The 225872-nt window shown below is 69.0% G+C and carries 227 protein-coding genes, 2 tRNA genes, 1 pseudogene and 2 riboswitches (2 of these 232 only partly in view); of the genes and pseudogenes, 154 read left to right on the top strand and 76 right to left on the bottom strand.

Annotation, left to right across the window (positions count from 1 at the left end):
* A protein-coding gene (locus tag E0H50_RS22170) for a threonine synthase (protein WP_131291571.1) crosses the window boundary here: on the top strand, window positions 1-37 show its final stretch. It extends 1115 nt beyond the left edge of the window; only the last 37 of its 1152 coding nucleotides appear in the window; its start codon lies beyond the left edge, outside the window; the stop codon is at window positions 35-37.
* Between the two features lie 452 nt (window positions 38-489).
* Here E0H50_RS22170 and E0H50_RS22175 read toward each other — a convergent pair whose 3' ends face one another.
* Together E0H50_RS22175 and E0H50_RS22180 are read right to left on the bottom strand one after the other, a co-directional pair.
* Entirely contained in the window at window positions 490-1077 is a 588-nt protein-coding gene (locus E0H50_RS22175; RefSeq protein ID WP_202868268.1) for a GrpB family protein, read from the bottom strand.
* Between the two features lie 52 nt (window positions 1078-1129).
* Window positions 1130-3118 carry an alpha-1,4-glucan--maltose-1-phosphate maltosyltransferase gene (locus E0H50_RS22180; RefSeq protein WP_131291575.1) on the bottom strand — a complete coding sequence of 663 codons (1989 nt, stop codon included), beginning with the start codon at window positions 3116-3118 and terminating at the stop codon, window positions 1130-1132.
* Between the two features lie 199 nt (window positions 3119-3317).
* On the opposite strand from E0H50_RS22180, the gene glgP reads away from it, so the two are divergent.
* Window positions 3318-5912 (top strand): alpha-glucan family phosphorylase, encoded by a 2595-nt coding sequence (glgP, locus tag E0H50_RS22185; RefSeq protein ID WP_131291576.1) that lies wholly within the window; start codon window positions 3318-3320, stop codon window positions 5910-5912.
* Between the two features lie 131 nt (window positions 5913-6043).
* Here glgP and E0H50_RS22190 read toward each other — a convergent pair whose 3' ends face one another.
* Window positions 6044-7474 carry an MFS transporter gene (locus tag E0H50_RS22190; RefSeq protein WP_131291578.1) on the bottom strand — a complete coding sequence of 477 codons (1431 nt, stop codon included), beginning with the start codon at window positions 7472-7474 and terminating at the stop codon, window positions 6044-6046.
* 49 nt (window positions 7475-7523) lie between these two features.
* On the opposite strand from E0H50_RS22190, the gene E0H50_RS22195 reads away from it, so the two are divergent.
* On the top strand, window positions 7524-8126 hold the full coding sequence (locus tag E0H50_RS22195; RefSeq protein ID WP_131291580.1) for a TetR/AcrR family transcriptional regulator: 603 nt from the start codon (window positions 7524-7526) through the stop codon (window positions 8124-8126).
* Here E0H50_RS22195 and E0H50_RS22200 read toward each other — a convergent pair.
* From E0H50_RS22200 to E0H50_RS22210, 3 genes are read right to left on the bottom strand one after another with little or no spacing between them, the layout of a single operon-like run.
* Window positions 8123-9004, bottom strand: a complete 882-nt coding sequence (locus E0H50_RS22200) for a transglutaminase-like domain-containing protein (RefSeq protein WP_131291582.1) — start codon at window positions 9002-9004, stop codon at window positions 8123-8125. The genes E0H50_RS22195 and E0H50_RS22200 overlap by 4 nt on opposite strands.
* Window positions 9004-9825, bottom strand: a complete 822-nt coding sequence (locus E0H50_RS22205; protein WP_238151140.1) for a MerR family transcriptional regulator — start codon at window positions 9823-9825, stop codon at window positions 9004-9006. Before E0H50_RS22205 ends, E0H50_RS22200 begins: the two co-directional genes overlap by 1 nt.
* Window positions 9826-9835: 10 nt before the next feature.
* On the bottom strand, window positions 9836-10240 hold the full coding sequence (locus tag E0H50_RS22210; protein ID WP_202868269.1) for a hypothetical protein: 405 nt from the start codon (window positions 10238-10240) through the stop codon (window positions 9836-9838).
* A 53-nt stretch (window positions 10241-10293) separates the two neighbouring features.
* Between E0H50_RS22210 and E0H50_RS22215 the strand changes: the two genes are divergently transcribed.
* Window positions 10294-10815 (top strand): PadR family transcriptional regulator, encoded by a 522-nt coding sequence (locus tag E0H50_RS22215; protein ID WP_202868270.1) that lies wholly within the window; start codon window positions 10294-10296, stop codon window positions 10813-10815.
* Window positions 10816-10900: 85 nt separating this feature from the next.
* Here the strand turns inward: E0H50_RS22215 and E0H50_RS22220 are convergent, their stop codons facing one another.
* Together E0H50_RS22220 and glgX are read right to left on the bottom strand one after the other, a co-directional pair.
* Complete coding sequence (locus E0H50_RS22220; protein WP_131291588.1) at window positions 10901-11632, bottom strand: SGNH/GDSL hydrolase family protein; 732 nt, start codon at window positions 11630-11632, stop codon at window positions 10901-10903.
* 62 nt (window positions 11633-11694) lie between these two features.
* Window positions 11695-13782 (bottom strand): glycogen debranching protein GlgX, encoded by a 2088-nt coding sequence (gene glgX, locus E0H50_RS22225; protein ID WP_420323255.1) that lies wholly within the window; start codon window positions 13780-13782, stop codon window positions 11695-11697.
* Window positions 13783-13935: 153 nt separating this feature from the next.
* Here glgX and E0H50_RS22230 point away from each other — a divergent pair, with 153 nt between their 5' ends.
* The 6 genes from E0H50_RS22230 to E0H50_RS22255 all read left to right on the top strand — a co-directional run bounded on the left by E0H50_RS22230 (window position 13936) and on the right by E0H50_RS22255 (window position 19909).
* A complete protein-coding gene (locus E0H50_RS22230; protein WP_131291592.1) occupies window positions 13936-14958 on the top strand; it encodes a Gfo/Idh/MocA family protein in 1023 nt (340 codons plus the stop codon).
* Window positions 14955-15998, top strand: coding sequence for a Gfo/Idh/MocA family protein (locus E0H50_RS22235; RefSeq protein WP_131291594.1), 1044 nt, complete (start codon window positions 14955-14957; stop codon window positions 15996-15998). The genes E0H50_RS22230 and E0H50_RS22235 overlap by 4 nt, the downstream gene beginning before the upstream one ends.
* 153 nt (window positions 15999-16151) lie before the next feature.
* Window positions 16152-16931: an enoyl-CoA hydratase/isomerase family protein gene (locus E0H50_RS22240; protein ID WP_131291596.1), complete on the top strand. Its 780-nt coding sequence runs from the start codon at window positions 16152-16154 to the stop codon at window positions 16929-16931.
* On the top strand, window positions 16931-17878 hold the full coding sequence (locus tag E0H50_RS22245; RefSeq protein ID WP_131291599.1) for a class I SAM-dependent methyltransferase: 948 nt from the start codon (window positions 16931-16933) through the stop codon (window positions 17876-17878). Before E0H50_RS22240 ends, E0H50_RS22245 begins: the two co-directional genes overlap by 1 nt.
* 24 nt (window positions 17879-17902) lie before the next feature.
* Window positions 17903-18766 (top strand): acyltransferase, encoded by an 864-nt coding sequence (locus tag E0H50_RS22250; RefSeq protein ID WP_131291601.1) that lies wholly within the window; start codon window positions 17903-17905, stop codon window positions 18764-18766.
* 36 nt (window positions 18767-18802) lie between these two features.
* Window positions 18803-19909 (top strand): hypothetical protein, encoded by a 1107-nt coding sequence (locus E0H50_RS22255; RefSeq protein ID WP_131291603.1) that lies wholly within the window; start codon window positions 18803-18805, stop codon window positions 19907-19909.
* A gap of 23 nt (window positions 19910-19932) precedes the next feature.
* On the opposite strand, the gene E0H50_RS22260 is transcribed toward E0H50_RS22255, so the two are convergent.
* A complete protein-coding gene (locus tag E0H50_RS22260; RefSeq protein ID WP_131291605.1) occupies window positions 19933-20670 on the bottom strand; it encodes a class I SAM-dependent methyltransferase in 738 nt (245 codons plus the stop codon).
* 120 nt (window positions 20671-20790) lie between these two features.
* On the opposite strand from E0H50_RS22260, the gene E0H50_RS22265 reads away from it, so the two are divergent.
* Together E0H50_RS22265 and E0H50_RS22270 are read left to right on the top strand one after the other, a co-directional pair.
* Entirely contained in the window at window positions 20791-21573 is a 783-nt protein-coding gene (locus E0H50_RS22265; RefSeq protein ID WP_131291607.1) for an electron transfer flavoprotein subunit beta/FixA family protein, read from the top strand.
* Between the two features lie 17 nt (window positions 21574-21590).
* Window positions 21591-22538 (top strand): electron transfer flavoprotein subunit alpha/FixB family protein, encoded by a 948-nt coding sequence (locus E0H50_RS22270; protein WP_131291609.1) that lies wholly within the window; start codon window positions 21591-21593, stop codon window positions 22536-22538.
* An 828-nt stretch (window positions 22539-23366) separates the two neighbouring features.
* Here the strand turns inward: E0H50_RS22270 and E0H50_RS22280 are convergent.
* Genes E0H50_RS22280 through E0H50_RS22290 form a run of 3 tightly spaced genes read right to left on the bottom strand, consistent with a single transcriptional unit; the run spans window position 23367 to window position 26091 of the window.
* Window positions 23367-24968: a hypothetical protein gene (locus E0H50_RS22280; RefSeq protein ID WP_131291613.1), complete on the bottom strand. Its 1602-nt coding sequence runs from the start codon at window positions 24966-24968 to the stop codon at window positions 23367-23369.
* A 56-nt stretch (window positions 24969-25024) separates the two neighbouring features.
* Window positions 25025-25498, bottom strand: coding sequence for a pyridoxamine 5'-phosphate oxidase family protein (locus E0H50_RS22285; RefSeq protein WP_131291615.1), 474 nt, complete (start codon window positions 25496-25498; stop codon window positions 25025-25027).
* Window positions 25498-26091 (bottom strand): dihydrofolate reductase family protein, encoded by a 594-nt coding sequence (locus E0H50_RS22290; RefSeq protein WP_131291617.1) that lies wholly within the window; start codon window positions 26089-26091, stop codon window positions 25498-25500. Before E0H50_RS22290 ends, E0H50_RS22285 begins: the two co-directional genes overlap by 1 nt.
* A gap of 106 nt (window positions 26092-26197) precedes the next feature.
* Here E0H50_RS22290 and E0H50_RS43485 point away from each other — a divergent pair, with 106 nt between their 5' ends.
* The 7 genes from E0H50_RS43485 to E0H50_RS22325 all read left to right on the top strand — a co-directional run bounded on the left by E0H50_RS43485 (window position 26198) and on the right by E0H50_RS22325 (window position 36058).
* Window positions 26198-28804, top strand: coding sequence for an ATP-binding protein (locus tag E0H50_RS43485; protein WP_202868271.1), 2607 nt, complete (start codon window positions 26198-26200; stop codon window positions 28802-28804).
* A gap of 48 nt (window positions 28805-28852) precedes the next feature.
* Window positions 28853-30055 carry a cysteine desulfurase family protein gene (locus tag E0H50_RS22300; protein ID WP_131291621.1) on the top strand — a complete coding sequence of 401 codons (1203 nt, stop codon included), beginning with the start codon at window positions 28853-28855 and terminating at the stop codon, window positions 30053-30055.
* Window positions 30055-31146, top strand: coding sequence for a tRNA 2-thiouridine(34) synthase MnmA (gene mnmA, locus E0H50_RS22305; RefSeq protein ID WP_131291623.1), 1092 nt, complete (start codon window positions 30055-30057; stop codon window positions 31144-31146). Before E0H50_RS22300 ends, mnmA begins: the two co-directional genes overlap by 1 nt.
* Window positions 31143-32120 carry a uroporphyrinogen decarboxylase/cobalamine-independent methonine synthase family protein gene (locus E0H50_RS22310; protein ID WP_131291625.1) on the top strand — a complete coding sequence of 326 codons (978 nt, stop codon included), beginning with the start codon at window positions 31143-31145 and terminating at the stop codon, window positions 32118-32120. The genes mnmA and E0H50_RS22310 overlap by 4 nt, the downstream gene beginning before the upstream one ends.
* A 36-nt stretch (window positions 32121-32156) precedes the next feature.
* Window positions 32157-34259, top strand: coding sequence for an NAD-dependent DNA ligase LigA (ligA, locus tag E0H50_RS22315; protein WP_131291627.1), 2103 nt, complete (start codon window positions 32157-32159; stop codon window positions 34257-34259).
* A 98-nt stretch (window positions 34260-34357) separates the two neighbouring features.
* Window positions 34358-35794, top strand: a complete 1437-nt coding sequence (locus tag E0H50_RS22320; protein ID WP_131291629.1) for a hypothetical protein — start codon at window positions 34358-34360, stop codon at window positions 35792-35794.
* 39 nt (window positions 35795-35833) lie between these two features.
* Window positions 35834-36058 carry a hypothetical protein gene (locus E0H50_RS22325; RefSeq protein WP_131291631.1) on the top strand — a complete coding sequence of 75 codons (225 nt, stop codon included), beginning with the start codon at window positions 35834-35836 and terminating at the stop codon, window positions 36056-36058.
* 399 nt (window positions 36059-36457) lie between these two features.
* On the opposite strand, the gene E0H50_RS22330 is transcribed toward E0H50_RS22325, so the two are convergent.
* On the bottom strand, window positions 36458-37102 hold the full coding sequence (locus E0H50_RS22330) for an amino acid-binding protein (RefSeq protein ID WP_131291633.1): 645 nt from the start codon (window positions 37100-37102) through the stop codon (window positions 36458-36460).
* A 213-nt stretch (window positions 37103-37315) separates the two neighbouring features.
* Between E0H50_RS22330 and gatC the strand changes: the two genes are divergently transcribed.
* Genes gatC through gatB form a run of 3 tightly spaced genes read left to right on the top strand, consistent with a single transcriptional unit; the run spans window position 37316 to window position 40612 of the window.
* Window positions 37316-37612: an Asp-tRNA(Asn)/Glu-tRNA(Gln) amidotransferase subunit GatC gene (gene gatC, locus E0H50_RS22335; RefSeq protein ID WP_130387521.1), complete on the top strand. Its 297-nt coding sequence runs from the start codon at window positions 37316-37318 to the stop codon at window positions 37610-37612.
* A 1-nt stretch (window position 37613) separates the two neighbouring features.
* Entirely contained in the window at window positions 37614-39119 is a 1506-nt protein-coding gene (gene gatA, locus E0H50_RS22340) for an Asp-tRNA(Asn)/Glu-tRNA(Gln) amidotransferase subunit GatA (protein ID WP_131291635.1), read from the top strand.
* Entirely contained in the window at window positions 39116-40612 is a 1497-nt protein-coding gene (gatB, locus tag E0H50_RS22345; protein WP_131291637.1) for an Asp-tRNA(Asn)/Glu-tRNA(Gln) amidotransferase subunit GatB, read from the top strand. The genes gatA and gatB overlap by 4 nt, the downstream gene beginning before the upstream one ends.
* Before the next feature lie 37 nt (window positions 40613-40649).
* Here gatB and E0H50_RS22350 read toward each other — a convergent pair whose 3' ends face one another.
* The 5 genes from E0H50_RS22350 to E0H50_RS22370 form a co-directional block, all read right to left on the bottom strand.
* Entirely contained in the window at window positions 40650-41126 is a 477-nt protein-coding gene (locus E0H50_RS22350) for a hypothetical protein (protein ID WP_131291639.1), read from the bottom strand.
* 123 nt (window positions 41127-41249) lie between these two features.
* A complete protein-coding gene (locus tag E0H50_RS22355) occupies window positions 41250-42350 on the bottom strand; it encodes a PQQ-dependent sugar dehydrogenase (protein ID WP_131291641.1) in 1101 nt (366 codons plus the stop codon).
* Window positions 42351-42380: 30 nt separating this feature from the next.
* Entirely contained in the window at window positions 42381-43295 is a 915-nt protein-coding gene (locus tag E0H50_RS22360; RefSeq protein ID WP_165547248.1) for an LLM class flavin-dependent oxidoreductase, read from the bottom strand.
* Between the two features lie 78 nt (window positions 43296-43373).
* On the bottom strand, window positions 43374-44660 hold the full coding sequence (locus tag E0H50_RS22365; RefSeq protein ID WP_131291645.1) for an SAM-dependent methyltransferase: 1287 nt from the start codon (window positions 44658-44660) through the stop codon (window positions 43374-43376).
* On the bottom strand, window positions 44657-46036 hold the full coding sequence (locus E0H50_RS22370) for an FAD-binding oxidoreductase (protein WP_238151141.1): 1380 nt from the start codon (window positions 46034-46036) through the stop codon (window positions 44657-44659). Before E0H50_RS22370 ends, E0H50_RS22365 begins: the two co-directional genes overlap by 4 nt.
* Before the next feature lie 90 nt (window positions 46037-46126).
* On the opposite strand from E0H50_RS22370, the gene E0H50_RS22375 reads away from it, so the two are divergent.
* From E0H50_RS22375 to E0H50_RS43490, 4 genes are all read left to right on the top strand, one after another.
* The gene (locus E0H50_RS22375; RefSeq protein ID WP_131291647.1) at window positions 46127-47059 is read left to right on the top strand and encodes a 2-hydroxyacid dehydrogenase; all 933 of its coding nucleotides are present in this window, start codon (window positions 46127-46129) and stop codon (window positions 47057-47059) included.
* 15 nt (window positions 47060-47074) lie between these two features.
* Entirely contained in the window at window positions 47075-48169 is a 1095-nt protein-coding gene (locus E0H50_RS22380) for a WD40/YVTN/BNR-like repeat-containing protein (RefSeq protein ID WP_131291649.1), read from the top strand.
* A gap of 9 nt (window positions 48170-48178) precedes the next feature.
* Window positions 48179-48460: a ubiquitin-like small modifier protein 1 gene (locus E0H50_RS22385; RefSeq protein ID WP_131291651.1), complete on the top strand. Its 282-nt coding sequence runs from the start codon at window positions 48179-48181 to the stop codon at window positions 48458-48460.
* A gap of 238 nt (window positions 48461-48698) precedes the next feature.
* Window positions 48699-48926, top strand: coding sequence for a hypothetical protein (locus E0H50_RS43490; protein ID WP_202868272.1), 228 nt, complete (start codon window positions 48699-48701; stop codon window positions 48924-48926).
* 2 nt (window positions 48927-48928) lie between these two features.
* Here the strand turns inward: E0H50_RS43490 and E0H50_RS22395 are convergent, their stop codons facing one another.
* Together E0H50_RS22395 and E0H50_RS22400 are read right to left on the bottom strand one after the other, a co-directional pair.
* Complete coding sequence (locus E0H50_RS22395) at window positions 48929-49807, bottom strand: 5-aminoimidazole-4-carboxamide ribonucleotide transformylase (RefSeq protein WP_131291653.1); 879 nt, start codon at window positions 49805-49807, stop codon at window positions 48929-48931.
* 18 nt (window positions 49808-49825) lie between these two features.
* Window positions 49826-49909, bottom strand: a riboswitch (ZMP/ZTP riboswitch).
* A gap of 11 nt (window positions 49910-49920) precedes the next feature.
* Window positions 49921-50640 (bottom strand): class I SAM-dependent methyltransferase, encoded by a 720-nt coding sequence (locus E0H50_RS22400; protein ID WP_131291655.1) that lies wholly within the window; start codon window positions 50638-50640, stop codon window positions 49921-49923.
* Between the two features lie 312 nt (window positions 50641-50952).
* Between E0H50_RS22400 and E0H50_RS22405 the strand changes: the two genes are divergently transcribed.
* From E0H50_RS22405 to serA, 5 genes are all read left to right on the top strand, one after another.
* Entirely contained in the window at window positions 50953-52704 is a 1752-nt protein-coding gene (locus E0H50_RS22405; RefSeq protein ID WP_131291657.1) for an acetolactate synthase large subunit, read from the top strand.
* Complete coding sequence (gene ilvN, locus E0H50_RS22410; protein ID WP_131291659.1) at window positions 52704-53366, top strand: acetolactate synthase small subunit; 663 nt, start codon at window positions 52704-52706, stop codon at window positions 53364-53366. Before E0H50_RS22405 ends, ilvN begins: the two co-directional genes overlap by 1 nt.
* 27 nt (window positions 53367-53393) lie before the next feature.
* Window positions 53394-54413 carry a ketol-acid reductoisomerase gene (ilvC, locus tag E0H50_RS22415; RefSeq protein ID WP_131292027.1) on the top strand — a complete coding sequence of 340 codons (1020 nt, stop codon included), beginning with the start codon at window positions 53394-53396 and terminating at the stop codon, window positions 54411-54413.
* A 109-nt stretch (window positions 54414-54522) separates the two neighbouring features.
* Window positions 54523-55707 (top strand): S1C family serine protease, encoded by a 1185-nt coding sequence (locus E0H50_RS22420; protein WP_131291661.1) that lies wholly within the window; start codon window positions 54523-54525, stop codon window positions 55705-55707.
* A gap of 120 nt (window positions 55708-55827) precedes the next feature.
* Window positions 55828-57435 carry a phosphoglycerate dehydrogenase gene (serA, locus tag E0H50_RS22425; protein WP_131291663.1) on the top strand — a complete coding sequence of 536 codons (1608 nt, stop codon included), beginning with the start codon at window positions 55828-55830 and terminating at the stop codon, window positions 57433-57435.
* Between the two features lie 185 nt (window positions 57436-57620).
* Here the strand turns inward: serA and E0H50_RS22430 are convergent, their stop codons facing one another.
* On the bottom strand, window positions 57621-58187 hold the full coding sequence (locus E0H50_RS22430; RefSeq protein WP_130387539.1) for an O-methyltransferase: 567 nt from the start codon (window positions 58185-58187) through the stop codon (window positions 57621-57623).
* A gap of 146 nt (window positions 58188-58333) precedes the next feature.
* Here E0H50_RS22430 and E0H50_RS43065 point away from each other — a divergent pair, with 146 nt between their 5' ends.
* From E0H50_RS43065 to E0H50_RS22440, 3 genes are read left to right on the top strand one after another with little or no spacing between them, the layout of a single operon-like run.
* Window positions 58334-58489 (top strand): hypothetical protein, encoded by a 156-nt coding sequence (locus E0H50_RS43065; protein ID WP_165547249.1) that lies wholly within the window; start codon window positions 58334-58336, stop codon window positions 58487-58489.
* Window positions 58486-59535, top strand: a complete 1050-nt coding sequence (locus E0H50_RS22435; RefSeq protein ID WP_131291665.1) for a 3-isopropylmalate dehydrogenase — start codon at window positions 58486-58488, stop codon at window positions 59533-59535. Before E0H50_RS43065 ends, E0H50_RS22435 begins: the two co-directional genes overlap by 4 nt.
* Window positions 59536-59582: 47 nt before the next feature.
* Window positions 59583-60674: a branched-chain amino acid aminotransferase gene (locus E0H50_RS22440; RefSeq protein WP_131291667.1), complete on the top strand. Its 1092-nt coding sequence runs from the start codon at window positions 59583-59585 to the stop codon at window positions 60672-60674.
* Between the two features lie 50 nt (window positions 60675-60724).
* Here E0H50_RS22440 and E0H50_RS22445 read toward each other — a convergent pair whose 3' ends face one another.
* Window positions 60725-61216, bottom strand: a complete 492-nt coding sequence (locus E0H50_RS22445) for a hypothetical protein (protein ID WP_131291669.1) — start codon at window positions 61214-61216, stop codon at window positions 60725-60727.
* Between the two features lie 103 nt (window positions 61217-61319).
* On the opposite strand from E0H50_RS22445, the gene E0H50_RS22450 reads away from it, so the two are divergent.
* The 3 genes from E0H50_RS22450 (at window position 61320) to E0H50_RS22460 (ending at window position 63778) form a co-directional block, all read left to right on the top strand.
* On the top strand, window positions 61320-61718 hold the full coding sequence (locus E0H50_RS22450; RefSeq protein WP_131291671.1) for a hypothetical protein: 399 nt from the start codon (window positions 61320-61322) through the stop codon (window positions 61716-61718).
* A 237-nt stretch (window positions 61719-61955) separates the two neighbouring features.
* Window positions 61956-63545, top strand: a complete 1590-nt coding sequence (gene cimA, locus E0H50_RS22455; RefSeq protein ID WP_131291673.1) for a citramalate synthase — start codon at window positions 61956-61958, stop codon at window positions 63543-63545.
* A complete protein-coding gene (locus E0H50_RS22460; protein ID WP_131291674.1) occupies window positions 63542-63778 on the top strand; it encodes a hypothetical protein in 237 nt (78 codons plus the stop codon). Before cimA ends, E0H50_RS22460 begins: the two co-directional genes overlap by 4 nt.
* On the opposite strand, the gene E0H50_RS22465 is transcribed toward E0H50_RS22460, so the two are convergent.
* Genes E0H50_RS22465 through E0H50_RS22485 form a run of 5 tightly spaced genes read right to left on the bottom strand, consistent with a single transcriptional unit; the run spans window position 63771 to window position 69549 of the window.
* Complete coding sequence (locus E0H50_RS22465) at window positions 63771-65240, bottom strand: glycoside hydrolase family 3 protein (RefSeq protein ID WP_165547250.1); 1470 nt, start codon at window positions 65238-65240, stop codon at window positions 63771-63773. The genes E0H50_RS22460 and E0H50_RS22465 overlap by 8 nt on opposite strands.
* Before the next feature lie 18 nt (window positions 65241-65258).
* On the bottom strand, window positions 65259-66080 hold the full coding sequence (locus E0H50_RS22470; RefSeq protein ID WP_131291678.1) for a carbohydrate ABC transporter permease: 822 nt from the start codon (window positions 66078-66080) through the stop codon (window positions 65259-65261).
* A complete protein-coding gene (locus E0H50_RS22475) occupies window positions 66077-67039 on the bottom strand; it encodes a carbohydrate ABC transporter permease (RefSeq protein ID WP_131291680.1) in 963 nt (320 codons plus the stop codon). Before E0H50_RS22475 ends, E0H50_RS22470 begins: the two co-directional genes overlap by 4 nt.
* Window positions 67040-67045: 6 nt before the next feature.
* Window positions 67046-68335 carry an extracellular solute-binding protein gene (locus tag E0H50_RS22480; RefSeq protein WP_131291682.1) on the bottom strand — a complete coding sequence of 430 codons (1290 nt, stop codon included), beginning with the start codon at window positions 68333-68335 and terminating at the stop codon, window positions 67046-67048.
* Window positions 68332-69549, bottom strand: coding sequence for an ROK family protein (locus E0H50_RS22485; RefSeq protein ID WP_131291684.1), 1218 nt, complete (start codon window positions 69547-69549; stop codon window positions 68332-68334). The genes E0H50_RS22480 and E0H50_RS22485 overlap by 4 nt, the downstream gene beginning before the upstream one ends.
* Before the next feature lie 154 nt (window positions 69550-69703).
* Here E0H50_RS22485 and E0H50_RS22490 point away from each other — a divergent pair, with 154 nt between their 5' ends.
* Both E0H50_RS22490 and E0H50_RS22495 read left to right on the top strand, forming a co-directional pair.
* Window positions 69704-70150, top strand: a complete 447-nt coding sequence (locus E0H50_RS22490; protein ID WP_131291686.1) for a MarR family winged helix-turn-helix transcriptional regulator — start codon at window positions 69704-69706, stop codon at window positions 70148-70150.
* A 305-nt stretch (window positions 70151-70455) separates the two neighbouring features.
* On the top strand, window positions 70456-70818 hold the full coding sequence (locus tag E0H50_RS22495) for an isochorismatase family protein (protein WP_202868289.1): 363 nt from the start codon (window positions 70456-70458) through the stop codon (window positions 70816-70818).
* A gap of 13 nt (window positions 70819-70831) precedes the next feature.
* Here E0H50_RS22495 and E0H50_RS22500 read toward each other — a convergent pair whose 3' ends face one another.
* A complete protein-coding gene (locus E0H50_RS22500) occupies window positions 70832-71671 on the bottom strand; it encodes a helix-turn-helix transcriptional regulator (protein ID WP_131291688.1) in 840 nt (279 codons plus the stop codon).
* A gap of 171 nt (window positions 71672-71842) precedes the next feature.
* Here E0H50_RS22500 and E0H50_RS22505 point away from each other — a divergent pair, with 171 nt between their 5' ends.
* Window positions 71843-72787, top strand: coding sequence for an SDR family oxidoreductase (locus tag E0H50_RS22505; RefSeq protein WP_131291690.1), 945 nt, complete (start codon window positions 71843-71845; stop codon window positions 72785-72787).
* Window positions 72788-72970: 183 nt separating this feature from the next.
* Here the strand turns inward: E0H50_RS22505 and E0H50_RS22510 are convergent, their stop codons facing one another.
* From E0H50_RS22510 to E0H50_RS22525, 4 genes are all read right to left on the bottom strand, one after another.
* Window positions 72971-74011, bottom strand: coding sequence for a ribonucleotide-diphosphate reductase subunit beta (locus tag E0H50_RS22510; protein ID WP_238151143.1), 1041 nt, complete (start codon window positions 74009-74011; stop codon window positions 72971-72973).
* Window positions 74008-76794, bottom strand: a complete 2787-nt coding sequence (locus tag E0H50_RS22515; RefSeq protein ID WP_238151144.1) for a ribonucleoside-diphosphate reductase subunit alpha — start codon at window positions 76792-76794, stop codon at window positions 74008-74010. Before E0H50_RS22515 ends, E0H50_RS22510 begins: the two co-directional genes overlap by 4 nt.
* 157 nt (window positions 76795-76951) lie before the next feature.
* Window positions 76952-77119, bottom strand: a riboswitch (cobalamin riboswitch).
* A 60-nt stretch (window positions 77120-77179) separates the two neighbouring features.
* Window positions 77180-77761: a DinB family protein gene (locus E0H50_RS22520; protein WP_131291694.1), complete on the bottom strand. Its 582-nt coding sequence runs from the start codon at window positions 77759-77761 to the stop codon at window positions 77180-77182.
* A gap of 69 nt (window positions 77762-77830) precedes the next feature.
* A complete protein-coding gene (locus E0H50_RS22525; protein WP_131291696.1) occupies window positions 77831-79096 on the bottom strand; it encodes a Fic family protein in 1266 nt (421 codons plus the stop codon).
* Between the two features lie 219 nt (window positions 79097-79315).
* On the opposite strand from E0H50_RS22525, the gene E0H50_RS22530 reads away from it, so the two are divergent.
* The 3 genes from E0H50_RS22530 to E0H50_RS22540 all read left to right on the top strand — a co-directional run bounded on the left by E0H50_RS22530 (window position 79316) and on the right by E0H50_RS22540 (window position 81786).
* A complete protein-coding gene (locus tag E0H50_RS22530) occupies window positions 79316-80137 on the top strand; it encodes a class I SAM-dependent methyltransferase (RefSeq protein WP_131291698.1) in 822 nt (273 codons plus the stop codon).
* Between the two features lie 90 nt (window positions 80138-80227).
* Entirely contained in the window at window positions 80228-80710 is a 483-nt protein-coding gene (locus tag E0H50_RS22535) for an RNA polymerase sigma factor (RefSeq protein WP_165547251.1), read from the top strand.
* Complete coding sequence (locus E0H50_RS22540; RefSeq protein WP_131291702.1) at window positions 80707-81786, top strand: hypothetical protein; 1080 nt, start codon at window positions 80707-80709, stop codon at window positions 81784-81786. The genes E0H50_RS22535 and E0H50_RS22540 overlap by 4 nt, the downstream gene beginning before the upstream one ends.
* Window positions 81787-81807: 21 nt before the next feature.
* Here the strand turns inward: E0H50_RS22540 and E0H50_RS22545 are convergent, their stop codons facing one another.
* A complete protein-coding gene (locus E0H50_RS22545) occupies window positions 81808-82299 on the bottom strand; it encodes a MarR family winged helix-turn-helix transcriptional regulator (RefSeq protein ID WP_131291704.1) in 492 nt (163 codons plus the stop codon).
* Window positions 82300-82411: 112 nt separating this feature from the next.
* On the opposite strand from E0H50_RS22545, the gene E0H50_RS22550 reads away from it, so the two are divergent.
* Window positions 82412-83065, top strand: coding sequence for a hypothetical protein (locus E0H50_RS22550; RefSeq protein WP_131291706.1), 654 nt, complete (start codon window positions 82412-82414; stop codon window positions 83063-83065).
* Here E0H50_RS22550 and E0H50_RS22555 read toward each other — a convergent pair.
* From E0H50_RS22555 to E0H50_RS22565, 3 genes are read right to left on the bottom strand one after another with little or no spacing between them, the layout of a single operon-like run.
* A complete protein-coding gene (locus E0H50_RS22555) occupies window positions 83052-83246 on the bottom strand; it encodes a hypothetical protein (RefSeq protein ID WP_131291708.1) in 195 nt (64 codons plus the stop codon). The two genes, E0H50_RS22550 and E0H50_RS22555, sit on opposite strands and share 14 nt — an antisense overlap.
* A 9-nt stretch (window positions 83247-83255) precedes the next feature.
* Entirely contained in the window at window positions 83256-84104 is an 849-nt protein-coding gene (locus tag E0H50_RS22560) for a 3-methyladenine DNA glycosylase (RefSeq protein ID WP_131291711.1), read from the bottom strand.
* Entirely contained in the window at window positions 84101-84583 is a 483-nt protein-coding gene (locus E0H50_RS22565) for a GNAT family N-acetyltransferase (RefSeq protein ID WP_131291712.1), read from the bottom strand. The genes E0H50_RS22560 and E0H50_RS22565 overlap by 4 nt, the downstream gene beginning before the upstream one ends.
* A 40-nt stretch (window positions 84584-84623) precedes the next feature.
* On the opposite strand from E0H50_RS22565, the gene E0H50_RS22570 reads away from it, so the two are divergent.
* The 10 genes from E0H50_RS22570 to E0H50_RS22615 all read left to right on the top strand — a co-directional run bounded on the left by E0H50_RS22570 (window position 84624) and on the right by E0H50_RS22615 (window position 93237).
* Entirely contained in the window at window positions 84624-85412 is a 789-nt protein-coding gene (locus E0H50_RS22570) for a fumarylacetoacetate hydrolase family protein (protein WP_131291714.1), read from the top strand.
* The gene (gltX, locus tag E0H50_RS22575) at window positions 85405-86931 is read left to right on the top strand and encodes a glutamate--tRNA ligase (protein ID WP_131291716.1); all 1527 of its coding nucleotides are present in this window, start codon (window positions 85405-85407) and stop codon (window positions 86929-86931) included. Before E0H50_RS22570 ends, gltX begins: the two co-directional genes overlap by 8 nt.
* The gene (locus tag E0H50_RS22580) at window positions 86931-87842 is read left to right on the top strand and encodes a CPBP family intramembrane glutamic endopeptidase (protein WP_131291718.1); all 912 of its coding nucleotides are present in this window, start codon (window positions 86931-86933) and stop codon (window positions 87840-87842) included. Before gltX ends, E0H50_RS22580 begins: the two co-directional genes overlap by 1 nt.
* Before the next feature lie 118 nt (window positions 87843-87960).
* Window positions 87961-88032 (top strand) — tRNA-Gln (locus E0H50_RS22585).
* Window positions 88033-88110: 78 nt separating this feature from the next.
* Window positions 88111-88186: transfer RNA gene (locus E0H50_RS22590), tRNA-Glu, on the top strand.
* Window positions 88187-88347: 161 nt separating this feature from the next.
* Complete coding sequence (locus tag E0H50_RS22595; RefSeq protein ID WP_131291720.1) at window positions 88348-89655, top strand: sugar ABC transporter substrate-binding protein; 1308 nt, start codon at window positions 88348-88350, stop codon at window positions 89653-89655.
* Window positions 89652-90512: a carbohydrate ABC transporter permease gene (locus E0H50_RS22600; protein ID WP_131291722.1), complete on the top strand. Its 861-nt coding sequence runs from the start codon at window positions 89652-89654 to the stop codon at window positions 90510-90512. Before E0H50_RS22595 ends, E0H50_RS22600 begins: the two co-directional genes overlap by 4 nt.
* The gene (locus tag E0H50_RS22605; RefSeq protein ID WP_131291724.1) at window positions 90509-91327 is read left to right on the top strand and encodes a carbohydrate ABC transporter permease; all 819 of its coding nucleotides are present in this window, start codon (window positions 90509-90511) and stop codon (window positions 91325-91327) included. The genes E0H50_RS22600 and E0H50_RS22605 overlap by 4 nt, the downstream gene beginning before the upstream one ends.
* Before the next feature lie 7 nt (window positions 91328-91334).
* Entirely contained in the window at window positions 91335-92252 is a 918-nt protein-coding gene (locus E0H50_RS22610) for a nucleoside hydrolase (RefSeq protein ID WP_131291726.1), read from the top strand.
* The gene (locus E0H50_RS22615; RefSeq protein ID WP_165547252.1) at window positions 92236-93237 is read left to right on the top strand and encodes a LacI family DNA-binding transcriptional regulator; all 1002 of its coding nucleotides are present in this window, start codon (window positions 92236-92238) and stop codon (window positions 93235-93237) included. Before E0H50_RS22610 ends, E0H50_RS22615 begins: the two co-directional genes overlap by 17 nt.
* Here the strand turns inward: E0H50_RS22615 and E0H50_RS22620 are convergent.
* Window positions 93213-93782, bottom strand: a complete 570-nt coding sequence (locus E0H50_RS22620) for an HdeD family acid-resistance protein (RefSeq protein ID WP_165547253.1) — start codon at window positions 93780-93782, stop codon at window positions 93213-93215. The genes E0H50_RS22615 and E0H50_RS22620 overlap by 25 nt on opposite strands.
* An 88-nt stretch (window positions 93783-93870) precedes the next feature.
* Between E0H50_RS22620 and E0H50_RS22625 the strand changes: the two genes are divergently transcribed.
* Window positions 93871-94260 (top strand): VOC family protein, encoded by a 390-nt coding sequence (locus E0H50_RS22625; protein ID WP_131291731.1) that lies wholly within the window; start codon window positions 93871-93873, stop codon window positions 94258-94260.
* A 5-nt stretch (window positions 94261-94265) separates the two neighbouring features.
* On the opposite strand, the gene E0H50_RS22630 is transcribed toward E0H50_RS22625, so the two are convergent.
* Entirely contained in the window at window positions 94266-94985 is a 720-nt protein-coding gene (locus E0H50_RS22630; protein WP_130387568.1) for an IclR family transcriptional regulator, read from the bottom strand.
* Window positions 94986-95094: 109 nt separating this feature from the next.
* Between E0H50_RS22630 and leuC the strand changes: the two genes are divergently transcribed.
* From leuC to E0H50_RS22650, 4 genes are all read left to right on the top strand, one after another.
* Window positions 95095-96519 carry a 3-isopropylmalate dehydratase large subunit gene (gene leuC / locus E0H50_RS22635; RefSeq protein WP_131291733.1) on the top strand — a complete coding sequence of 475 codons (1425 nt, stop codon included), beginning with the start codon at window positions 95095-95097 and terminating at the stop codon, window positions 96517-96519.
* A gap of 14 nt (window positions 96520-96533) precedes the next feature.
* Complete coding sequence (leuD, locus tag E0H50_RS22640; protein ID WP_131291735.1) at window positions 96534-97133, top strand: 3-isopropylmalate dehydratase small subunit; 600 nt, start codon at window positions 96534-96536, stop codon at window positions 97131-97133.
* A 260-nt stretch (window positions 97134-97393) separates the two neighbouring features.
* Entirely contained in the window at window positions 97394-98560 is a 1167-nt protein-coding gene (corA, locus tag E0H50_RS22645; protein ID WP_131291737.1) for a magnesium/cobalt transporter CorA, read from the top strand.
* Window positions 98561-98717: 157 nt separating this feature from the next.
* The gene (locus E0H50_RS22650) at window positions 98718-99287 is read left to right on the top strand and encodes an HU family DNA-binding protein (protein ID WP_131291739.1); all 570 of its coding nucleotides are present in this window, start codon (window positions 98718-98720) and stop codon (window positions 99285-99287) included.
* A 92-nt stretch (window positions 99288-99379) separates the two neighbouring features.
* On the opposite strand, the gene E0H50_RS43495 is transcribed toward E0H50_RS22650, so the two are convergent.
* Entirely contained in the window at window positions 99380-99586 is a 207-nt protein-coding gene (locus tag E0H50_RS43495) for a hypothetical protein (RefSeq protein ID WP_202868273.1), read from the bottom strand.
* 1 nt (window position 99587) lies between these two features.
* Entirely contained in the window at window positions 99588-100259 is a 672-nt protein-coding gene (cofC, locus tag E0H50_RS22655) for a 2-phospho-L-lactate guanylyltransferase (RefSeq protein WP_202868274.1), read from the bottom strand.
* A 16-nt stretch (window positions 100260-100275) separates the two neighbouring features.
* Here cofC and E0H50_RS22660 point away from each other — a divergent pair, with 16 nt between their 5' ends.
* The 4 genes from E0H50_RS22660 to E0H50_RS22675 are packed head-to-tail and all read left to right on the top strand — an operon-like array spanning window position 100276 to window position 104795.
* Window positions 100276-101067, top strand: a complete 792-nt coding sequence (locus E0H50_RS22660; protein WP_131291741.1) for a lysophospholipid acyltransferase family protein — start codon at window positions 100276-100278, stop codon at window positions 101065-101067.
* Window positions 101064-102068 carry an NAD(P)H-dependent glycerol-3-phosphate dehydrogenase gene (locus E0H50_RS22665; protein ID WP_131291743.1) on the top strand — a complete coding sequence of 335 codons (1005 nt, stop codon included), beginning with the start codon at window positions 101064-101066 and terminating at the stop codon, window positions 102066-102068. The genes E0H50_RS22660 and E0H50_RS22665 overlap by 4 nt, the downstream gene beginning before the upstream one ends.
* Window positions 102065-102976 carry an aminoglycoside phosphotransferase family protein gene (locus E0H50_RS22670; RefSeq protein WP_202868275.1) on the top strand — a complete coding sequence of 304 codons (912 nt, stop codon included), beginning with the start codon at window positions 102065-102067 and terminating at the stop codon, window positions 102974-102976. The genes E0H50_RS22665 and E0H50_RS22670 overlap by 4 nt, the downstream gene beginning before the upstream one ends.
* A gap of 25 nt (window positions 102977-103001) precedes the next feature.
* Window positions 103002-104795 (top strand): hypothetical protein, encoded by a 1794-nt coding sequence (locus tag E0H50_RS22675; RefSeq protein ID WP_131291747.1) that lies wholly within the window; start codon window positions 103002-103004, stop codon window positions 104793-104795.
* Here E0H50_RS22675 and E0H50_RS22680 read toward each other — a convergent pair.
* Window positions 104748-105866 (bottom strand): ROK family transcriptional regulator, encoded by a 1119-nt coding sequence (locus E0H50_RS22680; protein WP_131292032.1) that lies wholly within the window; start codon window positions 105864-105866, stop codon window positions 104748-104750. The genes E0H50_RS22675 and E0H50_RS22680 overlap by 48 nt on opposite strands.
* Window positions 105867-105940: 74 nt before the next feature.
* On the opposite strand from E0H50_RS22680, the gene E0H50_RS22685 reads away from it, so the two are divergent.
* Both E0H50_RS22685 and E0H50_RS22690 read left to right on the top strand, forming a co-directional pair.
* Complete coding sequence (locus E0H50_RS22685) at window positions 105941-107053, top strand: Gfo/Idh/MocA family protein (protein ID WP_238151145.1); 1113 nt, start codon at window positions 105941-105943, stop codon at window positions 107051-107053.
* Between the two features lie 11 nt (window positions 107054-107064).
* Window positions 107065-108072, top strand: coding sequence for a sugar phosphate isomerase/epimerase family protein (locus E0H50_RS22690; protein WP_131291749.1), 1008 nt, complete (start codon window positions 107065-107067; stop codon window positions 108070-108072).
* A gap of 3 nt (window positions 108073-108075) precedes the next feature.
* Here E0H50_RS22690 and E0H50_RS22695 read toward each other — a convergent pair whose 3' ends face one another.
* The gene (locus tag E0H50_RS22695; RefSeq protein WP_202868276.1) at window positions 108076-109257 is read right to left on the bottom strand and encodes an MFS transporter; all 1182 of its coding nucleotides are present in this window, start codon (window positions 109255-109257) and stop codon (window positions 108076-108078) included.
* 55 nt (window positions 109258-109312) lie between these two features.
* Between E0H50_RS22695 and E0H50_RS22700 the strand changes: the two genes are divergently transcribed.
* A complete protein-coding gene (locus tag E0H50_RS22700) occupies window positions 109313-109996 on the top strand; it encodes a FadR/GntR family transcriptional regulator (protein WP_165547254.1) in 684 nt (227 codons plus the stop codon).
* Here the strand turns inward: E0H50_RS22700 and E0H50_RS22705 are convergent.
* Both E0H50_RS22705 and E0H50_RS22710 read right to left on the bottom strand, forming a co-directional pair.
* Entirely contained in the window at window positions 109942-110502 is a 561-nt protein-coding gene (locus E0H50_RS22705; protein WP_131291752.1) for a GNAT family N-acetyltransferase, read from the bottom strand. The genes E0H50_RS22700 and E0H50_RS22705 overlap by 55 nt on opposite strands.
* A 67-nt stretch (window positions 110503-110569) precedes the next feature.
* Entirely contained in the window at window positions 110570-111736 is a 1167-nt protein-coding gene (locus tag E0H50_RS22710) for an MFS transporter (protein WP_238151146.1), read from the bottom strand.
* 52 nt (window positions 111737-111788) lie between these two features.
* Here E0H50_RS22710 and E0H50_RS22715 point away from each other — a divergent pair, with 52 nt between their 5' ends.
* Window positions 111789-112550, top strand: coding sequence for a DeoR/GlpR family DNA-binding transcription regulator (locus tag E0H50_RS22715; protein WP_131291756.1), 762 nt, complete (start codon window positions 111789-111791; stop codon window positions 112548-112550).
* Window positions 112547-113728: an MFS transporter gene (locus tag E0H50_RS22720; protein WP_238151148.1), complete on the top strand. Its 1182-nt coding sequence runs from the start codon at window positions 112547-112549 to the stop codon at window positions 113726-113728. Before E0H50_RS22715 ends, E0H50_RS22720 begins: the two co-directional genes overlap by 4 nt.
* A gap of 89 nt (window positions 113729-113817) precedes the next feature.
* Here the strand turns inward: E0H50_RS22720 and E0H50_RS22725 are convergent, their stop codons facing one another.
* Window positions 113818-114924, bottom strand: coding sequence for a trans-sulfuration enzyme family protein (locus E0H50_RS22725; protein WP_131291758.1), 1107 nt, complete (start codon window positions 114922-114924; stop codon window positions 113818-113820).
* Between the two features lie 43 nt (window positions 114925-114967).
* Window positions 114968-115576, bottom strand: coding sequence for a TetR/AcrR family transcriptional regulator (locus E0H50_RS22730; RefSeq protein WP_131291759.1), 609 nt, complete (start codon window positions 115574-115576; stop codon window positions 114968-114970).
* A 109-nt stretch (window positions 115577-115685) separates the two neighbouring features.
* Between E0H50_RS22730 and E0H50_RS22735 the strand changes: the two genes are divergently transcribed.
* Genes E0H50_RS22735 through E0H50_RS22745 form a run of 3 tightly spaced genes read left to right on the top strand, consistent with a single transcriptional unit; the run spans window position 115686 to window position 119565 of the window.
* Complete coding sequence (locus E0H50_RS22735) at window positions 115686-116903, top strand: cytochrome P450 (protein ID WP_131291761.1); 1218 nt, start codon at window positions 115686-115688, stop codon at window positions 116901-116903.
* Between the two features lie 58 nt (window positions 116904-116961).
* A complete protein-coding gene (locus E0H50_RS22740; RefSeq protein ID WP_131291763.1) occupies window positions 116962-118092 on the top strand; it encodes a D-alanine--D-alanine ligase family protein in 1131 nt (376 codons plus the stop codon).
* A gap of 9 nt (window positions 118093-118101) precedes the next feature.
* Window positions 118102-119565, top strand: a complete 1464-nt coding sequence (locus tag E0H50_RS22745) for a carboxylesterase/lipase family protein (protein WP_131291764.1) — start codon at window positions 118102-118104, stop codon at window positions 119563-119565.
* Window positions 119566-120034: 469 nt separating this feature from the next.
* Here E0H50_RS22745 and E0H50_RS22750 read toward each other — a convergent pair whose 3' ends face one another.
* From E0H50_RS22750 to E0H50_RS22765, 4 genes are all read right to left on the bottom strand, one after another.
* Window positions 120035-121243 carry an RNA polymerase sigma factor gene (locus E0H50_RS22750; protein ID WP_131291766.1) on the bottom strand — a complete coding sequence of 403 codons (1209 nt, stop codon included), beginning with the start codon at window positions 121241-121243 and terminating at the stop codon, window positions 120035-120037.
* A 56-nt stretch (window positions 121244-121299) separates the two neighbouring features.
* The gene (locus E0H50_RS22755) at window positions 121300-121716 is read right to left on the bottom strand and encodes a YciI family protein (RefSeq protein WP_131291768.1); all 417 of its coding nucleotides are present in this window, start codon (window positions 121714-121716) and stop codon (window positions 121300-121302) included.
* A gap of 136 nt (window positions 121717-121852) precedes the next feature.
* Window positions 121853-122320, bottom strand: coding sequence for a DUF3515 domain-containing protein (locus E0H50_RS22760; protein ID WP_131291770.1), 468 nt, complete (start codon window positions 122318-122320; stop codon window positions 121853-121855).
* Between the two features lie 30 nt (window positions 122321-122350).
* Entirely contained in the window at window positions 122351-122587 is a 237-nt protein-coding gene (locus tag E0H50_RS22765) for an Lrp/AsnC family transcriptional regulator (RefSeq protein ID WP_170990044.1), read from the bottom strand.
* A gap of 134 nt (window positions 122588-122721) precedes the next feature.
* On the opposite strand from E0H50_RS22765, the gene E0H50_RS22770 reads away from it, so the two are divergent.
* The 3 genes from E0H50_RS22770 to E0H50_RS22780 are packed head-to-tail and all read left to right on the top strand — an operon-like array spanning window position 122722 to window position 125112.
* Entirely contained in the window at window positions 122722-123684 is a 963-nt protein-coding gene (locus E0H50_RS22770; protein ID WP_131291772.1) for a thiamine-phosphate kinase, read from the top strand.
* Window position 123685: 1 nt separating this feature from the next.
* Window positions 123686-124492: a bifunctional hydroxymethylpyrimidine kinase/phosphomethylpyrimidine kinase gene (gene thiD, locus E0H50_RS22775; protein ID WP_131291774.1), complete on the top strand. Its 807-nt coding sequence runs from the start codon at window positions 123686-123688 to the stop codon at window positions 124490-124492.
* Window positions 124489-125112 (top strand): DinB family protein, encoded by a 624-nt coding sequence (locus E0H50_RS22780; RefSeq protein WP_238151149.1) that lies wholly within the window; start codon window positions 124489-124491, stop codon window positions 125110-125112. Before thiD ends, E0H50_RS22780 begins: the two co-directional genes overlap by 4 nt.
* Here the strand turns inward: E0H50_RS22780 and E0H50_RS22785 are convergent.
* Window positions 125109-126266, bottom strand: coding sequence for an ROK family transcriptional regulator (locus E0H50_RS22785; protein ID WP_131291778.1), 1158 nt, complete (start codon window positions 126264-126266; stop codon window positions 125109-125111). The genes E0H50_RS22780 and E0H50_RS22785 overlap by 4 nt on opposite strands.
* Before the next feature lie 48 nt (window positions 126267-126314).
* Here E0H50_RS22785 and E0H50_RS22790 point away from each other — a divergent pair, with 48 nt between their 5' ends.
* The 6 genes from E0H50_RS22790 (at window position 126315) to E0H50_RS22815 (ending at window position 130645) form a co-directional block, all read left to right on the top strand.
* Window positions 126315-126935 carry an HAD-IA family hydrolase gene (locus E0H50_RS22790; RefSeq protein ID WP_131291780.1) on the top strand — a complete coding sequence of 207 codons (621 nt, stop codon included), beginning with the start codon at window positions 126315-126317 and terminating at the stop codon, window positions 126933-126935.
* Window positions 126932-128125 carry an MFS transporter gene (locus tag E0H50_RS22795; RefSeq protein WP_131291782.1) on the top strand — a complete coding sequence of 398 codons (1194 nt, stop codon included), beginning with the start codon at window positions 126932-126934 and terminating at the stop codon, window positions 128123-128125. The genes E0H50_RS22790 and E0H50_RS22795 overlap by 4 nt, the downstream gene beginning before the upstream one ends.
* Before the next feature lie 38 nt (window positions 128126-128163).
* Window positions 128164-128997 carry an SMP-30/gluconolactonase/LRE family protein gene (locus tag E0H50_RS22800; RefSeq protein ID WP_131291784.1) on the top strand — a complete coding sequence of 278 codons (834 nt, stop codon included), beginning with the start codon at window positions 128164-128166 and terminating at the stop codon, window positions 128995-128997.
* A gap of 127 nt (window positions 128998-129124) precedes the next feature.
* Window positions 129125-129607, top strand: coding sequence for a GNAT family N-acetyltransferase (locus E0H50_RS22805; RefSeq protein WP_131291786.1), 483 nt, complete (start codon window positions 129125-129127; stop codon window positions 129605-129607).
* 76 nt (window positions 129608-129683) lie between these two features.
* Window positions 129684-129905, top strand: coding sequence for a hypothetical protein (locus E0H50_RS22810; protein ID WP_131291788.1), 222 nt, complete (start codon window positions 129684-129686; stop codon window positions 129903-129905).
* On the top strand, window positions 129902-130645 hold the full coding sequence (locus tag E0H50_RS22815) for a peptidoglycan-binding protein (RefSeq protein ID WP_202868277.1): 744 nt from the start codon (window positions 129902-129904) through the stop codon (window positions 130643-130645). The genes E0H50_RS22810 and E0H50_RS22815 overlap by 4 nt, the downstream gene beginning before the upstream one ends.
* 7 nt (window positions 130646-130652) lie before the next feature.
* On the opposite strand, the gene E0H50_RS22820 is transcribed toward E0H50_RS22815, so the two are convergent.
* Window positions 130653-132227 carry a GxGYxYP domain-containing protein gene (locus tag E0H50_RS22820; RefSeq protein WP_131291790.1) on the bottom strand — a complete coding sequence of 525 codons (1575 nt, stop codon included), beginning with the start codon at window positions 132225-132227 and terminating at the stop codon, window positions 130653-130655.
* An 88-nt stretch (window positions 132228-132315) separates the two neighbouring features.
* Entirely contained in the window at window positions 132316-132927 is a 612-nt protein-coding gene (locus E0H50_RS22825; protein ID WP_131291792.1) for an HAD family hydrolase, read from the bottom strand.
* A 120-nt stretch (window positions 132928-133047) separates the two neighbouring features.
* Between E0H50_RS22825 and E0H50_RS22830 the strand changes: the two genes are divergently transcribed.
* The 5 genes from E0H50_RS22830 to rpmB all read left to right on the top strand — a co-directional run bounded on the left by E0H50_RS22830 (window position 133048) and on the right by rpmB (window position 138511).
* Window positions 133048-134322 carry an ABC transporter substrate-binding protein gene (locus tag E0H50_RS22830; RefSeq protein ID WP_131291794.1) on the top strand — a complete coding sequence of 425 codons (1275 nt, stop codon included), beginning with the start codon at window positions 133048-133050 and terminating at the stop codon, window positions 134320-134322.
* A gap of 1 nt (window position 134323) precedes the next feature.
* A complete protein-coding gene (locus E0H50_RS22835) occupies window positions 134324-135367 on the top strand; it encodes a carbohydrate ABC transporter permease (RefSeq protein ID WP_131291796.1) in 1044 nt (347 codons plus the stop codon).
* Window positions 135345-136184 carry a carbohydrate ABC transporter permease gene (locus tag E0H50_RS22840; RefSeq protein WP_131291798.1) on the top strand — a complete coding sequence of 280 codons (840 nt, stop codon included), beginning with the start codon at window positions 135345-135347 and terminating at the stop codon, window positions 136182-136184. The genes E0H50_RS22835 and E0H50_RS22840 overlap by 23 nt, the downstream gene beginning before the upstream one ends.
* A gap of 31 nt (window positions 136185-136215) precedes the next feature.
* A complete protein-coding gene (locus E0H50_RS22845) occupies window positions 136216-138204 on the top strand; it encodes an aldo/keto reductase (RefSeq protein WP_131291800.1) in 1989 nt (662 codons plus the stop codon).
* Between the two features lie 85 nt (window positions 138205-138289).
* Window positions 138290-138511: a 50S ribosomal protein L28 gene (rpmB, locus tag E0H50_RS22850; RefSeq protein WP_130387610.1), complete on the top strand. Its 222-nt coding sequence runs from the start codon at window positions 138290-138292 to the stop codon at window positions 138509-138511.
* Window positions 138512-138827: 316 nt separating this feature from the next.
* Here rpmB and E0H50_RS22855 read toward each other — a convergent pair whose 3' ends face one another.
* Complete coding sequence (locus tag E0H50_RS22855; protein WP_238151150.1) at window positions 138828-139835, bottom strand: SAM-dependent methyltransferase; 1008 nt, start codon at window positions 139833-139835, stop codon at window positions 138828-138830.
* A 238-nt stretch (window positions 139836-140073) separates the two neighbouring features.
* Between E0H50_RS22855 and E0H50_RS22860 the strand changes: the two genes are divergently transcribed.
* The 10 genes from E0H50_RS22860 (at window position 140074) to smc (ending at window position 151643) form a co-directional block, all read left to right on the top strand.
* Window positions 140074-141675: a DAK2 domain-containing protein gene (locus E0H50_RS22860; RefSeq protein ID WP_131291802.1), complete on the top strand. Its 1602-nt coding sequence runs from the start codon at window positions 140074-140076 to the stop codon at window positions 141673-141675.
* The gene (gene recG / locus E0H50_RS22865) at window positions 141672-143909 is read left to right on the top strand and encodes an ATP-dependent DNA helicase RecG (protein ID WP_131291804.1); all 2238 of its coding nucleotides are present in this window, start codon (window positions 141672-141674) and stop codon (window positions 143907-143909) included. The genes E0H50_RS22860 and recG overlap by 4 nt, the downstream gene beginning before the upstream one ends.
* Before the next feature lie 5 nt (window positions 143910-143914).
* Complete coding sequence (rsmD, locus tag E0H50_RS22870) at window positions 143915-144466, top strand: 16S rRNA (guanine(966)-N(2))-methyltransferase RsmD (protein WP_337590385.1); 552 nt, start codon at window positions 143915-143917, stop codon at window positions 144464-144466.
* Window positions 144467-144475: 9 nt separating this feature from the next.
* Window positions 144476-144946, top strand: coding sequence for a pantetheine-phosphate adenylyltransferase (gene coaD / locus E0H50_RS22875; protein WP_131291808.1), 471 nt, complete (start codon window positions 144476-144478; stop codon window positions 144944-144946).
* A gap of 128 nt (window positions 144947-145074) precedes the next feature.
* A complete protein-coding gene (locus E0H50_RS22880; protein ID WP_165547255.1) occupies window positions 145075-145590 on the top strand; it encodes a YceD family protein in 516 nt (171 codons plus the stop codon).
* A gap of 91 nt (window positions 145591-145681) precedes the next feature.
* Entirely contained in the window at window positions 145682-145873 is a 192-nt protein-coding gene (gene rpmF / locus E0H50_RS22885; protein WP_130387616.1) for a 50S ribosomal protein L32, read from the top strand.
* 15 nt (window positions 145874-145888) lie between these two features.
* Window positions 145889-146620: a ribonuclease III gene (gene rnc, locus E0H50_RS22890; RefSeq protein WP_131291812.1), complete on the top strand. Its 732-nt coding sequence runs from the start codon at window positions 145889-145891 to the stop codon at window positions 146618-146620.
* A complete protein-coding gene (mutM, locus tag E0H50_RS22895) occupies window positions 146621-147475 on the top strand; it encodes a bifunctional DNA-formamidopyrimidine glycosylase/DNA-(apurinic or apyrimidinic site) lyase (RefSeq protein WP_131291814.1) in 855 nt (284 codons plus the stop codon).
* A gap of 188 nt (window positions 147476-147663) precedes the next feature.
* Entirely contained in the window at window positions 147664-147819 is a 156-nt protein-coding gene (locus E0H50_RS22900) for a hypothetical protein (protein WP_238151152.1), read from the top strand.
* 266 nt (window positions 147820-148085) lie between these two features.
* Window positions 148086-151643 carry a chromosome segregation protein SMC gene (gene smc, locus E0H50_RS22905; protein WP_165547261.1) on the top strand — a complete coding sequence of 1186 codons (3558 nt, stop codon included), beginning with the start codon at window positions 148086-148088 and terminating at the stop codon, window positions 151641-151643.
* Between the two features lie 334 nt (window positions 151644-151977).
* Here the strand turns inward: smc and E0H50_RS22910 are convergent, their stop codons facing one another.
* Window positions 151978-152301 (bottom strand): nuclear transport factor 2 family protein, encoded by a 324-nt coding sequence (locus E0H50_RS22910; protein WP_131291816.1) that lies wholly within the window; start codon window positions 152299-152301, stop codon window positions 151978-151980.
* Window positions 152302-152388: 87 nt separating this feature from the next.
* On the opposite strand from E0H50_RS22910, the gene E0H50_RS22915 reads away from it, so the two are divergent.
* From E0H50_RS22915 to E0H50_RS22935, 5 genes are all read left to right on the top strand, one after another.
* Window positions 152389-152928, top strand: coding sequence for a COG4315 family predicted lipoprotein (locus tag E0H50_RS22915; RefSeq protein WP_202868278.1), 540 nt, complete (start codon window positions 152389-152391; stop codon window positions 152926-152928).
* 55 nt (window positions 152929-152983) lie between these two features.
* The gene (locus E0H50_RS22920; RefSeq protein ID WP_272948515.1) at window positions 152984-153517 is read left to right on the top strand and encodes a sigma-70 family RNA polymerase sigma factor; all 534 of its coding nucleotides are present in this window, start codon (window positions 152984-152986) and stop codon (window positions 153515-153517) included.
* The gene (locus tag E0H50_RS22925) at window positions 153510-154187 is read left to right on the top strand and encodes an anti-sigma factor family protein (RefSeq protein WP_131291820.1); all 678 of its coding nucleotides are present in this window, start codon (window positions 153510-153512) and stop codon (window positions 154185-154187) included. Before E0H50_RS22920 ends, E0H50_RS22925 begins: the two co-directional genes overlap by 8 nt.
* A 41-nt stretch (window positions 154188-154228) precedes the next feature.
* Window positions 154229-155320: a threonine aldolase family protein gene (locus E0H50_RS22930; RefSeq protein ID WP_131291822.1), complete on the top strand. Its 1092-nt coding sequence runs from the start codon at window positions 154229-154231 to the stop codon at window positions 155318-155320.
* Window positions 155321-155468: 148 nt separating this feature from the next.
* Window positions 155469-156026, top strand: coding sequence for a dihydrofolate reductase family protein (locus tag E0H50_RS22935; RefSeq protein WP_131291824.1), 558 nt, complete (start codon window positions 155469-155471; stop codon window positions 156024-156026).
* A gap of 49 nt (window positions 156027-156075) precedes the next feature.
* On the opposite strand, the gene E0H50_RS22940 is transcribed toward E0H50_RS22935, so the two are convergent.
* Window positions 156076-156981, bottom strand: coding sequence for a M56 family metallopeptidase (locus E0H50_RS22940; RefSeq protein WP_131291827.1), 906 nt, complete (start codon window positions 156979-156981; stop codon window positions 156076-156078).
* The gene (locus E0H50_RS22945) at window positions 156978-157370 is read right to left on the bottom strand and encodes a BlaI/MecI/CopY family transcriptional regulator (protein ID WP_131291829.1); all 393 of its coding nucleotides are present in this window, start codon (window positions 157368-157370) and stop codon (window positions 156978-156980) included. The genes E0H50_RS22940 and E0H50_RS22945 overlap by 4 nt, the downstream gene beginning before the upstream one ends.
* An 82-nt stretch (window positions 157371-157452) precedes the next feature.
* Between E0H50_RS22945 and E0H50_RS22950 the strand changes: the two genes are divergently transcribed.
* The 8 genes from E0H50_RS22950 (at window position 157453) to E0H50_RS22985 (ending at window position 167430) form a co-directional block, all read left to right on the top strand.
* Complete coding sequence (locus E0H50_RS22950; RefSeq protein ID WP_131291831.1) at window positions 157453-158856, top strand: cytochrome ubiquinol oxidase subunit I; 1404 nt, start codon at window positions 157453-157455, stop codon at window positions 158854-158856.
* Window positions 158857-158866: 10 nt separating this feature from the next.
* The gene (gene cydB / locus E0H50_RS22955; protein ID WP_131291833.1) at window positions 158867-159850 is read left to right on the top strand and encodes a cytochrome d ubiquinol oxidase subunit II; all 984 of its coding nucleotides are present in this window, start codon (window positions 158867-158869) and stop codon (window positions 159848-159850) included.
* Window positions 159847-161472 carry a thiol reductant ABC exporter subunit CydD gene (gene cydD / locus E0H50_RS22960; RefSeq protein ID WP_131291835.1) on the top strand — a complete coding sequence of 542 codons (1626 nt, stop codon included), beginning with the start codon at window positions 159847-159849 and terminating at the stop codon, window positions 161470-161472. The genes cydB and cydD overlap by 4 nt, the downstream gene beginning before the upstream one ends.
* Window positions 161469-163082 carry a thiol reductant ABC exporter subunit CydC gene (cydC, locus tag E0H50_RS22965; RefSeq protein WP_131291837.1) on the top strand — a complete coding sequence of 538 codons (1614 nt, stop codon included), beginning with the start codon at window positions 161469-161471 and terminating at the stop codon, window positions 163080-163082. The genes cydD and cydC overlap by 4 nt, the downstream gene beginning before the upstream one ends.
* A gap of 43 nt (window positions 163083-163125) precedes the next feature.
* Entirely contained in the window at window positions 163126-164337 is a 1212-nt protein-coding gene (gene ftsY / locus E0H50_RS22970) for a signal recognition particle-docking protein FtsY (protein ID WP_202868279.1), read from the top strand.
* Between the two features lie 72 nt (window positions 164338-164409).
* A complete protein-coding gene (locus E0H50_RS22975; protein WP_131291840.1) occupies window positions 164410-164817 on the top strand; it encodes a YciI family protein in 408 nt (135 codons plus the stop codon).
* Complete coding sequence (locus E0H50_RS22980) at window positions 164795-166003, top strand: RNA polymerase sigma factor (RefSeq protein ID WP_131291842.1); 1209 nt, start codon at window positions 164795-164797, stop codon at window positions 166001-166003. Before E0H50_RS22975 ends, E0H50_RS22980 begins: the two co-directional genes overlap by 23 nt.
* An 884-nt stretch (window positions 166004-166887) precedes the next feature.
* Entirely contained in the window at window positions 166888-167430 is a 543-nt protein-coding gene (locus tag E0H50_RS22985) for a dihydrofolate reductase family protein (protein WP_131291844.1), read from the top strand.
* A 26-nt stretch (window positions 167431-167456) separates the two neighbouring features.
* Here the strand turns inward: E0H50_RS22985 and E0H50_RS22990 are convergent, their stop codons facing one another.
* Together E0H50_RS22990 and E0H50_RS22995 are read right to left on the bottom strand one after the other, a co-directional pair.
* Window positions 167457-168416 carry an asparaginase gene (locus E0H50_RS22990; protein WP_131291846.1) on the bottom strand — a complete coding sequence of 320 codons (960 nt, stop codon included), beginning with the start codon at window positions 168414-168416 and terminating at the stop codon, window positions 167457-167459.
* Window positions 168417-168427: 11 nt separating this feature from the next.
* Window positions 168428-169003: a helix-turn-helix domain-containing protein gene (locus tag E0H50_RS22995; protein WP_131291848.1), complete on the bottom strand. Its 576-nt coding sequence runs from the start codon at window positions 169001-169003 to the stop codon at window positions 168428-168430.
* 77 nt (window positions 169004-169080) lie between these two features.
* On the opposite strand from E0H50_RS22995, the gene E0H50_RS23000 reads away from it, so the two are divergent.
* The 3 genes from E0H50_RS23000 to E0H50_RS23010 are packed head-to-tail and all read left to right on the top strand — an operon-like array spanning window position 169081 to window position 171734.
* A complete protein-coding gene (locus E0H50_RS23000) occupies window positions 169081-170028 on the top strand; it encodes an NAD(P)/FAD-dependent oxidoreductase (RefSeq protein WP_131291850.1) in 948 nt (315 codons plus the stop codon).
* Between the two features lie 27 nt (window positions 170029-170055).
* Entirely contained in the window at window positions 170056-170499 is a 444-nt protein-coding gene (locus tag E0H50_RS23005) for a sigma factor-like helix-turn-helix DNA-binding protein (RefSeq protein WP_131291852.1), read from the top strand.
* A complete protein-coding gene (locus E0H50_RS23010; RefSeq protein ID WP_131291854.1) occupies window positions 170496-171734 on the top strand; it encodes a hypothetical protein in 1239 nt (412 codons plus the stop codon). Before E0H50_RS23005 ends, E0H50_RS23010 begins: the two co-directional genes overlap by 4 nt.
* On the opposite strand, the gene E0H50_RS23015 is transcribed toward E0H50_RS23010, so the two are convergent.
* On the bottom strand, window positions 171723-172256 hold the full coding sequence (locus tag E0H50_RS23015) for a TetR/AcrR family transcriptional regulator (RefSeq protein WP_238151153.1): 534 nt from the start codon (window positions 172254-172256) through the stop codon (window positions 171723-171725). The two genes, E0H50_RS23010 and E0H50_RS23015, sit on opposite strands and share 12 nt — an antisense overlap.
* Before the next feature lie 346 nt (window positions 172257-172602).
* Here E0H50_RS23015 and E0H50_RS23020 point away from each other — a divergent pair, with 346 nt between their 5' ends.
* From E0H50_RS23020 to E0H50_RS23035, 4 genes are all read left to right on the top strand, one after another.
* On the top strand, window positions 172603-173949 hold the full coding sequence (locus E0H50_RS23020; protein WP_202868280.1) for an ammonium transporter: 1347 nt from the start codon (window positions 172603-172605) through the stop codon (window positions 173947-173949).
* Entirely contained in the window at window positions 173946-174284 is a 339-nt protein-coding gene (locus E0H50_RS23025) for a P-II family nitrogen regulator (protein ID WP_131291858.1), read from the top strand. Before E0H50_RS23020 ends, E0H50_RS23025 begins: the two co-directional genes overlap by 4 nt.
* Window positions 174285-176543 carry a [protein-PII] uridylyltransferase gene (locus tag E0H50_RS23030; RefSeq protein ID WP_131291860.1) on the top strand — a complete coding sequence of 753 codons (2259 nt, stop codon included), beginning with the start codon at window positions 174285-174287 and terminating at the stop codon, window positions 176541-176543.
* A 97-nt stretch (window positions 176544-176640) separates the two neighbouring features.
* Entirely contained in the window at window positions 176641-177690 is a 1050-nt protein-coding gene (locus E0H50_RS23035) for a DUF2332 domain-containing protein (protein ID WP_131291862.1), read from the top strand.
* A 1-nt stretch (window position 177691) separates the two neighbouring features.
* Here E0H50_RS23035 and E0H50_RS23040 read toward each other — a convergent pair whose 3' ends face one another.
* Entirely contained in the window at window positions 177692-178576 is an 885-nt protein-coding gene (locus E0H50_RS23040) for an arginase family protein (protein WP_131291864.1), read from the bottom strand.
* A gap of 140 nt (window positions 178577-178716) precedes the next feature.
* On the opposite strand from E0H50_RS23040, the gene ffh reads away from it, so the two are divergent.
* The 8 genes from ffh to E0H50_RS23080 all read left to right on the top strand — a co-directional run bounded on the left by ffh (window position 178717) and on the right by E0H50_RS23080 (window position 188959).
* Entirely contained in the window at window positions 178717-180276 is a 1560-nt protein-coding gene (gene ffh / locus E0H50_RS23045) for a signal recognition particle protein (RefSeq protein WP_131291866.1), read from the top strand.
* Window positions 180277-180475: 199 nt separating this feature from the next.
* Window positions 180476-181837 (top strand): lytic transglycosylase domain-containing protein, encoded by a 1362-nt coding sequence (locus E0H50_RS23050; RefSeq protein WP_131291868.1) that lies wholly within the window; start codon window positions 180476-180478, stop codon window positions 181835-181837.
* Between the two features lie 261 nt (window positions 181838-182098).
* Window positions 182099-183289, top strand: coding sequence for a lytic transglycosylase domain-containing protein (locus tag E0H50_RS23055; protein WP_238151154.1), 1191 nt, complete (start codon window positions 182099-182101; stop codon window positions 183287-183289).
* 18 nt (window positions 183290-183307) lie between these two features.
* Entirely contained in the window at window positions 183308-184396 is a 1089-nt protein-coding gene (locus E0H50_RS23060; RefSeq protein WP_131291872.1) for an amidohydrolase family protein, read from the top strand.
* A 109-nt stretch (window positions 184397-184505) separates the two neighbouring features.
* Entirely contained in the window at window positions 184506-185846 is a 1341-nt protein-coding gene (locus tag E0H50_RS23065; RefSeq protein WP_131291874.1) for an N-acetylmuramoyl-L-alanine amidase, read from the top strand.
* A 60-nt stretch (window positions 185847-185906) separates the two neighbouring features.
* Entirely contained in the window at window positions 185907-187124 is a 1218-nt protein-coding gene (locus E0H50_RS23070) for a sensor histidine kinase (protein WP_131291875.1), read from the top strand.
* Window positions 187115-187753: a response regulator transcription factor gene (locus E0H50_RS23075; RefSeq protein WP_131291877.1), complete on the top strand. Its 639-nt coding sequence runs from the start codon at window positions 187115-187117 to the stop codon at window positions 187751-187753. The genes E0H50_RS23070 and E0H50_RS23075 overlap by 10 nt, the downstream gene beginning before the upstream one ends.
* Before the next feature lie 87 nt (window positions 187754-187840).
* Complete coding sequence (locus E0H50_RS23080; RefSeq protein WP_131291879.1) at window positions 187841-188959, top strand: S1 family peptidase; 1119 nt, start codon at window positions 187841-187843, stop codon at window positions 188957-188959.
* Window positions 188960-189001: 42 nt separating this feature from the next.
* On the opposite strand, the gene E0H50_RS23085 is transcribed toward E0H50_RS23080, so the two are convergent.
* The 3 genes from E0H50_RS23085 to E0H50_RS23095 form a co-directional block, all read right to left on the bottom strand.
* The gene (locus E0H50_RS23085; RefSeq protein WP_131291882.1) at window positions 189002-189784 is read right to left on the bottom strand and encodes a peptidoglycan DD-metalloendopeptidase family protein; all 783 of its coding nucleotides are present in this window, start codon (window positions 189782-189784) and stop codon (window positions 189002-189004) included.
* 72 nt (window positions 189785-189856) lie between these two features.
* A complete protein-coding gene (locus tag E0H50_RS23090; protein ID WP_131291884.1) occupies window positions 189857-191206 on the bottom strand; it encodes a flotillin family protein in 1350 nt (449 codons plus the stop codon).
* A 22-nt stretch (window positions 191207-191228) separates the two neighbouring features.
* Entirely contained in the window at window positions 191229-191423 is a 195-nt protein-coding gene (locus E0H50_RS23095; protein WP_130387656.1) for a hypothetical protein, read from the bottom strand.
* A gap of 215 nt (window positions 191424-191638) precedes the next feature.
* Between E0H50_RS23095 and E0H50_RS23100 the strand changes: the two genes are divergently transcribed.
* Together E0H50_RS23100 and E0H50_RS44230 are read left to right on the top strand one after the other, a co-directional pair.
* Complete coding sequence (locus E0H50_RS23100) at window positions 191639-191935, top strand: hypothetical protein (RefSeq protein WP_131291886.1); 297 nt, start codon at window positions 191639-191641, stop codon at window positions 191933-191935.
* Window positions 191898-194054 (top strand): caspase family protein, encoded by a 2157-nt coding sequence (locus tag E0H50_RS44230; RefSeq protein ID WP_131291888.1) that lies wholly within the window; start codon window positions 191898-191900, stop codon window positions 194052-194054. Before E0H50_RS23100 ends, E0H50_RS44230 begins: the two co-directional genes overlap by 38 nt.
* On the opposite strand, the gene E0H50_RS23110 is transcribed toward E0H50_RS44230, so the two are convergent.
* From E0H50_RS23110 to E0H50_RS23125, 4 genes are read right to left on the bottom strand one after another with little or no spacing between them, the layout of a single operon-like run.
* Window positions 194020-194847, bottom strand: coding sequence for a carbohydrate ABC transporter permease (locus tag E0H50_RS23110; RefSeq protein WP_131291889.1), 828 nt, complete (start codon window positions 194845-194847; stop codon window positions 194020-194022). The genes E0H50_RS44230 and E0H50_RS23110 overlap by 35 nt on opposite strands.
* Window positions 194844-195761 carry a carbohydrate ABC transporter permease gene (locus tag E0H50_RS23115; protein WP_131292052.1) on the bottom strand — a complete coding sequence of 306 codons (918 nt, stop codon included), beginning with the start codon at window positions 195759-195761 and terminating at the stop codon, window positions 194844-194846. The genes E0H50_RS23110 and E0H50_RS23115 overlap by 4 nt, the downstream gene beginning before the upstream one ends.
* Window positions 195762-195775: 14 nt before the next feature.
* A complete protein-coding gene (locus E0H50_RS23120; protein WP_131291891.1) occupies window positions 195776-197062 on the bottom strand; it encodes an ABC transporter substrate-binding protein in 1287 nt (428 codons plus the stop codon).
* Window positions 197063-197066: 4 nt separating this feature from the next.
* A complete protein-coding gene (locus E0H50_RS23125) occupies window positions 197067-198038 on the bottom strand; it encodes a carbohydrate kinase family protein (RefSeq protein ID WP_131291893.1) in 972 nt (323 codons plus the stop codon).
* A gap of 126 nt (window positions 198039-198164) precedes the next feature.
* Between E0H50_RS23125 and E0H50_RS23130 the strand changes: the two genes are divergently transcribed.
* From E0H50_RS23130 to dprA, 15 genes and pseudogenes are all read left to right on the top strand, one after another.
* Window positions 198165-198917 (top strand): DeoR/GlpR family DNA-binding transcription regulator, encoded by a 753-nt coding sequence (locus E0H50_RS23130; RefSeq protein WP_131291895.1) that lies wholly within the window; start codon window positions 198165-198167, stop codon window positions 198915-198917.
* Window positions 198914-200260, top strand: coding sequence for a 6-phospho-beta-glucosidase (locus tag E0H50_RS23135; protein WP_131291897.1), 1347 nt, complete (start codon window positions 198914-198916; stop codon window positions 200258-200260). Before E0H50_RS23130 ends, E0H50_RS23135 begins: the two co-directional genes overlap by 4 nt.
* Window positions 200261-200431: 171 nt before the next feature.
* On the top strand, window positions 200432-200935 hold the full coding sequence (rpsP, locus tag E0H50_RS23140; protein WP_131291899.1) for a 30S ribosomal protein S16: 504 nt from the start codon (window positions 200432-200434) through the stop codon (window positions 200933-200935).
* A 5-nt stretch (window positions 200936-200940) separates the two neighbouring features.
* On the top strand, window positions 200941-201192 hold the full coding sequence (locus E0H50_RS23145; protein ID WP_131292053.1) for an RNA-binding protein: 252 nt from the start codon (window positions 200941-200943) through the stop codon (window positions 201190-201192).
* A 136-nt stretch (window positions 201193-201328) separates the two neighbouring features.
* On the top strand, window positions 201329-201874 hold the full coding sequence (gene rimM, locus E0H50_RS23150; RefSeq protein WP_131292055.1) for a ribosome maturation factor RimM: 546 nt from the start codon (window positions 201329-201331) through the stop codon (window positions 201872-201874).
* A 1-nt stretch (window position 201875) separates the two neighbouring features.
* Window positions 201876-202574, top strand: a pseudogene (gene trmD / locus E0H50_RS43885) (tRNA (guanosine(37)-N1)-methyltransferase TrmD); the annotation flags it as partial.
* Between the two features lie 147 nt (window positions 202575-202721).
* A complete protein-coding gene (locus E0H50_RS43890) occupies window positions 202722-203075 on the top strand; it encodes a GNAT family N-acetyltransferase (protein ID WP_238151164.1) in 354 nt (117 codons plus the stop codon).
* Window positions 203076-203256: 181 nt separating this feature from the next.
* Window positions 203257-203616 carry a 50S ribosomal protein L19 gene (gene rplS, locus E0H50_RS23160; protein WP_131291903.1) on the top strand — a complete coding sequence of 120 codons (360 nt, stop codon included), beginning with the start codon at window positions 203257-203259 and terminating at the stop codon, window positions 203614-203616.
* A 144-nt stretch (window positions 203617-203760) separates the two neighbouring features.
* The gene (gene lepB / locus E0H50_RS23165; RefSeq protein WP_238151156.1) at window positions 203761-204390 is read left to right on the top strand and encodes a signal peptidase I; all 630 of its coding nucleotides are present in this window, start codon (window positions 203761-203763) and stop codon (window positions 204388-204390) included.
* Window positions 204387-205151: a signal peptidase I gene (gene lepB, locus E0H50_RS23170; RefSeq protein ID WP_131291907.1), complete on the top strand. Its 765-nt coding sequence runs from the start codon at window positions 204387-204389 to the stop codon at window positions 205149-205151. The genes lepB (E0H50_RS23165) and lepB (E0H50_RS23170) overlap by 4 nt, the downstream gene beginning before the upstream one ends.
* 52 nt (window positions 205152-205203) lie before the next feature.
* The gene (locus E0H50_RS23175; protein WP_131291909.1) at window positions 205204-205902 is read left to right on the top strand and encodes a ribonuclease HII; all 699 of its coding nucleotides are present in this window, start codon (window positions 205204-205206) and stop codon (window positions 205900-205902) included.
* Window positions 205903-206226 carry a DUF2469 domain-containing protein gene (locus E0H50_RS23180; RefSeq protein ID WP_012922325.1) on the top strand — a complete coding sequence of 108 codons (324 nt, stop codon included), beginning with the start codon at window positions 205903-205905 and terminating at the stop codon, window positions 206224-206226. It begins immediately after the preceding gene.
* Window positions 206227-206302: 76 nt separating this feature from the next.
* A complete protein-coding gene (locus E0H50_RS23185) occupies window positions 206303-206659 on the top strand; it encodes a YraN family protein (protein WP_131291912.1) in 357 nt (118 codons plus the stop codon).
* Window positions 206659-208236: a YifB family Mg chelatase-like AAA ATPase gene (locus E0H50_RS23190; RefSeq protein WP_131291914.1), complete on the top strand. Its 1578-nt coding sequence runs from the start codon at window positions 206659-206661 to the stop codon at window positions 208234-208236. Before E0H50_RS23185 ends, E0H50_RS23190 begins: the two co-directional genes overlap by 1 nt.
* Window positions 208233-209450 (top strand): DNA-processing protein DprA, encoded by a 1218-nt coding sequence (gene dprA, locus E0H50_RS23195; protein ID WP_131291916.1) that lies wholly within the window; start codon window positions 208233-208235, stop codon window positions 209448-209450. Before E0H50_RS23190 ends, dprA begins: the two co-directional genes overlap by 4 nt.
* 14 nt (window positions 209451-209464) lie before the next feature.
* Here the strand turns inward: dprA and E0H50_RS23200 are convergent, their stop codons facing one another.
* The 4 genes from E0H50_RS23200 to E0H50_RS23215 form a co-directional block, all read right to left on the bottom strand.
* Window positions 209465-209806, bottom strand: a complete 342-nt coding sequence (locus E0H50_RS23200; protein WP_131291918.1) for a DUF2200 domain-containing protein — start codon at window positions 209804-209806, stop codon at window positions 209465-209467.
* 34 nt (window positions 209807-209840) lie between these two features.
* Entirely contained in the window at window positions 209841-210161 is a 321-nt protein-coding gene (locus tag E0H50_RS23205; RefSeq protein WP_131291920.1) for a hypothetical protein, read from the bottom strand.
* A 272-nt stretch (window positions 210162-210433) separates the two neighbouring features.
* Window positions 210434-211015: a dihydrofolate reductase family protein gene (locus E0H50_RS23210; RefSeq protein ID WP_131291922.1), complete on the bottom strand. Its 582-nt coding sequence runs from the start codon at window positions 211013-211015 to the stop codon at window positions 210434-210436.
* A 66-nt stretch (window positions 211016-211081) separates the two neighbouring features.
* Entirely contained in the window at window positions 211082-211921 is an 840-nt protein-coding gene (locus E0H50_RS23215; protein ID WP_238151157.1) for a helix-turn-helix domain-containing protein, read from the bottom strand.
* Window positions 211922-212040: 119 nt separating this feature from the next.
* Here E0H50_RS23215 and E0H50_RS23220 point away from each other — a divergent pair, with 119 nt between their 5' ends.
* Complete coding sequence (locus E0H50_RS23220; RefSeq protein ID WP_131291924.1) at window positions 212041-212676, top strand: VOC family protein; 636 nt, start codon at window positions 212041-212043, stop codon at window positions 212674-212676.
* 57 nt (window positions 212677-212733) lie between these two features.
* On the opposite strand, the gene E0H50_RS23225 is transcribed toward E0H50_RS23220, so the two are convergent.
* A complete protein-coding gene (locus tag E0H50_RS23225) occupies window positions 212734-214368 on the bottom strand; it encodes an APC family permease (RefSeq protein WP_131291925.1) in 1635 nt (544 codons plus the stop codon).
* Window positions 214369-214504: 136 nt separating this feature from the next.
* Here E0H50_RS23225 and E0H50_RS23230 point away from each other — a divergent pair, with 136 nt between their 5' ends.
* The 3 genes from E0H50_RS23230 (at window position 214505) to E0H50_RS23240 (ending at window position 216440) form a co-directional block, all read left to right on the top strand.
* Window positions 214505-215446 carry a tyrosine recombinase XerC gene (locus E0H50_RS23230; RefSeq protein ID WP_131291927.1) on the top strand — a complete coding sequence of 314 codons (942 nt, stop codon included), beginning with the start codon at window positions 214505-214507 and terminating at the stop codon, window positions 215444-215446.
* 64 nt (window positions 215447-215510) lie between these two features.
* A complete protein-coding gene (locus E0H50_RS23235; protein ID WP_131291929.1) occupies window positions 215511-215990 on the top strand; it encodes an RrF2 family transcriptional regulator in 480 nt (159 codons plus the stop codon).
* A 51-nt stretch (window positions 215991-216041) separates the two neighbouring features.
* Complete coding sequence (locus E0H50_RS23240; RefSeq protein WP_131291931.1) at window positions 216042-216440, top strand: VOC family protein; 399 nt, start codon at window positions 216042-216044, stop codon at window positions 216438-216440.
* A gap of 3 nt (window positions 216441-216443) precedes the next feature.
* Here E0H50_RS23240 and E0H50_RS23245 read toward each other — a convergent pair whose 3' ends face one another.
* Window positions 216444-217076 (bottom strand): M23 family metallopeptidase, encoded by a 633-nt coding sequence (locus E0H50_RS23245; RefSeq protein ID WP_131291933.1) that lies wholly within the window; start codon window positions 217074-217076, stop codon window positions 216444-216446.
* 300 nt (window positions 217077-217376) lie between these two features.
* On the opposite strand from E0H50_RS23245, the gene rpsB reads away from it, so the two are divergent.
* The 6 genes from rpsB (at window position 217377) to E0H50_RS23275 (ending at window position 222205) form a co-directional block, all read left to right on the top strand.
* The gene (gene rpsB / locus E0H50_RS23250; protein ID WP_131291935.1) at window positions 217377-218339 is read left to right on the top strand and encodes a 30S ribosomal protein S2; all 963 of its coding nucleotides are present in this window, start codon (window positions 217377-217379) and stop codon (window positions 218337-218339) included.
* Window positions 218340-218495: 156 nt separating this feature from the next.
* The gene (gene tsf / locus E0H50_RS23255) at window positions 218496-219314 is read left to right on the top strand and encodes a translation elongation factor Ts (protein ID WP_131291937.1); all 819 of its coding nucleotides are present in this window, start codon (window positions 218496-218498) and stop codon (window positions 219312-219314) included.
* A gap of 49 nt (window positions 219315-219363) precedes the next feature.
* A complete protein-coding gene (gene pyrH, locus E0H50_RS23260; RefSeq protein WP_131291939.1) occupies window positions 219364-220116 on the top strand; it encodes a UMP kinase in 753 nt (250 codons plus the stop codon).
* A gap of 99 nt (window positions 220117-220215) precedes the next feature.
* A complete protein-coding gene (gene frr / locus E0H50_RS23265; protein ID WP_202868295.1) occupies window positions 220216-220770 on the top strand; it encodes a ribosome recycling factor in 555 nt (184 codons plus the stop codon).
* Window positions 220770-221618, top strand: coding sequence for a phosphatidate cytidylyltransferase (locus E0H50_RS23270; protein ID WP_131291943.1), 849 nt, complete (start codon window positions 220770-220772; stop codon window positions 221616-221618). Before frr ends, E0H50_RS23270 begins: the two co-directional genes overlap by 1 nt.
* Window positions 221615-222205: a GNAT family N-acetyltransferase gene (locus E0H50_RS23275; protein ID WP_131291946.1), complete on the top strand. Its 591-nt coding sequence runs from the start codon at window positions 221615-221617 to the stop codon at window positions 222203-222205. The genes E0H50_RS23270 and E0H50_RS23275 overlap by 4 nt, the downstream gene beginning before the upstream one ends.
* Here the strand turns inward: E0H50_RS23275 and E0H50_RS23280 are convergent.
* Together E0H50_RS23280 and E0H50_RS23285 are read right to left on the bottom strand one after the other, a co-directional pair.
* The gene (locus E0H50_RS23280; RefSeq protein WP_131291948.1) at window positions 222195-223160 is read right to left on the bottom strand and encodes an LLM class flavin-dependent oxidoreductase; all 966 of its coding nucleotides are present in this window, start codon (window positions 223158-223160) and stop codon (window positions 222195-222197) included. The genes E0H50_RS23275 and E0H50_RS23280 overlap by 11 nt on opposite strands.
* Window positions 223161-223188: 28 nt before the next feature.
* Complete coding sequence (locus tag E0H50_RS23285; RefSeq protein WP_131291950.1) at window positions 223189-223590, bottom strand: MarR family winged helix-turn-helix transcriptional regulator; 402 nt, start codon at window positions 223588-223590, stop codon at window positions 223189-223191.
* A gap of 61 nt (window positions 223591-223651) precedes the next feature.
* On the opposite strand from E0H50_RS23285, the gene E0H50_RS23290 reads away from it, so the two are divergent.
* From E0H50_RS23290 to rlmN, 4 genes are all read left to right on the top strand, one after another.
* The gene (locus E0H50_RS23290) at window positions 223652-224548 is read left to right on the top strand and encodes an LLM class flavin-dependent oxidoreductase (protein WP_238151158.1); all 897 of its coding nucleotides are present in this window, start codon (window positions 223652-223654) and stop codon (window positions 224546-224548) included.
* A 97-nt stretch (window positions 224549-224645) separates the two neighbouring features.
* Entirely contained in the window at window positions 224646-225314 is a 669-nt protein-coding gene (locus tag E0H50_RS23295) for a C39 family peptidase (protein ID WP_131291952.1), read from the top strand.
* Window positions 225315-225395: 81 nt separating this feature from the next.
* The gene (locus E0H50_RS23300) at window positions 225396-225713 is read left to right on the top strand and encodes an Rdx family protein (protein WP_131291954.1); all 318 of its coding nucleotides are present in this window, start codon (window positions 225396-225398) and stop codon (window positions 225711-225713) included.
* 33 nt (window positions 225714-225746) lie between these two features.
* A protein-coding gene (rlmN, locus tag E0H50_RS23305) for a dual-specificity RNA methyltransferase RlmN (protein ID WP_131291956.1) crosses the window boundary here: on the top strand, window positions 225747-225872 show its 5' portion. It continues 996 nt past the right edge of the window; only the first 126 of its 1122 coding nucleotides appear in the window; the start codon lies at window positions 225747-225749; the stop codon falls past the right edge of the window.

Here is a 225872-nt window from a genome sequence, read left to right on the forward strand (position 1 = left end):
CGCCGGCTTGAAGTACCCAGAAACCGTCCCACTCTGAACAGGCCCAAACGGCGCAGGTGAACAGGTCGTGAGGACTAGAGACAGGCCATTGCGGCTCTTTGTGACTGTTATGTGGGTAGTTGGCACGGCCCGGGCGGCGGAGTAAGCGTTCTCGACAGGACGTGTCGAGGGGCTGGGTAGTGCACCTGAGCGTGCCGGCGCCGGGCGCGTACGGTGTCTCGCCGGTGCTCTACCTGCCGAGCCGCCGCACACCCCCGCAAACCCAGGTCGCTGCACAGGGCTCCCCAAACCAGGTGTGGTTCTGCTCTGCTGCCCGGTTCAGGGGCGAATCCCGAACAGCACCAGGAACACGCACTGGGGACTGGGAACAGGCAATGGTGACTCGGGACAGGTAATACCAGGTGCCCACCCACTGTTGCCTGTTGCCTGATCCCGGACCGGGTTGATCGCCGCCCACACATCGGACAGGAGAGCCGCTATTGCTTGTCGTCAGTACCCAGGAGGTGTCTCAGCAGGAGGGTGCCAACCAGTCTCGCTGGCCCAGCGCTCGGCGGCTGCCATCAGTACGTCGCTTGCGGGGTCCTTGATCTGGCCGTAGGGGTTGAGGTCGCCGACGGCTGCCGCCAGGCGTTGTTTGAAGAGGGCCCAGGCGGCGCGGGTGCGGGGATCGGCGGTCAGGAACTCGCGGAAGAGCAGGGCGTACCGCTCGTTGGGCCGGCCTGCGATGCGTACGTGCACGTTGCCGGGGCGAGTATCCGCCGGTGGGCGGAACACCCGCTTGTCCCACGCCGACGGGTCTCCTTCCCAGCTCTCCGGCACGTGGTCCCGAAGCTCGTGGGCGCCCGGCGATCGTGTGAACCCGGCGGCGAGCAGTCCGTCCTCGAGTTGCTGGTCGGGGAGTCGCCGCACGATGACCTGGACGTCGATGACATCCTTCGCCGTCATCCCCGGTACGGACGTCGAACCGATGTGGTCGACACGCACCACCGACGGGCCGGCCGCTCCACGGATGAGTTCGGCCAGCTCCTCGAAGTCCCTGGTCCAGCTGTCCTGCCACTGTGTCAGCTCGATGCTCACCGCCGGCATGCTACGAGCGGCACTCCGACCAAGCGATGTAGTTTCCGGCCTTTCAGGCTTGGCCGCGGCGTACGGCGAGGATGTGGGCGGGTTCGCCGTTGGGGTCGAGTTTGACGTAGTTCTGTTGGCCCCAGCGCCACGTTGCGCCGGTGATTTCGTCGTACACCGTGAAGGTGTCCTCGGGGCGCATGCCGAGGGCGGGCATGTCGAGGTGGACCATCGACTCGCGGACCGAGTGCGGGTCGGTGTTGACGACGACGATGACGGTGTCGCTGTGGCCGTCGGGGGCGGTGGAGCGCTTGGAGTAGCACATGATCGCTTCGTCGTCGACCGAGTGCAGGGTCAGGTTGCGCAGTTGCTGCAGGGACGGGTGGCGGCGGCGGATGTTGTTCAGCAGCGTCAGGTACGGCGCCAGCGTGCGGCCCTCACGTTCCGCGGCCTCCCAGTCCCGGGGGCGGAGCTGGAACTTCTCGGTGTCGAGGTACTCCTCCGAGCCGGGCCGCAGCGCGACGTGCTCGAACAGTTCGTACCCGGCGTACACGCCCCAGGACGGCGACGATGTCGACGCGATCGCGGCGCGGATCTTGAACGCGCCGGGACCGCCGTACTGCAGGTACGCCGTGAGGATGTCCGGCGTGTTGACGAAGAAGTTCGGCCGCAGGAAGTGGCCGGTCTCCTTGGTGAGCTCCGTGAGGTACTCCTCGAGCTCCCACTTCTCGTTGCGCCAGGTGAAGTACGTGTACGACTGGTGGAATCCGACCTTGGCGAGCTCCTGCATCATCGGCCGCCGGGTGAACGCCTCGGACAGGAACACCACGTCCGGGTCGGTCTTGCGGATCTCGCCGAGCAGGTACTCCCAGAAGTTGACCGGCTTGGTGTGCGGGTTGTCGACCCGGAACACCGTGACGCCCTTGGAGATCCACAGCCGGACGATCCGCAGGACCTCGGCGTAGATGCCTTCGGGATCGTTGTCGAAGTTGATCGGGTAGATGTCCTGGTACTTCTTCGGCGGGTTCTCGGCGTACGCGATCGAGCCGTCGGCGCGCTCGGAGAACCACTTCGGGTGGTCCTTCACCCACGGGTGGTCCGGCGACGCCTGCAGGGCGAGGTCGATGGCGACCTCGAGGCCGACCTCGCGGGCCCGGCCGACGAAGTACTCGAAGTCCTCGAACGTGCCGAGCTCCGGGTGGATCGCGTCGTGGCCGCCGTCCTCGGAGCCGATCGCCCAGGTCGAGCCGGGGTCGCCCGGCTTCGGGTCGAGGGTGTTGTTCGGGCCCTTGCGGAACGAGTGGCCGATCGGGTGGATCGGCGGCACGTACAGGATGTCGAAGCCCATTTTCGCGACCGCTTCGAGCCGCAGCGCAGCGGTCCGGAAGGTCCCGGATTTCCACTGACCGGTCTCTTCGTCGTACTTCGCACCTTCGGAGCGCGGGAAGAACTCGTACCAGCTGCCGTACAGCGCGCGGGTCCGGTCGACCCAGACCGGGTACGTCTCGGAGGAGGTGATCAGCTCACGCACCGGGTACCGACCGAGGGCCGCCCGTACCTGCGGGGAGATGCCCGCCGCCAGCCGTGCCTCTGGGGGCAGCGCCCCGTTCGCCAGGGCATGCGCCGCGTCGCTCAGCGTGCCGCGGTCCGCCCGTACGGCGGGTGGTACGCCGGCGGCCGCGCGGTCGAAGAACGCTGCGCCCTCGGCGAACATCAGGTCGACGTCGAGGCCGGCCGGGATCTTGATCTCGGCGTTGTGCCGCCACGTTCCGTACGGGTCGCTCCAGCCCTCGACCGCGAACGTCCACGCGCCCTGCTCCTGCAGCGTCACGTCGACGGTCCACCGGTCGGTGCCCTGACCGACAGGGGCCATCAGCATCCGTCTGGTCTGTCCCGACGGCGAGGTCAGTACGACGTTCGCGTTCACCGCGTCATGGCCCTCCCGGAAGACCGTGGCCGCGATGGTGAACGTCTCGCCGACCGCGGACTTCGCCGGATAGGCTCCGGCGTCGACGGTCGGGGTGACGTCGGTGATCGGGATGCGCCCAGTCATGGCGTAGACAGACCTTCGCTTTCCGTAACGTGCTGCTTCGGATCTGGCGGGGTGGGTAACTACGTCGAGAACGACAGTGCTGACGTTATCGGTTCCCAGTAGCTGCCGGTGACATGCAGAGCTGCAAATTCTTGCTCGCGTTGCAAGATCGATGCATCCCGAAGATGTTCTGCGGCCCCTGGGCCGGTACGGTGTCCCGGTGCGAGCGATACGACGATTCTCCGTCCGCCCTGTCCTGCCCGAGCCGCTGACCGGTCTGGGCACCCTGGTGAACAACCTCCGCTGGGCCTGGCACCCGGAGACGCAGGACGTCTTCGAGGCCGTCGACCCGCAGCTGTGGCGGAGCACCGGCGGTGACCCGGTCAAGCTGCTCGGCGAGGTCCCGGCGGCCCGGCTCGACGAGCTGGCCAACGACAACGCTTTCCTGCGCCGGCTGGAACTTGCTGTAGCCGACCTGGACAGCTACGTGACCGAAGACCGGTGGTTCCAGACCGCGGGCGGCTCGCCGCTCGACGCGGTCGCCTACTTCTCGCCGGAGTTCGGCATCACCCACGTGCTGCCGCAGTACTCCGGCGGTCTCGGCATCCTTGCCGGTGACCACCTCAAGGCGGCCAGCGACCTCGCCGTACCGCTGATCGGCGTCGGCCTGCTGTACCGGCACGGTTACTTCGCGCAGTCGCTGAACGCCGAGGGCTGGCAGCAGGAGCGTTACCCCCTGGTGGACCCGGACGGGCTGCCGATCAGCCTGCTCCGGGATGGTGACGCGCCCGCGACCGTCACGCTGACGCTGCCCGGCAACCGCGAGCTGCACGCGCAGATCTGGGTCGCCCAGGTCGGCCGGGTGCCGCTGCTGATGCTCGACTCCGACATCGAGGAGAACGAGCCGTCGGAGCGCGAGGTGACCGACCGGCTGTACGGCGGTTCGACCGAGCACCGTCTGCTCCAGGAGTTGCTGCTCGGCGTCGGCGGTGTCCGCGCGGTGCGCACGTACTGCCGGATCACCGGCCACGCGGCGCCCGAGGTGTTCCACACCAACGAGGGCCACGCCGGCTTCCTCGGGATCGAGCGGATCCGCGAGCTCGCCGCCGACAAGGACCTCGACTTCGACACCGCGCTCGAGGTCAACCGCGGCGGCACGGTGTTCACCACGCACACCCCGGTCCCGGCCGGTATCGACCGGTTCCCGGTCGAGCTGATCCAGCAGCACTTCTCGCCGGACGTGTTCGGCCCGGAGGTCCCGGTCGACCGGATCCTCGAGCTCGGCGCCGAGGACTTCGAGGGCGGCGACCCGGCGCTGTTCAACATGGCGATCATGGGGCTGCGGCTGGCGCAGCGCGCGAACGGCGTGTCGAAGCTGCACGGCGTGGTCAGCCGCGGGATGTTCGCGGGACTGTGGCCGAGCTTCGACGCGGTCGACGTACCGATCACCTCGATCACGAACGGCGTGCACGCGCCGACGTGGGTGGCGCGTGAGGTGCACGACCTGACCTACGCGAACTACACCGCCGACGGCGACTCGGTGTTCGAGGGTCTGGACAAGACCACCGACGCGCAGATCTGGGAGACCAAGCGGCTGCTCCGGCAGCGGTTCATCGACGACACCCGTGCGCGGGTGCGGCAGTCCTGGATCAACCGCGGCGCCAGCGAGGCCGAGCTCGGCTGGGTCGACTCGATCCTCGACCCGGACGTCCTGACCATGGGGTTCGCCCGGCGCGTTCCGTCGTACAAGCGGCTGACGCTGATGCTGCGCGACCCGGAGCGGCTGAAGGCGCTGCTGCTGCACCCGGAGCGTCCGGTGCAGATCGTGATCGCCGGCAAGGCGCACCCGCACGACGAGGGCGGCAAGAAGCTGATCCAGGAGATGGTCCGCTTCGCCGACGACCCGGAGGTGCGGCACCGGATCGTGTTCGTGCCGGACTACGACATCGCGCTCGCGCAGCCGATGTACCCCGGCACCGACGTCTGGCTGAACAACCCGCTCCGCCCGTACGAGGCGTGCGGCACATCCGGGATGAAGGCCGCGCTGAACGGCGGCCTCAACCTGTCGATCCGCGACGGGTGGTGGGACGAGTGGTACGACGACGAGTTCGGCTGGGCGATCCCGTCCGCCGAGGGGATCGAGGACACCGACCGCCGCGACGACCTCGAGGCGCACGCGCTGTACGACCTGATCGAGAAGCAGGTCGCGCCGCGCTTCTACGACGGTGACGTGCCGACCCGCTGGATCGAGATGCTGCGGCACACGATCAAGGAGCTCGGCCCGAAGGTGCTCGCCACCCGGATGGTCAAGGACTACGTCGAGCAGCTGTACGTGCCGGCGGCGAAGTCGTCGCGGTCTTTGAACTCGACGTACGACGGCGCTCGCGAACTCGCTGCGTGGAAGCACAAGGTCCGCGCGGCGTGGCCGCAGATCCGGGTCGACCACGTGGAGCTCCAGGGCCTCGGCGACGTACCGCAGCTGGGCACGACCGTCGGGATCCGCGCGTTCGCGGCCCTCGGCGACCTCGCCCCGTCGGACATCTGCGTCGAGGTGCTGCACGGTCGTGTCGACGCCAACGACGAGATCACCGACCCGGTCCGCGCCACGCTCTCGCAGGCCGAGACGTACGAGGGCAACCGGCACCGGTACGAGGGCGAACTGAAACTGGACCGCACCGGCCCGTTCGGCTACACGGTCCGCGTCGTCCCGAACCACCCAGGCCTGGCCAGCGTCGCCGAACTCGGCCTGGCCGCCGGCCCGTCCGACCCCGACGACCCCTCGGCCCCCGACCTCCCCGCCGGCTCAGAATTCTGAGCCAACCCGAGAAAAGACACACCCCCGCCTGCCTCACCAGGCGGGGGTGTTTTGTATCGAGCCGGGGCTGTGAACAAGCACTGGGCCCGGTGCACAGGTAATAACCTGTCTCGCGCCCCCGGCGGGTGGGTTCAGGCCCGACTCCGGGCGATGCCCCAGGCAACCAGTGCGGCGGCGAGGGCTGTGAGGGTGAGGCCGGCGGCGGTGGTGGCCTGGTGGAATTGGGTGGTTTGGTGGGGGGTCCAGGTCGGGGTGGTGATGGGGCCGGTGAAGAGGGTGGCGAGGATGGTGCCGGTGATGGCGATGCCGGCGCCGGAGGTGACCTCTGTGGCGGTGTCGGTGAGGGCTGCGCCGATCGTGGTGCGGTTCTTCGGGAGGCCTCGGAGTACGTTGACTCCGGCAACGACTCCGACGACGCGCATACCGGCCGCGACCAGGACGAGTGCGATCGCGACCCAGACGTACCCGTACCGGCTGAGGGCGCCGAAGACGGCGAGCCCGAACACGACCGCCGCCGCGCTCATCCATGCGGCCCGCTCGAGGCCGACGCGTTCGACGAACGGTCTGATCAACGCGCCGCCGGCGACCAGGACCACGACCTGCGGCAGCATGCCGATCGCGGCGAGCGCGGGTGACCAACCCCAGTCGAGCTGGAGCTGCAACGTCACGAGATACCCGAGCCCGGCCGTCGCCAGACCGGCCGCCGCCTTGAACGCGAGCCCGCTCGACACCAAAGGATGCGCGACGATCCGAGGATCAAGGAGCGGGTACGTCGCTGAACGCTCGCGCAGGTAGAACAGCACGGCCCCGATCACCGCCAGCACGGAAACAGCCCACGGACTCCACGACCCGGCGCCCTCGTTGACGAACAGCGTCGGCGCGACGAGTGCCAGCACGATCGTCGCCGTACCGAGGACCGCGCCCGCGACATCGATCGGATCGCGGTGCAGCTCGTCCGGTACGTCGGGGGAGATGCCCCGCCGTACGCCGATGATCGCCAGCACCGCCACCGGTACGTTGACGAGCAGCAGCACCTGCCATGGCGCGATCGCCAGTACGAACCCGCCCGCCGTCGGACCGACCGCGAGCCCAACCAGTCCCACGGTCGAGATCAGCGTCGTCGCGCGCACCCGGAGCCCGTCGTCCTCGAACAGCCGGAAGCTCAGCGCGAGCGACCCCGGCGTCGTCATCGCGGCCGCCACGCCCATCGCGACGCGTACGGCGATCAGCTGCTCGACCGTGGTGACGAACACGGTCGCGAGGCTCGCAAAAGCTAGCAGTGCTAGCCCGGCAAGCATGATCCGCCGCCGCCCGAACCGGTCGGCGATCGCCCCGAACGCGAGCATCAGCCCGCCGAACACCACGGCGTACGCCCCGATGACCCACTGCAGCGCGGTCGTGGACGCGTGCAGCTCGCGCCCGATGGTGGGTAGCGCGACGTTCAGGATCGAGTTGTCGAGCATCTCGAACAGGAACACCGCCGACAATCCCGCCAGCGCGACCCAGGCCTCCCGCAACGACCGGGGACGGCCTGCTATGACAGTTGTCTGATCGAAGGACATGTCACTAAGTTAAGTGACTAAGCTTAGTGACAGAAGAGAGTGAGGTCACATGCCCAGAACCGCAGCCCGTGGCGGACCGCAGACGCGTGCGCGCATCTCGGACGTCGCCACCCAGTTGTTCCTGGAGCGCGGGTTCGACGCCGTGACGGTCGCCGAGGTCGCGCGGGAGGCCGGCGTGTCGAGCGTGACGGTCTTCAAGCACTTCCCGCGCAAGGAGGACCTGCTCCTCGACCGCGCCGACGACGCGATCGATCTTCTCCGTACGGCGGTGCGCTCGGGGGCGGCCGACGTACTGACGTCGCTCCGGGAGGCTGTCCTGGGCCTGGCCGACGACCGTCACGCGCTGTCGGGGCTCAAGGACGGATCGATCCCGTTCTTCGTGACGGTCGCCGCGTCGCCGGCGCTGATCGCGCGGGCCCGGGAGATCGCGGACGAGATCCAGCAGACGCTGGTCGAGGAGCTGGCCGCCGCCGACGCGTTTGACGGCGACGCCGCGCTCCTCGCCGCGTTCCTGATCTCCGGCTACACCGCGGTCCTCACCGGAACCGCCCGTCGGCTGATGGCCGGCGAAACCCCGGACGAGGTCGCCGAGGACCAGCGCGCCCGGGTCGACCACCTCTTCGACAAACTCCGCAACGGCTTCGCGGGTTAGCCGAGGTCCTTCCAAGCGAACTCTCCGCCGGCCGGTGAGGTGACGAAAGAGCGGCCGGCGAACGTCAGTCCAGGATCCGTGCGGTACAGCTCGTTGACCTCCTTGGCCGCCGCGTCGTCTCCGTTGTCGGAGGCAACCATCAGTTCGGCGATCCGATCGGTCAGCTCCACGGCGGCGCCGTCCAGCGTGTCGGACATCGCGCCCCAGTTGTCCCACAGCAGCAGCTCGTCGCCGTTCAGGTGCGCGAGCTGGTAGTGCACGTAGTTGCGAATGAACCAGCCGCCGTGCAGCTTCAGCGGTGCGTCCGGGTTGGGGTCCACACCGAAGAGATCACCGTTGAGCTCGCCGGCCCGGACTCCCCGCCAGACCTCGGCCGCCGACAGGAACGGCCCGGCCGGCATGTCCGACACATCGAAGCTGTACTGCGGTTCGGCCGGATCGAGCTCGGCGTCGATCATCACCCACCGGTCGCCGTTCCAGTACTCGGCCACCACGTGGTCGTGGTTGAAACCTTCGGCGAAGTAGCTCCCGAACCCGACCCGGCTGCGGGCCGGGATCCCCTTGTGGCGCAGCATCGACACGAACAGCAGCGTGTAGTCCCGGCAGCACCCCACGACCCGGTCGAACGGCTCCCGCGGCGCAGTGAGCTCTGTGAGCGCCGTACCGTTGCGCTTCTGGTCCGTGGCGAGGATCGCCGACACCCACCGGTTGTCGATCTCGGCGAGACGTTCGCCGGTGAACTCGATCCCGCCGGCGCGGTAGTGGATCAGCAGGTTGCGGACGACCGCGGCGATCTCGGTCACGTCGTCCGGCAGGGCGTCGAACAGTCCGGCGTAGTCGCCGGGATCGCTGAAGCGCGTCTGACTCGCGTAGTCCATCAAAGGGTCCTCTCAAGAATGGGCAGTGCGATGTCAACGGCAGGTTCGTCGCGGGGGAGGAGGTGGCAGTCCGGGCGGTAGACCTCCCGCGGCGGACCTGCTTCGGGGCTTCCGGATGCTCGCACCCAGTCGAAGACGAGGTCGTACGCGAGCATGATCCGCGGGTAGGCGCACTCGTCCATCGTGATCGTGCAGTACGCCTCCCGGTGCGCCGGCTCCACCCGGATCCCGATCCGGCCGGCCGGGTCCACCAGACCCTCGAACGGCACGCACACCTCGACCGTCGCCTCACCCTCGGGTGTCACCGCGCCGTGGTAGATCACCCACGACCCGACGTCCGCGGTCGCACCGGCGGCCCGCAGGTACGACGTGAGCTCGTCGGTGCACGTCACGATCACCCCGATCAGCATCTGCTGGTTGGTGTCGGCGCGGATCGACGCGATCTTCGTCGCCGGAACGTCCCGGGCGTGCACCGGTCGCGGCGGGAGCCCTGTCGTACCCGAGCGCGACAGCCGGTCCCGCAGGTACTGCAACGTCGCCCGCCGGGACGCCGTGGTCGCTTCCTCGGCGGCCCACCACCGGTCGAGCCGGATCAACGCGTCCTCGTCCGTCCCGGTCAGGACCTCGGCGATCGTGGTCAGCGGCATGTCCAACTGCCGCAGCACACTGATCCGTCGCGCCCGCTCCAACTGCTCTTCGTCGTATAAGCGGTACCCGTTCGCCGGGTCCACCTGCGCCGGTGCCAGCAGCCCCGACACGTCGTACAACCGCAGTGCTTTGTGCGAAAGCCCGGCCCTCCGCCCGAACTCACTGATCGTCAACACCGGACCATCACACCCCCTGCCCTTGGGGCAGAGTAAAGGGGAACGGCTTGATGTCAGGCTCCACCCATCCGGTCCGCGCGGCCGGCGACGCGAGCGCGCGTGAGCTGTAGAAGCGCAGCAGCAGCCGTTTGTCCAGCAGTCCTGGGTTCAGCCGCACCAACTCGTCGAAGCTCTCGGCCTCGGGCATGTGGTACGCCGTCAGCTCGACCCATGCCCTGCTGACCGTGGCGTTGTACTTCTGCGGCGCCCCGGCGTACCGGGCCGTCTTCTGGATCCCGTCGCTGATCAACTCCACCGCACCGGCCGTCCCACACCGCCGTACGGCGAGCCACGTCAGCCGAACGTGCTCCCGATGCCCGAACCGCTCGGCGGTCGACATCAACTCACTCATCAGCTCGTCGAAGACGTTCACAACGCCCGAGCCTCCACCGAATCGGCAGGAACCGCCAGCGCATGGGTGAAGGCATGCCGATGCACCGCGAGCGCGGTGGGCGGGGATCCAGGCGTGGCTCCGGCCGCGGTCGGGCCCCGCGTGGCGATGTCCGAACGGCCGTCCTGATGCTGCTCGCCGAGGAGCCGATGCACGGCTACCAGTTGATGCAGGCCATCGCCGACCGCAGCGACGGGCGCTGGACCCTCAGCCCTGGCGCGATCTACCCGACCATCAACCAACTGGAAGACGAGGGCCTGGTCACCGTGACCGCCGAGGCCGGCCGCAAGCTCGTCACCCTGACCGACGCCGGCCGCGAGTACGTCGAGACGCGCCGCGAGACGTCGGTCGACCCGTTCGCCGGTTTCGCGAGCACCGAGCCTGGGACCGACCTGCGCGCGCTGCTCGAGGAGCTGCACTCAGCGACTCGGCAAGTGGCCCGCGGCGGGTCGGAGGAGCAGCGCACCGCAGCCGCCAAGATCCTCGCCGAGGCTCGCCGCTCGCTGTACCTGCTGCTCGCCGACGCACCCGTGCTCCCGAAGGCTCCCGAAGCCTGAGACCTGCGTCACGCAGGGGAACGTCCCGACCGAACGGCTCCTCTTCGGGGATGCCGCAGGAGAGCAGCAAGACGCTCTGGACCGGCTACAGGAGCTTCTCAGGGAGCGCAGCCAGTAGGGCGTCGGCGTGACGGCGGTAGCCGAGGTTGTTGGGGTGGAAGGCGTCTGGGGCGAGCATGCCGCGCCACGGCGGCCGGGCGTAGCGGGACACCTCGGCAACCGGGAGGCCACGCGAGGTGGCTGAGTTGCTGATCAGCTGGTTGATTCCCGAGACATACGGGCTGACAGCTCCACCGACCCGCCAGAGGCGGTCTGGAACGGTCAGGTCCATGACGACCGAGGAAGAGGGCAGCCGGTCGATCATCTGCCGCAGGTGGTCGCGGAAACGCCTTGGCGGTGTCGCGAGGATGTCGTTGTTGCCGATGCCGCAGGTGACCAGTGCCGGCGTCAGACCGTCCAGCAACGGCAGCTGATCCTCCAGCACGTGCCGCGTCTGCGCACCGGACCGCGACAGGTTCAGTACTCGCCACGGCGTCCCCTTCCGGCGCAGGGCGTTCAGCACCTGGCCGACGTACCCGTGCAGCGGCGACGAGGCGCCGAGGCCCTGTGCGGTGGAGTCGCCGAGGACGACCCAGAGCGGTCCGTCGGCTTTGAGAGCAGCAGTGTTCTGCCCAGTCCAGTACTCCGCGTACGTGCGCGCCTGTACGTCGACGTACGCGACGCCGTCGACCCAGCGCTGGATCGCGAGCCGCGAACTGGTCCGCTCGGCCTCACCCCAGCGCATGATCGCGCGGTGCAGCGCTCCGATCGGTGTCATCGGTCCCCCCAGTACATGAACAGCAGGTGACCGCCGAATGTACAGGTGGAAGGTTAACGACCTCAGAGAGCGCGCAGCAGCACCAAACAGCGTGGAGCGAGCGGTACCGTCGCACCGGCCTCCACCTCGGTCACCATGCTCTTGCTGGTGTCCAGCACCACCTCGTACGCAGGTGCCCACGACGCATCCGGTACGACGACGTTCCGCGTTTCCGCTGTCGCGTTGAGAGCGAGCAGGAACGAGCTGTCGGTCAGGGCGTTGCCCTCAGCGTCGGTGGCCCGCAACGCGTCCCCGCGCAGGAACATGCCGATCGTCCGCAGGTTCCCGTCGAACCAGTCCGCGTCGGTCATCTCCCCGCCGTGCGGTGCGATCCACGACAGGTCCTTCCGGCCACCGGACACGACAGGCTGCCCGGAGAAGTAGTGCCACTGCCGCAGCGCCGGATGCGCGGCGCGCAGGGCCAGCAGCTTCTTCGTCAGCTCCAGGTGATCGGACCACGCCGCCGGTAGCGACCAGTCGAACCAGGAGATCTCGCTGTCCTGGCAGTACGCGTTGTTGTTGCCGCCCTGCGTCCGCCCGCACTCGTCCCCGGCGGTGATCATCGGCACGCCGGTGGACAGGATCAGCGTCGACATCAGGTTCGCCATCTGCTGCTTGCGCAACGCGATCACGCCGGCGTCGTCGGTCTCGCCCTCGACGCCGCAGTTCCAGGACCGGTTGTCGTCGGTCCCGTCCCGGTTGTCCTCGTGGTTCGCCTCGTTGTGCTTGTGGTCGTAGCTGACCAGGTCCCGCAGCGTGAACCCGTCGTGCGCGGTGACGAAGTTGATCGACGCGTACGGGTAGCGCCCGTCGTCGCCGTACAGGTCGCTGGACCCCGACAGCCGGTAGGCGAGGTCCTTCACGCCGTCGGAGGTGTTGCGCCAGACGTCGCGGACGCTGTCGCGGAACTTACCGTTCCACTCCGACCACGGCGGCCCGAAGTTGCCCACCTGGTAGCCGAACGGGCCGATGTCCCACGGTTCGGAGATCAGCTTTACCCGGCCGAGTACCGGGTCGGCCGCGACCTCGGCGAGGAACGGGTGGTCGGGGATGTCGACCTCGTGCCGCTCGTTGCGCACCAGCGTCACGGCGAGGTCGAACCGGAACCCGTCGACGCCCATCTCCTCGACCCAGTACCGCAGCGAGTCCATCAGCAGCCGCCGGACGTGCGGGTGCGAGGTGTCGACCGAGTTGCCGGTGCCCGTCACGTCGTACATCGCGGCGCCGTGACCGTCACCGTGGGTCAGCCGGTAGTAGGCGCGGTTGTCGATCCCGCGGAAGCTCAGCGTCGGTCCGTCGAAGCCGCCCTCGGCGGTGTGGTTGTAGACCACGTCGAGGATCACTTCGATGCCCGCGGCATGGAACGCGGCGACCATCGCCTTGAACTCGGCCACCTGCTCACCGCGGGTCCCGGACGACGAGTACGGCGCGTGCGGCGCGAAGAAACCGAGCGTGTTGTAGCCCCAGTAGTTCGGCAGGCCGCGCGCCGCGATCGCGGGCTCGGTGAGGAAGTGGTGGATCGGCAACAGTTCCACCGACGTCACTCCGAGCTCGGTCAGATACCTGATCACCGACGGATGCGCGAGACCGGCGTACGTGCCGCGCTGGTGCTCGGGTACGTCGGGGTGCAGCTTGGTGAACCCCTTCGTGTGCAGCTCGTAGATGACCGTCTCGCCCCAGTGCACCGGCTTGCTGATCGGCGGCGGCGGCGCGGAGTCGGCGACCACCACGCCCACCGGGACATGTCCGGCCGAGTCGCCGTCGGAGGAGTCGTAGATGAGCGGACTGGCGAAGTCGAGCGAGCCGTCCACGGCCCGCGCGTACGGGTCGAGCAGCAGCTTCGACGGGTTGAAGCGCAGACCGTGTGAAGGGTCGAACGGACCGTGCACGCGGTACCCGTACCGCTGGCCGGCGCCGACACCCGGAACGAACCCGGTCCAGAACTCGCCGGTGTGCGTCAGGTCCAGGTTCCGCTGGCTGCCGTCGTCCGCGACCAGGGCCAGCTCGACCCGTTCCGCGGCCGGGGCCCACAGCGTGAAGGTGGTCCCATCGGTCTGGACCACTGCCCCTGGGCGCGGACCGGTCTCGGGGGACGAACCCGGAGCGCTCAGGGCGGCGGTCGCTTCTTTCACCGGCTCATTCTGCACAGACAGGGCGCATCTCACGATAGTGAGGTGGTTTTGTTCGTGAGACGGTAGTTGCGAACGCCTGTGCGCAGTGATACGCAAGGACCGTTACTAATTTACCCACCCCCAGGGGAACACATGTCGGAAGAGTTGGCCGGTCTGACCGTCGGTCTGATCGGCGCGGGCAACATCTCGCGCATCCACGCCGCGTCCTGGAAGGCCGTCGGCGCTCGCGTCCTGGTCTATTCCCTCGAGGGCGCCGAGGAACTCGCGCAGGAGTACGGGCTGGAGGTCGTGGCGACGCGGGACGAGCTGCTGGCCGCAGCTGAGTTCGTCGACATCGTCACGCCGTCGGCGACCCACAAGGAGATCACGCTGGCCGCGATCGCGGCGGGCAAGAACGTGATCTGCGAGAAGCCGCTGACGCTCACGGCGGCCGACTCGCACGAGGTGATCGACGCGGCCGCGGCGGCCGGCGTCCGGTTGTACCCGGCGCACGTGGTGCGATGGTTCCCGGCGTACAAGGCGGCGTACGACGCGATCCAGGCCGGGCGGATCGGTGAGGTCGCGGTGGCGCGGTTCTACCGTCAGGCGTCGTCGCCGGCGGGTGCGGGCTGGTACCGCGACGTGGCCCGGTCCGGTGGCGTGATCATGGACCTGATGGTGCACGACCTCGACCAGGCGCGCTGGCTGTGCGGCGAGGTCACCACGGTGTACGCCGTACAGAACCCGCCGACCGTCGACGGTGTCAGTCCTGTCAACGTGGCGGCGCACGTGACGCTGACGCACGAGTCCGGTGCGATCAGCCACTGCCGCGCGACCTGGGGCGCGACCGGTACGACGTTCCAGACCGGCTTCTCGGTCGCGGGCGCGACCGGCGTACTCAAGTTCAAGTCCGACGGCGACACGGGCTACAAGGAAGAGCTGCAGAACGGCGGCTCCGCGGGTGACCTACTGATTCCCGAGTCGGCGCTGGGCGAGAGCCCGTACCTGACGCAGCTGCGGGAGTTCGCGATCGGTCTGCGGGGTGGACCGGAGCCGCGCGTACTCGCGTCGGACGGTGTGACCGCGGTCTACCTGGCCGAGGCGGCGCGCGCGTCGATGGAGTCCGGTCAGCCGATCGACATGAAGACCTTCGTCTCGACGGGAGCAGTGGCATGACGCTGAAGGTTGCGATCGCTTCGTTCGCGCACGTCCACGCGGGTTCGTACGCGCACCTGCTCTCGACGCTGCCCGACATCGACGTACTGTCCGCGGACCCCGACGGCGCCGGCGCGCCGGACCCCGGTCCGCGCGGTGCCGAGTTCGCCGCGCAGTTCGGCATCCCGTACGTCGACTCGTACGACGAGCTGTTCGCGTGGGGACCCGACGCGGTCGTGGTGACGTCCGAGAACTCGGGCCACCGCGAACTGGTCGAGCGGGCCGCCGCCGTCGGGGCGCACGTCCTGTGCGAGAAGCCCTTGGCGACCGAGGTCGCGGACGGCGAGGCCATGCTCGCGGCGTGCGAGGCGGCCGGGACGATCCTGATGATCGCGTACCCGGTCCGGTTCGCGCCGGCGTACGCGCAGCTGCGGGCGAACGTGGAGGCCGGCCGGCTCGGTGACGTGTTCGCGATCCTCGGCACCAACAACGGGAAGATCCCGTACGCCGCCCGCCAGTGGTTCACCGACGCGAAACTGGCCGGCGGGGGAGCGCTCGTCGACCACACCGTGCACTGCGCGGACCTGATCGACGGGCTGACCGGTGGCGCGTCCGCCACCCGCGTGTACGCCGCCGCGAACCGGATCCTGCACCAGGACAAGGGGGTGGAGGTGGAGACGGGCGGTCTGGTGACGATCAACTACGACAACGGGCTGCTGGCAACCATCGACTGCTCCTGGAGCGTTCCGGACAACGGCCCGACCTGGGGCGGTGTGTCGCTGCAGGTGACCGGTACGAACGGGTCCGTGGAGATCGAGCCGTTCGTCGCGCACGTCGGCGGCACCGACGCCGGGGGCGAGGTCTTCCTCGCGATCGGCGGCAACCTGGACGCGTCGCTGCTCGACACGTTCCTGGACGCCGTCCGCACCTCCGGCCCGGCGCAGCCCGGCCAGGCGCCGGCCGTCGTACCGCAACCGGACGGTGCCGTCGGCCTCCGCACGCTGAAGATCGTCGACGCCGCCCGCCGCTCCGCGGCCTCCGGCCATGCAGTGGACGTGTAGCACTCACTAACCCGTCCGGACGGCCGTCGCTCACGCTCAGCGGCGGCCGTCCGGCCCGTTCACACGGGGTTTGATGAGTGGTGGGCGTCCGCATCCGGTACCGTTCCCGGGGATGTGACCCGTGGGTAGGCGCACAGGTGAAGGAGTGGACGCATGGGCGAGTTCGTCAATCTGACCGTGAGTGACGGCGTCGGCACGATCCGGCTGGATCGGCCGAAGATGAACGCGCTGAACGTCCAGGTCCAGGAGGAGATCCGGGCCGCCGCGCTCGAGGCGACGGCCGACGACGCCGTTCGCGCCGTGGTGATCTACGGCGGCGAGCGGGTGTTCGCGGCCGGTGCGGACATCAAGGAGATGGCCGACATGTCGTACGCCGACATGGCCAAGCGCTCCGGTCCGCTGCAGTCCTCGCTCAGCGCGGTCGCCGCGATCCCGAAGCCGACGGTCGCCGCGATCACCGGGTACGCGCTCGGCGGCGGCTGTGAGCTCGCGCTCTGCGCCGACTACCGGATCGCCGCCGAGGACGCCAAGCTCGGCCAGCCGGAGATCCTGCTCGGCATCATCCCGGGCGCCGGCGGCACCCAGCGGCTGTCCCGCCTGGTCGGCCCGTCGAAGGCCAAGGACCTGATCTACACCGGTCGCTTCGTGGACGCCGAGGAGTCGCTGCGGATCGGCCTCGTCGACAAGGTGGTCCCGGCCGCCGACGTGTACGACGCGGCCGTTGCCTGGGCGTCGCAGTTCTCCCGCGGCGCGGCGATGGCGCTGCGCGCGGCGAAGGAGTCGATCGACTCCGGGCTGGGCGTCGACCTGACCACCGGGCTGGAGATCGAGCGCCAGCAGTTCGCGGCGCTGTTCGCCACCGAGGACCGCGCGATCGGGATGAAGTCCTTCGTCGAGAACGGCCCCGGTAAGGCCGAGTTCAAGGGAATCTGATGTCTGCTACCTCTAAGCCCGCCGCGTCTGCCGAAGAAGTCGAGGCGGCCTGGAACGACAACAAGCTCGCCCAGGTGCTGTACCACGACTGGGAAGCGTCGACGTACGACGAGAAGTGGTCGATCTCGTACGACGAACGCTGTGTCGACTACGCCCGGGACCGCTTCGTCGCGGTCGCCGGGTCGCGCGGCTGGCCGTACGGCAAGACGCTCGAGATCGGCGCCGGCACCGGCTTCTTCACGCTGAACCTCAAGCTGGCCGGCGTTCTCGACGAGGCGCACGTCACCGACCTCTCGCCCGGCATGGTCGAGGCTGCGAAGAAGAACGCGAAGACCCTCGGGTTCGCGATCGAGGGCAAGGTCGCCGACGCCGAGAAACTGCCGTACGACGACGACACCTTCGACCTCGTGATCGGGCACGCGGTCATCCACCACATCCCGGACGTCGAGCTGGCGTTCCGCGAGATGCTCCGCGTCCTCAAGCCGGGCGGGCGCTTCGTGATCTGCGGCGAGCCCACGCGGTACGGCGACTTCGTGGCCCGGCGGCTGTCCCGGTTCACCTGGTGGGCGACCACCAACGTGACCAAGTTGCCCGCGCTCGCGCACTGGCGGCGGCCGCAGGAGGAACTCGACGAGTCGTCGCGGGCGGCCGCGCTCGAAGCGGTCGTGGACCTGCACACGTTCGACCCGGACACGCTGGCGCGGATGGCCTCGCGCGCCGGCGCCGATCAGGTGAAGACTGTCACCGAGGAGTTGCTGGCCGCGTGGGTCGGGTGGCCGATCCGCACGTTCGAGGCCGCCGTACCGGAGCAGAAGCTCGGGTTCGGGTGGCGGATGTTCGCGTACAAGTCGTGGCTGCAGCTGTCGAAGGTGGACAAGGCGTTGTCGTCGGTCGTCCCGGACGAGCTGTACTACAACGTCTCGATCACTGGGGTTGCCGGCAAGTAGTAGGACAAGCAGTAGGGTGTGTCGATGCGGTTGCTGTCCGTGGCGAATCTGCGCTGGGTGGTGCGCCATCGGGCGTGGACGCCGTACTACCTGAAGCGCTACTGGCGGTTCGCCTGGTTCAAGCTGCGGCACCCGCAGGTGGTCACCGAGGGTTTCGTGTTCCTCGGCAAGCATCTGGAGATCGTGGCCCGGCCCGGTCACGGGCGGATCGTGCTCGGCAAGTGGGTGCATCTGGGTGACGAGACCCGGCTGCGCGCGCACGAGGGGACGCTGCGGATCGGCGACAAGGTGGTGTTCGCCCGCGACGTCACGGTGAACTGCTACCTGGACATCGAGATCGGTGCGTCGACACTGATCGCGGACTGGACCTACATCTGCGACTTCGACCACAAGACCGAGGACCTGGACCTGCCGATCAAGGACCAGGGGCTGGTGAAGTCGCCGGTCCGGATCGGTCCGGACTGCTGGCTGGCCACGAAGGTCACGGTCACCCGGGGCGCCGATATCGGCCGCGGGGTGGTGATCGGCGCCAACAGCGTTGCCCGCGGCAACATCCCGGCGTACGCGATCGCGGCCGGCGTACCGGCCAAGGTCCTCAGCGACCGTGCCGAGCGGTACGAGGCCAACGCCGAGCGCCGCCGGTACCTGGCCGGCCTGGCCGCGGCGAACGACCGGACCGCCGATCTGCTGCGGTCCGGCGAGCCGCCTCCGCCCGAGAAGCCGGCTGCTCCCGAAAAGCCCGCTGCACCTTCCCGGAGCGTGGCGCGCGGCGATGCGGGCGGTGATGAGGTAGAAGCAGATGGTGAAAAAGAGAGCGTGAGGGGTTCTCAAGTTACTCACCAGTCGGGCACTATGGCCCCCACATCCGGTCGGACGCCCACGACCTGATGAGCAGCTGAAGAGCATTCGGAGAGGAGAAGTAGCGTGGCGGACCGGATCGGGGCCGATCACGGTGCCCGGTCGTCGCTCGATCAGGCCGCGGCGGACGGTTCGATCACGCAGGCGAGGACCCGCGCGGTCGACCCGGTGCCGATCGTGACCGAGCCACTGGTAGCTCGCAGCGCTACGTTGGAACCAGTGCTTGAAACGAACGAGTCAGACATGGGCGTGAACACCAGCGTGAACCCGGAAGCACAGGCAGTGGACGGCACAGCGGACGGCACAGCGGACGGCAGTACGGCAGCGGCACCGGTTGCGGGCGCGCGCCGCCGGTTGTCGCCACGCCCGGTCCCGGTCAGCCGGCGGAGGAGACCGCCGGCCGCGGTGGCCACAGACGAGGAACGCACCCCGGCTGAGGAGATGGACGACGTGGGTACGCAGGACGAGAAGGCTGAATCGAACCCGGCCGCCGAAGCCGGCAAGGCGGAGACCACTCCGGCCACCGAGACCGGCACGGGCGGTCCGGGGACGGCGACCGCGACGAAGACTGCCCGGCCGAAGACGGCGGCGGAGATCGTGGCGGAGCAGCGGGCCCGGGAGAAGGCCGCGGCCGAGACCCCGGCGACGGACGCGGCCGGCTCGGAGGACGCCGCGCCCGGTCGACCGGACGGCACCGCGACATCCGCAGCGACATCCGCCGCGACGGATGCAGGAAAGGACGCGGGAACCGGTGCGGCCGACAAGCCGGCCGCCGCTGCCGCGGGTACGCCGGCCGGGAAGCCAACCGGTGCCTCGGGCAACAAACCGGCGGCGAAGAGCTCGTCGGGACCCGGGATGGGCAAGCAGGCGCTGACCTCGGTCGGTTCCGGTGTCCGGAAGCTGCGCAACCTGATCGCGTCGCTGATCTGGCTGGCCGCGGTGCTCGCGGCCGCGGTGCTCGCGCTCGGTGCGCTGTTCACGGCGCTCGACCAGACCAACCAGAGCAATGAGATCGTGCGCTGGATCCTGGAGCGCGGGCACGACCTGGTCGGCCCGTTCAAGGACCTGTTCCGGCTGGAGACCGCGAAGAACACCCTCCTGGTGAACTGGGGGATCGCGGCGCTGGTCTACCTGATCGCCGGCAAGATCGTCGAGAAGATCGTCCGGCCCTAGCTCGTCGGCCCGATTTCTTCGGCCTAGTTCTTCGGCTGGGCCACCAGGATCAGATCAAGAGATTCGTCCAGGTTTCCTGGGCGGATCTCGAAGTCGGCGTACGTCGTAGCGCGCACGAGCCCGGCCAGGTTGTCGTCCCACTGGTCGTGCTCGGCGGCGAGCTGTGCGTCGACACAGGATCCGTGCCGGGTCTCCCACGACGTGAGCCGGGCGCCGTGGTGGAGTCCGAGCTGGTGCGTGATCTCGAAGTGCGGCTCGAGCAGTTCGACGAACTCGGCGGCGGTGAGTTCGCGCGTGTGGTACCAGTTCCCGCTCGGGAAGGTCAGGCGGTTCGGCGTACTCAGGACCAGGGTCCCGCCCGGCGCGAGAATGCGCGCGCACTCGGCGGCGAACCGCGGCTGCTCCCAGAGGTGCTCGATCGTCTGCAGTGACGTGACGGTCGTGAAAGCCTTGTCCTTGAAGGGTGTCCGGACGAGATTGCCGCGCGCGGGATTGACCTGTGGGTAAACGCGGCGGACGTGCCGCAACGTCGTATCTTCATAGTCGAGACCGGTCACTGTGTTGCCCCGGCCCGCGCCGGCGAGCCGGAGCAGTTCCGCGCCGTAGCCCTCGCCGCAGCCGGCGTCGAGGATCCGGCCGGTCCCGATCGGCAGATGGGCCGTGATCCAGCGATAGGCGGCGTCGTGGCGCGCGAACCAATAGTTCTCGTGCCAGATCCCGGGCGCGGTCCTCTCACCGGTCAGCGGTAACGTCTCGGTCACCTGCGTCAGACTAGTCGGACTCGAGACTGTGATGGGACTCGCACCGGGGTTATGTTTCTCGCGAGTAACATCCGTGGCAGGCTTGGCAGAGACCGTTAACCAGAAGGGGTCCCACACGCTATGAAGATCGTCGTCTGCGCGAAGTTCGTGCCGGATGCCACCGCGGACCGCCGCTTCCGCTCGGAGGACAACACGGTGGACCGTGCGGGTGTCGACGGGCTGCTGTCCGAGCTGGACGAGTATGCCGTCGAGACCGCGCTCACTGTCAAGGAGGCCGGAGACGCCGAAGTGACTGTTCTCACGGTCGGTCCGGAGCAGGCCGCGGACGCGGTGAAGAAGGGCCTGCAGATGGGCGCCGATGCCGGTGTTCACGTGCTCGACGACGCGATCCACGGTTCGGACGCGGTCGCCACCTCGCTGATCCTGTCCAAGGCGTTGGGCAAGCTGGAGGCGGACCTGGTCGTGTTCGGCATGGGGTCGACCGACGGCGGCATGGGTGTCGTCCCGGCGATGGTGTCGGAGCGGCTCGGGCTGCCGGCCGTGACGCTGGGCTCGGAGGTGACCGTCGACGGGCAGACCGTGCGGATCCGCCGGGACGGTGACACCGCGAGCGAGACGATCGAGGGCACGCTGCCGCTGGTGCTGTCGGTGTCCGACCAGGCGAACGAGCCGCGGTACCCGTCGTTCAAGGGGATCATGGCCGCGAAGAAGAAGCCGGTCGAGACCTGGTCGCTGGCCGACCTCGAGCTGACCGCGGAGCAGGTGGGCGGCTCGTCGGCGTGGACCGAGGTGGTCGAGGTGACCGCCCGTCCGGCGCGGACCGCCGGCACGATCGTCACCGACGAGGACGGCAGCGGCGCCGCCGGCCTGGTCGAGTTCCTGTCCACGAACAAGTTCCTCTGAGGGGTGCGGGTCTAGTTATGTCGAACGTTCTGGTTCTCGTTGACCACACCGCGGGCACGGTCCGCAAGACGACCGCCGAGCTCCTCACGATCGCCCGCCGCCTCGGCGAGCCGGTCGCCGTCTTCATCGGCTCTGAGGTGCAGGCCGCGCTGCCGACCCTGGGGCAGTACGGCGCGACCAAGGTGATCGCCCTGTCGAACCCGGAGCTCACGCAGTTCCTGGTCGCTCCGAAGGCCGAGGCGCTGGCACAGGTCGCGGCGAAGATCGAGCCGTCGGCGATCCTGATCTCGTCGAACGCCGAGGGCAAGGAGATCGCAGCCCGTCTCGCGGTCAAGCTGGACTCCGGCCTGATCACCGACGCCGTGGATGTGCAAGAAGGTGCGGTGACCACGCAGTCGGTGTTCGCGGGCAACTTCACCGTGCAGGCGAAGGTCACGCACGGCACGCCGATCATCACCGTCAAGCCGAACGCCGCCACGCCCGAGGCCGCTGACGCCTCGCCGGAGGTGGAGGAGTTCGACGTCACGATCTCCGACACCGCCAAGACGGCGCGGATCACCGACTCCAAGCCGCGGGAGGCCACGGGCCGTCCGGAGCTGACCGAGGCCGCGATCATCGTGTCCGGCGGCCGCGGTACCGGCGGCGACTTCGGTCCGATCGAGGCCTTCGCCGACTCGCTCGGTGCGGCTGTCGGCGCGTCCCGCGCGGCGGTCGACTCGGGCTGGTACCCGCACGCCTACCAGGTCGGCCAGACCGGCAAGACGGTGTCGCCGCAGCTGTACGTCGCGGCCGGCATCTCCGGCGCGATCCAGCACCGCGCCGGCATGCAGACCTCGAAGACGATCGTCGCGGTCAACAAGGACCCCGAGGCCCCGATCTTCGAACTGGTCGACTTCGGCGTGGTCGGCGACCTCCACAAGGTCCTCCCCACCGCCACCGAAGAGGTCACCAAGCGCAAGTCCTGACCCGCAAAGCACAACCAACAGCCCGGCTCGGATCCCCGAGCCGGGCTGTTCCCTTGAAGCCGGTCACATCCCCGCCGCACGGGGCACGCTGCACGGGGGGTATCCCCTGGTGGTGGGGTTCTCCGCTTGTACACCAGCAGAGAACGCCCAGGACGAGGGATTAACCGCCTCTCCTGTCCGATGTGTGGGCGGCGATCAACCCGGTCGGGATCAGGCAACAGGCAACAGGCAACAGGCAACAGGCAACAGGCAATGGTGGGTGGGCACCTGGTATTACCTGTCCCGAGTCACCATTGCCTGTTCCCAGTCCCCAGTGCGTGTTCCTGGTGCGTGTCCTCGGTTGCCGCTCTCCGTCGGGTGCATCGAGTCGTGGGTATCGGCAGTGTCCTTTGACGGTGAGTGGTGTCGTCGGACCGGGCAGCAGAGCAGAACCACACCTGCCCACCCACGACTTCCCCAGGGGTACGACTTACCGGGGGCCGCGGGGCTCCCCAAACTGGTTTGGGGTGGATCACCTGCCGTTTTCGGGGTGCGGGCTCCCCGAACTGGTTTGGGGTGGATCACCTGCCGTTTTCGGGGTGCGGGGCTCCCCGAACTGGTTTGGGGAGCCCTGTGCAGCGACCTGGGTTTGCGGGGGTGTGCGGCGGCTCGGCAGGTAGGGCACCGGTGGGACGACGTACGCGCCGGGCGCGGTCACGCTCAGGTGCACTGCCCAGCCCCTCGGCACGTCCTGTCGAGAACGCATACTCCGCCGCCCGGGCCGTGCCAACCACCCACATAACAGTCACAAGAGCCGGTTAACCCCAGCCGCGCGCGTGGGGTGGTGGGTCAGGCCGTCAGTTGCTGGCGGATGGTGGCGAGGTCGTCGGCGATGGCGGCTTTGCGGGTGTCGGTGTTCTTGAGGTAGCTCGCGAGGGCGGCGGCGGCCGAGTCGCAGCGTTCGTTGAGGTTGGTGACCTCTCCGGCGGCTCTGGTCTTGTCGGCGTCGATGGCGCGCCGCAGTTTGACGTAGCTGTTGAGGCCGAAGGCCATCACGACCAGGCCGACCACGATCCAGAACCAGTGCAGGAGCAGCCCGAGCCCGACCGCGACCACCGCGCCGCCCACCAGCAGACCGATCGGGGTGACGCGGTCCGCGGTGCTCATGACGCCGGCGGACGCGGTGAGCGCTGACGTCGCCTTGCCGAGTTCGAGTTGGTCAGCTCCGTCGGCGCGGATGGTGATCGTGTGCGCGCCGCTGTCGACGGAGACCTCCGACGGCGCCGGGCGATCAGCAGTCTGCGCCACGGTCTCGACCGCGGGCAGCGCCAGCGGGCCGACGACGCGCAGGGCGGCGGTCGACAGGTGCGGGTCGGCGGCCAGGCTGAGGTCCTCGGCGAGCAGTGCGTCGACACTGCCGGCGGAGTCGTCGAGCCCGTGGGCGGCGGCTTCGGCGGCCCCGGTCACCCGCGCCCGCAGTACGGCGATGCGGGCCAGCGTCTCGCGCTCCGGCTCGCTGCCTTCGGAGATCAGCAGCCGCAGCATGGCCGCGGCACTGTCCTCGGCCGGCTCGTCGTCGGCGTCGCGCCCGGACGACTTGGTGTCGCGGCGGGACGACTTGGCGTCGGCCGGGGTGCTGTCGGTCTTGCGGGCCTCCGGGTAGGCCAGGTCGGGGTCGGGCTCGCGGGCCTCGGTGTTGGCGAGGATCGCCTCGACGGCGTTACGGGTCCGGCTCAACCTGTCCGCGGCCTCGTCCTGGTCCTGGGTCGCCTTGAGACGCGGACCGTTCGAGCGACTCGAGCTGCCGCGGTTCTCGAGTTTCGACAGCCAGTTGCCGTCGGGAGACGCGGCCGACTGCAGCCGCTTCACCACGAGCTCCAGACCGTCGGCTCCGAAGCCACCACGCGCAGCAGTCGTCCACAGCACCCGCTGCACCCGGGTCAGCGTTCCGTCCGCGGCCGGTACGCCGAACGCCACGTCGAGCCACTCGTTCTGCACCTGGTGCCGCTGCCCGAGCACCGCCAACGCCAGCGACAGGTAGATCGACGTACGGCGCTGGTCGAGCTCCAGTGCCGTACTGATCGCCTGCTCGTCCGGTGTGCCGGCGTGTAGCGAGATCAGCGCTTGGGTGGCGGGGCTCAACCAGTACCGGGCGACGGGCGCGGCGGCCTCGGGCAGCTCGGTGCCGGACGCCATCGCGGAGAGGACCCGCGCGGCGTACCGGCGGAGTTCGGCGGCGTCGAGGAAACCGGCCGTGTCGTGGCGCAGGTCGGACAGCTCGACGAAGGCGTCGAATGCTCGCGACAGGCTGTCCACCCGGCTCTGCAGGCTGCCCTGGATCTGGGACAACTGGGACCGGAGGTTGGAGGCCTCATGTCGCGCATACGACATCTCGCTCGCCAGGCTCTCCAGCTGCTGGTTCTGCTTGCGATCTGTCCACCAGTCGTTCATTTCCAGCCTTCCGCTGATCCGTACGTTGCTCTTCGGAAGGATTGCCTGTCAGCGGGTCACCGGCCAAACACCGGTCGCCGCGAGTCGAGGCCGGTGCCGTACTCGGGGTCGCGGCCCGTGACCAGGACCCAGTGCTCGGTGGCGCGGGCACGGTACAGGCGGAGGTCGTCGCGCAGCTCGTCGGCGGTGTACCGGCGCAGCTCCGCGTACCGCGACGAGTAGATCGTCGCGGCCGCGTCCAGTTCGTCGTCCGGGACGAGCGCCGCCTGTGCGCGGAAGTACACCGCCGACGCTCCACCGATCGGCACGGACGAGTCGAAGATCGCGATGCTCACGTCCGGCCGCTCGGCCAGGTTGCGCGAGTGCAGCGAGTTCGGCGACGACGCCCAGTAGAACGTGTCGTGCCCGTCCGGTGTGAAGTACACCGGCGTCACCCAGGGCAGCCCGTCCGCTCCGACCGTCCCGAGCGCCAGGTACTTGTTGGCTTCGATGACCGCCGTCGCGCGCCGGTCGAGGATCTCCTGTGTCATCACTGCTCCCGATGAGGTACGTCGTACGTCAGGTGGGTCGCGTTCGGGGTGCTGGTGGTTTCTCGCGGCACCAGTCGGATCGGTGTCAGCGTGGTCCGCTCGAACAGTGGGGTGCCGTCGCCGAGCACGATCGGCGCGACATGGACCCGCAGTTCGTCGACCAGCCCGGCGTACAGGTACTGCCGGCACAGGTGCCCGCCACCCATGATCATCACGTTCCGCGTCCCCGCGGCGGCCTGGGCCAGCTTGAGCGCGGCCTCGATCCCGTCGGGTACGAACTCGAACCAGCCGTCCAGCCGGACCCGGCTCGGCGGATTCGACGTCACCACGTAGATCGCCGGCCGCTCGGCGCTGAACCCGTCGGCGCTCCAGCCCTGCGGCCCGTCGATCAGGTCGAACGTGCGCCGCCCCATCAGTACGGCGCCGATCCCCGTCCGGGTGCGCTCGATCGCCTCGCGGTCGGCGTCCTGCTCGCCGCCGATCCAGTCGTGCAGCGGATCACCGCCGATCCCGAGACCGTGCGTGAGGTCCGCACCCGGCCCGGTGACGAATCCGTCGAGTGACATCGTGATGTCCAGCAGTACGCGTCCCATGGTCTTCTCCCAACTCCGAGGTTTGTGCCTCCAGCCTCGGCGCGGGCGCCACGGAAAGTCCTCCGTAGCGGCCACGGAAGGACCACGGATCCCGCATGATGGGCCAATGGCTGGTCCGAAGGACGTGTCGGCGCGGGAGGCCGAGGTACTCGCGGCACTCGCGGGCGACCGCTCGAACGCGCAGATCGCCCGGCGGCTGCACATCAGCATCAGGACCGTCGAGAGCCACATCTCCTCGCTGCTGCGCAAGTGCGGCGTCGCGGACCGGCACGAGCTCGCCGCACTGGCGGACGTTGCCCAGTCCCAACCACCTGGTTTCACCACGCCGGCCGGACCGGATACGACGTTCGTCGGACGCGAGCAGGACCACTCAGAGCTGACCAGAGCACTCGGGAGCAACCGCCTGGTCAGCCTGCTGGGTCCTGGTGGTGTGGGCAAGACCCGTCTGGCTCTGCGGGTCGCAGCGGACGTCGCCGACAACTACCCGTACGGCGGTGCGGTCGTCGATCTCGCTCCGGTACGTCCTGGTTTCGTGGTCGCTGCGGTCGCCGAGGCGCTGCAGGCCACTGAGCAACCACCCCGCACTCTCGCGGACGCCGTACTCGAACGGCTCAAGCGTGGCCGCACTCTGCTCGTCCTGGACAACTGCGAGCACCTGCTGGACGACGTGGCTGGTCTGGTCGCCCGCATCCTCACTGAGGCGACGGAAACGGCAGTACTGGTCACGAGTCGCGAGCGTCTTGGCGTGGCGGGGGAGCGGCCGGTGCAGCTCGGTCCGCTGACGCTAGGAGCTGAGGCAGAGCAGCTCTTCCGCGACAGGGCCGCTCTGGTCGCGCCTGAGCTGGCGGACGACAGTGGCCTTGCGCAGAAGGTGTGCGCCGAGCTAGACGGCGTACCGCTGGCGATTGAGCTGGCTGCGGCTCGTGCCGGATCCCTGGGGCCGGACGGGCTGCTGGCGGCGCTGGACGACCGGATGCGGCTTCTCTCCGGAGGACGTGGTCCTAACGAGCGGCACAGCTCGCTGGCGCAGGTGATTGGCTGGAGCTACGACCTGCTCGGTGACGACGAGCGGCGGCTGTTCCGTCGGCTGGGTGTGTTCGTTGGTGGCTTTGACCTGGCTGCAGTCGCCGGTGTGATGCCGGGCAGCACCAAGAGCGAGCTGAGCGACCTCCTCGGTCGGCTGACCGACAAGAGCCTGCTGTACCGCAGTCAGCATGCGGGGACCAGCCGTTGGCGGATGCTGGAGACCGTGCGGGTCTTTGCGCTCGAGGAGCTCAAGGACGAGTACGACGAGGTTGCCGCGCTGCATGTGGCGTGGGCCGATCAGTTGGCCACCGAGCTGGAGCAGCGGCTGCAGCTGGGGGAGGAGTGGCAGGAGGAGTTCGACCTGCTGGCTCCGGACCTGCGCGTGGCGAGTGCCGGCGTACGAACACTCGCCCGCAAGCTCGCCCATCTGACCTTCGCCCGAAAGCGCTTCCTGGAAGCGCACGACCACTACCTGGCCGCGGCGAAGCACGCTGCGAACGCCACCGAGCTGTACGACGACCTGCGCGACGCGTCCGACGCGATGCTGGTGATCGCGGACGGCACGGAGTCGTACCACCTGATGCTGCAGGTCGCGGAACGCGCCGCCGCCGAAGGCAACGACGAGCTCCGCGAGGACGCGCTCGCCCAGGCCGTCATGCTCCTCAACCGCTACGAGGTCGACGTACCCGTTCCTGACGATCGAGGTGACAGCCTCCTCCGGGCCGATGCGGACACGACCTCGGTTCGGATCGCGCGTGCCTGGATGCACCGGTTCGACATCCCGCTCGCGGAGGAGGCGGTTGCGGCGGCCCGGCGGTCCGGTGACTCGGTGACGATCATGAACGCTCTGGACGCGTACGGGACCGCGGTCGGAGGCGTCGGCCGGTTCCGCGACGCCCGGACGGCGGCCGAGGAGCGGCTCGCGCTCGCCGCAGCACTGCCCGGGCACGACCCGCGGGCGGTCGCGGAGATCGTGGACGCCTTCCACGTCGCTTCGACCACAGCCGTCGCGGCCGGCGATCTCGTCGAGGCGGTCCGGCTGGCGAGGTCGACCGACGACCCGGCGCAGGGGCACCCGTTCATCACAGCGCCGCGCAGGGTGCGCGCCTTCGCGCTGGCGGGGCTTTTCGACGAGGCGATCGAGGAGGCCGAGGTGATGTGGACCGGCTGGCGCGCCGCGGGCTGCCCGCAGCACGCCTGGATGGCGTCCGGCGCGTCCTGCGCCGCACTGGCCCACGGACTGCTCGGCACCGGCCTCGCCCCGGTCTGGCAGGACCGGGCGCTCGAGATGGCTCGGGTCGAGGCCGCGAAGGACGGCCCGTCGCTCGCCGCGAACGCTGCCTTCGTAGCGGCCCGCCTGGCGCTGCACGACCTCGAGAACGGCACGCTGACCAGCACGGTCGCCCGCACGATCGAGCTGGCGTTCGCGCCGTTCCCGGAGCCTTGGTGGATCCCGTACGCGCGGGCCGCCGGAGCCGAGCTGGCGGTCGTCGCCGGGGACGCCGACGCGGCCAGGTACCTCGATGAGGCCGCGAGCGAGAACGCCTGGGGCGAGGCGGTACTGCTCCGGGCCCGGGGTCGGCGCCCCCGCGATCGGAAGCTGCTGGAGCAGGCGGCGGACCGGTTCGAGGGGCTCGGCGCCCGGTTCGAGTACGAGCGGACCGTCCGGTTGCTGTCTCTCGGTTGAGTCCCGAGGAGCGGGAACATCCGTGCCGGACATACCCTTGAAACCGATATGACTGCTTCCGACCGCCGCACGGTGTACCTGGACCACGCGGCGACGACACCGATGCTCCCGGCCGCGATCGAGGCGATGACCTATCACCTCGCCCGGACCGGTAACGCGTCGTCACTGCACGGCTCCGGCCGGTGCGCACGGCGTACCGTCGAGGAGGCGCGCGAGTCGATCGCGGCGGCGCTCGGGGCGCAGCCGAGCGAGATCGTGTTCACCTCCGGCGGCACCGAGGCGGACAACCTCGCGCTCAAGGGCCTGTGGTGGTCCCGCCTGGCCGCCGATCCGCGCCGGCGCCGGATCCTGCTGAGCGGTATCGAGCACCACGCGGTGCTCGACCCGGCCGTCTGGCTCGGTCGGCACGAGCACGCCGAGATCGAGTGGCTCCCGGTCGACGAGCTGGGTCGCGTCCGTCCCGACGACGTGCGACGGGCGGTCGAGCGCGACCCGGAGTCCGTGTCGTTCATCACGTTGATGATGGCCAACAACGAGGTCGGCACACTGCAGCCGGTCGCCGACGTCGCGGCGATCGCGCAGGAGTACGGCGTACCCGTGCACACCGATGCCGTGCAGGCGATCGGGCAGGTGCCGGTGGACTTCGGTGAGCTGGGCGTGGACGCGATGACGGTGTCCGCGCACAAGCTCGGCGGTCCGTACGGGATCGGGGCGCTCGTCGTCCACAAGGAGACGCAGCTGACGCCGATCCTGCACGGCGGGGGACAGGAGCGCGACGTACGGTCCGGCACTCTCGACGCGCCGGCGACCGCCGGGTTCGCGGTGGCGGCCGAGCACGCGGTGAAGCACCAGGCCGACGAGGCCAGCCGGCTGACCGAGTTGCGCGACACCCTGATCAAGGGCATCACCGGCACCGTCGAGGGGGCTCTGCTGTCGGGGGACCCGACGGACCGCTTGCCCGGTAACGCACACTTGTCCTTCAGCGACTGCGAGGGCGACTCGCTGTTGCTGCTGCTCGACGCCCGCGGCATCGAGGTCTCGACCGGATCCGCGTGCAACGCCGGGGTCGCCGAGCCGAGCCACGTGCTGCTGGCGATGGGGTACGACGACCAGCGGGCCCGCGGCTCGCTCCGGTTCACCCTCGGGCACACTTCGACCCAGGCCGACATCGACGCCGTCCTGGACACCATCGGGCCGGTGGTGGAGCGCGCGAAGTCCGCCGGCCTGCAGAACGTGGGAAGGAACACCTGATGCGGGTACTCGCCGCCATGTCCGGCGGAGTGGATTCCGCGGTCGCGGCCGCTCGGATGGCCGAGGCCGGGCACGACGTGACCGGCGTGCACCTGGCGCTCAGCCGCAACCCGCAGTCGTACCGCAGCGGCGCCCGCGGCTGCTGCACGATCGAGGACTCCCGCGACGCCCGCCGGGCCGCGGACGTGATCGGCATCCCGTTCTACGTCTGGGACCTGGCCGAGCGGTTCCACGCCGACGTGGTCGAGGACTTCGTCAGCGAGTACGCCGCCGGCCGCACGCCGAACCCGTGCCTGCGCTGCAACGAGAAGGTCAAGTTCAGCGCCGTCCTGGAACGGGCGCTCGCGCTCGGCTTCGACGCCGTCGCGACCGGCCACTACGCGCGGATCATCGACACCGCGGACGGTGCTCGCGAGTTGCATCGGGCGGTGGATCCGGCCAAGGACCAGTCGTACGTGCTCGGCGTACTGACGCAGCAGCAGCTCGCGCACGCGTTCTTCCCGCTCGGCGACACGGTCAAGACCGAGGTGCGCGAGGAGGCCGAGCGGCGCGGGCTGTCGGTCGCGGCCAAGCCGGACAGCCACGACATCTGCTTCATCGCCGACGGCGACACCGCGGGCTTCCTCGGGGCGCAGCTCGGCGAGGCGCCCGGCGACATCATCGATGCACAGGGCAACAAGCTCGGTGAGCACCAGGGCACGCACGGCTTCACCATCGGCCAGCGCAAGGGCCTGCGGATCGGTACGCCGGCCGCGGACGGCAAGCCCCGCTTCGTACTGGACATCAGCCCGGTCGACCGCACCGTGACCGTCGGATCCCGCGCGGAACTGGCCGTCTCACAGCTGACCGCGTCGAAGCCCCGCTGGTGCGGCCCGGCGCCCACTGATCGAATGACGGTGAAGGCGCAGCTACGAGCCCACGGTGACGAAGTGTCCGTCACCGCTTGGCTGGACGGTGAACAGGTCCAGGTCACCTTCGACGAGCCGACCTCGGCCGTCGCGCCCGGACAGGCAGTCGTCCTGTACGACGGCACGCGGGTGATCGGCTCCGCGACGATCGACACGGTCGAGCGAGTCACTGCTGCCGTATGACGACAACCGGCCTGGGCTCGCTCCCCGGCGATGACATCCGCGAGTGGATGCGCGCCGTACTCGAGCTGGTCGACCTCCCGTTCCTGCCTGAGCTCCCAGCACGTCCGTACGGGGACATGCTCAGCCGGAGCGTCGCCGTACTGACAGAGCTGGCTGCGGACCTGCAGCCGGCCGGGTGGCGGCTGACCGGTGGTGGGGACTCGCGAGCGAGTCTGGACCAGCGGCGGGCCCGTGCGCTGCTGCATGAGGACCTGGACGTGCTGGAGGAGTACGCCGACGGATACCAGGGGCCGCTGAAGGTACAGGTCGCCGGGCCGTGGACGCTGGCCGCAGCGGTCGAGCGGCCACGCGGGGACAAGGTGCTGGCGGACCACGGTGCGCGGCGGGATCTGGCACAGGCGCTGGCGGACGGTGTGCAGCAGCACGTGGCCGACGTACGGAAGCGGGTTCCGGGAGCCGAGGTCGTGCTGCAGGTGGATGAGCCCGGGTTGCCCGCGGTACTCGCGGGAGCTGTGCCGACTGCCTCCGGCTGGAGCAAGCACCGGTCTGTCGACGGGCCTGGTGCTGTCGAGCTCCTGAGCCTCTTCACCACAGGTGCACCGACTGTCGTCCACTGCTGCGCGGCACGTCCTCCGATCGAGGTCTTTACCAAGTCGGGAGCCACTGGGGTCGCCGTCGACACGGCTCTACTGAACACCGCGGCCTGGGACCAGATCGCCATCGCGGCCGAGGCGGGCACCACGATCTACGCCGGCGTCGTACCCACCACCGGCGCGCTGCCGTCCGCCCAGCAGGCGGCAGACCCGCTCGTACGGCGTTGGCGCGAGCTCGGGCTCGACCCGGAACTGCTGAAGAAGGTCGTCATCACGCCCGCGTGCGGACTGGCTGCCGCTCCGTCACCGGCCGATGCCAGAGCGCGGCTCAAACTCCTGCGCGACATCGCCGACGTGGTCGGCGAAGCATCCGACGAGTAACCGAAAACTGTCCGTATCGCCCTGTAAGTTCTGCTTATGAGCGAGAACGTCGGTGCTCCCGCCGAGGTGCGGACGCGGCACGCGGAGCTGAGTCAGGAGATCGAGGACCACCGCGCGCGGTACTACTTGGCCAGCCCAATCGTCTCGGACGCGGATTTCGACGCGCTGATGCACGAGCTGCAGGGCCTCGAGGAGCAGTACCCGGAGCTCCGGACGCCGGACTCGCCCACCCAGAAGGTCGGCGCGCCGATCTCCACGCTGTTCACACCGGTCGACCACCCGCAGCGGATGGAGAGCCTCGGCAACGCGTTCTCCGCCGAGCAGATGGAGGCCTGGGCGAAGCGGCTGGAGCGCGAGGTCACGGTCCAGCAGATCCACGACAGCGGATTCCTCTGTGAGCTCAAGGTGGACGGCCTCGCCCTCGACCTGGTCTACGAGAACGGCAAGCTGGTCACCGGCGCGACCCGCGGCGACGGCCGCACCGGTGAGGACGTCACGCCGAACGTGCGGACGATCAAGAGCATCCCGGAGCGGTTACGTGGCGACGACCTCCCGACGTTCCTGGAGGTCCGCGGCGAGGTCTACTTCCGGGTCGAGGACTTCGAGGAGCTGAACGCGCAGCTCGTCGAGGCCGGCAAGGACGTGTTCTCCAACCCGCGCAACAGTGCGGCCGGATCGCTGCGGCAGAAGGACCCGCGGGTCTCGGCCGGCCGGCCGCTGCGGTTCGTCGTGCACGGGCTCGGCAAGGTCGAGGGCTACCACGTCGGGCGGCTCTCGGAGGCGTACGACCAGCTGAAGGCCTGGGGCCTGCCGGTCAGCGACCGTGCCCGCCGGGTCGGCACGCTCGACGAGGTCAACGAGTTCATCGCGTACTACGGCGAGAACCGGCACTCGGTGGACCACGAGATCGACGGCGTCGTGGTGAAGGTCGACGAGGTCGATCTGCAGCGCGCGCTCGGGTCGACCTCGAGCGCCCCGCGCTGGGCGATCGCGTACAAGTACCCGCCGGAAGAGGTCAACACCAAGCTGATCGAGATCGAGGTGAACGTCGGCCGCACCGGTCGCGTCACCCCGTTCGCGCACATGGAGCCGGTCCGGGTGGCCGGTTCCACGGTGGAGTACGCGACTCTCCACAACGCCAAGGAGGTAGCCCGCAAGGACGTCCGCCCGGGCGACACCGTCGTACTGCGGAAGGCGGGCGACGTGATCCCGGAGGTCCTCGGACCGGTGGTGGACCTGCGTCCGAAGGGCCTGCCGGCGTGGGAGATGCCGACCCGGTGCCCGTGGTGCGACACGGTGCTGGCGCCGGCCAAGGAGTCCGACGTCGACATCCGCTGCCCGAACTCGCAGTACTGCCAGGGCCAGCTGCGGGAGCGGTTGTTCTACCTGGCCGGGCGGTCCGCGTTCGACATCGAGGGGCTCGGGTTCAAGGCGGCCGACGCGCTCATCCGCGGCGGGCTGATCGCCGACGAGGGCGACCTGTTCGCGCTCACCGAGGAGAAGCTGGCCGAGAGCGAGTTCTTCACCACGAAGGCCGGCGCGCTGTCGGCGAACGCCCGCAAGCTGCTGGCGAACCTCGAAGAGGCGAAGGCGAAGCCGCTGTCCCGGGTGCTGGTCGCGCTGTCGATCCGACACGTCGGGCCGACCGCGGCGGTGGCGCTGACCGAGGTGTTCCGGAGCATCGAGGACGTCCGGGCGGCCAGTGAGGAGCAACTGGCCGAGACCGAGGGCGTCGGGCCGACCATCGCGCAGGCGATGATCGAGTGGTTCCAGGTGCCGTGGCACCAGGCGATCGTGGACAAGTGGCAGGCGTCCGGCGTGGTCATGCGCGAGGAGCGCTCCGGCCCGGAGCTGCCGCAGACGCTGACCGGGCTGTCGGTCGTGGTGACCGGGACCGTCGAGGGGTTCAGCCGGGACGAGGCGACCGAGGCGATCGTCGGGCGCGGCGGGAAGGTCGCGAGCTCGGTGTCGAAGAAGACGTCGTTCGTGGTGGTCGGCGATTCGCCGGGATCGAAGTACGACAAGGCCGTCCAGCTCGGCGTACGGATTCTGGATGCCGCCGGGTTCCAGGTGCTGCTCGACGACGGCGCGGAGGCGGCCGCCGCGATGGCGACCACGCCGGCGGCCGACGAATCGTAACGATTTCGGCAGTCCGCGAACCGGAGGGATCCGTCCGGAGCACTGAGCCGTCCGACTGTTAACTTTGCACGTCGACACCTGGGTCAGAAGGAGCACATATGACGACGCCGCCGCAGGGACCATGGGGTCCTGGGCAGCCGGGGGGCCAGCCAGGCGGGCAGCACGGGGGACAAGGCGGCCAGCCGCCACAGCAGGGTGGTTGGGGCCAGCAGCCCCCGGGCCAAGGCCAGGGCGGCTGGGGTCAGCAGCCCCAGCAGGGCCAGCCTCCGCACGGTCAGCCGCCGCAGCAGGGTGGCTGGGGCCAGCAGCCGGGACAGCCTGGCCAGCCCGGGCAGCCGCAGCAGGGTCAGCCGTCGGCGGGTGGCTGGGGTCAGCCGCCGCAGCAGGGTGGCGCGTACCAGCAGCAGTCGTGGGGTCAGCGCCAGCAGCAGCAAGGCGGCTGGCACCAGCAGCAGGGCGGTCCGGGCCAGCAGTGGCAGCCGGGCGGTCCGGGTTCCAAGGGCCCGGGTGGCATCAGCAAGGAGAAGCTGCCGCTGGTGATCGGCGGCGGTGTGGTCGGTCTCGTGGTGATCGGCCTGCTGGTGTTCCTCGGCATCCGCGCGTTCGGCGGCGAAGACACGCCGACCTCGAATCCGACGACCACCGAGCAGCCGACCGGTGAGCCGACCGGCAAGCCGACGACGTCCACCTCCGGCGGCCCCGGGCAGAACGGTGAGCTCGGCAACGCGACCGGCCAGGCCAAGACGGCGACCGAGAAGTTGCAGGGCCTCGGCTTCGGCTGCAGCGACCTGTTCAACACCAGTCAGGGCGCGCACCGCGGCTGCTTCAAGGAGGACGGCCGGAAGGGCGCCGAGGCGATCTTCCAGTTCGGGTCCGACGGCAACATCATCGCGGTCCGGCTGCAGGCGCAGGACGACGACAACTTCAACAACGCCCAGGTCGCCTTCGACCAGGTGCTGCAGGCGCTCGGCAACGACACCTTCGGCGCGGACCAGGTGAAGAAGGTCCAGGACGCGGTGAAGACCGGTCAGCGTTCCGACGAGGTCGGCACCACCTGGGGCGAGCTCCAGCTCAGCAACCAGGGCCAGAGCGTGCGGCTGACCGGGCACAAGTCCGGCGAGGACTCGCTGGATCTGCCGGACCAGTCGTTCGACACCACCCAGGCGCAGCTGGTGACGGCGCTGAAGGCCAAGGGCTACGTCTGCACGACCTCCTGCAAGAAGGACGTCGGCAAGTACGGGTACCAGCGGGTCTTCTTCTTCGCCAGCAGCGGCAAGGGCATCCAGGACGTCGAGATCAGCGCCTCCGGTGAGGCCGAGGACGCCAAGAAGGCGCTGCCGGCCGCGCTAGGCGACGCGTTCGGCGCTCTCAAGGGCGGCAACGTGGCGGCCGTGAAGGCGTACGTCGAAGCGCACAACGACGGGAAGCCGTACTCTGCTTATGTAGGCGGCTGGAAGGTCGAGATCAGCGGGAACAGCTCGGCGAGCTACACCTCGCAGCAGGTCTCGATCGAGGACGAGTCGTTCTACGCCTGATCAGCGGTACGCAAGCACGGAAGCAGTACGGAGGACGGCGTGAAGTTCCCCCGGGAGAAGCGGGAGTCTCGGACGATGGCCCAGCCACCGCCCGAGGCCGTCCAGCGGGTCGACGGCGGTGGGGCCTGGGGTCCCACCCAGTTCGACCTCCCGGACAAGAACGGCAGCAACAGCCAGGCGATCCTGATCGTCAGCCTGATCGGCGTCGTCGTCCTGCTGATCATCGCGGGCCTCTGGGCCCTCGCGTACTTCCAGTTCACCTGAGCAACACTGGGCCTGAGCTACAGCAACCCCCGCTCGCACCGATGCGAGCGGGGGTTGCTCGCGCTCTCCCGCCCACCCACACGGGTGGCGACGTCCCCATCCGGCGCCACAAGACCCGCCGTTGTCCAGCTCCTGTGACTGACGGGTGCGTGGTTGAGGTCCCCAAACCGGTTTGGGGACCATTTCGTCCAGGACCGGGGAGCCCAGCACCCCGGAACGGGCAGGCAATCCTCCCCAGACTGGTTTGGGGAGCCTCGCCGAGCCCGCGGTGGCTCACGCACCGAAACACGCGAGAGTCACCGCGGGACCCACGACTCGAACGGTTGTCCCCGGCTGTAACGGGTCCGTGGGGATCGTCGCGCGGCAGCTGACCTCGCTTGGGTGCTGTTCGCGTTCGGGTCAGGAGGTGGCGCGGATGGTGACGGCCAGGGACGCCAGGTAGGAGAGCCGGGCCACCTCGGAGCCGAGGAACTCGGGGCCGCCGCGGCGGCCGATCACGAGGACGCGGCGGTCGGACTCGAGCGGCGCGGCGACCAGCACCGACTCCGCCAGACCCTTGTGGTCCGGGGCTTCCAGCGTCGTCGCCTTCTCCATCGGCAGCCAGCCGCTCGCCACGTCGCCGAACTCCGGCGTCGCACTCGTCTCCAGCGCGACCTTCACCTCGCTGCCGGTGCCGTCGAGCAGCGCCGCCCAGTCCGCGTGCAGCACGGCCGGTGACTGCTCGACCAGGATGTCGATCGCGTCCGCGGGCGCCGACGTCATCTGCTCGACCGCTTCCAGGTCCATGTGCAGTCCGCCGCCCGCGCCGTACCGCGAGAACCAGATGACCTCGACGTCGGGGACGCTGTTGCAGGCCGACACCAGCCGGTCCGGGAGTACGCCGGGTGGCAGGTCGACCACGATGTCGTCGACCGCGGTGCCGTTCTCCCGCCGGTGCTCGACGATCTCGATCGCGTGGATGTCGGCGTCCACCTCACCGAGGGCCGTCGCCACGACGCCCAGCGAACCGGGCCGGTCGGGGATGATCAAGCGCAGCAGGAACACCGAACGATCATCTCCCAGCCGATCACCTTGCGCGTAACGCCTTGTCGCCGCCCATGTTACAGAGCGGTAGGCAGAGACACGCCGACCCATGTCATCCGGCCGTTGTCCAGAGCTTCGGGGGACGGGAAATGCGGCTGTCACAGACCGCCCACTAAGCTGATGCGAGCCATGTGTCTACATGGCTGACAGCTACTGCACGCATTGGATCAGTTCATGCCATCGATTACCCGCGAAGAGGTCGCGCACCTGGCGCGACTGGCGCGGATCGAGCTCTCCGACGACGAGCTCGACCACCTCGCGCCGCAGCTCGACCAGATCATCACCTTGGTCGGGCAGGTCAGCCAGGTGGCGGCGGACGACATCCCGCCGACCTCGCACGCCCTGCCGCTGACCAACGTGATGCGCGCCGACGAGAACGTCCCGTGCCTCACCCCCGAGCAGGCGCTGTCCGGCGCGCCCGCCGCGGAAGAGCAGCGTTTCCGGGTGCCGCGGATCCTGGAGGAGGACTGACATGTCGGACCTCACCAGGAAGACGGCGGCCGAGCTCGCGGAGCTGATGACGTCCGGGCAGGCCAGCTCGGTGGAGATCACCCAGGCCCACCTCGACCGGATCGCCGCCGTCGACGGTGACGTGCACGCGTTCCTGCACGTCGACACCGAAGGCGCGCTGGCGCAGGCCAAGGCGGTCGACAGCAAGCGTGCCGCGGGCGAGCAACTCGCGCCGCTGGCCGGCGTACCGCTGGCGCTGAAGGACGTGCTCACTCAGGAAGGTGTGCCGACCACGGCCGGCTCGAAGATCCTCGAGGGCTGGAAACCGCCGTACGACTCGACGGTCGTGAAGCGGCTGAAGGCGGCCGGGATCGTGATCCTTGGCAAGACCAACATGGACGAGTTCGCGATGGGCTCCTCCACCGAGAACTCGGCGTACGGCACCACCCACAACCCGTGGGACCTGACCCGGATCCCAGGCGGTTCCGGCGGCGGTTCGTCGGCCGCGATCTCGGCGTACGAGGCGCCGCTCGCGATCGGCACCGACACCGGCGGCTCGATCCGGCAGCCGGGCGCGTTCACCGGCACGGTCGGCGTGAAGCCGACGTACGGCGGGACCTCGCGGTACGGGCTGATCGCGCTGGCGTCGTCGCTGGACACGCCTGGTCCGTGTGCGCGGACGACGCTCGACGCGGCGCTGCTGCACGAGGCGATCGCCGGCTACGACCCGATGGACTCGACCTCGATCAACCAGCCGGTCCCGGCGGTCGTCGAGGCCGCCCGCAACGGTGACGTCGCCGGTCTGCGGATCGGGGTCGTCAAGGAGCTCGGCGGCGAGGGGTACCAGCCGGGGGTCGAGGCCCGCTTCCACGAGGCGGTCGAGCTGCTCACCAAGCTCGGCGCCGAGGTGGTCGAGGTCTCCTGCCCGCACTTCGAGTACGCGCTGCCCGCGTACTACCTGATCCTGCCGAGCGAGGCCTCGTCCAACCTGGCCAAGTTCGACGCGATGCGGTACGGCCTGCGGGTCGGCGACGACGGCACCAACAGCGCGGAGACGGTGACGAGCCTGTCCCGCGAGGCCGGCTTCGGCGCGGAGGTGAAGCGCCGCATCATCCTCGGCACGCACGCGCTGTCGAGCGGGTACTACGACGCGTACTACGGCCAGGCGCAGAAGGTGCGGACGCTGATCGCCCGCGACTTCGCCAGCGCCTACGAGCAGGTCGACGTGCTGGTCTCGCCGGCCACGCCGACCACCGCATTCGCGATCGGCGACCGGATCGACGACCCGATCGCGATGTACAAGAACGACCTGTGCACGATCCCGTCCAACCTGGCCGGTAACGCGGCCGCGTCGTTCCCGTGCGGCCTCGCCGACGAGGACGGCCTGCCGGTCGGCTTCCACGTGATGGCGCCGGTGATGCGCGACGACCTGCTCTACACGGTCGGCGCCGCGCTGGAGTCCGCGCTGGCCGAGCAGTGGGGCGGCGTACTGATGACCAAGGCTCCGGAGCTGGAGGTGACCCGATGACCGCGGACGTGCTGACTATTGATGACGCGCTGACGCAGTACGACCCGGTGATGGGCCTCGAGGTCCACGTCGAGCTGAACACGAAGTCGAAGATGTTCTGCGGCTGCCCGACCGAGTTCGGCGCGCCGCCGAACACCCAGACCTGCCCGGTCTGCCTCGGTCTGCCGGGCGCGCTGCCGGTGGTGAACGCGAAGGCCGTCGAGTCCGCGATCAAGATCGGCCTGGCGCTGAACTGCGAGATCGCCGAGTGGTGCCGGTTCGCCCGGAAGAACTACTTCTACCCGGACATGCCGAAGAACTTCCAGACCTCGCAGTACGACGAGCCGATCGCGTTCAACGGCTGGACCGAGGTCGTCGTCGACGGCGAGACGTACCGGATCGAGATCGAGCGCGCGCACATGGAGGAGGACACCGGCAAGTCGACGCACGTCGGCGGCGCGACCGGCCGGATCCACGGCGCCTCGCACTCGCTGGTGGACTACAACCGGGCCGGGATCCCGCTGATCGAGATCGTCACCAAGACGATCGAGGTCCCGCCGGCCAAGGCCGCGGCGGTCGCCCGGGCGTACGTGAGCATGCTGCGTGACCTGCTGCTGTCGCTGGATGTCTCGGACGTGCGGATGGACCAGGGTTCGCTGCGGTGCGACGCCAACGTGTCGCTGAAGCCGCACGGTTCCGATGTACTGGGTACGCGGACCGAGACCAAGAACGTGAACTCGTTCCGCTCGGTCGAGCGCGCGATCACGTACGAGATCACCCGGCAGGCGGCGGTGCTGTCGTCCGGCGGCAAGATCCTGCAGGAGACCCGGCACTGGCACGAGGACACCGGGATCACCACGTCCGGCCGGGAGAAGTCCGACGCGGACGACTACCGGTACTTCCCGGAGCCCGACCTGGTTCCGGTCGCGCCGTCGCGGGAGTGGGTCGAGGAGCTGCGGGCGACGCTGCCCGAGGCCCCTTCGGTACGTCGTGCGCGGCTGCAGGAGGACTGGGGTTTCACCGACCTCGAGATGCGCGACGTCATCAACGGCAACGCGCTGGAGCCGATCGTGGCGACGATCGAGCTCGGTGTCACGCCGGCGGCCGCGAAGAAGTGGTGGCTGGGTGAGCTGGCCCGCTCGGCGAACGAGTCCGGTCAGGACCTGGACGCGCTCGGAGTCGGTCCGGCCGAGGTCGCCGAGGTGCAGAAGCTCGTCGACGACGGCACGCTGAACGACAAGCTCGCGCGACAGGTGTTCGAGGGTCTGCTCGCCGGTGAAGGTACGCCGGCGGAGATCATCGAGAAGCGCGGCCTGGCGCTCGTGTCGGACGACTCGGCCCTGCTCGAGGCGATCGACCGCGCGATCGCGGCCAACCCGGACGTCGTCGAAAAGGTCAACTCCGGCAAGCCGGCCGCCGCCGGCGCCCTCATCGGCGCCGTCATGAAGGACATGCGAGGCCAGGCAGACGCCGCCAAGGTCCGCCAACTCCTGAACGAGAAGCTCGGTATTTGACGGGTTGAGGGGGTGCGGGTTCGCACCCCCTCACCCTTCAGGCTGCGTCGCGTTCTGTGTGCGGAGCGTCGGCGATGACGCCGCGGTCTACTCGACCGTCGTCTACGTCCGCGGCGTCGGCGAGCAGGGTTTGGGCGACGGTCAGTTCCTCCGCGGGGCAGCGGATCTCGTAGCGGGTCGGGAGGGTCTCGGTGTGGACCAGGTCCGGGCGATTGCGGACGAGGCCGCGGAACAGACCCCACAGCGCTCCGACGAGTACGCCGTACACGAAGCCCCAGACCACGACCGCGAGACCGGTCAGTGTGGTTTCGGCGACCAGCGTGATGAAGACGGCCGCGAGGACGCCGAGCGCCGCGCCCTGCAGCGCGGTCGTCGCGGTCAGCCGGACGACCGGGACCGCTCTCCGTCTGGTGGCTTGCCGGAGTCCGGCGCCGACGATCTCCAGGCTTCTCGCCTGCATCCCGTAGCTTCTCAGGTACTCGACTGTTCGCTGAGCATCGTCGTACCTGCTCATCGATGCGATCACACTGCTGGGGACGCCAGACGCCTGGCCGGTCGGCATACCGATCTCCTCCTCGAGTCGCGGGGCTTACTCCACTAAGTACCAGACGACCGAAGAATCGAAACGGTTGACGACTCAGGAGGTGCTGAGCGTCACGCGGAGAATCCGGTCGTCGCCGTCCCGGGTGCCGCCGCGGCCGTCGGTGTTGGACGTGGTGACCCACAACGAGCCGTCCGGCGCGAGTTCGACCGTGCGCAGCCGCCCGTACCGGTTGGTGAAGAACGCCTGCGGCTCACCGACTTGTTTGCCTCCGGCAACGGGGATCGCCCAGAGCCGCTGCCCGCGCAGCGACGCCATGAACACGTACCCCTTGGCGAACGCGATCCCCGACGGCGACGCGTCGGCCGTGTGCCATTGCGCGATCGGGTCGACCATCCCGTCCAGTTGGCTGACGCCCTCGGCGGCCGGCCAGCCGTAGTTCGAGCCGGGGGTGATCGCGTTGAGTTCGTCCCAGGTGTTCTGCCCGAACTCGGCGGCGTACAGCTGGTTCCCGTCGAACGCGAGGCCCTGGACGTTGCGATGCCCCTTGCTGATCCACACCCGGCCGTCCGGGTTGCCCGGCGCGGCCTTGCCCTCGGTGGTGATCCGCAGGATCTTGCCGCCGAGCGAGTCGTCGTCCTGCGAGTTCGGACGGTCCGATCCGTCACCGGTCCCGGCGTACAGGAAGCCGTCCGGCCCGAACCGCAGCCGCCCACCGTTGTGGATCGCCGCCGCCGGAATCCCGTCCAGGATGACCTGCTGATCCGACAACTTCCCGTCCTGGTAGGTGATCCGCGCGATCCGGTTGTCGTCCTCGCCGGAGCAGTACGCGTAGAGGTACGGCTTCCCCGGATACCCCGGATCGACCGCGAGCCCGAGCAACCCGCCCTCCGACGACGACTTCACGTCGTCGACCGTCCCGACCTCGGTCACGTCCTGCCCGGCGATCCGCTTGATCTTCCCCGAGTCGCGCTCAGCCACCAGCGCGCTCTTGTCAGGCAGGAACGCCAACCCCCACGGCACCTCGATCCCGGTGGCCACCGTCCCCGCCACCGTCAGCTCGACCGTGCCCGTAGGCACCGCCGTACCGGAACTCGCCGGAGCCGGGGCCGACGGAGACGTCCGCGGCGCCGTCTCCGAACATCCGCTGACCAACGCCAGTGCAGCCACCACAGCCGTCGCCCGCCCGCCGCCCATCGCCGCTCCTCAGGTCGTCCTGTCCCCAAGCTAGCGGCTCACACCAGCCCGTACGGCGGGAATCACCCGGCGCGCGACGAGTTCGAGCGAGCGCACCGCGGCCTCATGGGAGAGCGTGGGCAGCCGGAGCCAGTGCGCGAAGTGGACGAACTGGGTGGCCGCGTGAAGGTCGATCAGCCGCGCGGCGACGTCCTCCGGCGTACCCACGAGGTAGTCGTCGCGGTGCAGCGGCGGCGGTTCGGTTCCGCCGTACGACGCGATTTCGCCTTCCAGGTAGGCGATTCCCGGCGCCGCGTCCGCCCAGGCCCGGTCCGGGTCGTCGTCCACGTGCAGGATCCCGGTGCAGATCAGCGGCGGCGGATCGTCGACGACCTCGTCCAGGAGTTTGCGTCGCGCGACCAGATCGGCCGGGGTCGCGCAGTAGATGATCACGCCGTCACCCACCCGCGCGGCCCGGCGCAGACCTGCCGCGGTCACGCCGGCGGCGTAGATCGGGATCTCGGCCCGCGGCTTCGGCGTCACGTCACCGCTCGACCATGCCTCGCGGATGCGCCGCACACCGTCCTCGAGCAGCACACCGCGCCGCCGTCGGTCGGCTCCGAACGCTGCGAACTCCCGCTCCGCGTACCCCTGCCCCACCCCGAGCGCGATCCGTCCGCCCGACACCAGGTCCAGTACAGCGACGTCCTCGGCGACCCGCAACGGGTGGTGCAATGGCAGCACCAGCACGTTGGTTCCGATCCGGATCCGCTCCGTGCGTCCGGCCAGCACACCGGCCATCACCAGCGGCGACGGCAGCATCCCGTCCGGCGTGAGGTGATGCTCGGACAACCAGGCACCGTCGAACCCGAGCCGATCGGCGAGCATCACCTCCTCGATCCGCTCCGCGGAGTACCCCGCACCTTCCTCGCGAACGTCCACCAGTACGCCGAACTCGACAGTCACCCACCCACCGTCCCGCGCGCCGGCCGCCCAGGTCCAATGCCTAACCTGGGCGATCTCCATGCACTCGCCGCATGAGCGTCAGCTCATCCAGGTCGGACGCAGGGGGAAGTGGGCGTTGGCGTCGGCGTCGAGTTTCACCGCGAGGATCTGGTGGAGCTGGGTGGTGTTGCGTTCGAAGCCGACGCGGCAGGCGGCCAGGTAGAGGCCCCAGATCTTGGCGGTGGGGTAGCCGACTTCGGCGACGGCCTCGTCCCAGTTCGCGAGCAGGTTGGCGGACCAGCCGGCCAGCGTGAGGGCGTAGTGCTCGCGGAGGTTCTCCTCGTGGCGGACCTCGAAGCCGGCGTCCTGCGCCTCGGCGATGATCCGGCCGGAGCCGATCAGCTCGCCGTCCGGGAAGATGTAGCGGTCGATGAACGCGCCGGTCGAGCGGAACCGGTTGTCCGGCCGCGTGATGCTGTGGTTGAGCAGCCGGCCGCCCGGCTTCAGCCGGTCGAGCAGGAACCCGAAGTACGACGGGTAGTTGCGGACGCCGATGTGTTCGGTCAGACCGATCGAGCTGATCGCGTCGAAGTCGCGCTCGGCGACATCGCGGTAGTCGAGGAACCGCACCTCGGCGCGATCCTCCAGCCCCTCGCGCTCGATCGCCTGCGTCGCCCACTCCGCCTGGGCGGCGGACAACGTGACGCCGAGCGCCTCGACACCGTACTCGCGGGCCGCGTGCCGGACCATGCCGCCCCAGCCGCAGCCGACGTCGAGCAGCCGTTGCCCGGGCCGCAGGTCGAGTTTGCGCGCGACCAGGTCGTACTTCTCCGCCTGCGCCTCCTCGAGCGTGGCGTCCGGCGACGGGTAGACCGCGCACGTGTAGGTCATCGACGGTCCGAGGATCAACTCGTAGAACCGGTTCGACACGTCGTAGTGGTGATGGATCGCTGACTTGTCCCGTGCCTTCGAGTGCCGCAGCCCCTCGAAGGTACGGCGCCATTTCGGCAGGTGCTCCTGGGGTGGCGGTGGGGGCGGTTTCAGGTGGCTCCAGCCGAGACCGCGGACGATGCGCAGCGCCTCGCTGGGTGTCGGGCGGTGGAAGTGCAGCTGGTTCAGCATCATCCGCATCAGGTCGTACGGGTTGCCCGGGTGGACGCCGGTGATCTCCAGGTCGCCCATCACGTAGGCTCGGACGAGACCGAGGTCACCCGGCGCAGTCAGGACGTACGACAGTCCGCGCTCGGAGGCGAGATGCATCTGAACAGGTGAGTCGTCGGGTCCGGTCGCACTGCCGTCGTACGCCGTGAACCGGAACGGCAGCCCGTCCGGAGTCACCGCTGTGAGAGCTTCGGCGATCGATACCTGAGTTGCCAGCGTCGTCATCGGCGCGTCACCGCCTTTTCGTAGAGCCCGGTGAGCCGGGCGTCCGGGTCGTAGCGTTTCTTGACCTCGTCCAGCGCCGCGACGTTGTAGAGCCGGTCGAAGGTGGCACGGTCGTAGTAGGCGTCGGAGTACAGGGACTTGTGGCCGCCGAAGTCGGTGACGGCCTGCTCGATCCGCCGGTTGACGTCGCCATCGGCGGCGCCGGGGGCGATCGGGACGGTGCCCCAGAAGCCGACGTTCACATAGGTCTCGCCTGGCTGCAGCGGATAGAGCGGCCAGGTCGCTTGTCCCCGCAGGCGCAGCGGGCACAGCCATACCGGCCGCATGCCGACGTGCGTGTCGAACCAGCGCAGGAAGTCCGCCAGCCGGGCGACCGGGATCTCCACGTCCTGGACCACGCGCTCGCGGTCCGGTTGCCCACGGCGACGGTTCAGCCGGGCGGCGACGTGGTGCCGGTTCTCGAAGCCGACGATCTTGTGGAAGACATCGCTGCGTCGCCAGCGACGAGGCCACAACCGCCGTACGACGGGCTTCTGCGCGCCGAACGCCGCGGAACACCAGAACCAGTCGGTGTCCCAGCGCCAGAGGTAGTCGTGCGCGGTGAGGAAGTCCTTGGGGCGCTGCTGGATCGACCGGTAGTAGATCTGCTGACCGGTGTAGTCGCTCGTCCGCACCGCGGCGTCGCTGTTCCGCCCGAGGGACAGGTACGCCTCCGAGGGGCTGAACGCGACGCCGTCGACGAAGTGCACCGGCTCCCCGTCGTACGTGCCGGAGGCAACGATCTCGTCGATGGCCGGGGCGAGCGCGTCCAGACCGAGCCGGACGTGCCGGAGGGCGACGTACGGCGAGATGCGGTCGAGCTCGATGCGCAACCGGGTCGCGTACCCGAGCGTGCCGTACGAGTTCGGGAACATCCGGAACAGGTCGGCGTGCTCGCCGTCGGGGCGCGCCGTGACCACGGCGCCGGCGCCGGTGAGGACGTCCAGTTCGAGTACGGACTCGTGCGGGAGGCCGGCGCGGAACGACGACGACTCGATGCCGAGCCCGGTCACCGCGCCGCCGAGCGTGATGGTCTTGAGCTGCGGCACCACCATCGGCGTCAGCCCGTGCGGGAGGGTCGCCGCGACCAGGTCCTCGTACGTGCACATGCCCTGGACGTCGGCGGTCCGCGCCGCCGGGTCCACGCTGATCACGCCGGTCAGCTGCGACACGTCCAGCCCCGGACGCCCGGGATCGGCGCGCGGCCGGAAGAGGTTCGAGCTGCGCTTCGCCAGCCGGACGGGCTCGCCCGGCGGGATCAGCTCGTACGACGCCCGCAGCCGCCCGACGGCCCGATCGTGCGCGACCACCACCGCCGTATCCGATGTCGAAGGCACCGATCCAGCGTACGACTCTCCCTGGACTCCGGCACGGGAGTTCACAACCGGAGTTCAAAACTGTCCACGACCCCGAGTAGGTTGAAACGCATGGCTGATGTGGTGAAGGCATGGCTGCCCTGGGAGGACCCCGGCGCGTTCCTCGGCGGGGTGCCCGAGGGGTTCGACGTGGACTTCTACGCCGGTGGTGAGCGGCCGAAGTCGCTCGGCGAGGTGGAGTTCTACGTGCCCAGCTACATGGGCGGCGGCGACGTGTTCGACGTCCTCCGCGACATGCCGGCACTGAAGGTCGTGCAGCTGCAGACGGCCGGGTTCGAGCACGCGCAGTCGCGGCTCGCCGACGGCGTCACCTTGTGCAACGCGCGCGGCGTGCACGACGCCTCCACGGCCGAGCTGGCGGTCGGGCTGATCCTCGCCTCGTTCCGCAATCTTCCGCGAGCCGTCCGTGACCAGGAGCAGCAGGCCTGGCCGGGGTCGTACGACGAGGTCGACGACTCGCTGGCCGACCGGACGGTGCTGATCCTCGGGTACGGCGCGATCGGCGAGGCGCTCGAGCGCCGGCTGACCGGGTTCGAGTGCGACCTGATCCGGGTCGCGCGGCGGCCGCGGGACGGCGTACACCCGATTTCGGAGCTGCCGGAGCTGTTGCCGCGCGCGGATGTCGTGGTGCTGCTGACGCCCGCGACGCCGGAGACCAAGCGGATGGTCGACGCGAAGTTCCTGGCGAGTATGAAGGACGGCGCGCTGCTGGTGAACGTCGCGCGCGGTGTCGTCGTGGACACCGACGCGTTGCTGACCGAGCTCGGGACGCGGCGGATCCGGGCCGCGCTGGACGTCACGGATCCCGAGCCGTTGCCCGCCGGACATCCGCTGTGGTCTGCTCCGAACGTACTGATCAATCCGCATCGCGGCGGCGCCTCGACGGCGTTCGCGCCGCGGGTGGCCAGGCTGGTGCGCGCGCAACTGGAGCGCTACGCGTCCGGGGAACCGTTGATCAATGTGGTGGCAGGTCCGCCACGCTGAAGGAGGAGGACGACGATGTCCGAGGCCGTACTGCTGATCGGGACCAAGAAAGGTCTCTGGATCGGCCGGAGTGATGCTGCCCGCAAGGATTGGCGGCTCGACGGACCGGTGCCGGAGTTCGAGATGCAGGGCGTGTACGCCGTGGGCATCGACACCCGTGGCGATCAGGCGCGCCTGTTCGTCGGCGGTACCAGCGAGCACTGGGGCCCGGCGGTCTTCCACTCCGACGATCTCGGCAAGACCTGGGCCGAGCCGCCGGAGGGCTCGATCGGCTTCCCGAAGGACGCCGACGCGTCGCTGGAGCGGGTGTGGCAGGTCCAGCCGGCGCCGGCCGACCAGCCGGGTGTCGTGTACGCCGGGTCCGAGCCGCAGGCGCTGTGGAAGTCGACCGACGGCGGCGTGACGTTCGAGCTGGTCCGCGGGCTGTGGGACCACCCGCACCGTTCCGAATGGGGCGCCGGATTCGGCGGCGCGGCGATCCACACCGTGCTGCCGCACTCGACCGATCCCGACCGGGTCAGCGTGGCGATGTCCACCGGTGGCGTCTACCAGACCACGGACGGCGGGAAAACGTGGTCCCCGAAGAACCAGGGGATCCAGGCCAAGTTCTTCCCGGACCCGTATCCGGAGTTCGGGCAGTGTGTCCACAAGATCACCGCGCATCCCGACGCGCCCGAGCGGATGTTCGCGCAGAACCACCACGGCGTCTACCGAACCGACGACGGCGGAGCGATCTGGAAGTCGATCGCGGACGGCCTCCCGTCGGACTTCGGGTTCCCGATCGTGGTGCACCCGCACGAGCCCGAGACCGTGTACGTGTTCCCGCTGGTCGCGGACGCGAACCGGATCCCGACCGAGGCGCGGTGCCGGGTCTACCGCTCCCGCGACGCCGGCTCGACCTGGGAGCCGCTGGCCGCCGGGCTGCCCGACGTCTCCTACGCCCCGGTGCTGCGCGACGCGATGACCGTCGACACGGCCGATCCGGCGGGCGTGTACGTCGGCACGCGGGACGGCTGCGTCTACGCGAGCGCCGACGCCGGCGACAGCTGGAACGAGGTCGCGCGGCACCTTCCCGACGTACTGACGGTGCGCGCCGCGGTGCTGGGATAAGGGGGTCGGATGATCGCGGTCCGCCTGCCCACGGTGCTGCGTCCGTTCGCCGGCGGCGCCGAACGTGTGGAGGTCGAGGTCGACGGTTCGCCGACCGTCGCCTCGGTCTTCGCAGGTCTCGAAGCCGACCACCCGGCGCTCCGCCGCCGCCTCACCGACGAGCAGGGCGCGATCCGCCGGCACGTGAACATCTACCTCGGCAACGACAACATCCGCGATCTGGACGGCCTCGGCACGGCGCTGAACGACGGCGACGAGCTCCTCGTCCTGCCGAGCGTGGCCGGCGGCTGAATGAGCAACGTCCTCCTGCTGACCGGTCCGTCGGGCTCGGGCAAGACGACGGTGGCGCGGCTGGTCGCGACCGGCGCGCCGCGGCCGACGATGCACCTGACGACCGACGAGTTCTACCGCGGCATCCGCACCGGGTTCATCGCGCCGTACCTGCCGGGAGCGCACAGCCAGAACGAGGTGGTCGTCGACGCGATCGTCGCGGCCGTCAGTGTGTACGCGCGCGGCGGGGGAGTGGGCGATGTCGTACGTCGTACTGCGGGCCGACCTCGAGACGACCTTGGACCGCGGACAGGCACGGCCCGAACCCGAGCTGACCGACGCCGACGCACTGACCGGCCTGCACGGCGCCTTCGCGGACCTCGGCGCCCTCGATCCGCACGCGATCGACACCACCCGGCTCGACGCGCAGCAGACAGCGGCCGAGGTCCGCAAAGCTGTTGCCGCAGGCGACTATCTGCTCACCTGACCTCAGTGCCTGAACAGGCGTACGCCGGTTTCGAACCAGTGGATCCGGGCCGCCGCGCAGGCGGCCGCCACTTCGGGCGTGCGGATCGAACCGCCCGGATCGGCGATGTGCGAGACGCCGTACCGCTGGGCCTCCACGACGTTGTCGGTGAACGGCAGCGCACCGTCGGAGACCATCGAGACTCCGGTGAGTGGATCGCTGGAGTGGCGCGCCCACCAGAGGGCGGCCTTCTCGCCGGCGAGCCGCGTGCAGTCCACCCGCGACTGCTGCCCGGCGCCGACGCCGATCGTCATCCCGTCCTTCACCATCACGACTGTGTTCGACTGCGTGTACCGCGCGACGATCATCCCCAGCACCACATCGTCGGGCAGGTCGCTGGGCATCGGCAGCGCGTCGCGTTCCTGCGTGAGCCGGACGCCGAACAGTTCCCGGACCTCCTCCGCGGGCGGCTCGAATTCCGGGTCCACCTCGAGCACCAGGTAGGTCCCGCGCTTCTTGGCGGCGAGGATCTCGACCACGCCCTCGTCGTACCCGGGCGCGATGATCCCGTCCGACACCACTCGCTTCAGCATCATCGCCAGTTCCAGGTCGACCGGATGCGAGACCGCCACGAAGTCGCCGTACGACGACTTCGGGTCAGCGTCCCGCGCACGGGTGTACGCGGCCGCCACCGTCTCGCCGAGGGCGGCCCCCGCCGGCGACACGTGCTTGTACGACGCCGCGGCCGGTACGCCGAACCGCGCCGCGGCCTCCCGGACCAGTTGCCACCCGGTCAACGCGTCGAGAACGTTGATGTACGACGGCTCGCCTGCGACGACTGTGAACGGTGGATGGTCGATCGTGGCGGCTTGGTGCGGGTTCGTTCCGTAGCGCAAACGCATGAGGACCTCCGAGCGGATCGGAGGCGCCCAGGCGGACGACGCCCTACAGGAACATTTCCGCTCCCCGGTGGTACTCCACCCTCGCCAGTCGCGGTGCGCCCAGCCTACTTGGCCTACTTCGTCGCGCGCACCACCAGCAGGCGTGATGCCGCATCCAGCGGCTCACCGTGCCACCCGCCGTCGATGACGACGTCCGAGAACCCCGCCGCCAGCAGGTCGGCCGTGATCTCGTCGGCGGACCGGAAGTACAAGACGTTCCGGTACACCGCGTCACGCCCGTCCTCGAAGACGTTGTGCGCGTCGAACGTCACGCGCCCGTTCGCGATCTCGATCAGCTCGAGCCACTCCTTCAGCCGCCCGGCCTTCGTGTCCCGTTCGCCGTACGTCGCCTCGCTCGTCCACTGCTCCCACGCCCGCGCCGCCGGATTGCGCGACTCGAACGCGAGCACGCCACCGGACCGCAGCGCGGCGGCCAGCGCACCGACCGCGGCCGCGTGCTCCGCGACGTGCATCATCGTGTTGCCGCTGCTGACCGCGAGATCCACGTCACCGGTCGGCGGCACCACGCGGTGGTCCCCGTCGATCCAGGTGACCGCCTCGGCGCCGGGCTGCCGGCGCGCGTAGCCGAGCATGGTGGGACTCGGATCGACGCCGATCACCACTCGCCCGGGCGCGACCAGCGACCGTGTGAGTAGCCCGGTTCCACAACCGAAGTCCAGAACCTTCGCGGTGCCCGCGGCCAAAGCACGGTAGTAGTCGTGATCCTCGCCGGACGGGTTGTCCAGGTCGTAGAGCTCCACCAACTGTTCGTCGCCGTACGGATCGTCGATCACCCCCGGAATGCTAGGGGACGTATCCGTAAGACGGGCATCTCAGGAGGTGAGACACCGGTGGGGTGAACTTGACCCGGCCGCCGGTTGTCGGCGAATAATGCCTACATGCGATCGATTCTCCTCGTACTTGTGCGGCGCGCCGACTGACGCCACCACTGAGTCGAGCGCGCCCCTTCAGCCAACCCGGCGGAAGGGGTTTTTTGTTGCCAATGCGACTATCTGCGACCCAGTAGTCCATTGAAAACAACCACGAGCGAGGATGGATCGGTCGCGAAAAGCTAAACAAGCGTGACTGACTGAGGGAAGGCACTCATGAGTGAGCAGCTGACCGGGGCACAGGCTCTGATCCGCGCACTGGAACATGCCGGGGTCGACACCGTCTTCGGCATCCCGGGCGGCGCGATCCTCCCGGCGTACGACCCGATGCTCGACTCGACCCAGATCCGCCACATCCTGGTACGTCACGAGCAGGGCGCCGGTCACGCCGCCCAGGGGTACGCCGCGGCGTCCGGCAAGGTCGGCGTCTGCATGGCGACCTCCGGACCGGGCGCGACCAACCTGGTGACGCCGATCGCCGACGCGTACATGGACTCGGTGCCGCTGGTGGCGATCACCGGGCAGGTGGCCGGGGCCGCGATCGGTACGGACGCCTTCCAGGAGGCGGACATCCGCGGTATCACGATGCCGATCACCAAGCACAACTTCCTGGTGACCGACCCGAACGACATCGCCACCACGATCGCCGAGGCGTTCCACATCGCCTCCACCGGCCGGCCCGGCCCGGTGCTGGTCGACGTCACCAAGGACGCGATGCAGACCACCGGCGTCGACTTCCAGTGGCCGACCGAGCTGTCACTGCCCGGCTACCGGCCGGTGACCCGCCCGCACCCCAAGCAGGTGCGTGAGGCGGCCCGCCTGATCGTCGCCGCCGAGAAGCCCGTCCTGTACGTCGGCGGCGGGGTGATCCGCGCTCAGGCCAGCGCCGAGCTGAAGGAGCTCGCCGAGCTGCTCGGCATCCCGGTGATCACGACGCTGATGGCCCGCGGCGCGCTCCCCGACACCCACGACCTGCACTTCGGCATGCCGGGGATGCACGGCTCGGTCTCGGCCGTCGGCGCCCTGCAGCGCTCCGACCTGCTGATCACCCTCGGCGCCCGCTTCGACGACCGCGTGACCGGCCGGCTGGACTCGTTCGCGCCGGAGGCGAAGGTCATCCACGCCGACATCGACCCGGCCGAGATCGGCAAGAACCGCGCGGCCGACGTTCCGATCGTGGGTGACTGCAAGGAGGTCATCACCGATCTGATCGCGGCGCTGAAGACCGAGATCGCGAGCGCCGGCCGCACCCCGTCGTACGACGCCTGGCGTGGTCAGCTCGAAGCGGTCCGCGCCAAGTACCCGGTGGCCTACGACGAACCCGAGGACGGCACGCTGTCCCCGCAGTACGTGATCGAGCGGATCGGCAAGATCGCCGGCCCCGACGCCGTCTACACCGCGGGCGTCGGCCAGCACCAGATGTGGTCCGCGCACTACCTGCCGTTCGAGAAGCCCGGCCACTGGCTGAACTCCGGCGGCCTCGGCACCATGGGGTACGCCGTGCCGGCCGCGATGGGCGCCAAGGTCGCGCGGCCGGACAAGACCGTGTGGGCGATCGACGGCGACGGCTGCTTCCAGATGACCAACCAGGAGCTCGTCACCTGCGCGCTCGAGGGCATCCCGATCAAGGTTGCCGTGATCAACAACCAGTCCCTGGGCATGGTCCGCCAGTGGCAGACGCTGTTCTACGACAAGCGCTACTCCAACACCGACCTGCACTCGGCCCGGATCCCGGACTTCGCCAAACTCGCCGAGGCGATGGGCGGCGTCGGGCTGCGCTGCTCCGACAAGGAGTCGGTCGACGCCACCATCGACAAGGCGATGTCGGTCACCGACCAGCCCGTCGTCGTCGACTTCGTGGTGCACCGCGACGCGATGGTGTGGCCGATGGTCGCCGCCGGTACGAGCAACGACGACATCCAGATCGCCCGCGACATGGCGCCGAAGTGGGACGGGGAGGAGCTCTGATGTCGAAGCACACTCTGAGCATCCTGGTCGAGAACAAGCACGGTGTGCTGGCCCGGGTGGCGGCGCTGATCTCGCGCCGCGGGTTCAACATCGATTCCCTCGCGGTCGGTCCGACCGAGCACCCTGAGGTGTCCCGGATGACCATCGCGGTCAGCGTGGACGAGCAGCCTTTGGAGCAGATCACCAAGCAGCTCAACAAGCTGGTGAACGTGATCAAGATCGTCGAACTCGAACCCACGCAGACGGTTCAGCGCGAACTGCTGCTGGTGAAGGTCAAGGCGGACACCCTGACCCGCGGACAGGTGCTGGAGACCGTCCAGCTGTTCCGTGCGAAGGTGGTGGACGTGGCACCGGACGCGATCACGATCGAGGCGACCGGCAATCCCGAGAAACTCGAAGCCATGCTCCGGGTGCTGGAACCCTTCGGCGTCCGCGAGCTGGTGCAGTCCGGCATGGTGGCGATCGGCCGCGGCAGCCGCTCCATCTCCGACCGCACCCTGCGACCGGTCCCGGTGCCGCCGCCGCACGTGCAGTCCGGACCCCCGAACGTGCAGGCGCGGCCGGCCGGTGCCACTACTGGTGCCGGTAACGCCGCTTCGCACCACCCGGTACCGGCGCCGCCGCCGGGCCGTACCGCCGCCGCCGTACCGAATCAACACTAAGGAGAAGTGCCCGAAGTGGCTGCTGAAATGTTCTACGACGACAACGCCGACCTGTCGGTGATCCAGGGCCGGCACGTGGCCGTCCTCGGCTACGGCTCCCAGGGCCACGCCCACGCGCTCTCGCTGCGCGACTCCGGCGTCGACGTCCGGGTCGGTCTGCCGGAAGGCTCGAAGAGCCGGGCCAAGGCCGAGGCGCAGGGCCTGCGGGTCGTCACCCCGGCCGAGGCGGTCGAGGAAGCCGACGTGATCGTCGTACTTGCTCCGGACCCGGCGCAGCGCAAGCTCTACAAGGAGGCCATCGAGCCGAACCTGGTCGACGGCGACGCGCTGGTCTTCGGGCACGGCTTCAACATCCGCTTCGGCTACATCAAGCCGCCGGCCGGTGTCGACGTGTTCATGGTCGCCCCGAAGGGCCCGGGCCACCTGGTCCGTCGCGAGTACTCCGAGGGTCGCGGCGTACCCGTGCTGGTCGCGGTGGAGCAGGACGCCACCGGCAAGGCGTGGGACCTGGCGCTCTCGTACGCCAAGGGCATCGGCGGTCTGCGGGCCGGCGGTATCAAGACCACCTTCACCGAGGAGACCGAGACCGACCTGTTCGGTGAGCAGGCCGTCCTCTGCGGTGGCGTGTCGGCGCTGATCCAGTCCGGCTTCGAGGTGCTGACCGAGGCCGGCTACCAGCCCGAGGTCGCGTACTTCGAGTGCCTGCACGAGCTCAAGCTGATCGTCGACCTGATCTACGAAGGCGGCATCGCCAAGCAGCGCTGGTCGGTCTCCGACACCGCCGAGTACGGCGACTACGTGTCCGGCCCGCGGATCATCGACGCGTCGGTGAAGGCCCGGATGGTGGAGGTGCTCTCCGACATCAAGGACGGCACCTTCGCGGCCCGCTTCATCGCGGACCAGGACGCCGGCGCGCCGGAGTTCGCCGAGTTCCGCAAGCAGAGCGAGAGCCACCCGATCGAGGCCGTCGGCAAGGAACTGCGCGGCCTGATGGCGTGGGTCAAGTCCCACGACGAGGACTACGTCGAGGGCACCGCCGCCCGCTGACGAAACGACCTCAGGGCCCGGACCACCCAGGTGGGTGGTCCGGGCCCTTTTGTTTGACACAATGTGTGACGGTTGTGGTCTGTACTGGTGATTTGGGGGAGGGCGGGCGGTGGAGGACGGCAGGAGCGGGGTTCCGCGGCCGCCGCGGCGGGTTCCGGCGGGAGCCGGCACGCTGACCCAGCTGGAGGCTCCGACCCGGTCGTCCGGTGCCCAGCCGCCGCCCCGCGGCCCGTGGATCTTCGGCCGGATCCTCGCCGGTCTGCTCGTCCTGATCGTGATCGTCGCGGGCGGCGCCGGCGCGGGCTGGTACGTCCGCGCGCAGAGCCTGCGGATCGACACCGCCGCGGTGCTGACGTCGGCCGGCCCGGCCGTGGTCCGGGTGCTCGCCACCACCTGCGCCGGCACCGGTGAGGCGTCCGGCGTCGTCATCGACAACGGGCGGGTGCTGACCGCCGCGTCGGCGGTCGACCAGCCGAAGTCGATCATCGTGGTGGCCCAGGACGGCCGGATCCGGCGCGCCAACCTGCTCGCCACCAGTGCGGACGGCGTCGCCGTCCTGCAGTCGATCGGCTTCAACGAGTCGCCGCTGCGGCTGCCGGCGGCCGATCCCGAACGGAAGGCCGAACGCGCGCTGGTCGGCTACACGGCAGCGGGCAAACAGGTCGTCAACGCGGTCGGCTCGGAGGCCGACCCCGAGCCGCTGAGCCAGTTCATGAACGCGGCCAAACTGGGCGGCCCGGTGGTCGGCAAGTCCGGCGAACTCGTCGGCCTGGTCACCGGCGACACGGTCCAGGCCAGCACCATCGTCCCGCTCAGCAAACTCCGCGGGTACGTCGCGCAGGCGCCGTCGGGCGTCACGGTCGGGACGCTTGGAGACTGTCCGGAGTCCCGCGGTCCGCAGAGCCCGATCGCGCCGGTGCTGCAGGTCGCGAACACGCCGCTCGCCCGGGAGGCGCAGCGGGTGCTGACCAACTACCTGACCCTGCAGAACCAGCACGAGTTCGGCAAGGTGCGGGCGTACTACTCGCCGCGGTTCGCCGGCGCCCTGACGGAGGCACAGGATCGGGACAAGCACCTGACCTCGTACTTCTTCAATCCGAGGCTCACCGACCTGGCGCCGGACGGCTCCTCCGCGCGGATGGCGTACAACGTGCTGTACGCGCCCACCGCGACCGGTGCCGGCGGCCAGAACTGCACCCGCCTGGACACGACGTTCTACCTGGTCCGATCGCGCGGCCAGTTGGTCATCGACAGAACCGTCAAGGCCTCGGAACCAGTCGCCTGCGACACCTAGGGGGTGTCATTCGGGTCGCCGTTCACGGTGTGGAGTGGACGGGGTACCATCGAAGGCAGCGGGCACAGCGCGGTGCTCTGTTCTCGATGAGCCCCTACCGCTTCTGCAGGAGATTCCTCCATGTCCTCACTGACTGACGTAACCCGGCCCGTCGTCCTGATCGCCGAAGAGCTCAGCCCGGCCACCGTCGAGGCGCTCGGCCCCGACTTCGAGATCCGCCAGACCAACGGCGCCGACCGCGCCGAGCTGCTGCCGGCCATCGCCGACGTCGACGCCATCCTGATCCGCAGCGCCACCAAGGTGGACGCCGAGGCGCTGGCCGCCGCGAAGAAGCTGAAGGTCGTCGCCCGGGCCGGTGTCGGCCTGGACAACGTGGACGTGAAGGCCGCCACCCAGGCCGGGGTGATGGTCGTGAACGCGCCGACCTCCAACATCACCAGCGCCGCCGAGCTGGCCGTCGCGCTGCTGCTCGCGTCCGCGCGCCGGGTCCCGGCCGCGAACGAGTCGCTCAAGAAGGGCGAGTGGAAGCGCAGCAAGTACTCGGGTGTCGAGCTGTTCGAGAAGACCGTCGGCATCGTCGGCCTCGGCAAGATCGGCGTCCTGGTCGCGCAGCGGCTGGCCGCCTTCGGCATGAACGTGATCGCCTACGACCCGTACGTGCAGGCCGGCCGGGCCGCGCAGATGGGCGTCCGGCTCGCCACCCTGGACGAGCTGCTGGCGACCAGTGACTTCATCTCCGTGCACCTCCCGAAGACCCCGGAGACCATCGGCCTGATCGGCGACGAGCAGCTGCACAAGGTCAAGCCCGAGGTCATCATCGTGAACGCGGCCCGCGGCGGCATCGTCGACGAGCAGGCGCTCTACTCCGCTCTGAAGGAAGGGCGGGTAGCCGGCGCCGGGCTGGACGTGTTCGCGTCCGAGCCGTGCACCGACTCGCCGCTGTTCGAGTTCGAGAACGTCGTCGTCACGCCGCACCTCGGCGCGTCCACCGACGAGGCGCAGGAGAAGGCCGGCATCGCGGTCGCGAAGTCGGTGCGGCTCGCGCTCTCGGGCGAGCTCGTCCCGGACGCGGTCAACGTCCAGGGCGGCGTGATCGCCGAGGACGTCCGCCCGGGCATCGGGCTGACCGAGAAGCTCGGCCGGATCTTCACCGCGCTGGCCGGCGGCGTCGCACAGCAGCTCGACGTCGAGGTCCGCGGCGAAATCACGCAGTACGACGTGAAGGTGCTCGAGCTCGCCGCGCTCAAGGGTGTCTTCGCGGATGTCGTCGAGGACAACGTCTCGTACGTGAACGCGCCGCTGCTGGCCGCCGAGCGGGGCCTCGAGGTCCGGCTCGTCACCGACCACGACAGCCCCGAGCACCGCAACCTGATCACGCTCCGCGGCACCCTCGCCGACGGCGCCCAGGTGTCGGTGTCCGGCACGCTGGTCGGCGTCCGGCAGTCGGAGCGGCTGGTCGAGATCGACGGGTTCGACCTCGAGGTGGAGCTGTCGGCGCACCTGGCCTTCCTCACCTACGAGGACCGGCCGGGCATCGTCGGGCAGATCGGCCGGATCCTCGGCGACGCCGACGTGAACATCGCCGGGATGCAGGTCAGCCGGGACCGCAAGGGCGGCAAGGCACTGGTCGCGCTGTCGGTCGACTCGAAGATCGAGCCGACGGTGCTCGACGACATCAGCGCCGCGGTGCAGGCCGACACGGCCCGCACCGTGGACCTTGAGGCGTAGTCAACCCAACGACTGCTTTACTGAAGGCGGTCAGCCGCCCGCAGGCGCATGGCGGCTGACAAGGGCCCGGGCTCAATAGCCCGGGCCCGCCTTTCGTGGGTGAGCGTCCGAGATGCCGGGTTTACGTCCGGGATCCGGGACGCAAACCCGGCATCTCGGACGTAGACCCACCAAATGCCGAGGTGTTAGTGGCGGGTGGCGAGGAGTACGGCGGCGTCGGGGGCGACCATCACCTCGACGGTGGTGAACCGCTTGTCCATCAGCCATTCCTGGCGGAGCGTGTCGACGCGCCCCTCGTACATCGGCGGCCAGACGGCCGACGGTGTGAAGTCGTCCAGTACGACGAAACCGCCCGGCTCGACCACGTCCGCGATGATGTCGCGGGCGGACAGCTTCGCCTCGCGGGCGTCCACGAACAGCAGCGCGAACGGGCCGCGCTCGATCAGTGCGGTCCAGTCGGCGGAGACGACCTCGATCCGCTCGTCGTCGGCGAACAGCTCCGCGACCACCTGCGCGAGCTGCGGATCGCTCTCCGCGGTGACGATCGACGTGCTCTCACCGGCGCCGCTGCGCAGCCACGCCGAGCCGACGCCGCAGCCGGTCCCGAGCTCGCCGAGCAGGCCGGTCTTCGAGGCCGCGAGGGTGGCGAGCAACCGGCCGGTCTCGTTCCTGGTGGAGCTGACGAATCCGCGCCGGCCGGACAGGCTGAGGGCCGCCGACACCAGCGGCGGCAGTTCTGGAGGAGCACTCACCGGGTGAGAGTCGCACAGGTCCGGTCCAGTGACCCCACCCGGATCTCATATTCCGGGACAAGCTGCCCGCATAGTGGAGAAATAGTCGGATGTGCGAGTAAATTCGTCCGCATCCTGCCGCCCACGACATATTTGGGAGCAGCCGCATGTACGACATGTATCCAGCCAACTGGCCGTCGATCGACGCGCGCGAGCGGAAGGCGACCCGGCGTCGCCGCAGCGCCCGCCCGGCGAGCGACGAGGTCAAGGCTGTCCAAGAGGCCATGAACCGCCGTGACAATGGGGGAGAACCCAAGAAGTGAGCGAGACGAAGAACTTCACGCTGGCCGTCGTCCCCGGCGACGGGATCGGACCCGAGGTGACCACCGAGGCGCTCAAGGTCCTCGACGCGGTCGCCGCACAGCACGGCGTGACGTTCGACCGGACCGAGTACGACCTCGGCGCCAAGCGCTGGCACGCCACCGGTGAGACGCTGCCGGACGCCGAGCTGGAGGAGATCCGCAAGCACGACGCGATCCTGCTCGGCGCGGTCGGGGACCCGAGCGTCCCCTCCGGCGTCCTCGAGCGCGGTCTGCTGCTCAAGCTCCGGTTCACTCTCGACCACTACGTGAACCTGCGGCCGTCGAAGATCTACCCGTCCGTCGGCTCCCCGCTGGCGAACCCGGGCGAGGTCGACTTCGTCGTCGTCCGCGAAGGCACCGAGGGCCCGTACGTCGGCAACGGCGGCGCGCTCCGGGTCGGGACGCCGGCCGAGATCGCCACCGAGGTGTCGGTGAACACGGCGTACGGCGTCGAGCGGGTCGTCCGGGACGCGTTCGCCCGCGCGCAGGCCCGCCCGCGCAAGAAGCTGACGCTGGTGCACAAGAACAACGTGCTCGTGCACGCCGGCCACCTGTGGAAGCGGACCGTCGACGCGGTCGCCGCCGAGTTCCCCGACATCACGGTCGACTACCTGCACGTGGACGCGGCGACGATCTTCCTGGTCACCGACCCGTCCCGCTTCGACGTGATCGTCACCGACAACCTGTTCGGCGACATCATCACCGACCTGGCGGCCGCGATCAGCGGCGGGATCGGGCTGGCCGCGAGCGGCAACATCAACCCGGACCGGACCGCGCCCAGCATGTTCGAGCCGGTGCACGGCTCCGCGCCGGACATCGCGGGCCAGCAGAAGGCCGACCCGACCGCGGCGATCCTGTCCGCGTCGCTGCTGCTCGAGCACCTCGGCCTGACCGAGGCGGCGAAGGCGATCGAGGACGCCGTCACGGCGGACATCGAGGAGCGCACGGACGCCGTCCGCAGTACCGCCGAGATCGGCGACGCGATCGCCAAGCGCGCGGCGGGCTGACCGATGGATGCTCGCCTGACCAGTTGGTGGAGAGGTACGGTGCGGCTATGAGCGCCGATCTGCAGTTCACCGTTGAGCCAAACACCCAACCGGCCAGCGACGACCAGCGCGCCCAGATCCTGGCGAACCCGGGATTCGGGCAGTACTTCACCGACCACATGGCGATCGCCACCTGGACGGCCGAGAAGGGCTGGCACGACGCACGGATCACCGCCTTCGGACCGCTGGAGCTGTCTCCCGCGACCTCGGTGTTCCACTACGCCCAGACGATTTTCGAAGGGATGAAGGCGTACCGCCATCCCGACGACTCGATCCACCTGTTCCGCCCCGAGGCGAACGCGATCCGCTTCCAGCGGTCCGCGCACCGGCTCGCGCTGCCGGAGCTGCCGACCGCGGCGTTCCTCGACTCGCTACGCAAGCTGGTCGAGATCGACCGGGCCTGGGTGCCGGGCGGCGGCGAGACGTCGCTGTACCTGCGGCCGTTCATGTTCGGCTCGGACCCGTTCCTCGGCGTCCGCCCGTCGGCCCAGGTGACGTACTGCGCGATCGCGTCGCCGGCCGGGTCGTACTTCGCGAACGGCGTGAAGCCAGTCCGGATCTGGCTGAGCGAGGAGTACACCCGCGCGGCACCCGGCGGCACCGGTGCGGCGAAGACCGGCGGCAACTACGCCTCCTCGCTGCTCGCCCAGGCCGAGGCGATCGAGCAGGGCTGCGACCAGGTCGCGTTCCTGGACGCGGTCGAGAAGAAATGGGTCGAGGAGCTCGGCGGGATGAACCTGTACTTCGTCCTCGACGACAACTCGGTCGTCACGCCGGAGCTGTCCGGCACGATCCTCGAGGGCGTCACCCGGGACTCGATCCTGAAGCTGGTCACCGACCTCGGCCACACGGTCACCGAGCGCAAGATCTCGGTCGACGAGTGGCGTGAAGGCGCGGCCTCCGGCAAGGTCCGGGAAGTGTTCGCCTGCGGCACCGCCGCGGTCGTCACCCCGGTCGCCTCGCTGAAGTGGAAGGACGGCGAGACCCAGATCGGCGACGGCAACGGCGGCCCGGTCACCGCGGCCGTCCGCACCGCCCTCCTCGACGTCCAGTACGGCCGCGCGGCCGACCCGCACGGCTGGATGACCCGCATCTCCTGATCCCACCCGATCCACCGACGGCCCGGCGCGCTGCGCCGGGCCGTCTGCTGTCAGGAGCGGATCTTCTTGAGAGCGACGATCGAGACGACGGTCGCGAGGATCCACAGGCCGATGGCAACCGTCGGCGCGCCGGTCCAGGAGACCGTGGTCCGGATGCTGCCGTCCGGCTGGTTCGCGACGACGACGATCGTCACCACCAGCCCGGCGATGCCCATCAGGACCGCGGTGCCGGTCTCCGGCCGGACCAGCAGGAACCCGATCGCCAGCAGCAGGTACAGCAGGAAGAGAACGGTGCCCAGAGCCTCCATCGGCGACTTGCTGCCCGGAGTGAGGCCCAGCAGGCTGATTCCGCTGTAGAGGCGGAGTTCGTCCACCGACCTGCTGTGTCTGGTGAGCCAGGTCGGTGCGAGCGTCACCAGCAATGCGAGCCCGATTCCGAATCCCATCAGCCGGAACTGCAACCGGCTGAGCGCGCCCGAGGGCCGGAACAGGGCGGTCCGGACGTCCTCGTCGGAGGTGTCACGACTGTCCGCATCGCTCACTTCGGTATCCCTTCTCGCGGTCTCGAACTCACAGCATCTTTTCAGGTCCGGGGGTGGACAGCTGATCGGCATCTGTCGCTTCGGTTCGATAGGGTCTGGCGACATGAGCGGCTTCCCGGACGACGTCGAGGGGTACTACGCGGAGCTGGCCGAGCGGCGGAGGTGGTCGGCGGAGACGGTGGCCGCGATCCGGTCGACCGTCGAGCTGATCCGGGATCTGGATCGCGGGACGGCGTCGCGGACGTACGGCGCGGCCGTCGACGACTACGGCACCGACTGGCTGTACGAGGCGGTCTGGCACGAGCGCGAGTGGGTCGTCGTCCGCCAGCTCGGGGTCGGCGAGGACGGCGACGTACGGCGGTATTGGTGGCAGCGTCTCGAGGACGACGAGGGGATGCTCACCGACCAGGCGCTGGACCGCGAGGACTGGGGCCTGCGCCCGCTCACCCGTGAGGACTTCTACACGGCCTGGGACGACCCGGGCTGGTCCCTCAGTGCTTGATCTTTGGGCCTGAACTCCAGTACGCGCCGCAGTACTGAATGTTCGTGATGCGAGACAGCGTCGTCATGGTCCGGACATTGTGTGGCAGACTGCGAAACGTCATGAAGCACTATCGGGTGATTATTTCCTAGGCGCGCTCAGCTTGCTGTACCTGAGCGCGCAGACCTCTCGCACCTTGCGGGAGGTTTTTTGTTTGCCCGTATCGACGCCGCACACCCCTCCGGAAGGCCGACCCCCATGAGCATCTCGGACGATTTCCACGTGTACGACACGACTCTGCGCGACGGTGCGCAGCAGGAGGGTCTGGCGCTGTCCGTGGCCGACAAGATCGCCATCGCGCAGTACCTGGACGAGCTGGGGGTCGGTTTCATCGAGGGCGGCTGGCCGGGCGCCGTACCGAAGGACACCGAGTTCTTCGAGCGGGCGAAGACCGAGCTGCACCTGCGGCACGCGACCTTCGCCGCCTTCGGCGCGACCCGCAAGCCGGAGGCGGCCGCCGCTGACGACCCGCAGGTCGCGGCCCTGCGGGAGTCCGGCGCCGGCGTCGTCACACTCGTTGCCAAGAGCCACGACGCGCACGTCGAGCGGGCCTTGCGGACGACGCTCGACGAGAACCTCCGGATGGTCGCGGACACCGTCCGGCACCTGCGGGACCACGGTCAGCGGGTCTTCCTCGACACCGAACACTTCTTCGACGGCTACCGCGCGAACCGCGCCTACGCACTCGAGGTAGTACGGGTGGCCGCCGAAGCCGGCGCCGACGTGGTCGCCCTCTGCGACACGAACGGCGGGACCCTCCCGAGGGAGCTCCAGGACGTCGTCCGCGACGTCCTCGAGAACACCGGGGCACGGCTCGGCATCCACTGTCACAACGACGCCGGCTGCGCGGTGGCGAACTCGATCGCCGCCGTCGAGGCCGGCGTCACGCACGTCCAGGGCACGATCAACGGGTACGGCGAGCGCACGGGCAACGCCGACCTGCTGGCGGTCGTGGCCAACCTGGAACTGAAGCGCGAGCAGCAACTGCTCCCACCGGGCAAGCTCGCCGAATCGTTCCGGATCGCGCACGCGATCGCCGAGGTGACGAACGTGCCGCCGTCGAACCGCGCGCCGTACGTCGGCCTGTCCGCCTTCGCCCACAAGGCGGGCCTGCACGCCAGCGCGATCAAGGTGGACCCGGATCTCTACCAGCACACGGATCCGGCGAAGGTCGGCAACGACATGCGGATGCTGGTGTCCGAGATGGCGGGCCGGGCGAGCGTCGAGCTGAAGGGCCGCGAGCTCGGGTTCGACCTCGGTAACGACCGCGACGTGGTCACCCGGGTGACCGAGCGGGTCAAGGAGATGGAGTCGCGCGGCTACACGTTCGAGGCCGCGGACGCGTCGTTCTCGCTGCTGCTGACCGAGGAGGTGACGGGCAAGCGGGCGTCGTTCTTCGACGTCGAGTCCTGGCGCGTGATCACCGAGTCGCGGGCCGACGGCGAGGCGGTGTCGGAGTCGACCGTGAAGCTGGTCGCGGGCGGCGAGCGGGAGATCGTCACGGGCGAGGGCAACGGCCCGGTGAACGCGCTCGACCACGCGCTGCGGACGGCGATCGAGCGCGCGTACCCGGTGGTGAACAAGTTCGAGCTGGTCGACTACAAGGTCCGCATCCTCGACCAGGGGCACGGGACGGACGCGGTGATCAGAGTCCTGATCGAGACCGCGGACGGCGAGGGCTCCTGGGTGACGGTCGGGGTCGGCCACAACATCGTCGAGGCGTCCTGGGAGGCGCTGGTCGACGGCTTCACCTTCGGTCTGCTGCGCCACAAGGAGGTCGTGCGATGAGTCTGCTCGCAGTCGAACGGACGATGACGGTCTTCACCGCCGAGGTGGTCGAGACGGGCGGTCTGCTCGCGCGGATCGCCGTACTGCTCAACCCGTACGACGTCCGCGAGCTCGCCCTGTCGCTGGACCGGGGCGAGCTGCGGATCGTCGTCGAAGGCAACGGTTTCGACGCCGGGCGGGTGGCCGCCCGGCTCGAGAAGGTGATCGGCGTCCTCGCGGTGTCGATCAGCTGACGAGTAGGCGGCGGACAGCCGCTTCGGAGCAGACCCGCGCGCTGCCGAAGGTCTGGATCCAGCCCGCGAAACCCGAGTAGTCGACACCGGGGACGCCCATGTCGACGACGATCATGTCCGGGTGCTGGCCGTGCAGTTCCGCGATCAGCTTCTCCTGCCAGGCGAACCGATGAGCTCCTCGAACCATCAGAACCACCTGGCTGTCGGCGCCGTACTCCGACCGGAACTCCCCGACTCCGGCCCGGGCCATTCCAGGCCCGTTGTACGTCTGTCCCGACAACCCGATGCTCTCGACAACCTTCCCGGCGTCGCGGAGCAGTTGCTCCACACCCCAGCCCGAAGACCCGGCCGCGGGGGAGTGCGTCGGCTCCAGCCGAATGATCAGTACGGCGTCACTGCGCACCCGAGGATCTCCGTGCGTCACGATAACCTGATCGGCCAGCCGCTCGCCGAGCCCGTTGTCCCGCTCCGACAAATCCGCCCTGGTCCGCGTTCCCAGCCGAGCCAGCCGCTTGTTCGCGCTCTCCAACCGCTCCAGCGGCAACCGCCCGTTCTCGACCGCTTCGACCAGAGCCCCAGCCGCTACGTCCACATCGTCGAGAAAGGCCCATGATCCGAGGCAGAGCGCGTCGGCCCCCGCCTCGATCGCCCGTACGGCGGCCTCCGGCAGCGGCGCCACGTCCGCGATCCCGTACATCTCCAGCGCATCGGTGATCACCACCCCGTCGTACCCGAGCTCGCCGCGCAGGATGTCGGTCAGCAGCACCTTGCTGATCGTCGCCGGTACGTCGTCCACCTGCGGCACCAAGTCGTGCGACACCATGATGCTGTCGACGCCGGCCCCGATGGCAGCCCGGAACGGATCGAGGTAATTCGCCAGCAACTCCTCGCGGGACACATCGACGAGAGGTGTGGCGAGGTGAGCGTCGGTGCCGCTGAGACCATGCCCCGGATAGTGCTTCGCGCAGGCACTCACCCCGGCTGCTTGCAGACCCTCGACCCATGCCGCCGTATGCCGGCTGACCATCGCACGATCCGCCCCGAAGCAGCGGATGCCGTTCGGGCTCAGCGGGTTGACGGCCGTGTCGACCGCCGGCGCCAGGTCCCAGTCGATCCCGGCCGCGACGAGCGACAGCCCGATCTGGTACGCCGCCTGCCGGGTCAGCTGTACGTCGTCCAGCTCGCCCAGCGCACGGTTGCCGGGCATCGAGAACCCGCCGAGGTCCGCCAGCCGGCTGACATCACCGCCTTCCTCGTCGACCGAGAGCAGCACGTGGTCGCGCAGACCGTGCAGCTCCGCGGCCAGCTGCTCGAACTGCGGGCCGTCGACGACGTCCTTGCCGAAGATCACGAACCCGCCGAGACCGGCCTCGATCCGGGACGGCACCCAGTTCGGCACCTTCGGCCGGCCGAGCGCGGGGAACAGCACACCGTGGGCGAGCCGCTTGAGCTCTGCGTTCACTGGATCCTCCAAGGGAAATCAGCCTTTGACAGCGCCGGCCGTCATCCCGCCGACCAACCGGCGCTGGATCAGCAGGAAGACGATCAGCACCGGGAGCGAGAAGATCGCCGACGCCGCGATGGTGGCGCCGTTGTCGATACCGTCGGACGTCTGGAACGAGACCAGCCAGACCGGCAGCGTGTAGTTGTTCTGCGACTTCAGGAACACATAGGCGAACAGATAGTCGTCCCAGGCACTGATGAAGGCGAAGATCGAGGTGGCCACGATGCCCGGGGCAAGTAAGGGAAGCTGGATGTGCCAGAACGCCCCGAACCGGCCGCAGCCGTCGACCATCGCGGCCTCTTCGAGTTCCAGGGGGATCCCGGCCACGAAGCCGCGCAGGGTCCAGATCGTGAACGGCAGTACGAACGTCATGTAGGTGACGATCAGTCCGGGGACGAAGTCGATCGCGCCGACCGAGCGCAGCATCAGGTAGAGCGGGATCACCATCGCCGAACCGGGCACCATCTGCACCAGCACCAGGCCGACGAGGAACGCGCGGCGGCCGAGGAACCGGAACCGCGCCAGCGCGATCGAGGCTCCGAGGGCGACGATCAACGCGATCAGTACCGTCGATACCGAGACCAGCAACGAGTTGCGGACGTAGTGCAGGAACGGGCCGTGGGTGAGGGCGGTACGGAAGTTCTCCAGGCTCAGCGGCCAGGGGAGGAACTCCGGCGTCGCCGACAGGATCCTGCCGGGCTCCTTCAGCGCGGTCGCGAACATCCAGTAGACAGGGAAGATCACCACCAGCGAGACCAGGACCGCGATCGTGTTGGGTACGGCGCGCTTCCTTCTCATGCGATCGCCTCGTCCTGGGCGAACAGCCGCCGTACGTAGAGCACGGACAGGACGGCGAGCAGCAGGACCGTGATGATCGCGATCGCCGCGCCGCCGCTGTAGTCGTTGCGGGTGAAAGCCTCGAGGTACGAGTAGACGCCGAGGGTCGTCGTACCGCCGTCCGGGCCGCCTTGGGTCAGGACCCAGATGGGGGTGAACGAGTTGACCGACCAGATCACCTCCAGCAGCACGAGGACGGCGAGCACCGGGCCGAGGATCGGCATCGTGACGTGCCGCGCGACGGACCACCGCCCGGCGCCGTCCAGAGCAGCCGCCTCGTACAGGTCGCCGGGGATCTGGCCCATGGCGGCGTACAGGGTGAGCGCGACGAACGGCAGGCCCTTCCAGACGATGAGCGCGATGATCAGGAACAACGCCTGGCCCGGCGACGAGAACCAGTCGTGGGCGGAGAAGTCGCCGAGGATCCCGGCCCGCGTGATCACCCAGTTCAGCACGCCGTACTGCGGCTCGAACAACCACCGCCAGATCATCGTCGCCGACACCATCGGCATCGCCCAGACCAGGACCAGGCAGACCGACAGCAACACCCGCGCCCAGGCCGACACCTGCATCAGTAGGGCGGCCAGCAGGAAGCCGATCACCATCAGGCCCCCGACGCAGGTGACGCTGACGATCAGCGTGCGCAGCAACGTGAACCAGAAGTCGCTGTCGCCCAGCACCCGGGTGAAGTTGTCGACGCCGACGAACGGAGCCTCCCCGGTGAACAGCGACCGGGGCCCGAAGTCCTGCAGCGACAGCCAGATCAGCCGGACCAGCGGATAGCCGAGCACGGCCGCGAACGCGATCACCGCCGGTCCGATCAGCCCGTACGGCGTGAGCCGCGCGAGCCGACTGCCCCGTACAGCAAGGTCGGTTCGCGGCGGCGTTACCGATGCGGTCGCCTGGGTCAGCGAGGTCATCGGCCGTCAGCGCTGTCCGGACTGGGCGTTGAACGCTTCGGTCGCGTGCTTGTCGTACTCCTGCGCGGACTTCGCGATGTCGGCGCCCTTGGCGATCTTCGAGAAGAACTGCTCGTTGTAGCTCTCGGTCTCCAGGGTCGCCTCGCCCGGCGTGGCCGGCAATGCCTGGCTGACCGTGGCCGCCTGGGCGCCGAGCTTGAGCACCTCGGGAACGTTCCCCGTCGGCAGGAACGCGGTGACGATCGGGAGTTGGTGGATCGTCCGGGTCATGGTCTGCTGGAACGTCTTGCCGGTGATGATCTTCAGCCAGTCGACGGCCATGTCCTTGTTCGGGCTGTTCTGTGCGATGCCGATCGTCGAGCCGGCCACGATCACCGGTAGCGGCTTACCCGGCTCGTAGCCGGGCATGATGAAGTAGCCGGCGTCCGCGGCAGTCTTGGCGTTCTTCTCGGCCACCGCGCCCGGCTCCCACGCCTTGACGTAGATCATCGCGGCCTTCTGGTCGGCGAAGACCTGGTCCTGGTCAGGGCTGTCGGTGTCGGCGCCGATCGAGGACGGCGTCGAGCAGGCGTTCTGGAACTTCTTCCATTCCGCCAGGCCGGCCTGGTTCTCCGCGCTGCTCATCTGCGCGGTCCATTTGTTGTCCTTGTCGGTAGCGATCGTGCCGCCTTTGCCGAACAGGAACGGCATCCCGGCGAACCAGTACTGGCCAGGCATGTAGAAGGCCGAGAAGTTCGGCGTCGAGGTGTGCGCCTTGGCCAGCTTCCCGCAGTCGGCGATCAGTTCGTCGACGGTTGCCGGCGGCTTGGTGATGCCCGCGGCGGCGAACATCTTCTTGCTGTACATGACGGCTTTCGTTCCGCCGTACAGGGGAGTGGCGTAGAGCTTGCCCTGGTACGTCGACGGCCCGGCGAGGCCGGCGAGCCACTGGTCGGACGACTCGAACTCGCTCTTCTGGTCCGTCAGCTCGGCCAGCGCTCCGGACGCGGTCAGCAGCGGGGTCTGGGTGTTGCCCATCTCGACGATGTCGGGCGGGCTGTCGGAGGCGAGTGCCGTGGTCAGCTTGGTGACGATGTTGTCCCACTGCTGCACCTCGACGGTCACCTTGACGTTGGGGTACTTCTCGTTGAACTGCTTGGTGACGTCGTTGATGATCTTCTTGTCGCCGGGACCGCCGGTCATCATCCAGACCGTCAGTTTGTTCGTCGGCGCGGCTTTGCCCGGGCCGGAACCTCCGCAGGCGGCCACGCTGAGCGACAGCGATGCGAGGAGAGCCAAGGTCTTCCAGGGCTTCATGAGGGTTCCTCTTCGTCTGGTGGGTCGACGGCGCAGCCGTCCAGCTGGGCCACGACACCGTGGGCGGACGTAGTGATCGAGGCGACCTGGTGGCGGGCCACCCCGATCGCGGTGTAGTAACCGCTCAGGGCGGCGGCCATCGCACCCAGCAGGCCGCCCGAATCCCCGAGCACAGACCGGCGCAGATCGCTGTGCACGCCGACCGTCTCGTACGTCTCGTCGCTCACCGTCTCCAGCACGGAGTCGCTGAACGCCGCGGAGAAGCCGCCGGTGAAGACCACCGTGCTCGGCTCGTAGGCCAGGGCAACGATCGACACCAGATGCAGCAACGCCTCGTGGATCTCGTCGACGAGGCCACCGAAGCGGTCCGGTTCGGCGAAGACCTCGTCGGCCTTCCGGACCCGGTGACCGGCTTCGTGCGCGAGAGCGAGCAAACCGGCGCCGGACAGCAGGTCCCGCAACCGTTCCTTGCGGCCCGGCAGTCGCAGCCGGCCGAACTCGCCGAGCAGACCCTCGGGTCCCGCGAGCACCTGCCGGTTGAAGGCGATCGCCGAGCCGAGACCAGTCCCCAGGCTGAGCAGGACGACGGTCTCGTCCCGGGGCAACTCGCCGTAGTGCAGCTCACCCAGCAGTGCCAGGTTGGAGTCGTTGTCGATGATCGTCGGTACGCCGAGCTCCGCGGCGACCGTCTCGACGAAGGTGGTGCCGAGGATCTGCGGCAGGTTGAACGCGCCGACCACGCGATCCTTGGTGGAGGCAACGACACCGGGCAGTCCGATCGCCACGGAGGTGAGCGGTACGCCGTCGCCGTAGCGCTCGACCAACCCGAGGACCCGGGCCGCGATCCACGAGGCCAGCTCGGCGGCGCCCAGGTCGCGCGGTGTCTCGTCCCGGCAGCGGATGATTGCCGTACCGATGCCGTCGGCGATCACCATCCGGCAGTAGGTGCCGCCGAGGTCGATCCCGCACACCAACCCGGACAGCGGGTTGAACCCGAGTGCGGCTCCCGGCCGGCCGGGGCCGTCCCGGACGATCTTGTGCTGCTCCAGGGCCAGCCCGTCGGCGAGCAGGTCGTCCACGATCCGGGCGACCGTCGCCCAGCTGAGTCCGGTCTGCTCGACCAGTTGCCGTCGGTCGATTCCGGCACCGGACAGCAGCGCGGCGATCACCGCCCCGCGGTTGGTCGTCCGGGTGCCTCGTTCCAGCTTCGTCATTTATTCTCACGGTGAATAGAATTGGTTGAGCTGAGACGTTAGTCCGGTCCGCCGCGCCGTGTCCAGGGATTCCGGAAAGTGGTTGCCCTACCGTCGGCCGCTCAAATGACAGCCTGAACTGATCAGTCTGGACTGATTAGTTTTCGTGGCCGGTATGGAGATCTCGGCGTCTGCGGCGCGCGCGGCCACTGAGGTGCGGATCGTCTTCGGCCGGGTCAAGCGGCAACCGACGGCGCTCGCCGAGACCGATGATCTGACGCCGTCGCAATCGTCGGTGTTGAGCCGGCTGGACAAGGACGGGCCGGCGTCGGCCAGCGATCTGGCGGCGGCGGAGCGGATCCGGCCGCAGTCGATGGCCGCGATCCTGGCCGCGCTCCGCGACGCTGATCTGATCACGCGGCGCCCGGACCCTGAGGACGGCCGCCGGCAGGTGGTGTCGCTGACCACGGCAGGCCGGCATCGGCTGCAGGGGGATCGGAAGGTCCGGCAGGAATGGCTGGCCCGGACGTTGCAGGACCACTGCACGGAGGCGGAACGGCAGACCATCATCAAGGCGCTCGCCCTGCTGGACCACGCGACCGAGGCGGCGACCTACCGTTGACCGGCTGGCGCCGCACGCCCACGGCGGACGCGACGTGACGCCGCCGGAACGCTTCGGTCGCGGCAAGCTCGTTGCCGGAGGCCTCTTTCTGGTGACGGCCGCGGCAGGGCAGTTGTTCGTCGGCCCGAGTACGCCGATCTGGGTCCTCCCGCCGTCGTCGGTGCGCTCGTCTCGGCCGCGGCGAACGCCCACTTCCAGGACGGCGCAACCGCGGCCGGACTGCACGACCTGGCGATCTTCCTGCTCGTTGTCGCCGGACTGCTCCTGCTTGTCAGCTTCCTCGACCTACCCGAACAGAGAGGTTCATCCGTGTCTGTCACAACCCTCGATCCGAAGACCGCGCTCGTCGTCAGATCGTCGACGAGCTGGCCGGTCACGCCGAGGACATCGTGGTGACCAAGCGGAACTGGGGCGCGTTCCACGGCACCGACCTCGACGTACACCTGCGCCCCCGCGGCATCACCCAGATCGTGCTGACCGGCGTCGCCACCAGCATCGGCGTCGAGTCGACGGCACGAGCGGCGTACGAACACGGCTACCACGTCACCCTCGCTACCGACGCGATGACCGACCTGTCGGCCGACGCGCACGAGAACTCGCTGACCCGGATCTTCCCGCGCCTCGGCGAGACCGGCACCACTGCGGAGATCATCGCGCTGCTCCCCTGAGCCGGGTCGTCCCTCAGCTGAGCGTCTGTGTTCCGATGACGGACAGCATCTGGAGCTTCTCGTAGCTCTCGCTACCGGGAACGGCGGTGTAGACCAGCAGCGAGTGAGCCTGGCCAGGGTCGACAAGCCGCTGGCAGGTCAGCTCGAGCGCGCCGACCTCGGGATGGATGAAATGCTTGACGTCGTGCGGCCGGATCCCGATCTCGTGGGCTTCCCACGCGTGCCGGAACTCCTCGCTCTGGGGCAGCAGCAGCTCGGCCAGGTGGGCGGCGCGGGACTTCGGGCCGCGGAGGGTGACGAGTTCGCGGAGCCCGGCGGCGTACATCCGGGTCAGGAACGCGTGCTCTTGCGGTGCGTAGAGGTCCCGAGCGGTGGGATCGGTGAACCATCGGTAGCCGACGCTGCGGGCAGGACCGGTGTACTGCGTCGTGTCGCCGGTCAGCGCGACGCCCAGCGGGGACTGGCGCAACGTCTCGCCGAGTTCGGTGACGATCTCGGCCGGCGTGTCGTCCAGCCGATCCAGCACGCGGAGCAGACCGGGGCTGATGTGCTCGGTGGCGGCTCCCCTCGGCGGCGGGTTGTGCCCCGCGAGGCGGAACAGGTGGTCCCGTTCGTCGAGGGACAGATGCAGCCCTTGCGCGATCGAGGCGAGCATCCGGTACGACGGCTGCGGGCCCCGCTGCCGCTCCAGGCGGGAGTAGTAGTCGGCCGACATATGGCACAACGACGCGACCTCCTCCCGCCGTAGCCCGTTGGTCCGGCGGCGCTGCCCGCGCGGCAGACCGACGTCTTCCGGCTGCAGTGCCTGCCGCCGGTTGCGCAGGAACTCCGCCAGCCCCGTGCGATCGATCACTCCGCTCCTCCTCGTCGCGTCCTGTCTCGTTTCTACCGGTTGTGGGCGGAGGTAGCCACGACCTGCCGATCCCCCCATACGGAGGGGCCTGAGCCTGTGATCGAGAGGTCCTGGATAGGTGTGCGCGGTCCGTCGACCATCGATACAGACCCAAAAGAAGGAGTAGGACACATGTCCCGGAAACCGATCGAGCTCATCATCCCCAGCCTGTCCGGACAGCGCGCCGTGGTCACGGGGGCGAGCGACGGCATGGGCTTGGGCATGGCCGAACGCCTTGCCGGGGCTGGTGCGGAAGTGATCATGCCCGTCCGCAACCTGCGCAAGGGAGACGCCGCTGTCGCCGCTGTCAGGAAAGCCGTTCCGGACGCCAACGTGTCGCTGCGCAGTCTGGATCTGTCGTCGCTCGACTCGATCGCGGCTCTCGGCGACTGCCTGCTCGAGGAGGGCCGCCCGATTCATCTCCTGATCAACAACGCCGGTGTCATGACTCCGCCGAACCGGCAGACCACGGCTGACGGGTTCGAGCTGCAGTTCGGCACCAACCATCTGGGCCACTTCGCGCTCGTCGGACGCCTGCTCCCGCTCCTGCGCGCCGGCCACGCCCGCGTCACGTCGCAGATCAGCATCGCGGCCCGCCGCGGCACCATCAACTGGGACGACCTGAACTGGGAGCGCTCGTACGACGGGATGCGCGCGTACACCCAGTCCAAGATCGCGTTCGGCCTGTTCGCGCTGGAGCTCGAACGGCGCAGCCAAGCCCATGGCTGGGGCATCACCAGCAACCTCTCCCACCCCGGCGTGGCTCCCACCAGCCTGCTGGCCGCCCGCCCCGAACTGGGCCGCACCCAGGACACGTTCCAAGTCCGCCTGATCCGCGCTCTGTCGTCCCGAGGCATCCTGATCGGCACCGTCGATTCCGCCAAGCTACCCGCCCTGCTGGCGGCCACTGCCGCGACCGCCAAGCCCGGCACTCTCTACGGCCCCAGCGGTCCCGGTCACCTCGGCGGCCCACCCGCCGGACAACCCCTCTACCGCCCGCTACGCAGCACCACCGACGCCCAACGCATCTGGCGTATCTCCGAAGACCTGACAAAGACCACGTACCCGACCACCTGAGGACTGGCGTCGCAGTCTGAGGGAATTTCGTTGCTTGGGGGAGGTGGGCGGGCCAGCGTCGCGAGCAGGCCGACGACGAGGCCCGGCAGTTGTACGACGAGTTCCACGTGGCGTCGCCCGGCGTACAAGTGCGGCGGAAGGCCCGCGGGGCGGCGAGTTGCGCCGCGGGCCTTCCGGTCTGTGTCAGTCCCAGCTCAGGCCGCTGGCGGACTGGTACTCGATGACCCGGGTTTCGAAGAAGTTCTTCTCCTTCTTCAGGTCCATCACCTCTGACATCCATCCGAAGGGGTTCCGCGTTTCACCGAAGATCGGATCGAGACCTATTTGTTCCGCTCTGCGGTCCGTGACGAAGTGCATGTACTGCTCGCAGAGGTCCGCGGTCAGGCCGAGCATGCCGTTCGGCATGGTGGCGCGGCCGTAGGCGACTTCCAGTTCGCACGCCTCGGTCAGCATCCGCCGGACCTCGGCCTGGAAGGCGGTCGTCCACAGGTGCGGGTTCTCCTGTTTGATCTGGTTGATGCAGTCGATGCCGAAGTTCAGATGGATCGACTCGTCGCGCAGGATGTACTGGTACTGCTCGGCGATCCCGACCATCTTGTTCCGCCGGCCGAGCGACAGGATCTGCGCGAACCCGGTGTAGAACCACATTCCCTCGAACACCACGTAGAACGCGATCAGGTCGCGCAGGAACGCGGTGTCGGCTTCCGGCGTACCGGTGCGGAAGTCCGGGTCCTCCAGGTGCTGCGTGTACTTCAGCGCCCACGCGTCCTTGTCCGAGATCGACGGGACCTCGCGGTACATGTTGAACAGCTCGCCCTCGTCGAGACCGAGCGATGTACAGATGTACTGGAAGGTGTGCGTGTGCACCGCCTCCTCGAAGGCCTGACGCAGCAGGTACTGCCGGCACTCGGGGTTGGTCAGCTGCCGATAGACGGCGAGCACGATGTTGTTCGCGACCAGGGACTCCGCCGTGGCGAAGAACCCGAGATTCCGCTTCAGCATCAGGCGTTCGTCGTCGGTCAGGCCGTCTTTGGACTTCCAGAGCGAGATGTCGGCCTGCATCGAGACCTCGGTCGGCATCCAGTGGTTGTTGCACCCGGCAAGGTACTTCTCCCAGGCCCACGTGTACTTCAACGGGAGCAGCTGGTTCACGTCGGCGCGCGAGTTGATCATCGCCTTGTCGGCGACCTCGACGCGGGCCGCTCCGATCGAGATGGCGCTCACTGGCAGGCCTCGCAGTCCGGGTCGTCGATGGAGCAGACCGCTCCGGTGGGTTCGGGGACGGCTACGGGTACGGCGTTGAGCCGGCCGTCGGTGCCCTTCAAGGTGGACTTCTCCACATGGGTTGCTGACTGGGAACGCAGGTAATAAGTCGTCTTGAGGCCATAACGCCACGCCGACCGGTACAGCTCGTCGAGCGCCCGGCCGGACGGTTTCGCCATGTAGAGGTTCAGCGACTGCGCCTGGTCGATCCACTTCTGCCGTCGCGACGCCGCCTTCACCAGCCAGAGCGGGTCGATCTCGAACGCCGTCGCGTACAGCTCGCGCAGGTCCGCCGGGATCCGCTCGATCCCCGCGACCACGCCGTCGTGATACTTCAGATCCGACACCATCACCTGGTCCCACAACCCGCGTGCCTTCAGGTCGGCGACCAGGTACGGGTTGGCGACGGTGAACTCGCCGGACATGTTCGACTTCACGAACAGGTTGCTGTACGTCGGCTCGATCGACTGGCTCACGCCGCAGATGTTGGAGATCGTCGCGGTCGGGGCGATCGCCATCACGTTCGAGTTCCGCATGCCGTCCCGCAGGACCTTCGCGCGCAGACCGTCCCAGTCGAGTTGCGTGTCGCGGTCGATGATCACGTCACCGTCGCGCGCCGTGTGCAGCAGGTCGAGCGAGTCGATCGGCAGGATCCCGAGGCTCCACAGCGATCCGTCGTACGACGAGTACCGGCCACGCTCGGCGGCGAGCTCACTGGACGCCTCGATCGCGTGGTAGCTGATCTGCTCCATCGAGCGGTCCGCGAACTCGACCGCGGCGTCGGAGGCGTACGGGATCCGCAGCGTGAACAGCGCGTCCGCGAACCCCATCAGGCCGAGGCCGACCGGGCGGTGCCGCTGGTTGGCGCGCTCCGATTCCGGAGTGGTGTAGAAGTTCACGTCGATGACGTTGTCGAGCATCCGCACCGCGGTCTTCACGGTGTCGCGGAGCAGGTCGGCGTCGAGACCGTCCGCAGTCAGATGGGCGACCAGGTTGACCGATCCGAGGTTGCAGACCGCGGTCTCCTCGGTCGTCGTGTTCAGGGTGATCTCGGTGCACAGGTTCGACGAGTGGACGACACCGTCGTGCTGCTGGGGCGAGCGCAGGTTGCAGGCGTCCTTGAAGGTGATCCACGGGTGCCCGGTCTCGAACAGCACCGTCAGCATCCGCCGCCACAGGTCGACAGCCTTGACCCGCTTGAACACCCGAATCTCCCCACGATCCGCAGCGGCCTCGTACGCCGAGTACGCCTCCGCGAACGCAGCGCCGTACAACTCGTGAAGATCCGGCACCTCATCGGGAGAGAACAACGTCCACTCCCCGCCGGCCTCCACTCGCTGCAGGAACAGATCCGGCACCCAGTTCGCCGTGTTCATGTCATGCGTACGCCGCCGCTCGTCCCCGGTGTTCTTCCGCAGATCGAGAAACTCCTCGACATCGATATGCCACGTCTCGAGATACGCACACACCGCGCCCTTACGACGGCCGCCTTGATTCACTGCGACGGCGGTGTCGTTGGCGACCTTCAGGAACGGGACGACGCCTTGGGACTCGCCGTTGGTGCCCTTGATGTGGGCGCCGATGCCGCGGACCGGGGTCCAGTCGTTGCCGAGGCCGCCGGAGTACTTGGCGAGGAGGGCGTTGTTGCGGATGCCGGTGAAGATGCCGGACAGGTCGTCGTCGACCGTGGTCAGGAAGCACGACGACAGCTGCGGGCGGGTGGTGCCGGAGTTGAACAGGGTCGGCGTCGACGACATGAAGCGGAACGAGCTGAGCAGTTCGTAGAACTCGATCGCCCGGGCCTCGCGGTCGTCCTCGCGCAGGGCCATGCCCATCGCGACCCGCAGGAAGAACGCTTGCGGCAACTCGTACCGCACCTTGCCGAGGTGCAGCAGGTACCGGTCGTAAAGCGTCTGCAGGCTGAGGAAGGTGAAGTTCAGATCGGCCTCCGGCTTGATCGCCGCGGCGAGCCGGTCGAGGTCGAAGCGGCCGAGCTCCGGGTCGAGCTGACCGGCCTCGATCCCGACCTGGATGTAGCGCGGGAAGTAGTCGACGTACGCCGTGGTCATGTCGGCCTGGCTCGCCTGCCGGGGCTCGCCGTGGACGCGGCCCAGCGCCTCGCGGCGGATCTGGTCCAGCAGCAGGCGGGATGCGGCGAAGCTGTACTGCGGCTCGGTCTCGACGTACGACCGCGCGGCCATCACCAGCGCGAGCTCGACCTCGTGCTGCGGGATGCCGTCGTAGCAGGCGCCGAGGGTCTCGTCCAGGATCAGGTCGGGGTCGACCGCGTCGAGTCCGGCGGCGGCCTCGGCGACGATCACGCGGAGCCGGTCGACGTCGAGTGGGGACCGGCTGCCGTCGGCCGCGCGGACCGTCAGCGCCGGCTTCTCGGCGACGCCGGCCGGATCGGCAGGGGTGCGGGCCTTGGTCCGCTCCTCGCGGTACAGCACATAGGCGCGGGCGACCTGGTGCTCGCCGGCGCGCATCAGCGCCAGCTCGACCTGGTCCTGGATGTCCTCGACCTGCACGCTGCGCCGGGCGTCGCCGCGGGTGGTGAGGGCGGTGGCGACCCGGCCGGTCAGGTCGGCCACCAGGTCGCGGACACGGTGCGTGGCGCCGGCGTCGGAGCCCTCGACAGCGAGGAACGCCTTCGTCATGGCGACGGAGATCTTGGTGGCGTCGAACGGCGTACTACTGCCGTCGCGACGGATGACGGTGAGCTCCGTACGAAGCTCTGCCGCCACTGATGATGAGGAAGCAATGGTCACAGGTGTGCGCTCCAGAAGAGTTCGGAGACCCGGGACCACACGAGCGGGCGCATGACGGGACCGGCGGCACCGGCCGGGATCATTGCCGTCACGCCCTGCGACCCACCCGCGAGGTCTCGGACCGCGTGCACCGGCGGTACACGCACCGGTGGCAGGTATCCGGACTCGCGGGCACGCGTCGACAGCACGTCCGCTCACCGTTGCGGGGCAGCTCCGGAGTCGCACCGGATTCCCCTGTTGCCTCGGAATGATCAACATCTTGTGGTGCCGATCACTCCGAACCACCAGCAGTAGTGATGCTAGGTGGAATGATCTACATGTTGTGGGAACGCCACGCCGTGTTTCGCACATCTTGTGGTCCTCACGCCGCGACCGCGTAGAGGTCCTGGAGCGTCATGATCTCCGAGCCGTGGTGGATCAGCTCGCGATTCAGCCGCAGGACGACGTGGCCGAACGGTTCGGACGCGTCCAGTTCGTTGGCCTGGCTGAGGCCGATCGTCATCGCCGCGTCCTCGTCCAGGCCGGCGATCGCGTCCTGCCAGGCCTCGACCCAGTAGGTCAGCCAGGCGACCGCGTCCCGGGCGTTGCCGTGCAGGGTGATGTCGGCCCGCCCTTGCCGGCTCTCGCCGAACGTCCACTCCCAGCGCTCGAAGAACATCTCGGTCAGGTGCGCGATCAGCCAGGCGATCGTCCGTGGTCCGCGATGGTCCGGCTCGTCCGGCCACTGCGCGACCCATTCGCCCGACCCGAGCGGCCGGAACCGCCCGGCGTAGTGCCGCCGGACGACGGTGAGTGCCTCACTACCCGGCCGCCAGAAGTACTGCTCGTCGGTCAGCTGGGCGAGCCGCCCGGACAGCACCATCCAGCTGAAACCGAGCTGGCCGCGGACCATCGCCATCGCCGACGGCCGGTGCAGGATGTCCCAGTCGAACGCCTCCGGCATCACAACTCCCCTGTACGATCGAACATGTGTTCGAATTCTTGCTCGATCGCGACCGGAAAGTCAAACCCCCTAGTGTGTCGGTTCTGGCCTTGCCGGGACGGGTCTGCTAGGCGGCTCGATCCGGGTGTCCGCGGCCGGGCTCGCGAAGCGGCGCTCCAGCAACGTGAAGGCGTCGATCAGTTCGGGCGCTTCGTAGATGCGGTTCCGGCGGCCGTCGGTGACCTCGCGCAGGATGCCGGTCTCGACCAGCCGGGCCAGGCCCTGGTTGGCGGCCTGCTGCGAGCGGTCGATGAGCTGGGCCGCGGCCGCGAGCGTCAGGACCGGCGCGGCCGGCAGGGCCTCGATCAGCAGTTCGGCCGCGGATCCGGCGCGGATCGGCGCCGCGCGCTCCCGCCATTCGGCCTTCAGGTCCGCGGCGTTCGTCTCGAAACGTGCCGCTTCGGCCGTCGCGTGCGTGCAGGCGAGCGCGAACATCCGCAGCCACGGGTTCGCGGCAGCGCGGGCCTTCGCGGTCGTCGCGCGTCCGACGTACCGGAAGGCGGTCAGTGCGTCGACGTACTCCGCGGCGTGGGTGGCGAGTGCTAGCGAGACCGGTGGCACGGTGCGTGTGATCAGGCCGTCGGCGCGCAGGATCAGGTGGATCAGCGCGCGTCCGGTCCGGCCGTTGCCGTCGGCGAACGGATGAATGGTCTCGAACTGGGCGTGCGCGATCGCGGTCTTCGCCAGCACCGGCAGCGGCGACTCACGGACGAACGTCATCAGGTCCGCGAGCAGTTCGGGGAGCAGTTGCGCCGGCGGTGGCACGTAGTACGCCTCGGCGGGGGAGCGGCCGCCGATCCAGTTCTGCAGGTAGCGGATCTCGCCGCCGTACTCCGGGTGCGGCGACTGCGCCATCAACCGGCGATGCGCCTCGAGCAGATGGTCGACCTCGAGCTTGTCCCCGGCCTGGACGGACTCGGTCACCCAGGTCATCGCGTCGACCGCGCCGAGCACCTCCTCGGCGGTCACATCGCGGCTGCGATCCCGCAGTACGTCGGCTTTCAGCAACCTGTGCGCGCCGACGACGAGGCCCTCGATATGCGACGACCCGACCGCTTCGGCGCGCAGCAGGAGCCGCGCCAGCGCCTCGCTGTTCGTCAGTACGGCGGCCGTCGCGTCCAGACGGGCCAGGTCCCCGGCGGCGTCCTCGAGCAGCGCGAGTACGTCGTCGGACAGGTCGAACTCGCGCCCGACCAGCGGGTCCGGAAAGTACAGCTCGTACGACCCGCCCAGGCGCTCCGCCCGGGTGAACCCGTCGGGGTGCCCGGGCCAGCGATGCAACTCGACCCTCGCCATACCCTTATTCAAGCTTATCCACAAACCTTGAACAAGGCCTGTGGATGTTGTGGACACGTGTGCAGCTCGACAGGTAGAGCACCAGCGAGACACCGTACGCACAGCCACGATCACGCTCAGGTGCACTACCCGGGCGACCCACACCTCCTGTCCAAATGCACACCTCCGCTCAGAGAACTGCTGACCCGTGTGGACCGGGTGGTGGGCAGACTGCTGGCTGTGACTCTGGATGCGCAGACGCAACGGATGGTGGCCGCCAACCAGGCCGACTGGAACGCCCGGGCGCCGCTGCACGCGGCGAGCGACTTCTACGACCGGCCCGCCGAGTTCTGGTTCGCCGACTACGAGTGGGAGGACCTCGGCCCGCTCGACGGTCGCGAAGTCCTGCATCTGCAGTGCCATCTGGGCACCGAGACGATCGAGTTCGCCCGCCGCGGCGCGCGAACCAGCGGACTCGACCTCTCCGAGAAGTCGCTGGAGGCCGCGCGGCGGATCGCGGCCGAGGCGGGCGTCGAGGTCGACTACCTGCACGCCAACGTGTACGACGCCGTGGAGGCGGTCGGCGGACGGCGGTTCGACGTCGTCTACACCGGCAAGGGCGCACTCTGCTACCTGCCCGAACTGCAACAGTGGGCAGAGGTCGTCGGCGAACTGCTCAAGCCCGGCGGCGTCCTCTACATCGTCGAGTTCCACCCGTTGCTGAACGCGCTCCGCGAGGTCTCCCTGCCCGGCGAGTCCGACGAGCTCGTGCTCCGCGCCGACTACCTCGAAGGCCGCGGGCCGATCGCCCACGACTCCATCGTCACCTACACCGGCGACGAGGTCCCCGGCCGCCAGACCAGCTACGAATGGCGCCACGGCCTCGGCGAAATCACCACCACCCTCGCCGACGCCGGCTTCCAACTCACCAGTCTCCGCGAGTCCGAAGTACTCCCCTGGCCCCGCTGGCCCTCCATGCAACAAACCCCGAACGGCTGGTGGCGCCTCCCCGACGCCGCCCCACGCATCCCGCTCCTCTTCGCGCTCAAGGCGATCCGATGACCCCGCGAACAAATCTGCTGCTGATGGGCTGACTCAACCTTTCGGGGCTGGGATCGTCAGTCAGGTATGGGGCTGATCGTGGGAGACACGATGACGGGCAGCGGCGCAGCGTTCGAGACGTTGTTTCGAACCGAGGCCGGCCGGCTGGTGCGGCTGGCGCATCTGCTCGGCGCCGAGGACCCCGAGGACGTGGTCCAGGAGGCGTTCTGCCGGCTGTACGACGTCCGGCAGCAGCGCGAGGTCGCGAATCCGACGGCGTACCTGAGCCGGATCGTGGTGAACGAGGTCCGCTCGCGGCGCCGTCGCAGGCTGCTCGGCGACCGCAAGGTCCTGCACCTCGGCACGGCGGAACCCGCCGACGAACACGTCGTACGCACCGAGTCCGTCCGCGGCCTGCTGCGTGCGCTCGACAGCCTGGCGCCGCGGCAGCGGGAGGCGCTGGTGCTGCGGTACTGGCTCGATCTGCCCCTGGCGGAGATCGCCGACGCGATGCAGGTCCGCGTCGGCACCGTCAAGTCACTGGTCAGCCGCGGCCTCGCCAGGCTCGCGACCGAACTCGAGGACCACCGATGAACGAAACCGAACGCCGCCTGAGCCGGGAGCTCGACCGCGCCGCCGCGGCCCGGACCGTCGACCTCGACGAGCTGTGGGAGCAGGTCCAGGCGCGGACCGCTCGCAAGCGCCGCCGATCGCTCGCGCCGTACCTGGCCGCCGCCGCGGTCGGGGTCGTGGTCGTCGTGACCGCGACGCTTCTCGCCAGCGGCAGTGAAGGGCCCGGCCCGGTGACGACCCCCGACGTGACCCCGCAGCAGAAGACGACGCCCGGACCGCGCCCGGCTGTCATCGGCGGCTGGGGCTGCCTGAACCAGCGAACGATCGAGCCCGGCACCAACTCCGTGACGGGCAAGCCGGTCCGCGCCGTCCTCGATCCGTCGACCGCGCCTCCGGAGGCCGTCGCGTACGGCGTTCCGCAGTACCAGTTCACGTTCGGCGCGACATCCGGCACGCTCGACTACGCGGACGCTGCCGGGCACCGGATCGCGCGTACCGAGCTGACCCGGACCGACACCGGCTGGCTCGTCGGCAGCCGTACCGTGTGTTCCGGCCCCGCGGGCCGTCTCTCGCCGAACCCGGTCGAGCTGGGCAGGTACACGGAGTCGCCGCTGCCGCTGGATCCGAAGTCGGCGCAGGTGCAGGCGAATCCGCCGATCGGCGAGCCGATCCTGGTCGACGACCGCACCTACTACGACGCCGCCGGGATGCTCCGGCACCGCAGCCTGTATGCGTTCGCGACCAAGGACGGGTACGAGTTCGCCGGCATGCCGGGCGATACGTCGTACTCGACCGGCGGCCAGAAGGAGGACACGATCGGCGGCGCCAACCTGTCGCCGGCGGTCGGCACTGACGACACCTACATCTTCGGCGCCCACGACAACCTGGGGATGGTGCTCAGCTACCTCACCGGGAAGTCGACGGTGGAAGGCCTCAGCTCACGCGACGCCGACACCAACACGGCCGGCAGCTCCCAGCAGTTCACGTTCCCCGGCGGCCGAACCCTCTACACCGTCGTCCCCGCACCCGCCCGCGACGGCCGAACCTACGTCACCGTCCACCGCTCGACCGGCGACGACCCGCCGCGTCGCTTCTGACGCCTGTCAGGCCGGCGACAGCTAGGGACGGCGTCTGGTGGCGTGCCGAAGGCCGGTTGTTCGTAAGGCGACGGTCTCGGAACTGGCGTCCTCACGGCCTTGGCGCAGGAAGTCGAGCAGGAACTCGAGCTGGCGGTCGGAGTAGCCCGCGACCTGCTGCTGCCAACGCTCGCCGATCGGTTCGTAGTACCGGGCGATGTCCGCGACCCGATCGGGGACGAGGCGGACGACCACGCGCCGACGGTCGTTCGGGTCGGGCTCCCGGCGGACGAATCCCGCCTGCTCGAGCCGGTCGACCAACCGGGTGGCGGCGCCGGTCGTCAGGCCCATCAGGTCGGCGAGCCTGCGTACCCCGGCCGGTCCGATCTCCAGCAGCGCGCCGACGGCGTGGATGTCGGTGACGGCCATGCCGAGCTGGTCGGCGACCGCGATCTGGTACCGCACCGCGGCCGAGATGTACCAGGGCATCTCCTCGGTCAACGCCGCCACGAGTTCCGCCCGCTTTCTCGCCATGGCCCCAACCTACGGGTTCCCCTGACTCTTCCCTGGTAGTTGCTTCAAGAAGTAGCTGCTTCAAGCAGCGAAATGGTTGACTCCAGGAAACTCGACAGCAGGAGGCGACCCGATGAAACCGTTCGTCCTGGTGGTGCCGTTCAGCGCCGTGATCACCGGACTCTTCAACCTCGGCGAGGTCGTGCCGTGGCCGCTCGCGATCGTGCTCGGTGCCGCCTGGGGCACCGCGGCCGGCCTGGTGGCGCATTGGCTCGGCAGCCGGCCACGGTGGGCGGCCTGGAGCGAGGACGTCCTGGTTGCCGCCGGCGCAGCCGGTTTCGCCTTCGCTGGTTGCGGCGGGCTGATGGCGATCCTGCTGCTGAAGGGATCACTGACCAGTACCTCGCTCACCGGCGAGGCGCTGGAGCGGATGTTCCTGCCGTCGATCCCGTACTACATCGCCGTCAACAGTGTGCTGGAGATCCTCGTCATCCCGCTGCTGGTGTACGTCGCCTGGCGCCCGGGCCGCCGCCGGGTGTTGGTGCTGAGCGCGGCCGCGCTGTACTTCGCCATGCGCGTCTGGACCTATCTGGCCTTCGTGCCGAACCGCCTCGGCTGGGCCGACTCCAGCCACTCGAACCAGCCACTGACCGCCGCCGAACGCGCGCAGGCCGCGGATGACCTGATGCTCAATGATCCCCGCTGGATTCTGCTGCTGATCATGTTCGCGCTCCTGCTCGCCGCCGGCGGGCGGTCCCGGGTCCGCGAGCTGGTCAGTGCTTCCTAGGACCGCGGACCGCGACGTAGATCAGGGATACGCCTAACGCGGCGACGATCGGGCCGACGGTGGCCCAGAGGGTGCTGCCGGTCATCGAGCTGCCCTTGAGGTAGCCGAGGCCCTGCAGTGTCCAGACGCCGCCGATCGCGATGAGCAGTACGGCGAAGGCGATGGCGACGATCTTTCCCATGCAGGGAGATTAGCGGAGCAACTCGTCGCAGAGGTCGACGAGTTGCCGGCGGAGTGGGCGGGCGCGGTCGGCGAAGGTGCGTTGGGCGGCGGTGTACTCCGCCTTGCCTTCGGGGGTCTCGATCCGGACGGGGGAGTAGCCGAGGGCGGCCAGGTCGTACGGTGATGCGCGCATGTCGAGGGTGCGGATGTCGCGGGCGAGCTCGAAGCACTCCAGCAGGAGGGAGCTGGGGGTGAAGGGCATCAGCTTGGTCGCCCACTTGTAGAGGTCCATGTTCGCGTGCAGGCAGCCGCCCTGTTCCAGGACGGGTTGCGTTTCGCGGGTCGGTTGCAGAACGTTGCGTGGGCGCGCGGGGGTGGTGAAGAAGCGGAAGGCGTCGAAGTGCGAGCAGGCGATCTTGTGCGACTCCACCACCTGATCGGTGCCTTCAGCACCTAACCGCAGCGGCCAGGAGCCGTGGCGTACGTCGGGAGTCCGGTAGACCATCGCCCATTCGTGCAGCCCGAAGCACCCGAACTGGGGTTGCCGATCGAGCGTGGCGGACAGCAGCCGGCGAATCCAGGTGATGCTGTCGGAGCGCCGGGTGATCTCGGCGGGATCGAGCGTCGCGGTCCCGTCGACGACCTGGTAGCCACGGCGGCCGGCGTACGACGCGGCGTCCAGCAACCGCACGCCGGGCCCGGGATGCCAGACGCGGAGCTGGTTCGGGCGGGTCGGGTAATAGGTGAAGAGGAAGTCCTCGACCGGATGCGGTTCCCGGCGGCGGCGCCGGTCCAGGTGATCGGCCAGCAGTACGTCGACGCGTGCGGCGTGATCGGCGGCGTACAAGGACCACTCGGTGGCAGTCAGCGTCTTCATAGGTCCAGGGCGAAGGCGTACAGGTCGACGCCTGGGATGGGGGACCAGTCGCGGTCCGGGAGGCGGGTGAAACCGAGGCGCTCGTAGATCCGGTGGGCGGCGGTCATGTACGTGGCGCTGCTCAGCACGATCCGCCGCTGCCCGAGCTCGCGGGTCCGCGCGATGCAGCGCTCGGTCAGCAAGGTCCCGATTCCCAGGCCCCGCGCGCGGCCGGCCACACCGAGCATCCGGAACTCGCCCTCGTCGTCGAGCCCGATCTCCCGGTAGACCGACCCGACGGGACAGTAGGTCACAGTGCCCAGCAGGCCGGACGAGTCCACGGCGACCCACAGTTCCGCCTTCGCGGCGCGGTCCGCGGCTGCACGGAGCGTCATCGCGTACTCACCACGAACGAAGCCGTCGTGCGAGTACGCCTCCACGGTCAGCTCGCCCACAGCGTCGTACTCCGCAGGAAGGGCAACCCGGATCTCAACAGTCACCGCATAACTGTCTCATCTCGTGCCCCGGTAGGCTCGGCCCGTGCGTATCGCCAGATTCTCCGTGGACGACGAACCGAAGTACGGCGTCGTCGAGACCGACGACCCCGAAGGGCTCGTCGGTACTGTCAACGTTCTCGACTCGGACCCGCTCTACCGGTCGGCGCAGTTCACCGGGGAGAAGCTGCAGCTCGCGGACGTCCGGCTGCTGGCGCCGGTGATCCCGCGCAGCAAGGTGGTCTGCGTCGGCCGCAACTACGCGGCACACGCCGCGGAGCTCGGCAACGACGTACCGCAGCAGCCGATGATCTTCCTGAAGCCGAACACCAGCGTGATCGGCCCGCGGGACGGCATCGTCTACCCGGAGCAGACCAACGACCTGCACTTCGAGGGCGAGCTCGCGATCGTGATCGGCCGGATCTGCCGGGACCTGCCCAAGGAGCGGGTCAACGAGGTGATCTTCGGCTACACCGTCGCGAACGACGTGACCGCGCGCGACCTGCAGAAGAGCGACGGGCAGTGGGCCCGGGCCAAGGGGTACGACACGTTCTGCCCGCTCGGTCCGTGGATCAGCACCGAGTTCGACGCGTCCGACGTCCGGGTCAGCACCGAGCTGAACGGTGAGCCCAAGCAGGACGGGCGCACCTCCCAGTTCATCTTCGACATCCCCGAGGTGCTGGCCTACATCACCTCGTTCACCACGCTGCTGCCCGGTGACGTGGTGCTGACCGGCACCCCGGCCGGTGTCGGCCCGATGCTGCCCGGTGACGAGGTCTCGGTCAGCGTCGAGGGCCTCGGAACCCTGACGAACAAGGTGATCGTGCGTGACTGACGGGTCCACCAAAGATGTACTGGGCGATCTGGAACCGAGTGCCGTCCGGGTCCGGTTCCCACCGTCCCCGACCGGCCTGCTGACCGTCGGCAACATCCGCAGCGCGCTGTTCAACTGGGCCTTCGCCCGGCACTTCGGCGGCAAGCTGGTGCTCCGCATCGAGGACACCGACACGGCCCGGAACACCGCCGAGGGCTACCGCTACACGTACGACGCCCTGCGCTGGCTCGGCCTGATCTGGGACGAGGGCCCCGAGGCCGGCGGTGACTTCGGTCCGTACCTGCAGTCCGAGCGGATAGACATCTACGCCGACGTCGTCGCGAAGCTGATGGCGGCCGGCAGGGCGTACCACTGCTACTGCTCGCAGGAGGAGCTCGACCAGCGTCGCGAGGCGGCCCGCACGGCCGGCCAGCACAGCGGGTACGACGGCCACTGCCGCAACCTCACGCCCGAGCAGGTCCAGGCGTACGTCGACGAGGGCCGGCGCCCGGTGGTGCGGCTGCGGATGCCGGACCACCCGATCGTGTTCGACGATCTGGTCCGCGGCGAGATCACGTTCCTGCCGGAGAACCTCGGCGACTACGTCCTGGTCCGCGCGAACGGCTACCCGCTGTACCCGCTGGTGAACCCGGTCGACGACGCGCTGATGGAGATCACCCACGTGCTCCGCGGTGAGGACCTGCTGCCGTCGACGCCGCGCCAGATCGCCCTGTACGAGGCGCTCGCGGACATCGGCGTCGGCAGCGGCCGGACGCCGCGCTTCGGGCACCTGCCGTTCGTGATGGGCGAGGGGAACAAGCGGCTGTCCAAGCGGGACAAGGGATCCGGGCTGACGGAGTACGTCGACCGCGGGTTCCTGCCCGAGGGGCTGCTGAACTACCTGGCCCTGCTCGGCTGGTCGATCGCCGAGGACCGTGACGTGTTCACGATGGCGGAGATGGTCGAGGCATTCGACATCCGCAAGGTGAACTCGAACGCGGCCCGCTTCGACCCGAAGAAGTGCGAGGCGATCAACGCCGCGCACATGCGGCTGCTGCCGCAGGACGAGTTCGCGGAGCGGATGATCCCGTTCCTGACCACGGCCGGGGTACTTGCGGAGCCGCCGTCCGAGGACGACCTCGCCGTACTGCGGGCCGCCGTACCGCTCGTGCAGGAGCGGATGAACACGCTGTCGGAGTCCGAGGAGATGCTCGGGTTCCTGTTCGTCTCCGAGGACCGGTTCACGGTCGACCCGGACGCGGCCGCCAAGGTGCTGACCGGGGACGCGACCGCGGTCCTGGACGCCGCGGCGAAGGCGCTCGCGGACCTGGGCGACACGGAGTGGACCACTGAGGCGATCGAGGCCGCGCTGCGGGCGTCGCTGATCGACGGGCTCGGACTGAAACCGAAGAACGCGTTCGGCCCGGTCCGGGTGGCGATCTCCGGCCGCCGGATCTCGCCGCCGCTGTTCGAGTCCCTGGAACTGCTCGGGCGGGAGAAGTCCCTGCACCGGCTCGACCGCGCCCGCCGTACGACGTGATGAGCAAGCAGACGACGCCGTACCATCGGCTGCTCGACAACGACGCCACGCCGCGCGCGTTCGTCGTCCTGGGCTCGTTCACGATCCTGGTCGGCTGGATGATCGCCGGTGTCGTGATCCAGGGGATACAGCTGGCGATCCGCGAGGACCCGGAAGGGACGCTGTCCTGGTTCGGGCTGCTGGCGACCAACCTGACCCTGATCACGCTGATCCCGCTGTCGATCTCCATCGCCAAGGCGTTGAACAAGCAGACACCGGGGCTGCTGTCGTCGGTGGTCGGCCGGCTGCGCTGGCGGCCGCTGGCGTGGTTCGCGCTGGTCGCGTTCGTGCTCGAGCTGATCTCGTTCGCGATCATCCAGATCTTCGACGTCCCGCTCGCCACCGGTGAAGCGCACGGGGGCGGGGCGGCGCCGGACGTGATCGCGGTCGTCGTCGTGGTGCTGCTGACCTCGCCGATCCAGGCCGCGGGGGAGGAGTACTACTTCCGCGGGTACCTGCTGCAGGCCGTCGGGTCGTTCGTGCGGAGTTCGGCGGTGGCCGTGATCGCCACGGGCGTGCTGTTCACCGCGGCGCACGGGATCTGGCCGTGGCAGAGTCCGGCGTTGTTCGTCGACCGGCTCGCGTTCGGGCTGATCGCCGGTCTGCTCGCCGTCCGGACCGGAGGGCTCGAGGCCGGTATCGCGTCGCACGCGGCGAACAACGTGGTGACCTTCCTGTTCGCGGCGATGACCGACACGCTCGGGGCGAGTCTCAGGGTGAAGGACGCGCCCTGGCCGCTGGTGACGCTCGACGTCCTGAAGTTCGCCGCCTTCGGTGCGATCGCGTTGTGGATGAGCGGGCGGATGAAGCTCGACGACAAGTCCGAGCTGCCGTTGACCGCGGTGCCGATCAGCGGCCCGGGACGGGTGTGACGGGAGTGACAACCCGCCGCGAGGGGGCCCGTTTTGCTGTCCGGTCCCTGCCTCGGGTAAGCTCTCCGAGCCGGGTTGATGAGGGCGGAAACAAACTCTCGACCCAGTGAAATGCCTTTGGGGTATGGGGTAATTGGCAGCCCGTCTGATTCTGGTTCAGTTAGTCTAGGTTCGAGTCCTAGTACCCCAGCGGATTGGACCGCACCGGTGAAAATCGGTAGAGTTCAACCTCGTTGCCCGGCCCGTCAGGACCGGATGACACACCTCTGGCCCCGTTGTGTAGCGGCCTAGCACGCCGCCCTCTCAAGGCGGTAGCGCGGGTTCGAATCCCGTCGGGGCTACCAGAGTCGAGCGCCTCCCACCATTCGGTGGGAGGCGTTTTCGTTGTGCTCGACCTCAGCGTGAAGCGGGCACCGCCGGGAGAACCAGGTGCTGGACACCTCGAGGTCTAACCGCTTAGAGTCTAACCGCTTAGACCTCTCCTGCTCGTGGAAAGGGGAACGCTGTGCGGCGTAACCTCTTCGCTCTTCCGGCCGTGGCGGTTGCCGCGGCCCTGCTGCTGGCCGGCTGTGGTGGCTCGTCCGAGCCCGGCGGCCAGGCAACGACCGACCCGGGCCCCGAGACCGGGACGATCACGTTCACCGGGACCGACAACGCCGAGACGTACCAGCCGGTGATCAAGGCCTTCGAGGCGAAGAACCCGGGGATCAAGGTGACCTACACCCAGATCCCGTTCGACCAGTTCAACGCGACCATGCAGCAGCGGCTGAGCGCGAAGGACACCGGGATCGACGTCTACACGGTCGACGAACCGCGGGTCTCGCAGCTCGCCGCGAAGGGGTTCCTGACCGACCTCAGCGACCTCGACGCGAAGGTGAAGACGTCCTTCAGCGCGTCGGCGTACAAGACCAACCACTTCCGCGACAAGCTCTGGTCGTTGCCGATGTGGAACTCGACGCAGTTCCTCTTCTACAACAAGACCGCGCTCGCGAAGGCCAAGGTGACGCCGCCGACCGCGGACCCGGAGCAGCGCTGGACCTGGGAGCAGGTCGAGGCCGCCGGCCGGAAGGCGATGCAGGCGGGCGGGACGAAGTATGGCCTGTTCCTGGAGCAGCCCGAGGCGTACTACCAGCTGCAGCCGCTGGCCGAGTCGCTCGGCGGTGGATCCGGGATCGAAGGCGACGACGCCCTCACGCCGGCGGTCGAGACCGACGGGTGGAAGAAGGCGATGCAGTGGTACGGCGCGACGTTCGCGAGCGGACTGTCGCCGCGGGGTATCGGCGGGTTCCAGACCGGCCCGGTGTTCGCCGCCGGTGACGTCGCGTTCTTCGTCGGCGGCCCGTGGGACCTGAAGATCTTCGGCAGCTCGAAGATCGACTGGGGCGTGGCCCCGATGCCGTACTTCCAGGGCGGCAAGCCGGTGACGCCGACCGGTTCGTGGTCGCTCGGCGTCAACCCGGCGTCGAAGCAGCAGGGGATGGCGCGCAAGTTCGTCGAGTTCGCGACGCTGGACCCGGCCGGCAACCTGGCCACGACGAGTACGACGACGATCATCCCGGCGAACCTCGAGGCGCAGAAGCAGTACACCCCGCAGATGGACACCTTCTCCGGCGCGAAGACGGCCGGGGCCGCCGCGATCACGACGTACGAGAGTGAGCACACCGCGGTGTCGCGGCCGGTGAGTGTCGGGTACATCCAGTTCGAGGAAGTGATGGGGAAGGCGTTCGCGGACATCCGCAACGGGACCAACTCGGACGCGCGGTTGCAGGAGGCAACCAGGCAACTGACCGACGCCTGGAAGTCGATTAAATGAGGCAACGGCAAGGGCTGATCGCCCTCGCCTTCCTGGCTCCGGCGCTGGTGTGTCTCGCCGTCCTGAGGATCGTTCCGGCGATCTCGGCCGTGGTCGAGAGCTTCTACACCGAGAGCCTGCTGCGCGGCGGGCGGGTGTTCGCAGGCCTCGGCAACTACACGGATCTGCTGTCGAACAAGGATTTCCGGCAGTCGGTCGGTGTGACGCTGCTGTTCACCGTGCTGGTGAACCCGATCCAGGTCGCGGTCTCGTTCCTGCTCGCGGTCCTCTTCACCCAACGGGCCGCGGGCGCGAAGCTCTGGCGCACGCTCGTGATCCTGCCGATAGCCACCCCGCCTGCGGTGTCGGCAGTGATCTGGAGCGTCATCTACCGGCCCGACGGCTTGGCGAACGGCGTACTGGAACGGCTGGGCCTGCCGGCGCAGCCGTTCCTCACCTCGCCGAGTCAGGTGCTGCCGTCGCTGATCGTGCTGCTGTCCTGGATCGGTGTCGGGTACTGGATGCTGTTCCTGATCGCGGGGATCCAGGAGGTTCCGGAAGAGGTCCGCGAGGCCGCGCTGCTCGACGGCGCGGGCCCGTGGCGGCGGATGATCTCCGTCGTCCTTCCGCTGGTACGGCGTCCGCTCGCGTTCGTCCTGGTCGCCGACACGGTGTCGAACCTGCTCGTGTTCGCGCCGGTGCAGATCCTCACCAAGGGTGGCCCGAACGGCAACAGCAACCTGCTGATGTACGACGTCTACAGCCGCGCGTACGCGATCGGCGACATCCACGTCGCGCAGGCCGAGGTCGTCATCCTGGTCGCGCTGACGCTGGCGATCGTGGCCGCGCAGTTCCGGCTGCTGCGAGGTGACCAGTGAAGCGGATCAGCCTCTCGGTGCTCGGCGGCGCGGTCGGCATCCTGTTCTTCCTGCCGTTGCTCTGGGTCGTCACGAACTCGCTGCGCCCCGGCTCGGAGACGTTCGCCAACCTCAGTCCGCTGTCCTGGCAGACGTTCCTCGAACTGCGCCCGACCCTCACCAACTACTCCGCGCTGCTGAACAGCCCGATCGGTCGCGCGACGCTCAACTCGATCCTGGTCAGCGCGGCCACCGTCGTCATCGGTCTGGCGGTCTGCGCGACCGCGGCCTTCGGGCTCGCCGCGTTCCAGTTCCGCGGGCGCGGGCTGGTGTTCGGCATCGTCGTACTGAGCTTCCTGGTGCCGTTCGACGCGATCGCGATCCCGCTGTCGACGATGTTCCGGGACTGGCAGCTGACCAACACGTTCGCGGGTCTGGTGCTGCCGGGGATCGGCAACGGGATGGCGATCTTCCTGCTCCGGCAGTTCTTCCTCGGCATCCCGGCCGAACTGGTCGAGGCCGGGCGGCTCGACGGGCTCGGCTGGTTCGGGGTGTTCCGCTGGATCTACCTGCCGCTGTCGAAACCCGCGCTGATCGGCGCCGGGCTGATGCTGTTCCTCTTCCAGTGGCAGGCCTACGTCTGGCCGCTGCTGATCGGCACCGACGCCAACCACATCCTCGGCCCGGTCGCGCTGTCCAACCTGCAAGGCCAGAACTTCACCGACTACGGTCTCGTGTTCGCGGGCGCCGTGGTCCTCACCGTCATCCCGCTGGTCGTCATCGCCGGCTTCCAGCGGTACTTCGTCCAGTCCGTGTCGAGTACCGGGCTCAAGTAAGGAGAACATGCGCTCCCTCATCCTGGACACCGATATCGGGTCCGACGTCGACGACGCCATGGCGCTCGCCCAGCTCCTCGGCAGCCCGGAGATCGACCTCGCCGAGGTGCACACCGTGTACGGCGACACGCGGCTGCGGGCCCAGTTGGCTCGACGGTACGGCGTACTCGCCGGCCGCTCACTGGACGTGGTACCGGGGCTCGCCGAACCGTTGTCGGGGCGGGAGGTCTGGTGGGCCGGGCACGAGGGCACGCTGCACGACGATCTGTCCGAGGAGACCATCAGCGCCGACAGCGCGCCGGAACGACTGGTCGCACGGCTCCGCGAGCAACCTGGTGAGCTCGACGTGGCTGCGATCGGTCCGCTGACGAACGTGGCCGCCGCACTGGCCCTCGAACCGCAGGCGGCCTGGTGGATCCGGCACCTGTGGGTGATGGGTGGATCGTTCGGCGACGACGTGTGCGAGCACAACTTCAAGTCCGACGACGTGGCCGCGCGGGCCGTGCTGAACGCGGGGATCCCGACCACGATCACCGGGCTGGAGATCACCCAGCAGGTCACGATCGAGGCGGCGCGACTGGAGCGGATCCGCGCCGCGGGCCCGCTCGGTGCCGCGCTCGGGGCGGACATCGAGCAGTGGTGGGCGTACTGGAACGAGACGTGGAACGTGCCGCACGACCCGGTCGCGGTCCTCGCGCTGAGTCGCCCGGAACTGTTCACCTTCTCCAAGCTCGGGCGAGTGTCGATCGAGGTCGGGGGAGCGCAGGCCGGGCACAGCACGTTCGCGCCCGATGCGGACGGCACCGTGCGGATCGTCACCGCGGTGGAGGCCGAGCACGTGGCCGAGGAGATCACGGCGCGGATCGTGGCCGCGGGGACGGCATACGCTGTGGCTCGTGGGGAGATCGATGGCGACCGCACGTGACGTCGCGGAACGCGCCGGCACGTCCACGGCGGTCGTCAGCTACGTCTTCAACAACGGCCCCCGGCCCGTGTCGGCGGAGACCCGCCGACGCGTGCTGGAGGCCGCGGCGGAGCTGGAGTACCGGCCGAACATCCTCGCCCGGGCGCTGAGCGCGGGCCGCACGTACTCGCTCGGGCTGCTGATCCCGCAGATCCGCAACCCGTACTTCGCCACGCTCGCCGAACACCTGGAGAACTACGCGCGGCAGCACGACCACCTACTGCTGATCGGCGACTCGGCCGGCGATCCGGAACAGGAGTCGGCCCACATCGGGTCGTTCATCGAACGCAAGGTCGACGGCGTCGTCCTCGTCTCGCTGCTCGTCGCGCCGGCGATCCAGCGCTTCGCGACGGCCGGCGTACCGGTTGTCGCTCTGCATCCGGTGCCCGACGGAGTGACGGTCTCCACGCTCTCCATCGACTACGTCGCGGCCGCGGAGACCTCGGCAGACCATCTGCTGTCACACGGCTACCGGACCCTCGGCGTCGTCACCGGCCCCGAGGATTCACCCGGTACGGCGGAACACCGCCGCGGCATCGAACGCGCGCTGAAGGCACACCCGCGAGCCTCGGCGCGGTACGTCGCGTCGCCCGTGTCACGGTTCGCCGCGCGGGACGCCGTACGCCCGTGGTTCGCGCAGAAGCGCCCGCCGCGGGCGATCTACTGCTCGACGGACGAGCAGGCGTTCGGCGTACTGTTCGCAGCCTGGGAGGCCGGGCTGCAGGTGCCCGACGACGTCGCCGTGATGGGTTTCGACGGCACCAGCGAGTGCACCGTGACGATCCCGCCGCTGGCCAGCGTCCGCCAGCCCATCGAGGAAACCGCACGCCAGGCGGTCGAACTACTGCTCGACCGCACCAACCCGCCCGCAGCCCGCCACGTGCTCGACTACGAACTGGTCCCGAGTACGTCGTGTGGTTGTCAGGCAGGCGTCGGGTCGGACTGAGACGCCCCCGGCTGCGGCAGCGCTCGCCGCACCGACAGACCGACACCGATCAGTACGGCGCCCCAAACGATGGCTGTCACGCCGAGCAGCGTCGCAACGGTCACCGCGCCCGCGCCCGGGTTGGCGGCGAAGAGCACGCCGATGAAGATCGAGAGCAAACCGCTCAGCAGCAGCAACCAGCGTGGCATCATCTGGTGACTGCTGAAGGCGCCGGCGAACTCGAAGATGCCCCGGATGATCAGCCAGATCCCGAGGATCCAGGTCAGCGTCTTCGCCGTCATCCCCGGACTGGTGATCGCGAAGAACGCCGCGATCAACGCGATCACCCCGAGGGTGACCAGGAAGAGCCGACTGCCCTTCGCCTCCGGCTGGAAGGCCTGCGCGATCGATCCGATCCCGTCGGTGAGAGCCCAGAACCCCCAGAGCAGCGCGAGCGCGATCGCCGTGGAGATCGGCCACGCGATCGCGAGAATCCCGAACACGATGCCGATCGCACCGCGTACCAGCAGCATCTTCCATCCCAGCGTCAACCAGTCCCGCTCCATGTCGGACCTCCTCGAGGCGCTCGTTCTCCTCATGGTGATCCGATTGCTCACCCACGGCAATCACCCGCGGCCCGAGTAGCCTGAGGGAATGGCCGTCGAGTTCAACCACACGATCGTGAATTCCAGCGACAAGGAGGCGTCGGCGCGCTTTCTGGCCGGCATCCTGGGCCTCCCGGAGCCGAGCAGCTACGGGCCGTTCGCGGTCGTTCAACTGGGGAACGGGACCTCGTTGGACTTCGCCGACGCCCACGGGGAGCCGCGGTCGCAGCACTACGCGTTTCTGGTGAGCGAGGACGAGTTCGACCAGATTCACGCGCGGATCGTCGAGCGGGGCCTGACCTACTGGGCGGACCCGTTCCATCGGCAGGAGCGCGAGATCAACACCAACGACGGCGGGCGCGGCCTCTACTGGGTCGACCCCGACGGGCACAACCTCGAGATCCTCACAGTTCCGTACGGCGGCTGGCAGTCGGCCTGAAGCTGCTACTCGGAGGCGCGGCGGAGGGCCTCGGAGAGGCGTTCGGCGGCGGCCATCACGGCGGGGGCGTGCATGCGCCCGGGCTGGCGGGAGAGGCGCTCGATCGGGCCGGAGACCGACACGGCGGCGATCACCTTGCCGCTGGGGGAGCGGACCGGGGCGGAGACCGACGCGACGCCCTGCTCGCGTTCGCCGACCGAGTGCGCCCAGCCGCGACGCCGTACGCCGGCCAGTGCGGCGGCGTTGAACGAGGCGTTGTGCAGACCGCGGTGCATCCGCTCCGGGTCTTCCCAGGCAAGCAGTATTTGAGCGGCCGACCCGGCCGCCATGGTCAGCTGGCTGCCCACGGGGACGGTGTCGCGCAGACCGGACGGACGCTCGGCGGCGGCGACGCACACCCGGTACTCACCCTGGCGGCGGAACAGTTGCGCCGACTCACCGGTGATGTCCCGCAGTCGCGCCAGCACCGGGCCGGCGGTCGCGAGCAGCCGGTCCTCACCGGCTGCGGAGGCCAACTCGCTGAGTCGCGGGCCGAGCACGAAGCGTCCCTGCATGTCGCGGCCGACCAGGCGGTGGTGCTCGAGCGCGACCGCCAGACGATGTGCCGTCGGGCGCGCCAGCCCCGTGGCCGCCACCAGTCCGGCCAGGGTCGCCGGCCCGGACTCGAGTGCGGACAGAACGAGAGCTGCTTTGTCGAGAACGCCGACTCCGCTAGAGTTGTCCATGAGACGATACTGCCGTCTCGAATCGTGGAACGCAAGTCGCTTCAGCCGCCCAATCGAGAGCACTGTGAGCGAAAGCACTCAGCACGCAACCATCTCAAAGGAGAGTCTGATGGGTAGGACGTTGTCGGAAAAGGTCTGGGATGCGCACGTCGTGCGCCATGCCGACGGAGAGCCCGACCTCCTCTACATCGACCTCCACCTGGTGCACGAGGTGACCAGTCCACAGGCGTTCGACGGGCTGCGGCTCGCGAACCGCCCGGTCCGGCGGCCGGACCTGACCATCGCCACCGAGGACCACAACGTCCCGACGTACGACGTGGACAAGCCGATCGCCGACCCGGTGTCGCGGACGCAGGTGGACACGCTGCGCAAGAACGCCGAGGAGTTCGGCATCCGGATCCACACCCTCGGCGACCCGGACCAGGGCGTCGTGCACGTGATCGGCCCGCAGCTCGGCCTGACCCAGCCCGGGATGACCGTGGTCTGCGGTGACAGCCACACCTCCACCCACGGCGCGTTCGGGGCGATTGCCTTCGGCATCGGTACCAGCGAGGTCGAGCACGTGCTGGCCACCCAGACGCTGATGCAGGCCCGCCCGAAGACGATGGCCGTCACCGTCGACGGCGTACTGCCGGACGGCGTCTCGGCCAAGGACCTGGTGCTGGCGCTGATCGCACAGGTCGGCACCGGCGGCGGCCAGGGCTACATCGTCGAGTATCGCGGCGAGGCGATCCGGGCGCTCAGCATGGAAGCCCGGATGACGATCTGCAACATGTCGATCGAGTGGGGCGCGAAGGCCGGCATGATCGCGCCGGACGAGACCACGTTCGCGTACCTGAAGGACAAGCCGCACGCGCCGCAGGGCGTCGACTGGGAAGCCGCCGTCGAGTACTGGAAGAGCCTGGCCACCGACGCCGACGCCACCTTCGACCGTGAGGTCGTGCTGCGCGCCGAGGACATCGCGCCGTTCGTCACCTGGGGCACCAACCCCGGCCAGGGCGTCCCGCTGTCCGCGACCGTGCCGTCGCCGGACGACTTCGACAACGAGAACGACAAGGTCGCCGCCGAGCGCGCCCTGGAGTACATGGGCCTGACCGCCGGTACGCCGCTGCGCGAGATCCACGTGGACACGGTGTTCCTGGGGTCCTGCACGAACGGCCGGATCGAGGACCTGCGGGCCGCGGCCGGCGTACTGGCCGGGCGGAAGGTTGCCGAGGGCACCCGGATGCTCGTCGTCCCGGGCTCCGGCCGGGTCCGGCTGCAGGCCGAGGCCGAGGGCCTGGACGCGATCTTCAAGGGCGCCGGCGCCGAGTGGCGCGGCGCCGGATGCTCGATGTGCCTGGGCATGAACCCGGACCAGCTGGCCCCGGGCGAGCGCAGCGCCTCCACCTCGAACCGGAACTTCGAAGGCCGGCAGGGCAAGGGCGGACGCACCCACCTGGTGTCGCCGCTCGTCGCCGCCGCGACCGCCGTTACCGGGACCCTGGCCGCTCCGGCCGACCTGCCGCCCGTCGCCGTACCTGCGAACGTCTGAGGAGCAACGCAATCATGGAAGCCTTCACCCAGCACATCGGTACGGCGGCTCCGCTGCGCCGCAGCAACGTCGACACCGACCAGATCATCCCGGCCGTGTACCTGAAGCGGGTCACCCGCACCGGCTTCGAGGACGGGCTGTTCGCGGCCTGGCGCAACGATCCGTCCTTCGTACTCAACCAGCCCGAGTACGACGGTGTCTCGGTGCTCGTGGCGGGACCGGACTTCGGTACCGGATCCTCCCGGGAGCACGCGGTCTGGGCCCTGCTCGACTACGGGTTCCGCGTCGTCGTGTCGTCGCGGTTCGGCGACATCTTCCGCGGGAACTCCGGCAAGGCCGGTCTGCTCGCGGCCCTGGTGACGCAGGACGTCGTGGAGCAGCTGTGGACCGCGATCGAGGCCGACCCGGGGACCAAGGTCACGGTCGACCTGGAGAACAAGACGATCTCGGCCGGTGACGTCGCGGCGCCGTTCGAGATCGACGACTACACGCGCTACCGGCTGCTGAACGGTCTGGACGACGTCGGCATCACGCTGTCGCACGCGGACGAGATCGCTGCCTACGAAGCGACCCGGCCCTCCTTCAAGCCCGCAACCCTTCCTGCGAAGGCCTGAAGCTCTACCAGAGTTATCGCCCCCGTAACGTTCGGGTGGGCGGGGGCGATAACTCTGGTGTTACCCTTGCGTGGTTGCCTGGAACATCATCAGAACAAGGCTTGCGAGACCGAGGAGGTGAGGCGCTCATGACCAACAGCAGCGATCCCTCCAGACATACGGGTCTCGCTCGACCTGTGGGGGACTGACTTTCTCCAGCAGTAGCGGTCGGGCAGACGTGCGCTCATCACTCTCACGTTTCCACCGCACCTGGAGGACTCATGTCCGACCTGCGCCTGCGTTCGCTTCGCGCGTTCAGCCGCACCCCGTCACTGCGTGCCGCCGCCCGTAAGCACGCCGCATCCGCTGCCGCGACAGCGATCGAGCCGGCCGAGAAGCTGTCCCGCGATCACCAGAAGCCCAAGGGACACAGCGTCGTCGACAGCGCGATCTACTGCGGCGGCAACCGGATCGCGTCCCCGGACTCACTCGCGGACACGTACGCCGCGCTGCACGACTCCCCGCAGAGCCTGGCCTGGATCGGCCTGTACCGGCCGGACCGCCGCGAGCTCGCCTCGCTGGCGCAGGAGTTCGACCTGCACGAGCTCGCGATCGAGGACGCAGGAGAGGCGCACCAGCGGCCCAAGCTGGAGCGGTACGGCGACACGTTGTTCGTCGTACTGAAGGCCGCGCGGTACCGGGACGCGACCGAGGAGGTCGAGTTCGGTGAGGTGCACGTCTTCGTCGGCCCGGACTTCGTGGTGACGGTCCGGCACGCCGAAGCGCCCAATCTGGCCGCGGTACGGCGCCGGGTCGAACGCGACCCCGAACTCCTCGGCCGCGGCGCCGAGGCGGTGCTGTACGCGATCATGGACAAGGTCGTCGACGGGTACGCGCCGGTGGTCGCCGGTCTGGAGAACGACATCGACGAGATCGAGACCGAGGTGTTCCGCGGCGACCCGAAGGTCTCGCGGCGCATCTACGAACTGTCCCGCGAGGTGATCGAGTTCCAGCGCGCGACCCGGCCGCTGATCGGCATGCTCGAGCAGCTCCGCGGCGGTTTCCAGAAGTACGGCGTCGACGAGGAACTGCAACGTTCACTGCGTGACGTGGCCGATCACGTCACCGAAGTGGTGGAGAAGGTCGACGGCTTCCGGGAGTTGCTGCGCGACATCCTGACCGTGAACGCGACCCTGGTGGCCCAGCAGCAGAACGAGGAGATGAAGAGCCTCGCGATCGCCAGCAGCGAGCAGAACGAAGAGGTGAAGCGGATCTCTGCCTGGGCGGCGATCCTGTTCGCCCCGACGCTGATCGGCACCGTCTACGGGATGAACTTCGACAAGATGCCGGAGCTGCACTGGGAGTACGGATACCCCTTCGCGATCGGCCTGATGGCCTTGGTGTGTGGAGGTCTGCACCAGATCTTCAAGCGTCGCGGATGGCTCTGAAACGCCTTCTGGGGCCCGAATCGGGCGAAATTGTGGCACGAATCGCCTAAAACAAGGCCGAATTGCCGCGTTGGTGTTTGTGAACGGCGTGTTGAGTCCATAACGTTCCTGTGAGATCGAGCGCTGTGCTCGACGCCTACGTTCACGGAGGGAAGCAGTGAACAAGAGCCAGTTGGTCGAAGCGCTCGCAGTGCACTTCGACGGAAACCGCCGCCAGGCCCAGCACGCACTGGAGTCGGTGATCGACACCGTCCAGCGCGAGCTGACCAAGAAGGGTGGCAAGGTCGCCATCACCGGTTTCGGTGCCTTCGAGGCCATCGAGCGTGGCGCGCGCATCGTGCGCAACCCGCGGACCGGTGAGACCAAGCGCGCCAAGAAGACCACGGTTCCGAAGTTCCGCGCGGGTGCGGAGCTGAAGGCCGTCGTCTCCGGCGCCAAGAAGCTGCCGAAGCTGGTAGCCCCGAAGCCGGCCGCGACCGCCACCAAGGCGGCTGCCCCGGCGAAGAAGGCCGCACCGGCCAAGGCCGCTGCGACGAAGACCGCCGCTGCGAAGAAGACGGTCGCGAAGAAGGCCCCGGCCAAGACGGTCGCCAAGAAGGCTCCGGCGAAGACCGTTGCCAAGAAGGCCCCGGCGAAGAAGGCCCCGGCCAAGAAGGTCGTCGCGAAGAAGGCGCCGGCCAAGAAGGCCCCCGCCAAGAAGACCGCGGCGAAGCGCACCGCTCGCTGATCTTCACGCACTGCGGCATACCGCACAACAGCGAAGGCCGGTCACCCCACTCCAGGGGTTGACCGGCCTTCGCCGTTGTTCGGGGCAACCGACTACAGACGGGTGCCGAACTCCAGCTTGGTAATTGCGAGCTCGGCACCCGAGCCGGTGGTCTCGATCCGCACCCGTTGCCCCACCCGCAGATGCCGGACCGGGGTGTCGGAGACGGCGTGCACGGTGAACGGAAGCTCGATCCCCGTGTCCGTCAGCACCGCACCGGAGAACGTCTCGCCGTCGTACCGGCTCACTGTCGCTTGCATGTCAGCAGGCTAGCCCCTCGGTACCCGTCGCGGCGCCGAGCACCAGCGACATCACGTCCGCGGTCGCCGGACCGACTCCCAGCTGTACGGCGTGTGCGAGGTCGGCGGCCGTGTCGACGTCACGTCGTACCGACTCGATCGCGGTCAGCTCGATCGGCGTCGCCCCGGACGCCTGGTGCGCCAGGGCGGAACCGACACCGAAGCGCGGATCCAGCGCCACCCCGGGCGCCGCGGCGAGCAACGTCGTACCGGTGCCGGGCTGGTCGATCACGAACGAGCGCGGCGCCGTACAGGCCGCGAGGACAGCGGTCAGTTCGGCCGGGCGGAGCGCGGGGAGATCAGCCGAGAGGGCCGCGATTCCGTTGCCACCGAACTCGGCAGCGGCCACAGTGGCTCCATGCAGCAAGGCTTCGTTCAGACCGGTGGCGGGCAGGTCCGGGACCACGTGCGCGCCGGCGGTGGTGACGTCCGCGGCGACCAGCGGGTCGTCCGTGACCACCAGGACCGTCCGCACCAGGGGAGAACCGAGAGCGGCCGCAGTAGTGTCGACAGCGAACGCGCGGGCCAGTTCGGGACGGTGCTGAGGGTAGGCCGGAGCGAGCCGGCTCTTCGCGATCGCCGTACGCTTCACCGGGATCACCAGGGTCCAGGGAGCGACCTGTAGGTCTGCCATCAGGCAGGATTCTCCCATGACCGACGGCCATCATCAGCACCAGGAGGCAGCTGTGGACGCGAGGCAGGCGGACCCACGGCCGCCGCGTGGGTTCTGGTTCGGGGTGATCGTCGCGATCGTCAAGCCGTTCATGATCGTGTTCACCAAGTGCCGGTTCACCGGCCGGGAGAACATGCCGCGGACCGGCGGCGTGGTGTACGTGCCCAACCACATCTCGCATTTCGACCCGGTCGTGCTCGGGTACTTCATCTGGGAGTGCCGGCGGATCCCGCGGTTCCTCGGCAAGGCGTCGGTGTTCAAGATCCCGGTGGCCGGGAAGATCATCAGCGGCGCCGGGCAGATCCCGGTGTACCGGGAGTCCGCGCAGGCCGCGGACGCGTTCCGGGACGCGGTGGCGGCGGTCGAACGCGGTGAGTGTGTGGGCGTTTACCCGGAAGGGACGATCACCCGCGATCCCGAGCTGTGGCCGATGACCGGCAAGACCGGCGCCGCGCGGATCGCGTTGATGACCGGCTGCCCGGTGATCCCGGTCGCGAACTGGGGAGCGCAGGAGATCCTCAGGTCCTACACCGGCAAGGTGCGCTTCCGGTTGCTGCCGCGCAAGACGCTGCAGGTGCGGGCGGGTACGCCGGTCGACCTGAGCGCCTTCGAGGGCAAGCCGCTGACGAACCAGCTGTTGCACGAGGCAACCGAGGTGATCATGGCCCGGGTCGCCGAGACCCTCGGCGAACTGCGCGGCGAGACCCCGCCCAAGGAGCTCTACGACCTGCGCAAGGCCCGCAAGGCTCAAGGTGAGGAGAAGGAATGACCAAAGTCGCGGTGTTCGGCGCCGGGTCCTGGGGTACGGCGTTCGCCACGGTGCTGGCGAACGCGGGGAACCAGGTGTCGGTGTGGGCCCGGCGGGAGGACGTGTGCGACGCGATCAACGCGCGGCACGAGAACGCCGAGTACCTGCCCGGGATCGAGCTGCCGGACGCGATCACCGCGACGCACGACCCGGCCGCGGCGGCCGACGGGGCGGAGGCCGTCGTCCTCGCGGTGCCGTCGCAGTCGCTGCGTGAGAACCTCGCGGACTGGGCCGGCGTGCTGCCGAACGCCGTACCGCTGGTCAGCCTGATGAAGGGCGTCGAGCTCGGTACGACGCAGCGGATGAGCGAGGTGATCGCGGAGCTGACCGGTGCCGGTCCCGAACGGATCGCGGTGGTGTCTGGCCCGAACCTGGCGCGCGAGATCGCCGAGGGGCAGCCGGCCGCGTCTGTGGTGGCCTGCGCCGACGAGGGGACCGCGGCGCGGTTGCAGAAGCTGTGCCATTCCCCGACGTTCCGCCCGTACACGAACAACGACGTCGTCGGCTGCGAACTCGGCGGCGCCTGCAAGAACGTGATCGCACTCGCGGTCGGGATGGCCGTCGGCCTCGGGTTCGGCGACAACGCCCGGGCGTCGGTGATCACCCGCGGCCTGGCCGAGATCGCCCGTCTGGGTACGGCGCTGGGCGCGGACGAGCACACGTTCTCGGGGCTGGCCGGGCTGGGCGACCTCGTGGCCACGTGCTCGTCGCCGCTGTCGCGGAACCGGACCTTCGGCGAGAAACTCGGCCAGGGCATGACAGTCGCGGACATCGCGGCCGGAACCCGGCAGGTCGCCGAGGGCGTGAAGTCCTGCGCGTCGATCAGCGAACTGGCGCACCGTCACGACGTGGAGATGCCGATCGCGGAGCACGTCACCAAGGTCGTCGCCGGTGAGATGACCCCGAAGGACATGCTGTTCAGCCTGGTGTCCCGCTCGGCGAAGTCGGAGCGCTGGGGTTGATCCCGGAAGCGTTCGCCCGGAGCACCGTTGCGCGTGAGGGTGCGGCCGGGGCAGCGTGGCTGGCCGAGTTGCCCGGGATCATCGAGGATCTGCTGGCGCGTTGGCACTGCACGGTCGACGGCCAGGTCGCGTACGGCCAGGTCGGCGTGGTCGTGCCCGTGCGTGATGCTGCGTTGAAGGTGTCGTTCCCGCATCCTGGCAACGATCACGAGCCGGATGCGTTCGAGGCGTGGCGCGGTCGCGGTGCGGTCAAGCTGTACGAACGCGACGACGCCCACTACGCCATGCTCCTGGAGCGGGCTCATCCCTCGACGCTGCTCGAGTCCGACCAGGACGTCGTCACGATCGCCGGCGTACTGCATCGCCGGCTGACCATGCCGGCTCCTGACGGCCTGCCGCGGTTGTCGGAGCAGGCCGACGGGTGGGCGGAGAAACTCCGCAAGGACGCTGCGGAGCTGGATCATCCGTTGCCCGCAGCGGTGGTCGACGCGGCGCTGGCGGTCGTCGACGACCTCGGCCGCGATCAGCCGGAGATCCTGATCCACGGCGACTTCCACCCGCGCAACATCCTGAGCGCGGACCGCGAGCCCTGGCTGGCCGTAGACCCGAAGGGCTACGTCGGCGACCCGGCGTACGACGCCGCGATCTTTCTCCGCACCCGGGCCTACCACCTGTTCGCCGCGGGCGGTCTACTCACGGACGACCTGCTGCGGCAGTTGCGCGCCGAGCTCGAGCAGTTCGCCGAGGTATCAGGCATCGACCCCGAACACATCAACCGTTGGCTCCAGTTGATCGCCGTACAGTCCTCGTTCTGGGGCCGCCGCAACGGCTTCGGCCGAGCCCGCAGCGGCCCCCGACTCGAACAGATCATCAGCCTGATCGACGAACTCGCTGTGCAGTGGATGTGACCCGGCGTAGATCTAGCGTTGCGGTGTGGACGCGATCGAAGACTTCGTAGGCCGGATCCCGGCCTGGATGGATGAGACCGGCGCCGGCGGGGAGCCGGATCTCAGGTTGATCCGGGACCTGCTCGAGGCCCGTGCCGACGTGCTCGAGCCGCTCGATCTCCCCGTCGACGACTGGAAGATCCCGGCGTGCTTCGTCTGGCCGAACCAGTACCTGTGGCGGACCGTGCTCGAGGTCGCGCCGTTCAAGTTCCACTGCGACGCCGACGTCCGCGAGGCGCTGATCCGCACGGTGCCGATCCTCGGTGGCTTCATCCGGATGCGATGCACTCTGGAGACGGACTCGACGATCAGCGCCGAGGTCGAGGATGTCGTACGGATCCTTCGCAGCCCAGCGGCCGAAGAGCTGGGGACGCCATGGGTCTGGGCGCTGAAGCTGCGCTCGCGCGATCCGAAGGTGAAGGCCGTCGAGCTTCCCGAAGGCGAGCCCGGCATGGGGTGGAACGCACGGTTCGGTCAATTGCCGTGGGAGCGTCGGGACGAGTTGATCGGTCCGATGCCGCGGTCGTTGGTGACGATCCCGGACACCTTGTGGGAGAAGCCGGCGCCGGTGCTCACGCTGCCGTCGAGCCTCGTTGCGGCGGCGCGGCAGGCGCCGTTGATGGCCGCGGTGGTCGAGGTGGCCGAGTTCCTTGCCGACCGGCCAGGGGTGTGGACGGGAGCGCGCCTGGCGGAGGACGTCGTCCAGCAGGTTCTCGACGGAACGAGCCTCACCGATACGGACGCCGTACAGGAAGCCTGGCGGTTGGCGGTTCTGGCCGAGTTCCTGTGGCCGACGCCGGAACGCGCCTTCCGGGGCGAGCAGCTGGACCAGTGGGCCGATCCTGACAAGGTCGTGGGCCGGTGGACCGAAACGGCCAGGGTCCTGATCCGCGACCTGCCGGACCCGTTACGCGACGAGGTTGTCCGGTTGATCATCGCGGCGTACTCGCCGGGTATCGACGAGACGGCCGATGTCCTCGCCACCGCTGAAGGGCGTCAGGCTGTCGACGGCCTGCGCCGCATCGGTGTCCTCGATGGCTTCATGCTGACCCCGCTCGGACTGCAGGGGCTGTTGTTCAGCTGGGCCGGCTGGAAGCGTGACGAGACTCTGCGCCTGGAGGCGGGGGAGTGGCGGGCGGACCTGACCGTCGCCGACGTGCGCGAGTGGTTGCGGGCGGCTGTGCAAGGCGTCCTGGATCCGGCCGGGCTCAACTGGAAGGCCACCGCCGACCCGCAACTGTTCGCCGGGCAGCTGGTCGACACGATGCTCGCGGTCGACGACGGCGTGCTGCGCGCGGCTGCGTACAACTTCCTCGCGCAACTCGGGCCTGCCGTCACGCCGGCGGTCGATCGGTTGGCCGGCACCTCGCTCCGGGCCTACCGCGCCTCGTGGCCGGGCGGTGCCGAGATGCCGGACCCCAGCGCAGCGGAACTGAAGCGCTTCCTGACTGATTATCTGGAGTTCTTCGACGCGTTCGAGGACGTTTTCGTGGCGCAGGTACGGCCTGGCACGAAGGTCACTACCGGTGCATTCGACCTCCTCGGGGTCAGTGCGGACAGCGTGCCCAGCCACCTCCGCAATGGCGAGCCGATGTCGGCCGACGACGTCGCCGAGTTGCGCCGCTCACTCGCCGAGAGCCGTCGCGGAATGGCTGAGTTGCTCGCGCAGGTCTCGACGGTGGACGCGCCGGCGTCGCTGGACAGCTCAGACGGTTCAGACGGTTCGGACGGCTCAGACGGCGAGGACGAACTGCCGGACCAGGGTGACGGCGCCCAGTAGCGCGGCGTCCCGGCCGGTGGTCGAGCGGGCGACGCGGAGGTGGGTCGTGGCCAGGGGCAACGATCTGGCGTAGATCGCTTCGCGGAGGCCGGCCAGCAGGCTGTCGCCGGCCTGGGAGAGGGAGCCGCCGACGACGATCACGGACGGGTTGAGCAGGCTGACTGCGGCGGCGAGGACCGTGCCGATCTCGCGGCCCGCTTGGCGTACGGCGGTTGTCGCGGTCGTGTTGCCCGCTCGGACCAGGTCGACGATGTCCTGGCTGGTCTCGACGCCTAGCGTGGCGGCGAGTGCGGCCGCCGACGCGATCGCTTCCAGGCAGCCGGTGTTGCCGCAGCGGCAGAGTTCGGTGTGGCCGGGCGCCTGGATGTGGCCGATGTCGCCGGCCGCTCCTTGGGCGCCGCGGTGCAACCGGCCGCCGCTGATCACACCCGCTCCGATGCCGGTGGCAACCTTCACGAACAGCAGGTGCTCGACGTCCGGGTACGTCGTCGCGTGCTCGCCGAGCGCCATGATGTTCACGTCGTTGTCGACCAGCACCGGGCCCGGCAGCTCCCGGCTGAGTCGGCCGACGACGTCGTACGAGTCCCAGCCCGGCATGATCGGCGGATGGTTCGGCCGGCCCGTGCTGTGTTCGACCGGTCCGGGCAGCCCGACCCCTGTGCCCGCCAGATCGTCCGGTGATCTCCGGGCCTCGCGCAGCAACGCGTGTCCGGCCTCGCCGACCGCGGCGAGGACGACCTCGGGCCCTTCGGCGATCTCGAGCGGCGTCGTCGACCGGTGCAGGATCTCGCCGGCCAGGTCGGTGAGCGCGACGGACAGGTGCGTCGCGCCGACGTCCGCGGCGAGCACGAGCCGCGCGACCGGATTGAACCGGAACCGCGCCGGCGGCCGGCCACCCGTCGACGCCGCCTCACCCGACGGCACCACGAGCCCGTCGGCGAGCAACGCCTCGATCCGCCCGGTCACCGTGGACCGCGCGAGACCGCTGCGCTCGATCAGTTCGGCGCGCGTCCGCGGTTGCCCGTCGAGGAGCAGCCGCAACACCGCGTCCGCCGTACCGAGATCGCTCATCACCGGACTTCCGTCGTACTGGCCGTGGACTTTTGCTTGACAGGGTTCAAAAGGGTCCCATAGCGTCCTACGACGTGTCCACCAAACGGCTCAGGGTAGGGATCGTCGGCGGCGGCTTCATGGGCCAGGTCCACGGCAGGTCCGCGTTGGTCTCCGGAGCGACCGTGGTCGGCGCTGTCGGCTCGTCGCCCGCGAGAGCCGAAGCCGCGGCGGAGGCGACCGGTGCCGAGCGCGGCTTCGCGTCCCTCGACGACCTGCTGGCCGCCGACCTCGACGTGGTCCACATCTGTACGCCGAACAACACGCATCGCGAGGTCGCGCTGAAGGCGCTCGAAGCCGGCAAGCACGTGGTCTGCGAGAAGCCGCTCGCCACCTCGGTGCAGGACGCGGCAGGTCTGCACGCCGCTGCGGTCGAGGCCGGGCTGGTGGGCGCGGTGCCGTTCGTGTACCGGTACCACCCGATGGTCCGCGAGCTGCGTACCCGGATCGCCGCGGGCGACGCCGGCGTGATCACCAGCCTGCACGGTTCGTACCTGCAGGACTGGCTCGCCGGCGCGGACGACCAGAACTGGCGCGTGGACGACACGACCGGTGGGCCGTCGCGGACCTTCGCCGACATCGGATCGCACTGGTGCGACCTGACCGAGTTCGTGACGGGTGACCGGATCGCCGCGATCAGCGCCCAGCTGCGGACGGTACGTTCGACCCGTGGTGGGGTGGAGGTCCGCACCGAGGACCTCGCCACCGCGCAGTTCCGGACCGAGGCCGGTGTGGTCGGGACGATCGTGGTCAGCCAGGTCGCGGCCGGCCGGAAGAACCGGCTGTACCTCGAGGTGTCCGGCACCGAGTCGAGCTTCGGCTTCGACCAGGAGGATCCGGATCGCCTGTGGGTCGGCCGTCGTTCTGCGTCCCAGCTGCTGACGCGCGACCCCGAGACCTTGAGCCCGCCCGCGGCCCGGGTGAACCGGCTGCCGGCCGGCCACGCGCAGGGGTACCAGGACGCGTTCGACTCGTTCGTCGCGGACAGCTATGCCGCCGTACTGGGTGACCGCCCGGACGGCCTGCCCGATTTCGCCGCCGGAGCGCGGTCCGCTCGCGTGGTCGACGCCGTACTGCGGTCCGCCGCGGACGACAGCGCGTGGACCACCGTCGACAACCCTGTCGACCACACCGTAGACAACGCCTAGGAGCTCAGTAGATGCCTCGTCCGATCACGCTCTTCACCGGTCAGTGGGCCGACCTGCCGTTCGAGGAGGTCTGTCAGTTCGCCTCCGAGGCCGGGTACGACGGCGTCGAGATCGCCTGCTCGGGTGACCACTTCGACGTCCAGCAGGCCGTCGACGACGACTCGTACGTCCAGGGCCGCAAGGACATCCTGGAGAAGTACAACCTGCAGGTGTTCGCGATCTCCAACCACCTGGTGGGGCAGGCGGTCTGCGACAACCCGATCGACTTCCGGCACCAGGCGATCGTGCCGTCCCGGATCTGGGGCGACGGCGACGGCGAGGGCGTCCGGCAGCGCGCCGCCGAGGACCTGAAGAACACCGCCCGCGCGGCCCGGAAGCTCGGCGTGGACACCGTCATCGGCTTCACCGGCTCGTCGATCTGGCAGTACGTCGCGATGTTCCCGCCGGTGCCGGCGGAGCGGATCGAGGCCGGGTACCAGGACTTCGCCGACCGGTGGAACCCGATCCTCGACGTGTTCGACGCCGAAGGTGTCCGGTTCGCGCACGAGGTGCACCCGTCGGAGATCGCGTACGACTACTGGACCACCACGCTCACCCTCGAGGCGATCGGCCACCGCGAGGCGTTCGGCCTGAACTGGGACCCGTCGCACATGGTGTGGCAGGACATCGACCCGGTCGCGTTCCTGTGGGACTTCAAGGACCGGATCTACCACGTGGACTGCAAGGACACCCGGATGCGGGTCGGCGGCGGACGCAACGGCCGGCTCGGCTCGCACCTGCCGTGGGGCGACCCGCGCCGCGGCTGGGACTTCTACTCCACCGGGCACGGCGACGTGCAGTGGGAGGACTGCTTCCGGGTGCTGAACTCGATCGGCTACGACGGGCCGATCTCGGTCGAGTGGGAGGACGCCGGCATGGAGCGCAAGGTCGGCGCGGCGGAGGCGGTCAACGTCATCCGCGCGCTCGCCTTCGACAAGCCGGAAGCCGCCTTCGACGCCGCCTTCGCCACGGACAAGTAGGTTTCAGCGGCTGTCGCGGCCCGCGACGAAACCCAGCGTGACCTGTGTGGCTGCGAGTACGGCGAACACGATCAGCGTCGTACTCCAGCCGCCGGTCACCTGGGTCAGGTAGCCGGCGACGACCGGACCGGCGGCGGCCAGCGTGTAGCCGACCGCCTGCGCCATCCCGGACAGCTGGGTGGTCTCGTGGTGCCCGCGGCCGCGAAGACTGATGAGCGAGAGCGCAGCGACCAGCCCGGCGCCCTGACCTAGCCCGCCGACGATCGCCCAGACGATCGCGAGGGGCGGCGCCAGCAGAAGTCCTAGCAGTGCTAGCAGAATCGGCAGGCTCGCGGTCATCAACCCGGCCCGCTGGTTGGTCGGGTGCTTCAGCAGCAACGGAATGCTGAGCCCGCCGATCAGGCCGCACACCTGGAAGATGAACAGGTGCACTCCGGTGGACCGCTCCGAGACGCCGCCGGTCGCGATCTCGATGGTCGGCAGCCAGTTCACGAACAGGTAGAAGCTCGTGGACTGCAGGCCCATGAACCCGGTCACCAGCCAGGCCGTCGGCTGCCGCCAGACGCTCACTGTTCGCGCCCCGTCGTCCGTCGTTGCCGCCGGCATCGGTTCGGGCGACAGCGTCCGCGGCAGCCAGATCACGGCGACCAGTACGGCGAGCCCGCCCCAGACCGCGAGGGACAGCCGCCAGTCGACCGCGTCGGCGATCGGTACGGCGAGGATCGAGGCGATCGCGGCGCCGCCGGTGATGAACGCCGTGTAGACGCCGGTCGCGCGGGACACGTGCGCGGCGTAGTCACGTTTGATGATGACGGGCACCAGGACGTTGCCGACCGCGATCGCGGCGCCGACCACCGCCGTACCGATCCAGAGACCGGCCTGACCCGTGTACGGGCGGAGCGCGCTGCTCGCCGCGAGCACCAGGAGCGACACGAACACCGCCCGCTCCATCCCGAACCGCCGCGACGCGAGGTGGACCAGGGGAGAGGCGACCGCGAACGCGAGCAGCGGCAGCGTGCCCAGCAATCCCTGCGCGGCCTCACCGAGGTGCAGATCGAGCCCGATCCGCGGCAGCACCGGACCGACCGCGGTCAGCGCCGGCCGCAGGCTCAGCGCGACCACGAAGGCGGTCGCGGTGATCAGCGCCGACCGCTCTCGAGCCACCGGTTCGGTCAGCACCGCCACGACACACCTCTCCTTGCCTTCCGTGCAGATGTCCTACATTTATATACTCTATGCCATGGAGTCGAGTTCCTTGGTGCGGCAGGTGCCGCTCGTGCTGCAGGTCACGGAGCGCTTCCGCGCGCAGATCGAGTCCGGGGTGTGGCCGCGCGGGTCGCGGATCCCTGGTGAGAATCAGCTCGCGAGCGAGCTGGGGGTCAGCCGCGGCACGGTGCGGGAGGCGTTGCGTTCGCTGAGCCTGACCGGCCTGCTCGAGCCGCGCGTCGGCGACGGCACCTATGTGCGCGCGACCAATGAGATCAGCGGCGTACTTGTCCGGGACGAGCTGTCAGCGTCGCTCACCCACGTCCTCGACGCGCGGGCCGGCATCGAGGCGGCAGCGGCCCGGCTGGCCGCTCAGTACGCCGATCCGGACAGCCTGACGCCGCTCACCGACGCGCTCGACCGCCGCGGTGTCGCGCTTGCGGACGGTGACATGGACGCGTTCGTCGCCGCCGACACGGAGTTCCACCGCGGCGTCGTCGTCGCGAGCGGGAACCCGTTGTTGCTGCGGTTGTACGACGCCCTCGCCGAGGTGCTCGCCGCGTCGATCCACCAGACCGCGACGATCCCCGAGGACCACCGGATCCTCGACGCGCACGTCGACGTACTGAACGCGATCCGGGCCGGTGATCCCGAGGCGGCGAGTCAGGCGTCGTACGCGCTGATCGAGTCCGTCAAGGTCGCGGGATCCGGCCAGTAGTACCTGAAGCAGGCGGGCCGGCCGTTGAGGCGGCGCGGTTCGCCACCCGGCGGCGGGACCTCTTTGCGCTCACCTTGGATGCCGCCGCGCGCCTCGTAGAAGCCTTGGGCGGCGGTGTTCTGCTCGAGGACCCACAGGTAGATCCCCGAACCCGGCGACGCCTCCTGCAGCGCCTCGGCTGTCAACGCCAGGAGCTGCGTCCCGATGCCTTGCCGCTTGAGTGGCGCGCGGACATGCAGGTTGTCGACCAGCGCACCGAACTTCGGGTCCGCGTCGAGCACCAGGTGCGAGAGTCCGACCAGTTGCCCGTCGTACTCCGCCACTGTCGTCCGCGTACCCTCCTGCGCGGCGAGCCGCTTGGCCCACATGCCGCCGAGATACTCGGGCGACTCGTCGTCGAGGAAGGCGTCCGCGTAGGCACCCCGGTAGTGCCGCCGCCAGCTGTCCCCGTGCAGCTCCGCAACCGCCGCCGCGTCGTCCGCCCCAGCCACCCTGAAAGTCGTCACCCAACGATTCGTACCACCCGCCGCTGCTCCGCCTCCGGTGTTGTCCAGTCGCTGGTACGGCCTGAGGTCAGTCGGCGACGCGGGTGTGGCTGCGGGTGCGGAGGACCGGCGCGAAGACGGCCAGGCCGGCCGCGAGGGCGGTGACGACGATGAACGAGATGGTCAGGTTGCTGGCCTGGGCGATGCCGCCGATGATCGACGGGGCGACCAGGCCGGAGGCGTACGTGATGGTGGCGACGCCGGCGATCGCATGGCTGGAGTTGCCCTCGGCGTGGCCCGCGGCGGCGAAGGCGAGCGGTACGACGACCGCGATGCCGACGCCGATCAGGCCGAAGCCGGCCATCGCGGCGATCGCGTTTGGCGCCAGGACGACGAGCAGACCGCCGAGCGCCGCGATCACGCCGCTCCAGCGCACCGTGCGGACGGCGCCGAACCGGTCGACGACCGCGTCGCCGGTGATCCGGGCGATCGCCATCGTCAACGCGAACCCGGTCGTCGCGCCGGCCGCGACACCCGCTGAGCTGTCCAGGATGTCGCGCAGGTACACAGCCGACCAGTCCAGGCTGGCGCCCTCCGCGAACACCGCGCAGAACCCGACCGCCCCGATCAGCAACGCCGACTTCGGCGGCAGCGCGAACCGCGCCGGCGGCTCCTCGTCGTCCTCGGGATGGATGTTCAGCACGAACTGACACACCACCGCCCCGACGACGGTCAGTACGACGGCCGCGACCGCGTGGTGGACCTGCGCACTGAGACCGGCATGCGCCGCGACCGTCCCGACCGCGGAGCCGAGCAGCGCGCCCACACTCCACAGGCCGTGCAGTCCGGACATGATCGACTTCTTCAGCCGGTGCTCGACCTCCACGCCGAGCGCGTTCATCGCCACATCGGCCATCCCCGCCGTACCGCCGTAGATCAGCAGTGCGGCGCACAACGTCAGCAGGCCCGGGGCGAGCGACGGCAGGATCAGCGCGAGCGTCCAGAGCGCGAGCAATCCGCGCAGCGCGGTGCGGGTGCCGAGACGGTGACTGACCCGGGCGGCGAGCGGCATCATCAGCGCCGCGCCGAGCGCCGGGAACGCGAGCGCGAGGCCGAGCTGGCCGGCGGACACCCCCGCGTGCTCCTGGATCCAGGGCACCCGGGTCGCGAACGACCCGGTCACGGACCCGTGCACGCAGAAGACCGCGGCGACGGCGTACCGCGACCGTTTGACGAGGAGGGTGTCATCAATCACAAGCAAACACACTATCTGTTTGAACGATCAGGCGGATGGTAGTTTTTTGCGCATGAGAAGTGCGGAACGGCACCAAGTGATCGTAGAACGACTACGAGTCGTGGACCGAGTGTCGGTCCAGGAACTGGTCGAGGCGACCGAGGCCTCGGATATGACCGTCCGTCGCGACCTCGACTTCCTGGCGGCCCAGGGTGTTCTGAAGCGCATCCACGGCGGTGCGGTGTCCGCGATGCCGTCCGGTCTCGAGCCGCCGCACTCGCTGCGTGCCCAGGCCGCGGTCGCCGCCAAGCAGGCGATCGCCCGCGCCGCCGTCGAGCATCTTCGCGACGGCGAGACGATCGTGCTCGACAGCGGTACGACGGCCCTCGAGACCGCGAAGCTCCTGCACGACCGCGCGATGACGGTGATGCCGCTCTCGCTGCACGTCGCGCACGAGTTGGCCGACGCGCCGCGGATCCGGCTGCTGATGCCGGGCGGCGAGGCGCGCAAGGGGGAGCTGTCACTGGTCGGTCCGCTGACCGTTGCCTCGCTGCGGGCGCTGCGCTTCGACGCCGCCGTACTCAGCCCGTGCGCGTTCAGCCTCGACGCCGGGCTGACCGCCTTCGATCTCGGCGACGCGGAGGTCAAGCAGGAGGCGATGAACGTCGCCACCCGCACCATCGTGCTCGCCGACGGCGCCAAGTGGGACCGCGCCGCCCTCGCCTACGTCTGCCCCGCAGAACGCCCCGACCTGATCATCACCGACGACTCTGCCCCCGAGGACCAACGAACCATGCTGACCCAACGCGGCGTACTGGTCGAGGTGGCAGGTTGACCGCCACTGAACAGTTGCAGACCGCACCACCCCGAGCCGCTCGTGTCGCCACCTGGTTGTACTTCGGGCTGAACGGGTTCGCCGTCGGGATGTGGGTCGTGCACATCCCGAGCATCGAGCAGAAGACCGGGATCACGCACAGCACGCTCGGACTGCTCCTGCTGGTTCTCGGTGGCGCTGCCTTCCTCGGTATGCAGGTCGCCGGACCGCTCGTCGACAAACTCGGTCAACGCCGGCTCGTTCCGGCAGCCGGCATCCTGCTCGGCATCGCGCTCTTCGGCCCCGGACTGGCCACGAACTGGTGGACGCTCGGGCTCACGCTGATCCTCGTCGGCTTCGGCAACGGGTCGATCGACGTCGGGATGAACGCGCAGGCCGTCGTCGTCGAGCGCGGCTATCCGCGACCGATCATGGCCGCCTTCCACGCGATGTGGTCGATCGGCGGCGCGATCGCCGCGGTCATCGGTGCGGCCACGCTGCGCGCCGACGTACCGACCGAGGTCACGCTCGCCCTGTCCGGCCTGCTGTGCATCGCGATCGCGCTGGCCGCCAGCCGGTTCTTGCTGGAGGCAACGGTTCCCGACGAGGCGGACGCGGACGACGGTGCGCCGCGGGAGAAGCCGCCGGCGAAGCTGGTCTGGGCGCTCGGCGCGCTCGCGTTCGGGCTGATGCTGTCCGAGGGTGTGGCCAACGACTGGGCCGCGCTGCACTTCCGCGACATCCTCGGCACCTCGGTCAGTACGGCGGCCTTCGCCTACGGCGCGTTCGCGGTCGCGATGACCGTGGGACGGTTCCTCACCGACCGGGTCGCGGCCGTCGTCGGCCCGGCCGCGATCGTGCGCTGGGGCGCCGCGATGGCCGCGGTCGGTCTGACGCTCGTGATCGTCGTACCGTGGGTGCCCGTCGCGCTCGTCGGCTGGGCGATCTTCGGCCTCGGCCTCGCGGGCGGCGTACCGCAGCTGTTCACCGCCGCCGGCAACCTCGACCCGCGCTCGTCCGGCGCCCTGATGGCGCGCGTCGTCGGCCTCGGGTACGTCGGCCTGCTCGCGGGTCCCGCACTGATCGGGGGCCTCGCGCACTGGATGCCGCTGAACATCGCGTTCATCCTGCCGGTCGTGCTGTGCGTGCTGACCTTCTTCGGCGGCCCCATCCTCAAGCGCGCCCCAGCCAACCGCTGATGGGTAAGCGTCCGAGATGCCGGGTTCGCCCACCAGATCCCGGGCGCCAACCCTGCATCTCGGACGTCAACCCATCAGATGCAGGGAGGTCAGCGGGTGAGGGCTTGCTCGAGGTCGCTCCACAGGTCGCCGGGGTGCTCGATCCCGACGGACAGCCGGATCAGGTCCTCGGGGATCGTCGGGGCCTCGATCGGCCAGCGGCGGCGGCGTTCCAGCATGGACTCGACGCCGCCGAGGCTGGTCGCGTGCACCCAGAGTTCGGTGCGCTCGCAGACCCGCTGGGCGCCGGCCGCGTCGCCGCCGAGCTCGAAGGCGAGGATCGCGCCGAAGCCGGACATCTGCGCCGCGGCCCGGTCGTGACCCGGATCGTCGAGCAGGCCGGGGTAGCGGACCCGGCTGACCCGCGGATGCGCGCGCAGCCGCTCGGCCAGGAACGCGGCGTTCGACTGGGCGCGTTCGAGGCGGAGGGCGAGCGTGCGCAGGCCGCGGAGCGCGAGCCAGGCCTCCATCGGGCCCGGGATCGCGCCGAGGCTGCGGCGGCGCAGATCGATCGCCGACCACAGGTCGTCGTCCGCGGTGACGACCGCGCCGAGGACGACGTCCGAGTGCCCGGCGATGAACTTGGTGGCCGAGTGCATCACGACATCCGCGCCGAGGCCGAGCGGCTGCTGGAGCAGGGGAGTCGCGAACGTGTTGTCGACGACGACGGTCGCGCCGGCGGCCCGGCCGGCCGCGGCGAGGGCCGGGATGTCGGCGACCTCCATCGCGGGGTTCGTCGGTGACTCGATCCACAGCATGTCGGCGGTCGCGACCGCTCGGGCGGCTGCTTGGGTGTCGGCGATGTTCACACGCTCGACCTTGAGCCGGCCGGTGCCCGTCTGCTGGTCGAGCAGCGCGAGTACGCCGGAGTACGCGTGCTGCGGCGCGACCACCCGGCCGCCGACCGGGACCAGGTCGATGACCGCCGCCGCGGCTGCCATTCCGGACGCGAACGTCAGCCCGCGCCCGCCCTCCAGCTCGCCGAGCGTTTCCTCGAGCGCGGTCCAGGCGTCGTTCCCGAACCGCCCGTAGCCGCGGTCCCCGCCGGCGACGTACGTCGAGCTGAACACCGGCGACCCGCCGAGCGGCGCATCCGGCACCCGCTCGGGCCGGCCCGCGTGCACGACGACGGTGGACGGATCGAGGTCAGGAGTCATGCCCCGAATTGTCCCTGCCCGTTCGGGGGTGGCAGCGGGTGGGTCAGGCGTCGTGGGTGCCGGGCAGGGGGACGCCGCCGCTGGACAGCAGGCGCATCGCCTGACGGGCCAGGGTCTTCGCGTCGACTGTGCCCGGATGGTCCACCCAGACGCGCACGACGTTCTCGATGACGTTCATCGCGATCCCCGCGGACAGCGCCGCGACGAACTCGAGGTTACGCAGGTCGTCGCCGGGCAACCGGCGGATCAGCACGTCGGCCAGGTCGTTGCGGAACCGCCAGATCAGCTCGTTGAGATGAGCGCTCACCGAACCGTTCTGCTCCGCGAGGTCGAAGACCGCGCGGACCCGGTCCGGGTTGGCCTCGAGTTGCTCGAGGACCCGCTCGATGACCGCCCGCAGCCCGTCCGGCAACTCCATGGAGGGCTGCTGGTGGAACCAGTCGACCGCGTCCGCCAGGCAGTCGTCGACGAACTCGAGGACCAGCCCCTCCTTGGTCGGGAAGTACCGGTACAGCGTGCTCGGCCCGACCTCGGCCGCCGCCGCGATCTGCTCGACCGTCGTCCGGCCGAACCCGTTGTCGCTGAACAGCTCGAACGCCTTGTCCGCGATCAGCCGGCGGGTCCGCTCCCGCTTCACCTCGCGCAGTCCCATCAGCACCTCCGCGGGCAGGGTATCGCCTCCGACGCGCCGCAGCCCTGTTCCTCATCGGAAGTGTCAGCCATATGGTAGTCACTACCAAAATCCTAGGAGAGGGCGCCCGATGACCGAGAGTTTCCCCGTCCGCAGGCCGTCCGGTTGCCCCTTCGACCCGGCGCGGGAGTACGCCGCGTACCGCCGTACCGAGGCGCCCGCGAAGGTGTCCACACCGGCCGGCGTCGACGCGTACGTGATCAGCCGGTACGACGACGTCCGCACCTTGCTCCGGGACAGCCGGCTGAGTTCGCGGCTGGCGCCGTCCGATCACGTCGTACCGGACGCGGATCTGGACCGGGAGGCGGAGTCGGGGTCGATCCTGCAGGTGGACGGGGCGGCGCACAAACGATTGCGCAGGATGCTGGCGACCGAGTTCGCGGTCAAGCGGATGGAGGCGATGCGGCCGCGGATCGCCGAGATGATCGAGGCACGGATCGACGCGATGCTGGCCGCCGGCGGGCCGGTGGACCTGGTCCAGGAGTTCGCGTTGCCGATCCCGTCGCTGGTGATCTGCGAACTGCTCGGCGTTCCGTACGAGGACCGCGACGAGTTCCAGGAGCGCAGCGCCCTGCTCGTCCGGGTGGACGGGTGGACCGACGAGATCGGCCGGGCCAGTGACGAGCTGAACCAGTACATCGTCGGGTTGGTGCTGGCGAAGCAGGCGCATCGCGAGGACGACCTGCTGTCCCGGCTCATCACCCGCGGCGAGGAACTCGGTACGCCGTTGAGCCTGGAGGAGCTGGTGACGGTCGGGGTCACGCTGCTGATCGCGGGCCACGAGACGACCGCGAACATGATCGCGCTCAGCACGCTAGCGCTGCTAGCGAATCCAACGCAGCTCGATGCGCTGCGGGCCGATCCATCGCTCGCACCGGCCGCGGTCGAAGAGCTGTTGCGGTACCTGTCCGTGGTGCACTTCGGGCTGTTCCGGTACGTCACCGACGACCTGCCCGTAGGTCCGCTGACGATCGACGCCGGCGGTTACCTGATCGCGGCGCTGTCCTCGGCCAACCGCGACGAGAGCGTGTTCCCGGACCCGGACCGGCTGGATCTGGAACGGGACGCCGCGGCGCACGTGGCCTTCGGGTTCGGGCCGCACCAGTGCATCGGCCAGCAGCTCGCGCGGGTCGAACTGCAGGAGGTGTTCACGCGGTTGTTCGCCCGCATTCCGACGCTGCGACTCGCCGTACCGTTCGAGGAGATCGACTACAGAGACAACACGCTCGTGTACGGAGTGACAGCGTTGCCAGTCACCTGGGACGGGTCGCTACCTACTGCGATCTGAAGGGTTCTTAACCGAACCCCGGTCGGAACCTGATCTCGGGGCCGCTACAGTCGAGCCGGTGAGTGAGTACCCAGAGAGTCAGCGGAAGCCCCGTGTCGCGGTCGTGTTCGGCGGTCGGTCGAGCGAGCACGCCATCTCGTGCGTGACCGCCGCGAACGTCCTGCAGGTGATCGACCGGGACAAGTACGACGTGGTTCCGGTCGGTATCAGTACCAGCGGGCACTGGGTGCTCGAGAGCGGTGACCCCGAGCGGCTGTCGATCACCGACGGCAAGCTTCCCGAGGTGGACGTGACCGCGATGCCGGTGCTGTTCGGCGCGAACCGCGAACTCGTGGTCAGCGAACCCGACCAGGTGCCGAGCACGCTCGGCGAGGTCGACGTGGTCTTCCCGCTGCTGCACGGCCCGTGGGGTGAGGACGGCACCATCCAGGGCCTGCTCGAGATGTCCGACATCCGGTACGTCGGCTCCGGCGTCCTCGCCAGTGCCGTCGGCATGGACAAGCACTACATGAAGGTCGTGTTCCAGGCCGCCGGCCTCGAGGTCACGCCGTACGTCGTGATCCGCGACCGCGACTGGATGCGGGACGCCGACGCCTGCCGCGCGGCGGTGAACGCGCTCGGCTACCCGGTGTTCGTGAAACCGGCCCGCGGCGGGTCGAGCCTCGGGATCAGCAAGGTGAACAGCCTGGACGAGCTCGACGAGGCGGTCGCGGTGGCGCGGGCGCACGACCCGAAGGTGATCGTCGAGGCGTCGGCGAAGAGCCCGCGGGAGATCGAGGTCGGGGTCCTCGGCGGCCTCGGCGGCGGCAACCCGGAGGTCAGCGTCTGCGGCGAGATCGAGGTCTCCGGCGGCGGGCACGACTTCTACGACTTCGAGACCAAGTACCTGCCGGAGGGTGAGGAGTACACGGCGCTCTCGGTGCCGGCCGACCTGCCTTCGGAGATCGCGGACGAGGTCCGCGCGAAGGCCCTGATCGCATTCGACGCGATCGAGGCCGAGGGGCTGGCGCGGGTCGACTTCTTCCTGGACGCCGACCACCGCGTGATCATCAACGAGATCAACACGATGCCCGGGTTCACGCCGACCAGCATGTTCCCGCGGCTGTGGGCGGCCGCCGGCAAGGACTACGCGGCCCTCGTCGAGCACCTCCTGCAGCTGGCCATGACCAGGCCCACCGGCCTTCGCTGACCGCAGCGGATGGCGCTCGCGAGCACGCAGTACGGGCCAGTCCTGGGGACCGGCGACGACGTCCTGTCCTTCAAGGGCATCCCGTACGCCGCGCCGCCGGTCGGCCCGAACCGCTTTCAGCCGCCACGCCCACCGGAGCCGTGGACGTCGCCCCGTGACTCGCGTCATTACGGGGCGACCGCGCCGCAGACCTCGACCGAGGGCGCGATGGCTGAGCTCATCCCGCGGACGATCATCCCGGGCGACGACTACCTGAACCTGAACGTCTGGACACCGGGTCTGACCGGGCGGGCACCGGTCATGGTGTTCATCCACGGCGGCTCGTTCACGAGCGGCTCCGGAGCGCTGGCGGTGTACGACGGCACGCGGTTCGCGCGCGACGGCGTCGTACTGGTGACGATCAACTACCGGCTGGGCGCCGACGGGTTCCTGTGGTTCGGCGACGGTACGCCGAATCTCGGGCTGCTCGATCAGATCGCCGCGTTGACCTGGGTCCGCGACAACATCGCCGGCTTCGGCGGCGACCCCGGCAACGTGACGGTCTTCGGTGAGTCGGCCGGTGCGATGAGCGTCTGCACGCTGCTCGCGATGCCCGCGGCCGAGGGCCTGTTCCATCGGGCGATCGCCGAGTCGGGCGCCGCGCACAACACGATCAGCCCTTCGAGCGCCCGGCTGGTCGGCACCCGTCTGGCGGCGGCGCTCGGTACGGCGCCGACGCGTGAGGCGATCGCCGACGTACCGGTTCCGCAGCTGCTCGCGGCTGCGGACAAACTCACCCAGCAGGTGGCCGCGAAGCCGCGGCGCAAGCTGTGGGGTGATGTTGCCCGCACGTTGCTGCCGTTCAGTCCTGTGGTCGACGGTGACCTGCTGCCCGGGGCGCCTCTTGACCGCATCCGGTCCGGCGCCGGCGCTGACGTCGACCTCATGATCGGCACGAACAGCGAGGAGGCGCGTCTCTTCCTCGTACCGACCGGCGTCGCCGCCAAGCTGAACACACCGCTCCTGTACGCCGCCGCGGGTCTCCGCTTCGGGTTACCCGTGGCCGGCGTACGTCGGTATCGCGCCAACCGCCCCGGCGCCACGGCGGGTGATGTGCTGGCAGCCGTCATGACGGACTCGTACTACCGCATCCCCGCGATCCGCCTCGCCGAGGCCCACCCTGGCTCGTACATGTACGAGTTCGCCTGGCGATCACCCGCGTGCGGCGGCCAACTCGGCGCCTGCCACGGCCTCGAACTCGCCTTCGTCTTCGACAACCTGGACGAACCGTCCGCGGCCGGAATGCTCGGTCCCGCACCACCCCAACACCTAGCGGACCTACTCCACAAAACCTGGATAACCTTCGCCACCACCGGCAACCCCGGCTGGCCCCCCTACACCCCACCCCACCGCACCAGCCGCCACTTCAACACAGCCTCCGGCACCACCACCAACAACCGCCCCGACGAACGCCTAACCTGGCACCACCACTAACCACAGGCGCTGCACAGGAACTGGTGCGAGTGCCCAACAAATAACCTGTCCAACACCCCCGCCGCACAGCCACCGCCCCAACACAAGCGGGACACGGCCGGGCGCAGTCGCGTGGCGAGAACCCGGGGGCATGGGGCGGACCGCGGCGCGCGACCACGCGGGCGGTTGCACAGGAACTGGTGCGAGCGCCCACCAAATAACCTGTTCAACACCCCCGCCGCGCAGGCACCGCCCCGACACAGGCGGGTCTCGGCCGGGCGCAGGCGCAGGGCGAGTATGCGGGGCGCGGGGCGGGAACGCGGGGCGGGGAGGGCGCGGGTGGGGTGCGGGATGCAGCGTGTGGTGAGCGGGCGAAGGGCGCGGCGCGGCGGAGCGGGGCCGCGCGGGCAGGGCGCGTTACCGACGCGGGCGCGGTGCGGGCGCGGTGCGGTGCTGGCGCGGGTGGGGTGAAGGGGTGCGTGGGTGGGGGTTAGGGGGTGGGGAGGGAGTTGGCTCGGGAGCGTAGGTAGCGTTGTTGGGGGAGGCTGGGGGTTCGGGTGGCTGCTTCTTCGTAGGCTGCTCGGGCGCCCTCCGCGTCACCGGACATTTCTAGGAGGTGGGCTCGGACTGCTGATAGGCGGTGGTCTTTGGTGAGGTGGTCGTTGTGTTCGATGGACGCCAGTAACGTGAGGCCCTCTTCGGGGCCTCGTGCCATGGCGACCGCGACCACGTGGTTGAGGGCGACCATTGGGTTGTCGGTGAGTTGCAGCAGGACCTCGTACAGCGCGACGATCTGCTGCCAGTCGGTCTCCTCGGCGGTCGGCGACTCGTCGTGTACGGCCGCGATCGCCGCCTGCAGTTGGTACTGCCCGACCGGCCCGCGCGGCAGTGTCGCGGTGATCAGTTCGACGCCCTCCTGGATCAGCTCCGGGATCCACAGTGACCGGTCCTGTTCCGCCATTGGCACCAGCTCGCCGAGCGGTCCCGTCCGCGCCGGGCGCCGCGCGTCCGTCAGGAGTAACAACGCCAGCAACCCGGCGACCTCGGCGTCGTCCGGCAGCAGCCTGTGCAGCATCCGAGCCAACCGGATCCCCTCGGCCGCCAGCTCGACGCGTTGCAGGCTCGGCCCCGTCGTACTCGTGTAGCCCTCGTTGAAGATCAGGTACACGACCTTCAGCACGGCTCCCAGCCGCTCCTCGCGATCGGCCGGCATCGTGAACCGCGCGCCGCTGGCCTGCACGCTCGTCTTCGCCCGGGTGATCCGCCGCGTCATGGTTGCCTCCGGCACCAGGAACGCCCGCGCGATCTCCGCGGTCGTCAGACCACCGACCGCCCGCAACGTCAACGCGATCTGCGACGCCGGCGACAACGACGGATGGCAGCACAGGAACAACAGCACCAATGTGTCGTCCGCGTCGCCGACCGGCTCACCCTGCAGCGCCCAGGCCGCGACCCGGTCCTCCCGCCGCTGACGGGCCTGCTCCCGCCGAAGCAGATCCGTCAGCCGGCGAGAAGCGACCGTGATCAGCCACCCGCGCGGATTGTCGGGCACCCCGTCCACCGGCCACTGCTGCGCCGCCGCGAGCAGCGCCTCCTGCACCGCGTCCTCAGCCGTGTCGAAATGCCCGTACCGCCGGACCAGCGCCCCGAGAACCTGCGGCGCCAACTCCCGCGTCAGCTCCTCGAGCGGCACGGTCATGAGTCACCGCCCCATGACCACGCCGGCAGCCCATCCAGAAGCGCGGTCATCGTCACTCACTCCACCAGTTCGTCGCGACCCTCGACGAGCGGCCGGATGTCCGCGTACGCCGTCGCGCGGGCGAACTCGGGCGCCGGCGTGTCGGCGAGCCGCGACGCGATCTCGGTGGCCCGGTCGAAGGACTCGCACTCGACGATCCAGTACCCCGCGAGCACCTCCTGCGTCTCGGCGTACGGCCCGTCGGTCACCACCGACTGCCCGTCCTTCGAGCCCAGCCGCCGGGTCAGCACCGGCGCCGCCAGCCCGCGCGTCTCGACCAGCTCACCCGACTCGATCAGCTCGTTGTTGAACTTCTCCATGAACGCCCCCATCGCCGCGAAGTCCTCCGGCTTCCAGGCAGGCTTGCCCGTGTCCTTCCCCGCCATCCCGTCGTAGTCCTGCTGCGACGCGTACGTCAGGATCATGTACTTCATCAACTTCTCCCGTCCTCCGAGCACCCCACCGCAAGGGGCGCTTCCACCCGAGACGTCGCCTCCCAACTCCCCGACCGGACACGACCGGACACGAGCGGCAGAGAAAATTTCGATCTCGCCAAGGAGTATGCAGTCGTCAGGTGCAGGGCGTGACGAGTTTGTCGAATCTGTGGACGGCGTCGGCGACGTCGGTGAGGGCGTTGGCTTCGGGGGTGTACTTGGCGGGGACGGCGACCTCGAAGTAGAGGGAGCGGCCGATGGTGGTGAAGATGAAGCCGTTCTCGACCTGCTTGGCGAACCAGCCGACGCCATTGACCTCGAAGCACTGGGACTGGGCCTCGGCCATGCCGGCCGGGGGTGTGACGCCGCAGGTCATTTCGATCGGCGGGTCGCCGTACGCCGTGGTCAGCGGGCTGTTCGGGGAGGCCTCACGGCGCTTCGCGTCCAGGACCTTGGCGGGGAGTGCTTTCACCAGGTCGGCGCAGGCGGCGGCAACCTCGGGCGCGGGGGAGGGCACAGGCACCGGCGTCGGCCCCGGGCTGCACCCCGCGATCAGCAGCAGACAGAGTGCAGCACCAATGGTCCGGGATGCGAGTTTGGGCATGCTGAGAAGTGGCGGGTCCCGTGTGGAGGGTCAGATGTGGACGACGGGGCAGGTCAGGGTGCGCGTGATGCCGGGAACGTTCTGGACCCGGGCAACCACCAGCTTGCCCAGTTCGTCGACGTTGCGGGCTTCCGCGCGGACGATCACGTCGTACGGACCGGTGACGTCCTCGGCCAGGGTGACGCCCTGGACCTCGGCGATCTGTGCCGCGACGTCGGCCGCACGGCCGACTTCGGTCTGGATCAGGATGTAGGCCTGGACCACCACGTCGTTCTCCACTCAGTCGTCCTCAGCTGGCTCCGGGCACCCACAGGCGTACTGCGGGAGCGCCGGGCGTACTCTTCGTTGCCCGGTCACGGTACCGCCTAGACTCCGCCTAGCGATATGGGAGGTCTGCTGACGTGACAGAGACGTTGGGGAGCACGGGTGAGTTCGGCCTGATCGCGGCCGTCACCAAAGGGCTGTCCACAGGTGAGGACGTCCTGGTCGGTCCCGGTGACGACGCGGCCGTGATGGCGGTGCCGGACGGCCGCATGGTGATCACGACGGACCTGCTGGTCGAGGGCCGCCACTTCCGCCAGGACTGGTCGTCGGCGTACGACGTGGGTCGCAAGGCCGCCGCACAGAACCTGGCCGACGTGGTGGCGATGGGTGCCCGGCCGACCGCGCTCGTGGTGGGTTTCGGCGGCCCTGCCGACCTGCCGACCGCCTGGGCGCTGGAACTGAACCAGGGCCTTGTCGACGAGTGCGAACTGGTCGAGGCGAGCATCATCGGCGGTGACACCGTTCAGTCCGACAAGATCGTCGTCTCGGTGACCGCGTTCGGCTCGCTGGACGGCCGTCCGCCGGTGCTGCGTTCCGGCGCCCGCCCGGGGGACGAGGTCGCGTACGCCGGGCGGCTCGGCTGGGCCGAGGCCGGCTGGGCGGTGCTCGCTCGCGGGTTCCGCTCGCCACGGGCCGTCGTCGAGGCACACCGGCGCCCGCAACCGCCGTACGCCGAAGGGCCGCGGGCAGCGCTCGCCGGGGCCTCCTCGATGTGTGACGTGAGCGACGGCCTGCTGTCCGATCTGGGCCATATCGCGGCGGCGAGCCAGGTGATCATCGACGTGCACACGAAGGCGCTGACCGTGCCCGAGCCGCTGCAGGCGGTGGCCGCGGCGACCGGTGTGGACGCTCTGCGGTTCGTGCTGACCGGCGGCGAGGACCACGCCCTGGTGGGTACCTTCGAGCCGGCCGACGTCCCCGAGGGCTGGACCGTGATCGGCTCGGTTGCTGAGGGCAACGAGGAGCGACCGGCCGGGACGGTGACCGTGGACGGCGCGCCGTATGCTGCGGACACCGGACACGCCCATTTCAGGAGTTGAGATGCCGCCCCCCAGAGTGCTGACGATCGCCGGTTCCGACTCCGGCGGCGGGGCCGGGATCCAGGCGGACCTGAAGGCGATGCTCGCCAACGGCGTCCACGGGATGAGCGTGCTGACCGCGATCACCGCGCAGAACAGCGTCGGCGTCCAGGGAGCCTGGGAGCTGCCGGAGGAGCAGGTCCGCGCCCAGTTCCGCAGCGTGGTGGACGACATCGGGGTCGACGCGGTGAAGACGGGCATGCTGGCGTCCGAGTCGATGGTCCGGGTCGTCGCGTCGCTGCTGCGGACGCTGCCGCCGGACGTGCCGGTCGTGGTCGATCCGGTGTCGGTGTCCAAGCACGGCGACGCTCTGCTGGCGGCCGACGCGATGGAGGCGGTGCGCGCGGAGATCGTCCCGCTGGCCACGGTCCTCACTCCGAACCTCACTGAGCTCGGTCCGGTCTCTGGCGTTGACTTGGAGACCGTAGAGGACCGGGAGCTCGCTGCGAAGGCTCTGCTGGAGGCAGGCGCGTCCTGGGTGCTGGTGAAGGGCGGCCACGATGTCGGTACGGCGTCCGTCGACGTACTGCACGGACCAGGGGTACGGCGTTCGTACAGCGCGCTCCGAGCCGACAACAGGCACACGCACGGCACGGGATGCACGCTGGCGAGCACCATCGCGTCGTACCTTGCTCGTGGGTACGACGTACCGGGTGCCGTCGGCGCTGCGAAGGAGTACGTGACCGGGGCGATCGCGGCCGGGTTCGCGCTCGGCGATGGCATCGGCCCGGTCGATCACGCATGGAGATTCAGAGGGAGCAGCAGTTGAGTAAGCAGCCCCCGGTGGACGGGTACTGCGAGCAGTGCGGTTTCAGCTACGACACCGGGACCTTGCAGGGGACGGTGACGCTGCTCGTCCGGCAGTCGGCGGACTGCAGCATGGCGCTGACGAAGGCCGCGGCCGGTCCGGACCCGAACGTGGTGCGGCTGCGGCCGGAGCCGGACGTGTGGTCGGCGATCGAGTACGCGTGCCACGTGCGCGACGTACTCGAGGTGCAGCGGCTCCGTATCGCGCAGTGCCTGGCTGAGGACCGGCCGGTGTACGCACCGATGGACCGGACCGGGCGGGTGAAGCAGGAGAAGTACGAGAACCAGGACCCGATGGAGGTCGCGGCCGCGCTGGTGCGGTTCGCGCGCGAGTTCGGGGCGGCGGCGCGAGTGCTGCAGCCGCAGGAGCTGGGGAAGCTCGGGCTGTACAACTATCCGGTCCGGGCGCCGCGCACGCTGGGCTGGATCATCCGGCACACCGCCCACGAGATCCAGCACCACCGCCACGACATCCTCGAGATCCTGGCGAAGGTAGAACCCCCGATCGTCCCCAAGCCTCGTACTGAAGAGAAAGAGGCCGCTGAAGAAGAGGCTGCTGAAGAAGTCGAGGTCGCCGACTAGCGCTGGGCGACCCAGGCTGCGATGGCCTGCTCAGTGGTCAGCTGGTCGAGGGCCAGCGCGGCGGCGCCACGTAGCGGTCCGTCCGGCTGGTAGGTGGCCGGCAGGACCGGTGGGGGAGTACTGCGGTGGAACGTCATCAGACCGCTCTCGTACGCCTCCGCGAAGGTCTCCTCCGCAGCTGCTCGCAGGGGGATGGCTAGGCCGCCGATCGTGACCACATCCGGGTCGTGCGCGTTGACGAGGCCCGCGATGCCGTAGCCGAGTGCGGTGACCACCCTGGTCACTGCGGCACGGGCAGCCCGGTCGCCGCGCCGGAGTACCTCTTCGGCGTAGGCAACGGGGTCGTCCGGCGTCGGCTGCTTCAGGTAGCGGGCCAGGGCGCGTCCGTCGATCTCCAAGTCCCAGCAGCCACGGGCACCGCACGGACAGGTACGGGACCGGTCACCGAAGGGCATGTGGCCGTACTCGCCGCCTGCTCCCGACGCGCCCTGTGCCGGCACCCCGTCGATCAGCAGCGTCCCGCCGATCCCCACCTCGATGATCAGGTGTACCGCCGTACCGGCTCCCGCAGCAGCGCCCGTACGCGCCTCAGCCACCCCACTCAGCGTCGCGTCGTTGCCGGCGAGCAGCGGTACGCCGGTGTCGCCCGTGACCTGTGCAAGGTCCAGCTCGACCCACTCCAGCGTCGGCGCCTGCATCAGGCGGTTGTCACGGACGGTGCCCGGTACGGCGAGGCTGACCATCTGGAGCCGAGCGCCGTACCGCTGCTGCGCCTGCTCCACCTCACGCCGCAGGTTGTTCAGCACGACCTGCGCACGCCGACTCCGGTGTCGCCTGTACTGCGGTTCTTGCAGCGACCCGTCGAGCGCTACCACCGCGCTCCGCCAGCTGCTCTGCCGGAGGTCGAGGGCGAGAACCACAGGTCCCTGAGGGTGCGGCTGCAGCACTGTGGTCGGCCGACCACGCCCCTGACTGGGAGCAGGTACCTCAGTCAGCAGTTGTACGTCGCGTAGCCGGGCGGTGACCTCGGTCGCGGAACCCGTGCTCAGCCGCAGCGCCCGCGCGACCGCGGCCCGTGTGATCCCGGGCTGACGGGTGAGCTGAGTCAGCACGTCCGCAGCCGTCTGCCACTGTCCACGGCGTACTGGAGTCATCACTGCCCTTCCCGTTATGCTCGGAGAACGAGTTTAACGGGAGGGGTCATGGAGATCCGGGACATCCGCGCGGTGCTGTTCGACATGGACGGCACGCTGGTCGATTCCGACGCGGTCGTCGACCGGAGCTGGGGCCGGTGGGCGACCGAGTACGGTCTGGTGCCGGCCGACGTACTCGCGGTCGCGCACGGGAACCCGGCGATGGCGACCGTGACGCATTTCCTGCCGGACGCGTCGCCGGCGGAACGGACCGCGGCCTGGGCGCGAGTGTTCGATCTCGAGGTCAACGACGTCGACGGGGTGGTGGCGAAGCCTGGTGCGCTGGACCTCCTTGGGACGCTCGGGCGGATCGGTGTGCCGTGGGCGGTCTACACCAGTGCGCCGGCCCAACTGGCGAAGGTACGGCTGACCGCGGCCGGGATCGCGCCGTCGGTCCTCGTGACGGTCGACGATGTGAGCCGTGGCAAGCCGGACCCGGAGGGGTACCTGCGGGCGGCGGAGCTGCTCGGCGTACCTGTGACTGAGTGCCTGGTGGTCGAGGACACCGTTGTCGGGTTGTCGGCAGGGCAGGCGTCTGGTGCGCTCACGGCCGGTCTGAAGGGTATTGCGGCGGATATCGAGCTGGCTGACCTGCACCGGCTCGACACGCTGTTCAAAGGTCTGGAATGACCGCGGGCGCTCAGGCCCCGCCGCGGAGCGGTGCCCGCGGCGACGAGGTACGCATCGGTATCGCGCTGTCCGCGATGGGGTTCGTGCTGGCCGGGCTCGGTGCGTGTGTGGCGATCCTTGCGCGGGATCTTGACGAGCCGACGAGCCGGCTGGCGCTGCTGTCCTCGGGGTTCGCTGTTGGGTTGATGCTGGTCGCGGTGGTTGGTCCGCGGATGCTCAAGCTGTGGTCGATGCCTACGGTGCTTGGGCTTGGGTCGGTTGTGTGTGCGATGGGTGCGGTCCTCATTGCGGTCGCGCCGGTGTACGCGGTCGCTATCGCCGGCGGGCTGCTGGTTGGGCTTGGCGGCGCGCTGCTTGTCTTGGTTGCTCCGCTGATGCTCAACGGCCCGACTGCGGCTGCTCGCCTCAGTCGGGTCAACGCGGTCGCCAGCGGGACCGGAATCCTGGCGCCGCTGGCTATCGGCACGCTGGACGGTCTCGGTCCGAGCGGCCGGTACGCCATGCTCGCCGCGGCACCTCCCCTCCTTCTCCTAGCAGTACTGAACCGGCGCTCCAGCCCACTCCAGCCAACAGAGAAAGCGGTGCCGGTGTTGATTGATTCGGCGCCGGCGGTTGGGTTGGGGCGGAAGTGGCGGCGGGTGGGGCGGCGGGTCGTGATGGACGTCGGCGCGGGGTGGCTCCGGGTTGTGCTCGCGGTGTCGGTCGAGTTCTGCTTCGTGGTGTGGGCGGTGGCGCGGCTGGTGGCGAGTGGGTTGCCTACTGCGGCGGCCGCGCTGCTCGGCAGTGCGTTCCCGATCGGTATGGCGGTCGGCCGCGCGATCGGACCGATCCGCTACCGCGGCTGGTCGCCGGTCTTTCCGTCCGGAGCACTCGCCGCCTGCGGCACGCTGCTGGTGAGCCTGTTCGACGCACCGGCCGTGGTCGCGCTCGGCCTGGTCGTAGCAGGTCTCGGAGTGGCCCCGCTGTACCCGGTAACGCTCGCAGCCCTCGTAGCTATCCCCGGTCTCAGCTCGGCTCGTCTCGCCGCGGTCGGTGCGATGGCCTCCGGTACGGCGATCCTGGTCGCGCCGGCGCTCCTCGCCGTACTAGCACGTGTCGTCGACCTGCGGACGGCGTACCTGGTGACGTTGCCGCTGATCGCGATACTTTTTCTGCTCAGCCGTCGATCTGACCGGGCCGCGTTCGTGTAGGGGGTGAACGAGCCCGCAACGACGAACGAGGTGACGTGATGAAGCTTCTGCTGGACGGCCTGGCCTTTCCCGAAGGAGCACGCTGGCACGACGGCCGGTTGTGGTTCTGCCACTGGATCGCGCAGCAGATCATCGCCGTCGACGCCGACGGCAAGACCGAGACCTTCGAGGCGCCGGTCGGACGCCTGATGGGTTGGTCCGTCGACTGGCTGCCGGACGGCCGAATGCTGACCACCGGCGACAAACTGCGCCGGTACGAGCCCGACGGCTCGATCACCGTGCTCGCCGAGCAGGGCGCGAACGAGATCGTGGTGGGTGCCCAGGGCAACATCTATCTGGACGGCGCGGACTTCGACTTCGCCGGCGGTGCGGAGCCGGTCCCCGGCTGGATCAAGCTGGTCACGCCGGACGGCCAGGCGCGGCAGGTCGCCGGCGACATCCAGTTCCCGAACGGGATGGTGCTGACGCCGGACGGCAGGACGCTGGTGATCGCGGAGTCGTTCGCCGGGCGGCTGACCGCGTTCGACGTCGAGCCGGACGGCGGGTTGTCGAACCGGCGCGTGTACGCCGAGAACCTCGGCCCGGACGGCATCGTCCTCGACGCGGAGGGTGCGATCTGGTCCCAGACCTGGGGTGAGGGCGTGGTCCGCATCGCGCCGGACGGCGAGATCCTCGAGCGGATCGAGATCCCCGAGAACCGGGCGCCGTTCTCGCTCGGCCTGGTCGACTTCGACGGTCCGACGCTCTGCATCCTGACCGCGGAATGGCGGTCGGACGACAGCATCACCGACAACCTCGACCGCCTCACCAACGGCCCGCGAACCGGTCAGGTCCACACGATTCCGGTCGCCGTGCCGCCGGTGACCCTCTAACATCGCGGACATGGAGTGCTTCGCCGCCGGGCGTACCCGGCGCTGATCCCGGACCCATCGCCGCCTGTGCGCGGTGGGCCGGTCGCGCCTGCCCGGATTTCTCCTTCGCTCGCGAGAGGCACGCTCCATGCACATTCGTTCGTACGTCGACGCTGACCTGGCCCGGCTGATCGACCTCACCATCGACACGTTCGGGCCGTTCTACGAGGAATCGTTCCGGCCCCTGGTCGGCGAGCTGATCTTCACCCGCCAGCACGGCGACTGGCGCGGCGACTACCGCACCCAGGTCGCCGGGTTGCACGATCCCGCCGCACACAAGTACGTCGCCGTTGCCGTCGCAGACGACGTACCCGCCGGGTACGTCGCCTGGTGGCTCGACACCGCCCGCCGGCACGCGACGGTCGAGCTCTTGGCGGTCGCGCGCGAGCATCGCGGGGCCGGCATCGCTACCGCGCTCTGTGAGCACGCGTTCGCGGCGATGCGCGCGGCAGGTGCGGAGTACGTCGAGATCGGCACCGGCGGGGACGACTTCCACGCGCCGGCGCGGGCGTTCTACGAATCAATCGGATGTGTGAAATTGCCGGTGGCGGTGTACTTCCGTGAGCTGTAGTCGAAGCTCACGGGCCGGAGCATGATGGAGGGATCAGGGCTGGGGGCTTTCATCGTGGGCAGGGGGAGGCATTGCCATGACCGACAACGGGCGGCCGTCGCTGGAAGAGCTGGACGAGTTGCCGGACGAGATGACGCAGGAAGAGCAGGCCGCGTTGCTCGTCGAACCGAGCTTCGACCACGACATCGACAACGAGGCGGCGGAGCTGGAGGCCGAGTTCGGGCCTGCCGAAGACGGGGAGTACGGGCGGGCGTCGGGCGACCTGGCACCGGCGTACACCGGCGAGGCCGGATCATGAGCGGCCTCGAGGACATGATCCACACCGCCGAACTCGACCTCGGGCTCGGCGAACCGAACAAGATCCAGAAGTGGTACCGCGACCGCAACGGCCCGGCGTTCAACGGAAACTTCGCCTGGTGCGACGCATCGATCACGTTCTGGGCGTTCAACTCGGGCAACCACAGCACGGTCACGTTCGGGAAGGACTTCGCGCTGACCACGGCGCACGCGAAGGCGTTCAAGAACCACGGCCAGTGGCACGTCGACGTCGCGGGGATCCGGCGCGGTGACATCGTCTTCTTCGACTGGGACGGCACCGATCTCAAGTCCCGGATCGACCACGTCGGCCTGGTCACCGGGGTCAGCGGCTCGAAGGTCTACACGATCGAGGGCAACTACAGCAACAAGTGCGGCCGGCACACCCGGATGGCGAGCACGATCGCCGGCTACGGGCGCCCGACGTACGTCCACTCGCCCGGGCCGCGGACCGGGCTCGTGACGTTCCCCGGCAAGTCGTTCTTCGTGATGGGCCGCAAGAGCCCGATCATCGCGGCGATGCACCAACGGCTCCTGGACGTCGACTGCAACCGGTACGAAACCCAGACTAACAAGGACACCTGGGGGACCGGCGACCTCAAGTCCTACTCGGCCTGGCAACGGAAACTCGGCTTCCAGGGCTCGGTCGCACAGCCCGGCAGCGATGCCGACGGAATCCCGGGCAAGCAGACCTGGGACAAGCTCAAGGTCCCCCGCACCTGAACGACGACTACGGTCTGGCGTGCTTGCCGACCATGCGCACCAAGGTGTCCGGCGGGACGACCTTGACGTGAGGGGCGAGTCCGTCGACGACGGAGAGGACGTTGTCGACGGACTTGCTCCACGCGTGCCAGACGACGATCGAGTAGCCGGCCGTGGAGAAGGGGTTGCGGGTCGCGGCGTTCAGTTCCGCGGTGACCGAGGCCTCGTCGGCGCCGTCGAGCCCCTCCCAGAGCATGGTCCGGGCGGAGATCACCGGCTTGCCCTCGGACCAGACGACCTTGCCCTTGAGACCGTCGTACCGCGAGTACTCGAGGTAGATCAGGCCGTCGATCTCGGGCCGCTTGAGGTACGACGACCACAGCCGGGTGTTCTCGAACGCGTCGAAGTCGATGATTTGCGCGACCGACAGATCGGACCGCCCCATGGCCCGCGCGAGGGATGCGGTGTGCTTGTCCAGCGCGGCGGCCGGGTAGCGGCTCGGGTACATGTATCCGCCGCCCGACGGACCGACCACCCAGCGATCCTTGCGCGACTGGTCGTAGAACCAGCGCATGACGGACGGTGCGAGATCGATCAGCGACGGTGAGATGCCCCAGCCGAGGTCGACCTCACCCCGGCGCGGGCTCCCGAACCACCGCGGATCGGTCGGAAAGTCGCCGAGTGCCCACTGGATGTTGTCGCCGTCGGTGATCAGGAAGCTGACGTAATGCGCGTCGGGATCCGGCGTCGGAGGTTGCGCCGGGACGTGCTGCGACAGGCGGTCTTCGGTGATGCCTGACAGCACCGAGAGGTTGCGGGCGTGGTCGGCGGGCAGGGCCTTGACGCCGGTGGCCGAGTTCACGCCGATGAAGGCGTCCTCGCCCGCCGAGGCGTCGCCCCAGCCGATGACCGTGCCGTCGTCGTCCAGCGCGTCGACCACCTCGGCGCGGAACTCCGAGTTGCCGTCGAAGAAGGCGAACGTCCCCGCCATCGTGACGTAGTCCCGGAGCCGCTCCGGGATGTCCGCGCGCTGCTCGACCGCGACGTCGTGCCGCAGCCGGGGCCAGTACGTCTCGAACACCCAGCGGTCGTCCTTGTCCCGCACGTCCAGGACCTTGCGCAATCCGTGCTGGATCGCGAGTGCCTCCAAGCTTTCCTCGATCGCCACGGCACCCGTGACGCCCGCGAGCGTGGTCGCGACGTTGACCGACGGGGTGCCCGTACGGAAGAGAACATATCCGGTGACGCCGGACCGCTGAACGGTTTTCCACAGGTCCCCGGTCCGCGTCCGGACGCCGTACTGCGACACCAGGCCGTCGAGCCAGTGCTGGTACCCGAGCGTCGGCAGGTTCAGGTACAGCGATTCGCCGCCGCGCCGCGCCATCAGGCCCTGCAGCGTCGTCGCCAGCGTCCGCTCCGGCAGGCTCAGCGTGGACTCGTCGAAGACGTTCAGCATCCGCGGCCGCTGTCCCTTGGGGTACGCCGACAAGGCCGCCGGAGCGGGCGCGGCGCCGAACGCCAAGGACGGTGAGACGGTCGCGGCCAGACCCAGGCCGGCGGTGAGGCCCAGCGCGGTACGGCGGGAAAATCGGCGATCGGACATGTGGTGCCTCCAGTGAGCGGCTGGTGGACTGTCCTACGTTGTCAGTTGCCCGGTGACGATGTCACAGCCTTCACGTCCTTACAAGACCTCAGAGGGTGTCTGCCAGGTCATGACGCCGAAACAGCTCGATGAGCGCCGGTACGCCGGCCGACAGGTCGTACAGCTCCGCGCGCAGCCCGACGCTCGCGGCGCCCTCCACATTGGCCACGTTGTCGTCGATGAACAGCACGGAGGAGGCGGGCAGATCGAGCGCACCGAGGATCGCCCGGAAGTACGCCGGGTCCGGCTTGGCGAGCCCGAGGTCGCACGAGTAGAACGTCTGGTCGAACCATGCGCCGTACCCGCGCTCGTCCTGCATGATCGCCCGCCGGTATCCCTGCTGATTGGTCGCCAGGTGGCACCCGATGCCGGCCGCGCGCAGGGACTGGACGAGCGCGATCACCGCGGGCTCCGCGACGAACCAGCTCCACGGCTCGAGCGCTTCGTCGACGGAAACCGGCGAGTTCCAGCGCCGCAGTACGTCGCCCAGCGCGTCCCGGAAATCGACTTTCCCGACCAGCGCGGGCTTCTCGGCCGCCATCAGGTCCGCGACGAACGCGTCGCCGTCGGTGGGTACGAGGGAGGTCAAACGGGCCGACCAGTCGCGATCGGGTCGCTGGACGACCCCGTCGGCGTCGAAGAGGACTGCGCTGGGTCTCATGGCATCCCATCTTGTCATCGGAGGCTTGACCGGTTCAGTCGGTATGCGCTTACCTAATGGCTACGTAAACATATGTGGACACCTTCCGGCGAAAACCAACAGAAAGCGCCAGGTGAGGTTATGACCCTGAGCAGAAGGCACTTCCTCGCGGCCGGCTCCGCCGTCGCCGCCGCGGGTCTCACCGGCTGCGGATCCCGCAGCTCGCTGGGCGGATCGAACGAGCTCAGCATGTGGACCTGGGTCGGGTCCGTCAACGACGACCTGATCGGCCAGGCGGAGAAGGCGATTCCCGGGTACGACGGCATGAAGCTGGCAATGACCCGGATCGGCTCCAACTACAAGACCAAGGTGCTGACCGCCCTGGCCGGCAAGTCCCTGGTCCCGGACATCGTCGCGATCAACGACGACGTCGCGACGTACTTCCCGAACGCGGACCAGTTCCACGACCTGTACGACCTCGGCGCGAAGGAGCTGGAGAAGGACTTCCTGCCCTGGAAGTGGAAGTGGGGGGTCACGCCGCAGGGCAAGATGATGGCCTACCCGATGGACACCGGGCCGACCGCGTTGTTCTACCGGACCGACATCTTCCAGAAGGCGGGCGTCGACATCGACCCGGCCGCGGTTGCGGGGATCGCCCCGGACTGGGACGCCTTCATCACGCTCGGCAAGAAGCTCAAGCAGGCCGTGCCCGGCTCCGCGATCACCGACAACATCACCAGTATCTACGGCTACCGGATGGCGCAGCAGTCCAAGCGCTACATGACGCCGGACGGCCAGTACCTGGGCGATCAGGACCACGTCCGGCAATCGTTCGATCTCGCGGTCCGGGTGGTCAAGGAAGGGCTCTCGGCCAACGCCCAGAACTCGACCGACAAGAACGCGGTCGTCACCAACGGCCAGCTCGTCGCGTACAACGGGGCCGTCTGGTGGGCGCAGCTCGGGCCGAAGAACGCGGCGCCGAAGACCAAGGGACTCTGGCGGGTGACGGCGGCTCCTGGTGGCGCCGGCAACAAGGGCGGGTCCTTCCTGGCGATCACGAAGTACTGCAAGAACCCGAAGGCGGCGTTCGCGTTCATCAGCTGGCTGGAGTCGGCGAAGAACCAGGCCCAGGCGTTCCTGGACCCGGTGCTGTTCCCGTCCACGCCGGCCAGCTACACCGACTCGCGGCTGAGTGCGCCGGATCCGTTCTTCGGCGGTCAGAAGATCGTCGACGTGTTCGCGGAGTCCGCGAAGAAGTACCCGGGCGCGTACTTCTCGCCGTACGACACCATCATCGACACCCCGATCGGCGCCGAACTGGTGAACGTCGAGGCGTCCGGCAAGGACCCGGATCAGGCCTGGGCCGACGCCCAGCACCAGATCGAACGCGAACTGACCCGAGCGGGGGCGATCTGACATGGCTGTCACCAGCAAGACGGCCCCGGCCGCCATCACCCGGCCGTCCGCCGCCGCGGAGAAGCCGCCGAACAAGTACCGGCAGGCGTTCCCGCAGTACGCCGCGGTCTCGCCGTTCTTCATCCTGTTCGCGATCTTCGGCGCGTTCCCGGTGCTGTTCTCGATCTGGATCTCGTTCCACTCCTGGGACGGCATCGGGCAGATGAAGTGGGTCGGCCTCGAGCAGTACCGCTACCTGCTCACCGACGAGACGTTCTGGAAGACCATCGGCAACACGATGATCATCTGGGTGCTCTCGACGGTCCCGATGCTGCTGCTGGCGCTGGTGATCGCCAACGCCCTGCACAACGCGACCCGGTTGCGCACCTTCTACCGGATCGCCTACTTCATCCCGAACGTCACCTCGGTGGTCGCGATCACCCTGGTGTTCGGCTCGATCTTCAGCAACAACTTCGGCCTGCTGAACGCGTTCCTGCGCTCGATCGGCGTCGGCGAGGTGCAATGGCTGACCTCGCCGTGGGGGATCAAGATCGCGATCGCCACCATCGTCACCTGGCGCTGGGTCGGCTACAACGCGATCATCTACCTGGCCGGCCTGCAGGCGATCTCCGCCGACGTGTACGAGGCCGCCAAGGTGGACGGCGCGAGCCCGCGGCAGACGTTCTGGCGGATCACCGTCCCGATGATGCGGCCGGTGATCCTGTTCACCGCGGTCACCTCGACGATCGGCGGACTGCAGATCTTCACCGAGTCCCGGGTGCTGTTCGGCGACACCTCGAACATCGGCGGCCCCGGCGACGCCGGCCTGACCATCGTGTCGTACCTGTACCAGAGCGCGTTCATCAAGAACCAGTTCGGGTACGGCGCCGCGATCGGCTGGGCGCTGTTCATCCTGATCGTGCTGTTCAGCATCATCAACTGGCGGCTGATCGGCGGAAACGACGACGAACGACTGACCCGACGCGCCGCTCGGCGGGTGGAACGCAGGATCGCAGCCCAGAATGCCAAGAGGGAGGCCGCAGATGTCCATGCAAACGTCGACTGAGCGCATTCGCACCGCCGTCGGTCACATCGTGCTGATGTTCGGCGTGCTGGTCTCGCTGTTCCCGTTCTACTGGATGGTGGTGATGGCCTCCAACACCACCCCGGACATCTTCAGCTACCCGCCGAAGCTGCTGATCGGCTCGCACCTGTTCGAGAACATGGGCAAGGTGCTCGACAACATCGACTTCTTCGGCTCGATGCTGCTCACGCTGATCGCCTCGCTCGGCGTCACGGTCCTGGTGCTGTTCTTCGACTCGCTGGCCGCGTTCGCGTTCGCGAAGTACGAGTTCCCGGGCCGGAACCTGCTGTTCGGCCTGCTGCTCGCGACCTTCATGATCCCGGCGCAGCTGTCGCTGGTACCGCAGTTCGTGACGCTGGCCGAGTTCGGCTGGATCGGGTCGCTGAAGGCCCTCATCATCCCGGGCGCGGCGAACGCGTTCGGGATCTTCTGGATGCGCCAGTACGCCAAGGGCGCCATCCCCGACGAACTCATCTCGGCCGCCAAGGTCGACGGCGCCGGATTCTTCCGGCAGTACCTGACCGTCGGCCTGCCGGTGCTCCGGCCCGGTCTGGCCTTCCTCGGCATCTTCACCTTCATCAACGTCTGGAACGACTACCTCTGGCCGTTGATCGTGATGACCGACCCGAACCGCCTCACCCTCCAGGTCGCACTCGACCAGCTGAACGGCATCTACGGCACCGACTACTCGATGGTGATGGCCGGTGCGCTGATGAGCGTCGTCCCGCTGATCGGCGTCTTCCTGATCGGCGCCCGTTCGTTCATCGCCGACCTGGCCGCGGGCGCCATGAAGTTCTGACCCAACCGACAAACCAGACACGGGATCTCTTTTGACTGACCACAAGCTCCGCTGGGGCATCATCGGCACCGGCAACATCGCGTCCCGGTTCGCCAGCCAGGTGCCGACGTCGAAGACCAACGAGGTCGTCGCCGTCGGCAGCCGGTCCCTCGACTCGGCGAACGCCTTCGCCGACAAGTGGGACATCGCGAACCGGCACGGTTCGTACGACGACCTGCTCGCCGACGAGACCGTCGACGCCGTCTACATCGCCACACCGCACCCGATGCACGTCGAGTGGGCGATCAAGACGGCCGAGGCCGGTAAGCACGTGCTGTGCGAGAAGCCGCTCGCGATCAACCGCGCGTGGGCCGAGGCGATGATCGAGGCCGCCGTCCGCAACGACGTCTTCCTGATGGAGGCGTACATGTACCGGTGCCTGCCGCAGACCAAGCTGGTCGCGCAGCTGGTCCGCGACGGCGAGATCGGCACCGTCCACCAGATCCAGGCCACGTTCGCGTTCGCCGCCGGGTACCGGCCGGAGAGCCGGATCTTCGCCGACGACCTGGCCGGCGGCGGCATCCTCGACGTCGGCGGCTACCCGGTGTCGATGGCCCGCCTGATCGCCGGCGCGGCCACCGGGCAGCCGTTCCAGGACCCGGCCGCGGTGTCCGCGGTCGGCACCGTGGGCGAGACCGGTGTCGACGAGTGGACGGTGGCGACGCTGTTCTTCGACGGCGGCGTGACCGCCCAGGTGAGCACCGGCGTACGGCTCGGTGACAAGAACCAGGTCCGGGTCTACGGCAGCAAGGGCTACCTGCAGGTCGACGACCCGTGGTTCGGCGGCGACGGCAAGCCGACCCACGTCACGCTGCACAAGGTCGGGGAGGAGCCGCGGGACATCTCCGCGGAGCCGGCGCTGATCTACACCGCGGAGGCCGAGGCGGTGCAGGCGGCGATCGTCGCCGGCGCGAAGGAGGCGCCGGAGATGAGCTGGGCGGACACGCTCGGCAACCTCACCGTCCAGGACCAGTGGCGGGCCGCGATCGGGCAGCAGTACGCGAGCGAGCGGGACGACGCGATCATCCCGACCGCGACCGGGCGCCCGCTCAGCCGCCGGGACGACGCCCCGATGACGTACGGCCACGTGCCGGGCGTCGACAAGCAGGTGTCCCGGCTCGTGATGGGTGTCGACAACCAGCAGACGCTCCCGCACGCGGCGGTCGTCTTCGACGACTTCGTCGAGCGCGGCGGTACGACGTTCGACACGGCGTACATCTACGGCGGCGGCAGGGGCGAGAAGCTGCTCGGGCAGTGGATGACGTCCCGCGGCAACCGGGACGAGGTCGTCGTGATCGGCAAGGGCGCGCACACGCCGTACTGCGACCCCGAGTCGATCACCCGGCAGCTGCACGAGAGCCTCGACCGGCTGCAGACCGACCACGTCGACCTGTACTTCATGCACCGCGACAACGAGGACATCGCGGTCTCGGAGTTCGTCGACGTCCTCGACGAGCACTTCAAGGCCGGCCGGATCAAGGCGTTCGGCGGCTCGAACTGGTCCACCGCGCGCTTCGACGAGGCGAACGCGTACGCCGAGGCGAACAGCAAGCAGCCGTTCACTCTGCTCAGCAACCACCTCAGCCTCGCGCGGGCGTACGACGTACCGTGGGCCGGCTGCCGGCACGTGGCTGACGACGAGTCGCAGGAATGGCTGCGGGAGCGGCAGGTCGCGCTGTTCCCGTGGTCGAGCCAGGCCCGCGGGTTCTTCACCGGACGGGCCAAGCCGGAGGACACCTCGGACGCCGAGCTCGTGCGCTGCTTCTACTCCGACGAGAACTTCCGCCGGCTCGACCGGGCGCGGGAGCTGGCGGCCGCCAAGGGCGTCGAGCCGACCGCGATCGCTTTGGCGTGGCTGCTGCACCAGCCGTATCCTGTATTTCCGCTGATCGGGCCGCGGCACGTCAGCGAAACCCGGACCTCGACTCCGGGGCTCTCGGTGTCCTTGACGGACGACGAAGTGGCCTACCTCACTGCCTGACTGTGTGCCTTACAGCCGAATTGGTGGGGCGCTGACACGCATGTAACATGGTCTGTCGGTGTCTCGACCCTGAACACGGAGAATCATGTCTAAGAAGTGCGATGTCTGCGGCAAGCAGCCGACGTTCGGCAACAGCGTTGCCCGCCTGGGTAAGGGCGCGATGATCCGGCGGGTCAAGGCTCGTACGCCCCGCCGGTTCAACCCCAACATCCAGCCGGTCCGCGCGATCATCAAGGGCACGCCCACCAAGATGAAGGTGTGCACCTCCTGCATCAAGGCCGGCAAGGTCCAGCGCGTCGTCGGCTGACCTGAAGCTCTCCTCCGTGTAGGGCCTTCGACAGGCGCCCGGTTCACCCCGGGCGCCTTGTCGTGTTTGCCCAGTCTCCTCGTCGCCCGGACCGGCGCGAGGCCGCTCCGGACCTCGCGGCGCAGCTGAGGGTCATCCCCGGACTGCAGGGTTCCCTGCTCGTATACGAGGGGAGAACCCACCACGCGAGCGGCTCGTCACGTGGGCTCTCCGGAACATTTTCGTCACCTGCTGCAACATTTGTTCCGCAAACCACCACCCGCGGACCAGTCACCTGAACCGGTATCCGCTCATGTGCTGTGGGTGGTGCTGTGGGTCAGTGGCGGTGCGCGACGACCGTGATCTCGTTCCGGTTGTGGTGCAACTGCCGGGCGTGCCGTACGTCGTACCGCTCGCCGAGGATCTCGATACCGCGGCGGGCGCCGTCCAGCGGGTTCCTGCCGCCGCCCTTGAGCGTCACGATCGCGAGCCCGCCGCGCCGCAGGTGCGCCGCCGCGTCCAGCATCATCCGGGCGCTCGTCACCTGGTCCATCCGCATGTCGTTGACAGCCACGTCGAAGCGGACCCGGTTCGCGTTCGCCGCGAAGAAGCGGCCCGCCGTCGTCGCCTCGTGATGGATCCGGCGATCGCCCCGCAGCCGCGGGTCCAGCGACCCCGGGTCGACCGACCACACCTCCTGCCCGTGCTGCCGCAGGATCCGCGTCCAGCCGCCCGGCGAGGCGCCGAGGTCGACGGCCTTCCCGCCGCGGGGCAGCTCCAGCCCGAACGTCGCGATCGCCTCTTCCAGCTTGAACTCCGACCGCGAGACCCGCTCGTCACCCCGGGCCAGCCGCATCCGCCCGCCCGGCCAGTCGGACAGGCTGTCCGCGAGCCGGTTCAGCCCGAGCAGCACGGCCTTGCGCCCCGCGAAGCACGAGACGACGTACTCCTGCCCGGAACGCGTGACGGCCACTCCGCGGCCGGCCAGCGCCTCCTCCAGGCGGTGGTAGTACGATCCGCCGGTGCCGGCCGCGTCGGTCCAGGCCTGGACCGCCAGCGCCTTCGGATACTCCGGCAGCTCGCCCAGCACGACCTCAGCCAGCTCGTACTCCGGCGGCAGCTCCTCGAAGCTCGCGATCTCCACCGTCAGATGCCGGACGAACATGATCCGCCCCGCGTCACACGCCGCCGCGAACGCCTCCACGGGCGGCCCTTCGACCCGCCCGAGCTCCGCACCGACCCGCTGGACCCGCACGTCCCGCCCGAACTCGCCCCGGATCTCCCGCACAGCGAGCTCGTAACTGTCGGCCGCGGCCGAGAACAACACACTCCTGCCACCGCCCACAACCACTCCCACCTCTCGCCGCCACCCCGACCCTATCCACCCCGCCCCGCCCCCTCCCAAACCGGTTTGGGGAGCCCTACTGCCCGATTCAGGGGGGTATGCCTCCCCAGTTCAGGCCGGGGTCCTCCCCAAACCGGTTTGGGGAGGATGTCGGGCGTGGGAGGAGGGCGTGGGACGGGCGTGGGAGGGGGTGAGGGGATGGGCGTCTGTTGGGGTGTGGACGAGTAGCCTTCCGGGCGTGGAGGAATTGACCGTCGACGTGCTGCGGGCCTGGGCTCGGACCGCACTGGCCGACCTGGCCCGGGCCCGGACCGAGATCGACGAGCTGAACGTGTACCCGGTACCGGACGGCGACACCGGCACCAACCTCTACCTGACCTGGGAAGCCGCCTGCGACGCGCTGCCCAAGGGCGAACTGACCTTCACCGAGGCGATCCAGGCATTCGGCCGCGGCGCCCTGCTCGGCGCCCGCGGCAACTCCGGCGTCATCACCTCCCAGCTGATCCGCGCCTGCGGCCTCCGCCTCGACGAGAACCTCCCGCACCACACAGCCGCTGATCCTCAGATGAGCGAGGCCGCCGCGTTCGCCGACGCGCTCAGGTACGCCGCCGACGCCGCGTACGGGGCCGTCGCGCAGCCCGTCGAAGGCACGATGCTCACCGTCGCCCGTGCCGCCGCCACCGGCGCGATGACCGCCGCGAACGACGGCAAGACACTCGCCGACGTCTGCCTCGCCGCGGTCGCCTCCGCCCGCCAGGCCCTCACGAGGACGACCGAACAACTCGACGTACTGCGTCGCGCGGGCGTCGTCGACGCCGGGGGAGCGGGCCTCGTCGTCATCCTGGGTGCGATGGAATCGGTCCTCACCGGGCAGCACGTGCGGGTCGACGTACCGGCCAGGGTCGAGCCGCAGGGCGAGAGCGCCCAGAGCCAGGAGGGACCGGCGTACGAGGTGATGTACCTGCTCGACGCGCCCGACGACAAGATCGGCGACTTCCGGCAGGCTCTGGCCGCGCTCGGCGACTCGGTCGTCGTGGTCGGCGGCGACGCACTCTGGAACGTCCACGTGCACACCGACGACGTCGGCGCCGCGATCGAGCACGGCATCGACATCGGCCGCCCGCACCGGATCCGGGTCACCCACTTCGACGACCAGGCGCACCACCACGAGCCCGCTCCCGGCCGGGCCGTGATCGCGGTCGTGGCCGGGGAGGGACTCGCCGGCCTGTTCAGCGAGGCCGGCGCCCGGATCATCCGCGGTGGCCCCGGGCGCCGCTGCTCCACCGGCGAACTGCTGCAGGCGATCGAGCAGTCCCAGGCGCCCGAGATCGTGATCCTGCCCAACGACCAGGACTCGATCGCGGTCGCCGAGGCCGCCGCCACCGCCGCCCGCCAGGACGGGATCCGGGTCGCCGTGATCCCGACCCGCGCCCAGGTCCAGGGCCTCGCGGCGATCGCCGTCCACGACGCGGACCGCAGCTTCGACGACGACGTCGTGCACCTCTCGGCCGCCGCCGGGCAGACCCGGCACGGCGCCGTCACGATCGCGGTCAAGGACGCCTGGACGATGGCCGGCCGGTGCCGGATCGGCGACGCACTCGGCGTCGTCGACGGCGACTTCGCGCTGATCACCGCGGACCTCGAGGAGGCGGCGCTGGAGGTCGTCGACCGGCTGCTCGGCGGCGGTGGCGAGCTGCTCACGATCGTCACCGGCCGCGACGCCGACCCGGCCCTGGCCGACGCCGTGGAGCGGCACGTCCGCCGGCAACGCAAAGATGTCGACGTCGTGGTGTACGACGGAGGACAGGACAGGTATCCGCTCCTGATCGGGGTCGAATGAAAACGGATATGGACCGCAAGCTCCGGGACTTCCTCGGGGCCAAGACCGCCAAGACCTTCGCGGACGTGCTCGAGATCGAGACCGTCGGCGAGTTGCTGCGGCACTACCCGCGGCGGTACCTGAAGAAGGGCGAGCTGACCCCGTTCGACGAGCTCGAGGTCGGCGACCAGGCGACCGTCAGCGGCCGGGTCAAGAAGGTCACGGCCCGCGCGCTGGACACCAAGGTCGAGATCAAGGCCGACGACGTCTACAAGTTCCGCAAGAAGCGGACGATCACCAAGGTCGTGGTCACCGACGGCCGCAACGACCTGGAGCTGGCGTTCTTCAACCAGCCCTGGCTGCTGACCAAGCTGACCCCCGGCACCGCCGCGCTGTTCTGGGGCGAGGTGACGATGTTCCGCGACACCATGCAGCTGAAGGGGCCCGGCACCGAGATCCTGGACGAGGACGACCTCACCGAGGCCGAGATCGAACGCCGGGCCCGGCCGTTCCGCCCGCTCTACCCGGCGACCGGGAAGTTGCCGACCGCAACGATCGAGCGCTCGGTCAAGATCGTCCTGGACAGCCTCGACGACCGCATCGACGATCCCGTGCCGGACCTCGTGCTGCGCAACGAGAAGCTGCTCGGTCTGCGCGAAGCCCTGCAGAAGGTGCATCTTCCGGACACCGAGAAGGACATTCACGACGCGCAGCAGCGGTTCCGGTTCGAGGAAGCGCTGGTGATGCAGACGATCCTCGCCCAGCGCCGCGCGGTGACCGACGCGCTGAGCGCCGTACCGCGGCCGCGGCAGGCCGGTGGGCTGCTCGACGACTTCGACCAGCGGCTGCCGTTCGAGCTGACCGAAGGCCAGGCCGAGGTGGGGGAGGAGATCTTCGCCGACCTCGCCCGGCCGCACCCGATGCACCGGCTGCTGCAGGGCGAGGTCGGCTCCGGCAAGACCGTGGTCGCGCTGCGGGCGATGCTGTCCGTGGTCGACAACGGCGGCCAGGCGGCCCTGCTCGCGCCGACGGAGGTGCTGGCCGTCCAGCACCACAAGACGCTCACCAAGATGCTCGGCGACCTGGCCGAGCAGGGCATGCTCGGCGGCGCGGAGCATGCCACCAAGATCGGGTTGCTGACCGGTTCGCTGAACACCGCGTCCCGCCGTACGGCGATGCTCGACGCGGCCAGCGGCGCGGCCGGAATCGTGGTCGGGACGCACGCGCTGCTCGAGGACAAGGTCCAGTTCGCGGATCTCGGGCTCGTGGTGGTCGACGAGCAGCACCGCTTCGGGGTCGAGCAGCGGGCCGCGCTGAGCGCGAAATCCGGGGCGAACACGCCGCACGTGCTGGTGATGACCGCGACGCCGATCCCGCGCACGGTGGCGATGACAGTGTTCGGCGACCTCGCGGTCTCGACGCTCACCCAGTTGCCGGCCGGGCGGTCGCCGATCCAGTCGTCCGTGGTGCCCGCGAAGGAGCGGCCGGACTGGCTGCAGCGGGCCTGGGCGCGGGTCCGCGAGGAGGTCGGCAAGGGCCACCAGGCGTACGTGGTGTGCCCGCGGATCGGCGACGACGTCAAGAACGCGAAGGACGAGGAGGGCGAGCTCCTCGAGACCGACGAAGGCGGGAAGAAGCAGGCGCGGCCGCCGATCTCGGTGCTGCAGGTGTCCGAGGCGCTGGCCGAGATCCTGCACGACCTGCGCGTCGAGATCCTGCACGGGCGGCTCCCTGCCGAGGAGAAGGACGCGGTGATGTCCCGGTTCGCGGCCGGCGACATCGACGTCCTGATCGCCACCACGGTCATCGAGGTCGGGGTCGACGTACCGAACGCCTCGACGATGGTGATCATGGACGCCGACCGGTTCGGCATCTCGCAGCTGCATCAGCTGCGCGGCCGGGTCGGGCGGGGCAAGGTGCCCGGGCTGTGCCTGCTGGTCACGGACCTGTGGGCCGGATCGAAGTCGTACGGGCGCCTGGACGCGGTCGCGTCGACGACCGACGGGTTCGAGCTGTCGCGGATCGACCTGGAGACCCGCCGCGAGGGCGACGTACTGGGTGTCGCGCAGTCCGGGCGGCGCAGCAGCCTCAAACTGCTCAGCGTGCTGCGGGACGAGGACATCATCCTCGCGGCCCGGCACGAGGCCACCAGGATCGTCGGAGTCGACCCCGCCCTGTCCGAGTTCCCGGAGCTCCTCGCGATCGTCCGAAGCGCCCTGCAGTCCGAGACCACCGAATACCTGGAGAAGCATTGACGCGCGTGATCGGGGGAGCGGCCGGTGGGAGGCGGATCGGCGTACCGCCGGGGAGTGGGACGCGGCCGACCGCGGACCGGGTGCGGGAGGCGTTGTTCTCGTCGCTGGAATCCGAGTTCGGGAGCTTCCACGGGCTCGCGGTGCTCGACCTGTACGCCGGATCGGGCGCGATCGGGCTGGAGGCACTGTCCCGTGGTGCCGCGAGGGTCGTGCTGGTCGAATCGGACCGGAAAGCGGCCGAGGTGATCGCGGCCAACATCAAGGTCGTGGGCCTGCCGGGGGCGACGCTCCTGACCCGGCCCGTGGAGAAGGTGACGGCCGGTGACGCCCCCGCGGTGTTCGACCTGGTGTTCGCGGACCCGCCGTACAAGCTGGAGACCGCCGAGCTGCAGGACGTGCTGACCGGCCTGGTGGCGCACGGCTGGCTCGCAGACGACGCGGTGGTGGTCGTGGAACGCGGGAAACGGGAGCCGTGGGACTGGCCCGAGGGGTTCGCCGCGCTGCGGGACCGCAAGTACGGCGAGGCCCGGCTTTGGTACGGTCACCGCCATGGTTAAGGCTGGCCAATGATCAGAGCTGTTTTTCCAGGGACCTTCGACCCGCCAACGGTCGGGCACCTCGACGTCATCACGAGGGCGGCTGCCGCCTTCGACGAGCTGATCGTCGCGACCGGGGTGAACCAGTCGAAGAACCGGCTGTTCGGGCCGCAGGAGCGGATCGAGATGCTCACCGAGCTGGTCGAGCCGTTCCCGAACGTCCGGATCGGCTCCTTCGAAGGGCTCGTGGTCGACTACTGCCGGGCCGAGGGCGCCGAGGTGATGGTCAAGGGCCTGCGGTCGGCTGCCGACTACGACTACGAACTGCAGATGGCGCAGCTGAACCGGCGGATGACCGGCGTCGACACGTTCTTCCTGCCGACCGCGCCGGAACACGCGTTCATCTCGTCCAGCTGGGTCAAGGAGATCGCCCGCCTCGGCGGCGACGTCAGCACGTTCGTGACCCCGGCCGTTCACGCACGGTTACTGAACACGCTGTGACCGTCCCCGGATTGGGCGCAGCGCCGGGGAGTTGGTAGTGTAGATCACCGGTCTCGACGAGACCGAGTTCTTGCCTGCCCACGCCTGAAAGGGATGTTCTGAGCGTCTTGGACCCGCGGTCCCCACTCGTGATCGATACCCACGAGCTGACCCGCCGCGCAGGGTCCCAACGCGAAGTCACCTTCTCGAGCCCGGCGCCGGCGGATCTCGGAATCGACGTGATCGGCGTCCCCGAAGGCGATCCGATCCAGTTCGATCTACGGCTGGAATCGGTGGTCGAAGGGGTGCTCGTCACCGGAACGGCCCGCGGCCGTCTGGTCGGGGAGTGCGCGCGGTGCCTGGTCGATATCGAGGACGAGTTCCTCGCTGACGTCCAGGAGCTGTACGTCTACCCGGAGAGCGAAGCCGAGCCGGACGAGGCCAGCCGGATGGAGGGCGATCTGATCGACCTCGAGCCGGTGCTGAGGGACCAGGTGGTGCTCGCGCTGCCGTTCCAGCCGTTGTGTACGGACGACTGTCCGGGTCTGTGCCCCGAGTGCGGGGTACGCCTGGCGGACGAGCCCGGCCACAAGCACGAGGACGGGACCGACCCACGCTGGGCCGCCCTCGGAAACCTGCTCCAGCAGGACCAGCAGGACAACTGAACAGCTCCACCACGCACCATCGAAGTACCGAAATCGTCAGACTGAGCCGGCCGGGTCCACCAGCCCCCGGCCGAACCGAGGAGTCATAACCGTGGCCGTTCCGAAGCGGAAGATGTCGCGCAGCAACACCCGGAGCCGCCGGGCGCAGTGGAAGACGACTGCCCCGTCGCTGGTGACCTGCGTGAACCCCGCCTGCCGCGCGAAGCACCTGCAGCACACCGTCTGCCCGAACTGCGGCCAGTACGGCGCCAAGGGCGAGCGCCGCCAGGTCGTCGAGAGCTAAACGGCCACCTTCACAGTGAACTCTGCCAACGAAACGGGGCTCTACGCCGAGCTGAACCAGCGGCTCGGCGTATCGCTGGCTGACGAACTGCTGGAGCACGCCTTCACCCACCGCTCGTACGCGTACGAGAACGGCGGGCTGCCGACGAACGAGCGACTGGAGTTCCTCGGGGACTCCGTGCTCGGCGTCATCGTCACGGAGTCGTTGTTCCGGAACCACCCGGACCTGTCCGAGGGCCGACTGGCCAAGCTACGGGCCGCGGTGGTCAACATGCGTGCGCTCGCGGGTGTCGCCCGCGAGCTCAAGCTGGGCAAGTACCTGCGGCTCGGCCGCGGGGAAGAGGCCACCGGCGGCCGGGACAAGTCGTCGATCCTTGCCGACTGTGTCGAGGCGCTGATCGGCGCCGTGTACCTGGACCGCGGCTTCGAGGTCGCGGGCGGGGTCGTGCACCGGCTGTTCGACGACCTGATGGAGTCCTCGGCCCGGCTCGGCGCCGGCCTGGACTGGAAGACGTCGCTGCAGGAGCTGGTCGCCCAGCTCGGCGTCGGCGTCCCCGAGTACGTGATCGCGGAGTCCGGACCGGACCACGCGAAGACGTTCGAGGCGCGGGTCCGGATCGGTTCCGACACCTACGGCCACGGCATCGGCCGGAGCAAGAAGGAAGCCGAGCAGCAGGCCGCCGAGACCGCCTGGAAGGCCCTGCGCGCCGCGCATCCCGACAGCACGGACCCCTCGCAGCAGCCCTGAGTGCCCGAGCTTCCCGAAGTAGAAGTCGTACGGCGGGGCCTGGTGGAGTTCCTCACCGGGCGCACCGTCGAGAGCGTCGAGGTCCTGCACCCCCGCCCGGTACGGCGACACGCCGCCGGGCCGGAGGACTTCGTCTCGCGGCTCAAGGGCCAGGTTTTCGCGGAGCCGGCCCGGCGCGGGAAGTACCTGTGGCTGCCCCTGACGTCCGGTGACGCGGTATTGACCCACCTCGGGATGAGCGGTCAGTTCCGGGTCCAGCCGGTCGGCGCGCCCGACGAACCGCATCTCCGGGTCCGGTTCCGGTTCGCCGACGACGGCGGAGAGGTCCGTTTTGTGGACCAGCGGATGTTCGGTGGTCTGTCGTACTCCGAGGGCGGTGCCGAACTGCCCGCCGAGATCGCCCACATCGCCCGCGACCCGTTCGATCCTCTGTTCGATCCGGAGTGGGCGACGGCGAAGATCCGCCGCCGCCGGACCGGGCTCAAACGAGCGCTGCTGGACCAGACCGCGATCAGCGGAATCGGCAACATCTACGCCGACGAAGCGTTGTGGCGAGCCAAGCTGCACTACGCCCGGGCGACAGAAACGATGAAACCCTTACAAATAAAGGGCATTCTCGAGCAGGCGCAGGCCGTGATGGCCGAGGCGCTGACCGTTGGCGGTACCAGCTTCGACGCCCTGTACGTCAACGTGAACGGGGAATCCGGGTACTTCGAACGCGGCCTGAACGTCTACGGGCAGGAGGGATCGCCCTGCCCGCGGGACGGCCGGCCGATCCGTCGCGAGCCGTTCATGAACCGTTCGTCGTACCGGTGCCCGAAATGTCAGCCGGTCCCGCGCCAGGTCCGCTGGTGAGCGAGGTATCGTTAATAACCGTGGCCCAGGTTGACCCGTCGCCCTCGCCGGTGTCACCCTGAAAGACGGCACACATTTTCGGCGCTCCCTGATGACCCCGATACGGAGCGCGACCGGCCAGAACCCTTCCGGAGGACAGCACAATGGCCAAGGCTCTTCTAGGGCATCTTGGAGGCACTGACCCGCGCATGCTCGAGCAGGTTCGTCTGCTCAACCGGCGCGTCGCAGATCTGGAGGCGCACGTGATGCGGCTCCAGGCGGAGAACGACCATCTGGTGGCCCAGATCCACGAGGGTCGGCTGCTCACGGTCGACGAGGCCCTGCGCACTCCCGCTTCGGTCTGAAGCACCCAGAGATTCATCTCGACCGTCCGCACTAGCTGCAGAACGGCGGTGGCCCCCGTCCGGGCCTCCGCCGGTTGTAGATTCACCTGATGTTGTGCACCCATCTTCGCCGGCCATCTCTCAACGGCCTGGCCTCCGCTGGATTCCGCGGATCTCTTTGTAGACTGCGAAGCGGAACACCTTCCCCCGGGTAGCGGCAGCGCGACGTACAGCTACGGCGGTTCCTTCGGTACCGTCTGTCCTTTCACGGGTTGGAGAGCTTCGCCTTGTACCTGAAGAGCATGACGCTCCGGGGCTTCAAGTCGTTCGCGTCCGCGACGACGATGAACTTCGAACCAGGCATCACCTGCATCGTCGGGCCGAACGGCTCCGGCAAGTCCAACGTCGTGGACGCGCTGGCCTGGGTGATGGGTGAGCAGGGCGCCAAGTCGCTGCGCGGCGGCAAGATGGAGGACGTCATCTTCGCCGGCACCTCCGGCCGCGCCCCGCTGGGCCGCGCCGAGGTGGTGCTCACCATCGACAACACCGACGGCGCGCTGCCGATCGAGTACGCCGAGGTGACCATCAGCCGGACGATGTTCCGCAACGGCGGGTCCGACTACCAGATCAACGGCCAGAACTGCCGCCTGCTGGACGTCCAGGAGCTGCTCAGCGACTCCGGGATCGGCCGCGAGATGCACGTCATCGTCGGCCAGGGCCAGCTGGACTCGATCCTGCGCGCCACGCCGGAAGGCCGCCGCGGGTTCGTCGAGGAAGCCGCCGGCGTCCTGAAGCACCGCAAGCGCAAGGAAAAGGCGATCCGGAAGCTGGAGGCCACCGAGGGCAACCTGCACCGGCTCGGGGACCTGATCCAGGAGATCCGCCGTCAGTTGAAGCCGCTCGGGCGCCAGGCGGAGGTGGCGCGCCGGGCGGTGACGATCCAGGCGGAGGTCCGGGACGGCCGCGCCCGGCTGCTCGCCGACGACATCGTCCAGGCGCAGTCCGCGCTCGAGGCGGAGCTGCGGGACGAGGCCGCGCTCACGCAGCGGCGGACCGAGACCGAGGCGAAGCTGCACGAGGCCCGCGAGCTGGAGGCCGAGCTGGAGGAGGCGCTCCGCGAGGACGCGCCGGCACTGCAGGCCGCTCAGGACACCTGGTACCAGCTGTCCGGCTTCGGCGAGAAGATCAAAGGTACGGCGCGGATCGCGGCGGACCGGATCCGGTCGCTGAACGACGAGGCCGAGGACGGGCCGCGCTCCGGTCGTGACCCCGAGGAACTTGAGCTGGAAGCCGCCCGGGTCCGTGAGACCGAGGCGCAGATCGAGGCCGAGGTCGAGGCGCACTCCGAGCTGCTCGCCGAGTCCGTCGAGCGCCGCCAGCAGCTGGAGGCCCAGGAGGCCGAGGAGGAGCGCCGGATCTCCGCGCTGATCCGGGCGGCCGCGGACCGCCGCGAAGGACTGGCCCGGCTGACCGGTCAGGTGAACGCGCTGAAGAGTCGCGCGGCCGCCGCCGAGTCCGAGATCGGCCGGCTCGCCAACAACCGGCGCGAGGCCGAGCAGCGGGCCGCGAAGGCGCAGCACGACTTCACCGCACTGGAGACCCAGGTCGCCGGGCTGGACGCCGGCGAGAAGGGCCTCGACGACCAGTACGAGGCCGCCCAGGCGGTTCTCGACGAGCTGGACGAGCGGCTGGCGAAGCTGCGGGCCGAGGAGCGCGACGCCGAGCGTGAGCGCACCGGTCTGGCCGCCCGCAAGGAGGCGCTCGAGCTCGGTCTGAACCGCAAGGACGGGGCCGGTGCGCTGCTGGCCGCGTCGGAGCAGGTCAACGGGCTGATGGGCTCGGTCGCCGCTCTGCTGAGTGTGCGGTCCGGGTACGAGACCGCGATCGCCGCGGCGCTCGGCGAGGCCGCGGACGCCGTCGCCGTCACGCACACCGACGCGGCGCTGCACGCCGTCGGTCACCTCAAGGAGCACGACCTCGGCCGCGCCGGGATGCTCCTCGGCGACGCCCCGGCCGACGACTACGCACTGTGGCCGGCGCTACCGTACGGAGCGTCGTACGCCGTGGATGTCGTGGAGTGCCCGGAGACGCTGCGGCCCGCCCTGCGGCGGCTGCTGCGCAAGGTCGCGGTCGTCGACGACGTGGCCGCGGCCCGGTCCCTGCTGCGGAACCTGCCCGACGTCACGTGTACGACGCGCGTCGGCGACGTACTCGGAGCGCATTTCGCGTACGGCGGGTCCGACGCGGCGCCGAGCCTGATCGAGGTGCAGTCCGCGGTCGACGAGGCGGCGGAGAAGCTGACCGAGGCGACGGCGCGGAGCGAGCGGCTGCGGTTCGAGCTGCAAGGCCTGGAGGACGAGCGGACCCGCCAGAAGGAGTCCGTCGAGATCACGCTGGCCCGGCTGCACGAGTCGGACGCGTCGATGGCGGCGGTCGCGGAGCAGCTCGGGCACTTCGGGTCGCTGGCGAAGGCGTCCCGCGGTGAGGCCGAGCGGATGGCCGAGGCGATCGCCGCGGCCGAGGAGGAGCGGGACCGGAACCTGTCCGGCCTGGCCGAGCTCGAAGCGCGGCTGACGGACGCCGAGGCGTTCGACGAGGAAGGCGACGAGCCCGACACGTCGCAGCGCGACCGGCTGGCCGAGGAGGCCAAGGCGGGGCGTGCGGCCGAGATGGAGGCGCGGCTGGCGCTGCGGACCACCGAGGAGCGGGCCCGGGCGCTGTCCGGTCGCGCGGACTCGCTGGAGCGCGCGGCCCGGCAGGAGCGCGAGGCGCGGGCCCGGTCGATCGCGCGGGCGGCACGCCGGGCGCGGCAGGCCGAGGCCGCGAACGCCGTACACCTGGCTGCTGGCCACGTGCTGGCGCGGCTGGAGTCGTCGCTGCAGCTGGCCGCGTCCGAGCGGGCGGCCATCCAGGCGCAGCGGGCCGACCGGGAGCAGGCGCTCGCGCAGGCACGCTCTGCGTCGCGGAACCTGAGCTCCGAGCTCGAGCAGCTCACGAACACCGTGCACCGGGACGCGCTGGCGCGGGCCGAGCAGAAGATGCGGCTGGAGGCGCTGTACGAGAAGGCGCTGGGTGAGATCGGTATCGAGGTGGATGCGCTGGTCACGGAGTACGGACCGGACCAGCTGGTGCCGCCGGTGCCTACCGGTGACGACACGCTGGAGCTCGAGGGAGAGCCGTTCAACCGGACCAAGGTCGAGAAGCGGCTCAAGCAGGCCGAGCGTGCTTTGAACCAGCTCGGCAAGATCAACCCGCTCGCGCTCGAGGAGTTCGAGGCGATGGAGGAGCGGCACCGGTTCCTCTCCGAGCAGCTCGAGGACCTGAAGAAGTCCCGGCGGGACCTGATGGACATCGTCAAGGAGGTCGACGAGCGGGTCGAGCAGGTCTTCACCGAGGCGTACCGGGATGTCGAGCTCGCGTTCGAGCACGTCTTCAGCCGGCTGTTCCCGGGCGGCGAGGGCCGGCTCGTGCTGACCGACCCCGACGACATGCTCGGCACCGGGATCGACGTCGAGGCCCGGCCGCCGGGCAAGAAGGTCAAGCGGCTGTCGCTGCTGTCCGGTGGTGAGCGTTCGCTGGTCGCGGTCGCGTTCCTGGTCGCCCTGTTCAAGGCGCGCCCGTCGCCGTTCTACATCCTCGACGAGGTCGAGGCCGCGCTGGACGACACCAACCTCGGCCGCCTCCTGGAGATCTACGAGGAACTCCGCGAGAACAGCCAGCTCCTGGTCATCACCCACCAGAAACGCACCATGGAGGTCGCCGACGCCCTCTACGGCGTCACGATGCGCGGCGACGGCGTCTCCGCCGTCATCTCCCAACGCATCCGCGAACCCGAACCGGTTTAACGTCCCGCTCCTGTACCTCGCGGCACATGCCCAGGACGGCACGCACGCCGCCACGTACACCCCGGCCACCCGCGCCTGCTGCTCGCTGCTCGCTGAGCCCGTCCGTCGCACCCCCTCCCCAAACTGGTTTGGGGAGGATCGTCCCCCAGATTCGGGGGGCGCGGCTCCCCCAACGCGGGCGCGGAGCCTCCCCGAACTGGTTTGGGGAGGTTTTCGACGCGGACTGGGGAGCGGTGCTGCCCGATTGTGGGGGGAGGGCTCCCCACAACGCTGGCACGCGCAGAGCGAGCGGGTCGTCGAGCCGTTCAGGACTGCTCGCGGGTGGGCCAGGGGCTCAGGCGGTGATGGTCATGGAGGTCAGGGCGTCGCCTTGCACGTCGAAGGTGAAGTGGGACGGGCCGTTGAAGCCTTCGCCGCCGACCTGGGTGAGGATCGTCAGCGGGTTGCCGGGGGCGGTGACCTGGGTGTCGGTGAACGTGGCGCGTTTGCCGATCAGTTCGTTGTCGCTCCAGGAGCGGATCCGGTCGTGGCCGCGGAACTCGCGGCCCCAGTCGTTCACGTAGCCGTCCGCGGCGAACGCCGCCACGAACGCGTCGTTGTCCACGGCGTCGATCGCGTCGAGCGCGCGCTGGACCGCTGCGGGGATCTCATGGCTCATGCCGACGACAATAGCGCTGCGCTGTGAACCGGTCGGTGGATCCGTACGTATGGCGGGTGACGTTCGGACCCGACCGAGGAGCCTGTGATGAAGTCTGTCGTGAAGCGTGTGATGAGTGGGTTGGCCGTTGGGGTGCTGGGGCTGTCCGGCCTGACCGCATGCGGCAGCGACGACTCGCCGGCAGCCTCCGCGCCGAGCAGTTCGTCGAGCAGTTCGTCGAGCAGTTCGTCGGGCGCGGCCGCCGTGAAGCTGGCGACCGCGACGGTCGGCGACTACGGCAAGATCATTGTCGACGGCAACGGACGGACCGTGTACGTGTTCGACAAGGACACCTCCGGTACGTCGAACTGCTCGGGCGACTGCCTCGCCAAGTGGCCGGTGGTGCCGGCTGGTGACGGCACGCCGCAACTGGAGGGCATCGACGCGTCCCTGGTCAGCACCGTGACCCGCGCGGACGGCAGCAAGCAGTTGGCCGTCAAGGGGCTGCCGCTGTACCTGTTCGCTACTGACAGCGCGGCCGGCGAGGCCAAGGGGCAGGCGGTCGGCGGTGTCTGGTGGGTCGTCGGTGCGGACGGTCAGAAGATCACCACCAAGCCGGGTGGTTCCGGCAATGGCTACGGTTACTGATCTGACCGGTGCCGCCGTGGTGTGGGCGCCCGCTGATCCCGGTATCGTGCGGTCGGTGGCTGACAACCCAGGGCCGCACGACGCCGAGACCCTGATCCGTGCGCTGTACGCCGAGCACGGCCGCAGCCTGCTCGCGTATGCGACCCGCCTGACCGGAGACCGTGCCGCGGCCGAGGACGTCGTACAGGAGACGCTGCTACGGGCCTGGAAGCACGCGGACGACCTCACCAGCGGCAGAGGGTCGGTGCGGGGCTGGCTGCTGACGGTGGCGCGCAACCTGGTCACCGACCGGGCCCGTGCTCGTGCGGTGCGCCCGACCGAGGTGGCGGACGTCGTGGACAGGCCGCCGGTCACAGGGGACCACTCCGAGTCCGTGGTCAACACCATGGTCGTGATGGACGCGCTGGACAAGGTGTCGCCCGAGCACCGCGAAGTACTCGTGCAGCTGTACTACCGCGGCCGGTCCGTGGCGGAGGCTGCCAAAGAGCTGGGTGTTCCACCCGGTACCGTGAAATCGCGTTCGTACTACGCCCTCCGAGCTCTGCGCGCGGTGATGGCAGGGAAAGCAGCGGAGGTGTCCCATGAGTGAGCACGACCGTACGGAGCTGGGCGCCTACGCCCTCGGTGCTCTGGAGCCGGCAGAGGTAGCGGCCGTCGACGAGCACCTGGCCACCTGTGCGGAGTGCCGCGCGGAGCTGGCCGAGCTGACCGAGATGAAGGAGTTCCTGGGAGAGGTTCCACCGGAGGCGTTCCTCGAGGGACCGCCTGAGGGTGGCGACCTGTTGTTGCAGCGCACGCTGCGGGAGGTTCGCGAGCCCCAGGTGGAGGTCCCGCCGAAGCGGCGCTCCCGCTGGTTGCTGATCGCGGCCGCGTTCGTCGTGGTGGCTGGTGCGCTCGGCGGAGGAGTCGTACTCGGCCGGTCGACCGCACCGGATCCCGACCAGCCTGTCGCCGGTTCCAAGCAGGTCACGACTACCGACACGACCACTGGCGCCTCCATGGCCGCCACGGTGGAGCCACGGGCCGGCTGGAGCTGGGTGCGAGTAAACGTGAGTGGTCTGAAGGCCGGCGACCAGTGCGAGATGGTCATCACCGACAAGTCCGGCGCCCGCTGGGTAGCGGGCAGTTGGCTGGTGTCGGAGAAGGCTGCGAAGGGCGGGAGCGCGTTCGGCGGCGGTGTGCTGGTTCCGCCCGATCAGGTGCGTTCGGTGGAGATCAGGACCGTGCAGGGAAAGCACGTGGTGACGGCGACAATCTAGGCACGATCTAACGCCGTTGCGGGGCACGAGAGGATGGAGGTGTGGCTACTACCTCCGAGGACCTGCGAGAGCGCCGGAAGAACGCGGCGGACAACTGTGAGCGCTGGCTGTCCCAGCGGCGGGTGCCGGCAGCCGACCGGCTGCGGCAGCTTGCAGACGTCGCCACAGACGATCTCGTCGATGTCTACGGCAACGGTGGCGAGGTAGCAGCGCTGGAGCAGGAGGTGGCCGAGCTGCTGGGCAAGCCGGCCGCGGTGTTCCTGCCGACCGGCATCTTGGCTCAGCAGGGCGTGTTGCGCGTGTACGCCGACCGCGCGGGCACCGGCCGGGTGGCGGTCCATGGGCTCGCCCACCTGCTGGTACACGAGCTGAACGCGCTGGAAGAGGTGCACCATCTGCGGATCGAGCGGCTGACGTCAGAGCCGCGTCAGCCGCGACCGGACGAGTTGGCCGCGATCCCGGGCAAGCTGGCTGCGGTGACGTTGGAGCTGCCGCTGCGCGATGCGGGGTTCGTACTGCCGACGTGGGACGAGCTGGTCGTGTTCTCCGAGTCCTGCGCGGAGCGCGGCGTACCGCTGCACCTGGACGGTGCGCGGCTGTGGGAGAGCACGCCGTACCTGGGGCACAGCCTCGCTGAGATCGCAGCGCTGGCGTCGACCGTGTACGTGTCGTTCTACAAGGTGCTGGGTGGCATCAGCGGTGCAGCGCTCGCCGGGCCCGAGGACGTCATCGCAGAGGTACGGCGGTGGCAGCGGCGTCTCGGTGGCAACCTGTACTCGCTCTTCCCGTACGCCGTGTCCGCGCGCCACGGACTCCGCACGGTCCTGCCGCTGATGGACGACCTGCACCAGCGGGCCGTGGAGGTCGCAACGGCCTTGCAGGGCGAAGGTTTCCGCGTCTTCCCGGAGCCGCCGCACACCAACTCGTTCCGGGTCTACGCGCCGCGCGCCGCCGAGTCGATCGAGTACGCCGCCGTCGAACGGATGGAGCGGACGCACGAGGCGCTGTGCGGTCCGTGGCAGCCTGCCGACGTACCCGGGTGGTCGTGGGTCGAGCTGGTGATGACACCGACTTCGCTGGAGTGGCAGGTCGACGAGATCGCCAAGGCGTTCGGGGAACTTTTGCGGCGCTGAGTACGTCAGGCAGTGTGTTGGGTGTGGGGATCCGGGGAGAGAAGTGCTGACATTCGTCGTCACCATGGTGGTTCTGCTGGTTCTGTCGGGGCTCGTGCTCCTGGCTGTGGCACGGGGTGAGGGAAAACATTTCGGGTAGCCTCGCTGGATGAGGCGGCTGATCTTCCAGGAGTACGTGACCCTCGACGGGTACGCGGCGGGGCCGGACGGTGGGCTGGAGTTCTTCGACGCCATCGGCTCGCATCCCGACACCGACAACCTCGAACTGCTCGAGAGTGTCGACACGATGCTGCTGGGCGCCGAGACCTACCGGTTGTTCGCGGGGTTCTGGCCGACCGAGGCGTCGGCCGGCGAGCCGATCGCCGAGAAGCTCAACGCACTGCGCCTGGTCGTGGTGTCGACCAAGCTGGGCAGCGCGCCCTGGGGTCCGTACGAGCCTGGTCTGGTGGTCCGGGACCTGGACGCGGTGCGTGCGCTGAAGGCGGAGCAGACCGGCAAGGACATCATCCTGTGGGGCAGCATCACGCTGTTCCAGTCGTTGCTGCGGGCCGGGCTGGTCGACGAGGTGCAGCTGCGGATCTGCCCGGTGCTGCTCGGGGTGGGCAAGAGCGCCTTCCCGTCCGGCGGTTCGCCCGTGGGCCTGGAGCTGATCGAGGCGCGTCCGTGGGGTGCGGGCGGCGTACTGGTGCGGTACCGGCCGGCTTAGAGGGTGTCTTGGAGCTCTGCGCCTACTGCGCGGAGCTCCAAGACACCCTCTAACTGACCGCGTCGACGATCGCCTTGACGATCGGTGCGGCGATGGTGATTGTCGGCAGGATCAGGAGCGCGGCCGCGGCAGCGTACGTGATTGCTGACAGCGTGGACTCGTTGGCCGCCGGGCCGGCCAGGCGCTGCACTCTCAGGACGGTGGCGGACTTCGCTGCGGCCAGGGCGGCCTCTGGTGCGGGTGCGCCGGCGAGCGCGACCAGGGCGCGCGCCAGCGGACGTGGACCGTTGCGGCGGCGGGCGTCGTCGTCGGCGAGCAACTCGACCAGTGTGCGTGCTTGCTCCAGTGCAACGTCGCTGCGTACCCAGCGTGGGAAGGCGTGGTGCAGCGCGGTGAACTCCTCCAGTACCAGGTCGTGCCGAGCCCGCAGGTGCGCCTGCTCGTGGGCGAGGACAGCCTTCAGCTCACTGTCGTCCAGCCGGTCCAGCGCGCCAACGGACACGACAACCCGCGCTCCACGCAGAGCCGGCAGGCAGTACGCCAGCGGCGTCTCCTCCGCCAGCACTCGCAGCCCTGGGATCAGCCCGTCCGGTGTGGCCAGTACGTCGACCAGATCGCGGTGCCGTTTGCGCCGTGCCCGAGTACCTACCGCTACTCGTCCGATCGCCCACAGCAGTCGCACTACGACCAGTGCGACCATCGCGAGGATCGCCGCCGCCACCAGGTCCCGTACCGACGACGGATCGAACCGTGGTTCACCAGGGCGACCCGCGATCGAGTAGGACAACGCGATACCGGCACCTAGCGCAGCCAGTACGGCGGCCAGTGCGATCGCCTGCCAGAGGATGACCGCGGCGCGGGGAACCCGATAGGGCCAGTCGGAACGAGCCAGCAGCGCCGGTGCCGGGCCGGTGAGTACCAGCGCCAGTACGGCCAGCAGGACCGGGGTGGTCACCCCGTCTGCTCCTGGTCGTCCAGCTTGGACAGGGCCTCGCGGAGCAGCGCCGCTTCCTCGTCGGAGACCTGACCGACGAAACGGACCAGGGCCTCGCGGCGGTCGCCCGCGCGGTCGAGTGCGTCCCGCATCAGGTCGGCGGCCAACTCCTCGCGCGGCGCGGCGGCGCGGTAACGCCAGGCCTTGCCGTCCCGCTCGCGTTCGGTCAGCTTCTTCTTCGCCAGCCGGTCCAGAACGGTCATGACGGTGGTGTAGGCGAGCTCACGCGTGCCTGCCAGCTGCTCGTGCACCTCGCGCACGGTCAGCGCAGCCGGGGACGCCCAGAGCTGCTCCATCACCAGGCGTTCCAGATCGCCCAGAGGGCGTGGACCCTTCTCCTCACTCGCCACGTGACCAGTATAACTACACGTCGTAGTAGATCCGCGCTAGCATCTACTACGACACGTCGTAGATGGCTGGGAGGCCTTCCCGATGGACACGCTGGATCTGGCCCGGTGGCAGTTCGCGATCACCACCGTGTACCACTTCTTCTTCGTGCCGGTGACGATCTCGCTGGTCGCGATCACCGCCGGCCTGCAGACCGCCTGGTACCGGACCGGGAAGGAGAAGTACCTCCGGCTGACGAAGTTCTACGGGAAGCTGTTCCTGATCAACATCGCGATGGGTGTGGTCACCGGCCTGGTCCAGGAGTTCCAGTTCGGGATGAACTGGAGCGACTACTCGCGGTTCGTCGGCGACGTGTTCGGCGCTCCGCTGGCGCTCGAGGGGCTGCTCGCGTTCTTCCTCGAGTCGACGTTCATCGGCCTGTGGATCTTCGGCTGGGACCGGCTCCCTCGCCTGGTCCACCTCGGATGTATCTGGATGGTGGTGCTCGGCACGCAGTTGTCGGCGTACTTCATCCTCGCGGCCAACTCGTGGATGCAGAACCCGGTCGGCTTCCGCGTGAATCCCGAGCGGGGTAGGGCGGAGCTGACCGATCTGTGGGCGGTGCTGACCAACAAGGTCGTGCTGGTCACCTTCCCGCACACGATCTTCGCCGCGTTCATGGTCGGCGGCGCGTTCGTCGCCGGTGTCGCGTTGTGGCACCTGGTCCGTCGGCCAGATACGGATCGGGACGTGTTCCGGTCGGCGCTGAAGATCGGCGCGTCGATCGTCTTGGTGGCCAGTGCCGGTGTCGCGATCAGCGGGGACCTGCAGGGCAAGGTGATGACCGAGGTGCAGCCGATGAAGATGGCGGCGGCCGAGGCGCTGTACGAGACCGAGAAGCCGGCGTCGTTCTCGGCGTTCACGATCGGGACCCTGGACGGTTCGAAGGAGATCTTCTCGATCAAGGTGCCGTACCTGTTGTCCTTCCTGGCCACCGGGCACTTCGACGGTGAGGTGAAGGGGATCAACTCGTTGCAGGACGCGTACGAGCAGTTGTACGGACCGGGGTCGTACAAGCCGAACATTCCGCTGACCTACTGGACGTTCCGGTTGATGATCGGCGTCGGGATGGCGTCCGCCGCGGTCGCGCTCTGGCTGTTGTGGACCACGCGCCGCGGCAGGGCTCCGGCCCGCTGGCTGGTCTGGCTGGCGGCCCCGTTGCCGCTGCTGCCGCTGGCGGCGAACACGTTCGGCTGGATCTTCACCGAGACCGGTCGGCAGCCGTGGCTGGTCTTCGGTCTGTTGCCGACGGCATCGGGTGTCTCACCCGGTACAACGAGCGGCGAGGTGATCACGTCGCTGGTCGGGTTCACCGCGCTGTACGGCGTCCTCGCGGTGGTCGAGACCAAGTTGCTGCTGCGGACGATCCGAGGCGGGCTGGCCGGGACGGACGCACCGCCTGACGAGGCACCGGAACAGCCCGACAAACCACTGTCGTACGCGTACTGAGGGGTCTGTGATGGAACTGACGACTGTCTGGTTCGTCGCGATCGCGACGCTGTGGACCGGGTACTTCGTGCTCGAGGGCTTCGATTTCGGAGTCGGGATGCTGTACCGCGTGCTGGGCCGCAACGAGCCGGAACGCCGGGCCGCGATCAGCACGATCGGCCCGGTCTGGGACGGGAACGAGGTCTGGCTGATCATGGCCGGCGCGGCCACCTTCGCGGCCTTCCCGGAGTGGTACGCGACGCTGTTCAGCGGGTTCTACCTGCCGCTGTTCGCGATCCTGGTGGGGCTGATCCTGCGCGGCGTCGCGCTCGAGTACCGCGGCAAACGCGACGAGCCGGTATGGCGCGCGCGGATGGACGCGATGATCGTCACCGGGTCGATACTGCCCGCACTGCTCTGGGGCGTTGCCTTCGGCAACATCGTGCGCGGCGTACCGCTCGACGCCTCGCATGAGTACGTCGGCGGCCTCGGGACACTGCTCAACCCGTTCGCGCTGCTCGGCGGCCTGACCTTCGTCGCGGTGTTCGTGACGCACGGCGCGATCTTCCTCGCGCTACGGACGACCGGTGACCTGCGCGTTCGCGCCAACCGGCTCGCGACCCGCACCGGCGCTGTCGCCGCGGTGCTGATGATCGCCTTCCTCGCGTGGGCGCAGGCGTTGCGTGGCGACACCGTCTCGGTCGTCGTGACCGTCGCCGCGGTGGTGGCGTTCGCCGGCGGCCTGGTCGCGAACCTCGTGCGCCGGGAGGGCTGGGCCTTCGTCGGTACGACGCTCGCGATCGGACTGGCCGTGGTGTCGTTGTTCGTCGCGCTGTTCCCGGACGTGATGCCGTCAACACTTGATCCTGGATCAACATTGACGATTGTTGATGCGGCGTCGTCGGCGTACACGTTGAAGGTGATGACGATCATCACGGCGATCTTCATGCCGCTGGTGCTGCTGTACCAGGGCTGGACGTACTGGGTGTTCCGGAAGCGGGTCGTGGTCGCATGAAGCCGCTTGACCCGCGGTTGCTGAAGCGGGCCCGTGGCGCCCGGGTCTTCCTGGCCGCGTCGGTACTGATCGGAGTCGCCAGCGGTGTGCTGATCATCGTGCAGGCAGTGCTGCTCGCTCACGGCATCGCTGGCGTCGTACTGCGAGGCAGCTCGGTGACTGCTGTGGCCTGGGGTTTGGCTGCGGTCGTTGCGGGTCGGGCGTTGCTGGTGTGGGTGCAGGAGGTGGTCGCACAGCGGGCTGCCGCCGCGGTGAAGTCCACGCTGCGGCGGCAGGTGCTGGAGCACTCACTGAAGCTCGGACCAGTCTGGCTGAGCGGTGAACGCAGCAGTGCGCTGACAACCTTGCTCACAAAGGGCCTGGACGATCTGGACCCGTACTTCGCCCGCTACCTGCCGCAGCTCGTCCTAGCGGCCACAGTGCCCGCGGGCGTGATCGGCTGGATGGCAACCGGTGACCTGATCGCTGCTGGCACAGTGCTGATCACGCTGCCGCTAATCCCGATCTTCATGGCCCTGATCGGCTGGGTGACGCAGGCCCGCAGTCGGCAACGTCAGCACGCGCTGGCCGTGCTGGCGCACCACTTCGCGGATGTGGTCGGCGGACTGACCACCCTGAAGCTGTTCGGTCGCGCGAAGTCGCAGGAGTCCGCGGTACGACGGGTGACTGACCAGCACCGTGCTGCGTCGATGGGGAGCTTGCGGCTCGCGTTCCTGTCGTCGTTCGCGTTGGAGCTGTTGGCCAGCCTGTCGGTCGCCTTGGTCGCTGTTGGTGTTGGTCTTCGGCTGGTTGACGGAAAGCTCGGACTCGAGACTGCGTTGATGGTGCTGATCCTTGCGCCGGAGGCGTACCTGCCGTTGCGACAGGTGGGTATGCAGTTCCACGCGAGTGCGGACGGGGTTGCGGCGAGCGAGGAGGTGTTCCGCGTGCTTGAGACACCGCTGCCCGCGCGTGGCGAGCGCACCGACGTACCTGATCTGCGGGTGAGTCCGCTCTACCTGTACGACGTGACGGTGACCTACCCGGGGCGGGACGTGCCGGCGCTGCGGGGGTTCGATCTGGAGTTGCGGCCGGGGGAGGTGGTGGCACTGACCGGACCGAGTGGTGCTGGGAAGTCGACAGTGCTCGCCGCACTGCTCGGGTTTGTGGAGCCGGAGCGCGGTGTGGTCGTTGCTGCAGGCAGTGCGGCGGACGAGTTCGATCCGGTGGAGTGGCGCCGGCAGTTCGCGTGGGTCCCGCAGCGTCCTGGCCTGAGGTTGGGGACGGTGGCCGACAACGTGCGGCTGGGTCGGCGGGATGCGTCGGACGACGAGGTTCGCTTGGCGCTCATCACTGCGGGCGCCGGCGAACTGCCGTTGGACAAGACGGTTGGGGAGCAAGGGCAGCAGCTCTCAGGCGGCCAACAGCGTCGAGTTGCCCTGGCCCGTGCGCTGATCACCGACGCCCCGGTCCTTCTCCTCGACGAACCGACCGCCGGCCTGGACGCCGACACCGAAGCCGCCGTCATCACCAACCTCCGCTCCACCGGCCGCACAGTCCTCCTGGTAGCCCACCGCCCCACCCTGATCACCACCGCCGACCGCACAGTCACCGTAGGCACCCGAGAGCTGGTGAACGCATGAAGAGCCTGCAGTTGGCGCGCCCGCAGCGTGCCGTGATGTGGCGGCTGTTGCTGGCGCTGGTGCTTGGCGTCCTGGCTGCCGGGTCGGCTGTGGCGTTGCTCGCAACCTCGGCCTGGCTGATCACGGCAGCGTCCGCGCAACCGCCCGTGCTGCTGCTGATGGTCCCGATCGTGGCAGTACGTGCCTTCGGTGTGGGGCGCGGCGTCTTCCGGTACGTCGAACGGCTCGTCGGGCACGATGCGGCGTACCGGGTGCTGGGGGAGACCCGTGCGCGCATCACCGGGCGTCTGGAGAAGCTCGCACCACTCGGTTCGCAGCGGAAGGGTGATCTGCTCGCCCGGCTAGTGCTGGACGTGGATGCGGTCCTCGACCTCTGGCTGCGCGTCCTCCTGCCCGTTGCGGTCGCAGCCGTCACAGCAGCCGCCACAGTCGGTCTCCTCGCGCTATTGCTTCCAACAGCTGGCGCCGCCGTCGCGCTGGCAGTCCTGATCGCGTGCACCGTCGTACCGTGGCTGACGGCCCGCACCGCCGAGAGAGCCGAGCGCAACCTCGCTGGTGCCCGTGGTGACGTCGCAGCCACCACCACCGAGTCCCTGCTCACCGCAGCCGACGTAGTCGCCTACAACGCGATCGACTCTGTGCTGGACGACTTCAGCCGCCGCGACGCGCATCTGGCGGCCGCGGAACGCCGGTCCGCCTGGAGCGCCGGCCTTGGCAGTGCCCTGCTCGTCCTGTGCGTCGGCGGCGCCAGCGTGGCCGCACTGGTCCTCGGCAGTACGGCGAACATCACCGGCGCAGTCTTCGCCGTACTGGTCCTCACCCCGCTCGCTCTGGCCGACGTACTCGGCGGAATCCCGGCTGCCGCCCAACTGGCCATCCGGGTACGGGCGTCTCTCGACAGGGCGCAGGAACTTGTGGACACCCCCGCACCGGTCACCGAGCCGACCAGCCCGCTGCCTCTCCGAGCAGGACGCGACCTGCAGGTGAACCTGCTGCGAGCCGGGTATGACGGCGCCGACGTACTCACTGGACTCAGCCTGGACATGCCGGCCGGAAGCCGTGTGGTGATCACCGGTTCGAGTGGCTCGGGTAAGAGCACGCTGGCCTCGGTACTGCTCCGCTTTCTCGAGCCACGCGGGGGAGAGGTGCTGCTGGACGGCGTTGACCTGACCAGGCTCGAAGGCGACCAGGTGCGGTCCGTGGTGGGGCTGCTGACCCAGGAGAGCCATGTGTTCGACACGAGCATCCGGGAGAACCTGCTGCTCGCGAAGCCGGGTGCCAGCGACCTGCAGCTGTGGAAGGCGCTGTACCGGGCTCGGCTCGGGGTGCTCGTCGAGAAGCTGCCGGAAGGCCTCGACACTCTAGTAGGGGAGCACGGTGCGCGGTTGTCGGGTGGTGAGCGCCAGCGGCTCGCGTTCGCACGGCTGCTGCTGGCCGATCGCGACGTACTGGTGCTCGACGAGCCGACCGAGCACCTGGACGAGGAGACCGGTCGGGCGCTGCTCGCCGACGTGTTCGGCGCCGCGGCCGACCGGACCGTGGTCCTGCTCACCCATCGCCCCGAGTTGGTGCCTCCTCACGTACCGCGACAACTGGTTTGCCTGACGTGACAAATGCGGGCGGCGGGCCGGGTGTCTGTCAAGATGGGGAACCGTGACCTCACTGCTCGTTTCTCTGCTCACCGACCAGGCTCTGCTGACGATCGTCGTGGTGATCGCGGTCGTTCTGGTCGTCGGAACCACCGGTCTGGTCGTCGCCCGGCGCCGCCGCGCCGAGCTGCCGGCGGAGGCCGCCAAGCCCGCCGTCGAGGCTGCTGCCGAGGATGCTGCCGAGGCTGCCGAGCCGAAGGTCGGTGAGGACGCGGAGGAACCGCGGGACACCCCGACCCGCACGCTGGAGGACACCGAGCTACCGGAGCCCGCGGCGACCGCGACGATCGAGAAGCCCGAGTCCGCGCAGGGCCGGCTGGTGCGGCTCCGTGCCCGGCTGGCACGCTCGCAGGGCTCCCTCGGCAAAGGCCTGCTCGCACTGCTGTCCCGCGACAAGCTCGACGAGGAGGCGTGGGAGGACATCGAGACCACGCTGATCACCGCTGACGTCGGGGTGGCGCCCACGCAGGAGCTGGTCGAGAAGCTGCGCACCCGCATGCGCGTCGAGGGTGTCGGCGCCGCACAGGCCCGGGAGATCCTCCGCGAGGAGCTGATCGATCTGGTCGACCCGTCGCTGGACCGGTCGCTCAAGGCGAGCCGCAAGGACGGGCAGCCCGCCGTCGTGCTGATGGTCGGGGTCAACGGCACCGGCAAGACCACCACCGTCGGCCGCCTGGCCCGCGTATTGATCGCCGAGGACAAGAAGGTCGTCCTGGGCGCCGCGGACACCTTCCGCGCGGCCGCCGCCGACCAGTTGCAGACCTGGGGTGAGCGCGTAGGTGCCCGCACCGTACGCGGTCCGGAGGGCGGCGACCCGGCGAGCGTCGCGTTCGACTCGGTCAAGGAAGGCATCGCGGAGGACGCCGACGTCGTACTGGTCGACACGGCCGGCCGCCTGCACACCAAGACCGGTCTGATGGACGAGCTCGGCAAGGTCAAGCGCGTCATCGAGAAGGCAGCCGAGGTGGACGAGGTACTGCTCGTCATCGACGCCACCACCGGTCAGAACGGCCTCACCCAGGCCCGCGTGTTCGCAGAGGTCATCAACGTCACTGGGCTGGTCCTGACCAAGCTGGACGGTACGGCGAAGGGCGGCATCGTGATCGCGGTGCAGCGCGAACTCGGCGTACCGGTCAAGCTGGTCGGCCTCGGTGAGGGTCCGGACGACCTGGCCCCGTTCGAGCCCGAACAATTCGTCGACGCTCTGCTGGATTGATGGCTGGACTGATGTAGAGAAGCCCCGATCAGCTCCGTCTCCCGGGTAAAGGCTCTACTAGGAGGAGATGACATGACCAAGTTCATGCTGTTGATGAACATGGACGGCGGCAACTGCGAGACCCCGATGCTGGAGTGGGACGAGGCCGACATGAAGGCCCACATGGACCACCTCGGCGAGGGCATCGAGCGACTACGGCAGAGCGGCGAGCTGGTCGAGGTCCAGGGGCTGACCTGGCCGTCGCACGCCAAGGTGGTGCGGGCGGCCAGCGTGACCGCGCCGGTGCTGACGGACGGTCCGTACGCCGAGTCCAAGGAGGTCCTGGCCGGCTACACGATGATCGACGTGGAGTCGGAGGAGCGGGCCTACGAGATCGCGGCGTGGCAGTCGGCCGCACCCGGTCCGGGCGGCGTGCCGATCGAGCAACCGATCGAGGTCCGCCGCGTGATGGAGTCGGATGCCGATCTCCACGACTTCTGAACCGGACGGCGAGCTCGAGGACCTGCTGCGGGAGCTGACGCCGCGGGTCCTCGGTGCCGTCGTGCGCTGGTCCGGTGACTTCGCCGCGGCCGAGGACGCGGTCCAGGAGGCACTGCTCGCGGCAGCCACCACCTGGCCGCGGGACGGCCGGCCGGACAATCCGAAGAGCTGGCTGATCCAAACGGCCTCCCGGCGGCTGATCGACGAGGTCCGCCAGCAGCAGGCCCGTCGGCGCCGCGAGGAGCGGGCGGCGCTGCGGGAGGTACCGGTCGGCGAGGTCGAGGAGTACGACGACACGCTCCGGTTGCTGTTCCTGTGCTGTCACCCGACGCTGACACCGGCCTCGGCGATCGCCCTGACCCTGCGGGCGGTCGGCGGCCTCACCACGGCCGAGATCGCCACGGCGTACCTGGTGCCGGAGGCAACGATGGCGCAGCGGATCAGCAGGGCGAAGTCGAAGCTCAAGGGCTCCAGCTTCGAGCTGGACGCCGACCCGGACCGGCTGCGCAACGTGCTGCACGTGCTGTACCTGATGTTCAACGAGGGCTACACCAGCACCAGTGGCCCAGAGCTGCACCGCAGCGACCTCTCCAGTGAGGCGATTCGTCTGACTCGCGCCGTCCGGACTCAGCTGCCCGACGGACAGGTCACCGGGCTGCTCGCTCTGATGCTGCTGACCGACGCCCGGCGCGCAGCGCGGACCGGTAAGGGCGGGGAGATCATCCCGCTGGCTGAGCAGGACAGGTCGCTGTGGGACCACGACGCCATCACAGAAGGCGTCGCACTCGCGGTCGAGGCGTTCGGCACGCCTCCGCTGGGCGAGTACCAAATCCAGGCAGCGATCGCGGCGTTGCACGACGAGGTGGACCGCGCCGAGGACACCGACTGGCCGCAGATCCTCGGGCTGTACGGCCTCCTCGAGGACCTGTCCGGGAACCCGATGGTGAAGCTCAACCGCGCGATCGCCGCGGCCATGGTGGACGGACCGGACGCGGGCCTGAAGCTCCTCGCACCGCTGGACGACGAACTGGCCGGCCACTACCGGCTCGACGCCACCCGCGGACACCTCTACGAGATGCGCGGCGACCACGAGACCGCCGCCGAGCACTTCCGGGCGGCGGCCCGCGGTACGACGAGCCTGCCAGAACGCGACTACCTGATGACCAAGGCCGCGTCGCTGACCTAGCGTCCTGAGCCGGAAGTGACCTAGCGTCTTGAGCCGGAAGTTCGCGGCGAAATTCGGGACGGCGTTGACACGCGCTGACACGCACTGACACTGGCTGGAACCGGCTTCCCCGAACCAGCCCTCCTCGGTCCCGCTCCTCCCCAAACCGGTTTGGGGAGACTTTCCGCCAGGTCTGGGGAGTGCTACTGCCCGCTTCGGGAGGGCAGAACTCCCCACACGCCCCCTGTTGCACTTGCCGGCGCGGGCGGCTGCTCCGGGCCCGTGTCGCGAACGTCCGGCTCTGGACGGTAGTGCTGTGTCTGCGATTCGCGCGGCAAGGTCTGGATTCGTGGATTGCGGAACGTTTGGTGCTGGTGCTGGTGCTGGTGTGCGTGGGTCGGGTTGTTCTTGCGCTGGGCACCATGTGAGGGATCAACCCCTCGCATTGGCCTGGCGGCACCGCACATTGGCCTGGCCCCGCCGCGATGCACCGGTGTCAGCGGCCTTGTCGGCGACGCCGGGTCTGGGGAGGATTGCCCACCCAGAACCGGCTGCTGCACTCCCCGCACCCGCCCGCGCGGGATCCCCAGTGGGTGCCGGTGATCACCTTGAGCACGGGTCAACCAAAATTCGCCGCGGAACACGGTTGACCGGTGCCCAATGTGGCCACCGGCGCCCGAGGTGCCCCGCTGGCCGGAGCCGGCTCCGGACAGCGGGACGGACGGAACGACGGCTCGACCGCTCGACGGCTCGACTTATCGCGCGGGAGTCAGAAGCACGAGACCAGTGTCTTGCGCGCGGGATTCGTGAAGAGATCCAGCCGAACTGTCTGGTTTTGGGCAGACTCTTCGTCGCAGGAGCGAACGGCGCCTTCTGGCGCACCGAGGATCAAGGAGAGCTTTCCTATGCGACCGCTCATTCTCCGCTACGGCCTGTCGCTCGACGGGTATGGTTCGCCGCCGGCTGGTGTGCCAGAGGACTTCTTTCTCGAGTACGACGAGGACGAGGAGTTCGTCGCTCACATGGCCGAGGTGCTCGGCAGCGCCGGTGTGCACGCGATGGGGTCCCAGGCGTACCGGGACATGGCCGGCCACTGGCCCTTCCAGGACGGCCCCGAGGCTGAGGCGATGAACCGGATCCCGAAGGTCGTCTTCTCCCGGAGACCGATCGACACGCCCTGGGCGACGACCACGGTCTGCTCCGGTGATCTCGTCACAGAGGTCGAGGCTCTGAAGGCGCAAGACGGCGGTCCGATCCTCGCGCACGGCGGCGTGCGGTTCGCGCAGTCGCTCGTACGGGCCGACCTGGTCGACGAGTATCACCTCCTGGTCAACCCGGTCGCGCACGGCGACGGCGGGCCGCTGTTCACCGAGTTCACGAGGCTGAGGTTGGTCGATGTGAAGTCGTTCCCGAAAGGCAACCTCGCCCTGACCTACACCCGTCCGTAGCCCGAGTGGCGTTTCCTGGTGAGGAACTAGCAGTACTGCGCGAACCCCGCAGCGAGGTCGTCGTCTGTTGCCAGGAGCAGCCGGAGCAGCACGCGTGCCTTGTACGGGTCGAGGAACCCGCCGTCGATCAGGCCGCGCTGCAGCAGGTCGGTCTCCGAGCCGGGGGAGTTGTACGTGTTACGGACGATCGAGCCGGCGCCGGTGCGTGACGTGAGCACCACCGGCATCCGGGTCGCCAGCTCGCCGAGAACGGGTGCCAGCGCAGCAGGCACGTGCCCAACGCCGTACCCGGCGACGACGAGCCCCTGGTGTGTGTCGGCCAGGCCCTGCAGCAGCAGGCCGTCGTCGTCGAGTGTGACGGTGTAGAGCGCGACGCGGATGTTGTCGAGCTCGGCGGGCTCAGCACTGCCCTGTACGCCGTCCAGCCGCAGCGGACGCGTGAGTACGCGGACCTGGTCTTCGACGACATGCCCGATCGGACCGGTGTTCGGTGAGACGAACGTCGCCGTACTCGTGCTGTGCGTCTTGCGCACCCAGCGGGCCGCGTGGATCTCTTCCTTGAAGACGACCAGTGCGCCGAGGTCACGTGCCGCGGGGGAGCAGGCGACGCGCAGCGCGGCCAGCAGGTTCGCAGGGCCGTCAGGACCGGCCAGCGTCGGGTTGCGCATCGCACCGGTGAATACGAGCGGCTGCGGGTGCGGCCAGACCAGGTCGGCGAGGAAGGAGCTCTCTTCCAGGGTGTCGGTTCCCTGGGTGACGACGACGCCTACGGCCCCGGCGGCGACGGCCTTGGAGGCGGCGTCGACGACCTCGAGCAGCTTGGCGGCCGTCAGGTTGGCGCTGGGCACCTTCTCGATGTCCTGGACCTCGACCGGATGACCGAGCTCGCGCAGCCCCGGCATCGCCGCGGTCAGGTCGTCACCGGTCAGGCGATGGGTACCGGCCATCGAAATGGTCCCGCCCAGCGTGAACAACGCAACGCTCACTAGGTCTCTCCTCAGGTCGTGCGAGCTCGGACGTGCATCCGCTCCCCTTGCGGGCCGTAAAGACATAGCACCTCGGTCGGTCCAGGGCCCGGATTGGAGAACCAGTGCGGCACTCGGCAGTCGAACTCGACCGCTTCACCCTCCTTGACGATGAAGTCCTGGTCACCGAGTTTCAGCCGGATGCGGCCCGACAGCACGTAGAACCAGTCGTAGCCCTCGTGGGTCTTCTGCACCACGTCGTTGCCCGGGTAGCCGGCCGGCAGGATCTGCTTGAACGCCTGCAAGCCGCCCGGTCGCCGGCTCAGCGGGATGTGGATGGTGCCGTGCCGCTTGATCGGCTTCTGGTAGATCCGCGGGTCTCCGGTCGGCGGTGCGTCCACCAGCTCGTCCAGCTGCACCTGGTGCGCCCTGGCCAGCGGCAGCAGCAGCTCGAGCGTCGGCCGGCGCTGTCCGGACTCCAGCCGGGACAGCGTGCTGACCGAGATGCCGGTCGTCTCGGACAGCTGGGCCAGCGTGGTGCCGCGCTCGGTCCGGAGCGCCCGCAGCCGCGGACCGACCGACTCGAGGACGTCCTCGTCGTTTGCCATACCGGCAACACTACTTGTCGAAAATGAAAATCACCACGCATCCTCGAAGCACATCCTCGAGAGCATGGAGTGCAGAGATGACGAAGTACGACGTGATCGTGATCGGCGGCGGCGCGGCCGGGCTGAGCGGGGCGCTGGCGCTGGCCCGGTTCCGCCGGTCGGTGCTGGTGATCGACGACGGTACGCCGCGCAACGCGCCCGCCGACGGCGTCCACAACTTCCTGACCCGTGACGGCGTACCGCCCGGAGAGATCTACGCCCTCGGCCGCCAGGAGGTGCAGGGGTACGGCGGTGAGTTCCTGGACGGCACAGTGACCACTGCGTCGCGCGACGACGAGGGGTTCACGGTCGAGCTGGCCGACGGTACGACGTACCGGAGCAGGCGGCTGCTGGTGACGACAGGGCTGACTGACGTGCTGCCCGACGTACCTGGGCTGGCGGAGCGTTGGGGGAAGGACGTGGTGCACTGCCCGTACTGCCACGGCTGGGAGGTGCAGGACCAGGCCATCGGCGTGCTGGCGACCAGCTCCATGGCAATGCACCAGGTGCAGCTCTTCCGGCAGCTGAGTGATGACGTGACGTTGTTCCTGCACACTGCGCCGGAGCCGACCGAGGAGCAGTGGGAGGAGCTGGCTGCGCGTGGAATCGCCGTAGTACAAGGGAAGGTCGAGCAGGTCGAGATCACCGACGGCCGGATCACCGGTGTGCGGCTGGAGGGCGGGAAGGTCGTTCCGCGCCAGGCACTGGCGATTCAGACGACCATCCGTGCGCGTGCCGGCTTCCTGGCAGACCTGGGCCTGGAGGCCACTCTGGTCGAGGCGAACGGAGTAGAGGTCGGTACTGCGATCCAGGTCGACGGGATGGGCGCCACACAGGTCCCTGGCGTTTTCGCCGCCGGCAACGTCAGCAATCCGATGGCGCAGGTCATGCCGTCCGCGGCGGCCGGGCTGATGGCCGGAGCCGGTATCAACTTCGATCTGATCTCGGAAGAGACGCGTCTGGCTGTAGCAGCGCGCAGTAGTTGAGGAGTTGAATAGAGGCCGGGAGGGTGGATGCACGACACGGTCGACCCGGACTTCGCCTCGTTCGTCGATGCGCGGCAGGGCAGATGGCTCCGTACGGCGTACCTCGTGTACGGCGACCTGCACCGAGCCGAAGAGCTACTGCTGCGCGCCTTCACGCAGCTGTCCGTGCGCTGGACCCGGGTGGACGACCCGGACGCCTTCGTTCAGCGGTTGCTCTACCAGCCGGCCATGCGGCCGTGGAACCGGGCGAAACCGTTTCCGGACGAGGACGACCAGGTGAAGCGTGCACTGGCCGAGCTGACGCCTGCACAACGCACGGTGTTCGTGCTGCTGCACCTGGAGGAGCTGACCGAGTTCGAGGTGTCCGAGCTGCTCGGCCTCTCGCACACAGCCGTCCACGCTCACGGCATGAGCGCCTTCGGCCGGTTCCGTAGCGCGCTGGGCGCGGGCGACTGGCGTGATGCCCGATGAGACGGGAAGACGTCCAGCCCCTGCTGGTCCAAGCCGCCGACCGGCTGCCGGAGCCCGATCTGGCAGACGCAGCGTGGGCAGCCGGTGTGCAATCAAGCCGCCGTCGGCGTCGGCTCGTCGTACTCGGCGTGATCGCCTTCATCGTGGGGGCGATCATCGCCTCGATCCTGATCGAGGTCGGTACGTCGGGCAACGCCGACATCACACCCCCGCCGAATCCGCCCGGGTACGTCGAGGCCTCCGGCAAGATCAGCGGGATCGACTTCTGGGTCGCGCCACCGCCCGGGAGCGAACGCTTCCTCGACCGGCTCGAGACGCCGCTCGGCGATCGGCTCGAGCTACCGGACAAGGTGCGTCCGCTGGCGAAGCACACCCTGGACAGCGTCGCGGCCGTCGTTCTGGTGAAGCAGGGCGACCGCTACGCACCGGTGCTGCTCGGCGAGGACGGGTCGTGGGCTCAGGCCGACATCGGCCTGGTCCCGGTCGGCGGCGAGTCGCCGCTCAGCGCGGGAGCGGTCTCTCCGTACGGCCGGATCGTCGCGTTCCCTCAGCCGGGTGAGCTGATCACGGTGAATGCGACGACGGCCGAGATCTCGCACTTCCCCCTGCCTGGCGGCCGTGAGTTCCGCAGCGTGTCCTGGGTGCAGGACGAGCAGCGCGTGCTGGTCAGCGGGTCAGGTGCCGCGTACCAGGTGGTCGTCGGAGAAGGCGGTGACGGAGAGCAGGCGGTGGTCCAGGTCTCCGCTACGAACGATCCGGACGAGGCCACGTCGCCGTACCGGATCCAGACCGGCTCCGTCATGCGGTACCTGTTCAACGGCCGGTGGATGGAGAACAGTCCGCTCACCCTGCCGGTCCGGTCGTGGCAGGGCCAGACGATGTCGTCGAACACCGCCGCGGCGCGCGTCTTCATCGCGGAGAACCTCCCGGAGGTCCCGACGAGGGTTTCGCAGCCTCAGGTGGTGGCAGCGATCTCCACACTGCGGACGCTGCCCAGCCGGCTGCTGGTGCTCGGGGAGCCACAGGACAATCCCCCGACCTTCGAGGGGGCGGGGGATCGTCCGTTCGTGCGTGAGGCAGGCTGCTGCGTCGTACTCGGCTGGTACGACGACAGCAACGTGCTGTTCCGGGTCCACGGCTGGGTCTTGGCCTGGAACCTCGAGACCGGACGGGTCCGGCGCGTCACCGAGATGCGCGTGGACCAGGTGGCTCTGGGCCCCGGACTACGGCTCTGAGACAGGCACCTCGAGTACTGCGCGCAGTGTGACGTCGGCCAGGCGATCGGCGTCTTCGGGCGGCGGCATCGGCTGTCCGGTCAGGGCTCGGATCACGAACACCCCGGCCATCCACTCGACCATCAGCACCGGGTCCGCGGTGCTCTTGATCGGTTCGCCACGCGCCCGCGCGCGTTCGAGTGCTTGCCGGGTGAGCTCGATCCGGCGCTCGAGAACACCTCGATAGATCGCGGCGGACCGCTCGTCGCGGTTCGCCTCCGAGACCGCCAGGCGGATCATCGCCCGGCCGTACTCGCTGTTCGCGAACGCCAGCGCGACGCGGTAGACCTGGCGCAGGTCACCCGCGATCGAACCGGTGTCCGCGTCCGGTATCTCCAGATCGAACAAATCGGCCATCGCGTCGTTGGCGAGCAGCTCCTTGCTGGCCCACCGCCGGTAGATCGTCGCCTTGCCGACCCCCGCGGCCTCGGCGACGTCGTCCACCGTCATTCCTTCGAATCCCCGCTCCAGCAGCAACTGCACGGCGTACCTGCGGATCCTTGGCTCCGCTTCCGGGTCCCGTGGTCTGCCGCGGCGCGGCCTCACCCCGTGGTTCGGCTCCATTTCGTCGTTCCCCAGCTCGGACGGGTGCAGTGGCGCGGCTGCGGGCCCGTGTGGTCCAGGCCAGAGTGCCACAAGTCGGCCTTCGGTGAGTCATGTCACCTCGATGTCACCTGGGAGCCCGCTTTGTCACATGCCTGAAACAAACGGACCGATCGGCTGAAACGGCGCGCCGACACCGTGTGCGGTGTGGCCGAGCGGCGGGCTCCCCGGCGTTGTGGAGACCTCCCGACTGAGGACGCCGGTCACCCCCAGTTCGATGGAAGGGATGACGTTGATGGAGATCAACGCCGGCGATACCGCCTGGGTTCTGGCCAGTGCCGCCCTGGTGATGCTGATGACCCCGGGCCTGGCTTTCTTCTACGGCGGTATGGTGCGCGTGAAGAGCGTGCTGAACATGATGATGATGAGTTTCGTCACCATCGCCGTCGTCACCATCCTCTGGGTGGTGGTCGGCTACTCGCTGACATTCGCCGGTGACAACGGGCACGTGATCGGAGACTTCTCCGAAGTCGGGCTGAAGGGCCTGCTCGCACCCGAGGCGGTGAGCGGGACGACGCCCACGCTCGCTTTCGTCGCCTTCCAGCTGATGTTCGCGATCATCACCCCCGCGCTGATCTCGGGCGCGATCGCCGACCGGGCCACGTTCCGCGGCTGGATCGCGTTCGTGGTCGGCTGGACCTGCCTGGTCTACTTCCCGGTCGCGCACTCCGTCTGGTTCCTCGACGACGGCAACGGCGGCTGGATCGGCGACAAGCTGAAGGCGATCGACTTCGCCGGCGGTACGGCGGTGCACGTGAACGCCGGTGCTGCCGCGCTCGCACTGGCGATCGTGCTCGGCAAGCGGATCGGCTGGAAGAAGGACCCGATGCGGCCGCACAGCCTGCCGCTGGTGCTGCTCGGCGCCGGGCTGCTGTGGTTCGGCTGGTTCGGTTTCAACGCCGGCTCCGCGCTGAGTGCCGGCACCACCGCAGCTGTCACCTTCGTGAACACCCAGGTCGCCACCGCTGCCGCGGTGATCGGCTGGCTGATCGTCGAGCGGCTCACGCACGGTAAGGCCACCACGCTGGGCCTGGCGTCCGGTGCGGTCGCCGGTCTGGTCGCGATCACCCCGTCCTGTGGTGCTGTCACCCCGGTCGGCGCGATCATCCTCGGCCTGTTCGCCGGTGCCATCTGCGCCTTCGCGGTGTCGCTGAAGTACAAGCTCGGCTTCGACGACTCGCTCGACGTGGTCGGCGTCCACCTGGTCGGCGGTCTGTTCGGCTCGCTGGCGATCGGTCTGCTCGGCTCGGAGGCGGCGCCGTCCGCGGTCAACGGCCTCTTCTACGGCGGTGGAGTGTCCCAGCTCGGCAAGCAGGCGCTGGCGAACGTGGTGGTCGCTCTCTACTCCTTCACGATCGCGTTCATCCTCGGCAAGCTGATCGACAAGACCATCGGCTTCCGGCTCAAGGAGGACGACGAGGTCACCGGTGTCGACCAGGTCGAGCACGCGGAGACGGCGTACGACTACCTCAGCTCGTCCGGTCTGCGCGGCGCGCTGTCGGCCCGTCCGGCCCCGGCCGAGACGGAGAATGGCACCACTGAGGCCTCGGAGAAGGAAGGTGTCAAGGCATGAAGCTGATCACCGCGGTGGTCAAGCCGCACAAGCTCGACGACGTCCGGGCCGCGCTGGAGACGTTCGGCGTCACCGGCATGACGGTCACCGAGGCGAGCGGCTACGGCCGGCAGAAGGGCCACACCGAGGTCTATCGTGGCGCGGAGTACGAGGTGGACCTGGTGCCGAAGGTGCGGCTCGAGGTGGTCGTCGAGGACGGTGACAGCGCGGACGTGGTCGACGTCATCGTGAAGGCCGCCCAGACCGGCAAGATCGGCGACGGCAAGGTCTGGGTCACCCCGGTCGAGACGATCGTCCGGGTCCGCACCGGTGAACTCGACGGAGACGCACTCTAGATGGTTGATCGAGCAGAGCAGCGGCGCGGTCGTGCCGAAGAGGCCGACGCGCTGCTGCAGCTGCTGCTCGCAAAGGCTTGTGACGCCCTCGGTGTACCTACCGAGGGCGTCGCCCTGGTTGCGGTGGGCGGCTACGGGCGTGAGGAGCTGTCGCCGTACAGCGACCTCGACGTGATGCTCGTGCACGCCGAGGGGTACCCGCGGATCGACGAGCTGGCGGCCCAGATCTGGTACCCGCTGTGGGACTCGAGGACCAAGCTCGACCACAGCGTCCGCACGCTGGCCGAGGCGCGACAGGCCGCGGCGGACGACGACCGCGTGGCCCTGGGGCTGCTGGACGCGCGGCATGTCGCCGGCGACTCACACCTGACCCTGCAACTGCGGTCGGTGCTGATGGCCGACTGGCGACGTACGGCGCGGTCCCGGATGCCCGGACTGGCGCAGGCGTGCCGTGACCGGGCATCCACGGTCGGAGAGCTCGCGCACCTCGCTGAGCCCGACCTGAAGGAGGCGTACGGCGGTCTGCGCGATGCCGTCGTACTGCGGGCCTTGGTGGCGTCGTGGTTGGTCGACGTGCCGCACCCTGTGCTGGAGCGGGCTCGGCGGGACCTGCTCGAGGTCCGTGACGCACTGCACGAGGTGGCTGGTCGCGCGACCGACAGGCTCGTTGCCGACGTGGCCGGTGAAGTGGCGGCTGGGCTCGGGATGTCGGGACGGGACGAGCTGCTGCGGCACGTGTACGCGACGGGCCGGACGCTCGCGCACGTATGTGACGTGTCCTGGCGGCGCGTCGAGAGCTTGATGACCAAGCCCCCGCGGTCGAGGCGTCGTCAGCGGAGCGGTGGGCCGTTGCTGCTCGCACTGGACGAGGGTGTCGGCCAGCACGAGGGCGAGGTCGTGCTGATGCCGGACGCGCGTCCGGAGCGCGACCCGGTGCTCGGACTGCGCGCTGCGGCAGTTGCTGCCGACCGTGAGCTCGTGCTGTCGCCTGCTGTCTGCGCACGGCTGGCGGCGTCGGCCGCGGACCTGCCAGAGCCGTGGCCGGGGGAGGCGCGACGGCTGCTGTGCGCTCTGCTCGGTGCGGGCAACGGACTGCTCGAGGTGTGGGAGGCGCTGGATCAGGCCGGGTACATCTCCCGGATCCTGCCCGAGTGGGACGCCGTACGGTTCCGGCCGCCGCAGTCGGCGATCCACCGGTTCACCGTGGACAGGCACCTGCTGGAGACCTGCGTCGAAGCGTCCGCGATGGTGCGCGACGTACGCCGACCTGACCTGTTGCTGGTCGCTGCTCTGCTGCACGACCTGGGCAAGGCGCTCGACGGCGACCACAGCGTCACCGGAGCGGCCATCGCGGCCCGGGTGGCCCGTCGCATCGGCTTCAGCGAGGCCGACGCCGACACCATCACTCTGCTGGTTCGTCAGCACCTCATGCTCGCGCAGGTCGCCACACGGCGAGACCTGGAAGACCCGATGACCGTGGACATGGTCGCCGGCATCGTGCGCAGCACCGAGACCCTGGACCTCCTGGAGGCCCTGACGTACGCCGACGCGCGGGCAGCCGGTCCGGCCGCGTCGTCGCCGTGGCGGATGCGGCTGGTGGGTGAGCTGTGCCGGCGCGTGCGTGGTGAGCTAGCCGGTGGTGGCGAGAGCATGTGGACCGAGGCGCCGCCGGTTGCGGTGCCCGTGCTGCACCAGGTGGTTGGCGTGGGGCGGCTGGGCGTCACCGTGTCCGACCACCACGGCGACCTGCGAGTGAACGTCGCCGTACCCGATCAAGTGGGGACGCTGTCGACCGTTGCCGCCGTACTCGCGGTGGAGCGGCTCGCGGTCCGGTCCGCGGTCATCACGTCCGTGGACGGGCTGGGCATCTCGCAGTGGACCGTAGCGGGATCGCCTCCCGATCCGGTGCGCTTGCGGGACCGGCTCGCGGTGGCGCTGCGTGACTCGGCCGACGTCGTACGGCGGCTTGCCGCGCGGGACTCGTCGCGCGCTCGGGTCGCGAGTCGCGTCGACCTGTTGCCGGACGCGTCGGAGACAGCCACGGTGCTGCAGGTGCGTGCCCACGACCGTCCGGGCCTGCTGTACGACGTCACAGCGGCGATCGCCGCGACTGGTGCGGACATCCGCTCAGCACACGTCAGCACACTCGGTGCGGAATGTGTGGACGTCTTCTACCTCACCGACAGCCACGGTGCGCCTCTCGAGTCCGAGGACGCGCGGACGACCGCAAAGTCAGTCCTGGATCGCCTGACCTTCTGAGGGGGTGTCTGGTGGTTTCACGCCTACTGCGGGGCACTCGGCACGGCATCTCCTCGCGACGGCGTGAAACCACCAGACACCCCCTAATCTCGGCTACGTGGATGTTGTAGAGGCTCTTCAGCGACAAGCGACCGCCTGCGAGGACCTGGGGTCCCCGATGTACGCCGAAGTGCTCCGGCTGCTCGTGGACGACTACGAGGTCGGCGGGGTGTCGGTCGAAGTACTGGCCGGATACGACGGTCGTTCGTTCGGCGAGGCGATCGGTCTGCGGTTGCTGGCCGCGGTGCACAGCATGGTGCTGTCCGGTACGGCGCCTGAGCTGGCGGCGTTCTACCCGAGCGTCGGCGGGACGTGGGACCCCGTGCTCGGCTGGGAGGCGTTCGAGCAGGTCCTGCGGTCGCGGCTGGGAGAGGTGCGGTCGTTGCTGACGCAGCCGCCGCAGACGAACGAGGTAGGGCGGTCGGCTGCGCTGTACGGCGGCCTGCTGCACCTGGTCGCAGCGGTGCCGCTGCCGGTGCGGCTGTTCGAGATCGGTGCCAGCGGCGGTCTGAACCTGCGCGCCGACCAGTATCGGTACCTGACGGACGGGGCGTCGTACGGCCCAGCTGACAGTCCTGTGGTGTTCGACTCGGCCTGGTCCGGGCAGGTGCCGTCGGTGGACCTACGGATCGCCGAGCGGGTGGGGTGCGACATCGCCCCGGTGAACCCGCTCACGACGGACGGTGCGCTCACACTGACGTCGTACGTGTGGCCCGACATGTCTGATCGCCTGGAGCGGCTCCGCGGTGCGTTGAAGGTCGCGCGGGACGTGCCGGCCGACGTACGACGGGAGGACGCCGTCTCGTTCCTGAACGCGCTGGAGCTGTCGGAAGGGCACGTCACCGTCGTCTGGCACTCGATCATGTGGCAGTACCTCCGCCGGACCGACCGCTCCGCGATCGAGGCGCGCCTGCAGGAACTCGGCGGGCAGGCCACCGAGTCCGCACCGCTGGCCCACCTGCGGCTCGAACCGCACCAGGTGATCACGCACGACCGCGGTGCGACCGGCTGGGAGTACCGCGTCGACCTCCAAACCTGGCCGGACGGAAAACGCCGGGTACTCGGCCGTGCCGCACCTCACGGCCAAGAGCTGGTCTGGGAGGCCTAGCTCAGCTGAGCGCAGCGACCAGTGTGTCGGTGAGTTCTGCGGCGTAAGTGCCGTCGGGGTCGAGGTCGGGATCGAAGATGCCGATGTCGATCCCAACGCACTTCGGCGACGCCAGCAGCGGCCGGAGCAGTGCCCGCAGTTGGTCGTGGTCGATGCCGCCCGGGTCCGGACTGTCGACGGCGGGCATGATCGCCGCGTCGAGGATGTCCACGTCCAGATGTACCCAGAACCCGTCCAGCTCGGCCAGGTGCTCCAGGGTTCCTCGGGCGGCCGCGCTCGGATCGGCAGCGATCCTCGAGGCCGGCCAGACCGGGACGCCGGCCTTCTCGACGTCGCCGACGTACTCGTCGTCCGCGCGGATCCCGAGCAGTACCGCGTCGGTGTCCCGCGTGTACGGCCCGAGCCCTTCGAGATCGGTCAGGTCCGCCTGGCCCCGGCCGGTGACCAGCGCCAACGCCTCACCGCCGGCGGCCCCGACGTACGGCGAGTTGTCGACGGTCCGGAAGTCCGAGTGCCCGTCGAGGTACACCACGCCGTACCGCCCGCGCCGCTTCAACGCCAACGCCGGCCCGAGCAGGTTGCTGCACTCGCCACCGAGGAGCACCACGAACTTGTTCTCGCCGATCAGCGCCTCCAGCCGATCCGCCAGCTTGACCGTGTACGACGCCATTGCCCCGGCGTTGAACACTCCGTCGCCCGGCTGCCATCCGGCCCGGTCGTACCGAGGCGGCGTCACGTACCCGCCGTCCGCGGCGCCGATCCGCCGAACCAGGCCCTGGTCCCGCAGCGCCCCGGCCAGCTTGTAGCACCCCGGCACCGTCCCCTCCGCCGGCGGCCGTAACCCCAGATTGGACGGTCCGTCCACCACCACGAGGTCCTTCTCCATCGGCCCCTCCTAACCTCTCAACGATCGCCGATCGGTTAGATCCTTTCGGCCCCCGCGGACTCTGTCAACCGGGCGCGAGGGTATCTGGGCGGCCGGTAGACTCGGGGAGTTCATCGCTTCGAGGAAACGGACTGTTTCTCGTGTTCGACACGCTTTCCGACCGGCTCTCCACCGCGTTCAAGAACCTGCGGGGCAAGGGCAAGCTGACCGACGCCGACATCGACGCGACCGCCCGGGAGATCCGGGTCGCGTTGCTGGAGGCCGATGTCGCGCTGCCCGTCGTGCGGGAGTTCATCGCGGCGGTCAAGGAACGCGCCTCCGGGGCCGAGGTGCGCGGCGGGCTGAACCCGGCGCAGCAGGTCATCAAGATCGTCAACGAGGAACTGGTCAACATCCTCGGTGGCGAGACCCGCGAGCTGCGGATGGCGAAGCGGCCGCCGACGGTGATCATGCTCGCCGGTCTGCAGGGTGCGGGTAAGACCACCCTGGCCGGAAAGCTCGCCAAGTGGCTGAAGGAGACCAAGCACCAGACCCCGATGCTGGTCGCCGCGGACCTCCAGCGGCCGAACGCGGTCACCCAGCTGCAGGTGGTCGGCGAGCGCGCCGGCGTACCGGTGTACGCGCCGGAGCCCGGCAACGGTGTCGGCGACCCGGTCGACGTCGCCCGCAAGGCGATGGACGAGGCTCGCACCAAGCAGCACAGCGTCGTCATCGTCGACACCGCCGGCCGGCTGGGTGTCGACGAAGAGCTGATGAAGCAGGCCGCGGACATCCGTGACGCGGTCAGCCCGGACGAGATCCTGTTCGTCGTCGACGCGATGATCGGTCAGGACGCGGTCACCACCGCGCAGGCCTTCCTGGACGGCGTCGGGTTCGACGGTGTCGTGCTGTCCAAGCTCGACGGTGACGCCCGGGGTGGTGCCGCGCTCTCGATCGCGCAGGTCACCGGCCGCCAGGTGATGTTCGCCAGCAACGGCGAGAAGCTCGAGGACTTCGACGTCTTCCACCCCGACCGGATGGCGTCCCGCATCCTCGGCATGGGCGACGTGCTGAGCCTGATCGAGTCCGCCGAGCGCACCTTCGACGCGGAGGAGGCCGCCAAGACCGCGGCCAAGCTGCAGAAGAAGGGCGGCAAGGACTTCACGCTGGACGACTTCCTCGCCCAGATGCAGTCGGTCCGGAAGATGGGCCCGCTGACCAAGATCTTCGGCATGCTGCCGGGCGCGAACCAGTTCAAGGACCAGCTGGAGAACTTCGACGAGCGCGAGATCGACCGGATCGAGGCGGTCATCCACTCGATGACCCCGGCCGAGCGGAACGACCCGAACATCATCAACGGCTCCCGTCGGGCCCGGATCGCGAAGGGTTCCGGGACCGAGGTGGCGACCGTCAGCGGGCTGGTCGAGCGGTTCTTCGAGGCCCGCAAGATGATGTCCGCGATGGCGTCCGGCAAGGGGATGCCGGGAATGCCCGGGATGCCGGGTATGCCGGGGATGGGCGGCGGCGGCCGGAAGGCCAAGCAGCAGCAACAGAAAAAGGGCAAGAAGCGCGGCTCCGGCAACCCCGCCAAGCGGGCGAACCAGGGCAATCAGCAGCCGCAGGCCCCGCAGCCGGGACAGCTGCCAGCGGCGTTCGGCGGGCAGAACGGCGGCGACTTCGAGCTGCCGGACGACCTGAAGAAGATGCTCGGCGGCAACTGACCCCTTCCCGAAAGGGCAGATCAGCTGTTTGGTGGGTAGGGGTGAACTCTGGGCGGCCGGTGCCTGAACACGGCGGGCGGTGCCCGGTGACGGTGGCGGGCGGCGCACCGTGATCGGTTGTCGACGACCCGGTGACGGCTAAGATCGTCCCTACGCCCGAGAGACACACCACCTGCGGAATGCGTCGAGGACGGTTCGGATGAGGCAGCAGTTCAAGAACCTGGACACGTGGCGGGGAAAGCTGACCGCCACCTGGGTCTGCCTGGCTCCGCCCACCGCCATGGTCGCCGTGTTCGTGGTCGGCGGCGTCACCTCGAACACGTTCGTCGTCGACGCGCACGCGCTGGCCGCCCCGCGGCAGGACGCGGTGTTCGACGACCTGGCCGACGACGTGCCGAACCAGCCCGGTGTCGACGGCAGCCTGCCGACCCAGGAGAAGTCCACGGTCCAGGTCCCGATCACCGGGACGACGGACGGCACCGTGCAGCCGATCCCCGGCGCGTTCGGGGACGTCTCGGGCATCCCGGGCACCGTGCTGGCGGCGTACCAGAAGGCGGCGCGGGATCTCGCGATGTCGATGCCGGGCTGCCACATCACGTGGCCGCTGCTGGCCGGGATCGGGAAGGTCGAGTCCGGGCACGCCAGCGGCGGCAAGGTGGACGGATCAGGCAACACCCGCGGCAAGATCCTCGGCCCGGTCCTCGACGGCAGCCCCGGGATGGCGGCGATCGCCGACACCGACCAGGGGCTGTACGACGGGAGCGCGACCTGGGACCGCGCCGTCGGGCCGATGCAGTTCATCCCGGGCACCTGGAACGCGTTCGGTGCCGATGGCAACGGGGACGGGCTCAAGGACCCGCACAACGTGTTCGACGCGTCGCGGGCGGCCGCTGACTACCTGTGCTCCGGCGGCGCGAACCTGTCCGACCCGCAGGGCCTGGTGCAGGCGGTGCTGCGTTACAACCACTCGATGGACTACGTGTCGACGGTCCTGCGGTGGATGCAGACGTACAGCAAGGACGGCGTGACGATCCCGGACCAGCCGGGGACCATCGACACCCCGGACGACGACGGCAACAACGGCGACCGGGACGAGATCCGTACGACGACGTCGCCGGCGACCACCGCGCCGACGAGTGCGCCCACGACGGCCCCGACCACGGTGCCCACCACCGCGCCGACGTCGGTGCCGACGAGCGCCGCCACCACGCCCCGCCCGGGCGTGACCAGCACGTCGCAGCCGACGTCGCCGAAGCCGTCGGACGGCCCCAGCTCGACGACGTGGCCGACCCGCCCGCCGATCAGCCCGACGCCGACCAACACGCAGAACACTCCGACCACCACGCCGACGACGCCCACGACCACGCCGACGACGCCGACCACGTCGCCGACGGGTGAGCCGACGAGCGACCCGACCTGCACGCCGACGACGACGCCCAGCACGACGCCGACGAGCAGCCCGACGGTGACCCCGACGCCGGAGCCGTGCGGCACGACCGCCCCGGAGTCGAACTCGAGCGAGACCGCGGCCAGCCCGAGCGACGCCCCGACGACCAACTGAACCGCCGACCGCTGCGCGAGCTGCGCCTTGGGGCGATTGGTGTTCGGGTGGCTACGGTCGGTAGGGTGAGGTAGCGGCGATCGTTACCTCGGTGCCGGTTTTCCGAGGGGTTTCTGGGCGGCGTAACTTTGCGTCGTCTTGATGTAACTTTCTGGCGCTTGGTTCGTTGAGTGGGCTATGCGCCTAACCCGTAGTGGTAACCGTCGGGTCAAAATCATCATCGCTTCATTGTGTACGGCCCCGCTCCTGGTCGGGGCCATCGTGACCGTCGCCTCGGGCGGAGCCGGTGCCTCCGGACCGCTCACGGCAGGCAGCCCGGTCGCCCCATCGCCTGGGGCCGGGCTGAACAGCGGTGAGTTCGACGAACTGACGATGATCGTGCCGCAGCGTCCCGGAGTGGACGGCCGGCTCGGATCCGATAAACCCGCTCGCGACGACGTCCCCGTGCAGGGGGCCACCGACGGCCGGTCGGTGGTGCGTCCCGGGCGTCCGGGTGCCGTGAACGGCATCCCGCGCGGGGTGTTCCCCGCCTACCGCCGCGCCACCGCGAATCTCGCGGTCGTGCGGCCGAACTGTGGGCTGACCTGGCCGTTGCTGGCCGGTATCGGCAAGGTCGAGTCCGATCACGCGAGCGCCGGCCGCGTCGACGTGGCCGGCACCACCCGCGGCCGGATCCTCGGCCCGGTGCTGAACGGCCGGCACGGCAACGGCCGGATCACCGACTCCGACAAGGGCAAGTACGACGCGGACTCGACCTGGGACCGCGCCGTCGGCCCGATGCAGATCATCCCGCAGGTCTGGGACGAGTACGGCGCCGACGGCAACGGCGACGGCTTCCGCAACCCGAACAACGTGTACGACGCGGTCACCACCGTCGCCGTGGTGCTGTGCTCCGAAGGGGACGACCTGCGCAGCCCGCGCGACCTGGTCGCCGCCCTGCTCCGCTACCAGCACTCCAAGGACTTCGTCGCCACCGTGCTGAAGTGGATGCGCGTCTACAGCAAGAACGCGGTTCTCGTGCCGAACGCGAAGGGCAACATCGCGAGCGCCAAGTCGAACGGCAACGCCGATCGCCGGGTCGACCCGCGGCAGGTCCCGGACGTGCCGGACGACACCAAGACGCCGACGCCGACCCCGACGGCGGTGCCGACCACGCTGCCGACCGCCGTGCCGCCTTCCACGACGCTGCCGACGCCGACGCTTCCGAGGCCGGTGGACACGCCGACCAGGACGCCCACCAGGACGCCGACGTCGACCCCGACGAAGACTCCCACCAAGACGCCGACGAAGACGCCTACCAAGACGCCGACGCCGACCCCGACTCCTACCCCCACACCGACGCCGACCCCGACGCCCACTCCGACCCCGACGGACACCCCGTCCGGATCACCGTGCGCCGGTAACGAGACCACCACCCCGACCTGCACACCGGGCGGCGGCTCCCACGGGTAGACCCGATACCGTCGCTCCATGAGCGATGTACTGAGGCTGGCCGGCACCGTTTTGCCGGCCGGTGAGCAGCAGGAGCTTCACCTCAGCGGTGGGCTGGTCGTCGACCGGCCCACCGCTGCTGATGTGACGACCGTGCACACCGGCGGCTGGATCGTGCCGGGTCTGGTCGATGCGCACTGCCACATCGGCCTCGACCAGCACGGCGGTGTCGACGAGGAGACCCAGGAGCAGCAGGCGATCGCCGACCGCGAGGCCGGTGCGCTGCTGGTCCGCGACGCCGGTTCGCCGGTCGACACCCGCTGGATCGACGACCGCGCGGACCTGCCGAAGATCATCCGCGCCGGCCGGCACATCGCCCGCTCGAAGCGGTACATCCGGAACTACGGCTGGGAGATCGAGCCCGACGAGCTGGTCGCGTACGTCGAGCAGGAGGCCCGTCGCGGTGATGGCTGGGTGAAGCTCGTCGGCGACTGGATCGACCGCGACGCGGGCGATCTGACCCCGTGCTGGCCGGCCGAGGCGCTGAACGCCGCGATCGCCCGCGCCCACGAGCTCGGCGCCCGCGTGACCGCGCACGTCTTCGGCGAGCACGCCCTCCCGGACCTGCTGGCCGCGGGCATCGACTGCCTCGAGCACGGCACCGGTATCGAGCCCAGCCTGCTCAGCGAGATGGCCGAGCGGCAGGTGGCCGTCGTACCGACCCTGATCCAGCTGGAGAACTTCCCGCAGTACGCCGACCAGGCCGCGGCCAAGTTCCCGGTCTACGCGGCCCACATGCGCGACCTGTACGAGCGCCGCCTGCACCGGCTACGGGACGCGTTCGAGGCCGGCGTACCCGTGTACGCCGGGACCGACGCGGGCGGTGTCCTCGGACACGGACTGGTCGCGCAGGAGGTCCAGGCGCTCACCGAGATCGGCATGTCGGGGGAGCAGGCCCTGGCCGCCGGATCGTGGGCGGCCCGCGCCTGGCTCGGCGCGCCCAGCGAGCTGCGGCCCGGCGATCCGGCCGACCTGGTCGTGTACGACGAGGATCCGCGGGCGAACCCCGCCGTACTGACGCACCCGCGGTTGATCGCGCTGCGGGGAAATGTGGTCTTCTCCCGGTAACGGGAAGAAATTCACTCAAACACTGGAGTTAGCGGAAGATCTTCCCTTAGCGTGGCTCTCGGGACCGCCGACGCCCCTCGGCGGACCAGATACGGGAAGGAACCGCCCCATGTCCCGAGTACCCAAGCTGGCCACGGCGCTGGCCACAGGATTGGCCGTCGGTGCACTCGCGCTGACCGCCTTACCGAGCAACGCCGCCGAGCCGGCGCAGCCCACCGGTCAACCCGACCTCGCGGCCGCGTTCACGACAGCGTCCGCGAAGTACGACGTACCGCGCGAAGTGCTGGTCGGCGTCGGTTTCGCCGAGACGCACCTCGACGGCCACAACGGCACGCCGAGCCAGGCGAACGGTTACGGCGTGATGCACCTGGCCAGCAACAACGTGAACAAGACGATGACCGAGGCAAGCAAGCTCACCGGGCTACCGGTCGCGAAGCTCTCCAAGGACGACACGTCGAACATCCTCGGCGCAGCTGCCGTACTGGACGCGTACGCCGACCAGGCCGGCCTGACGAACCGCTCCGACGTCGGCAAGTGGTACGGCGTGATTGCGAAGTACTCGCACTCGGCCGACGCCCCGACCGCGCGGCTGTACACCGACGAGGTCTATCGCGTGATCGCCCGCGGAGTCCAGACCGCTGGGGTCTCGACCGAGCCGAAGCAGGTGACGCCGGATCGCGGCGCCTACGCGAAGGCCGCACCACTCGGGACCGCTGCCGTCGACTACCCGGGCGCGATCTGGAACCCGGCCAGCACCAGCAACTACCGGGTCGGCCGGACCGCGGCGATCACCACGATCGTGATCCACGTGACCCAGGGCTCGTACGCCGGCACCATCAGCTGGTTCAAGAACCCGTCCGCACAGGTCAGCGCGCACTACGTGGTCCGCTCCAGCGACGGCGAGGTCACCCAGATGGTGGCCGAGAAGGACACCGCCTGGCACGTCCGGACCGAGAACCCGTACACGATCGGCATCGAGCACGAAGGCTTCGTCGACCAGCCGTCCTGGTTCACCGACGCGATGTACCGCTCGTCCGCGGCGCTGACCCGCAACATCGCCGACCGGCGCGGCATCCCGAAGGACCGGGCCCACATCAAGGGTCACAGCGAGATGCCGAACAACGACCACACCGACCCGGGACCGAACTGGAACTGGGACTACTACATGCAACTGGTCAACGGCGGCGACCCGAACCCGCCGGAGTACAACTTCACCACCTGGGGCAGCGGTGTGAACGTCCGCTCGGCGCCGAAGCTGTCCGCGTCGGTCGTGACCACGCTGCCCGGCCCGACCCGGGTGTTCGTCGAGTGCCAGGTCCAGGGCGACACGGTGACCGCCGGGGGCTACACCAACAACTGGTGGGCCAAGCTGCGCGACCAGCACGGGTACATGACCAACATCTACATCGACGACCCGAACCAGAAGCTCCCGGGCGTACCGGACTGCTAGAGGAGGAAAGGTAGAGCCTGCTGTACCGACGGGTTCGGCTGCCTGGCGGAGGATTGAGGCATGACCAAGATCCTTGCGCGCGGCGGCCGGGCCAGTGGGTACCTGGCGATCCGGTACGTGCGGTCGCTGCTGCTCTTGCTGGCGCTGCCCAACGCCCTGCTGCTCGGCTGGCTGATCCCCGCCTTTACCGGCGGTCTGGTGCGACTCGCGAACAGCGAGCGGTGCCGCGCAGCGAAGTTCCTCGGCCTGCCGCAGGCCGAGGAACTGCCGCCGGCACTGCCACGGCAGCCGGGAGATGTCATGACGTTGTTCCGGGACAAGTCCTTCAAGCGGAGCCTGCGCTGCCTGCTGATGCCGGTGGCGATGATCCCGGAGCTGTTCGTGGCGGTCATCGCTGTGGTCGGTGCGCCCGCCGCGGTGCTCAGCATGCTGCTGTGGTGGGCTGACCCCGGCAACTTCAGCTTGATGGGTCTGGACGTCGACAGCTGGCTCGAGGCGCTCACACTCGGTCCACTCCAGGTCGGCGTCAGTCTGTGGTTCCTGGGCCGCGTGGCGCCCGCTCTGGCTCGTGGACACGCCAGAACGGCGTTGAAGCTGCTTGCTCCGAGTCAGGAGCAGTTGCTCGAGCAGCGCGTCGAGGAGCTCACCAAGAGCAGGGCCGGTGCTGTCGACTCACACGGCGCTGAGCTGCGCCGTATCGAGCGAGACCTGCACGACGGTACCCAGGCGCAGCTGGTGTCGTTGGCGATGCGGATCGGCGTTGCCAAGCAGATGATGGCTGACGACCCGGAGAAGGCGGCCAAGCTGCTGGACGACGCCCGTGACGGTGCAGAGCAGGCCATGACCGAGCTACGCGGCGTACTCCGGACCATGTACCCGCCGATCCTGGCGGACCGCGGTCTGGCCGGAGCGGTCTCCGCACTGGCTGCGCGCTGCCCGCTGCCGGTTGAGCTCCGCGTCGGTGCGCTGGGCGAGGTCCCGGCCGCAGTCGAGGCCGCTGCGTACTTCGTCGTCGCGGAGTCCCTCACCAACATCACCAAACACAGTGCCGCGGGACATGTCGACATACAGCTCGAGCGGCGTGGTCCTGAGCTCTACCTGGCGGTCACGGACGACGGGATCGGTGGAGCGCGAGTCAGCGAGCAGTCCGACCTGCTGGGCCGGGGGAGTGGCCTGCATGGCATGCTCCACCGAGTGCAGGCGATCGACGGTCACATGGAGCTGAACAGTCCGATCGGCGGGCCGACCACCGTCGAGGTGATCCTTCCGTGCGGGTGATCATCCTCGAGGACAACCCGATCCTCGCGGAGGGCCTGAGCCTGCTGCTCGACAACTCCGGCTTCCGGGTCGCCGCCGTCGCCACCGACGCGGACGAGTTCGCCAAGGCGATCGACGAGCACCCGGTGGACATCGCGGTGGTCGACGTACGGCTGCCACCGACCTTCACCGACGAGGGCCTGCGGGCGGCGATCGAGGCGCGCCGTGTTCGCCCAGGGCTTCCGGTGCTGGTGTTCTCGCAGTACGTCGAGGAGGTGTACGCCGCCGAACTGCTGGCGGCCGGCAGCGAAGGGGTCGGCTACCTCCTGAAGGACCGGGTGTCCCGCGTCGACGAGTTCCTGGAAGCAGTACGCCGGGTTGCGGGCGGAGGGACTGTGCTGGACCCGGAGGTGGTCAGCCAGCTGATGGTGAAGCGGAGCAGCCCGCTGGACCGCCTCACGCCGCGCGAGCGCGAAGTACTCGCACTGATGGCCGAAGGCCTCGGCAACGCGGCGATCGGGGAGAAGCTGGTGATCTCGGACGGTGCGGTGCACAAGCATGTCGGCAACGTGTTCCTCAAGCTCGACCTGCCGCCGACCGACTCCGGCCACCGCCGTGTCCTCGCGGTTCTCGCGTACCTCGGACTCTGAGCTCTTGACGCGCCTGACAACGTAGGCCACTCTCAGACCTGAGAGCGCTCTCATCCACCGAACCGCCCCTAGGTGAGGAGAGTTCCGATGAAGGTCCTACTGGCCGCCGTACTCACGGCGGCTGTCCTGACTGTGCCCGCACAGGCGTTGGCAGCCCCAGACCCGCTGGCCGTGCCCGGCCAATCGGCTGCCATGCAACGTGACTTCGGGCTGACCGAGCAGCAGATGCAGCTACGCCTGGCGGCCGAGACCTCGGCGGCCAAGCTGTTGCCCGCGGCCCAGAAGGCGGCCGGCGCCGCGTTCGGCGGAGCCTGGTACGACGCGGCCACGCAGAAGCTGGTCGTCGGCGTGGTCGGCTCTGCGCGTGCGGCCGCGGTACGCGCCACAGGAGCGCGAGTGGCCGCCGTACCGGTTGCGGCTGCGACGCTCGACAAACAGAAGTCAGCGGTCGACAAGCTGGCGGGCAAGGCCGTGCCGGCTGCGGTGAGTGGCTGGTCCACCGACGCCAAGAGCGGCAGCGTGGTCATCAACGTCCAAGCGGGCAAGCGTTCCCAGGCCGTCGACGCGTTCGTCGCCAAGGTCGCGAAGGCCGGCACGGTCACGGTCAAGGAGGTCGCAGCGCAGGCGCCACGTACGTTCGCGGCCGGCACCGTCGGCGGTGACCCGTACTACGTCAGCAACATCCGCTGCTCGATCGGCTTCTCGGTGTACGGCGGGTACGTCACGGCCGGCCACTGTGGCCGGAGCGGCATCGTGCGCGGCTGGGACGGCTCGGACCAGGGCTCGTTCCGGGGCTGGTCGTTCCCGGGCAACGACTACGCCTGGGTCGGCACGGGCTACGGCTGGTGGACCGTACCGGTCGTGCTCGGCTGGGGACAGGTGAGCGACCAGCTCGTCCGCGGGTCGTGGGAGGCGCCGATCGGCTCGTCGGTGTGCCGGAGCGGGTCGACGACCCACTGGCACTGCGGGTCGATCCTGGCCAAGAACGAGACGGTGAACTACGGCAACGGTCAGCTGTTCTACGGCGCCACCAAGACCAGCGTCTGTGCCGAGGGCGGCGACTCCGGTGGGTCGTTCATCACCGGTGACCAGGCGCAGGGCGTGACCTCCGGTGGCTGGGGCAACTGCAGCAGCGGCGGCGAGACGTGGTTCCAGCCGGTCAACGAGATCCTGCAGGCGTACGGTCTGACCCTGCACACTGCTTGACGGACTGTGGGATCCCCTTGCGCACAAGGGGATCCCACAGGTTCAGCAGATCGGTACGCCGGGGAGCTGGGCGTTCGGATCGTCGATGTAGATGTTGCTGATGAAGCCGTTCTGGTCCCGCAGCTTCGACCACCAGTTGTTGGTGTAGCCCTCGGCGTTCACGGTGTCGCCCTGCTTCTGGCAGAGCACCCACACCGAGGTCGGTCCGCCCAGGGTGGTCACGACCGGCGAGCTCAGGTGCGCGTCGGAGCGGACGTTCACGCCGGAGCCCCAGGTCATGTAGTTCTTGCCCGGGCCGGAGCAGCCGTTGTCGCTGGTGAGGAAGTAGGAGCCGTACGAGCCCGGGTAGGCGAGCCCTGACCCGTTGATCACGATGTTCTGACCGACACCGTTGAGCAGCTGCTCGTAGTGGATGTGCGGACCGGAGGAGTTGCCGGTACTACCGGTGACACCGATCTGCTGGCCCTGCGAGACCTGCTGGCCGTTGGCCACGGAGTAGGCGGACAGGTGGAAGTAGTACGTCTTCCAGCCGCCGCCGTGCTCGATGGCGATGTAGTTGCCGGCACCGCTCGGTTGCGAGAAGCGGTACGCCGTACCACCGGCGGACGCGAGGACCGGCGTACCGTTCGTCGTCCCGCCGTCGGCGCGGATGAAGTCGAGAGCGCGGCGGACCTCACCGGAGTGGTGACTGTAGGTCCAGCGTTGGCCACACGGGAACGGGGCCTTGAAGTTCGGCGCGGCCTGCGCCTGCGTCGGCATCGCCACCAGGGTGGCGACGCCGAGCAGGAGCGCGGCGAGTACTGCGAGAATCCTTCTGGGCGGCATGCTGCTCAGTGTCAGCCGTCAAGCAGCAACCTTCAACGGTTTGCGTCTGTAGTTAATTGTCCGCGCAGCTGGTCAGGCGGACTCGTCCGGAACCGGCTCCAGTTTCGGGGCTTCGTCCTTCTTCGTGGCCAGCGAATCGATGAGCTGCTTGGCCAGCGCGAAGCCGGAACCGCCCATCGTGATGGTCTTCACCAGCGTGTCCTCGATGCCCTGGGCACCGTTCAGCACGACCATGTTGCCGACCTTGTCGAACGAGCTCGCCGCGGCGGTGACGATCTCCGGGTAGGCCTCGGCCAGCTGCTGCGCGACGACCGCCTCGGTGTTGGTGGCCAGCGCCTCCGCGCGCGCCTTGATACCGGCCGCCTCGGCCATCGCCTTGGCCTGGACGGCGGACGCCTCGGCCTTACCGGTCAGCTCGGTGGCCTTCGCCTGCGCCTCACCGCGGAGCTGGACCTCCCGGGCGTTCGCCTCGGCGGCCGCGATCTGCGCGTCCCGGGCGGCCGCGGCCAGCGTGCGCTGCTTGTACGCCTCGGCGTCGGCCGGCTTCAGGACCGTCGACTCCAGCTGCTTCTCGGCCAGCGACGCGTTCAGCTTCGCGGTCTCCGTCTCGGCGACGACGACCTCCTGGCGGGCCAGTGCCTCGGCCAGCGGACCGGACTGCGACGCCTTCGAGTTCGCCTGGTCGACCTCGGCCTGGTAGCCGGCCTGGGCGATCGAGCTCTGCCGGACGGCCGCGGCCTTCTGGGCGGCGGCGGCCTGCTCGCGCTCGGTCGCCTCCTTGTCCCGCTCGGCCTGCGCGATCCGGGCGGCGGCCTCGACGGCCGCCGCCTGCGGACGGCCGAGGTTGCGGATGTAGCCCGACTCGTCGTCGATCTCCTGGATCTGGAGCGAGTCGACGACCAGGCCGAGCTTCTCCATGTCCCCGGCCAGCGAGCCGCGGATGTTGGTGGTCAGCGTCTCCCGGTCGTGCAGCATCTCCTCGACCGTGGTGGAGCCGACGATCGCCCGCAGGTGACCCGCGAACAGCTCGTGGATGGTGCCCATCACCTGCTCGTCGCTCTGCTCCAGGAACCGCCGGGCGGCGTTCGCGATCGAGCCGTAGTCGTCACCGACCTTGTACGCCGTGACGCCCTTGATGTGCAGCGGGATGCCCTGGCTGGACACGCAGGTCACGGTCAGCGGCGTCGCGCGGATGTCCAGCGGCAGCCGCCGTACGGTCTGAAAACCTGGCAGCACCGCGGTGCCGCGGCCGACGACGATCTTGAAACCGAGCGTCTCGTTGACCTGGTCGGTGCTCGAGTGCGCGCCGAGGCCGGAGATGATCAGCGCCTCGTTCGGCTCCGCCACCCGCCAGACCATCCGGAACAGGATCAGAAGAACGACCATCGCGACGGCCGCGATGATCAGGTACGTCCAGAGCATTTCCCCTCCAAGGGAACGTCAATTAGATGGCGCGAGCGACGTACACGGTGCGGGGCGGGTCGAAGTCGACGACGACAACCTGCGTCCCCACCTCGAGCACCTCGTCGGTCGCCGGGTAAGCGTAGAAGGCCTCGGTGGCACCCCGGACCGGCAACATCACTTCGCCGACGATCCCGGGTGCGATCCGGCCGATCACCCGCCCCCGCTTGCCTACCATGTTGCCCCTCCGACGTACCGCTGCCTGTTCCAGTTCCCGAATGCTAGCTGGCCGCGCATCTTGTCGCCGCGACGCCGCAGGAGGATCGTGGAATCGGCACGGCCTGGGGGCACGTGGGGGGAATCGGCCATGGGCGACGACGTACTGGTGGGCATCGCGGAGGAAGGGGCGGACGACGCTCGGCTCGAGGAGCTGGCCTGCTGCTACGGCAGGAGTTGCTGGGTCTCGACGTCGACGGAGTCGAGCCGTACCGCGAGGGAGACGCACCGGAAGGCACCCGAGGCGGGCTCGCCGCGCTCGCCGGCGTACTGAGTGTTTCGCTGGCCCCGGGTCTCCAGATGCTCGGCTCGGTCGTCGCGGTGGTGCGCGAGTGGCTGCTCCGGACGGGCGACGGCCGGACGGTGAAGCTCACGATCGACGGCGATGTGATCGAGCTGACCCGCACCACCGACGCCGTACAGCAGCAGCTGGTCGATGCGTTCGTACGACGGCACGCCGGGGCGGACGTGTGACATGGCCGAGACCCGCGCCGCGCTCGTCGTCGCGAACGACCAGTACGACGACCCCGGCCTGACGCGACTCGTCGCACCGGCACAGGACGCGGCGGCGCTGGCCGACGTACTCGCGGATCCTTCGGTCGGCGGCTTCACGGTGCAGGTACTGCGGAACGCTTCGGCGCAGGAGATCCGCTTCGCGGTCGAGGACTTCTTCGCGGACCGGCGGCCGGAGGACCTGTTGCTCCTGCATTTCTCCTGCCACGGCTTGAAGAACGCGGCGGGGGAGCTGTTCCTGGCGGTCGCGGACACGAAGCCGACCAGGCTCGCGTCCACCGCGGTGGCGGCGGACTTCGTCAATCGGCAGATGGCGGACAGCCGGGCGCAGCGGATCGCGCTGTTCCTGGACTGTTGCTACGGCGGTGCGTTCCCCCGCGGCATGGTGGTGCGCGCGGCCGGTGAGGCGCAGGTCCGGGACGCGTTCGCCGGCCAAGCCGATGTCGGTGGCGGCCGCGGCCGCGTGGTGGTGACGGCGTCGAGTGCCATGGAGTACGCGTTCGAGGGCGGTCAGTTGGCAACGGACGCGACGCCGGCGCCCTCGGTGTTCACCGGTGCGGTCGTCGACGGGCTGACGACCGGCGAGGCGGACCGGGACGGGGACGGGTGGGTCGGACTGACCGAACTGGTCGGCTACGTGACGGATCGCGTGCACCGCGTGACGCCCAACCAGAACCCGCAGATGTGGACGTTCGGCTCACAGGGCGAGCTGCTGATCGCGCGGAGCCGGGTACGGCGGATCACACCCACGCCGCTGGCGCCCGAGCTGACCCAGGCCATGGAGAGCCCGTTGCCGGCGGCAAGGTTCGGGGTCGTCGACTACCTGCGCGAAAGGCTGTTCGGTGATGACCTCGGCCAGGCGTACGCCGCCTGGCAGGCCCTGCACCGGATGCTGGACGACGACAGCCGCCGGGTCTCCGAAGCGGCGACGAACGCGATCGCGGCGGCCGAACTCGTCGTCACGCCGCCGGAGATCCTGCTCACCGGGGCAGTGGCCGAGCTCCGGCTGGAGGGACCGCCGATCGCCTTGACGGCCGCGGCGTCGGCGAGCGCTCCCTGGCTGAAGGTCGAGCAGGACGGCGCGATCGTCACGGTCCGCGCCGACGAACCTCGCGAGGACCAGGCGTCAGTGACCGTCAGCGGCCCGGTCGGCGAGCTTACCGTTCCGGTCCGCGTGACCCTGCCGGACACGGACACGGACACGGAGCCGCCGCCACCGCCCCCCGAACCCGAAGCCGAACAACCGCCGCCGCTGGCCGAGCCGCCCACCATCGAACCGGCAGACGAGGTGCCCACCGAGCCGCCGTCCCGCGTTCCGTGGTGGGTGGTCGTCGTACTGGTCGCCGGTGCGGTTGTGCTCGTCTACCTGAACTGGCCCGGGGAGGCTGCGTCGCGCAAGATCTGGTCGGACGCGGACAGCACCGGCTGGTACGTGTACCGGAGTTCGGGGGATCCGGTGATCGTCTCGTCGTTCGCCGCCCTGCTCCTGGGTCTGGCTGCTCGGTGGTCAGGTCCCGTCGCCCTCGGGGTCCTGGCAGGATGCCTCGCCGCGCTGCTCGAGGACAGCCTGCTGATCCTCGTCGGTGGGATCTCGTCCGACGAGAGCACGAAGTTGTTCGGCATCTGGACCGACGAGACGACGGCGTGGCTGCTGACCGGTGCGATCGCCGCCGCGATGGCCGCCGTACTGCTGCTCGTGCTGTGGCCCGGTCGATGGCCGCGCTGGCCGGTCCCTCGGGTGCCGGCGATCCTGGCGGGCATGGGCGGCGTGCTCTTGCTGGTCAGCGCGCTGATCCAGAACTCCAGCGGCGTCTCCTTCTTCACGGTCACGAGACTTGCCGTGCTGGAGCCGTTCGTCGCCGTCGCACTCACCTGGCTCGCGTTGGCCGCTGTGCACGGCAGGGCGCGTACCTGGCTCACGGCCGCCACGACGACGTACGCGGTCGTCGGCATCATCGCGACGATCCCTGCCATGACCGAAGGTGGTGCACCGGCTGTGTTCATCGCCGCGATGGTCGGCAACGCGCTCGTGATCGCCGCTGTGCTCAGCCGCGTACTGCGCCTTCCGTCGCGCCCTTGATGAACTGGCGGGCGAAGATCGCGAAGACGATCACCAGCGGCACCATCGCCATCAAGGCGCCGGTCATCACCATGCTGTAGTCGACGCCGTGCGACCGGTTCAGGGTCGAGAGCGCGACCTGCAGGGTCAAGTGGTCCGGGTTGGTCAGCACGATCAGCGGCCACATGTAGTCGTTCCAGGAACCGACGAACGTGAAGATGCCGAGGAAGGCCAGCGCCGGCCGCGCCGACGGCAGCGCGACGTGCCAGTACGTTCCGAAGAAGCCGCAGCCGTCCAGCGTCGCGGCCTCGATCAGCTCGTCGTGGATCGAGTTCTGGAAGTACTGCCGCATCCAGAAGATGCCGAACGCGTTCGCCGCGCCGGGGATGATCAGCGCCTTCAGCGAGCCGACCCAGCCGAGGATCGCCATCGTCTGGAACTGCGGTACGGCGGCCAGTTGCGCCGGCAGCAGCATCGTCGCGAGCAGGATCACGAACAACGCGTTCCGCCCCGGGAACCGGAACTTGGCGAACGTGAACGCCGCCAGCGAGTCGAAGAACAGCACCAGCAGCGTGGTCGAGATCGCCACGACCGCGGTGTTGGCCATCGACTGGAAGAACGCGACGTTCTCGAGCACGTGCCGGACGTTCTCACCGAAGTGCCCGCCGAAGGTCAGCTTGGGCGGGAACCGGTAGATGTCCGCGGTCGTGTTCGACGCCATCAGGATCGTCCACACGAACGGGAACATGAACACCAGCAGCGCCAGCACGAGCGCCCCGTGCAGCGCGAGCCCGCGCAGCCGGTACCGCGTCATCTGTCCTCACCCCGTCCGCGGAAGATCCGCCAGTTGATGGCCGTGAACAACAGCACGAGCGCGAAGATGCTCAGCGCGATCGCCGCGGCGTACCCGTAGTCGTTGTCCAGGAACGCGGCCCGGTAGAAGAACAGCACGACCGTCATCCCGCTCTGCCCGGTGCCGCCGCTGTTGCCGACCATCACCTGCGGCTCGGTGAACGTCTGCAGTCCGCCGATCGTCGACATGACGACGGTGAACAGTACGACGGGACGCAGCTGCGGCAACGTGATCGAGAAGAAGGTCCGGACCGCTCCCGCCCCGTCCACCTTGGCGGCCTCGTACTGGTCCTTCGGGATCGCCTGCAGGCCGGCCAGGTAGATCAGCGTGTTGTACCCGACCCACTGCCACACGATCATCGTCGAGATCGCGATCTTGATCCCCCACGGCTGCCCGAGCCAGTCCTGCTGCGGGATGCCGAGCGATCGCAGCGCGGCGTTCACCAGCCCGAAGTTCGTGCTGAAGATCGAGCTGAAGAAGATCGCCATCGCGACCAGCGACGTGACGTTCGGGATGAAGTACGCGATCCGGTAGACGTTGGTGAACCGGACCGCCGACTGCAGCATCACCGCCAGCAGCAGCGCGAGCACCAGGGTCGGGATCGTCGACATCAGGAACAGGACGACGGTGTTCTCCAGCGACTGCCAGAACGTCGGGTCCTTGACCAGGAACGCGAAGTTGTCCAGGCCGGTGAACCTGCGGGCGCTCAGACCGTCCCAGCGCTGGAACGCCAGCACGATCGTGGACAGCATCGGGTACAGCCCGAACACCGCGAACAGGACGTAGAACGGCGACAGCGCCAGGTAGAACCGCCAGTACGACCAGACCCGCCGCCGCTGACCGGTCGATGCTCCGGTCAGCGGCGTCGTCCGCATCGCCGTTACCTGGGTCACTGCACTCCCTGGCGCTTGGCGATCGCCTTCGCCTTCGAGACGGCGGCCGACCAGGCCGCGTCCGAGGTCTTGGCGCCGGTCTGCACGGTCTTCAGCTCGTCGTGGAACGGCGCGGCCACCGAGTCGTCGAACGGGCTCTGGTACGCGACCGGGATCTCCTTCGCGGCCGGGCCGAAGACGTCGATCGGGACCTGGCCGCCGAAGAACGTGTCGGCCGCCTTGAGCTGCGGCTTGTCGTACGACGCCGGCGTCGACGGGAAGATCTGCGCGTCGGCGAACGCCTTGGCCTCGTTGTCGGGGCTGAGCATGTACTTGATCACGTCGAACGCCTTCTGCGGATCGGCCGCGTTCTTGGTGATCGCGAGGAACGAGCCGCCGAAGTTCGCCGCACCGCCCGGGGTCGGCGCGAGCCGCCACTTGCCGGCGGTCTTCTTCACCGCGGACTTGATGTCCAGTGCGACCCAGGCGGCGCCGATGTGCGCGGGCACCGTGCCCTGGTCGAGTCCGGCGTTCCAGTCCGGGGAGCCGCTCGGCGTCTTGCCGTCGATCTTCATCGTCATCGCCTTGACCGAGGTGTCCCAGGCCTTGCGGATGTGGTCCTGGTCGCCGATGAACTTGTTGTCCTTGGAGATGTACCGCTCGGTGCCCTGGCCGACGACCATGTCGTAGAGGTCGGTGGCGTCCCAGACCAGCAGCGCCTTCGGGTTCTTCGCCTTCAGCTGGACACCGGCGGCGAAGAAGTCGTCCCAGGTCTTCAGCTGCTCGGCCACCTTCGCGGGGTCGCTCGGCAGCCCGGCCGCGGCGAAGACGTCCTCGCGGTAGAACAGCGCGGTGGGGCCGACGTCGATCGGCAGGCCGATGACCTTGCCGTCCAGCGTGGTGGCCTGGTTGACCTTCCACTCCAGGTAGTCGCCGAGGATCGAGTCCGCGCCGACCGTCTTCAGGTCCACGAACCGTTCGGCCTGGGGCAGCAGCGAGGCGATGTCCTCGCCCTTCAGGCCGGTGATGTCCGGGATCGACGTACCGCCGTTGAATGTGGTGATCAGCTTCTGCTTGAAGTCGCCGCCGATCTCGGAGTACTTGATCTTCGGGTCCGGGAAATGCGCGATCGTGTCGTCGAGCACCGACTTGCCGAGACCGCCGGGCCAGCACCACATGGTGAGTTCGGTGGCGACGTTCTTCTTGGTGGACGTGCCGCTGTCCATGCCTGACGAGCAGCCGACCAGCGACCCGCCCGCTACGGCTGCGAAGCCCCCGAGCAATGTCCGACGTGAGAGCTCCATGGTTCTACCTTCCTGAGTGTGCCCATGAGTGCGCGCTGATCAGCGCCTGGAGGTGGTGGTCTTCGGGATGCCCCGTGTCGAGCAGGGCCTGCCAGGCCACGAGGTCGGCCCAGCGCGGTGCGGCGTCCGCACCGCCCAGCCGGGTGACGGAGAGCGCTGCGGCGAGTGCTGCGAACCGCACCCGCTGCGCCAGCGGCAGCTCCCAGAGCGTGGCGGCGATGAAACCGGCGGCGAACACATCACCCGCCCCGGTGGTGTCCGCCGCCGGAACCGCATACGCGGGTACGACGACCTGCTCGCCAGTACTCGCGTCGAGTGCCGTGGCGCCCGCTGCGCCGTTGGACACGACCACCAGCGGCACCTGCTCCGCCAACCGGCGCATGGCCTGCTCTGGTGAGTCCGTCCGCGTGTAGTGCATGGCTTCGTCCGCGTTCGGCAGGAACACGTCGCAGTGCTGGAGCTGGTCGAGCACTGCCGGGTCCCACTGCTCGGTCGGGTCCCAGCCGACGTCTGCGAACACCACGCTGCCGGCCGCCTTCGCCCTCGCCAGCCACTCGTTCGGCCAGGATCCGATGTGGGCGGCGACGGCTCGAGCAGCCGGCGGCGTGGTGATCAGCTCGTCGGCCGACAGCAGGGGAGAGGTGCCCCGGGTGACCAGTGCCCTGTCGTTGTCGTAGGCAAGGGCCACCGTGAGAGGGGTCTGCCAGCCGGCGAGTCTTCGGGAGAGTGTCAGATCGATGCCTTCGGCGGTCAGGTACGTCCAGACCCGGTCGCCGTCCGCGTCTGCCCCGAAGGCTGCGGCCATGCCGGTCCGCAGCCCGAGCCGGGCGAGTGCGACCGCGAAGTTCGCGATGCCGCCCGGGCTCTCGTGGGACTCGGTGGCCCAGACCTCGGTGCCGGGGCGGGGCGCAGTGGGCAGGCCGAGCACCAGGTCCTGGAAGACCAGACCGGACACGACCACGTCCAGTTCATGCATGCTGCGCCACACTCCTGCAGTCTCGATCAAACTCGTTCACGAATTTAAGAGCGGGTGCGCAGGATCCGCAATACCTGATCACTAATTTGACTGAAAGTGACGGAGTTTGCGTGATACGGTCTGCCTGTGTTGCCGAAGCAGCGTCAAGATCAGATCGTCCGCGCGCTCCGGGCCGACGGGGCCGGGGGCGTCAAGGTGCTGGCCAGGAAGCTCGGTGTCAGCGAGGCCACCATCCGGCGCGACCTCGAGCAGCTGCACGCCGAGGGTCGCCTGACCCGGGTGTACGGCGGTGCGCTCGCGGTCGACGGCGGTGACGAGCCGTTCGCCGACGTCAACGCCGTCCACGCCGAGGAGAAGGACCGCATCGCGCGTCGTGCGGCCGAGCTGGTCACCGACGGCGAGTCCGTGCTGCTGGACATCGGTACGACGGCGCTCCGGGTCGCACAGCACCTGCACGGGCGGTCGTTGACCGTGGTGACCAGCAACCTCGCCGTACTGGAGGAGCTGCAGTACGACGAGCAGATCGAGCTGATCGTGCTGGGTGGGTTCGTGCGGCGCAGTTACCGGTCGCTGGTCGGCTACCTGACCGAGGAGAGCCTGCGGCAGATCCACGTCGACTGGCTGTTCCTGGGGACCAGCGGGGTCCGTCCGGACGGCCGCGTCATGGACAGCACGATGATCGAGGTGCCGGTCAAGCGGGCGATGATCAACGCCGCCGAGCGGGTGGTTCTCCTCGCCGACCGGACCAAGTTCCCGGGGCACGGTGTCGCCCGGGTGTGCGAGCCGGGAGAGCTCTCCATGGTCGTCACCGAGCCCGACTCCGACCCGGCAACCCGTGCCCAACTGACCGAAGCAGGAGTAGAGGTGGTTCTCGCGTGAAGCTGACGATCCTGGGCGGGGGCGGCTTCCGGGTACCGCTCGTCTACCACGCCCTACTGGGCGACCGAGGCCCCGGCCGCATCACCTCGGTGGTCCTCTACGACACCGACCGCTCTCGGCTCTCAGCAATCGCGGCAGTCCTCCAACAGCAGGCTTCCGGCGCTCCTCTCGACCCACCTGTCGTCACTGCGACTACGGACCTCGACGAGGCTTTGCGGGGTGCCGACTTCGTCTTCTCGGCCATCCGGGTCGGCGGGCTCGAGGGGCGCACCGTGGACGAGCGCGTCGCGCTGGACCTCGGCGTACTCGGTCAGGAGACGGTCGGCGCCGGTGGCATCGCCTACGGGCTGCGGACGCTGCCGGTCGCCGTACAGATCGCTCAGCGGATCGCGGCGGTCGCTCCGGAAGCGTGGACCATCAACTTCACCAACCCGGCCGGCATGGTGACCGAGGCGATGATTCCGTACCTCGGCGACCGCGTGATCGGCATCTGCGACTCCCCGTCCGGTCTGGGACGCCGGGCGGCGCTGGCACTCGGAGTGGACCCGTCCAGCGCGTTCTACGACTACGCCGGCTTGAACCACCTCGGCTGGTTGCGGGGGCTGCGGTCCGGCGGCGTGGACCGGTTGCCGGACCTGCTGCAGTCGGCTGACGCGCTGGCCTCGTTCGAGGAGGGCCGGTTGTTCGGTGTGGACTGGCTGCGGTCGCTGGGCTCGATTCCGAACGAGTACCTGCACTACTACTACTTCGCGCGCGAGACGCTGGTCGCCGTACAGGGGGTGCAGCAGACGCGTGGCACGTTCCTGCTGGAGCAGCAGTCCGCGTTCTACGCCGAGACAGGGCAGCACCCCGAGCAGGCGCTCGAGCTGTGGCAGAAGACCCGGGCCGAGCGCGAGTCGACGTACATGGTGGAGAGCCGTGAGGTCGCGGACGCGGGAGAGCGGGACGAGCGCGACATGGCCGCCGGCGGGTACGAGCAGGTCGCGCTGTCGCTGATGCGGGCGATCGCACACAACGAGCGGGCCTCGTTGATCCTCAACGTCCGCAACCGCGGCGTACTGCGCCACCTCGACGACGACGCCGTGGTGGAGATCCCGTGCACCGTGGACGCCAACGGGGCGCTCCCGGTGACCGTGTCCCAGCTCACGGACCACCAGGCCGGCCTGATCTGCTCAGTGAAGGCCGTCGAGCGCTCCACCATCGAAGCCGCCACTGCGGCCTCCCGCTCGGCCGCGCTGAAGGCGTTCGCCAACCATCCGCTCGTCGACTCGGTGACCGTGGCCCGGAACCTGCTGGACACCTACGTGGATCAGTTCCCGAACCTCGCCTACCTGCGCCCGTGACGCCGATTGGTCCGAGCGGTGCCGAATCTGGCACAATGGCCTGCTGAGTCCGTCCTGGTTCGTGCAGCCCTCTAACTCCACCGCCCGGCCGGCCCATCGAGTCACACTCCGTTGTCCCCACGACGCTGTGCTGCTCACCCAGTCTGTAATTCCAAGGGAGACCACCCGAAAGTGGCAGTCAAGATCCGTTTGAAGCGCATCGGCAAGAAGCGCACCCCGCACTACCGCATCGTCGTCATGGACGCCCGCACCAAGCGGGACGGCCGGGCGATCGAGGAGATCGGGATCTACAACCCGAAGACCGAGCCGTCGTTCATCCGCGTCGAGTCGGAGCGGGCGCAGTACTGGCTGGGCGTCGGCGCGCAGCCGAGCGAGGCCGTCGAGGCGATCTTCAAGGCCTCCGGCGACTGGCAGAAGTTCAAGGGCCTGGACGCCCCGGCGCCGCTGCGGGTGGCCGAGCCGAAGCGGGACAAGCAGGAGATCTTCAACGAGGCGCTGGCCGAGGCCCACGGCTCGCTGAAGACCGAGGCCGTCACCGCCAAGAAGACGGCCAAGAAGGCTGAGAAGAAGGACGACGCCGCCGAGGCTCCCAAGGCTGACGAGGCGAAGGCCGACGAGGTCAAGGCGGACGAGCCGAAGGCCGAAGAGGCCAAGGCCGAGACCACCGAGGCCTGACGATGATGGAGACCGAGGCGCTCGAGCACCTGGTCCGAGGCATCGTGGACAACCCCGACGACGTCAGCGTCCGGGCCCGGAACCTGCGGCGTGGCCGCACCCTCGAGGTGCACGTCCACCCCGACGACATCGGCAAGGTGATCGGCCGCAACGGCCGCACCGCCACCGCGATCCGCACCGTCGTCGGCGCCCTCAGTTCCGAGTCCTCGCTGCGCATCGACTTCGTCGACGAGTTCAACCGGCGCCCGCGCCGCTGAGCTCAGCAGTCCTCTCGAAGGGCCGCACCCGGACTCTGGGGTGCGGCCCTTCGACTTAAGAGGGCACGCGGACGGGTGGTGCCTGCTGCGCGGCGTCACCCGTCCGCGTGCCCTCAAGTACAAAGGAGTTATGCAGGTGTTGGTGACTGTCGGGCGGATCGGCCGCGCGCACGGGATCAAGGGCGAGGTCGGCATCGACGTGCGCACCGACGAGCCGGACCGCCGGTTCGCGGACGGAGCGACCGTCGTGACCGATGCCAAGGTGTCCCGGACCCTGACCATCGCCTCGAGCCGCTGGCACAGCGGGAAGCTGCTGGTGAAGTTCGCCGAGGTGCCGGACCGGACCGCGGCGGAGCAGCTGCGCAACCTGTTCGTGCAGTGCGAGGTGGCCGAGGACGAGCGTCCGGAGGACCCGGAGGAGTTCTACGACCGCGACCTGATCGGTCTCGCGGTCCGCACCACCGAGGGCGCCGAGGTCGGCGAGGTGACCGACGTCGTGCACCTGCCGTCGCAGGACCTCCTGGAGATCCGGCGTACCGCGGGCAACCTCGTGCTGGTCCCGATGGTCGAGGAGCTGGTCCCGGAGATCGACATCGACAAGCGGTACGTCGTCGTGGCGGACCGCCCCGGCCTGCTCGACCCCGAGGGCGCAGAGGTGGTCCAGACCGAGCCGGGGGACTGACATGCGGCTGGACGTCGTCACGATCTTCCCGGAGTACCTGGCTGCCCTCGACGTCTCCCTGGTCGGGAAGGCGGCCAAGAGCGGGCTGCTGGACATCCACCTGCACGACCTGCGCGAGTGGACCCACGACCGCCACCGGACCGTCGACGACACCCCGTACGGCGGGGGAGCGGGCATGGTGATGAAGCCGGAGCCCTGGGGGCAGGCGCTCGACGCGGTCGCCCCCGTGGACGGTCCCACTCAGCCGCGGCTGATCGTTCCTTCGCCTGCCGGCCGCCCTTTCACCCAGGCGCTGGCGTACGAGCTGGCCGCGGAGCCGTGGCTGGCGTTCGCGTGCGGCCGGTACGAAGGCATCGACGCGCGTGTGGCGTCGTACGCCGGTGAGCGGATGCGCGTCGACGAGGTGTCCATCGGCGACTACGTGCTGAACGGCGGTGAGGTCGCCGTACTCGTGATGGTCGAGGCGGTGGCTCGCCTGCTGCCCGGGGTGATCGGTAACCCGGAGTCGCTCGCGGAGGAGTCCCACTCGGGCGACGGCCTGCTCGAGTACCCGGTCTACACGAAGCCGCCGAGCTGGCGCGGGTACGACGTACCTGAGGTCCTGCTGTCCGGAAACCACGCCCTGATCGCCGACTGGCGCCACGACGAGTCGGTACGGCGTACCGCGGAACGCCGGCCGGACCTCCTGGCCGCGTGGGGCGATGTGGTCGCTCAGAAGGACGACGCCACCTCTGGGGTCCGCCTGCTGCCCGCAACGGCTGCTGACGCGGGAGAGATCCACGTACTGCAACTGGCGGCCTTCCTGTCCGAGGCGCAGTTCTACGACGAGTACTCGATCCCGCCGCTGATGGACGACCCGGCCGCGACTGCCGCCCGCCTGCAGCGGGGGATCGTCTTGAAGGCCGTCGCCGGCACCCGCATCGTCGGATCGGTCCAGCTCGTCGTCGACGACGCGGTAGGACTGATCGAACGCCTGATCGTGGCCCCGGACTGGCAGGGCCGCGGGCTCGGTACCCGCCTGCTCCGTGCCGCGGAGCAGATCGCCCCCGCCGAGGTCACGTCGTACGCGCTGACCACGGGCGGTCGGAGCGAGCGCAACCTCGCGCTGTACCGGAAAGCGGGCTACCGGGAGCTCAGCCGGGAGGCCCAGACGCCGAAGGTCGACCTGGTCCTGCTCGGCAAACGCAGACGCCGCAAGTGATCACCCTGCGCGGTCGACGGCACCGGATTTCGTCACCGTGCAGGGCGTGTGGCAAGATTGTCTGTTGCTGCCCTTCGGTGCTCCTGCCACAGGGGGTGACCACCGACCGGCAGCCTTTTGATGACTCTCACCATCGACATTTCGTGGGTGACCTGTGGCACGCGCGAGGAAGAGACACCTGATGAGCAACGTCCTGAACGAGCTCGACAACGCGAGCAAGCGTGACGACATCCCCGCCTTCCGCCCCGGTGACACCGTCAAGGTGCACGTCAAGGTCGTCGAGGGCAACCGGTCCCGCGTCCAGGTCTTCCAGGGTGTCGTGATCCGCCGCCAGGGCGGTGGCCTTCAGGAGACCTTCACGGTCCGTAAGGTCAGCTTCGGCGTCGGCGTCGAGCGGACCTTCCCGCTGCACACCCCGATCGTCGAGAAGATCGAGGTCGTGACCCGCGGCGACGTCCGCCGCGCCAAGCTGTACTACCTGCGCGAACTGCGCGGTAAGGCGGCGAAGATCAAGGAGAAGCGCGAAGTCCCGGCCTCCTGACGCCCGTAACGACGACGGTCACCTATGGCGCCGAGCACTGCGACTCGCGCTCGCCCTCGACCGGTATCCACGAGGGCACGTCGCAGCAAGGGACGTCACCGCAGGCTGAAGCAGCGGAATCCGCTGCTCAGCCTGCTCGTCGAGATGAGCACCGTCACGGTGCTCGCGCTCGTCATCACGGTGGTCCTGCGGCTGTTCGTCGCTGAGGCGTTCTACGTCCCGTCGGAGTCGATGTACGACACCCTGACGAAGGACGACCGGATCCTCGCCGAGAAGATCAGCTACCTGCACCGCGACGTCGACCGCGGTGACATCATCGTCTTCAAGGACCCGGACAACTGGCTGAACGAGGAAGAGGTCAAGCCGGGTACGGTGCGCCGGATCGGTGAGTTCGTCGGCATCCTGCCGCGCAGCGGCGAGGGTCACCTGGTGAAGCGGGTGATCGGCATCGGCGGCGACCGGGTGGTCTGCTGCAACAAGCAGGGCCAGATCACCGTCAACGGCATCCCGCTGGACGAGCGGGAGTATCTCCTGAAGGACGCCAAGCCGTCCGAGCTGCCGTTCAACGTGCTGGTTCCGGCGGGTCACCTGTGGGTGATGGGCGACAACCGGGCCGAATCGGCCGACTCCCGCGCCCATATGGGCGGCCCCGGCGGCGGATTCGTCCCGGTCGAGAACGTGGTTGGCCGGGCCTGTTGCGTAATCTGGCCGTCTGACCGGATGACGATGCTGCGTCCTCCGGAAACCTTCAAGAAGCCGGGGCTGAAGAAGTGACCGATACACCGACCAAGACGGACGCCAAACCTGCCCACCGCTCGGGCTTCGCGGCGGCCGCCCGCGAGTTCGTGCTGATCGTGGTCGGTGCCCTGATCGTCTCCTCGATCCTGCGGGCGTTCGTCGGGCAGATGTTCATCATCCCGAGCGAGTCGATGGAGAACACCCTGCTGGTCGGCGACCGGGTCGTGGTGGAGAAGCTCACCGACGTCAAGCGTGGCGACGTGGTCGTGTTCGAGGACCCGGGCGGCTGGCTGGGCGCCGAGGAGAGCGGCCAGAAGCGCGGCTCGATCGGCCGGTTCTTCGAGATCGTCGGCCTGCTGCCGGATTCCAGCCACGGCCACCTGATCAAGCGCCTGATCGGGATGCCCGGCGACAAGGTCGCCTGCTGTGACGCCAAGGGCCGGCTGCTCGTGAACGGTCGGCCGCTCGACGAGACCAATTACCTGTACCCGGGCGACGCCCCGTCCCAGATGGACTTCCAGGTCACCGTCCCGGCCGGCCGGATCTTCGTGATGGGCGACCACCGGTCCGCCTCCGGGGACTCCCGCGTCCATCTGCAGGATCTCGACGCGAACGGCGGCAACCAGGGCGACGCGGCGTTCGTCCCGCTGGACAAGGTCACCGGGCGGGCGATCATGATCGTCTGGCCGGCCGGTCGCTGGGACAAACTCGGCGTACCGGACACCTTCAAGGCGGTCCCGGCTCCCGGCCCGGCGCCCGACAAACCTTCGATATCGCTCACACCACCACCCAAGTAACCGGATCGTCGCCTCGGACGCCTAGGGTGAGTTGTGTGATGCGGAGGGCTGGATGAGCGCGTTACCGCGCGGGAGCACGGTACGGCGGGACGCCGGGCTGTACGGGTACGAGCGGGCGCTGCGCCGCGTCGGCCTGGATCCGATCGCCGGTGTCGACGAGGCCGGTCGTGGACCGTGCGCGGGCCCGCTGGTGGCCGCCGCGGTGATCCTGCCGGAGGGCAAACGCGGTCAGATCCCGGGGTTGGCCGACTCGAAGCTGCTGACCGCGAAGGCGCGTGAGCGCTGCTACGAAGAGGTCCGCAAACGTGCGCTGGCCTGGTCGGTGGTGTCCATCGAGGCGGACGAGTGCGATCGGCTCGGGATGCACGTCGCGAATGTGCAGGCGCTCCGGCGGGCGCTGTTCCGGCTCGACGTGCGGCCGTCGTACGTGCTGACCGATGGGTTCGGCGTCGACGGTCTCGGCGTACCGGGCCTGGCGATGTGGAAGGGCGACCGGGTGGCCGCCTGTATCTCTGCCGCGTCAGTGATCGCCAAGGTGACGCGGGATCGCGTGATGGAGCACTGGGACAAGGTGTACCCGCAGTACGGGTTCGGGATCCACAAGGGGTATTGCACCCCTGAACACCAGGCGGCACTGGACGAATACGGCCCGTGCCCACAACATCGACGGCGGTTCGAGAATGTCCGCCGCAGTCTGCGGCCCGTTATGGGACAGAATGTCACCAGTCCCACCGGAGTGGAGAGAGCCTGAATGAGCGCTGACGACCTCGAGAAGTACGAGACCGATATGGAGCTGCAGCTCTATCGGGAGTACAAGGACGTCGTCGGGATCTTCAAGTACGTGGTGGAGACCGAGCGGCGCTTCTACCTGTGCAACGCGGTCGACCTGAAGGTGCGTACCGAGGGCGGCGACGTGTACTTCGAGGTGACGATGGCCGACGCCTGGGTCTGGGACGTGTACCGGTCCGCCCGTTTCGTCAAGAACGCCAAGGTCGTCACCTTCCGCGACGTCAACATCGAAGAGCTCGCGAAGTCCGACCTGGAAGTCCCGAAGGACTCCGACTTCGGCCGCTGAGGTTGTCCACAGTTTCGAACTGAGGGTCCGTAGCGAGGCCTGATCCCGGCATCTTCTCTGCCGGAGGTGGTTCTCGATGCGGACCAGGAACACCGTCGGACGGTACGGCGAAGATCTCGCCGCGAGGTATCTGAGCACCCAAGGTTTCGCCGTGCTCGAGCGCAACTGGCGCTGCGAGTTCGGCGAGATCGACATCGTGGCGCGTGAAGGCGACACACTCGTCGTCTGCGAGGTGAAGACCCGGCGCGGGCTGAACTACGGCACCCCGCTGGAGTCGATCACCTACCGGAAGCTGGCCACGCTCCGGAGGCTGGCCGGCCGCTGGCTGCAGACCCATCAGGTCAGACCGGCCGAGATCCGGATCGACGTCATCTCGATCCTGTTCGACCGCAACACGCCGCCGACCGTGGACCACGTGCGGGGTGCGATCTGATGGCGCTCGCCCACACCTGGTCCGTCGCGCTGGTCGGTCTGGAGGGCCATCTGGTCGAGGTCGAGGCCGACATCGCCCAGGGCCTGCCGAAGACGACCCTGATCGGTCTTCCCGACACGTCCCTGTCCGAGGCCCGGGACCGCGTCCGCGCCGCCGTGGTGAACAGCGGCGAGCGGTTCCCCGACCGCAAGGTCACGATCGGCCTGTCACCCGCCACGCTGCCCAAAACCGGCTCCCATTACGACGTCGCCATCGCCTTGTCGCTCCTGACCGCGGCCGGCGCAGTCGATCCCGGGGCGCTCCGACGGACGGCGATCATCGGCGAACTGGGCCTCGACGGCCGCATCCGCGAGGTCCGCGGCGCGCTCGCGATGACCCTGGCCGCGTCCCGCGCCGGGTTCGACCGCATCGTCGTCCCCGACCTCAACGTCGGCGAGGCCCGCCTGGTCCCCGGCATCGACGTGTACGGCGCTCGCTCGCTGCGTCAGGTCCTGGCCCTGCTTCGCGGCACCGAGATCCCCGACGAGGCACCACCCCGCGCCGAGCCGCGATTGGTGTCGGAGTCGCTGATCCGGGTGCCGGGCGTCGACCTCGAGGACATCATCGGCCAGCAGGAGGGCCGGCGTGCGATCGAGGTCGCTGCCGCCGGAGGCCATCACCTGTTCCTGCACGGCCCACCGGGGTCCGGCAAGACGATGCTTGCCGAGCGCCTGGCCGGGCTGATGCCTGATCTCAGCACCGACGACTCGCTCGAGGTCTCAGCCGTGCACTCCCTCGCCGGTCTGCTCACCAACGACGCCGAGCTGGTCCACCGGCCGCCGTTCATCGCGCCACACCACACGGCGTCCCTGGCCAGCCTGGTCGGCGGCGGCACCGGGGTGCCGAGACCCGGCGCCATCAGCTGCGCGCACCGCGGCGTCCTCTTCGTCGACGAGGCACCCGAGATGCATCCACTGGCCCTCGACAGCCTCCGACAGCCACTCGAATCGGGATTCGTCGAAATCCACCGGGCCGCGGCCGTCGCCAAGTTCCCTGCCCGCTTCATGCTCGTCCTCGCCGCCAACCCCTGCCCCTGCGGCCTGTCCGGCACCAACCAAGGCATCTGCAGCTGCACACCGCAGCATCTGGCGAGGTACCGCCAGCGGATCAGTGGCCCGATCAAGGACCGCCTGGACATCCAGCGCCAGATCCTCCCGGCCGCCCGCACCGTCACCGACGGCCAACCTGTGGAGTCGACAGCCGTCGTCGCCGCTCGCGTCCTGGCCGCCCGTGATCGCCAAGCCCACCGGTACCGCGAGACCGCCTGGACCCTCAACAGTCAGATTCCCGGCCCAGTCCTGCGCCGCGAACACCCGTTGGACGACTCCAGTCAAAAGCTCCTGGAAGACCACTACACCGCCGGCCGCCTCACCGCGCGAGGCTTCGACCGCGTGGTCCGCCTTGCCTGGACCTTGACTGACCTGGCCGGCGCCTCCATCCCGACCGTCGACGAAACCCACGAAGCCTTCCAACTCCGCTCAGGCGAGCCCCTGACCCAACTGGCCGATCTCCGCCCCCTCAAAGGACCCGTGCAATGACCCACACCTACGCGCTCGCGACCGAAGGCTCTGGTTCCGGGCGAGGAGCTGGTGGCTACGAATCGGTTGCTGGTGGCAACGGGGACGAGGAGCGCCTGGCTCGGGCGGGCCTGTCGCGGGTGGTTGAGCCGGGCGACGTCGCCGCTCTGAAGGCGTTCGAAGGCCTGCTCCCGTTGGAGATCTGGGACCGCCTCCAGCACAACGCCCCAGACCTGGAGCGCTGGTCCACCAGACTCGCGACGGCCGACCCGCACCGAGATCTCGAACGCGCCGCTGCCGCGGGCGCGAGGTTCGTGATCCCCGGCGACGACGAATGGCCGGCCGACGTCGAAGTCCTCGACGAAGCCGGTCAGCTGAGCCGCCGAGCCGGCGTACCGTTCGGCCTCTGGGTGCGCGGCCGCGCGGACCTCCGCCACGCCCTGACCCGGGCGGTCGCCGTCGTCGGCGCCCGCGCCTGCTCGTCGTACGGCGAACACGTTTCCGCCGAGTTGTCCGCCGGCCTCGCCGACAACGGCCTGACGATCGTGTCCGGCGGTGCCTACGGGATCGACGCGGCCGCACACCGCGGAGCCCTCGCAGCCGCCGGTACGACGATCGCGGTTCTCGCCTGCGGCGTCGACGTCAGCTACCCGAAACGCAACTCCGCACTGCTCAGCCGCATCGCCGAGGACGGCCTCGTCGTCACCGAGCTCCCACCCGGCTGCGCCCCGACCAAGCTCCGCTTCCTCGCCCGCAACCGGCTCATAGCCGCCATCACCCAAGGCACCGTCGTCATCGAAGCCGCAGTACGCAGCGGCGCCCTGAACACCGCCGGCTGGGCCGAACAGTGCGGCCGCCCCGTCCTCGCCGTCCCCGGCCCGATCACCTCGCGCATGTCCGCCGGCAGCCACCTCCTCGTCCGCGAACGCAACGCCGTCCTGGCCACCAACGTCGCCGAAATCATCGAAGCGATCTCCCCCTTCGGCACCAACCTCACCCAACCCGCAAGAGCAACCCCGACCCTCACCGACACTCTCGCCCCCGACCTCCAACGAACCCTGGACGCCGTCCCGGTCCGCAACCCCGCCCCGACCGACCGAATAGCCATCGCAGCAGGCCTGGACCTCCCCACCACCCACCAATCCCTGCAAACCCTCGCCGGCCTGACCCTCGTCACTCAAACCCCAACCGGCTGGCGCCTAACAACGCCCGAGCAGCAACCAGGAACCTGGTGATCGCCACTGATCGACTACGCGCGCAGGATCTTGTCCATCGGCTTGCCCTTGGCGAGTTCGTCGACCAGCTTGTCCAGGTAGCGGATCTTCTGCATCAGCGGGTCGTCGATGTTCTCGACGCGTACGCCGCAGACGACTCCCGTGATCGACGACGCCTGCGGATTGAGTTGTGCGTCGGCGAAGAAGTCCTCGAAGGTCGTGCCCGCCGCCAGGTGGTCCTTCAACGCCGCCGTACCGAAGCCGGTCAGCCACTCGATGACCTGGTCGAGTTCGGCCTTCGTGCGTCCCTTCTTCTCGACCTTGGTCACATACAGCGGATACACGGACGCGAAAGGGACGGTGAAGATTCGGCTCATCCCACAAACGTAAGGCTCGCCGGCCCTGGCTGCCTCAGAGGCCCGCTGGCTCGCGGCGGGTGCCGACGGCCGCGGCGGCGGCTGCGAGGACTGCTGGGAGGACGAGCGCCAGGTGACCGAGACCGCGGACTACCTCACCGTCGACCAGCCAGTGGGCCAGGGAGGTGGCCCAGACGGCGGCAGACCAGGCGAGGGAGAAGATCAAGGCCGGTGCGGCGACGCGACGGGGGAGTGCCGCCGAGCCGGCCAGCAGGAACGGATTGTCCAACCGGCGTACCGAGCCGCCGCCGAAGTTGTCGGTCGCGAAGTACGCGGCCATGAACAGCGCGAGAAACCCGGCAACCAGCCGAGCCACAAGAAACCGTGGCGACGAGCCAGGTGCTGATCGCGTACCTGTCCAGCTCGATCGCCATGGCCGTGGCGACCCAAGGGCAACGTGACGATCGCTGGACAGAGGCTGCCCGCGCCCTCAAAAGCATCGGTCAGACCTCCACCGAACAGATGCCGGCAGCCGGCTCGATCGAACAGTTCACACTGGGACTAGACCTCCTGGTCGACGGCCTACGCATGCGAACGAACACAGCCCACCTCCCTTCTGCGCCTTGATGAGTTCGGCTGCCCGGACCGTCAGCGGCGGACCTGGTAGCGCAGGTGGAGCACCCGGTTGCCCTGGATCACCTCGTCAGGGTCTTCCAACAGGTGCTGTGCGTCGACTGATCCGAAGTAGCGCTTACCGGACCCGAACACGACAGGTACGACGTCCATGCGCACCTCGTCGACCAATCCCGCGGCCAGCGCCTGGCCACCGACGTCGCCGGCGGCGATCTCGACGATGCGGTCACCGGCAAGCTCCTGCGCTTCGGCCACGGCTGCCTCGACCCCGTCGACGAAGTGGAACGGCGCCTCGGGATCCCAGCCCTCAGGTGCCGGTCGGTGCGTGACGACGACCACGTGGTCGACCCCGGCCGGAGGCGTCCCGTCCCAGCCGTCGGTCAGATCGAAGACGTGGCGGCCGGCGATCGTCACCCCGATCTGGTCCCAGTACGCGCGGGTGTAGTCGAAGGACACCTGCGCCACCTTCAACACGCCGCTCTCGTCCAACGGGACGTCACCGCTGGTCAACCAGTCGAACAGCGGTCCTGGCTGGTCGTTCTCGTCCGCGAGGAAGCCGTCCACCGACACCGAGCTGTACATGACCACCTTGCCCACGGGGCTCTCCTTTGCTTTGGGGTGCCCTCAAATTAGCGGCTCGTGGGCTGGCGCTCTTGTAAGAAATCAATCGGCCGGCAGCGGCCAGTTGTCCAGCGTGTGGCCGGGATGTTCGCGCAGGAACCGCCGCCGGACTTCGACGTACTGGGTCGGCGTGAGCCCGGTGAACTCCCGGAACTCGTGCCCGAAGTGGGCCTGGTCGAAGTAGCCCGCGCGAGCGGCGAGGTCGCTCCAGTCGATCGGTCCGGCGGGGTCGATCGCGAGCACGGTGGTGGTGAAACGGTACGAGCGGGCCAGCCGCTTCGGCGTGACACCGATGAGCTGCTTGAACCGCTGTGTCAGATGGGTGCTGCTGACACCGGCTGCTGAGGTCAGGTTGCCGACCGCCACCGCTCCACTGGTCGCCGCGATGACGCTGCTCGCGTGGCGAACCAGGCCCAATCCGGCGGTCTCGCGCAGCCGTCGCATCAGTTCCTCCTCGAGCAGCGTCAGCATCTCGTGCGGTCCGGCCGCCGTGGCCAGCCGGTCTCTCAGCTCGGCAATGGCGGGCCGGCCCCAGACCTGCTCGATCGTCACTGGCCGGTCACACAGCTCGGTCGCGGGCATCGGCACGAACGGCGCCAGCCCCCACGGTTTGAAGTGCACGCCGACGGACCGGGTCCAGTGTGGGTAGCCGAACTCCATTACGCGCGTGGGTACGGTGACGACGCAACCGTCGGCGTACTCCGCCGTCCCGACGTGGGTGCTGCCGCGGATGCGGAACGGCGCCCCGAGGTTGACGATGAGCAACGCCGATGGACTCGGCGGCAGCATCAGCCAGGCGTACGGCGACGCGCCCTCCAGGTAGTAGAGATCGTCGATCAGCCCGTCCAGCGGCGGCCGCGGCACTCTGGACACGTACTCCATGCCCACAGCATCGCCGATATCAAGCTACTTCTGCAGTGCGGCGAGCCGGTTTGAGCGGTCGGTTGGAGGTGGTCAGGAATCGAGAAGCGAGGCTCGAGCCTGCTGCATAGCTTTGGGGCATGACAACTCTTCACAGTGTGGTTCTGGAAGTCGCCGACGGTGCGTCGGCGGAGCGGTTTCTGGCGGAGGCTTTCGGGCTGACCGAACAGGTGCGGGTGCGTGAGTCCAGCGCGGAGACGGCCGGGTTCCGTGACTTCACCTTGTCGCTGACGGTGGCTCAGCCGAGTACGGTGAGCAGCCTGTTCGAGACGGCGGTCGACGCCGGCGCGACCGTAGTGAAGCCGGTGACCAAGTCGCTCTGGGGGTACGGCGGCGTTGTACAGGCACCCGACGGCACCATCTGGAAGGTGGCCACGTCGGCGAAGAAGGACACCGGTCCGGCGACCCGCGAGATCGACTCCGTGGTCCTGCTGCTCGGCTGCTCTGATGTTGCCGTGAGCAAGAAGTTCTACCTGGACCACGGGCTGTCCGTGGCGCGGAGCTTCGGGCGCAAGTACGTCGAATTCGCCACGACGGGCCCGATCAAGCTGGGCCTGTACGGGCGGAAGGCGCTGGCCAAGGATGCCGGCGTACCGGTCGATGGCAGCGGCTCGCACCGGATCGCCGTGAGCGCGGACGCAGGCACCTTCGTCGACCCCGACGGATTCGTCTGGGAACCCGTGCCGTCAGCGGTCGACGAGGGTCTCCCGGCCTAGCGCCGACTGTCCCGAAGCGGGCGATGCAAGTGGTCGCCCCAAGGTTCTTGGGTGGGGTCAGTTGCGCATGTGTTTGCCGCGGGTGGGTTTTTGGGGTTGCTGCTCGGGTGGGGTGCGGATGGCGCGGAGTTCGGTCGGGCGGTCGTGGTCGGCGCGGAGGGCCTGGAGGCCGCCGGTGCCGGGGTCGGTGTCGCCGAGGTCGAAGTCCCAGCTGTCCTCATTGGCGAGACGGCTGTGCCAGCGGCCGTAGAGGCCGTAGATCGCGATACCGATGACCATCCAGATGCCGAACTTGGTCCAGGTGCTCGTCTTCAGGTTGAGCATCAGCCAGACCGTCGCGGCGAGTGAGAGCAGCGGGATCAGCGGGACCATCGGCACCCGGAAGCCGCGCTCCAGGTTGGGCTCGGAGCGCCGCAGCGTGAGGACGCCGATCGCGCAGAACGCGAAGCAGAACAGGGCTCCGATGACGAGCAGTTCCTCGAGCTCCAGGACCTTCGGGTAGAGCGTGAGGGCCAGCGCGGCGATACCTGCGGCGGCTGCGGCACGGGCGGGGGAGGAGTACACGCGGCTGACCCGGCCGAGGCTCTTCGGGAGCAGGCCGTCACGACCCATGTTGAACAGCACCCGGCTCTGCGCGATGAGGACCACCATGATCACTGTCATCAACGCCAGCAACGCGCCTAGGTTGACCACCTTCGCGGCCCACCCGACCCCGACCGCGGCCAGCGCTTCCGAGACCGGCGCGCCGCCGCCCAGCTTGCCGTACGGGCGCATGCCGACCAGGACGACCGCCATCGCGATGTAGAGGATCGTGACCGCGCCGACGCCGAGCAGCATGCCCTGCGGGACGGTCTTCCGCGGGCTGCGGGCGTCCTCGGACGCGGTGGCGATCAGGTCGAAGCCGATGTACGCGAACACGATCGTGCTCGCGGCGGTGAAGATGCCCATCGTCCCGAACGAGCCGAACGAGGAGTCCAGGATCCAGCCCAGCAACGTCGGGCTCGCGGTGGCGGGCGCGGCCCGGGCCGGCGGCACGAACGGGTGGTAGTTGTCCATGTTGATGTGCGCGGCGCCGACGATCACCACCAGCAGGATCACCGCGACCTTCGCGATCACGACGACGGTCAGCACGCGGGACGAGAGCTTGGTGCCGGTCACGATCAGGGCGGTCAGGACCAGCAGCAGCAGCGGGGCCACCAGGTTCAGCTTGGCCTCGGGGCCGAAGAACTGCGCCACCCCGGAGGGCAGCGTGACGCCGAACCCGTCCAGCGTGGCCAGGAAGTACGCCGACCAGACCCGGGCGACGATCGCCGCCGCGGTGACGAGCTCGAGCACAAGCGCCCAGCCGACCAGCCACGCCCACGCTTCGCCGAAGGTGACGTAGCTGAACGTGTACGCGCTACCGGAAACCGGAATGGTCGACGACAGCTCGGCATAACAGGCCGCGGCCAGCAGACAGACGATCGCGGCGATGACGAACGACAGGATCACTGCCGGTCCGGCGACATTCGCCGCCTGGACGCCGCTGATGCTGAAAATGCCGGAGCCGATCATCACGCCCAGGCCGAGTACAACCAGGTCGCGACGACCGAACAAACGCGGCAGACGGTGCCGCGCGTCCTCGACTCGAGTGAACGCCGACTCGACCGGCAGGCGCCGGCCTACGGTCTGTCCGTTCGCTGAGGGGGCCATGGTCAGGGGTGCCTCCGTTGCTACTAGGGCAATCGGGCCGAACAGTAGTCGACCGTTGGGCTATCGACCAGCCCTCCTCTCGTCGGTCACCGCGCGGTGGCTTGCGATGCAGGGCCACCTCACGCATCGTCGACCTATGACGCCGGACGAAGTCACCGGAAACCGTTCCTGGCCGGAAGGTTTCGCTGTGTTACTGGCTGACTACGAAAGGCATCTGACGGCGGAAAGAGACCTCAGCACTCACTCGGTGAGAGCCTACATCGGAGATGTCGCGGATTTACTCGAACATTTGATTCGGCTTGGTCACGATGATCTGGGGCAGCTGGATATCCGGAGCCTGCGATCCTGGCTGGCGAAACAGCAAAGTCTGGGGAAATCCCGCAGCACAATGGCTCGCCGGGCGACGGCCGCAAGGGTCTTCACGGCCTGGGCGCAGCGGACCGGGCGGATCGGTACGGATCCCGGTGCGTTGCTGGCCAGCCCGAAGGCGCACAAGAGCCTTCCGGGGGTGCTCGGTCAGGCGGACACCCGCGCGGTCCTCGACGCCGCCGCGGTCGCGGCGGACGACGGCAGTCCCGTCGGGCTGCGTGACCTCGCGATCATGGAGTTGCTCTACGCAACCGGAATCCGGGTCGGCGAGCTGTGCGCCCTGGATGTGGACGACGTCGACGACTCGCGCCGGGTCGTCAGGGTCTTCGGTAAGGGACGGAAAGAGCGGTCGGTCCCGTACGGCGTACCGGCCGGGCAGGCGCTCGAGCGGTGGCTGGTCGAGGCGCGGCCGAAGCTGGCGCGTGAGGGAAGCGGGCCGGCAGCCTTTCTCGGAGCGCGAGGCGGCCGGATCGACCAGCGGGCCGTGCGGCGGATGGTGCACCAGCGGATCGCTGTCGTCGACGCACCGGACCTCGCGCCGCACGGTCTGCGCCATACGGCTGCCACCCATCTGCTGGAGGGCGGAGCGGACCTGCGGAGCGTGCAGGAGCTCCTGGGGCACGCGTCGCTCGCGACGACCCAGATCTACACCCATGTCTCCACCGACCGTCTTCGCCAGGCCTATCAGCAGGCGCACCCCAGGGCATGACCCAGGGCATGACATGTGCCGGGGATGCGGCGCGTGAGTGCCGGGATGCGGCAGACTGCGGGACATGCGGGTTTCGGCGAAGTCTGACTATGCGTTGCGAGCTCTGATCGAGATCACCCAGCGGTGGGTGGCCGGCGATGCCGCGGTGGTGTCGGCCGAGGAACTGAGCCGGGCGCAGGGCATTCCGCACGGGTTCCTGCAGGGCATCCTGGCCGATCTGCGGCGCGCCGGCGTCCTGTCCAGTCAGCGTGGGCAGTCGGGTGGCTGGCGGCTGGCCGTCGACCCGAACGAGATCTCCGTCGCGGACGTGATGCGCGCGGTCGACGGCCCGATCGTCAGTATCTCGGGCGTCCGGCCGGAGAGTGTCAGCTACAACGAGCACGCGGTCGTCCTGCAGCGGGTCTGGATCGCCGCCCGCGCGAGCCTGCGGGACGTACTCGAGAACACCACTTTGATCGACCTCGCCAAGAACAAGCTCCCGGCCGGTGTCGAGCGCCGCTCGCGCGACGAGGACGCCTGGCAGGCCCGGGTCCCGGGCAGCTGACCTCATGTTACAGTCGTGACTTATATAAGCCGCGACTGTAGGAGATGAGCTATGCAGCAGATCAAGACGTTCCTCATGTTCGAGGGCGGCGCCGAGCAGGCGATGACCTTCTACCTGTCGCTGTTCGAGGACGCCGAGGTCGTGTCGATGGTCAAGTACGGCGCCGAGGGGCCGGGCCCCGAGGGATCCGTGATGGTGGCCGTGTTCCGGCTGGCCGGGCAGCAGTTCATGTGCAGCGACAGCTATCAGCGCCATGGCTTCACCTTCACTCCTTCGATGTCGTTGTTCGTGGACTGTGCGGACGAGGCGGAGCTCGACCGGCTGTACGGCGCGCTGGTCGAGGGCGGGGGTGCGCTGATGCCCTTGGGTGACTACGGCTTCAGCAAGAAGTTCGGGTGGGTCAACGACCGGTATGGGGTGTCGTGGCAGCTGAACCTGCCGCACGCGTGAGCCCTATTCGCGTCTGATCAGCAGGCCGGCGGTGAGTGTCAGCGCCGCGGTGGCCGCGATGACGAGCTTGGCCGCACGCCGGTTGCTGTCCGGTGGGACGTCAGGTGCCGGGGCAGATGGATCAGCCGACGTGACGCGGGGTTTGGCCGCGGTCGGCTGGGTCTGTCTTTCGGTCAGGGGGAGCAGGCGGACGGGGCGATTGGGGAGCAGGCTCAGGGGGTTGAGGTACTGCTTGCCCTGAAGCAGGCCCCAGTGCAGACAAGATCTGGGCAGGCAGTGCGAGCCCGCGGCGGACAGGCGGCCGATGACGGTGCCGGTCGTGACCGTGGCCCCGACCGAGACCGCGGGGATGACAGGTTCATACGTCGTACGGCGGGGGCCGGTGGTGATCGTGATGACGCCACGGCCGGCGAGCGCACCGGCGTACGTGATCGTGCCGGAGGTGGCCGCGAGGACGGGTTGGCCCGGGCGGCCGGCGAGGTCGACGCCGCGATGGGCGGGTAGCCAGGGTTTCGCGGGTGGCTCGAAGCCGCGCACGATCTCCGGGCGGGGCTGGAGCGGCCAGGCCGCGACGGCGGGTGGCGGTGGGCTGGGTGTGGGTGGCGGCGCGGCGAGGGGGAGCAGGGCGAGGTTCATGCCAGGGAAGATGCCGGTTTCGGGGTGGTCGCGGACCGGCGATCCGGGAAATGTGGACAACCTGACCCGGTTCGCGTTGGGCGTGGGTGGTCCCGTACACTTCCGGTGGCGCCACACCTAGGTGGGGCGACTACGCATGCCCGCACAAGTGTGCGACTCCAGCGGTCCCGGAGCGATCCGGGCGGAGCCGTACGACGGGCATCAGGCACGGTGCGCCATCCCGGCGCACCGCGAGACAACCGAGAGACGCGCGGACCCGGAAGAGCACCCGGGGAAGCGTGACAGGAGACCTACACAGTCATGGCCGTAGTAACCATGAAGCAGCTCCTCGAGAGCGGCGTGCACTTCGGGCACCAGACCCGGCGCTGGAACCCGAAGATGAAGCGCTACATCCTCACCGAGCGCAACGGCATCTACATCATCGACCTGCAGCAGTCGCTGTCCTACATCGACCGCGCGTACGAGTTCGTCCGCAGCACGGTCGCGTCGGGCGGGGCGATCCTGTTCGTCGGCACCAAGAAGCAGGCCCAGGAAGCGATCGCCGAGCAGGCGACCCGCGTCGGGATGCCGTACGTGAACCAGCGCTGGCTGGGCGGCATGCTGACCAACTTCCAGACGGTGAACAAGCGGCTGCAGCGGCTCAAGGAGCTCGAGCTCATCGACTTCGACGACGTCGCCGCCTCCGGTGTCACCAAGAAGGAGCTGCTGCAGAAGCGTCGCGAGCACGACAAGCTGCTCAAGACCCTCGGCGGTATCCGCGACATGGCCCGGGTTCCGGCCGCCGTGTGGATCGTGGACACCAAGAAGGAGCACCTCGCCGTCGACGAGGCGCGCAAGCTGAAGCTGCCGATCATCGGCATCCTGGACACCAACTGCGACCCGGACGAGGTCGACTACCCGATTCCGGGGAACGACGACGCGATCCGCTCGGTCGGCCTGCTCACGCGGGTCGTCGCCGACGCCGTCGCCGACGGCCTGATGGGCCGCTCCGGCCAGGGTTCCGCCGCCGCCGGCGAGGAGCTGGGCCAGGAAGAGCCGCTGGCCGCCTGGGAGCGCGAGCTGCTGGAGAGCCAGAACGGCGCCGCCGAGGCCAAGACCGCCGAGGCCCCTGCCGCTGCTGAGGCTCCGGCCGCCGCTGAGGCACCGGCTGCTGAGGCACCGGCTGCTGAGGCTCCGGCCACCGAGGCGACCGACGCCGCGACCGAGCCGGTCGCGACCGAGGCCGAGGCGAAGGACGACGCCCCGAAGGCCGACGAGGCCTGACAGCCATGGGTGCCGCCCGGTTCATCGCCGGGCGGCGCCACCGCTGCGGACGTCCCGGCGAGCCTGGCCAGGCCACTCAGCCGCCCGGCCGCCCGGTCCGCGGGTACCGAACAGCCCCGCCCATCCAGCCGCATCGACAAGACGAGAGAACGAGGAATGGCGAACTACACCGCCGCTGACGTGAAGAAGCTCCGCGACGCCACCGGCGCGGGCATGATGGACGCGAAGAAGGCGCTCGAGACCACCGACGGCGACTTCGAGAAGGCGATCGAGGAGCTGCGCATCCACGGCGCGGCCAAGGCGGCCAAGCGCGGCGCCGAGCGGTCCGCCACCAACGGCCTGGTGGCCGCGGCGGAGAACGCTCTGGTCCAGCTGAACTGCGAGACCGACTTCGTCGCCAAGAACGAGCAGTTCCAGCAGTTGGCCGCCGACATCGTCGCGCACGCTTCGGCGAGCAAGGTCGGCGACGTCGAGGGTCTGCTCAGCGAGAAGCTGACCGACGGCAAGTCGGTCGCCGAGAACATCGAGGCGCTGGCCGCGGTGATCGGCGAGAAGCTGGAGCTCGGCAAGGTGGCCGTCTTCGACGGCAAGGTCACGGCGTACATGCACAAGCGCGCCGCGGACCTGCCGGCCCAGGTCGGCGTGCTGGTCGAGTTCGAGGGCGACGACGTGGAGGCCGCCCGTGGCGCCGCCATGCAGGCCGCCGCGATGCGCCCGCTGTACACCACCCGCGACGAGGTCCCGGCCGAGACGGTCGAGAACGAGAAGCGGATCGCCGAGGCGACCGCCCGCGAGGAGGGCAAGCCGGAAGGCGCCCTGCCGAAGATCGTCGAGGGCCGGGTGAACGGCTTCTTCAAGGACGTCGTACTGCTCGAGCAGCCGTCGGTCACGGAGAACAAGAAGTCCGTGAAGGCTGTGCTCGACGCCGCCGGCGTCACCGTGAAGCGGTTCGCCCGCTTCGAGGTCGGCGCCTGATCCCGCAGCGGATCTGAGCGCACACGAAGCTAACGAGGAGGCCGGAATCGTGACGGAAACCCTGGGTGCCGAGACGAGTCCGGCCTCTTCGCCTGCCTATCACCGGGTGCTGCTGAAGCTGTCCGGTGAGGTGTTCGGCGGCGGCAAGCTCGGCGTCGACCCCGATGTGGTGAACTCGATCGCCAAGCAGATCGCGGACGTGGCGCGGGCCGGCGTCCAGGTCGCCGTGGTGGTCGGCGGCGGGAACTTCTTCCGCGGTGCCGAGCTCCAGCAGCGCGGCATGGAGCGGAACCGGGCCGACTACATGGGCATGCTCGGCACCGTGATGAACTGCCTGGCGCTGCAGGACTTCCTGGAGAAGCTCGGCATCGAGACGCGGGTGCAGACCGCGATCACGATGGGCCAGGTCGCCGAGCCGTACATCCCGCGCAAGGCCGAGCGGCACCTGGAGAAGGGCCGCGTGGTCATCTTCGGCGCCGGATCCGGCATGCCGTACTTCTCCACCGACACGGTCGCCGCCCAGCGCGCGCTGGAGGTCGGCGCCGAGGCGCTGCTGATGGGCAAGCAGGGCGTTGACGGTGTCTACGACTCCGACCCGAAGAAGAACCCGGACGCGGTGAAGTTCGACCAGCTGTCGTACGACGACTTCCTGGCCCGCGGGCTCCGGGTCGCCGATGCGACCGCGATCAGCCTGGCCCGCGACAACGCGCTGCCGATCGTGATCTTCGGTCTCGACGAGGGCAACATCGCCCGGGTGATCCACGGCGAGAAGATCGGTACGGTCGTCTCCCGGGGGCAATAACCGGCGGTGGAGCGGCGTACCACTAGGATCGGTTGTCACAAGGCGCAGTAGTAGGAGTGGCCGCATCGGCGCGGCCCAGAGGAAGCGAGGAATGTCGTGATCGACGAAGCTCTCCGCGATGCCGAGCAGAAGATGTCGAAGGCCGTGGAGGTTGCGAAGGACGACTTCGCCGCGATCCGCACCGGCCGGGCGCACCCGCAGATGTTCGCCGGCATTCTGGCCGACTACTACGGCAGCCCGACGCCCCTGCAGCAGCTGGCCGGTTTCCAGGTCCCGGAGCCGCGTACCGTACTGATCTCGCCGTACGACAAGGGCGCGATGGCGGCGATCGAGAAGGCGATCCGCGACTCGGACCTGGGCGTGAACCCGGGCAACGACGGCGCGGTGATCCGCGTGGTGATGCCGCAGCTGACCGAGGAACGCCGCAAGGAGTACATCAAGCTTGCGAAGACCAAGGCCGAGGAGGCCAAGGTCTCGATGCGGAACATCCGCCGGCACGCGATGGACCAGGTGCACAAGACCGTCAAGGACGGCGAGGCGGGCGAGGACGAGGGCAAGAGTGCTGAGAAGCGGCTCGACGGGTTGACGAAGAAGTACGTCGATTCCGTCGATGACCTGCTCAAGCACAAGGAAGCCGAACTGCTCGAGGTGTGATGGGCGTCGAAAGCACGCCCGCGGCGAGTCCCAGCCCGAGCCGCGCCGGGCGCAATCTGCCCGCGGCGATCGCGGTCGGGGTCGGGCTCGGCGCGCTGATCCTCGGATCGCTGTACTGGCAGAAAGTCCTGTTCACCGTCCTGGTGCTGGCCGTGGTGCTGGTCGCCGTCGACGAGATGATGAAGGCGCTGCGCACCGGCGGGGCGGTGATCCCGAGGATCCCGCTGTTCGCCGGTACGACGGCGATGCTGGTGGCGGCGTACTTCGGTGGGCCGATGGCGTTGCTGGTCGCGCTCGGGGTCACGGTGCTCGGCACGATCTTCTGGCGGATGCCGGGTGGGTCGATCGGGTTCGTCCGGGACGTGAGCGCCGGGGTGTTCCTGATCGGCTACGTGCCGCTGCTGGCTGGGTTCGCGATCCTGCTGGTCCAGCCGGACGCGGACGGTCCCGGGCGGGTGGTCACGTTCTTCGTGGTCGTCGTCGCCAGCGACGTCGGCGGTTATGCGGCCGGCGTGCTGTTCGGCAAGCACCCGATGGCGCCGACGATCAGCCCGAAGAAGTCCTGGGAGGGTTTCGCCGGCTCGACGCTGGCGTGCATCGGCGCCGGTATCGCCGCGGTCGTGTTCCTGCTGGACGGGAACTGGTGGGTCGGCGCGATCGTCGGCGCCGTCGCCGTGCTGACCGCGACGGTCGGTGACCTCGGCGAGTCGATGATCAAGCGCGACCTGGGGATCAAGGACATGTCGAATCTGCTGCCTGGTCACGGCGGTGTCATGGACCGCCTCGACTCTTTGCTCGCGACCGCGCCAATCGTCTGGCTCCTCCTGCACCTGCTGGTGAAAGCATGACCGTTGCACCGGACGGACGTTCCATGGTCGGCGATGTCGTGCGCCTGGACCGGTTGCAGGCGTCCGATATCGCCGAGTTGTACGCCGCGATCGGCAACGAGCAGGTGTACGCGGGTGGATTCGGCGGCGGCCCGGCCGCGATGCCGGCCAGCGCGGAGGACATGCGCGCCAAGTGGATCCCGGCGGCGGCCAAGCGGTTCGCGTACGTCGTCCGACTGGTGGCCGACGGCACCGTTGTCGGTACGTCGAGCCTCGCGGACGTCGACGTGGCGAACGAGCGGATCCACCTCGGCTACACCGGCTACGCGCCGGCGGTGTGGGGGACCGCGGTCAATCCGGCGACCAAGCTGCTGCTGCTCGAGCATGCCTTCGAGGTGTGCGGATTCGGCCGGGTGAAGATCCAGACCGGCTCGAAGAACACTCGGTCGCAGGCCGCGATCGCGAAGCTCGGCGCGACCCGCGAGGGCGTGCTGCGCCGGCACATGCGGACGGCCGAGGGCTCGTTCCGGGACACGGTGGTGTTCTCGATCCTGGCCGACGAGTGGCCCGATGTCCGGAAGCGGCTCGAGGACCGAATCAGCCGGTGAGCTTCGCCAGCGCCGCGTAGGTCGTCAGGAGTGCGGCGCGGTCGTACGTGTTCGTCGTGATCAGGAGCTCGTCGGCAGCGGTACGGCGTACCAGGTTGTCGAGCGCCTCGTCGACCTCGGCGGGCGTGCCGTAGATCTGGCCGCGGAGTGCGTTCTCGAAGAACTCCTGCTCGCGGGCGGTCATCTCATCCGGTACGTCGGGCTGCAGCGGAGGGAACACGCCCCGCGTCCGCGAGTACGCACTGGCCCATGCCTCGGGCAACAAGAGCTCGCGCGCTGCCTCGGTGGAGTCGGCCACTGCAGCGGTGACCGCGAGGATGACGTACGGCTCCGATGCCCACGCAGACGGCCGGAACGTGCTCCGGTAGTCCTTGAGCAGGTCTGCCGAGTCCGGACGAGCCGCCAGCACCACGGGCAGGCCCAGCGACGCCGCGATGGTTGCGCCTTCGCCGACTGCGAGGATGAACGGCGGGATGTGCAGTCCCTCGCCCGGTCGCGCGTGGACCTGGTCAGTAGAAGTACCCGCGAGATAGTCCAAGAGCTCGCGGACCTGTGTGGCGAACTCGTCCGCGGCATCCTTCGAGACACCGAGCGCCCGCCGTACGCCGTTGGTGAAGCCGACCGAGCGGCCGAGGCCCATGTCGATGCGGCCGGGGTACAACGACTCCAGTACGCCGAACTGCTCCGCCACGACCAGTGGCTGATGATTCGGCAGCATCACCCCACCCGTGCCGACGCGGATCCGATCGGTGCGGGCGGCAACAGCCGCAGCCAGCACTGTCGGCGCGGAGCCGACCACTCCTGGCACGCTGTGGTGCTCCGACACCCAGAAACGCTTGTAGCCAAGCTCCTCCACCTGCTGCGCCAGCTCCACGGTCGCGCGCAGTGTCTCCGCCTCTGACTCGCCTACTCGCGTCCGGGAGCGGTCCAGGACTGACAGCGGGACGGAATGCATGCAGAGTCCAACGGCGCTGCCGGAGCGCTCATTCCCCGAGCAGGAGCCTCAGGTCGTCGCGGAAACGGTCAGCTGAGGGCAGCGGAGCGAGGAACTCCCGCTCCACCTCCAGCCGGATCCGCTCCGCGGTCTCGAAGGTGGACTCGCCCAGCGATGTCAGGACGACCACGTTCCGGCGCCGATCCTCGGGGCTGCGCCGGCGTTCGACGAAGCCACGTTCCTCGAGCCCGTCCAGCAGGTCGCCGATCGACGTCCGGTCGACCCGCAGCCGCGCGGCGACCTCGAGCTGCGACAGCGGCTCACCGGACACGATCGCCGCCAGCACCGCCAGGTCGCGCCCGTTCAGGCCGTGCGGCGCCAATGCGGTGGTCTGCGCTTCGGTGAGCTGCGCGAGGACGTGTTTGAGCAGGTACCCGAGCCGGTCAGACATACGGCAAATCTACCGGCTGGCTGATCGTCAGGAGATCTGATCATCAGTTACGCTGATGATTATGGAACCGACCTTCGGTCTGAAGACCACTCCGATGCACGTCCCGTACGCCGAGATCCGCCGTGTCTGGCTCGAGGCCGACGAGGTGCCGCAGATCCGCGATGCCTGGCTCTGGGACCACTTCCTCCCGCTCGCCGGCCCGAAGGACGGCGACGTACTCGAGGGCTGGACCCTGCTGAGCGCGCTCGCCGCGCAAACGACGAGACTCCGCCTCGGTCTGCTCGTGACGAGCAACCGGATCCGCCCGCCGGCCGTGCTCGGCAAGATCGCCAGCACCCTCGACGTGATCTCCGGCGGCCGGCTGATCATGGGCCTCGGCGCCGGCGGCACCTATCAACCGGCCGGCCTGAGTGGCATCCCGGGCCCGAATCCTGCGATCGAGGAGTACGCCGCCTACGGGCTGACGCTCGTCCCGCCGGGGGAGGGGGTCGACCGGCTGCGCGAGACGATCGAGATCCTGCGCCGGATGTGGACCGAGGACGAGTTCGACTTCCACGGCAAGTACTACACGCTCGAGCGCACCCGCAACGCGCCGAAGCCGGTCCAGAAGGGCGGCCCGCCGCTGCTGATCGGTGGCTGGGGCAACCGCATGCTGCGGCTCGTCGCGGAGTACGCCGACACCTGGAATATCAGTGGACCGCCGCACGCCGACCTCGACACCCTCGCCGATCGGGTACGCCGCTTGGACGCGGAATGTGAGCGGATCGGGCGGGACCCGTCGACGATCAGCCGCTCGCTGCAGCAGATCGTCTCATACGACGATCCGGCCGGGACCCGCGAGATCGTCCGAAAAGCCGTGGCGCTCGGCTTCGATCACGTCGTGCTCTCGCTGCCCCGCCCGTACCCGGAGCGCGCCGTGCGCTGGCTGGTCCGCGAAATCATCGACCCTTTCCACTGAGATGGAAACGAGTGGTGATTTTTTCACCACAGATCGACGCACTGTGTCAGGATCAAACACAGGACGACCCGCCCCGGTCGTCGAGTGAGGAGCTGACATGACCCTTACGACGAAGTTCAAGGCCGCTGTGAGCGGTCTCGCCCTCATCGCGGCCGCAGTCCTCCCGGTGGGCGCGGCCGCCGCCGTACCGCAGACCGTGTCCGCGGAAGCGGTCGCAGCGGCCAAGCCGGTCCCGACGCTCGGCTACTCGACGCAGACCGTCAAGACGCTGAACATCGACTTCCAGTACCAGCAGACCGGTTACTGGTGCGGCCCGGCGGCGACCCGGATCGCGCTCTCGGCCCGGATCTCGCCGCCGAGTCAGCAGCAGCTCGCCAACGAGTTGCCGACCACAACCAACGGCACCGACTGGATCGGTCAGGTCACCCGGGTGCTCAACAACCACCTCGGCACCGGCTGGTACGAGACCAAGGAGATGCCGAACGACCCGCCCACCCAGGCGCAGCGCGACCTGCTCTGGCGGGACGTCGTCCTCGACATCAACAACAACTACCCGATCGTCGCCAACATCGTCGCCCCGGCCAGCAACCACCCGCCGGGCTACCCGAACTACACGATCTACCACTACTTCACGGTGATCGGGTACGACGACAGCGACCAGACCGTTCTGATCGCGGACCCAGCCGGCTTCGCCCCCACAGCGACGTACTGGCTCACCTTCAACCAGCTGGCCACCCTCATCCCCCCGAAGGGCTACTCGGCCTGACCACTTTGTGCACCAGATCCGTACGGTGACCGCCCCGACAGGCGGATCTGGTGCACAAAGTGGGCCCGGGATACTGGGCGGGTGAACAGAGCGCCGCGGTTGGAGATCGAGTACTGCACGCAGTGCCGGTGGTTGATGCGGGCGGCGTGGACCGCCCAGGAGTTGCTGACCACGTTCCCGAAGGAGCTGGGGGAGGTGGCACTCGTTCCGGGCACCGGGGGAGTGTTCGACGTCAGCCTCGACGGCGAGCTGTTGTGGTCGCGGAAGGCCGAGGGCGGATTCGCCGAGGTCCCGCTGCTGAAGCAGATGGTCCGCGACCGGATCGCGCCGGACCGCAAGCTCGGCCACTCGGACCGCAAGGAGAGTGATCCGCAGCACGCCGGGGATGTGAATTTGTGAAGCGCCGTACCGGCGGGCGACAATAGGGCGGTTATGGCTACCTCCCTTCCCCTTGTGTTCGATGAGCCGCGCCGTGCCAAGAAGCCGCCGCGGCACCTGGCCGATCTCTCCGGGGAGGAACGGCGTACGGCGGTCGAGGCGCTGGGCGAGCCCGCGTTC

It is taken from the genome of Kribbella sindirgiensis (assembly GCF_004331435.1).
In the GTDB taxonomy this organism is placed as follows: Bacteria; Actinomycetota; Actinomycetes; order Propionibacteriales; family Kribbellaceae; genus Kribbella; species Kribbella sindirgiensis.

Coding starts and splice junctions, on each gene's coding strand:
- rpsB (WP_131291935.1), top strand. CDS start 217,377: ATGGCCGTAGTAACCATGAAGCAGCTCCTCGAGAGCGGCGTGCACTTC.
- coaD (WP_131291808.1), top strand. CDS start 144,476: ATGATCAGAGCTGTTTTTCCAGGGACCTTCGACCCGCCAACGGTCGGG.
- rpmB (WP_130387610.1), top strand. CDS start 138,290: ATGTCTAAGAAGTGCGATGTCTGCGGCAAGCAGCCGACGTTCGGCAAC.
- E0H50_RS43490 (WP_202868272.1), top strand. CDS start 48,699: ATGTCGTACGTCGTACTGCGGGCCGACCTCGAGACGACCTTGGACCGC.
- E0H50_RS22240 (WP_131291596.1), top strand. CDS start 16,152: ATGGGCGAGTTCGTCAATCTGACCGTGAGTGACGGCGTCGGCACGATC.
- E0H50_RS23230 (WP_131291927.1), top strand. CDS start 214,505: ATGACGCCGGACGAAGTCACCGGAAACCGTTCCTGGCCGGAAGGTTTC.
- E0H50_RS22630 (WP_130387568.1), bottom strand. CDS start 94,985: ATGGACAACTCTAGCGGAGTCGGCGTTCTCGACAAAGCAGCTCTCGTT.
- E0H50_RS22620 (WP_165547253.1), bottom strand. CDS start 93,782: ATGGAGCGGGACTGGTTGACGCTGGGATGGAAGATGCTGCTGGTACGC.
- E0H50_RS22730 (WP_131291759.1), bottom strand. CDS start 115,576: ATGGGACTGCGCGAGGTGAAGCGGGAGCGGACCCGCCGGCTGATCGCG.
- E0H50_RS22665 (WP_131291743.1), top strand. CDS start 101,064: ATGACCAAAGTCGCGGTGTTCGGCGCCGGGTCCTGGGGTACGGCGTTC.
- E0H50_RS22625 (WP_131291731.1), top strand. CDS start 93,871: ATGGCCGTCGAGTTCAACCACACGATCGTGAATTCCAGCGACAAGGAG.
- E0H50_RS22395 (WP_131291653.1), bottom strand. CDS start 49,807: ATGCGTTTGCGCTACGGAACGAACCCGCACCAAGCCGCCACGATCGAC.
- serA (WP_131291663.1), top strand. CDS start 55,828: ATGTCCTCACTGACTGACGTAACCCGGCCCGTCGTCCTGATCGCCGAA.
- E0H50_RS23010 (WP_131291854.1), top strand. CDS start 170,496: ATGAGACGGGAAGACGTCCAGCCCCTGCTGGTCCAAGCCGCCGACCGG.
- leuD (WP_131291735.1), top strand. CDS start 96,534: ATGGAAGCCTTCACCCAGCACATCGGTACGGCGGCTCCGCTGCGCCGC.
- E0H50_RS23240 (WP_131291931.1), top strand. CDS start 216,042: ATGCAGCAGATCAAGACGTTCCTCATGTTCGAGGGCGGCGCCGAGCAG.
- E0H50_RS23295 (WP_131291952.1), top strand. CDS start 224,646: ATGACCCTTACGACGAAGTTCAAGGCCGCTGTGAGCGGTCTCGCCCTC.
- E0H50_RS22520 (WP_131291694.1), bottom strand. CDS start 77,761: ATGCCGGAGGCGTTCGACTGGGACATCCTGCACCGGCCGTCGGCGATG.
- E0H50_RS22610 (WP_131291726.1), top strand. CDS start 91,335: ATGCGCTCCCTCATCCTGGACACCGATATCGGGTCCGACGTCGACGAC.
- E0H50_RS22755 (WP_131291768.1), bottom strand. CDS start 121,716: ATGAAGTACATGATCCTGACGTACGCGTCGCAGCAGGACTACGACGGG.
- leuC (WP_131291733.1), top strand. CDS start 95,095: ATGGGTAGGACGTTGTCGGAAAAGGTCTGGGATGCGCACGTCGTGCGC.
- E0H50_RS23190 (WP_131291914.1), top strand. CDS start 206,659: ATGGCGCTCGCCCACACCTGGTCCGTCGCGCTGGTCGGTCTGGAGGGC.
- E0H50_RS22480 (WP_131291682.1), bottom strand. CDS start 68,335: ATGAAGCCCTGGAAGACCTTGGCTCTCCTCGCATCGCTGTCGCTCAGC.
- E0H50_RS22750 (WP_131291766.1), bottom strand. CDS start 121,243: ATGACCGTGCCGCTCGAGGAGCTGACGCGGGAGTTGGCGCCGCAGGTT.
- E0H50_RS22180 (WP_131291575.1), bottom strand. CDS start 3,118: ATGACTGGGCGCATCCCGATCACCGACGTCACCCCGACCGTCGACGCC.
- E0H50_RS22555 (WP_131291708.1), bottom strand. CDS start 83,246: ATGGGAAAGATCGTCGCCATCGCCTTCGCCGTACTGCTCATCGCGATC.
- E0H50_RS22735 (WP_131291761.1), top strand. CDS start 115,686: ATGACCGAGAGTTTCCCCGTCCGCAGGCCGTCCGGTTGCCCCTTCGAC.
- E0H50_RS23270 (WP_131291943.1), top strand. CDS start 220,770: ATGGGCGTCGAAAGCACGCCCGCGGCGAGTCCCAGCCCGAGCCGCGCC.
- E0H50_RS22245 (WP_131291599.1), top strand. CDS start 16,931: ATGTCTGCTACCTCTAAGCCCGCCGCGTCTGCCGAAGAAGTCGAGGCG.
- E0H50_RS22810 (WP_131291788.1), top strand. CDS start 129,684: ATGACCGACAACGGGCGGCCGTCGCTGGAAGAGCTGGACGAGTTGCCG.
- E0H50_RS22700 (WP_165547254.1), top strand. CDS start 109,313: ATGGAGTCGAGTTCCTTGGTGCGGCAGGTGCCGCTCGTGCTGCAGGTC.
- E0H50_RS22840 (WP_131291798.1), top strand. CDS start 135,345: ATGTCCATGCAAACGTCGACTGAGCGCATTCGCACCGCCGTCGGTCAC.
- E0H50_RS22545 (WP_131291704.1), bottom strand. CDS start 82,299: ATGGCGAGAAAGCGGGCGGAACTCGTGGCGGCGTTGACCGAGGAGATG.
- E0H50_RS23110 (WP_131291889.1), bottom strand. CDS start 194,847: ATGACGCGGTACCGGCTGCGCGGGCTCGCGCTGCACGGGGCGCTCGTG.
- E0H50_RS22985 (WP_131291844.1), top strand. CDS start 166,888: ATGCGACCGCTCATTCTCCGCTACGGCCTGTCGCTCGACGGGTATGGT.
- E0H50_RS23220 (WP_131291924.1), top strand. CDS start 212,041: ATGACAACTCTTCACAGTGTGGTTCTGGAAGTCGCCGACGGTGCGTCG.
- E0H50_RS22900 (WP_238151152.1), top strand. CDS start 147,664: ATGCTCGAGCAGGTTCGTCTGCTCAACCGGCGCGTCGCAGATCTGGAG.
- E0H50_RS22785 (WP_131291778.1), bottom strand. CDS start 126,266: ATGACTCCAGTACGCCGTGGACAGTGGCAGACGGCTGCGGACGTGCTG.
- E0H50_RS22265 (WP_131291607.1), top strand. CDS start 20,791: ATGAAGATCGTCGTCTGCGCGAAGTTCGTGCCGGATGCCACCGCGGAC.
- E0H50_RS23005 (WP_131291852.1), top strand. CDS start 170,056: ATGCACGACACGGTCGACCCGGACTTCGCCTCGTTCGTCGATGCGCGG.
- E0H50_RS23290 (WP_238151158.1), top strand. CDS start 223,652: ATGGAACCGACCTTCGGTCTGAAGACCACTCCGATGCACGTCCCGTAC.
- ilvC (WP_131292027.1), top strand. CDS start 53,394: ATGTTCTACGACGACAACGCCGACCTGTCGGTGATCCAGGGCCGGCAC.
- E0H50_RS22535 (WP_165547251.1), top strand. CDS start 80,228: ATGACGGGCAGCGGCGCAGCGTTCGAGACGTTGTTTCGAACCGAGGCC.
- E0H50_RS22280 (WP_131291613.1), bottom strand. CDS start 24,968: ATGAACGACTGGTGGACAGATCGCAAGCAGAACCAGCAGCTGGAGAGC.
- E0H50_RS22550 (WP_131291706.1), top strand. CDS start 82,412: ATGAAACCGTTCGTCCTGGTGGTGCCGTTCAGCGCCGTGATCACCGGA.
- E0H50_RS22440 (WP_131291667.1), top strand. CDS start 59,583: ATGAGCGCCGATCTGCAGTTCACCGTTGAGCCAAACACCCAACCGGCC.
- E0H50_RS22475 (WP_131291680.1), bottom strand. CDS start 67,039: ATGACCTCGCTGACCCAGGCGACCGCATCGGTAACGCCGCCGCGAACC.
- E0H50_RS22600 (WP_131291722.1), top strand. CDS start 89,652: ATGAGGCAACGGCAAGGGCTGATCGCCCTCGCCTTCCTGGCTCCGGCG.
- gatA (WP_131291635.1), top strand. CDS start 37,614: ATGTCGGACCTCACCAGGAAGACGGCGGCCGAGCTCGCGGAGCTGATG.
- E0H50_RS22405 (WP_131291657.1), top strand. CDS start 50,953: ATGAGTGAGCAGCTGACCGGGGCACAGGCTCTGATCCGCGCACTGGAA.
- E0H50_RS22995 (WP_131291848.1), bottom strand. CDS start 169,003: ATGGCAAACGACGAGGACGTCCTCGAGTCGGTCGGTCCGCGGCTGCGG.
- E0H50_RS22690 (WP_131291749.1), top strand. CDS start 107,065: ATGCCTCGTCCGATCACGCTCTTCACCGGTCAGTGGGCCGACCTGCCG.
- E0H50_RS23275 (WP_131291946.1), top strand. CDS start 221,615: ATGACCGTTGCACCGGACGGACGTTCCATGGTCGGCGATGTCGTGCGC.
- E0H50_RS44230 (WP_131291888.1), top strand. CDS start 191,898: ATGCGTTCGTACGACGGCACGCCGGGGCGGACGTGTGACATGGCCGAG.
- E0H50_RS22680 (WP_131292032.1), bottom strand. CDS start 105,866: ATGAGCGATCTCGGTACGGCGGACGCGGTGTTGCGGCTGCTCCTCGAC.
- E0H50_RS22820 (WP_131291790.1), bottom strand. CDS start 132,227: ATGTCCGATCGCCGATTTTCCCGCCGTACCGCGCTGGGCCTCACCGCC.
- E0H50_RS23080 (WP_131291879.1), top strand. CDS start 187,841: ATGAAGGTCCTACTGGCCGCCGTACTCACGGCGGCTGTCCTGACTGTG.
- E0H50_RS22560 (WP_131291711.1), bottom strand. CDS start 84,104: ATGAAGACGCTGACTGCCACCGAGTGGTCCTTGTACGCCGCCGATCAC.
- E0H50_RS22815 (WP_202868277.1), top strand. CDS start 129,902: ATGAGCGGCCTCGAGGACATGATCCACACCGCCGAACTCGACCTCGGG.
- E0H50_RS22470 (WP_131291678.1), bottom strand. CDS start 66,080: ATGAGAAGGAAGCGCGCCGTACCCAACACGATCGCGGTCCTGGTCTCG.
- E0H50_RS22310 (WP_131291625.1), top strand. CDS start 31,143: ATGACGACAACCGGCCTGGGCTCGCTCCCCGGCGATGACATCCGCGAG.
- E0H50_RS22490 (WP_131291686.1), top strand. CDS start 69,704: ATGGAGATCTCGGCGTCTGCGGCGCGCGCGGCCACTGAGGTGCGGATC.
- gatC (WP_130387521.1), top strand. CDS start 37,316: ATGCCATCGATTACCCGCGAAGAGGTCGCGCACCTGGCGCGACTGGCG.
- E0H50_RS23125 (WP_131291893.1), bottom strand. CDS start 198,038: ATGCATGAACTGGACGTGGTCGTGTCCGGTCTGGTCTTCCAGGACCTG.
- E0H50_RS23235 (WP_131291929.1), top strand. CDS start 215,511: ATGCGGGTTTCGGCGAAGTCTGACTATGCGTTGCGAGCTCTGATCGAG.
- gatB (WP_131291637.1), top strand. CDS start 39,116: ATGACCGCGGACGTGCTGACTATTGATGACGCGCTGACGCAGTACGAC.
- E0H50_RS22745 (WP_131291764.1), top strand. CDS start 118,102: ATGGCGCTCGCGAGCACGCAGTACGGGCCAGTCCTGGGGACCGGCGAC.
- E0H50_RS22230 (WP_131291592.1), top strand. CDS start 13,936: ATGTCGGAAGAGTTGGCCGGTCTGACCGTCGGTCTGATCGGCGCGGGC.
- E0H50_RS23095 (WP_130387656.1), bottom strand. CDS start 191,423: ATGGTAGGCAAGCGGGGGCGGGTGATCGGCCGGATCGCACCCGGGATC.
- E0H50_RS22715 (WP_131291756.1), top strand. CDS start 111,789: ATGAGAAGTGCGGAACGGCACCAAGTGATCGTAGAACGACTACGAGTC.
- E0H50_RS22805 (WP_131291786.1), top strand. CDS start 129,125: ATGCACATTCGTTCGTACGTCGACGCTGACCTGGCCCGGCTGATCGAC.
- E0H50_RS43065 (WP_165547249.1), top strand. CDS start 58,334: ATGTACGACATGTATCCAGCCAACTGGCCGTCGATCGACGCGCGCGAG.
- E0H50_RS43890 (WP_238151164.1), top strand. CDS start 202,722: ATGGACGACCCGGCCGCGACTGCCGCCCGCCTGCAGCGGGGGATCGTC.
- E0H50_RS23030 (WP_131291860.1), top strand. CDS start 174,285: ATGGTTGATCGAGCAGAGCAGCGGCGCGGTCGTGCCGAAGAGGCCGAC.
- E0H50_RS22285 (WP_131291615.1), bottom strand. CDS start 25,498: ATGACACAGGAGATCCTCGACCGGCGCGCGACGGCGGTCATCGAAGCC.
- E0H50_RS22975 (WP_131291840.1), top strand. CDS start 164,410: ATGACCAAGTTCATGCTGTTGATGAACATGGACGGCGGCAACTGCGAG.
- E0H50_RS23225 (WP_131291925.1), bottom strand. CDS start 214,368: ATGGCCCCCTCAGCGAACGGACAGACCGTAGGCCGGCGCCTGCCGGTC.
- E0H50_RS22235 (WP_131291594.1), top strand. CDS start 14,955: ATGACGCTGAAGGTTGCGATCGCTTCGTTCGCGCACGTCCACGCGGGT.
- E0H50_RS23215 (WP_238151157.1), bottom strand. CDS start 211,921: ATGGAGTACGTGTCCAGAGTGCCGCGGCCGCCGCTGGACGGGCTGATC.
- E0H50_RS22270 (WP_131291609.1), top strand. CDS start 21,591: ATGTCGAACGTTCTGGTTCTCGTTGACCACACCGCGGGCACGGTCCGC.
- cimA (WP_131291673.1), top strand. CDS start 61,956: ATGAGCATCTCGGACGATTTCCACGTGTACGACACGACTCTGCGCGAC.
- E0H50_RS23185 (WP_131291912.1), top strand. CDS start 206,303: ATGCGGACCAGGAACACCGTCGGACGGTACGGCGAAGATCTCGCCGCG.
- E0H50_RS22935 (WP_131291824.1), top strand. CDS start 155,469: ATGAGGCGGCTGATCTTCCAGGAGTACGTGACCCTCGACGGGTACGCG.
- E0H50_RS22915 (WP_202868278.1), top strand. CDS start 152,389: ATGAAGTCTGTCGTGAAGCGTGTGATGAGTGGGTTGGCCGTTGGGGTG.
- E0H50_RS22450 (WP_131291671.1), top strand. CDS start 61,320: ATGAGCGGCTTCCCGGACGACGTCGAGGGGTACTACGCGGAGCTGGCC.
- cofC (WP_202868274.1), bottom strand. CDS start 100,259: ATGGCAGACCTACAGGTCGCTCCCTGGACCCTGGTGATCCCGGTGAAG.
- E0H50_RS23025 (WP_131291858.1), top strand. CDS start 173,946: ATGAAGCTGATCACCGCGGTGGTCAAGCCGCACAAGCTCGACGACGTC.
- E0H50_RS22825 (WP_131291792.1), bottom strand. CDS start 132,927: ATGAGACCCAGCGCAGTCCTCTTCGACGCCGACGGGGTCGTCCAGCGA.
- E0H50_RS23050 (WP_131291868.1), top strand. CDS start 180,476: ATGAGGCAGCAGTTCAAGAACCTGGACACGTGGCGGGGAAAGCTGACC.
- E0H50_RS23115 (WP_131292052.1), bottom strand. CDS start 195,761: ATGCGGACGACGCCGCTGACCGGAGCATCGACCGGTCAGCGGCGGCGG.
- E0H50_RS22540 (WP_131291702.1), top strand. CDS start 80,707: ATGAACGAAACCGAACGCCGCCTGAGCCGGGAGCTCGACCGCGCCGCC.
- ilvN (WP_131291659.1), top strand. CDS start 52,704: ATGTCGAAGCACACTCTGAGCATCCTGGTCGAGAACAAGCACGGTGTG.
- E0H50_RS22580 (WP_131291718.1), top strand. CDS start 86,931: ATGAGCAAGCAGACGACGCCGTACCATCGGCTGCTCGACAACGACGCC.
- E0H50_RS22380 (WP_131291649.1), top strand. CDS start 47,075: ATGTCCGAGGCCGTACTGCTGATCGGGACCAAGAAAGGTCTCTGGATC.
- rplS (WP_131291903.1), top strand. CDS start 203,257: ATGAGCAACGTCCTGAACGAGCTCGACAACGCGAGCAAGCGTGACGAC.
- E0H50_RS43495 (WP_202868273.1), bottom strand. CDS start 99,586: ATGCAAGCGACAGTGAGCCGGTACGACGGCGAGACGTTCTCCGGTGCG.
- tsf (WP_131291937.1), top strand. CDS start 218,496: ATGGCGAACTACACCGCCGCTGACGTGAAGAAGCTCCGCGACGCCACC.
- E0H50_RS23200 (WP_131291918.1), bottom strand. CDS start 209,806: ATGAGCCGAATCTTCACCGTCCCTTTCGCGTCCGTGTATCCGCTGTAT.
- E0H50_RS22910 (WP_131291816.1), bottom strand. CDS start 152,301: ATGAGCCATGAGATCCCCGCAGCGGTCCAGCGCGCGCTCGACGCGATC.
- E0H50_RS22790 (WP_131291780.1), top strand. CDS start 126,315: ATGGAGATCCGGGACATCCGCGCGGTGCTGTTCGACATGGACGGCACG.
- E0H50_RS23280 (WP_131291948.1), bottom strand. CDS start 223,160: ATGCATTCCGTCCCGCTGTCAGTCCTGGACCGCTCCCGGACGCGAGTA.
- E0H50_RS23020 (WP_202868280.1), top strand. CDS start 172,603: ATGACGTTGATGGAGATCAACGCCGGCGATACCGCCTGGGTTCTGGCC.
- E0H50_RS22190 (WP_131291578.1), bottom strand. CDS start 7,474: ATGTCCTTCGATCAGACAACTGTCATAGCAGGCCGTCCCCGGTCGTTG.
- E0H50_RS23145 (WP_131292053.1), top strand. CDS start 200,941: ATGGAGACCGAGGCGCTCGAGCACCTGGTCCGAGGCATCGTGGACAAC.
- E0H50_RS22320 (WP_131291629.1), top strand. CDS start 34,358: ATGACGACGCCGCCGCAGGGACCATGGGGTCCTGGGCAGCCGGGGGGC.
- E0H50_RS23070 (WP_131291875.1), top strand. CDS start 185,907: ATGACCAAGATCCTTGCGCGCGGCGGCCGGGCCAGTGGGTACCTGGCG.
- E0H50_RS22200 (WP_131291582.1), bottom strand. CDS start 9,004: ATGGACTACGCGAGTCAGACGCGCTTCAGCGATCCCGGCGACTACGCC.
- E0H50_RS22950 (WP_131291831.1), top strand. CDS start 157,453: ATGGACACGCTGGATCTGGCCCGGTGGCAGTTCGCGATCACCACCGTG.
- E0H50_RS23065 (WP_131291874.1), top strand. CDS start 184,506: ATGTCCCGAGTACCCAAGCTGGCCACGGCGCTGGCCACAGGATTGGCC.
- thiD (WP_131291774.1), top strand. CDS start 123,686: ATGCCGCCCCCCAGAGTGCTGACGATCGCCGGTTCCGACTCCGGCGGC.
- E0H50_RS22485 (WP_131291684.1), bottom strand. CDS start 69,549: ATGACGAAGCTGGAACGAGGCACCCGGACGACCAACCGCGGGGCGGTG.
- E0H50_RS22795 (WP_131291782.1), top strand. CDS start 126,932: ATGACCGCGGGCGCTCAGGCCCCGCCGCGGAGCGGTGCCCGCGGCGAC.
- E0H50_RS23245 (WP_131291933.1), bottom strand. CDS start 217,076: ATGAACCTCGCCCTGCTCCCCCTCGCCGCGCCGCCACCCACACCCAGC.
- E0H50_RS22350 (WP_131291639.1), bottom strand. CDS start 41,126: ATGAGCAGGTACGACGATGCTCAGCGAACAGTCGAGTACCTGAGAAGC.
- E0H50_RS23180 (WP_012922325.1), top strand. CDS start 205,903: ATGAGCGCTGACGACCTCGAGAAGTACGAGACCGATATGGAGCTGCAG.
- E0H50_RS22290 (WP_131291617.1), bottom strand. CDS start 26,091: ATGGGACGCGTACTGCTGGACATCACGATGTCACTCGACGGATTCGTC.
- recG (WP_131291804.1), top strand. CDS start 141,672: ATGAAAACGGATATGGACCGCAAGCTCCGGGACTTCCTCGGGGCCAAG.
- E0H50_RS22660 (WP_131291741.1), top strand. CDS start 100,276: ATGACCGACGGCCATCATCAGCACCAGGAGGCAGCTGTGGACGCGAGG.
- E0H50_RS22385 (WP_131291651.1), top strand. CDS start 48,179: ATGATCGCGGTCCGCCTGCCCACGGTGCTGCGTCCGTTCGCCGGCGGC.
- E0H50_RS22300 (WP_131291621.1), top strand. CDS start 28,853: ATGACTGCTTCCGACCGCCGCACGGTGTACCTGGACCACGCGGCGACG.
- E0H50_RS22925 (WP_131291820.1), top strand. CDS start 153,510: ATGAGTGAGCACGACCGTACGGAGCTGGGCGCCTACGCCCTCGGTGCT.
- E0H50_RS22835 (WP_131291796.1), top strand. CDS start 134,324: ATGGCTGTCACCAGCAAGACGGCCCCGGCCGCCATCACCCGGCCGTCC.
- ligA (WP_131291627.1), top strand. CDS start 32,157: ATGAGCGAGAACGTCGGTGCTCCCGCCGAGGTGCGGACGCGGCACGCG.
- E0H50_RS23285 (WP_131291950.1), bottom strand. CDS start 223,590: ATGTCTGACCGGCTCGGGTACCTGCTCAAACACGTCCTCGCGCAGCTC.
- E0H50_RS23175 (WP_131291909.1), top strand. CDS start 205,204: ATGAGCGCGTTACCGCGCGGGAGCACGGTACGGCGGGACGCCGGGCTG.
- lepB (WP_238151156.1), top strand. CDS start 203,761: ATGAGCACCGTCACGGTGCTCGCGCTCGTCATCACGGTGGTCCTGCGG.
- E0H50_RS23085 (WP_131291882.1), bottom strand. CDS start 189,784: ATGCCGCCCAGAAGGATTCTCGCAGTACTCGCCGCGCTCCTGCTCGGC.
- E0H50_RS22980 (WP_131291842.1), top strand. CDS start 164,795: ATGCCGATCTCCACGACTTCTGAACCGGACGGCGAGCTCGAGGACCTG.
- cydB (WP_131291833.1), top strand. CDS start 158,867: ATGGAACTGACGACTGTCTGGTTCGTCGCGATCGCGACGCTGTGGACC.
- E0H50_RS43485 (WP_202868271.1), top strand. CDS start 26,198: ATGGCTGGTCCGAAGGACGTGTCGGCGCGGGAGGCCGAGGTACTCGCG.
- E0H50_RS22525 (WP_131291696.1), bottom strand. CDS start 79,096: ATGGCGAGGGTCGAGTTGCATCGCTGGCCCGGGCACCCCGACGGGTTC.
- E0H50_RS23060 (WP_131291872.1), top strand. CDS start 183,308: ATGAGCGATGTACTGAGGCTGGCCGGCACCGTTTTGCCGGCCGGTGAG.
- E0H50_RS22355 (WP_131291641.1), bottom strand. CDS start 42,350: ATGGGCGGCGGGCGGGCGACGGCTGTGGTGGCTGCACTGGCGTTGGTC.
- E0H50_RS22220 (WP_131291588.1), bottom strand. CDS start 11,632: ATGACACCGATCGGAGCGCTGCACCGCGCGATCATGCGCTGGGGTGAG.
- mnmA (WP_131291623.1), top strand. CDS start 30,055: ATGCGGGTACTCGCCGCCATGTCCGGCGGAGTGGATTCCGCGGTCGCG.
- E0H50_RS22830 (WP_131291794.1), top strand. CDS start 133,048: ATGACCCTGAGCAGAAGGCACTTCCTCGCGGCCGGCTCCGCCGTCGCC.
- E0H50_RS22460 (WP_131291674.1), top strand. CDS start 63,542: ATGAGTCTGCTCGCAGTCGAACGGACGATGACGGTCTTCACCGCCGAG.
- E0H50_RS23090 (WP_131291884.1), bottom strand. CDS start 191,206: ATGCTCTGGACGTACCTGATCATCGCGGCCGTCGCGATGGTCGTTCTT.
- E0H50_RS22250 (WP_131291601.1), top strand. CDS start 17,903: ATGCGGTTGCTGTCCGTGGCGAATCTGCGCTGGGTGGTGCGCCATCGG.
- E0H50_RS22195 (WP_131291580.1), top strand. CDS start 7,524: ATGCCCAGAACCGCAGCCCGTGGCGGACCGCAGACGCGTGCGCGCATC.
- E0H50_RS23120 (WP_131291891.1), bottom strand. CDS start 197,062: ATGGAGCTCTCACGTCGGACATTGCTCGGGGGCTTCGCAGCCGTAGCG.
- E0H50_RS22215 (WP_202868270.1), top strand. CDS start 10,294: ATGCCGATGCACCGCGAGCGCGGTGGGCGGGGATCCAGGCGTGGCTCC.
- cydC (WP_131291837.1), top strand. CDS start 161,469: ATGAAGAGCCTGCAGTTGGCGCGCCCGCAGCGTGCCGTGATGTGGCGG.
- E0H50_RS23000 (WP_131291850.1), top strand. CDS start 169,081: ATGACGAAGTACGACGTGATCGTGATCGGCGGCGGCGCGGCCGGGCTG.
- E0H50_RS23040 (WP_131291864.1), bottom strand. CDS start 178,576: ATGGAGAAGGACCTCGTGGTGGTGGACGGACCGTCCAATCTGGGGTTA.
- E0H50_RS22615 (WP_165547252.1), top strand. CDS start 92,236: ATGGCGACCGCACGTGACGTCGCGGAACGCGCCGGCACGTCCACGGCG.
- E0H50_RS22760 (WP_131291770.1), bottom strand. CDS start 122,320: ATGCCCAAACTCGCATCCCGGACCATTGGTGCTGCACTCTGTCTGCTG.
- E0H50_RS22365 (WP_131291645.1), bottom strand. CDS start 44,660: ATGACGACGCTGGCAACTCAGGTATCGATCGCCGAAGCTCTCACAGCG.
- E0H50_RS22375 (WP_131291647.1), top strand. CDS start 46,127: ATGGCTGATGTGGTGAAGGCATGGCTGCCCTGGGAGGACCCCGGCGCG.
- E0H50_RS22800 (WP_131291784.1), top strand. CDS start 128,164: ATGAAGCTTCTGCTGGACGGCCTGGCCTTTCCCGAAGGAGCACGCTGG.
- E0H50_RS22725 (WP_131291758.1), bottom strand. CDS start 114,924: ATGACTCCTGACCTCGATCCGTCCACCGTCGTCGTGCACGCGGGCCGG.
- corA (WP_131291737.1), top strand. CDS start 97,394: ATGTCCGACCTGCGCCTGCGTTCGCTTCGCGCGTTCAGCCGCACCCCG.
- E0H50_RS22505 (WP_131291690.1), top strand. CDS start 71,843: ATGTCCCGGAAACCGATCGAGCTCATCATCCCCAGCCTGTCCGGACAG.
- cydD (WP_131291835.1), top strand. CDS start 159,847: ATGAAGCCGCTTGACCCGCGGTTGCTGAAGCGGGCCCGTGGCGCCCGG.
- dprA (WP_131291916.1), top strand. CDS start 208,233: ATGACCCACACCTACGCGCTCGCGACCGAAGGCTCTGGTTCCGGGCGA.